The organism is Pantoea conspicua (assembly GCF_002095315.1).
GTDB classification, from domain to species: Bacteria; Pseudomonadota; Gammaproteobacteria; order Enterobacterales; family Enterobacteriaceae; genus Pantoea; species Pantoea conspicua.
In genome coordinates, this window is sequence record NZ_MLFN01000003.1 from 1 (window position 1) to 166,543 (window position 166,543).

The 166,543-nt window shown below is 56.8% G+C and carries 147 protein-coding genes, 11 pseudogenes and 1 riboswitch; of the genes and pseudogenes, 72 read left to right on the forward strand and 86 right to left on the reverse strand.

The features are described from left to right. On the reverse strand, positions 1-810 hold an 810-nt coding region (locus HA41_RS01730), incomplete at its 3' end, for a DNA translocase FtsK 4TM domain-containing protein (RefSeq protein WP_208612733.1). 118 nt (positions 811-928) lie between these two features. Beyond that, a complete protein-coding gene (gene lrp / locus HA41_RS01735) occupies positions 929-1,423 on the reverse strand; it encodes a leucine-responsive transcriptional regulator Lrp (protein WP_006118610.1) in 495 nt (164 codons plus the stop codon). Between the two features lie 522 nt (positions 1,424-1,945). Between lrp and trxB the strand changes: the two genes are divergently transcribed. From trxB to infA, 5 genes are all read left to right on the forward strand, one after another. After that, positions 1,946-2,914, forward strand: a complete 969-nt coding sequence (gene trxB / locus HA41_RS01740; protein ID WP_094119313.1) for a thioredoxin-disulfide reductase — start codon at positions 1,946-1,948, stop codon at positions 2,912-2,914. 145 nt (positions 2,915-3,059) lie between these two features. Further along, positions 3,060-4,829, forward strand: coding sequence for a heme ABC transporter permease/ATP-binding protein CydD (cydD, locus tag HA41_RS01745; protein ID WP_094119314.1), 1,770 nt, complete (start codon positions 3,060-3,062; stop codon positions 4,827-4,829). Next, the gene (gene cydC / locus HA41_RS01750) at positions 4,829-6,559 is read left to right on the forward strand and encodes a heme ABC transporter ATP-binding protein/permease CydC (protein WP_094119315.1); all 1,731 of its coding nucleotides are present in this window, start codon (positions 4,829-4,831) and stop codon (positions 6,557-6,559) included. Before cydD ends, cydC begins: the two co-directional genes overlap by 1 nt. Before the next feature lie 33 nt (positions 6,560-6,592). Continuing rightward, positions 6,593-7,285 carry a leucyl/phenylalanyl-tRNA--protein transferase gene (aat, locus tag HA41_RS01755; RefSeq protein ID WP_094119316.1) on the forward strand — a complete coding sequence of 231 codons (693 nt, stop codon included), beginning with the start codon at positions 6,593-6,595 and terminating at the stop codon, positions 7,283-7,285. Between the two features lie 344 nt (positions 7,286-7,629). Next, positions 7,630-7,848 carry a translation initiation factor IF-1 gene (gene infA, locus HA41_RS01760; RefSeq protein ID WP_002211347.1) on the forward strand — a complete coding sequence of 73 codons (219 nt, stop codon included), beginning with the start codon at positions 7,630-7,632 and terminating at the stop codon, positions 7,846-7,848. Positions 7,849-7,945: 97 nt separating this feature from the next. Here infA and clpA read toward each other — a convergent pair. Continuing rightward, positions 7,946-10,210, reverse strand: a pseudogene (gene clpA, locus HA41_RS01765) (ATP-dependent Clp protease ATP-binding subunit ClpA); the annotation flags it as partial. 52 nt (positions 10,211-10,262) lie between these two features. Then, positions 10,263-10,583, reverse strand: a complete 321-nt coding sequence (gene clpS / locus HA41_RS01770) for an ATP-dependent Clp protease adapter ClpS (protein WP_003849318.1) — start codon at positions 10,581-10,583, stop codon at positions 10,263-10,265. A 316-nt stretch (positions 10,584-10,899) separates the two neighbouring features. Here clpS and cspD point away from each other — a divergent pair, with 316 nt between their 5' ends. Further along, complete coding sequence (cspD, locus tag HA41_RS01775; RefSeq protein ID WP_094119317.1) at positions 10,900-11,133, forward strand: cold shock-like protein CspD; 234 nt, start codon at positions 10,900-10,902, stop codon at positions 11,131-11,133. A 75-nt stretch (positions 11,134-11,208) separates the two neighbouring features. Here cspD and HA41_RS01780 read toward each other — a convergent pair whose 3' ends face one another. Further along, on the reverse strand, positions 11,209-12,858 hold the full coding sequence (locus tag HA41_RS01780) for an ATP-dependent nuclease (protein WP_094119318.1): 1,650 nt from the start codon (positions 12,856-12,858) through the stop codon (positions 11,209-11,211). A 135-nt stretch (positions 12,859-12,993) separates the two neighbouring features. Between HA41_RS01780 and HA41_RS01785 the strand changes: the two genes are divergently transcribed. From HA41_RS01785 to ltaE, 3 genes are all read left to right on the forward strand, one after another. After that, positions 12,994-13,893: a LysO family transporter gene (locus HA41_RS01785; RefSeq protein ID WP_094119319.1), complete on the forward strand. Its 900-nt coding sequence runs from the start codon at positions 12,994-12,996 to the stop codon at positions 13,891-13,893. 119 nt (positions 13,894-14,012) lie between these two features. Next, positions 14,013-15,734 carry a ubiquinone-dependent pyruvate dehydrogenase gene (poxB, locus tag HA41_RS01790; RefSeq protein WP_094119320.1) on the forward strand — a complete coding sequence of 574 codons (1,722 nt, stop codon included), beginning with the start codon at positions 14,013-14,015 and terminating at the stop codon, positions 15,732-15,734. 70 nt (positions 15,735-15,804) lie between these two features. After that, complete coding sequence (gene ltaE / locus HA41_RS01795; RefSeq protein ID WP_094119321.1) at positions 15,805-16,806, forward strand: low-specificity L-threonine aldolase; 1,002 nt, start codon at positions 15,805-15,807, stop codon at positions 16,804-16,806. A 10-nt stretch (positions 16,807-16,816) separates the two neighbouring features. Here the strand turns inward: ltaE and HA41_RS01800 are convergent, their stop codons facing one another. Both HA41_RS01800 and HA41_RS01805 read right to left on the reverse strand, forming a co-directional pair. Beyond that, positions 16,817-17,641, reverse strand: a complete 825-nt coding sequence (locus HA41_RS01800; RefSeq protein ID WP_094119322.1) for an N-acetylmuramoyl-L-alanine amidase — start codon at positions 17,639-17,641, stop codon at positions 16,817-16,819. After that, positions 17,638-17,958 carry a heavy metal-binding domain-containing protein gene (locus HA41_RS01805; protein WP_094119323.1) on the reverse strand — a complete coding sequence of 107 codons (321 nt, stop codon included), beginning with the start codon at positions 17,956-17,958 and terminating at the stop codon, positions 17,638-17,640. The genes HA41_RS01800 and HA41_RS01805 overlap by 4 nt, the downstream gene beginning before the upstream one ends. 106 nt (positions 17,959-18,064) lie before the next feature. Here HA41_RS01805 and HA41_RS01810 point away from each other — a divergent pair, with 106 nt between their 5' ends. The 6 genes from HA41_RS01810 to HA41_RS01835 all read left to right on the forward strand — a co-directional run bounded on the left by HA41_RS01810 (position 18,065) and on the right by HA41_RS01835 (position 22,549). Beyond that, positions 18,065-18,604: a lipoprotein gene (locus tag HA41_RS01810; RefSeq protein ID WP_094119324.1), complete on the forward strand. Its 540-nt coding sequence runs from the start codon at positions 18,065-18,067 to the stop codon at positions 18,602-18,604. A 223-nt stretch (positions 18,605-18,827) separates the two neighbouring features. Further along, positions 18,828-19,556 (forward strand): arginine ABC transporter ATP-binding protein ArtP, encoded by a 729-nt coding sequence (gene artP, locus HA41_RS01815; RefSeq protein ID WP_143807227.1) that lies wholly within the window; start codon positions 18,828-18,830, stop codon positions 19,554-19,556. 15 nt (positions 19,557-19,571) lie between these two features. Next, complete coding sequence (artJ, locus tag HA41_RS01820) at positions 19,572-20,303, forward strand: arginine ABC transporter substrate-binding protein (RefSeq protein ID WP_094119325.1); 732 nt, start codon at positions 19,572-19,574, stop codon at positions 20,301-20,303. A gap of 6 nt (positions 20,304-20,309) precedes the next feature. Next, positions 20,310-21,026, forward strand: a complete 717-nt coding sequence (gene artQ, locus HA41_RS01825) for an arginine ABC transporter permease ArtQ (protein ID WP_094119326.1) — start codon at positions 20,310-20,312, stop codon at positions 21,024-21,026. Beyond that, positions 21,026-21,694: an arginine ABC transporter permease ArtM gene (gene artM / locus HA41_RS01830; protein ID WP_094119327.1), complete on the forward strand. Its 669-nt coding sequence runs from the start codon at positions 21,026-21,028 to the stop codon at positions 21,692-21,694. Before artQ ends, artM begins: the two co-directional genes overlap by 1 nt. A gap of 123 nt (positions 21,695-21,817) precedes the next feature. After that, complete coding sequence (locus HA41_RS01835; protein ID WP_094119328.1) at positions 21,818-22,549, forward strand: arginine ABC transporter substrate-binding protein; 732 nt, start codon at positions 21,818-21,820, stop codon at positions 22,547-22,549. A gap of 35 nt (positions 22,550-22,584) precedes the next feature. On the opposite strand, the gene rlmC is transcribed toward HA41_RS01835, so the two are convergent. The 10 genes from rlmC to HA41_RS01885 form a co-directional block, all read right to left on the reverse strand. Then, positions 22,585-23,715, reverse strand: coding sequence for a 23S rRNA (uracil(747)-C(5))-methyltransferase RlmC (gene rlmC / locus HA41_RS01840; RefSeq protein ID WP_094119329.1), 1,131 nt, complete (start codon positions 23,713-23,715; stop codon positions 22,585-22,587). A 48-nt stretch (positions 23,716-23,763) separates the two neighbouring features. Then, on the reverse strand, positions 23,764-24,231 hold the full coding sequence (locus HA41_RS01845) for a YbjO family protein (RefSeq protein ID WP_094119330.1): 468 nt from the start codon (positions 24,229-24,231) through the stop codon (positions 23,764-23,766). 75 nt (positions 24,232-24,306) lie between these two features. Beyond that, positions 24,307-25,152 carry a putrescine ABC transporter permease PotI gene (gene potI, locus HA41_RS01850; RefSeq protein ID WP_094119331.1) on the reverse strand — a complete coding sequence of 282 codons (846 nt, stop codon included), beginning with the start codon at positions 25,150-25,152 and terminating at the stop codon, positions 24,307-24,309. Beyond that, the gene (gene potH / locus HA41_RS01855; protein ID WP_010254421.1) at positions 25,149-26,111 is read right to left on the reverse strand and encodes a putrescine ABC transporter permease PotH; all 963 of its coding nucleotides are present in this window, start codon (positions 26,109-26,111) and stop codon (positions 25,149-25,151) included. Before potH ends, potI begins: the two co-directional genes overlap by 4 nt. A gap of 9 nt (positions 26,112-26,120) precedes the next feature. Next, the gene (potG, locus tag HA41_RS01860; protein WP_094119332.1) at positions 26,121-27,254 is read right to left on the reverse strand and encodes a putrescine ABC transporter ATP-binding subunit PotG; all 1,134 of its coding nucleotides are present in this window, start codon (positions 27,252-27,254) and stop codon (positions 26,121-26,123) included. Between the two features lie 122 nt (positions 27,255-27,376). Further along, complete coding sequence (gene potF, locus HA41_RS01865; RefSeq protein ID WP_094119448.1) at positions 27,377-28,486, reverse strand: spermidine/putrescine ABC transporter substrate-binding protein PotF; 1,110 nt, start codon at positions 28,484-28,486, stop codon at positions 27,377-27,379. A 394-nt stretch (positions 28,487-28,880) separates the two neighbouring features. Then, on the reverse strand, positions 28,881-29,360 hold the full coding sequence (locus tag HA41_RS01870; RefSeq protein ID WP_094119333.1) for a YbjN domain-containing protein: 480 nt from the start codon (positions 29,358-29,360) through the stop codon (positions 28,881-28,883). 86 nt (positions 29,361-29,446) lie between these two features. Next, complete coding sequence (gene rimK / locus HA41_RS01875) at positions 29,447-30,349, reverse strand: 30S ribosomal protein S6--L-glutamate ligase (protein WP_094119334.1); 903 nt, start codon at positions 30,347-30,349, stop codon at positions 29,447-29,449. A 21-nt stretch (positions 30,350-30,370) separates the two neighbouring features. Further along, positions 30,371-31,093, reverse strand: a complete 723-nt coding sequence (nfsA, locus tag HA41_RS01880) for an oxygen-insensitive NADPH nitroreductase (protein WP_094119335.1) — start codon at positions 31,091-31,093, stop codon at positions 30,371-30,373. 16 nt (positions 31,094-31,109) lie between these two features. Beyond that, the gene (locus HA41_RS01885; RefSeq protein WP_094119336.1) at positions 31,110-31,361 is read right to left on the reverse strand and encodes a DUF1418 family protein; all 252 of its coding nucleotides are present in this window, start codon (positions 31,359-31,361) and stop codon (positions 31,110-31,112) included. Between the two features lie 245 nt (positions 31,362-31,606). Between HA41_RS01885 and HA41_RS01890 the strand changes: the two genes are divergently transcribed. Beyond that, positions 31,607-31,870: a GrxA family glutaredoxin gene (locus tag HA41_RS01890; RefSeq protein ID WP_094119337.1), complete on the forward strand. Its 264-nt coding sequence runs from the start codon at positions 31,607-31,609 to the stop codon at positions 31,868-31,870. Positions 31,871-32,008: 138 nt separating this feature from the next. On the opposite strand, the gene ybjM is transcribed toward HA41_RS01890, so the two are convergent. After that, complete coding sequence (gene ybjM, locus HA41_RS01895) at positions 32,009-32,371, reverse strand: inner membrane protein YbjM (RefSeq protein ID WP_094119338.1); 363 nt, start codon at positions 32,369-32,371, stop codon at positions 32,009-32,011. Between the two features lie 258 nt (positions 32,372-32,629). On the opposite strand from ybjM, the gene HA41_RS01905 reads away from it, so the two are divergent. Together HA41_RS01905 and ybjG are read left to right on the forward strand one after the other, a co-directional pair. After that, positions 32,630-34,318: an aspartate:alanine antiporter gene (locus HA41_RS01905; protein ID WP_094119340.1), complete on the forward strand. Its 1,689-nt coding sequence runs from the start codon at positions 32,630-32,632 to the stop codon at positions 34,316-34,318. 409 nt (positions 34,319-34,727) lie between these two features. Beyond that, the gene (ybjG, locus tag HA41_RS01910; RefSeq protein ID WP_094119341.1) at positions 34,728-35,333 is read left to right on the forward strand and encodes an undecaprenyl-diphosphate phosphatase; all 606 of its coding nucleotides are present in this window, start codon (positions 34,728-34,730) and stop codon (positions 35,331-35,333) included. A 29-nt stretch (positions 35,334-35,362) separates the two neighbouring features. Here the strand turns inward: ybjG and HA41_RS01915 are convergent, their stop codons facing one another. After that, on the reverse strand, positions 35,363-36,565 hold the full coding sequence (locus HA41_RS01915; protein ID WP_094119342.1) for a serine hydrolase: 1,203 nt from the start codon (positions 36,563-36,565) through the stop codon (positions 35,363-35,365). A gap of 274 nt (positions 36,566-36,839) precedes the next feature. Here HA41_RS01915 and HA41_RS01920 point away from each other — a divergent pair, with 274 nt between their 5' ends. Further along, the gene (locus tag HA41_RS01920) at positions 36,840-37,496 is read left to right on the forward strand and encodes an HAD family hydrolase (RefSeq protein WP_094119343.1); all 657 of its coding nucleotides are present in this window, start codon (positions 36,840-36,842) and stop codon (positions 37,494-37,496) included. Position 37,497: 1 nt separating this feature from the next. On the opposite strand, the gene HA41_RS01925 is transcribed toward HA41_RS01920, so the two are convergent. The 3 genes from HA41_RS01925 to HA41_RS01935 form a co-directional block, all read right to left on the reverse strand. Then, positions 37,498-38,640, reverse strand: a complete 1,143-nt coding sequence (locus HA41_RS01925) for a PQQ-dependent sugar dehydrogenase (protein ID WP_094119344.1) — start codon at positions 38,638-38,640, stop codon at positions 37,498-37,500. Positions 38,641-38,752: 112 nt separating this feature from the next. Beyond that, entirely contained in the window at positions 38,753-39,412 is a 660-nt protein-coding gene (locus HA41_RS01930; protein WP_094119345.1) for a DUF3313 domain-containing protein, read from the reverse strand. 141 nt (positions 39,413-39,553) lie between these two features. After that, a complete protein-coding gene (locus HA41_RS01935; RefSeq protein ID WP_094119346.1) occupies positions 39,554-40,189 on the reverse strand; it encodes a carbonic anhydrase in 636 nt (211 codons plus the stop codon). Positions 40,190-40,601: 412 nt separating this feature from the next. Between HA41_RS01935 and rimO the strand changes: the two are divergent. After that, positions 40,602-40,883, forward strand: a pseudogene (gene rimO, locus HA41_RS21630) (30S ribosomal protein S12 methylthiotransferase RimO); the annotation flags it as partial. A 50-nt stretch (positions 40,884-40,933) separates the two neighbouring features. Further along, positions 40,934-41,107 carry a hypothetical protein gene (locus HA41_RS21635; protein ID WP_425270636.1) on the forward strand — a complete coding sequence of 58 codons (174 nt, stop codon included), beginning with the start codon at positions 40,934-40,936 and terminating at the stop codon, positions 41,105-41,107. Between the two features lie 56 nt (positions 41,108-41,163). On the opposite strand, the gene HA41_RS01945 is transcribed toward HA41_RS21635, so the two are convergent. Genes HA41_RS01945 through HA41_RS01970 form a run of 6 tightly spaced genes read right to left on the reverse strand, consistent with a single transcriptional unit; the run spans position 41,164 to position 47,903 of the window. Then, positions 41,164-41,613, reverse strand: a complete 450-nt coding sequence (locus tag HA41_RS01945) for a DUF4385 domain-containing protein (RefSeq protein ID WP_094119347.1) — start codon at positions 41,611-41,613, stop codon at positions 41,164-41,166. Continuing rightward, positions 41,610-42,515, reverse strand: a complete 906-nt coding sequence (gene gsiD / locus HA41_RS01950) for a glutathione ABC transporter permease GsiD (protein ID WP_094119348.1) — start codon at positions 42,513-42,515, stop codon at positions 41,610-41,612. Before gsiD ends, HA41_RS01945 begins: the two co-directional genes overlap by 4 nt. Beyond that, entirely contained in the window at positions 42,512-43,441 is a 930-nt protein-coding gene (gsiC, locus tag HA41_RS01955) for a glutathione ABC transporter permease GsiC (RefSeq protein WP_094119349.1), read from the reverse strand. Before gsiC ends, gsiD begins: the two co-directional genes overlap by 4 nt. A 46-nt stretch (positions 43,442-43,487) precedes the next feature. Next, on the reverse strand, positions 43,488-45,023 hold the full coding sequence (gene gsiB, locus HA41_RS01960) for a glutathione ABC transporter substrate-binding protein GsiB (RefSeq protein WP_094119350.1): 1,536 nt from the start codon (positions 45,021-45,023) through the stop codon (positions 43,488-43,490). A gap of 54 nt (positions 45,024-45,077) precedes the next feature. After that, entirely contained in the window at positions 45,078-46,934 is a 1,857-nt protein-coding gene (locus HA41_RS01965; RefSeq protein WP_094119351.1) for a dipeptide ABC transporter ATP-binding protein, read from the reverse strand. 9 nt (positions 46,935-46,943) lie between these two features. Then, the gene (locus tag HA41_RS01970) at positions 46,944-47,903 is read right to left on the reverse strand and encodes an isoaspartyl peptidase/L-asparaginase family protein (RefSeq protein ID WP_094119352.1); all 960 of its coding nucleotides are present in this window, start codon (positions 47,901-47,903) and stop codon (positions 46,944-46,946) included. 278 nt (positions 47,904-48,181) lie between these two features. Between HA41_RS01970 and moeA the strand changes: the two genes are divergently transcribed. Beyond that, positions 48,182-49,417 carry a molybdopterin molybdotransferase MoeA gene (gene moeA / locus HA41_RS01975; RefSeq protein ID WP_094119353.1) on the forward strand — a complete coding sequence of 412 codons (1,236 nt, stop codon included), beginning with the start codon at positions 48,182-48,184 and terminating at the stop codon, positions 49,415-49,417. After that, complete coding sequence (gene moeB / locus HA41_RS01980) at positions 49,418-50,176, forward strand: molybdopterin-synthase adenylyltransferase MoeB (RefSeq protein ID WP_094119354.1); 759 nt, start codon at positions 49,418-49,420, stop codon at positions 50,174-50,176. Between the two features lie 88 nt (positions 50,177-50,264). Here the strand turns inward: moeB and HA41_RS01985 are convergent, their stop codons facing one another. From HA41_RS01985 to mntR, 7 genes and pseudogenes are all read right to left on the reverse strand, one after another. Then, entirely contained in the window at positions 50,265-51,857 is a 1,593-nt protein-coding gene (locus tag HA41_RS01985) for an ABC-F family ATPase (protein ID WP_094119355.1), read from the reverse strand. 177 nt (positions 51,858-52,034) lie between these two features. Next, positions 52,035-52,435 (reverse strand): annotated as a pseudogene (locus HA41_RS01990) (H-NS family histone-like protein). An 861-nt stretch (positions 52,436-53,296) separates the two neighbouring features. Beyond that, positions 53,297-54,828: pseudogene (locus HA41_RS01995) on the reverse strand (efflux transporter outer membrane subunit). A gap of 1 nt (position 54,829) precedes the next feature. Further along, positions 54,830-56,398 carry a DHA2 family efflux MFS transporter permease subunit gene (locus tag HA41_RS02000; RefSeq protein WP_094119356.1) on the reverse strand — a complete coding sequence of 523 codons (1,569 nt, stop codon included), beginning with the start codon at positions 56,396-56,398 and terminating at the stop codon, positions 54,830-54,832. Beyond that, on the reverse strand, positions 56,395-57,540 hold the full coding sequence (locus HA41_RS02005) for an HlyD family secretion protein (RefSeq protein WP_094119357.1): 1,146 nt from the start codon (positions 57,538-57,540) through the stop codon (positions 56,395-56,397). The genes HA41_RS02000 and HA41_RS02005 overlap by 4 nt, the downstream gene beginning before the upstream one ends. A gap of 151 nt (positions 57,541-57,691) precedes the next feature. Beyond that, positions 57,692-58,801 (reverse strand): SLC13 family permease, encoded by a 1,110-nt coding sequence (locus HA41_RS02010; RefSeq protein ID WP_094119358.1) that lies wholly within the window; start codon positions 58,799-58,801, stop codon positions 57,692-57,694. Between the two features lie 20 nt (positions 58,802-58,821). Next, positions 58,822-59,280, reverse strand: a complete 459-nt coding sequence (gene mntR / locus HA41_RS02015; protein WP_094119359.1) for a manganese-binding transcriptional regulator MntR — start codon at positions 59,278-59,280, stop codon at positions 58,822-58,824. A 259-nt stretch (positions 59,281-59,539) separates the two neighbouring features. On the opposite strand from mntR, the gene HA41_RS02020 reads away from it, so the two are divergent. Continuing rightward, a complete protein-coding gene (locus tag HA41_RS02020; protein WP_094119360.1) occupies positions 59,540-59,731 on the forward strand; it encodes a hypothetical protein in 192 nt (63 codons plus the stop codon). A 275-nt stretch (positions 59,732-60,006) separates the two neighbouring features. Here HA41_RS02020 and ompX read toward each other — a convergent pair whose 3' ends face one another. After that, positions 60,007-60,519 (reverse strand): outer membrane protein OmpX, encoded by a 513-nt coding sequence (gene ompX, locus HA41_RS02025; protein ID WP_094119361.1) that lies wholly within the window; start codon positions 60,517-60,519, stop codon positions 60,007-60,009. 368 nt (positions 60,520-60,887) lie between these two features. Between ompX and rhtA the strand changes: the two genes are divergently transcribed. The 6 genes from rhtA (at position 60,888) to HA41_RS02055 (ending at position 65,804) form a co-directional block, all read left to right on the forward strand. Then, positions 60,888-61,802: a threonine/homoserine exporter RhtA gene (gene rhtA / locus HA41_RS02030; protein WP_094119362.1), complete on the forward strand. Its 915-nt coding sequence runs from the start codon at positions 60,888-60,890 to the stop codon at positions 61,800-61,802. Between the two features lie 325 nt (positions 61,803-62,127). Next, positions 62,128-62,631 (forward strand): DNA starvation/stationary phase protection protein Dps, encoded by a 504-nt coding sequence (dps, locus tag HA41_RS02035; RefSeq protein WP_094119363.1) that lies wholly within the window; start codon positions 62,128-62,130, stop codon positions 62,629-62,631. A 328-nt stretch (positions 62,632-62,959) separates the two neighbouring features. Then, a complete protein-coding gene (gene glnH, locus HA41_RS02040) occupies positions 62,960-63,706 on the forward strand; it encodes a glutamine ABC transporter substrate-binding protein GlnH (protein ID WP_094119364.1) in 747 nt (248 codons plus the stop codon). A gap of 78 nt (positions 63,707-63,784) precedes the next feature. Further along, positions 63,785-64,444, forward strand: a complete 660-nt coding sequence (gene glnP / locus HA41_RS02045) for a glutamine ABC transporter permease GlnP (RefSeq protein ID WP_031377032.1) — start codon at positions 63,785-63,787, stop codon at positions 64,442-64,444. After that, positions 64,441-65,163, forward strand: a complete 723-nt coding sequence (glnQ, locus tag HA41_RS02050) for a glutamine ABC transporter ATP-binding protein GlnQ (protein ID WP_094119365.1) — start codon at positions 64,441-64,443, stop codon at positions 65,161-65,163. The genes glnP and glnQ overlap by 4 nt, the downstream gene beginning before the upstream one ends. Positions 65,164-65,537: 374 nt before the next feature. Further along, entirely contained in the window at positions 65,538-65,804 is a 267-nt protein-coding gene (locus tag HA41_RS02055; protein WP_094119366.1) for a hypothetical protein, read from the forward strand. An 85-nt stretch (positions 65,805-65,889) separates the two neighbouring features. Here the strand turns inward: HA41_RS02055 and rlmF are convergent, their stop codons facing one another. Beyond that, a complete protein-coding gene (gene rlmF, locus HA41_RS02060) occupies positions 65,890-66,813 on the reverse strand; it encodes a 23S rRNA (adenine(1618)-N(6))-methyltransferase RlmF (RefSeq protein ID WP_094119367.1) in 924 nt (307 codons plus the stop codon). Between the two features lie 141 nt (positions 66,814-66,954). Between rlmF and HA41_RS02065 the strand changes: the two genes are divergently transcribed. Beyond that, the gene (locus tag HA41_RS02065; RefSeq protein ID WP_094119368.1) at positions 66,955-67,587 is read left to right on the forward strand and encodes a flavin reductase family protein; all 633 of its coding nucleotides are present in this window, start codon (positions 66,955-66,957) and stop codon (positions 67,585-67,587) included. A gap of 108 nt (positions 67,588-67,695) precedes the next feature. Here the strand turns inward: HA41_RS02065 and hutG are convergent, their stop codons facing one another. Together hutG and hutI are read right to left on the reverse strand one after the other, a co-directional pair. After that, positions 67,696-68,484, reverse strand: a complete 789-nt coding sequence (gene hutG, locus HA41_RS02070) for an N-formylglutamate deformylase (protein ID WP_094119369.1) — start codon at positions 68,482-68,484, stop codon at positions 67,696-67,698. Further along, positions 68,481-69,698, reverse strand: coding sequence for an imidazolonepropionase (hutI, locus tag HA41_RS02075; protein ID WP_094119370.1), 1,218 nt, complete (start codon positions 69,696-69,698; stop codon positions 68,481-68,483). The genes hutG and hutI overlap by 4 nt, the downstream gene beginning before the upstream one ends. An 81-nt stretch (positions 69,699-69,779) precedes the next feature. Between hutI and HA41_RS02080 the strand changes: the two genes are divergently transcribed. Further along, the gene (locus HA41_RS02080; RefSeq protein ID WP_094119371.1) at positions 69,780-71,135 is read left to right on the forward strand and encodes a formimidoylglutamate deiminase; all 1,356 of its coding nucleotides are present in this window, start codon (positions 69,780-69,782) and stop codon (positions 71,133-71,135) included. Continuing rightward, a pseudogene (locus HA41_RS02085) lies at positions 71,132-71,672 on the forward strand (HutD/Ves family protein). The gene HA41_RS02080 and the pseudogene HA41_RS02085 overlap by 4 nt, the downstream one beginning before the upstream one ends. Here HA41_RS02085 and hutC read toward each other — a convergent pair. Continuing rightward, positions 71,656-72,411 carry a histidine utilization repressor gene (gene hutC / locus HA41_RS02090; RefSeq protein WP_094119372.1) on the reverse strand — a complete coding sequence of 252 codons (756 nt, stop codon included), beginning with the start codon at positions 72,409-72,411 and terminating at the stop codon, positions 71,656-71,658. The pseudogene HA41_RS02085 and the gene hutC sit on opposite strands and share 17 nt — an antisense overlap. Positions 72,412-72,717: 306 nt before the next feature. Here hutC and hutH point away from each other — a divergent pair, with 306 nt between their 5' ends. The 3 genes from hutH to HA41_RS02105 all read left to right on the forward strand — a co-directional run bounded on the left by hutH (position 72,718) and on the right by HA41_RS02105 (position 77,325). Beyond that, the gene (gene hutH / locus HA41_RS02095; protein WP_094119373.1) at positions 72,718-74,277 is read left to right on the forward strand and encodes a histidine ammonia-lyase; all 1,560 of its coding nucleotides are present in this window, start codon (positions 72,718-72,720) and stop codon (positions 74,275-74,277) included. A gap of 10 nt (positions 74,278-74,287) precedes the next feature. Further along, on the forward strand, positions 74,288-75,976 hold the full coding sequence (gene hutU / locus HA41_RS02100; protein ID WP_094119374.1) for a urocanate hydratase: 1,689 nt from the start codon (positions 74,288-74,290) through the stop codon (positions 75,974-75,976). A 191-nt stretch (positions 75,977-76,167) separates the two neighbouring features. Next, positions 76,168-77,325 (forward strand): M20 aminoacylase family protein, encoded by a 1,158-nt coding sequence (locus HA41_RS02105; protein ID WP_094119375.1) that lies wholly within the window; start codon positions 76,168-76,170, stop codon positions 77,323-77,325. Position 77,326: 1 nt separating this feature from the next. On the opposite strand, the gene ybiB is transcribed toward HA41_RS02105, so the two are convergent. The 4 genes from ybiB to HA41_RS02125 all read right to left on the reverse strand — a co-directional run bounded on the left by ybiB (position 77,327) and on the right by HA41_RS02125 (position 81,697). Then, complete coding sequence (gene ybiB / locus HA41_RS02110; RefSeq protein ID WP_094119376.1) at positions 77,327-78,295, reverse strand: DNA-binding protein YbiB; 969 nt, start codon at positions 78,293-78,295, stop codon at positions 77,327-77,329. 29 nt (positions 78,296-78,324) lie between these two features. Then, the gene (gene dinG / locus HA41_RS02115; protein WP_094119377.1) at positions 78,325-80,493 is read right to left on the reverse strand and encodes an ATP-dependent DNA helicase DinG; all 2,169 of its coding nucleotides are present in this window, start codon (positions 80,491-80,493) and stop codon (positions 78,325-78,327) included. A 125-nt stretch (positions 80,494-80,618) separates the two neighbouring features. Further along, positions 80,619-81,137: a GNAT family N-acetyltransferase gene (locus HA41_RS02120; protein ID WP_094119378.1), complete on the reverse strand. Its 519-nt coding sequence runs from the start codon at positions 81,135-81,137 to the stop codon at positions 80,619-80,621. Further along, complete coding sequence (locus HA41_RS02125) at positions 81,134-81,697, reverse strand: XRE family transcriptional regulator (RefSeq protein ID WP_094119379.1); 564 nt, start codon at positions 81,695-81,697, stop codon at positions 81,134-81,136. The genes HA41_RS02120 and HA41_RS02125 overlap by 4 nt, the downstream gene beginning before the upstream one ends. A 150-nt stretch (positions 81,698-81,847) precedes the next feature. Between HA41_RS02125 and HA41_RS02130 the strand changes: the two genes are divergently transcribed. Continuing rightward, the gene (locus HA41_RS02130; RefSeq protein ID WP_094119380.1) at positions 81,848-82,582 is read left to right on the forward strand and encodes a MerR family transcriptional regulator; all 735 of its coding nucleotides are present in this window, start codon (positions 81,848-81,850) and stop codon (positions 82,580-82,582) included. Between the two features lie 173 nt (positions 82,583-82,755). Here HA41_RS02130 and HA41_RS02135 read toward each other — a convergent pair whose 3' ends face one another. From HA41_RS02135 to osmF, 4 genes are read right to left on the reverse strand one after another with little or no spacing between them, the layout of a single operon-like run. Then, positions 82,756-83,487 carry an ABC transporter permease gene (locus HA41_RS02135; protein WP_094119381.1) on the reverse strand — a complete coding sequence of 244 codons (732 nt, stop codon included), beginning with the start codon at positions 83,485-83,487 and terminating at the stop codon, positions 82,756-82,758. Beyond that, a complete protein-coding gene (locus HA41_RS02140) occupies positions 83,475-84,422 on the reverse strand; it encodes an ABC transporter ATP-binding protein (RefSeq protein WP_094119382.1) in 948 nt (315 codons plus the stop codon). Before HA41_RS02140 ends, HA41_RS02135 begins: the two co-directional genes overlap by 13 nt. Then, positions 84,415-85,590: an ABC transporter permease gene (locus HA41_RS02145; protein ID WP_094119383.1), complete on the reverse strand. Its 1,176-nt coding sequence runs from the start codon at positions 85,588-85,590 to the stop codon at positions 84,415-84,417. Before HA41_RS02145 ends, HA41_RS02140 begins: the two co-directional genes overlap by 8 nt. 3 nt (positions 85,591-85,593) lie before the next feature. Continuing rightward, entirely contained in the window at positions 85,594-86,505 is a 912-nt protein-coding gene (gene osmF / locus HA41_RS02150; RefSeq protein ID WP_094119384.1) for a glycine betaine ABC transporter substrate-binding protein OsmF, read from the reverse strand. A gap of 325 nt (positions 86,506-86,830) precedes the next feature. Here osmF and HA41_RS02155 point away from each other — a divergent pair, with 325 nt between their 5' ends. The 5 genes and pseudogenes from HA41_RS02155 to yidD all read left to right on the forward strand — a co-directional run bounded on the left by HA41_RS02155 (position 86,831) and on the right by yidD (position 90,140). Next, positions 86,831-88,306: an MFS transporter gene (locus HA41_RS02155; protein WP_094119385.1), complete on the forward strand. Its 1,476-nt coding sequence runs from the start codon at positions 86,831-86,833 to the stop codon at positions 88,304-88,306. 323 nt (positions 88,307-88,629) lie between these two features. After that, positions 88,630-88,941, forward strand: coding sequence for a type II toxin-antitoxin system RelE/ParE family toxin (locus HA41_RS02160; RefSeq protein ID WP_094119386.1), 312 nt, complete (start codon positions 88,630-88,632; stop codon positions 88,939-88,941). Continuing rightward, positions 88,941-89,234 carry a NadS family protein gene (nadS, locus tag HA41_RS02165; protein ID WP_094119387.1) on the forward strand — a complete coding sequence of 98 codons (294 nt, stop codon included), beginning with the start codon at positions 88,941-88,943 and terminating at the stop codon, positions 89,232-89,234. The genes HA41_RS02160 and nadS overlap by 1 nt, the downstream gene beginning before the upstream one ends. Positions 89,235-89,704: 470 nt before the next feature. Beyond that, a pseudogene (locus HA41_RS21275) lies at positions 89,705-89,932 on the forward strand (DUF4177 domain-containing protein). Beyond that, complete coding sequence (gene yidD, locus HA41_RS21640; RefSeq protein ID WP_208612734.1) at positions 89,895-90,140, forward strand: membrane protein insertion efficiency factor YidD; 246 nt, start codon at positions 89,895-89,897, stop codon at positions 90,138-90,140. Before HA41_RS21275 ends, yidD begins: the two are co-directional and overlap by 38 nt. A gap of 104 nt (positions 90,141-90,244) precedes the next feature. On the opposite strand, the gene idi is transcribed toward yidD, so the two are convergent. The 3 genes and pseudogenes from idi to HA41_RS02190 all read right to left on the reverse strand — a co-directional run bounded on the left by idi (position 90,245) and on the right by HA41_RS02190 (position 94,099). Next, positions 90,245-90,772 carry an isopentenyl-diphosphate Delta-isomerase gene (idi, locus tag HA41_RS02180; RefSeq protein ID WP_094119388.1) on the reverse strand — a complete coding sequence of 176 codons (528 nt, stop codon included), beginning with the start codon at positions 90,770-90,772 and terminating at the stop codon, positions 90,245-90,247. A 143-nt stretch (positions 90,773-90,915) separates the two neighbouring features. After that, positions 90,916-92,811: a methyl-accepting chemotaxis protein gene (locus HA41_RS02185; protein ID WP_094119389.1), complete on the reverse strand. Its 1,896-nt coding sequence runs from the start codon at positions 92,809-92,811 to the stop codon at positions 90,916-90,918. Positions 92,812-92,990: 179 nt separating this feature from the next. Continuing rightward, a pseudogene (locus tag HA41_RS02190) lies at positions 92,991-94,099 on the reverse strand (suppressor of fused domain protein). 259 nt (positions 94,100-94,358) lie between these two features. Between HA41_RS02190 and HA41_RS02195 the strand changes: the two are divergent. Together HA41_RS02195 and HA41_RS02200 are read left to right on the forward strand one after the other, a co-directional pair. After that, positions 94,359-94,979, forward strand: coding sequence for a LysE family translocator (locus tag HA41_RS02195; RefSeq protein WP_094119390.1), 621 nt, complete (start codon positions 94,359-94,361; stop codon positions 94,977-94,979). 263 nt (positions 94,980-95,242) lie between these two features. After that, complete coding sequence (locus HA41_RS02200) at positions 95,243-95,590, forward strand: cupin domain-containing protein (protein ID WP_094119450.1); 348 nt, start codon at positions 95,243-95,245, stop codon at positions 95,588-95,590. A gap of 133 nt (positions 95,591-95,723) precedes the next feature. On the opposite strand, the gene HA41_RS02205 is transcribed toward HA41_RS02200, so the two are convergent. Next, a complete protein-coding gene (locus HA41_RS02205; RefSeq protein WP_094119391.1) occupies positions 95,724-96,455 on the reverse strand; it encodes an aspartate/glutamate racemase family protein in 732 nt (243 codons plus the stop codon). Positions 96,456-96,763: 308 nt separating this feature from the next. Between HA41_RS02205 and HA41_RS02210 the strand changes: the two genes are divergently transcribed. Further along, positions 96,764-97,666, forward strand: a complete 903-nt coding sequence (locus HA41_RS02210) for a pyridoxal-phosphate dependent enzyme (protein ID WP_094119392.1) — start codon at positions 96,764-96,766, stop codon at positions 97,664-97,666. 294 nt (positions 97,667-97,960) lie between these two features. Here the strand turns inward: HA41_RS02210 and HA41_RS02215 are convergent, their stop codons facing one another. The 5 genes from HA41_RS02215 to bglX all read right to left on the reverse strand — a co-directional run bounded on the left by HA41_RS02215 (position 97,961) and on the right by bglX (position 103,417). Further along, positions 97,961-98,506, reverse strand: coding sequence for a CpmK protein (locus HA41_RS02215; protein WP_244175078.1), 546 nt, complete (start codon positions 98,504-98,506; stop codon positions 97,961-97,963). Beyond that, on the reverse strand, positions 98,503-99,051 hold the full coding sequence (locus HA41_RS02220; RefSeq protein ID WP_094119393.1) for a carbapenem self-resistance protein CarG family protein: 549 nt from the start codon (positions 99,049-99,051) through the stop codon (positions 98,503-98,505). The genes HA41_RS02215 and HA41_RS02220 overlap by 4 nt, the downstream gene beginning before the upstream one ends. Beyond that, positions 99,048-99,881, reverse strand: coding sequence for an SUMF1/EgtB/PvdO family nonheme iron enzyme (locus HA41_RS02225; RefSeq protein ID WP_244175079.1), 834 nt, complete (start codon positions 99,879-99,881; stop codon positions 99,048-99,050). The genes HA41_RS02220 and HA41_RS02225 overlap by 4 nt, the downstream gene beginning before the upstream one ends. A 275-nt stretch (positions 99,882-100,156) precedes the next feature. After that, positions 100,157-101,032, reverse strand: coding sequence for an oxygenase MpaB family protein (locus tag HA41_RS02230; RefSeq protein WP_094119394.1), 876 nt, complete (start codon positions 101,030-101,032; stop codon positions 100,157-100,159). A gap of 87 nt (positions 101,033-101,119) precedes the next feature. Next, positions 101,120-103,417: a beta-glucosidase BglX gene (gene bglX, locus HA41_RS02235; RefSeq protein WP_094119395.1), complete on the reverse strand. Its 2,298-nt coding sequence runs from the start codon at positions 103,415-103,417 to the stop codon at positions 101,120-101,122. A 156-nt stretch (positions 103,418-103,573) separates the two neighbouring features. Between bglX and dld the strand changes: the two genes are divergently transcribed. The 3 genes and pseudogenes from dld (at position 103,574) to HA41_RS02250 (ending at position 109,696) form a co-directional block, all read left to right on the forward strand. Next, positions 103,574-105,277: a D-lactate dehydrogenase gene (dld, locus tag HA41_RS02240; RefSeq protein WP_094119396.1), complete on the forward strand. Its 1,704-nt coding sequence runs from the start codon at positions 103,574-103,576 to the stop codon at positions 105,275-105,277. 320 nt (positions 105,278-105,597) lie between these two features. Then, on the forward strand, positions 105,598-106,995 hold the full coding sequence (chiP, locus tag HA41_RS02245) for a chitoporin ChiP (RefSeq protein WP_094119397.1): 1,398 nt from the start codon (positions 105,598-105,600) through the stop codon (positions 106,993-106,995). 51 nt (positions 106,996-107,046) lie between these two features. Next, positions 107,047-109,696 (forward strand): annotated as a pseudogene (locus HA41_RS02250) (beta-N-acetylhexosaminidase). Positions 109,697-109,841: 145 nt separating this feature from the next. Here HA41_RS02250 and HA41_RS02255 read toward each other — a convergent pair. The 3 genes from HA41_RS02255 to HA41_RS02265 form a co-directional block, all read right to left on the reverse strand. After that, positions 109,842-112,286 (reverse strand): DUF3772 domain-containing protein, encoded by a 2,445-nt coding sequence (locus tag HA41_RS02255; protein ID WP_094119398.1) that lies wholly within the window; start codon positions 112,284-112,286, stop codon positions 109,842-109,844. A 250-nt stretch (positions 112,287-112,536) separates the two neighbouring features. Beyond that, positions 112,537-113,484 carry a D-alanyl-D-alanine endopeptidase gene (pbpG, locus tag HA41_RS02260; RefSeq protein WP_094119399.1) on the reverse strand — a complete coding sequence of 316 codons (948 nt, stop codon included), beginning with the start codon at positions 113,482-113,484 and terminating at the stop codon, positions 112,537-112,539. 177 nt (positions 113,485-113,661) lie between these two features. Continuing rightward, positions 113,662-114,249: a Yip1 family protein gene (locus tag HA41_RS02265; protein ID WP_094119400.1), complete on the reverse strand. Its 588-nt coding sequence runs from the start codon at positions 114,247-114,249 to the stop codon at positions 113,662-113,664. 206 nt (positions 114,250-114,455) lie between these two features. Between HA41_RS02265 and HA41_RS02270 the strand changes: the two genes are divergently transcribed. Continuing rightward, positions 114,456-115,034, forward strand: coding sequence for a DedA family protein (locus HA41_RS02270; RefSeq protein WP_094119401.1), 579 nt, complete (start codon positions 114,456-114,458; stop codon positions 115,032-115,034). Here HA41_RS02270 and HA41_RS02275 read toward each other — a convergent pair. Beyond that, positions 115,028-115,801, reverse strand: coding sequence for an SDR family oxidoreductase (locus tag HA41_RS02275; protein WP_094119402.1), 774 nt, complete (start codon positions 115,799-115,801; stop codon positions 115,028-115,030). The genes HA41_RS02270 and HA41_RS02275 overlap by 7 nt on opposite strands. Before the next feature lie 187 nt (positions 115,802-115,988). On the opposite strand from HA41_RS02275, the gene HA41_RS02280 reads away from it, so the two are divergent. From HA41_RS02280 to HA41_RS02290, 3 genes are all read left to right on the forward strand, one after another. Next, on the forward strand, positions 115,989-117,803 hold the full coding sequence (locus tag HA41_RS02280) for a glycoside hydrolase family 15 protein (protein ID WP_094119403.1): 1,815 nt from the start codon (positions 115,989-115,991) through the stop codon (positions 117,801-117,803). Between the two features lie 196 nt (positions 117,804-117,999). Further along, on the forward strand, positions 118,000-119,094 hold the full coding sequence (locus HA41_RS02285; RefSeq protein WP_094119404.1) for a L,D-transpeptidase family protein: 1,095 nt from the start codon (positions 118,000-118,002) through the stop codon (positions 119,092-119,094). A gap of 233 nt (positions 119,095-119,327) precedes the next feature. Beyond that, a complete protein-coding gene (locus HA41_RS02290; RefSeq protein WP_094119405.1) occupies positions 119,328-120,929 on the forward strand; it encodes an inorganic phosphate transporter in 1,602 nt (533 codons plus the stop codon). A 21-nt stretch (positions 120,930-120,950) separates the two neighbouring features. Here HA41_RS02290 and HA41_RS02295 read toward each other — a convergent pair whose 3' ends face one another. The 4 genes and pseudogenes from HA41_RS02295 to HA41_RS02310 all read right to left on the reverse strand — a co-directional run bounded on the left by HA41_RS02295 (position 120,951) and on the right by HA41_RS02310 (position 125,157). Further along, positions 120,951-122,138: an MFS transporter gene (locus HA41_RS02295; protein WP_094119406.1), complete on the reverse strand. Its 1,188-nt coding sequence runs from the start codon at positions 122,136-122,138 to the stop codon at positions 120,951-120,953. A gap of 72 nt (positions 122,139-122,210) precedes the next feature. Further along, positions 122,211-123,161 carry a tRNA dihydrouridine(16) synthase DusC gene (gene dusC / locus HA41_RS02300; protein ID WP_094119407.1) on the reverse strand — a complete coding sequence of 317 codons (951 nt, stop codon included), beginning with the start codon at positions 123,159-123,161 and terminating at the stop codon, positions 122,211-122,213. 2 nt (positions 123,162-123,163) lie between these two features. After that, positions 123,164-124,547: pseudogene (gene rhlE, locus HA41_RS02305) on the reverse strand (ATP-dependent RNA helicase RhlE). 217 nt (positions 124,548-124,764) lie between these two features. Further along, the gene (locus HA41_RS02310) at positions 124,765-125,157 is read right to left on the reverse strand and encodes a YbhQ family protein (RefSeq protein WP_094119408.1); all 393 of its coding nucleotides are present in this window, start codon (positions 125,155-125,157) and stop codon (positions 124,765-124,767) included. A gap of 179 nt (positions 125,158-125,336) precedes the next feature. On the opposite strand from HA41_RS02310, the gene HA41_RS02315 reads away from it, so the two are divergent. From HA41_RS02315 to HA41_RS02325, 3 genes are read left to right on the forward strand one after another with little or no spacing between them, the layout of a single operon-like run. Further along, positions 125,337-126,098: an endonuclease/exonuclease/phosphatase family protein gene (locus tag HA41_RS02315; RefSeq protein WP_094119409.1), complete on the forward strand. Its 762-nt coding sequence runs from the start codon at positions 125,337-125,339 to the stop codon at positions 126,096-126,098. Next, positions 126,095-127,339, forward strand: a complete 1,245-nt coding sequence (clsB, locus tag HA41_RS02320) for a cardiolipin synthase ClsB (RefSeq protein WP_094119410.1) — start codon at positions 126,095-126,097, stop codon at positions 127,337-127,339. The genes HA41_RS02315 and clsB overlap by 4 nt, the downstream gene beginning before the upstream one ends. Continuing rightward, on the forward strand, positions 127,339-128,304 hold the full coding sequence (locus HA41_RS02325) for a lysylphosphatidylglycerol synthase domain-containing protein (protein WP_094119411.1): 966 nt from the start codon (positions 127,339-127,341) through the stop codon (positions 128,302-128,304). Before clsB ends, HA41_RS02325 begins: the two co-directional genes overlap by 1 nt. Before the next feature lie 54 nt (positions 128,305-128,358). Here HA41_RS02325 and HA41_RS02330 read toward each other — a convergent pair. Next, positions 128,359-129,065: pseudogene (locus HA41_RS02330) on the reverse strand (Bax inhibitor-1/YccA family protein). A gap of 94 nt (positions 129,066-129,159) precedes the next feature. Next, on the reverse strand, positions 129,160-130,254 hold the full coding sequence (locus HA41_RS02335) for a DUF1615 domain-containing protein (RefSeq protein ID WP_094119412.1): 1,095 nt from the start codon (positions 130,252-130,254) through the stop codon (positions 129,160-129,162). Between the two features lie 123 nt (positions 130,255-130,377). On the opposite strand from HA41_RS02335, the gene HA41_RS02340 reads away from it, so the two are divergent. After that, on the forward strand, positions 130,378-131,163 hold the full coding sequence (locus tag HA41_RS02340) for an OBAP family protein (protein ID WP_094119413.1): 786 nt from the start codon (positions 130,378-130,380) through the stop codon (positions 131,161-131,163). On the opposite strand, the gene moaE is transcribed toward HA41_RS02340, so the two are convergent. The 5 genes from moaE to moaA all read right to left on the reverse strand — a co-directional run bounded on the left by moaE (position 131,160) and on the right by moaA (position 133,856). Next, positions 131,160-131,612 carry a molybdopterin synthase catalytic subunit MoaE gene (gene moaE, locus HA41_RS02345; protein WP_094119414.1) on the reverse strand — a complete coding sequence of 151 codons (453 nt, stop codon included), beginning with the start codon at positions 131,610-131,612 and terminating at the stop codon, positions 131,160-131,162. The two genes, HA41_RS02340 and moaE, sit on opposite strands and share 4 nt — an antisense overlap. A gap of 1 nt (position 131,613) precedes the next feature. Continuing rightward, a complete protein-coding gene (gene moaD / locus HA41_RS02350) occupies positions 131,614-131,859 on the reverse strand; it encodes a molybdopterin synthase sulfur carrier subunit (protein WP_094119415.1) in 246 nt (81 codons plus the stop codon). Further along, positions 131,852-132,337 carry a cyclic pyranopterin monophosphate synthase MoaC gene (gene moaC / locus HA41_RS02355; RefSeq protein ID WP_094119416.1) on the reverse strand — a complete coding sequence of 162 codons (486 nt, stop codon included), beginning with the start codon at positions 132,335-132,337 and terminating at the stop codon, positions 131,852-131,854. The genes moaD and moaC overlap by 8 nt, the downstream gene beginning before the upstream one ends. A gap of 2 nt (positions 132,338-132,339) precedes the next feature. After that, on the reverse strand, positions 132,340-132,855 hold the full coding sequence (gene moaB / locus HA41_RS02360; protein ID WP_094119417.1) for a molybdenum cofactor biosynthesis protein B: 516 nt from the start codon (positions 132,853-132,855) through the stop codon (positions 132,340-132,342). Positions 132,856-132,869: 14 nt separating this feature from the next. Further along, complete coding sequence (moaA, locus tag HA41_RS02365; RefSeq protein ID WP_094119418.1) at positions 132,870-133,856, reverse strand: GTP 3',8-cyclase MoaA; 987 nt, start codon at positions 133,854-133,856, stop codon at positions 132,870-132,872. Continuing rightward, positions 133,846-133,979, reverse strand: a riboswitch (molybdenum cofactor riboswitch). It overlaps the preceding gene by 11 nt. 204 nt (positions 133,980-134,183) lie before the next feature. Between moaA and HA41_RS02370 the strand changes: the two genes are divergently transcribed. Then, positions 134,184-135,089, forward strand: a complete 906-nt coding sequence (locus tag HA41_RS02370) for a gluconeogenesis factor YvcK family protein (protein ID WP_094119419.1) — start codon at positions 134,184-134,186, stop codon at positions 135,087-135,089. Between the two features lies 1 nt (position 135,090). Here HA41_RS02370 and uvrB read toward each other — a convergent pair whose 3' ends face one another. After that, on the reverse strand, positions 135,091-137,112 hold the full coding sequence (uvrB, locus tag HA41_RS02375; RefSeq protein WP_094119420.1) for an excinuclease ABC subunit UvrB: 2,022 nt from the start codon (positions 137,110-137,112) through the stop codon (positions 135,091-135,093). Positions 137,113-138,006: 894 nt separating this feature from the next. Here uvrB and HA41_RS02385 point away from each other — a divergent pair. Beyond that, positions 138,007-138,729, forward strand: coding sequence for an ABC transporter ATP-binding protein (locus tag HA41_RS02385; RefSeq protein WP_094119421.1), 723 nt, complete (start codon positions 138,007-138,009; stop codon positions 138,727-138,729). A 1-nt stretch (position 138,730) separates the two neighbouring features. On the opposite strand, the gene bioD is transcribed toward HA41_RS02385, so the two are convergent. The 4 genes from bioD to bioB are packed head-to-tail and all read right to left on the reverse strand — an operon-like array spanning position 138,731 to position 142,320. Beyond that, entirely contained in the window at positions 138,731-139,402 is a 672-nt protein-coding gene (gene bioD / locus HA41_RS02390; protein ID WP_094119422.1) for a dethiobiotin synthase, read from the reverse strand. Then, positions 139,399-140,154: a malonyl-ACP O-methyltransferase BioC gene (gene bioC, locus HA41_RS02395; RefSeq protein WP_094119423.1), complete on the reverse strand. Its 756-nt coding sequence runs from the start codon at positions 140,152-140,154 to the stop codon at positions 139,399-139,401. The genes bioD and bioC overlap by 4 nt, the downstream gene beginning before the upstream one ends. Then, complete coding sequence (gene bioF / locus HA41_RS02400; RefSeq protein ID WP_094119424.1) at positions 140,138-141,289, reverse strand: 8-amino-7-oxononanoate synthase; 1,152 nt, start codon at positions 141,287-141,289, stop codon at positions 140,138-140,140. Before bioF ends, bioC begins: the two co-directional genes overlap by 17 nt. Next, positions 141,289-142,320, reverse strand: coding sequence for a biotin synthase BioB (gene bioB, locus HA41_RS02405; RefSeq protein WP_094119425.1), 1,032 nt, complete (start codon positions 142,318-142,320; stop codon positions 141,289-141,291). Before bioB ends, bioF begins: the two co-directional genes overlap by 1 nt. Before the next feature lie 99 nt (positions 142,321-142,419). Here bioB and bioA point away from each other — a divergent pair, with 99 nt between their 5' ends. Continuing rightward, positions 142,420-143,712, forward strand: a complete 1,293-nt coding sequence (gene bioA, locus HA41_RS02410; RefSeq protein ID WP_094119426.1) for an adenosylmethionine--8-amino-7-oxononanoate transaminase — start codon at positions 142,420-142,422, stop codon at positions 143,710-143,712. A gap of 75 nt (positions 143,713-143,787) precedes the next feature. Beyond that, positions 143,788-144,264 carry a kinase inhibitor gene (locus HA41_RS02415; protein WP_094119427.1) on the forward strand — a complete coding sequence of 159 codons (477 nt, stop codon included), beginning with the start codon at positions 143,788-143,790 and terminating at the stop codon, positions 144,262-144,264. Positions 144,265-144,309: 45 nt separating this feature from the next. Here the strand turns inward: HA41_RS02415 and pgl are convergent, their stop codons facing one another. Continuing rightward, positions 144,310-145,311 carry a 6-phosphogluconolactonase gene (gene pgl / locus HA41_RS02420; RefSeq protein ID WP_094119428.1) on the reverse strand — a complete coding sequence of 334 codons (1,002 nt, stop codon included), beginning with the start codon at positions 145,309-145,311 and terminating at the stop codon, positions 144,310-144,312. Positions 145,312-145,462: 151 nt separating this feature from the next. Between pgl and HA41_RS02425 the strand changes: the two genes are divergently transcribed. Further along, a complete protein-coding gene (locus HA41_RS02425) occupies positions 145,463-146,281 on the forward strand; it encodes a pyridoxal phosphatase (protein WP_094119429.1) in 819 nt (272 codons plus the stop codon). Here HA41_RS02425 and modC read toward each other — a convergent pair whose 3' ends face one another. From modC to HA41_RS02445, 4 genes are all read right to left on the reverse strand, one after another. Beyond that, a complete protein-coding gene (gene modC, locus HA41_RS02430; protein ID WP_094119430.1) occupies positions 146,282-147,340 on the reverse strand; it encodes a molybdenum ABC transporter ATP-binding protein ModC in 1,059 nt (352 codons plus the stop codon). It lies immediately after the preceding gene. Beyond that, the gene (gene modB / locus HA41_RS02435; RefSeq protein WP_094119431.1) at positions 147,340-148,029 is read right to left on the reverse strand and encodes a molybdate ABC transporter permease subunit; all 690 of its coding nucleotides are present in this window, start codon (positions 148,027-148,029) and stop codon (positions 147,340-147,342) included. Before modB ends, modC begins: the two co-directional genes overlap by 1 nt. Continuing rightward, complete coding sequence (gene modA / locus HA41_RS02440) at positions 148,026-148,799, reverse strand: molybdate ABC transporter substrate-binding protein (RefSeq protein ID WP_094119432.1); 774 nt, start codon at positions 148,797-148,799, stop codon at positions 148,026-148,028. Before modA ends, modB begins: the two co-directional genes overlap by 4 nt. A 154-nt stretch (positions 148,800-148,953) precedes the next feature. Continuing rightward, on the reverse strand, positions 148,954-149,109 hold the full coding sequence (locus tag HA41_RS02445) for an AcrZ family multidrug efflux pump-associated protein (RefSeq protein ID WP_094119453.1): 156 nt from the start codon (positions 149,107-149,109) through the stop codon (positions 148,954-148,956). 139 nt (positions 149,110-149,248) lie between these two features. Here HA41_RS02445 and modE point away from each other — a divergent pair, with 139 nt between their 5' ends. The 6 genes from modE (at position 149,249) to gpmA (ending at position 155,929) form a co-directional block, all read left to right on the forward strand. Further along, the gene (gene modE, locus HA41_RS02450) at positions 149,249-150,031 is read left to right on the forward strand and encodes a molybdenum-dependent transcriptional regulator (protein ID WP_094119433.1); all 783 of its coding nucleotides are present in this window, start codon (positions 149,249-149,251) and stop codon (positions 150,029-150,031) included. 76 nt (positions 150,032-150,107) lie between these two features. After that, positions 150,108-151,580, forward strand: coding sequence for a molybdate ABC transporter ATP-binding protein ModF (gene modF, locus HA41_RS02455; RefSeq protein ID WP_094119434.1), 1,473 nt, complete (start codon positions 150,108-150,110; stop codon positions 151,578-151,580). A gap of 225 nt (positions 151,581-151,805) precedes the next feature. Beyond that, the gene (gene galT, locus HA41_RS02460) at positions 151,806-152,849 is read left to right on the forward strand and encodes a galactose-1-phosphate uridylyltransferase (RefSeq protein WP_094119435.1); all 1,044 of its coding nucleotides are present in this window, start codon (positions 151,806-151,808) and stop codon (positions 152,847-152,849) included. Then, entirely contained in the window at positions 152,849-153,997 is a 1,149-nt protein-coding gene (gene galK / locus HA41_RS02465) for a galactokinase (protein WP_094119436.1), read from the forward strand. The genes galT and galK overlap by 1 nt, the downstream gene beginning before the upstream one ends. After that, a complete protein-coding gene (gene galM / locus HA41_RS02470; RefSeq protein WP_094119437.1) occupies positions 153,991-155,025 on the forward strand; it encodes a galactose-1-epimerase in 1,035 nt (344 codons plus the stop codon). The genes galK and galM overlap by 7 nt, the downstream gene beginning before the upstream one ends. A gap of 151 nt (positions 155,026-155,176) precedes the next feature. Continuing rightward, positions 155,177-155,929 (forward strand): 2,3-diphosphoglycerate-dependent phosphoglycerate mutase, encoded by a 753-nt coding sequence (gene gpmA, locus HA41_RS02475; protein WP_094119438.1) that lies wholly within the window; start codon positions 155,177-155,179, stop codon positions 155,927-155,929. Positions 155,930-155,989: 60 nt separating this feature from the next. On the opposite strand, the gene aroG is transcribed toward gpmA, so the two are convergent. Further along, a complete protein-coding gene (gene aroG / locus HA41_RS02480) occupies positions 155,990-157,042 on the reverse strand; it encodes a 3-deoxy-7-phosphoheptulonate synthase AroG (protein ID WP_094119439.1) in 1,053 nt (350 codons plus the stop codon). 289 nt (positions 157,043-157,331) lie between these two features. On the opposite strand from aroG, the gene HA41_RS02485 reads away from it, so the two are divergent. The 4 genes and pseudogenes from HA41_RS02485 (at position 157,332) to zitB (ending at position 162,370) form a co-directional block, all read left to right on the forward strand. Further along, complete coding sequence (locus HA41_RS02485) at positions 157,332-157,694, forward strand: YbgS-like family protein (RefSeq protein WP_167373370.1); 363 nt, start codon at positions 157,332-157,334, stop codon at positions 157,692-157,694. Positions 157,695-157,793: 99 nt separating this feature from the next. Beyond that, on the forward strand, positions 157,794-158,375 hold the full coding sequence (locus HA41_RS02490; protein WP_094119441.1) for a response regulator transcription factor: 582 nt from the start codon (positions 157,794-157,796) through the stop codon (positions 158,373-158,375). After that, a complete protein-coding gene (locus tag HA41_RS02495) occupies positions 158,357-161,431 on the forward strand; it encodes an ATP-binding protein (RefSeq protein ID WP_094119442.1) in 3,075 nt (1,024 codons plus the stop codon). Before HA41_RS02490 ends, HA41_RS02495 begins: the two co-directional genes overlap by 19 nt. After that, a pseudogene (gene zitB / locus HA41_RS02500) lies at positions 161,409-162,370 on the forward strand (CDF family zinc transporter ZitB). Before HA41_RS02495 ends, zitB begins: the two are co-directional and overlap by 23 nt. On the opposite strand, the gene pnuC reads toward zitB, so the two are convergent. From pnuC to HA41_RS02515, 3 genes are all read right to left on the reverse strand, one after another. Then, positions 162,364-163,086, reverse strand: a complete 723-nt coding sequence (gene pnuC, locus HA41_RS02505) for a nicotinamide riboside transporter PnuC (protein ID WP_094119443.1) — start codon at positions 163,084-163,086, stop codon at positions 162,364-162,366. The pseudogene zitB and the gene pnuC overlap by 7 nt on opposite strands. Before the next feature lie 24 nt (positions 163,087-163,110). Next, positions 163,111-164,172, reverse strand: a complete 1,062-nt coding sequence (nadA, locus tag HA41_RS02510) for a quinolinate synthase NadA (protein WP_094119444.1) — start codon at positions 164,170-164,172, stop codon at positions 163,111-163,113. A gap of 147 nt (positions 164,173-164,319) precedes the next feature. Then, a complete protein-coding gene (locus tag HA41_RS02515; protein WP_094119445.1) occupies positions 164,320-164,841 on the reverse strand; it encodes a methylated-DNA--[protein]-cysteine S-methyltransferase in 522 nt (173 codons plus the stop codon). 159 nt (positions 164,842-165,000) lie between these two features. On the opposite strand from HA41_RS02515, the gene HA41_RS02520 reads away from it, so the two are divergent. Beyond that, entirely contained in the window at positions 165,001-166,449 is a 1,449-nt protein-coding gene (locus tag HA41_RS02520; protein ID WP_094119446.1) for an AlkA N-terminal domain-containing protein, read from the forward strand. The last annotated feature ends 94 nt before the right edge of the window (positions 166,450-166,543 follow it).

Genomic DNA, 166,543 nt, shown 5'->3' on the forward strand with positions numbered 1-166,543 from the left:
GGCGGCGCTGGTCGCAGCAGCGGCTTTCGCCAGCAACGGATCCGCCTGAGAAAGTGCCGGCTCGTCCGCCGCACTGCGCGGCGCAGAAAGCAGAACATCGTCGTCGTCAGGATTCGCAGCATGCAGCAGCGGCGCGTCAGCATGCTCACGCGCGTCCGGCTCATCCTCTTCTTCCTGCCAGGGTTCATCGTGACGGGAACGGTTGCTGGCAAACGTCAGCACGCCCATCACCACACCACCAATTTTTTCGGCAATAGTGAGCCACGACCAGCCGGTATAGAGCGTAATGCCCGCCGCCCAGACGCAAAGCAGGGTCAGCGTGCCGCCCGCCGGACTGAACCACGGCGCAATCGCATTACTGACCAGGCTACCAATAACGCCGCCTGAGGCGAAGTACCAGATATCATCCGCGTTCAGCGCTGCCATGCCGCAGGTGGTCACCACCAGCGCCAGCACGCCAATCAGGCGTAAGCCGACAGCGAAATAGTCAAAATAGTCCTGATTATCGCGCTGACGGAAGGCAATCCAGCACAGACCGAGGATCACCGGTGGTATGGCATAGGCCATTATCCCAAAGATGAACAGTAAGGTGTCAGCCAGCCAGGCGCCAACGCTGCCGCCAATGTTATGAATGGGTTCGTGCCAGGCCGTTTGCGACCAGCTCGGGTCGGAAGGGTTAAAACTGACCAGAGAAACCATCAGGTAGATGGCAAAAAGCGCCACCAGGATGAGCAACGCTTCCAGCAGACGACGCCCACTGCTCAGCGATTGTAACGAAACGTCTTTATCTTCTGTGTATTCCTGGCTCAAGAGAACTCTCCAGGTGCCTGTAAAGTAAGAAGCAACAGCGTCGGGCTAGCCCGACGCTGGTCCTGTATGAATTCACAGGAGTGTACCGAAATCTCACAGGTTTTGCACCTGCCCCGCATCAGCGAGTTTTGATCACCAGTCGATTGCTCTGTTTAACCTCTTCCATCACCACGTAAGTCCGCGTGTCGTTTACGCCCGGCAGGCGCAACAGGGTTTCACCCAGCAGTTTACGGTAGGCAGACATGTCAGGTACGCGCGTTTTCAGCAGGTAGTCGAAATCGCCAGAAACGAGGTGACATTCTTGAGTTTCCTCAAGTTTTTGTACGGCGGCGTTAAATTGCTCAAACACATCCGGCGCACCACGATTCAGAGTAATCTCAACGAACACCAGCAGTGAAGCATCCAGATAGTGCGGGTTTAACTGCGCGGTATAGCCAAGGATGAAACCCTGGCGCTCGAGACGACGCACACGCTCAAGACATGGCGTAGGCGATAAACCTACGCGTTTGGAAAGTTCCACGTTTGAAATACGACCATCTTTCTGAAGTTCATTCAGAATATTCCTGTCAATTCTGTCGAGGTCTTTGCCGGGGCGTTTCTTATTGTCTACCATTATTATTGTCTCTCTTAATTCCTTCCCTTTACCTGCCACGCCCTGAAAACGCTCATTGTTCGGGGCATTTCTGAAGTGAACTAACCGAGCCTGTGCGCTTTCGCACTTATCCGTATGACGCATGTTGTCTGTCCACATCATGCGTCATTACCAATATCAGGCTGCATTTATTCGGTGTTGTGTGCAAAACAAGAGAGGAAACCCTGTTTTGTTCCGATTAATGTTATTCGCTTCTGATAATGTTTTCGCAAAAGCGCAGGCGATTGTCAAAGTAAAATCTCCAAATTCAGTACAAGATGCCAGACAGACCGCTGGGTAACTGTTTTTAAATGAGTATTTTTGAACTGCTGCACCAGCAAAAACCGATTTTTGCCCCCTTCTGGCGCAGCCAGCAGGCGAAAAAGTCTCTCATCGACTACGCCGTTTGCAGCTATCGTTAACAAAATTGCCGAAGCCTTGTCTTTGCCGCCGGATATTCCCTACAATCGCAGGCTATGTCAGCCGAATGAAACTGAGGAACGCATGAGTACGGCCAAACACAGTAAGCTACTCATTCTGGGCTCCGGTCCAGCGGGTTATACCGCAGCCGTTTATGCTGCACGCGCCAACCTGAATCCGGTATTGATCACCGGACTGGAAAAAGGCGGACAGCTGACCACCACCACTGAGGTGGAGAACTGGCCGGGCGACCCGCACGATCTGACAGGTCCATCGCTGATGGAGCGCATGCATGAGCACGCCGAAAAATTTAATACCGAAATTATTTTCGATCACATTCACACCGTCGATCTGCAGAATCGTCCGTTCCGCCTCACCGGCGACAGCGGCGAATACACTGCGGATGCATTGATTATCGCAACCGGTGCATCCGCCCGCTATCTGGGCCTGCCGTCAGAAGAGGCGTTTAAAGGTAAAGGCGTTTCCGCCTGTGCAACCTGTGATGGTTTCTTCTATCGCAACCAAAAAGTGGCGGTCATCGGTGGCGGTAACACCGCGGTTGAAGAGGCACTTTATCTCGCGAATATCGCGGCTGAAGTGCACCTGATCCACCGTCGTGACAGCTTCCGGGCGGAAAAGATCCTGATTGACCGCCTGATGGAAAAAGTGCGCAACGGCAATATCGTGCTGCACACTCATCGCACACTGGAAGAAGTGGTCGGCGATCAGATGGGCGTGACCGGTCTGACGCTGCGTTCTACCCAGAATAGTGATGAGACTGAAGCGCTGGAAGTAGCAGGTCTGTTTGTGGCGATCGGGCACAGCCCGAACACCGCTATTTTCGACGGTCAGCTTGAACTGGAAAATGGTTACATCAAAGTCCAGTCGGGCCTGCATGGCAATGCTACCCAGACCAGCATCCCTGGGGTCTTCGCCGCGGGCGACGTGATGGATCATATCTATCGCCAGGCCATTACCTCTGCCGGTACCGGCTGTATGGCGGCGTTAGATGCTGAACGTTTTCTTGACGGGCTGGTTAAAAACGATAAGTAAGTTGTTAACCCTCTGATCTCAAATGTTCCGGGCGACTGTTTTTCAGTCGCCTTTTTTATGGCTCACATGCTAGATTCTTGCGCCTGAACGGGATGAAAATGCCCCATTATTTTTCATCGCTCATCGGCTCAACTCATGGTTTAGCATGGACAAAACCCGGCAGCAGCACCTTACCCGCTGGCTTCGTCAGCAACGTCATTTCGCCGGTCGCTGGTTGCGACTGAGCACGCTGCTGGGCGTGATTAGCGCACTGCTGATCATTGCTCAGGCCGGACTGCTGGCCACGCTGCTGCAGGCGCTGATTATTGAACAGCAACCGCGTGCGGCGCTGAGCGGCGAGATGCTGCTGTTACTGCTCTGTTTCGTGCTACGTGCCCTGATCCACTATGCCCGCGAGCGGGTCGGTTATCGTGCGGGTCAGGCGATTCGTCAGTCGCTGCGTAAGCAGGTGTTAGACCGGTTGTCTGCACTGGGTCCAGCCTGGATTCAGGGCAAGCCCGCTGGCAGCTGGGCCACCCTGCTGCTTGAGCAAATCGAAGAGATGCAGGACTATTATGCCCGCTACCTGCCGCAAATGACGCTGGCGGTGTTGATCCCCTGCTGCATCCTGATAACCCTCTTTCCTCTGAACTGGGCAGCGGGTCTGATATTGTTCGCCACTGCACCGTTGATTCCGCTATTTATGGCCTTAGTCGGCATGGGTGCCGCTGAAGCCAACCGGCGTAATTTTCTGGTGCTGGCACGTCTGAGCGGTAACTTTCTTGACCGTTTACGTGGCCGTGAAACGTTGCGGCTGTTTGACCGCGGTGCGGCGGAACAGCAGGCTGTCGCGGCGGCTACCACCGATTTTCGTCAGCGCACGATGGAAGTGTTGCGATTAGCCTTTCTCTCCTCTGCAGTACTCGAATTTTTCGCCTCACTGGCGATTGCCGTAGTGGCGGTTTATTTTGGCTTCTCTTACCTTGGTGAACTGCACTTTGGCGACTACGGCCAGGGCGTCACCCTGTTTACCGGTTTTCTGGTGTTGATTCTTGCGCCTGAATTCTTTCAGCCGCTGCGTGATCTGGGGGCGTTTTATCATGCAAAAGCGCAGGCCGTTGGTGGAGCCGACGCGCTTGAACAGTTCATGCAGGCCAACCCGACCACCGGCCCGGAACAGGGTGAAACGCCGTTCACTGCCAGTCAGCCGATTGCACTCGCCGCCGTCGACCTGGTGGTCTGCGCCCCGAATGGCCAGCCGTTATGCGGCCCGCTGACTTTTAATCTGGCTGCAGGTGAACGTGTCGCGCTGGTCGGCCAAAGCGGAGCCGGTAAAACCGCGCTGATGAACCTACTGCTGGGCTTCCTGCCCTATCAGGGTTCGCTGAAAGCGAACGGTATTGAATTGCGCGAGATGCGCCGGTCTGACTGGCATCAGCAGCTTAGCTGGGTTGGACAGAATCCCCAGTTACCGGCCGCCACCCTGCGCGACAATATTGTGATGAACGCAGAGTGGGATGCTGTCCGCTTTAGCGCCGTGCTCGATGCCTGCGGCGTGAATGAATTTCTGTCGCGACTGCCGCAGGGCGTGGAAACCCAACCGGGCGATGGCGGTAATCAGCTTTCGGTCGGTCAGGCACAGCGTATTGCGGTGGCGCGGGCACTCTACAAACCCTCTCATTTGCTGCTGCTCGATGAACCTGCCGCCAGTCTGGATACACTCAGTGAACGCCACGTGATGCAGGCGCTGAATCAGGCCGCTACTCAGCAGACGACCCTGATGATTACCCATCAGCTTGATGCATTACGCGACTGGCCGACGCTGTGGGTGATGGAGGCGGGTAGGCTGGTACAGCAAGGTGACTGGCCGATGCTGTCGCAGCAACCGGGGCCGTTCAGCGAGATGCTGAAGCACCGTCAACAGGAGATTAGCTGATGTCCGCTTTGCGTCCGTTTCTTCGCCTCTGGCTGCGTCATCCTTTTCGCTTAGCACTGGGGATGGTGCTGGCCGTCCTGACCTTACTGGCCAGCATCGGCTTGCTGACGCTCTCCGGCTGGTTCCTGGCCGCCTCGTCCGTAGCGGGTGTCGCCGGACTTTACACGTTCAACTATATGCTGCCCGCCGCAGGCGTGCGCGGGGCAGCCATCATCCGCACCGCCGCCCGCTATGCTGAACGACTGGTCAGCCATGACGCAACTTTTCGGGTGTTGCAGCATCTGCGGGTACATACTTTCAGCCGCCTGATTGCGCTGTCACCGGGACAGCTGTCGCGTTTTCGCCAGGCCGATCTGCTCAACCGTTTTGTTGCCGACGTCGATACGCTCGATCATCTTTATCTGCGGGTCATTTCACCGCTGGCGGGCGCGTTGGTTGTGACAATGGTGGTCACCGTGGGTCTGAGTTTTATCGATCTCCAGCTGGCGCTGACGCTGGGCGCGATCATGCTCGCCACGCTGATCATTCTGCCCCCCCTGTTCTATCGTCTTGGTTCGCCTGCCGGTGTAGCGATCGCCGGTGGCCGGGCCCGCTGGCGCTCACAGCTGATGCACTGGCTGGCCGGTCAGGCGGAGCTTACCCTGTATGGCGCATCGGCGGCGTGGCGTAAACGGCTGGATGAAGAGGAGCATCACTGGCTACGGGCGCAGGGTCAGCAACTGCGTTTACAGGCGGCGGCGCAGAGCCTGCTGCTGCTGATCAGCGGCCTGACGGTGACTTCGCTATTGTGGTTGAGTGCCGGCAGCATCAGCGAACAGCAGTTACCTGGCTCACTCATTGCGCTGGTGGTGTTTTGCGCGCTGGCGGCGTTTGAAGCGCTGGCCCCGGTTGCCGCTGCCTTTCTGCCGATGTCACAGGTGATGGCCTCGGCGCAGCGGGTTAATGACATTATCGATCAGGTACCGGCGATCACTTTCCCGAGCCATGGCAGCGTCCGGACCGGTAGCCTGGCGGTAGAGATCGATCAGCTCGATTTCAGCTATCCCGATCGTCCGGAAAAGGTACTGAATCAGCTTTCGCTGCAGGTTAACGCGGGCGAGCGCATTGCGCTGCTCGGTCCTACCGGCTGTGGAAAATCGACCTTACTGGCACTGCTGACCCGTGCCTGGGAAAGTCAGCATGGCGCAATTATCCTCAACGATCTGCCCGTTGCCGCCTGGCCGGAATCAGCACTGCGCCAGCGCATCAGCGTAGTGACCCAACGGGTGCACCTCTTCAGCCAGAGCCTGCGGGATAACTTACTGCTGGCCTGCCCCACAGCCGATGATGCGACGTTACGCCAGGCACTGATCGACACTGGTCTGCAGCGCCTGCTGGAAACGCCAGAGGCGTTAAATGCCTGGATGGGTGAAGGCGGTCGTCCGCTCTCTGGCGGCGAACTGCGCCGTCTGGCGATTGCCCGGGCGGTGCTGCATAACGGCGATCTCTGGCTACTGGATGAACCCACCGAAGGACTGGACGCCACCACGGAACAACAAATTCTCAGTCTGCTACAGCGGCTTACGGTGGGCAAAACGGTGATTATGGTGACCCATCGCCTGAGCGGGCTGGAAAAGATGGACCGCATCTGCGTGATGGATAATGGCGTGGTTATCGAACAGGGTAGTCATGCCGAATTAATCTCAAAAGCGGGCCGCTACTGGCGTTTCCGGCAGCGGATTGCGCTATAGTCTTAGCGACATGCTGATGAGTAGAACTACGCGATGAGACTGGTACAACTGTCACGGGAATCCCTGCAATTTCCGCCACCGGAGATGGCCCTGCGCGAGCCGAATGGCCTGCTGGCGATGGGCGGCGATCTCTCCCCTGCCCGCTTACTTAACGCGTATCAGCACGGCATTTTCCCCTGGTTTTCACCCGGCGACCCGATACTCTGGTGGTCACCCGATCCGCGCGCAGTATTGTTACCGGAACACTTTCATCTGAGTCGCAGCATGAAGCGCTTTCATCAGCGCTCGCCCTATCGCGTCACGATGAACGAGGCGTTTGCCGACGTGATTGATGGCTGCGCCAGTGGCCGGGAGGAAGGCACCTGGATTACCTTTGAGGTGAAGCGGGCCTGGCTGCGGCTGTATGAATCGGGTCATGCGCATTCGATAGAAGTATGGAACGAGCAGAAGCTGGTGGGGGGAATGTATGGTCTGGCGCTAGGGCAGATATTTTGCGGCGAGTCGATGTTCAGTCGGCAGGAGAATGCCTCAAAAACCGCACTTTTGGTCTTTTGCCAGCACTTTATCAAACATCAGGGGCGTCTGTTGGATTGTCAGGTACTTAACCCCCATACGGCCTCACTGGGGGCGCTGGAAATCCCGCGCACTGACTATCTGCAATATGTACAAAGCCTTGCGTGGCAACCGGTCAGCGACGGATGCTGGCGGACGCAAACGCTTTTTTAACCGCGCGCAGATGTTTTGCACACATAAAGGCGTATAAGTGATATAATAATCGAGTTTGGTATGTCGTCCGCGCCTGGTTATCACGAGCCGGAATTGCCAGGCTGGGAATCTCAACGCACTCTCGGAACTGTTTCAATCGTGCGCGCGTAACCGGTTGATACAGATTCTTAGCCCGCTAATCCCCCGCAGACGTCACATAAACACCCGAATTTTACCGTAATGCTCGCGTATCACGCGAAGCACGGCAAAGCGTTGGCAAAATCGCCGACGGTTCTTTACATAAATCGTTGAATTGGGCATTATCTTGCCGGTTCAACTGAAAGGTAGTACACCCAGAGGATTCGATGGCCAAAGAAGACAATATTGAAATGCAAGGTACCGTACTGGATACGTTACCTAACACCATGTTCCGCGTAGAACTTGAGAACGGACACGTGGTTACCGCTCATATCTCCGGTAAAATGCGCAAAAACTACATCCGCATCCTGACGGGCGACAAAGTCACAGTCGAGCTGACCCCGTACGACCTGAGCAAAGGCCGCATTGTCTTCCGTAGTCGCTAAGCTGCGATAGTCTCGCGGCATCAGAAATGCAGCGAAAAAAAAGGCCGGATTTTAATCCGGCCTTTTTCATATCTGGCATCCGTCGATTAATGCACGGTCCTTCGGTTTTACGTTTCTCTGCGCTGAGGAAATGATAGGTCAGCTGACCTTTTTCACGATCCAGTGCTACTGAGACTGAGCCGCCATCCACCAGCGAACCAAACAGCAGTTCATTGGCTAACGGTTTCTTCAGGCTTTCCTGCACGGTACGTGCCATCGGACGGGCACCCATCGCTTTGTCATAGCCCTTCTCAGCCAGCCAGTCACGCGCTTCATCACTGACTTCCAGCGACACGCCCTTCGCATCCAGCTGTGCCTGCAACTCGACAATAAATTTGTCGACCACCTGATGAATCACCTCTGGTGACAGGTGACTGAACCAGATGATGTTGTCCAGACGGTTGCGGAACTCTGGTGTAAAGATCTTTTTGATCTCTTCCATCGCGTCGGTGCTGTTGTCCTGATGAATCAGGCCGATAGATTTCCGTTCGGTTTCACGTACCCCGGCGTTGGTGGTCATCACCAGCACCACGTTACGGAAGTCCGCTTTACGACCGTTGTTATCGGTCAGCATACCGTTATCCATCACCTGCAGCAGCAGGTTGAACACGTCAGGATGCGCTTTCTCAATCTCATCCAGCAGGACCACCGCATGAGGGTGTTTGATCACCGCATCGGTCAGCAGACCGCCCTGATCAAAACCCACGTAGCCCGGAGGCGCACCGATCAAACGGCTAACGGTGTGACGCTCCATGTACTCGGACATATCGAAGCGCAGCAGTTCAATGCCCAGCGCTTTCGCCAGCTGAACCGTGACTTCGGTTTTACCAACACCCGTCGGTCCGGCAAACAGGAACGATCCCACCGGCTTACGATCCTGACCCAAACCTGCCCGGCTCATTTTGATCGCTTCAGTCAGCGCCTCAATGGCGTTGTCCTGACCAAACACCAGCATTTTCAGGCGGTCGCCCAGATTTTTCAGCGTATCGCGATCGGTGGCCGAAACGCTTTGCTCGGGAATACGGGCAATACGTGCGACTACAGTTTCAATGTCAGCCACGTTAACGGTTTTCTTGCGCTTACTGGCTGGCATCAGGCGCGCACGCGCACCGGCCTCGTCGATCACGTCAATCGCTTTATCTGGCAGATGACGGTCATTGATATATTTCACCGCCAGTTCCACCGCCGCACGCACCGCTTTCGCGGTATAACGCACATCGTGGTGCGCTTCGTACTTGGTTTTCAGGCCATTCAGAATCTGCACGGTTTCTTCAACAGATGGCTCCGTGATATCGATCTTCTGGAAGCGACGCGCCAGGGCACGGTCTTTCTCGAAGATGTTGCTGAATTCCTGATAGGTAGTGGAACCCATTACCCGGATTTTCCCGCTGGAGAGCAGCGGTTTAATCAGGTTAGCGGCATCAACCTGGCCGCCTGAAGCCGCACCTGCACCGATGATAGTATGGATCTCATCGATAAACAGAATGCTGCTTTCATCCTGCTCAAGCTGTTTCAGCAGCGCTTTAAAGCGTTTTTCAAAGTCACCGCGGTATTTGGTGCCAGCTAACAGCGAACCAATATCCAGCGAGTAGATAGTGCAGTCTTTCATGACCTCCGGTACGTCGCCCTGCTCGATACGCCAGGCGAGTCCTTCCGCAATCGCCGTTTTCCCGACGCCCGACTCACCCACCAGCAGTGGGTTATTTTTACGGCGACGGCACAGCACCTGGATAGTACGCTCCAGCTCTTTATCGCGACCGATCAGCGGATCGATGCCACCGACGCGAGCAAGCTGATTAAGATTGGTGGTGAAGTTTTCCATACGTTCCTCCCCGCCTGCTTGCTCTTCGTTAACCGGATTTTCTGCGCCAGGCGCCTGGCCAGGCTCATCTTTGCGCGTACCGTGAGAAATGAAGTTCACCACATCAAGGCGGCTGACTTCATGTTTACGCAACAGATAAGCGGCTTGCGACTCCTGTTCGCTGAAGATAGCGACCAGCACGTTCGCACCGGAAACTTCGCTGCGACCGGATGACTGGACATGGAAAACCGCACGCTGCAATACGCGCTGGAAGCTGAGCGTCGGTTGTGTATCGCGCTCCTCCTCACTGGCAGGTAGAACGGGTGTGGTTTGTTCGATGAAGGCTTCGAGTTCCTGCCGCAGAGCCACTATATCCACCGTACAGGCTTCCAGTGCCTCTCTGGCCGACGGGTTACTGAGCAACGCCAGTAACAGATGCTCGACGGTCATAAACTCATGACGGTGCTCACGCGCTCTGGCGAAAGCCATATTTAAACTGAGTTCCAGTTCTTGATTGAGCATTAGGCACCTCCCCCAATTATCGCTCTGACCTGTTTCCTATATGGAGACGCGATCAGGCTTTTTCCAGCGTACACAGCAACGGATGATGATTTTCCCGCGCATAATTGTTCACCTGGGCCGCTTTGGTCTCGGCGACTTCTGCAGTAAATACACCACAGATCGCCTTGCCGTGGTAGTGAACTTTCAACATCAGTTGCGTTGCACGTTCAACATCATAAGAAAAGAACTTTTGTACAACGTCAATAACAAATTCCATAGGTGTATAATCGTCATTATTCAGAATGACTTTATACATTGAAGGCGGCTTTAACCCTTCGCGTACTTTGTCTTCGGCCAGATGTTCAAAGTTAAGCCAGTCGTTTGTGTTTGCCATAGTGTTCCGTTGAGATTTCGACCATCGCATTTAAGCGGCTACATATTGAGAGTTTAACATGCCTGTCAAGCGCCTGGCCGCTGACGAAAATTTATTCGGAAATTCCCGCCCGCGACCTGTATCACAAAATTCCCAATAGCGTTAACTGCCTCAAATTTTGATGATTTTCTCCCCATCCAGCCGGGGGGTTTGCTTGACGCCAGCCGCCATTTCTCTACATTCTACTTGCACAAGCTGATTGAGTTTTAATCAAACTCGACTCACAGCTTCAATGACCTCACCTACTTATAAAATGTCTTGCGAGGGAAGTAAAAGCATGGAGACGGGTACAGTTAAATGGTTCAATAATGCCAAAGGCTTTGGCTTTATCTGTCCAGTCGGGGGTGGCGAAGATATCTTTGCACACTACTCAACGATTCAGATGGAGGGTTACAGAACGCTGAAAGCTGGCCAGCAGGTTCAGTTTGATGTTCACGAAGGTCCCAAGGGCAATCACGCCAGTCTGATTGTACCGGTAGAGATGCCGGCAGAAGTGCCGGCCGTTGCCTGACACCTTCATCCCCATTCTGAATACTCCCCTAAAAATGCCAGCCATCGACGCTGGCATTTTTCTTGTGGCGGCGCTTTAGTCTGCTCTGCCCTGTGCCAGCCCGATGACCGCAGCGAACATCTCGCGCATCAACGCCGGAATGGCATCCGGACCGCGTTCACCCGCGGCGTTCGCCACCGCAATCGCCAGCTCAGGCTTCGAGGTCTGGTGAATCGCCTGAGTAATAATACGCCTGGCACTCATCTTCACGTTTAACGGCAGGTGCGCTGTCTCCAGATAAACTTCACGAAATCCCTGCTGGAAGAGAAAGTGTTCGATATCCCATGCAGGTAGCTGAGTCAGATGCTGCGGCTCCCGCTCGTCCGGCTGCAGCTGACTGCGGGCGGTAGCGGCATATTTGTTGCCCGCCTCGTCACCGTCTGTCAGCACATGCCAGGCAATGCCCATCCGGCGGGCAAATTTCAGCAGTGGCTTGAGGCCGGACTGAGCAAACTCAATCACTTTTATCCCTTCAGCGGCAAAGCTGTAGCCGCACTGCCGGGCCAGCTCATTGATGATCCAGACTTCGGTTTCCCCTTCCACCAGCAGCCAGCAGCGGGCAAACAGCGCGGCAGGCCGGTTGACGCGAATATGAAAACCGATGCGCCGGCTCTCTTCCGCACTCAGTCCTTCCGGCCCGATGCGCCACGCCGCCACCCGCGACGGTTCACGCACCAGCCGGCAGACATTCTCCACCGGCACCTGCGACAGCAGTTCTGCCGAATTAGTGGTGGCGATTTTTTGCAGTGGCAAAAGCGATAGCAGATTCCACGCCACCGACAGCATAATCGGATGCAGGCGGGTTTCCGGATCTTCAATCAGCAACAGCGGACGTGCATCCGGTGCCAGCGGCAGATCGCCGCGCGCCTGGATCAACAGCGTGAATATCTGCAGCAGGATAAGCTGCCGGCTGCGCGAATCATTGCCAGCGATCAGCTGATTAAGCTGGTCCAGCGCCCGCCATCCCTGATCGCCTTCCCGCGCCTGCGGATCAACCCGTCGGACCGCCGTCGATGCGGCAGGTTGCTGCACCAGAAAATAGTGCTCCATCAGCTGCTGCAGCGTTTTTAGTCCCTGCCGCAGCACCTCATCACTCAGTTGCTGCGGGTGGCGTTCAAGGTCGCGCGCCAGATTTGCCATCCCAGCCAGCAACTGAGGATGCAGAGTCGGGTCGGCTGTATCGCGCAGCGTCTCACGGCGGGAACGTGAGCTGAAGCGTGCATCGCGCAGCCGCAATACCGGATGACGGCGCAGCAGCAGTGCAATGGCCGCTGCGCAGTTTTCCTGTGGTAACAGCTGAAGCTGGCGGTCAACCAGACGCCGGCTGGCGCTGATGCCCTGCGCACGCCAGGTGGCGCGCACGCTGTAACAGATCCAGCGCGCACCCTGCGAATCACGCTGCCAGAAGGGTTCCAGCAGTGCATCATGATTGTTGCCGTCATCACGAAAGTGAAATACCACCGAGAGACGACGCTTCGAATCCGTGACGTCGCCCGGCGTGAAATGGAAGTCGCCCGGCGTAAAAACATACTCCTCACGATGCGGTGATAGCAGTAAACTCAGCGCATCAAGCAGGCTCGATTTGCCCCAGGCGTTCTCACCAATCAGCAGATTGGTCTGGGTTAAAGGCAGTGAAAGCTGGTTGATGCCACGAAAGCCGCGAATGTCGATATGTTCCAGAATCATAGGGTTCCATCCTCTTGTTAAACGAAGCATGGTTGGCGGAGGCCAACCGGTCAAGTCGACCGGCCTCAGGGGTTTACTCCACTGCGCTTTTTCGCTAGCGTGTCGCCACTTTCTTCATGGATGACCTGATTCGTTATGTACTCCGGACTGTTGATTATTCTGCTGCCCCTGATTGCGGGCTGGCTGCTCCCTTTTCGTCAAACCGCCTTACTGCGTCAGGTCAATCGGCTATTAGGCTGGATGGTCTACGTCATTCTGTTCTTCATGGGCATCAGCCTGGCATTCCTGGATAACCTCAGCAGCAATCTGGTGACCGTATTTCACACCGCACTGGTCACTGCACTCTGCATCCTGTTATGTAACCTGCTGGCGCTGCGCTGGCTGGAGAAACGTGTGCCGTGGCAGCATGTCCATAAGCAGGAAAAGCTGCCGTCGCGGCTGCACATGGCGCTGGATTCGCTGAAGTTATGCGGTGTGGTAGTGATCGGGTTTGTGCTCGGCCTGACCCAGTGGCCGCTGCTGCATCATGCAGCCACCGCCAGCGAATATGCGCTGATCTTCCTGCTGTTTCTGGTGGGTATTCAGCTGCGTGGTAGCGGGATGACGCTACGTCAGATCATCCTCAACCGGCGCGGGATGCTGGTGGCCAGCGTGGTGCTGGTCAGCGCGTTAATCGGCGGCCTGCTCGCGGCGCTGGCATTGGGTCTGCCACTGAAAACCGGTCTGGCGTTAGCCAGCGGTTTTGGCTGGTACTCTCTTTCCGGCATTCTGATTACCGAAGCGTATGGACCGGTGATCGGCAGCGCCGCCTTCTTCAACGATCTGCTGCGTGAGCTGATGGCGATCATGCTGATCCCGGCGCTGATCGGCCGCCATCGCTCCAGCGCTTTAGGCTTATGCGGCGCCACCTCCATGGACTTCACCCTGCCGGTGCTGCAGCGGGCTGGCGGTAATGAGATTGTGCCCGCCGCCATTGTACACGGCTTCGTGATGAGTCTGCTGGCCCCGATTCTGATCGCCCTGTTCTCCGCCTGATTGACGCGGGTAATCGCCAGCGCATTTTTTCACGGCTGTTTTTCTGCCGTGTCGTCTACGCTTCTTTTTTGCGGTTCTGGTCGCGCCATCGTTGTGGCGCATCCACAAAGGAGAACAAGATGAAACAAACCGTGGCGGCGCTGGTCGCCAAAACGCTTGAAAACGCCGGGGTTAAAAGAATCTGGGGCGTTACCGGGGATTCATTAAACGGCCTGAGCGACAGTCTGAACCGCATGGGCACCATTGAATGGATGCCGACCCGTCATGAAGAAGTGGCGGCGTTTGCGGCGGGTGCTGAAGCGCATATCAGCGGCGAGCTGGCGGTCTGCGCCGGTTCCTGCGGGCCAGGTAACTTACATCTGATCAACGGCTTGTTTGACTGCCACCGCAACCGCGTGCCGGTGCTGGCCATTGCGGCGCATATTCCGTCGAGTGAGATCGGCAGCGGCTATTTTCAGGAGACCCATCCGCAGGAGCTGTTTCGCGAATGCAGCCATTACTGTGAACTGGTCTCTAATCCGGAGCAGTTGCCACAGGTGCTTGGCATCGCGATGCGTAAAGCGATTCTTAATCGCGGCGTCTCGGTGGTGGTATTGCCGGGTGATGTTGCACTCAAGCCCGCGCCTGAAAACGCCAACGCTGCGTGGTATCCGCCGCAGCTGCCACAGGTGCTGCCGCAGGCCGCTGAACTGGCCCAGCTGGCACAGACCCTGAATGCAGCCAGCAATATTACTCTGCTGTGTGGCAGCGGCTGCGCCGGCGCGCATCAGGAGGTGGTGACGCTGGCTGAAACGCTGAAAGCGCCGATTGTCCATGCGCTGCGTGGCAAAGAACATCTCGAATATGACAATCCCTACGACGTCGGCATGACCGGGTTGATCGGTTTCTCCTCCGGCTTCCACGCCATGATGAATGCCGAAACGCTGGTCCTGCTCGGCACTCAGTTCCCCTATCGCGCCTTCTATCCGGAAAAAGCCCGGATCATTCAGATTGATATCAATCCCGGCAGCCTCGGCTCGCACTGTCACGTCGACGAAGCCTATGTCGGCGACGTGAAAACCACCTTGCAGGCGTTGCTGCCGCAGCTGACCAGTAAAACCGATCGCACGCATCTCGACAGCGCGCTGGAACACTATGTTGATGCGCGTAAAAGCCTCGATGAGCTGGCGCAACCCAACGATAAACAACCGATTCATCCGCAATATCTGGCACAGCAGATCAGTCACTACGCCAGCGAAGATGCCATCTTTACCTGCGACGTCGGCACGCCGACCGTCTGGGCCGCGCGTTATCTGAAGATGAACGGTAAACGCCGGCTGCTGGGATCGTTTAACCACGGATCCATGGCGAACGCGATGCCGCAGGCGCTGGGCGCGCAGTCAATTGACCGCAATCGCCAGGTGGTGGCGCTGTGCGGCGACGGCGGATTCAGCATGCTGATGGGCGATTTTATCTCACTGGCGCAGCTTAAAATGCCAGTCAAGCTGGTGATCTTCAACAACAGCGTGCTCGGCTTCGTGGCGATGGAGATGAAAGCGGGCGGCTACCTCACCGACGGCACCGAGCTGGACAATCCTGACTTTGCCGCCATCGCCGAGGCGTGCGGTATCAAAGGTCTCCGGGTTGAAAAAGCGTCTGAGCTGAACGGCGCGCTGGAGCAGGCGTTTGCCCATGACGGTCCGGTGCTGGTCGATGTCATCACCGCCAAAGAGGAACTGGCGATGCCACCGCAGATCAAAATGGAGCAGGCCAAAGGCTTCAGTCTTTACATGCTGCGCGCCATTCTTAATGGCCGCGGCGATGAAGTGGTAGAACTGGCGAAAACCAACTGGCTGCGGTAAAACAACAGCATCACCCAGGCGGGCGCGATGCCCGCCTTTTTTTTTCTACCGCCACGTTCAGGAGCACCCGTTGATCGATTTACGCAGTGATACCGTGACCCGGCCCAGCGCCGCCATGTTAAGCGCCATGATGTCCGCCGAAACCGGTGATGATGTCTATCGTGATGATCCTACCGTCAATGCCCTGGAGGCAGAAGCGGCGCGCCTGAGCGGTAAAGCGGCTGCGCTGTTCTTTCCGACCGGCACCCAGGCCAATCTGGTGGCCTTGCTGAGCCACTGCCAGCGCGGGGATGAATATATCGTCGGACAGCAGGCGCATAACTACAAATATGAAGCGGGCGGCGCGGCGGTGCTGGGCAGTATCCAGCCGCAGCCGATTCTGGCCGCCGACGATGGCACCCTGCCGCTCGACGTAGTGGCCGCCGCGATCAAGCCTGACGATATTCACTTTGCCCGCACCCGCCTGTTGAGTCTGGAGAATACCCATCACGGTAAAGTCTTGCCGTTATGTTATCTGGAACAGGCGTGGAACTTTACCCGTGAGCACGCGCTGGCGCTGCATATTGATGGCGCACGCATCTTTAACGCCGTGGTCGCTCAGCAGACCACGCTGGAAGGAATTGCCCGCTATTGCGACAGCCTGACCATCTGCCTGTCAAAAGGGCTGGGGACGCCGGTCGGGTCACTGTTATGTGGCGATGCGGCGCTGATTGAACGCGCGCGCCGCTGGCGAAAAATGACCGGCGGCGGCATGCGGCAAGCCGGGATTCTGGCGGCGGCCGGACTCTATGCCCTGCAGCACAACGTGGCGCGCCTGCAACAGGACCACGATAATGCTGCCTGGCTCGGACAGCGGCTGCATGAACTTGGCGTTGAGGTGATCGACCAGCAAACTAACATGCTGTTTGTCCAGCTTCCGGCCAACCAGGTTGAACCCTTAGCGGCCTGGATGAAGGCGCGTGGTGTGCTGATCAGCGCCGGTCCCCGTACCCGACTGGTCACCCATCTGGATGCCGATCGCGCGGCACTCGAACAGGTTGTTAGCCACTGGAAAGCCTTTCTCCAGCAGTAAACCAGCCTGATTATTGCGCCGCGCCATATTTTTCCAGCAGCGCGGCCGCTATCGCGGCGGTTTCCGCATCGGCGTTGCCACGATAGTCTGCCGGGCGAAAATGCATCTGAAACGCCGCGATCACTCTCTGCTGCTGGCGCGCCTCCATTGCGTTATCGACCGGGTAGCCGTAGCGCTGTAATCTCTCCACGATAAGCTCAACCGGCACCGCAGCCTGCGGGTCCTGACCGGCTAAGTGAAACGCCACGCGTCGGGCGTCGGGCCAGGCACCCAATCCACGCTGCGCCAGCTGCTGCCAGGGAAACAGCGGACCGGGGTCCTGTTTGCGCTGCGGCGCAATATCGCTGTGGCCGACGATATTTTCCGGCGGGATAGCGTAGCGCTGGCAGATGTCACGCAGCAGCGCCTCCAGCGTAGTGATTTGCGCTGCGGTAAACGGCTGCCACTCGCGGCCGGTCAGGGTACGACGGTAACCGCGATTCACCAGTTCGATGCCAATCGAGGTGTCGTTAATCCGGCTGGCGCCGCGCCAGAAGCTCGGTCCGGCGTGCCACGCCAGTTGCTGCTCCGGCACCAGTTGCCAGACAACGCCTTTGCCGCCGCGCTGTGGCGGCTGGCGCGGGATCAGATAATGGGCGCTGACCTGTTGATCGGTCAGGGTGGCGAGCGAGGAGGGGAAGTCTTCGGCGGTATAGTGAATCACAATCACCTTGACCCGCGGCCGTGCTCCCTGCGCGGGATGCCGCAGGTCGGCCCAGTAGCCAGCACGAGATTCCACCCCGGACTGACAGCCGACCAGCAGCAACGTGGCTAACAGCAACAGCAGGCGTTTCAACGCACGATCACCGCCGTACCGCTGATGCTCACCATCAGCATACTGCTCTCTTTGCCGACCGTTTCGTAGTCGATATCAATGCCGACCACCGCATTGGCGCCCAGCGCTTTTGCCTGCTCTTCCAGCTCTTTGAAGGCAATTTCCCGCGCCTTACGCAGCTCTTTTTCATACGCGCCAGAGCGACCGCCGACGATGTCGCGAATGCCCGCGAAAAAATCGCGGAAAATATTGGCACCGAGAATCGCCTCACCGGTCACCACACCGCAATAATCCGTAATGCTGTGGCCTTCCAGTGTGGGGGTTGTAGTAAATTTCATCGTCATCTCCTTGTTGAAAACCGGACTAAGGCTCTTTCGACTAAAAAGCACGGCTATACTCTATGCTAAAAAGGGCAACTTGCCAGAGAACTATAAGGAAATCGAGATGAGAAACAACGCGTTTGCGTTAATGATCCCAGCGGCCCTGCTGCTCAGCGCCTGTACTACCGTTGAGCCAGTGATTAAGGATAATGGCCCGCGTAGCGCGCCCTGTATTGAAGGCGGCCCTGATCAGGTAGCCCAGCAGTTCTACGATTTGCGTGTTGAACAGCCGACTCAGGGATTGCCCGACAGCACCACGCTGGCGAAATACCGCCCTTATCTGAGCGATGCGCTCTATCACGCCTTGCAGGCCGCCAGCGGCAGCAATGCCGGTGCTCAGTGGCGCAACGGCGATCTCTTTTCCAGCCTGTCGCAGGGTCCGACCGCGGCCAGCGTAGCGGACGCTTCCACCATTCCTAACCGTGATGCGCGTAATATTCCGCTGCGGGTTGATCTGAGTCGCGACGGCAAGCAGTGGCAGGATGAAGTGCTGATGATCCACCAGGGCAGTTGCTGGGTGGTCGATGATGTTCGCTACATGGCAAACCCGGTGCATGCCGAGGGTGGCAGCCTGAGCCAGATGCTTGAAAAATCGAAAAAATAATCAGCCGGTGAGGGCGTGATAAAAAGCGCGAGGCGTTAATGCCCGCGCTTTTTTTGTTTCTGCTGGCGCGCGGCGCGGTCCTTCACACTGCCGGAGCGCACACGATATTGTGCTAAGCTTTAGCGGTTTCACTGCCGTTTCATAAATTTTAACCCACCTCAATTGCATAACTATTCTGGTGACGTTAAAATCCGCGACACTAATAGCTATTCAAATCTGGCGCATGAGTATTCAACTAAACGCAATAAACTGCTTCTACGGTGCTCATCAGGCGCTGTTCGACATCAACCTTGAGTGTCCGCAAGGCGAAACGCTGGTGTTGCTGGGTCCCAGCGGTGCCGGTAAGAGTTCGTTGCTGCGGGTACTGAATTTGCTGGAGCAACCCCGTTCGGGTCAGCTGCAGATCGCCGGTAACCAGTTCGACTTCAGCCAGAAACCGGCTGAAGCCGCAATCCGCGAGCTGCGTCAGAACGTCGGGATGGTCTTTCAGCAATATAATCTCTGGCCGCACCTCACCGTGCTGCAGAACCTGATGGAAGCGCCCTGCCGTGTACTGGGCCTCAGCAAGAGCGACGCGCGCGCCCGGGCAGATAAGTTGCTCGATCGTCTGCGCCTGACGCCCTACAGCGACCGCTTTCCACTGCATCTCTCCGGCGGTCAGCAGCAGCGTGTGGCTATTGCCCGCGCGCTGATGATGGAGCCGCAGGTGCTGCTGTTTGATGAGCCGACCGCCGCGCTCGATCCGGAAATTACCGCACAGATCGTCACCATTATTCGCGAACTGGCCCAGACCCGGATTACCCAGGTGATCGTGACCCATGAAGTGGAAGTGGCGCGTAAAACCGCCAGCCGCGTGATCTACATGGAGAATGGTCATATCGTGGAACAGGGCGATGCCAGTCGCTTTACACAGCCGCAAACCGAAGCGTTTGCTCACTATCTTTCGCACTAAGTCAGGATGCTAACAATGAAAAAAGTCGTACTTGCTGCACTGCTTGCTGGTTTTAGCCTGAGCGCCACCGCGGCGCAGACCATTCGTTTCGCCACCGAAGCTTCTTATCCTCCGTTTGAGTTCGTCGATTCTGACAACAAGATTCAGGGCTTCGATGTCGATCTGGCGAATGCGCTGTGTAAAGAGATGGACGCGACCTGCACCTTCACCAACCAGGCGTTCGACAGCCTGATCCCCAGCCTGAAATTTCGTCGCTTTGACGCAGTAATGGCGGGCATGGATATCACCCCTGAGCGTGAAAAACAGGTACTGTTCAGCAAGCCTTATTACGACAACTCGGCGCTATTCGTGGCGCAGAAAGGAAAAGTGGCCAGCGTTGAAGCGCTGAAAGGCAAGCGCGTCGGCGTGCAAAACGGTACCACTCACCAGAAATACCTGACCGAGAAGCACAGTGACATCACCACCGTGCCGTACGACAGCTATCAGAATGCGGTGCTGGATCTGAAAAATGGCCGTATTGATGCTGTATTCGGTGACACCGCAGTAGTCAACGAGTGGCTGAAGCAGAATGCCGCACTGGCTGCCGTCGGCGACAAAGTCACGGACAAAGCCTACTTTGGTACCGGCCTGGGCATTGCGGTGCGTACCGGTAACACCGATCTGCAAACCCAATTCAACGGTGCGCTGGATAAAATCAAAGCTGATGGCACCTATAAAACCATCTACAGCAAATGGTTCCCGCAGTAATCTCTGATGAATGAAATGATGACCCTCGCAAGCGCCGCCGGCATGACCGTCGGCCTTGCCGTTTGTGCGCTTATCGCTGGCCTGGTGCTGGCGATGATTTTCGCTGGCTGGGAGTCACTGCGCTGGAAACCGCTGGCGTGGACCGGCACCGGCCTGGTCACCCTGATCCGCGGTCTGCCGGAAATTCTGGTGGTGCTGTTTATCTATTTCGGTGCCTCTCAGCTGCTGCTGACTCTGTCTGATGGTTTCACCCTCAATTTCGGTCTGTTTCAGTTGCCGGTGCAGGTTGAGATTGAAAACTTCGACGTCAGTCCGTTCCTGTGCGGTGTGATAGCGCTGGCGATGCTCTATGCCGCCTACGCCTCGCAGACGCTGCGTGGCGCGCTGAAAGCGGTGCCGGTCGGTCAGTGGGAGTCGGGTCAGGCGCTGGGGATGAAAAAATCGGCGATATTTCTGCGTCTGATCATGCCGCAGATGTGGCGTCATGCCCTGCCGGGGCTCGGCAATCAGTGGCTGGTGCTGCTGAAAGACACCGCACTGGTGTCGCTGATTAGCGTCAACGACCTGATGCTGCAAACCAAAAGTATTGCGACCCGCACGCAGGAGCCGTTTACCTGGTTTCTGGTGGCGGCGGCCATCTACCTGGTGATCACCTTGTTCAGCCAGGCAGTACTTCGCCGCATTGAGTTGCGCACGACCCGATTTGAACGGGGGAACAGCTGATGCTGGCGTATCTGCCCGAATTACTGAAAGGATTACACACCAGCCTGACGCTGACCGCGGCCTCGCTGGTGCTGGCGCTGCTGCTGGCGCTGCTGTTCACTGTGGTGCTGGCGTTGAAAACGCCGGTTTTTAATCCGCTGGTGAAAAGCTTTATCACACTGTTTACCGGCACCCCGCTGCTGGTGCAGATCTTCCTGATCTACTACGGTCCGGGCCAGTTTCCGGCGATCCAGCAGATCCCCTGGCTGTGGCATCTGCTGTCGCAGCCGTGGTTATGCGCCATGCTGGCCCTGTCGCTTAACAGCGCGGCTTATACCACCCAGCTGTTTTACGGTGCGGTGCGAGCTATTCCGGCCGGTCAGTGGCAATCCTGCGCCGCGCTGGGTATGAATCGCAAAGATACGCTGCGTATTTTGCTGCCTTATGCATTTAAGCGCGCCCTCTCCTCTTACTCCAATGAAGTGGTGCTGGTATTTAAAGGCACCTCGCTGGCCTATACCATCACCCTGATGGAAGTGATGGGCCACGGCCAGTTGCTCTACGGCCGCACCTATGACATCACGGTCTATGCCGCCGCCGGGCTGGTTTACCTCTGCGTCAACGGCGTGTTGACGCTGATGATGCGGCTGATCGAAAAACGCGCCCTGGCTTTTGAGCAACGCAACTGATTGTCAGGCGGGATCACCCGCCTGACTCGCCTGAAAAATCACAACGATTGCATAAAAATTCATTATCTGGCAGGGTAAGGCCCTCTCAGAGTCGTGAACACGTCGTGTTACAGGAGTCGTATAATGAAAAAATGGATTGTTGCCGCCACGCTGGCTTCGCTGGCCCTTAGCGCCCAGGCCGCTGAAAAAATTCGCTTCGCCGCCTCGGCGACCTACCCGCCGTTCGAATCGCTGAATCGTGAAAATCAGCTGGTCGGTTTCGATATCGATCTGGCGAAGGCGCTCTGCCAGCAGATGAAAGCGGACTGTACCTTTACCAACAACGCGTTCGACAGCCTGATCCCTTCGCTGAAGTTCCGCCGCTATGATGCGGTCATTTCCGGCATGGACATCACCCCCGAGCGCAGCAAGCAGGTCGATTTTACTCAGCCCTACTACGCTAACTCCGCTATCGTGATCGCCCGCAAAGGCCAGTTCAGTGATTTTGCTGCCCTGAAGGGCAAGCGTCTCGGCGTCGAGAACGGCACCACCCACCAGAAATACCTGCAGGAGAAACATCCTGAGGTGACGGTGGTAGCTTATGACAGCTATCAGAATGCCATTCTGGATATGAAGAATGGGCGTCTGGATGGGGTGTTTGGTGACAGCGCCGTGGTGAATCAGTGGCTGAAGACCAACAGCGATCTGGCGACCGTCGGCGAGCACGTCACCGATGCCGACTACTTTGGCACCGGCCTCGGCATTGCGGTGCGCAAAGGCAACACCGAATTACGCGATCGCTTTAATCATGCGCTGGCCGAACTGAAAGCCAATGGCCGCTGGCAGCAGATTAACCAGCAGTGGTTTCCGGAATAAACCGCAGACGCGGGCTCAGTACCTGAGTCCGCAGCTTAGCGCAGCTGGCGTGTTAACAACGCCAGCACTTCAAAATGGGCAGTGTGCGGAAACATATCAAACAACTGCACCTTGCTGATCTGATAATCACTCAGTCGGACCACGTCTTGCGCCAGCGTCTGCGGATTACAGCTGGAATAGAGCAGGTAATCGGGTGCCATCTGACTGAGATAGTCACACAGTTCAGCACCTATGCCGCGACGCGGCGGATTCACCAGCACCAGCTGCGGCACCGCATCACGACCGGTAGCAAATGCGGTCGAATCCAGCGCGGCAAACTGCACCTTTTCCAGTTCCATCATCTGCGCTGAACGCTGCGCGCATTTAATCGCCTCGGCGCTGATTTCGATACCGGTCAACTGCATCTCTGGCGTGGCGCAGTGCAGGCCAAATCCGCCCACGCCGCAAAACAGATCCCACATGCTGGTGACCGACAATTCACGCACCCATTGACGTGCCGTGGCGTAGAGCGCGCTGGCGACCTGCGGATTGGTCTGGAAGAAACTCTGTGGACGGATCCACAGCGGTACGCCGTTAAAGTTTTCCGCCAGCGACTGCGCTGGCGTCAGCGCTATTTCCTGCTCCCCTTCCAGAATCGCCATGTGCACCGGCTGAATATTGGCTGAGATAACCCTCAGCTGCGGCAACTGCTGTTGCAGTTCCGGCAGCGCCGCACGCAGCTGTGCCAGCTTGGTGGTGGAACGCAGCACAAAGCGCAGCATCATGCCGCCCTGCTGACTCTCCGTGAGCAACAGATATTTCAGTTCGCCCCGTTTGCGCGCCACGTTATAGGGCGTCAGACCAGCGCGGGCGATAAACGGCCGTAGCGCAGCGAATACCGGCTGAAAACTGGCTGGATAGAGCGGGCAGTCGCACAGGTCGACCGCCTCGCCATCCCGCTGCACCATGCCGAACACCGGACGTTCCACGCTGCCGCTGACGACCATCTTGGCTTTATTACGAAACGCCTGCTGCGGGGAGGTGATCGGTGGCAACCACTGCGCGACCGGCTGTTGAGCCAGCAGCTGTTCCAGCCAGGACTGTTTATCAGTCAGCTGTTGCGGATAGGGTTTTTCCAGCCACTGACAGGAGCGGCAACGGTTAGCGTCATAGAGCGCGCAATGCATGGGAAAGCCTGTATTAACGGTCGGGAGGTCGGGCGGAGTGCGATTGTATCATCGCTTGCTGAAAAATGCGCGACTGCTGAGCGGCACAAACAGCAGCAACAGCACCAGCAGATCAGGGAGCTTTTGCAGCAGAGTGTGATGGACGATCTGACGATTGTTGTCGCCATCAATGCTGAAGATTTCCGGGTAGATCCAGCCCATCGACGCCATCAGCATATAGCCCAGCACAATCACCTGCGTGGCGATATATCCCCAGCGCCCGCGGTTGCTGCCGCGCATCAGGGTGAAGGCGCAGCGCAGTTCGAACAGGAAGATCAGCTGGCTGGCAACAAAGATAAAGGTGGAATCCCAGGCCTGGGCGCTGCGATGGACAAAGTTGGCAAGCTCGCTGTATCCAAGCTCATTTGCCAGCATCAGTACACTCAGGCAACGCGTGGCAATAATGGCAATGCCCGCTACGGTGACCGGTACCGGTGCCTCGGAGAGCGTGCTGCTGTTTTTGAAGATTTCTGACATAGTCCGTGACTCCAGCCGATCGAAAAACGGGCTGGTAAAACCAGCCCGTTGTTATAGTGGCAAAGGTTACGGATTTCAGCCACGTTTAGCTTTCTGAATATCGCTTAAACGTTGTTTTTCTTCATGAGCCATCACTCGCCAGGCGATAAAACCGACTAAACCGACCACAAACAGGATCAGTGAGGCCAGCGCGTTGATCTCCGGATTGACGCCACGTCGCACGGTGGCAAAAATCGCCATCGGCAAGGTGGTAGCGCCAGGCCCGGTCACAAAGCTGGAAATCACCAGATCGTCGAGCGACAGCGTAAACGCCAGCAGCCAGCCGGTGACGATAGCCGGGGCGATCATCGGTACGGTAATCACGAAGAAGACTTTCAGCGGCGTTGCCCCCAGATCCATCGCCGCCTCTTCAATCGATCGGTCCAGTTCGCGCAGTCGCGAATTGATCACCACCGCGACATAGGCGGTACAGAAGGTGACGTGCGCCAGCCAGATGGTCAGCATACCGCGCTCGCTCGGCCAGCCGAACGCGTTACCCATCGCCACAAACAGCAGCAGCAGCGACAGGCCGGTAATCACGTCCGGCATCACCAGCGGTGCGGTCAGCATAAACGCAAAGCCGTTATGGCCGCGGAAACGGCCAAAGCGCACGATGATCACTGCTGCCAGGGTTCCCAGCACCACCGCCATGGTGGCGGAGAGCGCAGCGATGCTCAGACTCAGCAAGACCGCGTCAATCATCGCGCTATCCTGAAACAGCACCCGGTACCAGTGGAAGGAAAAACTGTCCCAAACCGTCACCAGCTGTGAGCTGTTGAAGGAGTAAACCACCAGCAGCAGCATCGGCGCATAGAGGAACAGGAAACAGCAGACCAGAATGCCGGTACGCCAGGGCGAGCGAATGGTCGGCAAATTATTCATGCCTTCTCCCCCATCTCACGGTTTTGATGCTTATGGAACCAGATGATCGGCAGAATCAGGATCAGCAGGATAATCACTGCCAGCGCCGAGGCGACCGGCCAGTCACGGTTATTAAAGAATTCCTGCCACAAAATACGGCCAATCATAATGCTGTCCGGGCCACCGAGCAGTTCCGGGATCACGTACTCACCGACCGCCGGAATAAACACCAGCATCGAACCGGCAATAATGCCGCCTTTGGTGAGCGGTACGATCACGCTGAAAAAAGTTTTCAGCGGACGCGCGCCCAGATCCAGTGACGCTTCTACCAGCGAGTAGTCGATACGCGTCAGCGCGGTATAGATCGGCAGCACCATAAACGGCAGATAGCAGTAAACGATGCCGATATAGACGGCGGTATTGGTATAGAGGATCACCAGCGGATGATCAATCACCCCCAGCCACAGCAGAAAGCGATTCAGAATGCCGTTATTGTTCAGCAGCCCCATCCAGGCGTAGACGCGTACCAGAAACGAGGTCCAGGATGGCAGGATCACCAGCAACAACAGAATGGTGCGCATCGACGGCTTGCTGTGCGCCACCGCCCAGGCGAGCGGATAGCCAATCAGCAGACAGATTACCGTCGAGATCGCCGCCACTTTCAGCGACTGCAGATAGGCGTCGACATAGAGCGGATCGTCGGTCAGCGTCAGGTAGTTGCCGAAATTGAGTACAATGCTGAACTGGTCATCAGCCCAGCTCACCAGTTCGGTATAAGGCGGAATGGCGCGCGCAATATCCGCAAAGCTGATCTTCAGCACCGTCAGGAACGGCAGCAGAAACAACAGCACCAGCCAGACATAAGGCAAGGCGATCACCAGCTTGCGCCCATGCTGCATTTTTATCCGCGTGGCCCAGCGTTGCAGCGGCGTGCCGACCAGTCGGGCGGGCGCTTTGGCGCGTTGGAAAATCTGGCTCATAGCCGCTCCTTAAACCGTCAACACCACGCAGCTGTCGCTTTCCCAGCAGAGGCGAACTTCATCGCCCCAGGTCGGCAACCCTTTGCGGTAGCGATGCGCGTTTTGCAACTGTGCGCTGATCATCTGTCCGCTGTGCAGACGGACATGGAAAATCGACAGGTCACCGAGATAGGCAATATGTACCACTTCACCGACGGCAAAGTTGCAGCCATCAGCCGGCACCTCATCGCACAGCATCACTTTTTCCGGTCGCAGCGCGACATGAACCGGCACGTTATCCACCACTGAGACGTCGGAGTCGACCTTCAGCGGGTGCACCAGCCCGGGACTGTCGATCACCAGGCCATCCGCCTGACGTTCGCGCAGCAACCCTTCGAAGACGTTCACCGAGCCGATAAATTCGGCGCTGTAGCGGCTGGTCGGATGCTCGTAGATCTCTTCCGGCTCGCCAATCTGTACAAACTTGCCGCGATTCATAATGGCGATGCGGCCCGCCATGGTCATCGCCTCTTCCTGATCGTGGGTCACCATCACGCAGGTAGCGCCCACTCGCTCCAGGATATCCACCACTTCCAGCTGCATACGGTCACGCAGTTTCTTGTCCAGCGCGCCCATCGGCTCATCCAGCAGCAGCAGCTTTGGCCGTTTCGCCAGGCTCCGGGCCAGCGCCACACGCTGACGCTGACCACCGGAAAGCTGATGCGGCTTACGCTTCGCAAATTCCTGCATATGCACCAGCGCCAGCATTTCCGCCACCCGACTGGCGATTTCGCCCTTCGGTAACTTATCCTGCTTCAGGCCAAAGGCGATGTTCTGCTCCACCGTCATATGCGGAAACAGCGCGTAAGACTGAAACATCATGTTGATTGGGCGCTGATAAGGCGCCACGTGCGACAGATCCTGACCATCCAGCACGATCTGGCCGCTGGTTGGCGGTTCGAAACCGGCCAGCATCCGCAGCAGAGTGGATTTACCACAGCCCGACGCGCCCAGCAGGGCAAAAATCTCGCCTTTGTAAATGGTCAGACTGACATCATCCACCGCGTGCTGGCCGTCGAAGGACTTTGTCAGGTTGCGAATTTCCAGCAGCGGCGTTAACGCCTTTGCAGTCTTAGTTTGAGGACGGGGAATGGCATCGTTCACTAACGTATCTCTCCGGAGCCAGGCGGAACCTCGCGGCAACATCCGCCGCTAAAATGGCACAACAGAGGCCGACACTGCGCCTCTGTTGCTGATGCGTAATCAGTCAATCCGTTCAGAACGAATTACTTACCACTTTTTACTTTAGTCCATGCGCGGGTACGCACACGATCCAGTTTCGGATCCTGAACTTTCAGCACGAACAATTTCGACATCGCTTCCGGCGTCGGGAAGATGCCTGGGTTGTTACGCACGTCCGCATTGATCAGCGGCAGCGAGGCTTTATTGCCGTTGGCGTAGTTCATCTTGTTGGAGACGTCAGCGATCACTTTCGGGTCCATGATGTAGTTCAGCCAGGCGTAGGCACCGTCAAGATTCTTCGCGTCTTTCGGAATCGCCATCATATCGAAGAAGGCCAGAGCCCCCTCTTTCGGCACGCTGTAACCCAGGTGCACGCCGTTTTTCGCTTCATCTGCCCGGTTTTTCGCCTGCAGGATGTCGCCGGACCAGCCAATCGCCACGCAGATATTGCCGTTAGCCAGATCGTTGATGTACTGCGACGAGTGGAAATAACGAATATTCGGACGCAGTTTCAACAGCAGATCGGTGGCCGCACCGGAATAATCTTTGGCATCGGAACTGTTTGGATCTTTACCCAGATAGTTGAGCACGGTGGCGAAAATCTCTTCCGGCGCATCGAGGAATGAGACGCCACAGCTTTTCAGCTTCTCCAGGTTCTCCGGCTTCATCACCAGATCCCAGCTGTTGACCGGTGCGTCCGCGCCGAGTACCGCTTTCACTTTGTCGATGTTGTAACCGATACCGGTGGTGCCCCACAGATAAGGAATGGCGTACTTATTGCCAGGATCGTGCTGCGCCACTTTTTCCATCAGCGCCGGATCGAGGTTTTTATAGTTAGGCAGCTTGCTCTTATCCAGCGGCTGGAACACGCCGGACTGCAGCTGACGCGCCAGGAAGCTGGAGGATGGCACCACCACATCGTAGCCGGTACTGCCCGCCATCAGTTTGCCTTCCAGCACTTCATTGGAATCAAACACGTCGTAGACCACTTTGATGCCGGACTGCTTTTCAAAATTCGGCACGGTGTCTGGCGAGATATAATCGGACCAGTTATAGACGTGCAGCGTTTTATCTTCCGCCATGGTGCTGGCAGACGCGGCCATCAGCACGCCAGCTACCACACCTGACAACCATTTCTGACGTTGGTTGAACATGTTTTCCATCCTCCTGAGCGGGTCATCACAACGCTGTAAACCAGAGATCCATACGTTGCGTTCTGTGTGTAAAAGCAGTGACACAATGAATCATTATTCAGCGGAAGTGTAATAGCAAAAACCATTAGCTGTAGCGCAGTTACGCGGCTGTGACAGCCCCGCAAGAATAGCCCCCCGGCTCAGGCTGCACCAGACCTCAGCGTAAAAAACGCCTAAAAGTGATATTTTATGCATGTTTAAGCTATGAGGTTCGGCTTTACTGGCATAAAGAACGACAAATATCTGGCACTAAAGGGCAAAATGCAGAATAAAAAATTATGGCAATCGGGCGCGGCGGAGATAAAAAAAAGCCGTCACAGGGACGGCTTCATTGGCGATCGGGTCAGTTAAGCGCTTAATGCAGCACCGAATGGACGCTGGTCATCGGCACGTGCTCTTCTTCTTCACCAATCATCAGCAGATTGTTGGCAAACGCCTCAAGGATCACCATTGAGATCTGCTCTTCACTCTGTTTCATAAAGTGCGAGAACTGACCAAAGGTTAACCCTGCGGTGATGGTCATTGACTGACAGACAATCAGCTTCGGCAGGTTATCATCCTGAATGTCGATGAACGCTTTCACCGTCAGCGAACTGGCATTGATTTGCGACAGGTCGCCCACCAGAGGAATCAACGCCGTGGGCTTCACTTCAGCCAGCGCCGAAAACAGAATGACGTTGTCGACCAGATCGATTTTGGCGTCAAACACCCCGTCGAAGTTTTGCATATGCGGCAGATGAAGTGCCTGACAGGCATCGCATTCGAACCAGGTGATATTTTGCTGATCCAGCCAGCGACGCAACAGGTCGATATCCGGAACGACAAGAGAATCCATCGTAAAATCCCATGGGGTGATAAACAGGCGACTTAGCTTACGGAAAAATGCGCTTCGATGCCACGAAAACCGCTGAAAAGCGCGTGTCAGCCCGCGGTTTTAGGACGGAGCCCGGGGATAGCCTGCTGCTCAATCCAGCCGATCATCATTCCGGCGATGTCCAGACCGCTGGTGGTCTCTATCCCTTCCAGGCCCGGAGAGGCATTCACTTCCATCACCAGCGGGCCGCGATCGGCGCGCAGAATATCGACGCCGGCCACCTCCAGTCCCAGCGTGGTCGCTGCCTTGACGGCGATCTGCCGCTCCTGGTCAGTGATGGTGATCGGATACGCCTTGCCGCCGCGATGCAAATTGGAGCGGAAATCACCCTCTTTCGCCACCCGCTCAATCGCCGCCACCACCTGATGACCAATCACCAGACAGCGAATATCACGACCGCGTGCCTCTTTAATAAATTCCTGCACCAGAATATGGGCGTTGAGCCCGCGAAACGCGTCGATGACGCTTTCCGCCGCCTGGCGCGTTTCGGCCAGCACCACGCCGATGCCCTGGGTACCTTCCACCAGCTTAACCACCAGCGGCGCACCGCCCACCATGGCGATCAGATCATCGGTATCATCCGGTGAGGAAGCGAGGCCGGTAACCGGCATATCGATCCCCTCACGCGCCAGCAGTTGCAGTGAACGTAATTTGTCACGTGCGCGGGTGATCGCCGCCGACTCATTCAGCGGGTAGCTGCCGCCCATCTCAAACTGACGCAGCACCGCCGTGCCGTAAAAGGTGGTGAGGTTACCAATGCGGGGAATAACGGCATCAAAGTGGCCGAGCGGTTCACCGCAATAGTGCACCGCTGGCGAGGCGGGATTGATGTTCATATAACAGGAGAGCGGATCGATGATTTGCACCTGATGCCCGCGTGCTTCCGCCGCTTCACGCAACCGTCGGGAGGAGTAAAGCGTTTCATCGCACGACAGAATCGCTATTTTCATCGTCGGCCCTCCCCAGTCAGTTTAGCGGGTTGCCCATCCCTGCTGATGCAGGTAATCCAGCATAAACGGACGTGTTTCTTTGATAATCAGGCGCTGAATCAGTTCGCTCCAGGTTTCGCTACGCGGGTTGCTGTCGCGATGCTGATAATAGAGCTCGGTGCGGCTGTCATATTCGGCCAGCACCGCCGGATCGAGCGGCTGATAGCGGTTCTCATGCACCAGCATAGCGTGTGGCATACGCGGTTTAACGTCTGGCTTTGATTCCGGATGACCGAGGCAAAAACCAAACAGCGGCAGCACGAATTTTGGCAGGCCCAGCAGCGTGGTAACCTCGGCGATGTTGTTGCGGATACCGCCAATAAAGACGCCCCCCAATTCCAGCGATTCAGCCGCGACCATCGCATTCTGCGCCATCAGCGCGGTATCGACGCAGCCCAGCAACAGCTGCTCGGCGCGGCCCAGTTGCGCATCCGGGCAGATTTGCAGGTGACGATTGAAGTCAGCGCAGAAGACCCAGAATTCTGCCGCATCAGCTACCCATGACTGACCGCCAGTCAGGGTCACCAGCTGGTCGCGCAGCCCTTTGTCAGTGATGCGGATAATCGAAGAGCACTGTAAAAAACTGGATGTGGATGCCGATTGCGCCGCATTAAGAATCGCTTCGCGCTGCGCTTCGCTGACCGGCTGATCAGTAAAGGCGCGAACGGAGCGGTGGCTGCACAGTAAATCAATGGTCGGTGTCATAAAGTCTCCAGCAACATTATCTTTTTTTGTCAGTATGGTTAAACAGCTGCGGCGCGATCGCTTTTGCGGTGCGCCACATTAATAGCCAGGCGGCGGGCAGCATCAGGACAATACCGGCGATAAACAGCCCGGTCGCCAGCGCCTTCGCATCCAGCGTCCCGGGCGCGGGCAGCCAGCGATTGACCAGCAGCAGCGCGGCCAGAATCATCAGGCCGCCAAGCGCTTCCGCCACCAACACCATCCGGGGTAATCGGGTGACACTCTGCATCGTCTTCTCCTGCCGTAGCCGGTTATTGAGCGTCAATTATGGTTAACAACCGGAAAATTGCCCACCGTCAGCAGGCGAAACACATACTGGCGGCGGGTGGCCGATACGGCCAACGCTATAGGTGGCGGGCATCAGACTAACAGGCAAATCCTGCTTTCTTTAAGCGATACGAGCGGGCATGATGGTTGCCATTCTCAGTTTTATTGTGTGACTAAGATCACACGCCACGCTGCAAGGAGTTCTTCATGATTGCTGTAATTTTTGGTCGCCCAGGCTGCCCTTACTGTGTCCGCGCTAAAGAGCTGGCCGATAAACTCACTGCTGAGCGTGATGATTTTAGCTATCAGTACGTTGATATTCAGGCAGAAGGCATCACTAAAGCGGATCTGGAAGCCAGTGCCGGTAAACCGGTCACCACCGTGCCGCAGATTTTCCTGGATGATCAACACGTCGGCGGTTACACCGAGTTCGCTGCATGGACCAAAGAGAACCTGGGCTTCGTCGCGTAATCTCTGACTGCAGGCCCGATAATGAAAAAGGCGAGACGCGTTTACCGGTCTCGCCTTTTTGCTGCGCCGCTGCGGGCTGAATTGCCTCCCCGGACAACGATGACGGGACGCCTCGCCTGCGTTAAGGGACTGTGCGGTTTAGTTCAGCGACGCCAGCACAATCTGCATCAGACGTACCAGCAGCGCGCCGCAGCCAGCCCAGAACATGGCACTCAGACTCCAGGCCATCACAAACACCCCGCTGGCCTGATTCAGTAGCGTGTGTGACAGCAGCGCAGCCAGCAACGTACCCCACAGCGCCATCAGTAAGGTACTTTTTAACGGACTTTCAACCTGCATTAACGCCATCACAATGCCGGGCAGCATAAACAGCAGCAGTTCTGGCTGACCACGAAGCGGACCCGGACCCGCCTGCCAGAAGTGGCAGGTAAAAACAAACACCAGACTGTACAGCACCACCCCGCACAGGCGGGTCGCCCAGAGATAAGAACGCTGCGGCATAACACCTCACTGACTGAAAATTACCAGGATAAAACTCGCCTATAACCCTGCTGCGTTGCGGTGGAAATAAAAAGAAACAGTTCGTTTTGATAACGAATGAAAGTAGCCAATGGCTGAGGAAGTTTTTTCTGATTAGAATAGCCGCCGTTACAACGATCGCATTTGCAGTACTGATACAACGCACCCCCGACGGCTTGTTCAAGATAGCGAAAAACAAGCCTTTCTTCAATAGGTTACACGTTAACAAGAAGTTAAACAGTGAATATTAACGTCGCAGAATTGTTAAGCGGAAATGACGTTTTGTTATTATTTGTCGTTTTGGCGCTCGGGCTCTGTCTGGGTAAATTGCGTCTGGGCTCGGTACAGCTGGGAAATTCGATCGGCGTCCTGGTGGTGTCGCTATTACTGGGTCAACAGCATTTTACGATCAATACCGATGCGCTGAGTCTCGGCTTTATGCTGTTTATTTTTTGTGTGGGCGTCGAGGCGGGTCCCAACTTCTTCTCTATCTTTTTCCGCGACGGCAAAAACTACTTCATGCTGGCGATTGTGATGGTGGTCAGCGCGCTGATTCTGGCGCTGGGTCTGGGTAAACTGTTTGGCTGGGATATCGGGCTGACCGCGGGAATGCTGGCGGGTTCAATGACATCAACGCCGGTACTGGTCGGTGCTGGTGATACGTTGCGACAAAGTATCAGCGACAGTAAACAGCTGGGATTAATGCAGGACCAGCTCAGCCTTGGCTACGCAGTGACCTATCTGATTGGCCTGGTCAGTCTGATCTTTGGCGCGCGTTACCTGCCGCGACTGCAACATCAGGATCTGCCCACCTGCGCCCAGCAAATAGCGCGCGAGCGCGGGCTGGATGCCGACAGCCAGCGTAAAGTCTTTTTACCGGTGATCCGCGCTTACCGCGTCGGCCCGGAACTGGTGGCATGGAGTGGTGGCAAAAACCTGCGCGAACTCGGCATCTATCGTCAGACCGGCTGCTACATTGAGCGCATCCGTCGTAACGGTATTCTCGCCAGCCCGGATGGCGATGCGGTGCTGCAACTGGGTGATGACATCTCGCTGGTTGGCTATCCCGATGCGCACGCTCGTCTTGATCCCAGCTTCCGTAACGGCAAAGAGGTGTTTGACCGTGATCTGCTGGATATGCGCATTGTGACTGAAGAGATTGTGGTGAAAAACCACAATGCGGTGAACAAACGGCTGAGCAAACTGAACCTTACCGATCATGGCTGCTTCCTGAATCGGGTCATCCGCAGCCAGATTGAGATGCCCATTGACGACAGCATCATGCTGAATAAAGGCGATGTGTTGCAGGTCAGCGGCGAAGCGCGACGAGTGAAAAGCGTGGCGGATCGCATTGGCTTTATCGCTATCCACAGCCAGATGACCGATCTGCTGGCCTTCTGCGCTTTCTTCATTGTCGGCCTGATGATTGGTTTGATTACCTTTCAGTTCAGCAACTTCAGTTTTGGCATCGGTAACGCGGCCGGCCTGCTGTTTGCCGGCATCATGCTCGGTTTCCTGCGTGCCAACCATCCTACCTTTGGCTACATCCCTCAGGGCGCGCTCACCATGGTGAAAGAGTTCGGGCTGATGGTGTTTATGGCTGGCGTGGGGCTGAGCGCTGGCAGCGGTATTAATCACGGCGTCAGCAGTGAGGGTGCGCTGATGCTGCTGTGTGGATTACTGGTCAGCCTGATCCCGGTCATTATCTGCTATCTGTTTGGCGCCTACGTCCTGCGCATGAACCGCGCGTTACTGTTCGGGGCGATCATGGGTGCCCGCACCTGCGCCCCGGCGATGGAAATTATCAGTGATACCGCCCGCAGCAATATTCCGGCGCTGGGCTATGCCGGTACCTACGCCATTGCGAACGTTCTGCTGACGCTGGCCGGTACGCTGATCGTGATTGTCTGGCCACTTTTGCCTTTATAAAATTTTTTTGCCTGCGTCCAGAACTTTTTTGTTAAGGGACAGTCTGAATAAGTGCCACTGCTTTTCTTTGAAATCCCCAAATTGTGGAGCCCGCTGGTCTTTTTCCCGGCGGGTTTTTTTATGTCGTTTTTTCGCCACGCTGCGCCCTTTCTGGTCTGAAAAGCCGCCCTCTCACCACCAAACTTAAACCGTTAGACAACTCATATGCAAATTAAGAGCCCGGCTATGGACGAAAGCCAGGACAAAAAAGCAGGATAGTGTGCCGGTGCTGTTAGCAATTTGTGCTGAATATTTTGGTTAGCGCGTCGTCGCTGACTTTTGATTTGCCGCGATAGTCAGGCTGCATCTGCCCGTTTGGGTGACGCCGCCATTGATTAGCGGCCTGTTTGCAGAGGAATACCCCCCCATAATGGAAGAACTCAACCGCACACTGTTTATCGCCATCAACGCCACACCCGCGTCACCCGCCTGGCTGCTGCAGCTGGCCACCTTTATCGCCAAAGATCTGATTGCCATTGTGCCGCTATTAATCATCGCGCTATGGCTATGGGGACCGCGTGAACAGGTCACTTCACAGCGGGTGCTGGTATTAAAAACCGGCATGGCGTTACTTTATGCGCTGGCAATCTCCTGGTGTGTCGGCCAGCTATTACCGCATCCTCGCCCGTTCGCGATTGGATTCGGTTACCAGTTCCTGCACCATGCGGCAGATGACTCCTATCCCAGCGATCACGGCACCACCATTTTTACCTTTGCGCTGGCGTTTGTTTTCTGGCATCGCCTGTGGTCCGGCGTGGTGCTGATGCTGACGGGTATCGCCATCGCCTGGTCACGCATCTATCTGGGCGTCCACTGGCCAATGGATATGCTGGGCGGTTTCCTGATCGGTTTGCTGAGCTGCCTGGCATCACATCTGGCCTGGCAGCTCTACGGCGATCGGATGCTGGCGGTGATTAACCCGCTCTACCGATCGCTGTTTGCCCTGCCGATTCGCAAAGGCTGGACGCAGGATTAAAAAAGGGACGCCACGGCGTCCCTGCTCTTTTATGCGAACCACTTGCCAAACCAGCCATTGAATTTCATCATCACGAAATCGACCATCCGGCTAAAGAAGCCGCCTTCCGGCACCTCCTGCAACACCACCAGCGGACGCTGGTCGATGGTTTTGCCATCCAGCTGGAAATCGATGGTGCCTACCACCTGATTCTTCTTCAGTGGCGCTTCGAGCTGCGGTGAATTGAGCTTAAAGCTCGCCTTGAGGTTTTTCATCTGCCCTTTCGGGATGGTCAGTGCGGCATCTTTTGACACGCCAAGGTTGACCTGACTCTGGTCGCCAAACCAGACCCGCTGCTGGGCAAACGGCGCGTCGGCTTTAATCGGCGTCACGGTTTCATAGAAGCGGAAGCCCCAGGTGAGCAGTTTTTCACTTTCGCGGAAACGAATCGCATCGCTGGCGGTGCCCAGCACCACCGAAATCAGTCGCATATCACCTTCGGTTGCTGAAGCGACCAGATTATTACCGGCACCGGAAGTGTGGCCGGTTTTGACGCCATCGACTTTGAGATTGGTGCTCCACAGCAGGCGGTTGCGGTTCATCTGGCGGATTTTATTGAAGGTGAACTCTTTCTCTTTATTCAGCGCATACTCTTCCGGCACGTCACGGATCAACGCCTGAGCAATCAACGCCATATCGCGCGCCGTACTGTACTGTCCCTCAGCATCCAGCCCGTGCACTGTCATAAAGTGGGTGTTCTGTAGCCCCAGCGCTTTGCCGTAGTTGTTCATCAGGCCGATAAACGAATCCTGACTGCCCGCCACATAATCTGCCAGCGCGATACAGGCATCATTACCGGACTGGATGACAATACCTTTATTCAGCTCATGTACCGGAATACGATCGCCCGGCTTTAAGAACATCAGCGATGAGCCGCGCAGCTTAGGGTTGCCGGTCGCCCAGGCGTCCTGCCCTACTGTAACCAGATCGTCCGGCTTAATTTTGCCGGCTTTGATCGCCTGACCCACTACATAGCTGGTCATCATTTTGGTCAGACTGGCAGGATCGAGACGCTGATCGGCGTTTGATTCGGCCAGCACCTTGCCGCTGGCGTAATCCATCAGTATCCAGGCTTTGGCATCAATGCCTGGCGCGGCAGGCGCCTGTTCAGCAAAGGCACTGATCGGTGCGATAAGAAGTAAAGAGGTGGCAGCAAGTAGCCGCAGGCGAGAAGCAACGCGAGAGTTTGTCATGGGCTTGACCGGATTGTCCTTAGTAAATCGGAATTCTGAAGGCAGAAAACCTCCACTCAGAACGCTAACCGTTGGCGGCAGCGAAAAAAACCGCCGAATCGTAAAGTTTTTTAGAGTTTAGTAGAGTAACCCTGGCATCCCTGCCGCGCGCGTGCCAGTTTTAGTCCCGCTCTGTCGTCATCAAAAATGCGTGCAATTCCGATTTTTCGTAGAACAGTTAAGCCGGTCACAAATTTCAGCTAACCTGAAAGCCAGTCATCCGAGGAGACCGACCATGGACTTAGCCCTTTTTGATCTGGATGAGACGCTTATTAGTGAAGACAGCACCGGCCTGTGGTTACGCTGGCTGGTTTCGCAGGGCTTCGCCCCGCGCGAGCTGATCGACCAGGAACAGGCATTAATGGCACAGTATTATGCTGGCACGCTCTCGATTGAAGAGTACATGAACACCACACTGGCTCCGCTGGCCGGGATGGCGACCCTGACCGTTGAAGGCTGGGTTCGTCGCTTTATCCATCGCGACATCATGCCGCGTGTCTACCCAGCAGCGCGTGAACGCATTCAGTGGCACCAGGCACGCGGGGACAGAGTGATGATTATCTCCGCCAGTGGTGAGCATCTGGTGGTACCGATTGCCCATCAGCTGGGTGCCTGTGGCGCACTGGCTATCGGCGTCGAGATCGTGGATGAGCGTTACAGCGGCAAGACCTACGGCACTATGACCTACAAAGAGGGCAAAGTGACACGGCTGGGCGACTGGAAAGCGTTACAGCAGAGCGAATCCTTTGGCGGCACCTGGGCTTACAGCGATTCAATGAACGACCTGCCGTTACTGGAGCAGGCCGATCATGCGCACGTAATCAATCCTGATGCGATACTGCATCAGGAAGCGTTAAATCGCGGATGGCAGGTCTGCCACTGGGCCCGCTAAGTTAGCCGCGGGACGCGCTGGCGTCCTGCGCTAACCCCACTTTAAGTAATTTTCCATTGGCCTCATCGGTCAGCACATAGAGATAGCCATCCGGTCCCTGCCGTACATCACGAATACGTGCGTTCTGGTCGCCGAGCAGACGCTGCTCCTCCACCACTTTTTCACCGTTAATGCTCAGCCGGATCAGGTTTTTCTCTTTCAGCGCGCCGATAAACAGCGAGTTCTTCCACTGCGGGAAACGAGCGCTGTTGTAGAACGCCATGCCACTGATGGCGGGCGAATCTTTCCAGTGATAGATCGGCTGCTCGGTTCCGGCAGCGTGCGTCCCTTTCGATTCAGGGACCTTGTCACCGCTGTAATCGATACCGTAGGTGGCCAGCGGCCAGCCATAATTTTTCCCTTTCGCGATGATGTTTACTTCGTCGCCGCCGCGCGGACCATGCTCGTTTTCCCATATCGTGCCGGTCCATGGGTTGAGCGCCAGGCCCTGTGGGTTACGCAAACCATAAGCCCAGATCTCCGGACGCGCCCCGTTCTGCTTCACAAACGGATTATCGTCGGGCACGCTGCCATCGGCATTCAGCCGCAGTAATTTGCCCTGCAGCTTGTCGAGATCCTGTGCCGTGCTGCTGGCAAAGTTATCGCCAAAGGCGATCCACAGAAAACCCTGCTGATCGAACGCCAGGCGGGTGCCGATATTGTTGCCGCTGGAGAGCATCGGCGTCTGGCGAATCACCACGCGGAAATCGCGCAGTTGGCGGTTATCCTCGCTCAGCGTCCCGACGCCCACCACCGCGCCTGCTTTACCGCTGCTGTTGGCTTCGGTGTAACTCAGCCAGACGCGTCGGCTGCTGGCAAAATCGGGTGCCAGCACCACATCCAGCAGGCCGCTCTGTCGCTCTGCCCAGACCTGCGGTACGCCGGTGATTGGTTGCGACAGACCGCGTTCCGGATTCCAGCTGCGCAGCTGGCCGCTGCGTTCGGTAATCAGCAGGGTCTGGTTGTCGGGCAGAAACGCCACGGACCATGGATGTTGTAACTTATCCTGCAACAGCTGTACTTCGACCTGCTGTTCTGCAGCCAGCAGCGGCATGGCGGCCATAAGTGAACCACTGAACAATATTGCGCGAGCGACACGAACCATAGCGTTCTCCTGACGGGATAGAATGCCCTTAAGCGTAGACAGCCGCAGTGCGATGATGAGGAGGATTTACAAAAGATTAAACTGGGCGACAGCGGTCTGTCGCCCGACAGGATTACGGTGCGTTAAAACTGACCGTGTCACGCACCATAGTATTGATACCCGGCTTCAGGTCTTCAAAAGTGATCGGCGTAGTGCTGTTGCTGACCGTTTTGCCGAACGCTTTACGCACTACCCGGATCAGCGGTTTGCCGGTTACCGCATCGCTGGCTTCAATCTCCAGAAACAGCTCGCTGTTCTGGGTACGATGGCCTGACGCCGCCATGGTGCTGGCCACCACTGCCGCCACCGGTACCACTTCGTAGAATTGCACCCCTTCATTTTCCGCTGACACGGCGGTAATCGCTGCCCGCACCTTCAGGGTGTGCGGCGTAGCCTGATTAGTCAGCGGTCGGCGGGTCGCAATGGCGCCTTTTAACTGAATGTCGGTATAACTCAGCACCTCATCCAGCGTTTGCTGACTGACGCGTGCGGTGGGATGGGCTGCCGGATAGTAGACCAGTGGCGTATAGAGCACATCCTTGTACTGGCTGCTTTGATAGTCGGGTGAGATCCAGCGCAAAGTGGGCTGGCCGCTGGCCGACTCAGTTGGCTGCAGCTGGCTGTAATCGCCTAAGAAACCTGAATATTGCTGCTTGTCAGCAACATGAGAAGTACAACCATTGAGCATCAGAACAGAGACCGCCAGCAGAGCAGCCACGGAAGGTTTACGCATCATCGACTCGCTTATATCAGGAAGGTTCAGGCAAGCATAGAGTAAATCAGGCGGGAAACAGTAAAAATAACCGTTATTTTAACGGGTTATGTGCTCTGAATAGCGGGAATGACCCGCTGCAGGGTGCAGCGGGCAGGCGGTTTACTCGAAACAGGTATCAGGATTTTCAGACAGGGTAATAAACTCTTTACCGCCGTGCGTCAGCGCCATGATGGTGCCGGTTTCAATATCGTATACCCAGCCATGCAGACGCAGTTTGCCGTTACGCAGTGCCACCGACACGGAAGGATGGGTTTTCATGTTATTGAGCTGAGCGATAACGTTCTCTTTCACCATCTCATTCAGCTTTTTCTCTGGCGAGTCATAGTTGCGCTGCTCCACCACCGCTTTTGCTGCGTCGGCATAGCGCAGCCAGTGCTCAACCGCGGGCATGGTATCCATGCAGGCACAGGAGGCAATAGCATTCATCGCGCCGCAGTTCGAGTGACCGCAGATGATGATGTCGGAAACGCCCAGCGCGACCACGGCGTATTCGATGGTGGCAGAGACGCCGCCCGGCTCCGGGCCAAACGAAGGCACAATGTTGCCCGCATTGCGGATAACGAACAGCTCGCCGGGTTCCTGCTGCGTGACCAGTTCCGGCACCAGCCGGCTGTCAGAACAGGAGATAAACAGCGCTTTGGGATTTTGATTTGACGCCAGGCTTTTGAAAAGATCCTTCCTTTCAGGAAACACATTCTGCTGGAAATTCAGAAATCCATTGATGATCTCTTTCATTATTTAGCTCTCACATTATCCACGTCGTTACCTGAAGGGCATAGCCCCTTCAGTGTTTTTTGTCCGTTTATTATTAATGAAAACAAGTGAATATCAACCGGCGATTTCCTAAGGATGTTTTTTACTGCCTTCTGTCAGCGTTTCGCTTATCCCTTTTTCACCGGTTGAAAGCTGAATTTCTTTTTACAGCATCGGAAGTTACTGGAATTTTTCCCCGCCTGCCGCCAGTACTTTTCCACCCGGTCAGCAGGCCCGCTTTTACCGGTTTTTTCACACCTTTACACGGCGCTAAACCCGCACAGATAGCGCGACATTTTTCCCTGCTACACAAGTAAAATTCCGCGCCATGGCTGTGTGGAACCGGAAACAGAGCCCTGTCTGATACAACAAAAACCTTGCCGACTCCGGGCGCATCCTCACCGAACTGCGTAGCGAAGGCTATGATGGAGAGCCGCGCTATGACGATGCTGAAATCGTCATCGTCAACACCTGCAGATTTATCGACAGCGTCGTCCAGGCATCGCGGGAAGTCACTGACGAAGCGCTGAATGAAAACGGTAAGGTGATTGTCACCGGCTGTCCCGGGACAAAAGTGGATCAGATGCGTGACGTGTATCCTGAAGTACTGGAGTTCACCGGTCCGCACAGCGATGAGCAGGTGTTGTCGCATGTCTATGGCATTATGCAATTGCCACTGCAGGTCTCAGCCGAACGCCTGCAGCAGAAACGGGCCATGAGATTCTGGTGATTATTGATGAGGTGGACGAAGAAGGCGCGATTAGCCGCACTATGGCCGATGGCCCGGAAACTGACGGCGCGGTCTGTCTGAATGGCGAGCGCAACGTCAAACCGGGCGACATGCTACGGGTTAAAGCCGACTATGCCGGCGAGTACGATCTCCGGGCGAGCCGGGTGTAATCCCATCCTGTCCGGCGGTGAGTAGCCTGTGACGCGCCGCCGGACTGGCCCGGCGCTTAGCCATATTGCTGCTGATGCGCTTTCTTGCGTTTCAGGTAGTCCTCATCTTCACGAATCCGATCCCAGTAGCCTTTGAAAACGGCCGCCGCCGCGGCCTTTTCTTCATTCACCCCCCGCGGCAGTTCTTTGCCATCAGCATCATATTTGCGTCCGCCCTGATGATTGCTGTAGCGCCGCGCCCGGGTATAGCCCATCTGAATAAATTTGCGCGCCATATCCATGCCGACAAAATCATCCTGCCGACGATAATCCTCGAACAGCGCCATGATTTTTTCAGCCGACTCTTTGGCAATCGGGACGGTACGAAAACGCCAGTGCGGCAGGATTTCGCTCTTATAAGGCTCAACCATCAATACCCCCTGCTCGCCGCGCCCGACCTGGTAACGTTCGGGATGCTGACGAAAGTCGAGGGTAGTGAAGTCCTGATCGTAATCGAAAGGTTTCATGTTTTAAGTTTAGGATCCAACGCGTCGCGCAGCCCGTCACCGAGTAAATTAAATGCCAGAACGGTGAGGAAGATCGCCAGGCTGGGGAAAATCGCGACGTGCGGCGCAATCACCATATCGGCCCGCGCCTCATTCAGCATGGCGCCCCACTCTGGCGTCGGCGGCTGCGCGCCCAGTCCAAGAAACGACAGGCTGGCTGCAGTGATAATCGAGGTGCCGACGCGCATGGTGAAATAGACCACAATCGGCGAGACGGTACCCGGCAGGATATGGCGCATGATAATGGTCCAGTCAGACGCGCCGATGCTGCGGGCCGACTCAATATAGGTCTGATGCTTCAGCACCAGCGTATTGCCACGCACCAGGCGGGCAAACGCCGGGATACTGAAGATCGCCACCGCCACGATCACGTTGCTCATGCCGCTGCCCATGATCGCCACCACCGCAATCGCCAGCAGGATGCCGGGAAAGGCGAACAGCACATCGCACACGCGCATGGTTATGCGGTCCCACCAGCCTTCGTAGTAGCCCGCCAGCAGCCCAAACAGCGTCCCGATCAGCGCACCGATGGCCACCGAGAAGAAGCCGGCAATCAGCGAAATGCGGGTTCCTACCAATACCCGGCTGAAAATATCGCGTCCCAGTGAATCAACTCCAAACCAGTGCAGCAGGGAAGGTCCGTCATTCAGCCGGTCATAATCGAAATAATTTTCAGCATCAAACGGCGCCACGTAAGGCGCGATAAATGCCAGCACAATCAGCACCAGCACAAACAACCCGGCCAGCAGCGCCACCGGCTGTTGCCGGAAACGCCGCCAGAACTCACGCCACGGCGTGCGTACCCGATTCTCCTTGATCAGCGGCAGGGTTTTCAGGGCCGCCTCGCGTCGCCAGTTTTTCATCGCGATTCCTTAAAGCGAATGGCGGGATTGATCACCGCATACAACATATCGACGATCAGATTGATCAGAATAAACTCCAGTGAAAACAGCAGCACTTCCGCCTGGATCACCGGATAGTCGCGCATCGCGACGGAATCAACCAGCAGCCGACCCAGGCCCGGCCAGTTAAACACCACCTCGACCACAATCGATCCGCCGAGCAGAAAGCCGAACTGCAGGCCCATCATGGTCACCACCGGGATCATCGCGTTGCGCAATCCATGTTTCACCACCACCAGCGACTCGCGCACCCCTTTGGCACGCGCGGTACGCATGTAATCTTCCTGCATCACTTCGACAAAGGAGGCACGGGTAAAACGAGCCATCACTGCCGCCACTGCCGCCCCCAGGGTTATCGACGGCAGAATATAATGCTTCCAGCTCTCCGCCCCCACCGTCGGCAGCCAGCCCAGCTCCACCGAGAAGACCTGCATCAGCAACATGCCCAGGGCAAAAGCCGGAAACGAAATGCCGGAAACCGCCAGCGTCATGCCGAGGCGATCGGGCCAGCGGTTGCGCCAGACGGCAGACACAATGCCAATAGCCATGCCAAATATCACGGCCCAGATCATGCTGGTCAGGGTCAGCCACAATGTCGGCATAAAGCGCGAAGCGATCTCATCCGCCACCGGCCGTTTCGACACCATCGACTGGCCAAAATCGCCCTGCAGCGCATTGAGAATAAAGTGCCAGAACTGCTGCGGCAGCGGCAGATCCAGTCCCAGTTCCTGCCGCACCAGCGCCACCACCGAGGCATCCGCTTCCGGCCCGGCAATCAGGCGCGCAGGATCGCCCGGCAGCAGGTGGACAAACAGAAACACCAGCACCGCAACAATCAGCAAGGTGGGGATCAGCCCCAACAGCCGTTTAATAAAATAGTTAAACATGCAACATCCTGCAGCTGCGGCCAGCCGCGCGGGCTGGCCGGCTCCGTTACTTCAGACTGGCCTCATCAAAATTAAATGAGGTATCGGGCATCACATAAAAACCGCTGAGATTTTTGCTGTTGGCGGATACCAGCTGTTCAACCACCAGCGGGATCCACGGATGATCCTGCCAGATAGTGTCCTGGGCATCTTTATACAGCTGGGCTTTCTGCGCACGATCGGTGGTCTTCAGCGCATCCGCCAGATCCTTATCCACCTCAGGATTGCTGTAAAACGCGGTGTTAAAGATCGCTGGTGGCCAGGCAGCGGTGGCAAACAGCGGCGTCAGCGCCCAGTCTGCTTCACCGGTTGAGGCGGACCAGCCGGTGTAGAACATCCGTACACCGCTCTCTTTCTGCCCTTTGCCTTCCACTTCTGCCGCACGCTGGCCAGCATCCATCGCGGTCACTTTAACCTTTACGCCAACCTGCGCCAGCTGCTGCTGAGTGAACTGCAACACTTTCTGCGCGGTGCTGTGATTGTGTGATGACCAGAGCGTGGTTTCGAAGCCGTTGGGATAGCCCGCCTCTTTCAGCAGCGCTTTGGCCCTGGCCGGATCGTAGCTGATGGCTGGATAGCTCTGAGCGAAATCGATGGTGGGTGGCACGATACCGGTGGCTGGCGTGGCGTAACCGGCAAAGGCCACTTTGGCCAGCGCCTGGCGGTTGATGGCGTACTCCAGCGCCTCACGCACTTTCGGGTTGTCGAACGGCTTCTGGGTGACATTAAGGCTGATGTACCGCTGCATAATCGAAGGCGTGGTGACCACGTCAAGTTTGCTGTTTTTCTCCAGCAGTTTCGCCTGCTCATAAGGAACCGGGAACGCGAAGTTAGCTTCGCCGGTTTGCAGCATCGCCGCACGGGTGTTGTTATCCACTACCGGTCGCCAGGTGATACTGTCCAGTTTCGGGTAGCCCGGCTTCCAGTAACCGTCCCACTTTTTCACCTTAACGAAGTCAGTCTGGTTCCAGGTTTCAAACACAAACGGACCGGTCCCGACCGGATGGAAGCCAATATCCTTGCCATATTTTTTCAGTGCGGTCGGCGAGATCATCGCCGCAGCCGGGTGCGCCAGAATGTTAATAAAGGCGGAGAAGGGTTGCTTCAGGGTCACTTTCACCGTGGTCGGATCGATCACTTCGGTCGTGGCTATCTGCTTAAACAGGTTATAGCGTTTAAGGTGATTATCCGGGTTGCTGGCGCGGTCGAGATTGACCTTCACTGCTTCGGCATTGAAGTCGCTGCCGTCCTGAAACTTAATCCCCGGACGGAGCTTGATGGTGTAGGTCAGACCATCCGGACTGGCCTGATAACTCTCTGCCAGCACGTTGGTCAGCTTCATCTGTTTATCAAAACCAAACAGCCCCTGATAGAATGATTTGGCGACTGCCTGCGACAGCGTGTCATTGGCGTCATACGGGTCAAGGGTGGTGAAGTTAGACGCGACGGCAATCACCGCATCCTGCGCCGCCCAGGCGGGCAATGTGAGGGCGCTGCTTAATACGCCAGCCGCCAGTAACCCTTTACGCATCGTTATCTGCATCTTGTTCTCCTGTAATCCCTGTCGGGTGGATCGCCGAAGCGATATCTTCACTATTCAGGTGGCGCTGATAACGTGGCGGGCGACAAAATGCCCAGGCGCCACTTCCATCAACGGTGCCACTTCAGGTTCATCCCCTAACGCATGAATCGGACTGGGGATCTCGTCAACCATTAATGCACGCTCCCGGCGTGGATGCGCCGGATCGGCGACTGGCACGGCGGCCATCAGTTTTCGGGTATAAGGATGCTGCGGCTGCTCAAACACCGCCTGACGCGGCCCCATCTCCACAATCTGGCCGAGATACATCACCGCCACGCGGTGACTGATACGCTCGACCACCGCCATATCGTGAGAGATGAAGAGAAACGCGATACCAAATTCGCGCTGTAAATCGAGCATCAGATTGATGATTTGCGCCTGGATAGAGACATCCAGCGCCGAAACCGACTCATCCGCAATCACCACTTTCGGGTTAAGCGCCAGCGCGCGGGCAATGCAGATACGCTGGCGCTGTCCGCCTGAAAATTCGTGCGGATAGCGCTGCGCATGCTCCGGCAGCAGACCGACTTTCTCCAGAAGCCAGGCTACGCGCTGCTCCGCTTCCCGACGCGGCATCACCTTATGCACCAGCAGCGGCTCCATGACGGAAAAGCCTACCGTCAGTCGCGGATCGAGCGAGGCGTAAGGGTCCTGGAAAATAAACTGAATGTCTCGTCGCAGATGGGCCAGCGCGGTCCCACCCAGATGATCGATACGCTGTCCGTTAAAGGTGAGCGTGCCGCCCTGGCTGGCCACCAGCTTCAACAGGGAGCGTCCGGTGGTGGATTTACCGCAACCCGATTCACCGACCAGCGCCAGCGTCTCACCGGCATAGAGGTCGAAACTGACTTTCTCAACCGCGTGTACCCGACTTTTCACCCGGTTAAACAGCCCGCCGCGAATATCAAAACGGGTCACCAGATCGCGTACCTGCAGAATTGGCGGCTGGTCGCGGCGCACCGTATCCTGCGGCGTCTCCTGCCCCTCTCCGCCCTGCAGCAGCGGGAATTTCGCCGGCAGCGGCTGGCCCTGCATCGAGCCGAGCTTAGGCACTGCCGCCAGCAACGCCCGGGTGTAAGGCTCGCGTGGCGCGCTGAACAGCTGGGCCGCCGGGGCATTTTCCACTACTTCTCCGCGATACATCACCTGCACCCGATCGGCCATTTCCGCCACCACCCCCATGTCGTGGGTGATAAAAATGACGCCCATCTGCATCTCTTTTTGCAGCACGCGGATCAGTTGCAGGATCTGTGCCTGAATGGTGACATCGAGCGCAGTGGTCGGCTCATCGGCAATCAGCAACGCCGGTTTACAGCAGAGCGCCATGGCAATCATTACCCGCTGACGCATCCCGCCAGAGAGCTGATGCGGGAAGCGGGACAACACATTTTGCGCATCGGGAATACGCACCAGGTCCAGCATGTGGCGCGCTTCGGCCAGCGCCTGCGCATGGCTTTTGCCCTGATGCAGACGAATCGATTCGGCAATCTGTTCCCCGACGCTGAACACCGGATTGAGTGAGGTCATCGGCTCCTGAAAAATCATCGCCATATCAGCCCCGCGTACCCGCCGCATCTGACCGGACGGTGCGCGCATGATATCCAGTACCTCGCCGTTGCGGCGACGCAACTGCACCTCACCACTCACCACGCCACCGCTTTGTTCGATCAGCCGCATCAGCGCCAGTGAAGTGACTGACTTGCCGGACCCCGATTCTCCGACCAGCGCCAGGGTTTCTCCCCGAAACAGATCGAGCGAAAGATGGCGCACCGCTTCAGTCACCGTGCCCTGGTGCTGAAAATACACATTGAGGTCGCGTACCGCCAGCACCTGCTCCGATGCCAGCGGCGGCAACGACTGCCGATCGTTCATGCCTGCTCCTTAACTGTCGCGGTAAATCGCCACATCTGCCGCCTCGCCGACCCGCGCTGATGCGCGGTACATTCCTTCGCTATTGAACGGTAATGCGACGTTGCCTGCGCGGTCGATCGCAATCAGGCCGCCGCTACCGCCCAGCTCCAGCACGCTGTCATGGATGACATTAACGCTGGCCTGCTGAAGCGTGCGACCGGCATAACGCATCTGCGCCGCCACGTCGTAGGCTGCCAGGGTGCGGATAAAGACTTCACCGGTACCGGTACAGGAGACCGCCACGCTATCGTTGCTGGCATAACAACCTGCGCCCGGCAGCGGCGAATCACCGACCCGTCCCGCCTGCTTATTGGTCATGCCGCCGGTGGAGGTCGCCGCAGCCAGATTGCCATTGAGATCGAGCGCCACAGCGCCCACCGTGCCAAATTTGCGGTCCGGGTCGAGTGGATCGTCACCACTGGCAGCGCCATCATGATCCAGCACCGCTTCGTCGCTGTTTAACGCGCGCTGCAGCTGCTCCCAGCGCTCTGAGGTGGAGAAATAGTCTGCCGCCACCGGCGTCAGGCCCTGCGCCTCGGCGAACTGCTCTGCGCCTTCACCGATAAACAGCACATGCGGACTCTGCTCCAGCACGGCGCGTGCCGCCAGCACCGGGTTGCGTACCCGGGAGACGCCCGCCACCGCCCCGACATTCAGCGTGCGGCCATCCATCACGCAGGCATCCAGCTCATGGGTGCCCTGATGGGTGAAGACGGCACCTTTACCCGCGTTAAACAGCGGGCACTCTTCCAGCTGACGCACCGCTTCCGTCACCACGTCGAGTGCGCTGGCACCCTGCGCCAGCATCTGCTGACCGTGCGTCACAATGTCAAACAGGGCCTGACGATAGTGCTGCTCCTTTTCGTCGCTCATTGCAGCACGCGTAATCGCGCCTGCCCCACCATGAATGGCAATCACTGCTTTGACCATAACGCTCTGTCCTGTGGTTGCATCAGCACGAAAAACACTGATTTAGAATGGTTTTCATCCATTTTTGCTGATTTTTGACTATAGAAAGCCTGCTAAGTGTTGTAAAGCAGAAACTGTTGCAGTGGTTATATCCTTTTCTTCCGGCGATATTTCACTTTAGTCGGGGTTGCCACCGGCTGGGGGCACGACGGATGTCAGAGAGAGTGGATAGCGATGTGACTCAGCGGATAATTCCCACCATAATAAGCAGCATCTGAGATAACCCGACTGGAATAACCATGGAAAGCTTTACTGCAGGATTGATCTCCCTTGAGGAGGCCCAACACACCATGCTGGCGCAGCTGACGCCAATCACCGACTCGCTGAGCGTTCCGCTGACGGAAGCGGCCGGCCGTATTACCGCCGTCGCAGTCACCTCACCGATTGCAGTGCCGCCGTTTGATAATTCAGCGATGGACGGCTATGCGGTGCGGCTGGCGGATGTCAGTCGCGGTGAGCCGTTGCCGGTTGCCGGTAAAGCGTTTGCAGGTGCGCCCTTTAGTGGTGAATGGCCGCACGGCAGCGTGGTGCGAATCATGACCGGTGCGCCGATCCCGCCAGGTTGTGAGGCGGTAGTGATGCAGGAACAGACTGAAACGCAGGGCGATTCGATCATGATTACCGCGCCGGTGCGCGCCGGGCAAAATATTCGCCTGACCGGTGATGACATCCAGCCTGGTCATGTAGTGCTTGACGCCGGCGTGCGGCTGGGCGCGGCTGAGCTGCCGCTGCTGGCGTCGCTTGGTATCACCCAGGTCGCGGTGCTGCGTAAACTGCGCGTGGCGATTTTTTCAACCGGCGACGAGCTGCAGCCGGTGGGCCAGCCGCTGGCGGCCGGACAGATTTATGATACCAACCGCTTTGCGGTCTCGCTGATGTTGCACAAGCTGGGCTGTGAGGTGATCGACCTCGGCATTGTTAAAGACGATCCAGCCGCGCTGCGGGTGGCATTTGAGGAAGCCGATCGCCAGGCTGATGTGGTGATCACTACCGGTGGCGTATCGGTGGGCGAAGCAGACTTCACCAAAAACATGCTGGAAGAGCTGGGTGCCATCAGTTTCTGGAAGCTGGCGATCAAGCCCGGTAAACCTTTTGCCTTTGGCCGCCTCGCCAGCAGCTGGTTCTGTGGGCTGCCGGGCAATCCGGTTTCCGCTGCGGTCACCTTTTATCAGCTGGTGCAACCACTGCTCGCCGCCATGACCGGTCAGAAAAAAGCGGCATTGCCGCCGCGTCAGAAAGTGCGCAGCGCCTCACGCCTGAAAAAATCGCCAGGCCGGCTCGATTTTCAGCGTGGCATTCTGCGCCAGAATGCCGAAGGCGAACCGGAGGTTCACACCACCGGTATGCAGGGCTCGCACGTCTTTAGCTCTTTTGCCGAGGCCAACTGTTTTATCGTGCTGGAGCGCGAGCGTGGCAACGTTGAACCCGGCGAGTGGGTCGAGGTCGAGCCGTTCAATGCACTACTGGAGGGATAAATGCTGCCTGAATTAACGGATGAGGAGATGCTGCGTTACAACCGGCAGATTGTCCTGCGCGGCTTCGATTTTGACGGTCAGGAGCGGCTGAAAGCCAGTCATGTGCTGATTGTCGGTCTGGGCGGGCTGGGCTGTGCTGCCGCGCCATACCTGGCATCAGCGGGCGTCGGTACGTTGACGCTGCTCGATTTCGACAGCGTCTCACACTCCAATCTTCAGCGGCAGATTCTGCACTACGACGCGGATATTGGCCACGCCAAGGTCAACTCCGCCGCCCGAAGCCTGGCCGCCATCAATCCTCACTGTCATCTGCAGCCGGTAAACGGCGAGCTGGACGATGCGGCATTGCGGGCGCTGATTGCTCAGCAGCAGGTGGTGCTGGACTGTACCGACAATGTGACGGCGCGCGAGCAGATCAACCGGCTTTGTCGACAGTTGCAGGTGCCGCTGGTCTCGGGCGCGGCAATTCGGATGGAAGGCCAGATTAGCGTGTTCAGCTGGCAGCCGGGTACGCCCTGCTACCGCTGTATCAGTCGTCTGTTTGGCGAGCAGACCCTGAGCTGTGTCGAAGCGGGCGTCATGGCGCCGCTGGTCGGGGTGATTGGCGCAATGCAGGCGATGGAGGCGATTAAGCTACTGGCGAACTACGGTACGCCTGCCACCAGCCGGTTGCTGATGTACGATGCGCTAAGTGCGGAGTTTCGCAGTATGAAGGTGGCGCAGGACGCGCAGTGTGAAGTGTGTGGTGGGAACGCGTAGCGTCGGCAGGAACGCCTCTGCTCCCTGAGTCTGCGCTGAACCACCAGACCACCAAAAAAACGGGGTGGCCTGCGCCACCCCGTTTCCATCAGACGATGCCCTGACTGCGCAGGTAATCTTCGTAGTTGCCGGTGAAGTCCACCACCCGATCCGATTTAATCTCCATGACCCGGGTCGCCAGCGAGCTGACAAATTCACGGTCATGCGAAACGAAAATCAGCGTGCCTTCGTACATCTCCAGCGCCATATTTAGCGACTCAATGGATTCCATGTCGAGGTGGTTAGTTGGCTCATCCATAATCAGGATGTTCGGTTTTTCCATCATCAGCTTTCCGAACAGCATACGACCTTTCTCACCGCCCGACAGCACTTTGGCCGGTTTCTTAATATCGTCCTGAGAAAATAACAGGCGGCCAAGAATACTGCGCACGCTCTGCTCATCATCGCCAGCCTGCTTCCACTGACTCATCCAGTCAAATACCGTCAGGTCATTGGCAAAATCTTCAGCATGATCCTGAGCGTAATAGCCGATACGCGCATTCTCTGACCATTTAACGCTACCACTGTCCGGCGTCATCTCGCTGACCAGGGTTTTCAGCAAAGTTGATTTACCGATACCGTTAGCGCCGATCACCGCCAGTTTTTCACCGACTTCCAGCAACAGGTTTAAATTTTTAAACAGCGGACCGTTATCAAAGCCTTTAGTTAAGCCTTCCACTTCCAGCGCGTTACGGAACAGCTTCTTGTCCTGCTCAAAACGGATAAATGGGTTCTGACGACTGGACGCTTTAACTTCATCCAGTTTAATTTTATCCATCTGTTTAGCGCGCGAGGTTGCCTGACGGGATTTAGAGGCGTTAGCGCTAAAGCGGCTGACAAAAGATTGCAGATCAGCAATCTGCGCCTTTTTCTTGGCGTTATCCGCTAACAGACGTTCACGCGCCTGGGTCGCCGCGGTCATATATTCATCATAATTACCGGAATAGACCCGCAGCTCGCCATAATCCAAATCAGCCATGTGGGTACAGACCATATTAAGGAAGTGACGATCGTGCGAAATGATAATCATAGTGCTGTCGCGTTCGTTCAGCACCTGCTCCAGCCAGCGGATGGTATCGATATCCAGGTTGTTGGTGGGTTCGTCCAGTAACAAAATATCAGGATTAGAGAACAGCGCCTGCGCCAGCAGCACACGCAATTTAAAGCCCGGCGCAATTTCGCTCATCGGGCCATAATGCTGCTCAACCGGAATGCCAACGCCCAGTAATAACTCGCCGGCGCGGGATTCGGCGCTGTAGCCGTCCATTTCACCGTAAACCGCTTCGAGGTCGGCAACTTTATACCCTTCCTCTTCACTCATTTCCGGTAAAGAATAAATACGATCGCGTTCCTGCTTCACTTCCCATAATTCATGGTGACCCATAATCACGGTGTCCAGCACGCTATATTGTTCAAAGGCGAACTGATCCTGGCGTAACTTACCGATCCTTTCATTCGGATCGTATGAGATGTTGCCGCCAGAAGGCACCAGATCGCCACCCAGAATCTTCATGAAGGTGGATTTTCCGCTGCCGTTCGCACCGATTAAACCGTAACGATTACCGCCGCCAAATTTAACGGAGATGTTCTCGAACAGTGGCTTGCTGCCAAACTGCATGGTGATATTGCTGCTAACTAACACGGCATTGACCTTTGTGAAGAGAGTGGATGAAAAAACGGCGGCTATTATGCCAGATGTGACGCAGCGCACGCCAGCATCAGCCGTGGATTGCTGGCATGATGATTGATATCCCGGCAGAAATAAAAAAGCCGGAAGGCCATAATGGCCCCCGGCTCCCACTAACAAGGATTGTGTCGATCAATCGATCAGGAAACTGTCCAGACTTTTTCCGGCGTCCAGCGCTTTTTTAATCGCTGCCGGGGTACGACCCTGGCCGGTCCATGATTTTTCTCACCGTTTTCGTCGGTGTAAGAATATTTAGCCGGACGCGGCGCACGCTTAGCGCGTTTTTTACCGGTTTCCAGCGCACCTAATAATTCATTAGGATCGATGCCGTCAGCCAGCAGCATTTCGCGATATTTCGACAGCTTTTCTTCTTTTTCGCGATTTTGCGTCTCTTCCGCTTCCGCTTCTTCACGGCGCTCGGTAACGACAACGGTTAATTTTTCGAGGATCTCTTCAAGATCGCTCAATGGCAGTTCACGAGCCTGGGCACGTAATGTGCGAATATTGTTCAGAACTTTAAATGCGTCACTCATCACAATGTCCTTGATTAAGGGGGTTAATAAAACTGTAGCGACAAGATTACCTAATTCAAATAAAAAAATAAATTGTTTTTACGCTACGGATAATTCTTATCGGGTAATTTTAAAATTCCACCTGAACGATAGCGAGTAATTCCTGACGTTTTATTAACGCTGAATTAACACCTAACGGCGCTTTACTTCTGTCGCTGGAATCGATTTCATGCATCTGCGGCCTGCCACCTCAGCCAGAGAGCAGCAGGAGAAAACGTCCGCCAGAGTCTGCTTATTTTTGCGCTGTTACCAGAAAAAGGATCATTAACCGGTGCCTGAATTTCGTTCTCAGTCACACCAGGTTACAGATTAAGGTAAAAAAATGTTCCCACCTTTACGCGGTAATAGCAGAAAAGGTGCATCCGGTCTGCAATTTTTTATTTACTTGTGTAGTGGCTTTTAACAATTTGTGGCGTCAAATGCGGCGTGTCGGATAATCCTCAGATGTCTGACCGCAAGATAACAGATTAGCCGGGGCATCGCCCAGCCTATTAGCCGCTAAACATGACAGGCTTAAGATCCGGCGCCGTGAATTAAAACTGAAAAATCCCGTACCCGGGGAAGGGTTAAGATGACGTTATTTATCCCGGCCTCCGAAATAATGCACAGCCCTGGCCACCACAGCACAGGATAATAGTCCTGACAGCCAGCCTGTTTTATTTTCCTCAGTGCCCGCGATAAAAACGGCGAGGAACAGATATTATTCAAGGCGTTATCGCGAAAATAATGGGGAAATAGCGCAGAATGCCGGCAGCGAAAACCGGCTGTGCGGGTGGGCCGTTAACAGGTTGTGGCAGCGTGTTCTCTGCCACAGCCAGTGGATTAATTAACAGTGGTTGCCGGACCAAATACAGAATATTGCGGCAGCTCGACGTCTGGTAGGTTTCCCAGCCGCCGCCCAGCGCTTTATATAATGCGACTAAATCCAGCGCGCTCTGCATCCGTGCCTGAGTGGCCTGCTCTTCGGCCTGCGCCAGCTGACGCTGTGCATCCAGCACCTCAAGGAAGGTTGAGAGTCCCTGACGATAGCTGTCGCTGGCGAGATCAAAGGCACGTTGCAGCGAACCGGTGGTGTGATCCAGCGCGGTGACGCGCTGCTGATCGGCGCGATAGCTGACCAGCGCATTTTCCACATCCTGTAAAGCGGTTAGCACCGACTGACGGTAATCAAGTGCGGCGCTGGCCTGCTGCGCCCGCGCCAGTTTAACGCTCGACACCAGCCGTCCGCCCTGAAAAATCGGAATCGATAATGACGGGCCATAGCTGTAGAAGTGACTGCTCCAGTTATCAAGATAGCTGACGTCGGTGTTGCGCACGCCCAACTGGCCGGTCAGGGAGAGGCTGGGGAACAGCTGCGCCACGGAAACGCCAATCTCTGCTGTCTGAGCGTGCAGCGTCGCTTCCGCCTGACGGATATCGGGACGACGGCGTGCCAGCGTGGAAGGAATGCCGACCGGGACAAACTGCGGCAGCGGCGGTAATGCTTTAGGCGCACTAAGCTCCGCATCCAGCGAACCCGGCGTTTTGCCCAGCAGCACCGCTAACCCATTCATCGCCTGACGCGCCTGCGACTGATACTGCGGCAGCTGCGCCTGCAGGCTACTGAGCTGGGCGCGGGCGTTCTCCACATCAGTTAACGGTGCCAGCCCGTTACGCTGCTGGCTCTGAGTCAGTTCGACGGTCTGCTGTGCCACATCAATCTGCTGCTGCAGCGTCTGGATGGTACTTTGCGCACCGCGCAATTGCAGCCAGGCGCGCGCGACTTCCGCTTCCAGCGACACCAGCGCATCATTGCGCTGCTCTACCGCCGCCTGCTGCTGAGCATTGGCGGATTCAACCTGGCGGCGCACTTTACCCCACAGGTCCAGCTCCCAGCTGGCATCAAAACTGCCCTGATAAAGAGTAACCGGCTGCGTCAGTCCATCGAGCTGGCTGGCGACATTACTGTCGAGCTGGTCGGTTGCGCCATTGGCTTTCAGCAATCCCTCCAGACCCAGCTGCTGGCGATTAACTTTGCCCGAACCGTTGAGGCTGGGAAACAGGCCGCCCTGCGCCTGGCTCAGCTGCTCACGCGCGCCGGCAATCCGCAGCACCGCCTGTTGCAGCGTCAGATTGCCCTCGATTGCCCGGGCAATCAGGCTGTCGAGCTGCGGGTCGTTAAAGGTGCGCCACCAGCGGGAATTAATCGCCGCACTCTGCGGCTTCGACGCTTCCTGCGAATCCAGGGTGTTATAGCTACCAGGCATTGTGGGTTTCGGAGCCTGATAATCTGGCCCGACGGCACAGCCAGCCAGCCACATCGCCAGCGTTAACAGACTCAACGGTTTCAGGCCGCGGGAAGAAATAACCTTCATGTCAGTGTGCTCCTGCACTGCCTTCGCTCTTAATCGGCGACAGCAGCCAACAAAATGGAATCAAAATCAGGGCGACAATACTCAGGCCTGAGAAAACATCGATATAAGCGAGAATGCGCGACTGGGCGATCATCTCCTGATAGAGCTGACCGGTCGCCAGCGTGATGGGATCGCCGACCGCTGAAGTAAAGTCACGTATCGCCTGCGCCCAGTGCTGAACGGTGATATTGAACGGCTCGTTGAGCGGCGTCATGTTATGCACCATATGGGCGGAGCGGACCTGCTCGCGTTCGGTGATGGCAGCGGTCGATAATGAAATGCCAATTGACCCGGCGACGTTACGGAACATGGTAAACAGCGCCGAGGCGTCAGCGTTGAGCCGCTGTGGAATGGTGACAAACGCAATCGTCGTCAGTGGCACAAACAGGAAACCGAGGCCAATTGACTGCGCACTACGCATCAGCACCAGCGTGGTGAAATCGACGTTGGGGGTCAGCGTGGCGGAGTAGAGGAAGGCGACCGCCAGACAGCTGAAACCAAAGGCGATGATGTAGCGCGTCTGCACAATTGGCATCAGCTTCAGCACCAGCGGGATCGTCAGAACAATCAGCACCGCACCGGGCGACAGCACCAGGCCGGACCAGGTGGCGGTATAACCCAGATCCTGCTGCGCCAGCTGGGGTAACACCACCGAACTGCCATAAAGGATCATCGCCATCCCGGCCATCAACAGCCCGGCAACCCAGAAATTGCGGTCTTTCATCACCAGAATATCGACCACCGGTTTACGGGCATACATTAGCCAGTAGACTGCCCCGACAATCCCGATCAGCGCCAGAATGGCAAACAGCACAATGAAGTGCGACGCGAACCAGTCTTCATCTTCACCGCGATCAAGCATCACCTGCAGACAGCCGAGACCCAGGGTGATCAGACTGATACCGATGTAATCGATCTTGAGTTTGCCCTTAGCCCACTTACGTTCCCACGGCGGATCCTCCAGCAACTGGTAGATCGCCAGCACGGTGAGCACGCCGACCGGAATGTTAATAAAGAACACCCAGCGCCAGCTGTAGTTATCGGTGATCCAGCCGCCCAGTGTCGGGCCGATGACCGGTGCGACGATGATCGCAATAGATGAAAGGCCAAAGGCTTTACCGCGATCTTCGGCTTTAAAATAGTCCAGCAGCACCGACTGTTGCACCGGCTGCAGGCCACCCCCAAAAAAGCCCTGTAGAACGCGGAACAGAATGATTTGCCACAGTTCGGTGGCGATGCCGCACAGGAAAGAGCAGATGGTGAACATCACGATGCAGATCAGGAAAAACTGTTTACGACCAAACAGCCGGCTGAAGAAAGCGGAGATCGGCAGCACAATGCCGTTTGCCACCAGATAGGAGGTCAGTACCCAGGTTGACTCATCGTAGCTGGAGGAGAGCGAACCGGCGATGTGCGGCAGCGCCACGTTGACAATCGTGGTGTCGAGAATCTCCATGAACACCGCCAGAGTGACCGTGATCGCCACTAACCACGGATTGCTGGCCGGTTTCCAGCTCTGGGTGGCACTCATTCCACCGTCACCTTCGGTTCAACCGACAGACCAAGCGGCAGCGGGTGATTCGGGTCCAGACCTTTATCAATCACGATTTTCACCGGCACGCGCTGAACAATTTTGACATAGTTACCGGTGGCATTTTCTGACGGGAAGGTCGAGAAGCGCGAACCGGATCCCATCTGAATACTGTCGACGTGCCCTTCCAGCTTCATATCAGGCCAGGCATCGACGGTAATCGCCACTTTGTCGCCGGGGTTCATGCGCTCAAGCTGCGACTCTTTGAAGTTGGCGGTAACCCAGATATCGGGGGAAACCAGTGAAAACAGCGAAGATCCTGCCTGAACCAGTGTGCCGACCTGCACATTACGTTTAGTAATAAAACCGTCGTACGGCGCACGAACCTGAGTATAAGAGAGGTTGAGATCGGCAGTGTTGAGCTGCGCTTTCGCCTGTTCGACCTGTTGCTGACGCGCTTCAACGTTGGTTTCCTGCTGGCGAATCTGCAACTGCACCTGCGAAGCCACTTCTACCTGCGCTTTCGCACTCTGCAGCTGGGCCTGCGCCGAGCGTAACTGCGCCGCCGCGGTGTCAATATTACGCTGGCTGGTAGCACGCGGGTCAACGCCCCGCTGGCGACGATAATCCGCCTGCGCGTTAAGCAGGTTCGCTTCCGCTTTGGCCTGATCGGCTAATGCCTGATCGCGCTGAGCCGGATACTGTACCCGCGACAGCGCCAGTTGCGCCTGCGCCTGATGCAGCTGAGCCACCGCCAGCCCGAGTTGCGCCTTCGCCTGATCGCGCTGGGCCTGATTGTCGCTGGGATCGATTTCAACCAGTAGATCGCCCTTTTTCACCCGCTGATTATCTTTAACCAGCAGCTTCACCACATAACCGGACGCTTTAGGGGCAATAGTCACTGCATCGCCTTCGGTGAAGGCATCGTCAGTGGTCTCCTGATTACGGGTAGAGAACCAGAACCAGAAACCCACAATCAGCATCACCACCACCACAATCGCCAGAATAATCAACGGCTTTTTACCGGGTCTCTTGCGTTCGGGCTGCTGATCGTTGTCCTGATTTTCATCAGGCTGACTGGTCTTATCCGACGCGTTATCGGCGTCCTGCTGGTGTGGATCGCGTTGGTTGTTCTCGCTCATAGTTCCCATCACTGGCTAAGGCCCTAATTCCCGGGCATAAAAGGTCTCGTTAACCTTAGATCGGAAATTGACAAAATCCAGTGCAACTTTACTTAACCTGAAAAAAGGCGCACATCCTGCTACTTGCGATCGGCAGCAGGATACGCTGGGTTTAATTGAGCAGACGCAGCAGCAGCCAGCCGCTGGCCATTGACCAGGCGAGTAACGGCAGGGAAAAGAGATGAAAACGCCACCAGACTGCACGATCCTGCGCCATCCGTAACGCGATCAGATTGGCAAGTGAGCCGGGTAACAGACCGAAACCACCGATATTTACCGCCCAGGCCAGCACCTCTGACGGCGGCACTTTTTGCAGCAGCAGGATGGTGGCTGGCACGTTACTGATCACCTGAGAAAGACCAATCGCCAGCAGGTAGAGTTGCCCCTGCCCCAGATGGGTGATTTGATCAAAGTGCGCCTGCATCATCGGCAAACGCGTCAGCAGCCAGACATCGATAAACATGGCGATAAAGACCGCCAGCAGGCTCCAGTCAATACGGAGTAAAACCGGTCGCGCCATAACCATAAAAATAGCCAGGATCAGCAGCAGCACCCAGCCGGTGATCTCCCACTCCAGCCCGGCGATAAACAGCACGTACAACAGTACGCTGACCGCAAATAGCGGCTTTTGCCACAGTGGCTGTTCAGGATTGTCATGCTTATCGATGGTACGCTTCGAAAAGCTAAACCAGGTTAACACCACCAGGCTGAGCAGCAGCCAGACCGCCAGCGGTAGCATCTGCACGATAAAACCGGCCACGCTTAGTGAGCCGTGACTCCATAACAGGATGTTCTGCGGATTGCCGACCGGCGTCAGCAGCGATCCGGCATTCACCGCCAGCGCTTCGAAGATAATCAGCCGGGAGATCGGCAAGCGGGAGAACTTACGCAGCGTCAGGGTCAGCGGCACCAGAATGAACAGCGCCACATCATTGGTAAGAAAGGTAGAGAGCAACGCGGCGGCCAGTACCATAAACAGGGCCAGCGCGCGTTCATGACGGAAGCGGGCAATCAACCGTCCGCCCAGCACATCAAAATACCCGCTGGTTTCCAGCCCCTTGGTCAGGATCAATAAACCGGTAAGGGTAATAATGGTGTGCCAGTCCACAGCACCAGGCAGATCGGGCCAGTGGAAATCGGCCACAAATGCCAGAACCACACCAATAACGACGAGTAAATGCAAAATCGAGTCATGCAAAAAAGATCGAAACAGCTGCGGCATGATGGCGGTGCGCCCTAAAATTAACGAGTTTCGTAAAATTTCTGGAATACGGCCAGGGTTTCATCACTGACGTGATGCTCAATGCCTTCCGAATCACGGCGGGCCGTTTCCGGGCTGATCCCCAGCGCCAGCAGGAAGGTTTCAACAATGTGATGACGGGCCCTGCTCTCCTCAGCCAGTTTTTCGCCTTCGCGGGTCAGGAACACACCACGATAAGGTACCTGCTCAACCAGCCCGGCGCTGCCGAGACGTTTCAGCATTTTAGCAACCGTCGGCTGCGAAACGCCTAAGCGTGCGGCCATATCAACCTGGCGTGCTTCGCCAAATTCACCAATTAAATCAGAAATTAACTCAACGTAGTCATCAATTAATTCACGACGATGCGCTTCACGCACCTGCCGAAAACCTTCGACATGCTCTTCAATATCTTTCAGTGGTCCTTGCGGGGCAGAAACCACGCTTTTGGCACGACGAGTCATTCAGCTTCCTCTTTATTATGTTCCGTACTGTCACTGCCGTACGGATGTAGCTGCGCTCATTGTAAACCAGGTGCTAAGAAGCTCAAATTTTTCGTGATTAGCCTTGGCTAAATGATATAGCCAATGCTATATTTGTTGATAATGTAAGCAGTCGGAGATGAAGATCATGTTCGATCCCTATCTGTTACTGTTGTTGTTTATGGGTTACGTCGCCGGATTCTGCTTACTTTTACGTCGATACTGATTGGGAGGTGATTCTATGAGCACCCTGAAATGCTGTGCAGACTGCAGCAAATGCTTCCAGGCTGAAAAGAAAACAACCACGGAGATGAAATCCTGGCTGTGCCTGCTGACGCGTTCCCCATTCACGCTGCGTCTGATGCTGATTGAAAAATTACTGGGCAAAAAGCCTGAAGATCGTCGCTGCCAGAATATGATCTGGCGCGGTTAATTTTTTCTCAGTTCCCCCACTTCGGGCCTTTCAGCAAACGGCTGAAGGGCCGCCTGTTTTCCAGCTCACGCCTTTCTCTGCCGCCATCAAGGTTGCCGCAATCAACAATGCCAGCCGCGTTGTTGCCAGTCGCGTTATCTCAATTGCAGTCATCAGCTATTCTGGTTTTGCTCAACGCTTTCCCCGGTTATCAGCCTGTCATGGCAGTCTGGAAAGCGCGCAATAAAAAACGGCCCATAAAGGGCCGTTTTTTTGCAGGTCGCCTAAGCTAAAACTTAGAAGCTGTAACCTACGCCAGCAATCCAGGTGCCAACGTCAACGTTACGGATGCGGCTCTGCTCGTAGCCCACGTCCAATGCAACGTTTTCGATTGGGTTGAACTGCATACCTGCACCGTAAGAGAAACCTACGTCGCTTGAATCAGATTTGTCGCGTGATGCAGTATCGTTCTGCTGGAATTTACCGTAGCCGATACCTACAACACCATAGATGCTTGCCCAGTCGTTCAGACGGAAAGCAGGACCACCGGTCACACCGTAGTATTGGCCTTTGTTATAAACGCCAGAATCGGTGTTATCTTTTTCTGTGTAGGTGAATGAACCGATCCAACCCAGTGGGTTAGAACCGTCTTCGTAGCGGTATTTCAGGTTGAAGCCGTTAGCTTTGTTAGCCACGCCCTGGTAATCGCTCTGAGCATAGCCACCGGTTACGGTGCTCTGTGCCATTGCTGAACCTGCAGATACTGCCAGTACACAGGCTAATGCTGAAAGACATGCAATTTTTTTCATAACCACCTCAAATGTGAAAATACTTCTCTCCTGACAACGCTGAAAATATAACAAAAAATAGCGAGAAACTCTGCCCGCATTTTGTTGTCTAACAGAATGTTTGGTGTAACAGGAAGTTAATGCAACATCCTATGTCATTCATTTTTCTTATAAAATCCGTCATCTTCCTGCAATAAGTTTTTTTTCTTCTTTTGGGTCTTTAAGTTAAATCCTAAAAAATCCTGACGTTTCTTTACCAAAATGGCCCTGAATTCGGGCAAATTTTGCGCAGTTAACGCAAATTAAAGCACCACTCTGTCATTTTTTTGGCCGCCATTTCCTTTACACTCTGTGTCTCATCGGGTTAACCATCAGGAAATGTATACAGGATGTCCGCCTCTTCAGCTTCAAAAAACCTTACGCCCGTATTGCTACCGATTACTGTGCTGCTGATCGCGATGTTATCGCTACAGGGCGGCGCTTCCCTGGCCAAAACGCTGTTCCCCAGCGTCGGGGCAACCGGCATCACTGCACTGCGTCTCGGCTTTGGCACCCTGATTCTCTGCCTGATCTTTAAACCGTGGCGCTTACGCTTCAGTCGGGAACAGCGTAAACCGCTGCTGATGTACGGGCTGGCGCTGGGCGCGATGAATTTTCTGTTCTACCTGGCGCTTCGGACCGTACCACTCGGCGTGGCGGTAGGGCTTGAGTTTACCGGCCCGCTGGCGCTGGCGCTATTCGGATCGCGTCGCCTGCTCGATTTTGTCTGGGTGCTGCTGGCGGTCATCGGATTAGGATTTTTGTTGCCATTGGGTGCCGGTATGGCAACCATCGATCCGCTGGGGGCGGCACTGGCGGTCGGCGCAGGTGCCTGCTGGGCGATTTATATCCTGGCCGGTCAGCGCGCCGGCGCCGAACACGGTCCCGCTACGGTGGCTATAGGTTCCCTGATTGCGTCGATTATTTTTGTTCCGCTCGGCCTGACCTTTGCCGAAAGCGGTATCTGGCACTGGAGTATTGTTCCAGTAGCGTTGCTGGTGGCGTTACTCTCCAGCGCTATTCCCTACTCGCTTGAAATGATCGCCCTGACGCGCTTACCGGCACGTATTTTTGGTACGCTGATGAGCCTGGAGCCCGCGATGGCGGCCTTTTCCGGCATGCTGTTTCTCGGCGAGACCTTAACCCTGACACAGTGCCTGGCGCTACTGGCGATCATCATCGCCTCAGCCGGTTCGACTCTCACCATGAAGCCGAAAAAGAGCCAGTTGAGCGAAGTGGAAATTACCCGCGGCGATGCCAAATAAGCGATATATAGCACCGGGTTCAATCGTTTAAATAACAATCACACTCAACGTGAGAATTATTCTTAACTAAATCAACATGCTCTCTTTCGTATTTTGTAACAGTCACTTAACTGTTATTTACACGTAAGGTTAAATTATTGTTTTTATTACTAAAAAATTCATATTCATATTTTAACATTTCGTTAATCTTTTTTGACTGTCGTCATCGTTACCAACGTTACACACTATTTCATTCATTGATGTAGCCGTTAATGCAAAGCTGAAAACCGCTGCTATACTTATCCGGTACTTGATTAGGACAACCATCAAAGAGAGGACTGAAACGATGAGTACCGCTAAATTGGTTAAAACTAAAACTTCCGACCTGATTTATACCCGCAACGATGTGGCAGATGATGATAAAAAAGCCACCATTGAGGTATTGAACCGTCTGGTTGTCGAGTTTATTGATCTGTCGTTGATCACCAAGCAAGCGCACTGGAACATGCGTGGCGCTAACTTTATTGGTGTGCATGAAATGCTGGACGGTTTCCGTACCGCAATTACCGATCATCAGGACACCATTGCAGAACGTGTTGTACAGCTGGGCGGCGTTGCGCTGGGTACCGCGCAGGTGGTGAATGATAAAACCCCACTGAAAAGCTACCCGCTTAACATTCACAGCGTGCAGGATCATCTGAAAGCGCTGGCCGATCGTTACAGCATCGTGGCGAACGACACCCGCAAAGCTATCTCTGAAGTGAAAGATGAAGATACTGCGGATATCTTTACCGCTGCTTCACGTGATCTGGATAAATTCCTGTGGTTTATCGAAGCGAACATTGAATAATATCCATTGATTCATCAATGAGACAAAACTGGCGGGGAGACCCGCCTTTTTTACGTCTGCCTTATCGTAATTTTATGACCCTGTTAACAGTTCTCCCTTCCTTCGCTTCACAGCTTTAACATCTGAGGCACACTACCGGTTGCACCAAAACAGCAACTTGCACCAATCTGGATCACCAGACTGGTGCATAGGCAGATATTACTGCAAAATCGAGTCAGCTGGGTTATTTAACCTACTGATTTGGTGTATTTTGCAAAGTTGGCATAATTCTTTCATATGACAAGCCGCAAACACAGGCCCTGCCGCCTGGTAGTAATAAGGAAAAATGATGAAGTCACTGTTAAAAGTTTCTGTGGCCGCGCTGGCGCTGGCCTTCTCCCTCTCTTCCACTGCAGCAGAAAAGAAACTGGTGGTCGCCACTGACACCGCCTTCGTGCCCTTTGAGTTCAAACAGGGCGACAAATATGTCGGCTTCGACGTTGATCTGTGGGATGCGATCGCTAAGCAACTGAAACTCGATTACACCCTCAAGCCAATGGATTTCAGCGGCATTATTCCGGCACTGCAGACCCGCAACGTCGATCTGGCGCTGGCGGGGATTACCATTACCGAAGAACGTAAAAAGGCTATCGAGTTTTCTGATGGCTACTATAAAAGCGGCTTGCTGGTGATGGTGCGTAATAATGAAAACGACATCAAAGGCATCAGCGATCTGACCGGCAAGGTGGTGGCAGTGAAGAGCGGCACCGGCTCGGTGGATTACGCGAAAGCCAACATCAAAACTAAAGATCTGCGTCAGTTCCCGAACATCGACAACGCCTACATGGAACTCGGCACCAACCGTGCTGACGCGGTCCTGCACGATACACCAAACATCCTTTACTTCATCAATACCGCCGGTAAAGGCCGCTTTAAAGCAGTCGGCGAATCGATTGAAGCGCAGCAGTACGGCATCGCCTTCCCGAAAGGCAGCGACGATTTACGTGAAAAAGTAAACGGCGCACTGAAAACCATTAAAGAGAACGGCACTTACAATCAGCTGTATAAAAAATGGTTCGGTACCGAACCTAAATAACAATTTGCAGCGGTTTTAATTTTCAGCAGGGAAACGTTTTCCCTGCTTATTTCCTCGCAACATATCTGGAGTCACACCATGGAGTTTGACTGGAGCGTCATCTGGCCCGCCATGCCGGCGCTGCTCGAAGGCGCGAAGATGACCTTAATCATCTCAATTATCGGTCTGGTGGGGGGATTAATTATCGGTCTCGTCGCCGGTTTCGCCCGCGCTTACGGCGGCTGGATCACCAACAACATTGCGCTGGTGTTTATTGAAATCATCCGCGGCACCCCGATTGTGGTGCAGGTGATGTTCATCTATTTCGCCCTGCCGATGGCCTTCCCCGACCTGCGTATCGACCCGTTCAGCGCGGCTGTGGTCACCATTATGATTAACTCCGGTGCCTACATTGCGGAGATTACCCGTGGTGCCGTGCTGTCGATCAATAAAGGCTTTCGTGAAGCGGGCCTGGCGCTCGGCCTGTCGAGCCGCGAAACCCTGCGCTATGTGATTATGCCACTGGCGCTGCGCCGCATGTTGCCACCGCTGGGTAACCAGTGGATTGTCAGCATCAAAGATACCTCGCTGTTTATCGTTATCGGTGTCGCTGAACTGACGCGTCAGGGTCAGGAGATTATCGCCGGTAACTTCCGCGCACTGGAGATCTGGAGCGCCGTCGCGATCATTTATCTGGTGATTACCCTGGTGTTGAGCTTTGTGCTGCGCCGTGTAGAGAAAAGGGTGAAAATCCTGTGATTGAATTTAAAGATGTCTCGAAGCATTTTGGTCAGACCCAGGTGCTGCATAACATTGACCTGAAGATTAATCAGGGCGAGGTGGTGGTGATTATCGGGCCGTCCGGCTCCGGTAAATCGACTCTGCTGCGCTGCATTAACAAACTGGAAGAGATCACCAGCGGCGAATTGATCGTCGATGGCCTGCGGGTTAACGATCCGAAAGTGGATGACCGCCTGATACGTCAGGAAGCGGGTATGGTGTTCCAGCAGTTTCACCTGTTCCCACAGATGAGCGCGCTGGATAACGTCGCCTTTGGTCCTATCCGGGTACGCGGCGCCAGCAAAGAGGCGGCACGTCAGCTGGCAAAAGATCTGCTTGGCAAAGTGGGGCTGGCAGAACGCGCCCATCACTTCCCGTCTGAGCTTTCCGGCGGTCAGCAGCAGCGGGTGGCGATTGCCCGTGCGCTGGCGGTGAAACCCAAAATGATGCTGTTCGATGAGCCGACCTCGGCGCTGGACCCGGAACTGCGTCACGAAGTGCTGAAAGTGATGCAGGACCTGGCGGAAGAAGGCATGACGATGGTAATCGTGACCCACGAAGTGGGCTTCGCGAAGAAAGTCGCATCGCGTCTGATCTTTATCGACAAAGGCCGCATCGCCGAAGATGGCGATCCGGACAGCCTGATCAGCAATCCTCCCAGCGACCGTCTGCGCGAATTCCTGCAGCACGTCTCGTGATCGTGGGCGGGCCGCGCTGCCGGCCCGCTTTTTCTGCCTGACCCGCCTTGCCGCAACAGATAAATTTTCCACAACCACGTTAATATCAACCACCTGACTCTACTTCTTCTCGTGTAAAGCACGCGCCGCGCTAAGGAGAAAGCGATGCCGTAGCCTGCCCACCCCGTCCTCTGTTGCAGCGCGAACTCCTCTCCTTTCTGAGGATGTTTAGTCTGTCGTTCAGCCGATACTCCAGCTTCAGGCGGTAAACTTTCCATGCAGCCGTTGCCGCACAGTAAACCCGCAAAGGATCAGGTGATAGCGTCAGTTATCCTGATCAGATGAGCAGAAGCCGCCTATGCAGCGCTGGCGAATATCCCTGAAGATAAACAGTCATGGCAGGTGCTGATTGCGCAGCAACGCTGCCTTACCCTCTGCCAGCGTTGCTGCCGCCTGATACGGAACAGGAGGATAAAACGGTATTGCCGGGACTCACCGACGTCACCCGTGAGTTCGGCGGTGTGGTCGCCTCGTCCTTTATCCGGTTTCATAGCAACATTGTCAAAGCGCCGCATAAGCTCTTTAATCGGGACACCTTTATCAACGCGCTGAACCCTGTTGCTGCTCTGCCACTGGCGATGCTCGCGCTTTACTGGCTTTGACGTCGAATGTTTAATTCGATTTATCACCGGGTGAGCATTGGGGGCGACATAAGTTAAGGGCGGGCCATCCGGCCCGCCCTGAGGATTAACGGCTGAGTAATTTCGTGCGCTGAGCGGCGGGCATAAAACTCCACGCCAGGAAGCGACTCTGTTTCTGCCCCTGCGCCATATTCACCACCCGGACCTCCGCGACATCGAGCGCCTTCAGCTGTTTTTCCAGCGTGGCTAAATTCTCTTTACGCGACACCAGCGAGGTAAACCAGATCACCTGGCGGCCCAGTGCCACGCTTTCACCAATCATCTTACCGACAAACGCTTTTTCGCCGCCGACGCACCACAGCTCATTATGCTGACCACCGAAGTTAAGCGGCGCGCTTTTATCGAGTCCCAGATTGCGCACTTTACGCTGCGATCCCGCTGCCGCCTCCTCTGCCGAAGCGTGGAATGGCGGATTACACATTACCGCGTGGAAAAATTCGTTTTTACTTACCACGCCTGACAGCACCGCATCACTGTTTTTCTGCCGGCGCAGGCGGATCTGGCGCGCCAGGCCGGGATTAGCCGCGACAATCCGGTTAGCGGCTTTGATTGCCGTCTCATCAATTTCGGTGCCGGTGAAGCGCCAGCCGTACTCCGCCGCGCCAATCAGCGGATAGATGCAGTTCGCGCCACAGCCAATATCCAGCACGTCAACCGTCGGAATGACTCCGTGGTTATCCAGCGCCAGCAGATCGGCCAGATAGTGCAGATAATCGGCGCGGCCCGGCACCGGCGGGCAAAGCGAACCCGGTGCCAGCTGCCAGTCGATGCCGTAAAACAGTTTAATCAGCGCCTGATTGAGTAACATCACCGCGTCCGGGTCGGCAAAATCGATCGACTGCACACCATAGCCGTTGGGCCGCACTTTGGCCGCCAGCGGCGGATGTGCAGCGGTTAACGCGGCAAAATCGTATTCGCCCTGGTGGCGATTACGGGCGTGGAAAGGCGACGAGCTGGCTGACTTTTTCATACGTTCTCTCAATTATTCAGGCGCGCGTACAATACGCTGTAGGCGGCGGAAAATAAACCCGCACAATCCGCTTACGCAATTGGGGTGTCAACAGACGATGCTGTCGGGCTAAGATGGATAAAATTCCCCACCGGAGAGGTTATGACGCATAAACGCTATTCCTATCAACCGCGTGCCGGCCACGGTCTGCCCCACGATCCCCTGAACGCCATTATCGGCCCGCGTCCGATTGGCTGGATCAGTTCTATCAGCACCAGTGGTCAGCGCAATCTGGCGCCTTACAGTTTTTTTAACTGCTTTAACTACCATCCGCCGATCATCGGTTTCGCCAGCAGCGGCTGGAAAGACAGCGTGCAGAATATCGCTGACACCAAAGAGTTTGTCTGGAACCTGGCAACACGACCACTGGCTGAAGCGATGAATGAGAGCTCGGCGTCACTGCCCGCCGATCAGGATGAGTTTGCCTATGCCGGACTGACGCCGTTACCCGCCTCGCAGGTCAAAGCCAGCCTGGTCAGCGAAAGCCCGGTTAACTTTGAGTGTCGGCTGACCCAGCTGATCCAGTTACAGGATGCGCAGGGAAAGCCGATAGAGAGCTGGCTGGTGCTGGGCGAAGCGGTGGCGATCCACATCAGTGAAACGTTGCTGGAAGCGGGTATTTATCAGACCGCCAAAGCCGAGCCGATTCTGCGCGCCGGTGGACCCAGCGCCTACTACGGCATCAGCGAAGCGCAACGCTTCGATTTAGTCCGCCCCGACGCGCGCCGCAGCTAAGGGTTAAAGCGCATCAGCCCGATGCGCTTTAATTCCGCTTAGCGCTAGCGTAGCACCTGCCGCGCCACTTATCCCCTCCCCGCTATTGCCCGCTCAATGTGGCCCGAGTCAGACACTGGCCTGCATTAGCATCCGCTGAATCAGCGCTTTGAGCAGTTTCTGCAGCTGGCTGGCGCGTGTCTGCTGCCAGGCGTAAGGCGGCGTCTCATCCATGTAATTAAGCTGCGCCAGCTCCAGCTGTACCGCCTGAATCTGCTGCTGCGGCTGGCCGTAGGCACGGGTGATGTAGCCGCCTTTGAAACGTCCATTTACCACCCAGCAGTATTCACTCTGCGCGGCACACACGTCCTGAATGGCTGCAATCAGCGTCGGGCTGCAACTGGCGCCGTCATTGGTGCCGATGTTGAGATCGGGCAGACGCCCTTCAAACAGACGCGGAATCTGACTGGCAATGGAGTGCGCATCAAACAGCAGCGCGTAACCGTACTGCGCTTTCAGGCGTGCCAGCTCCTGCTGGATCTGCTGGTGATAGGGATGCCAGATCTGGTCAATGTAACCCTGACGCTGGCTCGCATCCGGCGTTTTTCCTGGCGCAAAGGTGGGGGTGCCGTCAAACAGCGTCTCCGGAAACAGGCCGGTAGTGGCGGTGCTGTAGAGCGGCTGGTTATCCGGCGGCCGGTTGAGATCAATCACATAACGGGAATAGTGACCAATCAGCACGCTGGCCCCCAGATCATGGACAAAATCGTACAGCAGCGGAATGTGCCAGTCGGTGTCCGGCAGGCCGCGCGCGGCCTCGCTCAGCCCGGCTTCAACCTCCGGCGTCAGCTGGGTACCGGCGTGCGGGATGCTGACCAGCAGCGGCAGCGTGCCCTGAGTAAAATGAAAAGCATTCATCGGCGTTCTCCACGATAGATGACGGTACAGGGCAACTCGCCCCCCAGCCAGTAAACCAGTTCCGCCGGACGAGCCAGCGGCCAGTGGACAAAGTTCGCCACTTTTCCCGCTTCAAGCGAGCCGTGACTGTCGGCTAACCCCAGCGCCTGAGCGCCATACAGTGTGACCCCGGCCAGCGCTTCTTCCGGCGTCATGCCAAACAGCGTGCAGCCCATGTTCAGCATCAGCCGTAACGACAGAGCGGGTGAAGTGCCGGGATTGGCGTCACTGGCCAGTGCCATCGGCACACCGTAGCGACGAAACAGCGCCACTGGCGGACGCTGGGTTTCACGCAGCAGATAAAACGCACCGGGCAGCAAAACGGCGACCGTGCCGTGCTGCGCCATCGCCTGTGCATCTGCTTCGGTCGCATATTCAAGATGATCGGCCGACAAGGCACCAAAGCCAGCCGCCAGCGACGCCCCACCCAGCGATGAAAGCTGCTCGGCATGCAGTTTCACCGGCAGTCCCAGCGCTTTCGCGCCTTCAAATACCCGCGTCACCTGCTGCGGTGAAAACGCCAGATGCTCACAAAAGGCATCGACCGCATCGGCCAGTCCCGCTGCTTTCACCGCAGGCAACAGGCGCTGGCAGATGATATCAATCCAGCCCTCCGGATGATGTTTAAACTCCGGCGGAAACGCATGGGCGGCCAGACAGGTTGCCTGCACGTCAGCGGCCACGCTGGCACCCAGCCGGCGAATCGCCCGCAGCATCCGCAGTTCGCTCTCTTCATCCAGCCCGTAGCCGGACTTGATCTCAACGGTGGTGACGCCTTCCGCCAGCAGGCGATCAAGCCGCCAGCGCGCCGAGGCCACCAGTTGATCTTCGGTGGCGTTGCGGGTGGCGCGCACGGTAGAGAGGATCCCACCGCCCTGAGCCGCAATTTCCGCATAACTGACACCATTCAGGCGTTGCTCGAACTCCTGGCTGCGATCGCCGCCAAACACCAGATGAGTATGACAATCCACCAGCCCAGGCGTAATGATGCCGCCTGGCAGCCGGTGGTGCTGATCGGCGATAAAGGTGGGCATTTCCGCCGCAGGGCCGACCCACACCAGCCTGCCCGCCCTGACGACCAGCGCGCCCTGCGGGATCAGATGGTACTTTCCGTCACGCATGGTGACCAGATCGGCCCCGGTCCACACACTCTCTACGCGCATATCCTCTGCCATCGCTGCCTCATGCCTCCGCCGTTTACACTGTGCGTCAAAGTATGTATATGTATATACAACCACATCCGTTGAGGATCAACCATGGCGACTTTTTTTGCCCCGCGCGCAATGCTGGCTGAAGGCTGGCGACAACAGGTTCGGATCTCGGTCAATCCGGCCGGTTTTATCGACGCAGTGACCCCCGACAGCCACGACGCCGGAGCGATCCGGCTGAATGGCGAGGTGATCCCGGCGATCGCTAATCTTCACTCACATGCCTTTCAGCGCGCCATGGCGGGCTTAGCCGAAGTGGCTGGCGATCCGCAGGACAGTTTCTGGACCTGGCGCGACCTGATGTACCGGATGGTGCAGCGCCTGACGCCGGACCAGGTGGGAGACATCGCTGCCCTGCTCTACATTGAGATGCTGAAAGGCGGGTACAGCCAGGTGGCAGAATTTCACTATCTGCATCATGATCCTGACGGCATGCCCTACCCTGACGACGCGATGCTGCAACAGCTGATCCGTGCGGCCGGGGTGGCCGGAATCGGTCAGACCCTGCTGCCGGTACTCTACAGCTACAGCGGTTTTGACGCGCAGCCGCCTGTGGCCGGACAGAAACGTTTTATTCAGCAAACCGAGTGTTATCTGCAGCAGCAGTCGCGGTTGCATGAGCTGCAACGAAACCGGCCGCTGCTGAATGCCGGTCTCTGCTTTCATTCGCTGCGCGCAGTGAGTGAAAGCCAGATGCAACAGGTGCTGGCGGCCAGTGACCCGGCACTGCCGGTACATATTCACGTTGCTGAACAGCAAAAAGAGGTCAATGACTCGCTGGCGTGGAGCGGAGAGCGTCCGGTGTCGTGGCTGCTGAACCGCTTTGCGGTGGATGCCCGCTGGTGCCTGATTCACGCCACCCATCTGGATGAGAGCGAACTGTCACGTCTCGCCGCCAGCGGCGCGGTGGCGGGATTATGTCCGACCACCGAAGCCAATCTCGGTGATGGCATCTTTCCGGCGGTGGAATATATCGCCCAGGGCGGACGCTGGGGGATTGGCTCGGACAGCCACGTTTCGCTGAGTATCAACGAAGAGTTACGCTGGCTGGAATATGCCCAGCGGTTGCGCGACCAGCGCCGCAATCGCATCACCCTGCCGGACCAGACCTCGGTCGGCGATCTGCTGTGGCAGCAGGCAGCGGCAGGCGGCGCTCAGGCGTGCGGTATTCAACAGGGTTCGCTGGCGGTGGGACAGCGGGCCGACTGGCTGGTGCTGCGCGACGAGGCGTGGCTCGGCAGTGTGGATCATCGTTCGGTGCTGAATCGCTGGCTGTTTGCCGGCCAGCGCGATCAGATCCGTGACGTCTATGTTGCCGGCAAAGCGGTCATCCAGGAGGGCTATCATCCGGCGCAGGAAGCCTCTGCTGCCCGGTTCAGTCAGGCGATGGCGGCACTCCGATGATTCGATTTGCGTATGCTGACCTGGCGGTCAGTCGCTGGCGTAACGGCGGCGGAGAGACCCGCGAGCTGATCAGTTATCCACCCGGCGCGGCTGCGTTTGAATGGCGTGTCAGCATCGCGACGCTGGCGCAGGACGGGCCGTTCTCCGCCTTTCCAGGCGTTGATCGCATCATCACCCTGCTGCACGGTGATGCGGTCGCACTCACCGCCCCTGGCGTTGAGCAGCGCTTAACGCCGCTGCAGCCCTGGGCATTTGCTGGCGAACTGGCATTAAACGCCCGGCTTGAGGGTGGAATCAGTGAGGATTTCAATATCATGACCCGGCGCGGGCAATGGCAGGCAACGGTTGAGGTAGTGACCCATGCGGTCAGCAGCCCGCACGGCGTCGCCTGGGTCGTGGCGGGCGGCATGGCAGCTGGCAAACGGCGAGCGGCTGACGGCGCAGCAAGGTGCGGCCTGGGTGGATGAGGGAACCCGGCTCAGCCCGATCAGCGACGATGCCCGGCTGCTGCTGACCCGGCTTAACCGTGTCCCTTAAAGCGGCCCAGCAATTTATAACGTGAGCCGGGATAAAGCAGGCGCGCATAGGTGACGATTTTGTTGTCGCTCCAGGTCTGACGGCGGATCAGCAGGCAAGGCTCATGCTCCTCCAGCGCGAGATGTTTACGCTGGCGCGCATCGGGCAGCACCGCTTCAACAATGTGCTCGCCCGCGGTCAGCGGCGCGACCCGCATCAGATAGGTATATGGCGTCTGGCTGTGATAATCCTGGGTCAGATAATCGGGTGCCACCAGCGGGTTGACCAGTCGATCTTCCAGCTGTACCGGCAGCTCATTTTCGTAATGGACAATCAGTGAGTGGTAAAGCGTCTGTCCGGTGGTGAGTCCCAGCACCGCCGCCTGTTCCGGATCGGCTTTATTCTGGCCGATAGCCAGGATTTTGCAGCTATGCTGATGACCGCGCTGGGCGATCTCATCGGCGATGTTATGCACTTCCAGCATCGCGGTATAGCCTTTCATCTCGGCGACAAAGGTTCCGACGCCCTGCATCCGCACCAGAAACCCTTCGCTGGTCAGTTCACGCAGCGCCCGGTTAATCGTCATCCGGCTAACGCCCAGCTCATTCACCAGTTCACTTTCTGAGGGCACACGCTGGTTCGCTTTCCATAGCCCTTCGCGAATCTGACTGACAATCGCCTGCTTCACACGCTGATAAATCGGCGCGGGTTCATCGCTCATGGCCGCAGCCAGTTGTGCCAGTGCCGTATGCTCGACCATTTGCTGTTCCTTATCCAGATAATCTCTCAAGTTTACTGTCTCGCTACGTGAATGTATATACATCCATTTCCGTCGACTGCGTCCCTTCGGTGCAGGCTGCGCATCAGGCTGGTGCAGGTGCTGTGTCACCCTTTGCCGATCGCACAGACAGGGCGGACACTGCATTTTTGTGATCGCTCTGGCACGACCCTTGCTACTTGTATAGACAAGAATAGACACTTATGCTTCACTCACCTTATTCCGCTGGATCAGGGCAATAAATATCGCTTAGCCCCGTCAGCACACTTGTATAGACAGGAGCAGACTATGTCAGGTTCGTCGCAGGTATTACACCTGGTGCCGGGCGAGGTGGATCTCGCCACATTACGCGCTATCTATCAGGGTAACGTCACCCTTAGCCTTGATCAGTCAGCACGCCAGGCGATTGCCGATGCGCAGCAAACTGTCGAGGCTATCGTCGCCTCCGGCAAGGTGGTGTATGGCATTAATACCGGTTTCGGCAAGCTGGCGCAGACCCAGATTCCGGCGGGCCGGCTGGCCGATCTGCAACGTAACCTGGTGCTGTCACACAGCGTCGGCCTCGGGGATCTGCTGCCGGACAATGTGACCCGTCTGGTGGTTGCCACCAAAATTATCAGCCTGGCACGCGGTCACTCCGGGGTACGAATCGAACTGGTCGAGGCGCTGCTGACACTGTTCAACGCGGGTGTGATGCCGGTTATCCCGGAGAAAGGCTCGGTGGGTGCCTCTGGCGATCTGGCGCCGCTGGCGCACATGTCGCTGATGCTGCTGGGCGAAGGCCAGGTGCGACTCAACGGCGTGCTGATCCCGGCGACGGAAGGACTGGCCTCGGTCGGACTGTCGCCGTTTGTGCTCGGGCCGAAAGAGGGACTGGCGCTGCTCAACGGCACTCAGGTCTCAACCGCGCTGGCACTGCGTGGCCTGTTTGAGGGGGAAAACCTGTTTGCCGCCGGGCTGATGGCCGGTGCGCTGTCGCTGGAAGCGATTAAAGGCTCGCTGAAGCCGTACGACGCCCGCATTCATCAGGCGCGCGGTCAGCAGGGGCAGATTGCCGTAGCCGCAGCGGTCAGCGCCCTGATTGAGGGCAGTGAGATCCTCGCCTCTCATACACATTGCGGCCGGGTGCAGGACCCCTATTCCATTCGCTGCGTACCGCAGGTGATGGGTGCCTGTCTCGACAACCTGTGCCACGCGGCGCGGATATTGCAGATTGAAGCCAACGCCGCCTCTGATAATCCGCTGGTGTTCAGCGACAGCGGCGATGTGATCTCCGGCGGTAACTTCCATGCCGAGCCAGTGGCGTTCGCCGCGGATATCCTGGCGCTGGCGATTGCTGAAGTCGGCGCGATTTCTGAACGTCGCCTGGCACTGCTGCTGGACACCGGCTTATCCGGTCTGCCGCCGTTCCTGGTGCATGACGGCGGAGTTAACTCCGGTTTTATGATTGCTCAGGTCACTGCCGCGGCGCTGGCCTCCGAGAATAAATCGCTGGCGCATCCCGGCAGCGTGGACAGCCTGCCGACCTCCGCCAATCAGGAAGATCACGTTTCAATGGCGACCTACGCTGCGCGCCGTCTCGGCAGCATGTGCTTCAACAGCGCAGCGGTAGTTGGCATCGAAGCGATGGCGGCGGCACAGGGCATTGAATTTAACCGACCGCTGAAAAGCTCGGCGACCCTTGAGCAGGCAATGGGCACTATCCGCGAACAGGTGGCTTTCCTTGAAGAAGACCGCCTGCTGGCACCCGATATCGAGGCGATGCGTCAGTGGGCAAGTCGCGCTGACTGGCCTCCGGCTTTGACCGCGCTGCTACCAAGTCTGCGCGCCCTCACTTCTGCTGAATAAGGAATCTGTAATGAGCGAAACCCTGTCTCAGGCCGTGGCCCGCGAAATTCGTGCCCCGCATGGCACCACGCTGCACTGCGCTAACTGGCTGATTGAAGCGGCTTACCGGATGATCCAGAACAACCTCGATCCTGACGTTGCCGAGCGCCCGGAGGACCTGGTGGTGTACGGCGGTATCGGCAAAGCGGCGCGTAACTGGGCGTGCTTCGAGCAGATCCTGCGCTCGTTAAAGGCGTTACAGCCGGATGAGACGCTCCTGATCCAGAGCGGCAAGCCGGTCGGGGTATTCCGTACCCATGCCGATGCGCCACGCGTGCTGCTGGCTAACTCCAACCTGGTGCCGCACTGGGCTAACTGGGATCACTTCCATGAGCTGGATAAAGCGGGCCTGATGATGTACGGCCAGATGACCGCCGGTTCCTGGATCTATATCGGCGCGCAGGGCATCGTGCAGGGTACCTACGAAACTTTCGTCGAAGCGGGACGCCAGCACTACAACAACGATCTGAGCGGGCGCTGGATCCTGACTGCCGGTCTCGGTGGTATGGGCGGCGCACAACCGCTGGCGGGCGTGCTGGCGGGCGCCTGCGTACTGGCCATCGAGTGCCAGGAGTCGCGCATCGATTTCCGTCTGCGTACCCGCTACGTCGATCACAAAGCGACCTCGCTGGATGAGGCACTGGCGCTGATTAATAAGGCGACCGCGGCGAAAAAAGCGATTTCGGTCGGGCTGCTGGGCAATGCGGCCGAGATCCTGCCGGAGCTGGTGAAACGCGCCCGGGCGGGCGGACCGAAGCCGGATATCGTGACCGATCAGACCTCGGCCCACGACCCAATTAATGGCTATCTGCCGATTGGCTGGGATCTGGCGCGCTGGCAGCAGGAGAAAGTCTCGCAGCCGAAAGCGGTAGAGAAAGCGGCACGCGCCTCAATGGCGGTACACGTGCAGGCGATGCTCGACTTCTGTCATATGGGCATTCCGACTGTCGACTACGGCAACAACATCCGTCAGGTGGCGCTGGATGAAGGGGTCACCAACGCGTTCGATTTTCCTGGCTTTGTCCCGGCCTATATCCGTCCGCTGTTTTGTGAAGGCAAAGGCCCGTTCCGTTGGGTGGCACTGTCAGGCGATCCGGAAGATATCTACAAAACCGATGCTAAACTTAAAGCGCTGTTTCCGCAGCACAAAACCCTGCATCGCTGGCTGGATATGGCGCAGGAGCGCATCGCCTTCCAGGGACTGCCGGCCCGCATCTGCTGGCTCGGCCTGGGCGAACGCCACCTTGCTGGACTGGCCTTCAACGAAATGGTGCGCAATGGCGAGCTGAAAGCGCCGGTAGTGATTGGCCGCGACCACCTCGACTGCGGCTCGGTCGCCTCACCGAACCGTGAAACCGAAGCGATGAAAGATGGCTCTGACGCGGTGTCAGACTGGCCGTTACTCAATGCGCTGCTTAACACTGCGGGTGGCGCGACCTGGGTCAGCCTGCATCACGGTGGCGGCGTCGGCATGGGCTTCTCCCAGCACGCCGGCGTGGTGATTGTCTGCGACGGCACTAAAGAGGCGGATGCACGTCTGGGGCGCGTACTGTGGAACGATCCGGCGACCGGCGTAATGCGCCACGCCGATGCGGGCTACCCACAGGCGCAGGCCTGTGCAGAGCAACACGGACTCCATCTTCCGATGCTGCAAAAGTAATCAAACGTCGGGGTCAGCGCCGCGCTGGCCCCGGTTTTATACGCCTCATCCCACTTCAGCGGTCATCGTTACTTATTAGTTATTCCATTTTGGTTTAGCCTATAGCCAGATTTCGCCGTTACGGCAATAGACGCCGTGCTCCCCGACCACTAAAGTGAAATCTTCTCATTCTGTATGGAGCGCGATTCTGCATGACCCTTTCCCCCGCCCTGCTTGAAGATGCGCTGCACTGGCGCCGACAGCTCCATCGCCAGCCTGAATTAGGTTACCAGGAACATCACACCAGCGATCTTATTGCACGCGAACTTGAGCTGGCCGGATTACAGGTATTTCGCGGTCTGGCAGGAACAGCAGTAGTGGGCACGCTGGTAAATGGTCCCGGTCCGGTTATCGGGCTGCGTGCCGACATGGATGCCCTGCCGATCACCGAAAAAGGTGAGGTCGAATGGCGATCCGCGACGCCAGGCGTGATGCACGCCTGCGGCCACGACGGTCACAGTGCCATTCTGCTGGCCGCTGCCCGACAGCTGGCGGCGACCCGGCAGTTCAGCGGCACGGTGCACTTTATTTTTCAGCCCGCCGAGGAAAATCTGGGCGGTGCGCGCAAAATGGTGGAACAGGGACTGTTCCAGCGCTTCCCGATGGATGCGGTTTACGCCATGCATAACTGGCCGGGCCTGCCGCTCGGGTCACTGGCGGTGAATCCCGGGGCGATGATGGCCTCACTGGATTCGTTTGAAATTACGCTGCACGGCAAGAGTTGCCACGCCGCGATGCCGGAAAGCGGTGCCGATCCGATGGTGGTGGCGGCTGAGCTGATCCTGGCGCTGCAAACTATTCCGTCGCGCCGGCTGTCACCGCTCTCCTCGGCGGTGGTCAGCGTGACGCAGATCCACGGCGGTGAGGCGATTAACGTCATCCCGGAACAGATTGTATTACGCGGGACGGTACGCTGCCTGCAACCGGCGGTACGCGACAAAGTCCGGACGCTGATCGATGAATTTGTGGCTACCCTGCCCCGCCCGTTTGGGGTGAGCGGCGAGACCCGCTGGTTACCCGGCTATCCGGTGACCGCCAACCATGCCGGTCCGGCAGAGCAGGTGCGCGCGGTGGCGCTGGCGACGCTGGGAGAAGAGCATGTTCACTGGCAGATCAATCCCTCAATGGCCTCTGAGGATTTTGCCTGCATGATGGAAGCCTGTCCGGGCGCTTACTTCTGGCTCGGTGCCGACGGTGAAACCCCGTCAGCACCGCTGCATAATGCCCGCTACGACTTTAATGACGCGTTACTGCCGATCGGCATTCGCTTCTGGCAGGATCTGGTGGAACAGGTGCTGCCGATCGCCTGAATCAGTAACCGGTGGCGCGCAGCCGCTGGTCGGCCGCCTCCAGCGAGTCACATTCCCCACTGGCGCGCAGGCAGCAGGCCAGCTGCAGCCGCAGTGCCTGCGGTACCGGGCGCTGCTGGTTAATCACCTGCTCAATCCAGGCGGCGGTCACCGTTGCTGATTTACCCGCTGGCAACTCAACCTGGACCTCGGGCTGGCGCTCTACCCACACTTCCGCTTCCGATCCCGCGCCGCGGATCACACTGATCGCCGGGCAACGCTGCGGATTGGCATAAACCTCTCCCTCGGTGCCATTCAGCAGCAGCGCAGGCGCATCAATATCGCTGAAGAACTTCGCCACCCGCGGCACATATTCCGGATGCGACACGCTCGACAGCCGCAGCGCGTCGCGTTCGCCAAACGGCGTGGCCAGTTTTGCCAGCGTATGCGCACTGTTACGCACGCCCATCCGCCAGCGCAGCGACAGCTGTTTCGCCATCGGCGGGCAGAGATAATCCACGGTCATAAACGCCAGTTCACCCGCATCGAGCTTTGCCTGCGCCTGTTCAGCAGTGGTGACCGGCATTACCCCCAGCGCAGCGAACACCACTTCACTGGTGATGCGCGTCGCGTCATCACTGACGCCATGCACCAGCACCGGGAAACCGAGCTTCACCAGCAGCAGCGCCAGTAACGGCGTCAGGTTGCCCTGTCGCCGTGCGCCGTTATAGCTCGGGATCACCACTGGCATCGGCCGGTTAGCCGGGGCGTTCAGCTTCATCATCTGCGCCTGCATCGCCTGATAAAAACCGCGCATCTCCGCTTTGCCTTCGCCCTTGATACGCAGCGCAATCAGAATGCCCCCCAGCTCCAGATCCGGCACTTCGCCCGCCAGCATCGCACTGTAAAGTGCCACGGCGGTGTCGAAATCGATGTCGCGGGCATGATTTTTACCGCGGCCGATCTCTTTGATAATTTTATTCAGTTCCATTACTCGCTTCCGGTTAAGTGTGCGGCGGTTTAGCGCCGCGTCGGACGTCGTTTACGCACGGTGCGCGTGGCGGCCGGTGCGGCCGGTATCGCTGCCGGCTCTGGCGGTTCGGGCTGCTCAATCGGGAAAATCGGCAATGCCGCCAGCAGTCGGCTGCCGTAGGCTTTGCTCAGCAGACGGCGGTCATAAATAACAATTTCGCCATAACATTGATGGCTGCGAATCAGGCGTCCAACCTGTTGAATCAGAGTAAACGAGGCACTGGGTAAACTCTGCACCTCAAACGGATAACGCTTCAGGCTCTTCAGCCATTCGCCTTCGGTTAAAATTACCGGACTGTCTACCGGCGGAAAAGCAATTTTATGAATATGCACCTGACTGAGCAGATCGCCTTTTAAATCGAGCCCTTCCGCGAACGATTGCAGGCCAATCAGAATACTGGTCTCGCCTTTGCTCACCCGCTGACGATGCAGATCGACCAGTCGGCTGCGCGGCTGATCGCCCTGCACCAGCATCGACAGGCGCAAATCGGGCAGGCAGGCGACAAACTGCTGCATCGCCCGGTTACTGGCGAACAGCACCAGTACCCCTTTATGCTGCTTCAGATTCATCTGCTGGCGGAAGAAACCCGCCATCTCAGCGATGTGTTCCGCTTCGTGAGTCATCAGCGGTTCGTAGCGCATTTGCGGGATTACCAGCTTGCCTTGCTCAACATGGTTGAACGGCGAGTCGAGCGCCACAAAACGGTCGCCCGCTTTTTCATTCAGCCCCGACATCTCCTGCAGGCGGTTAAAACTGTTGAGCGAACGCAGCGTGGCGGAGGTGACCACCACATGCGGAATTTTACGCCACAGCATTTTCTCCAGCTGATCGCTGACGCGAATCCCGGCGCAATGGAACAGCAGGTGCGCCTGACCTTCGCGCAGTTCGCGGGTAATCCATTTCGACACCGGCGCGCCAGAGGCTTTCTCCATCGCCGCCAGTCGCCACAGCTTACTGACCGATTCAAACCAGCCGAACTGACGGTTCAGCTGCAGCAGATTACGGTGCAGCCGCACCACATCGACCTTGCCGGTCTGTTCGCTCAGAGCATTGATCAGGCCTTCGCTCAGGCCACGCAGCGCATCGCTGAGTTTGAACAGCCGGGCGCACAGATCCAGCAACTCCTGCGGCAACGCGCCCAGTACGAAGCGGAATTCGCCCGGCTGGTTGTGCGGCGGCAACAGCGGATTGAGCGCCTGGCTGGTAATGGTCAACAGTTCGCGCAATTCGTCGCAGTGCGCTGTCAGCCGCTCCGGGTTTGCCAGCGGCGGCGGGGATTTTGGCCGCATCTGCGTCATGATGCTGTCCACCAGCTTGATGAACAGATCCAGCTGCAGGCTGCTCCAGCCTGGCGTGATATCGGCGCTCATTTCCAGTGCATCACGCGCTACTTCCGGCAGATGATGACCTTCATCCAGCACCAGCATCAGATTCTTCGCCGGCGGCAGCACCGATTCGTTTTCCATCGCTGCCATCACCAGCGCATGGTTGGCCACCACCACATCGACCTGCTCAATCTCGCGGCGTGCCACAAAAAACGGGCATTCACGATACCAGCGACAGTGGGCACCGAGGCAGCTGGCTTTGTCGGTTGAGAGCCGCTGCCACAGACTATCGCTGACGTTTTCTTCGCTGTGATCGCGCAGGCCGTCCCACTGATAGCGGTCCAGCGCTTTCTGCAACCGGCCGCACTGCGTCTGCTCTTCTTTGGTGCTGCTGATGGCGTCATCATCCAGGTAGAGCAGCAAATCGCCCTGCTGTTCGTCATCTGCCGCCAGCGCCGCCAGGTTGCGCGGACAGACATAGCGGCCGCGACCAAAGGCGGCGGTAAACGTGAGGTCGGGAATAATTTTTTTCAGCAGCGGCAGATCTTTAGTGAAGATTTGATCCTGCAGCGCGACGTTAGCGGTACTGATCACCAGCCGTTTTTCCTGAGCGCGGCTGGCCGCAATGCCAGGGATCAGATAAGAGAGGGTTTTTCCCACGCCGGTTGGCGCTTCCACCGCCAGATGACGGGCATCATCGCCCGCCAGACATTTTGCCACTTCGGCAATCATCTGCCGCTGGGCGGCGCGCGGAATGAAATCGGGCACCTGCTGCTGCAGCGCTTTATACCACTGCGCTATCTGGCTTTTTACTGCTGCTGTCAGGGCCATTGCTTCTGTTACCACACCGAAAAAATTGCCTGTATTTTTACACAGTACGCTGACGACGTCAGCTTTCAGGCAGATTTTTTCGTCTGCGGTTCCGAATCCCGTCTTTTATTGCATCCGGTGCCGGATCAGCCCAGCACTTTAAACATGTAGGTTGTCGCATCCAGCTCGCCGGTGGTGGATTCGGCATAAAACGGTATCGAGCCGGCGACCTGCCAGTCGAGCGAACGATAGAGATCGCTGGCGACATCACCGCTGCGCGTATCCAGCACCAGCAGCGTTTTGCCCAGCTGCCGCGCCCGCCGTTCCGCCTGCTGCATCAGCTGACGGGCGATGCCCTGGCGGCGTGCCCGCGGATGTACCAGCAGTTTGCTGATCTCCGCCCGATGACGGCCGTTGGGCATCGCACTGCCGTTAATCATCACCGTCGCCACGAGCGCGCCATACTGACTGGCCACCCACAGTTCGTCATTGCCGCCTGCCAGGTTGCAGATCCGATCCTGCCAGAATCGCAGAATCGCCTGCTGGTCGGCGGCATCAATAAATCCGACGCTGGCCCCTTCCGCTACGCAGCCCTGAAGCACGTCACAGAGTTCGGATAAGCGCTGCTGCGCCTGAGTTGCACTGAGCATCTGGTAATCGATCATGGTTTTGCCACCACCAGTAAATAGCGCGCGCCCTCAGTCAGGTGCGCTTCAAAGGCCGATCTCCCGGTCAGATGAAAGCGTAAGCAGTCACCGGGACGTAAGCTCCACTGCTGTGCTGCCATGCTGATGGTCAGCCCGCCTTCACGTAACCAGATATGCTGCTCCATACCCTGAATCGGTGGAGCGTCATAATCGATACGCGCACCGGGCCGTAACTTGCCCTCTACCAATTCGCATCTAAAATGAGTAACAGGCGGTGACACATTTCGCCGGTGAAATCCACTGGCTTCATCACTCCATATGGGCTGCTGGTCATACGGGATCAGCAGCTTCGCATCCTCCTCCACTTCACTCAGCAGGCGCGACATCGTTAATCCGTAGGCCACGCACAGGCGATTGAGCAGTGCGGCGGTGGGACTGGTCTCGCTGCGCTCAATTCGTGATAATGAGGCGCGGCTGATACCCGTTGCGATTGAAAGTTCATCCAGCGACCAGCCACGTTGCAAGCGTAATTCCGCCAGTCTCGCAGCCAGCCGTTGTTCGGTGTTCAGGTCCGGCATAGCATCTTCTCATAATTGGGAATAGATTCTCTTATATGAGATATAGCTGAGAAATGACGCAGCGGTCAAGTTGTACATTCAAAAATGTATTGTACAACTTAGTTTGCTTCGTTATGGTAATTCCACTCAGATCAGTCTAAAGAGGAATTTATGACCCTATACAGTATCGGCGACGTTGCCGAGCGCTGTGGCATAAACCCAGTGACCTTGCGTGCCTGGCAAAGACGTTATGGCTTACTGAAGCCGCAACGCACCGAAGGTGGGCATCGTCAATTTGATGAAGAAGATGTTCAGCGCATTGAAGAGATCATGCGCTGGATCGAAAGCGGCGTGCCGGTAGGCAAAGTTAAAGCGCTGCTGGAAGGCGGTGATGTCGATGCGCATGATGGCTGGACCACGCTGCAGGATGAGCTCATTGGCGTATTACGTCATGTCAGACCCGCCAAACTGCGTAATAAGATTGCGGCAATTGGTCGCGAACACCCAATAGATGCACTGATTGATCACGTTTTTATGCCGGTGCGTCAGAAGCTCAGCCTTGATCAAAATACCGCCCGTACCATGTGCAGTCTGCTGGATGGCTTGCTGATTGACTATGTGGCGTTCTGCCTCACCGCCAGCCGCAAAAAAGCGGGCAAAGATGCCCTGATTATCGGCTGGGGCATTGACGACCGCACCCGCATCTGGCTGGAAGGCTGGCGCCTGTCTCAGCACGGCTGGCGGATCGATGTGCTGGCTGAACCGCTCGACGTTCCGCGCCCGGAGCTGTTTCCCGGCATGAATATGTTTGTGTTTACCGGTAAAAAACTGACCCGCCGTCAGCAGGATCAGCTGTCACACTGGCAGGAACAGGGTTACGCCGTGCGGTTGCACGAAACGCCCTGATGACAAAAACGCACGCTGGGCACTTTGCCTGCTGCCTTGCGCGCGCTATCATTCCCGCCTCATTACAACGCGCTCAGGTTTTCCCATGAACTGGAAAAAAACATTCTTCGCTACGCTGTTTTTCATTATGGCGGCCGGCGGTACCAGCGGTCTGATGCTGGTCGGTTACTCTCTCATTGTTCACTCACGCTAAACCACCGCTGCAGGCGCTCGAACAGGCGATCGCTGACAATCGCCAGCAGCGCCACCAGTAACGCCCCCTGAATCACATACGCGGTATTAAACCCGCTTAAACCGATGATCACCGGTGAGCCCAGGCTTTTTGCCCCGACCGTTGAGGCGATAGCGGCTGTGCCAATGTTGATGATCACCGAGGTGCGGATGCCAGCGATAATCACCGGCGCAGCCAGCGCCAGCTCAATCTGCCATAAACGCTGCCAGGCGCTCATCCCGACGCCCTCGGCAATCTCCCGGCTGCTGGCAGGGACGCTGTCGATGCCCGCCAGCGTGCCTTGTAAGATCGGCAGCAAGCCATAGAGCAGCAGCGCCACCACCGCGGGCCAGGCACCAAACCCCATCACCGGCACCGCTATCGCCAGTACCGCCACCGGCGGAATGGTCTGTCCTGCCGCCACCAGGGTTTCCATTAACGGCCGGAACGCCCGACCGGCTTGCCGGGTGACCAGTATCCCACTCCCGACGCCGATCACTGTCGCCAGCAGACTTGCGGTAATCACCAGAAACAGATGCGCCAGCGTCAGTTGCCAGAAAGTCTCCTGCTGGTAAAGCGGCCGTGCCAGCTCAGGGAACCAGTGGTGGAACAGCGGCCCGCTATAGGGCATCAGCGTCAGCAGCGCGCCATACAGCAACACCAGCCACAACAGCGGATCGGTCAGCCAGCGCATGCGGTCTCCTCGCGCAGCGTCAGTAGATCGTTGAAATAGAGCACGCCCAGCGGCTGTTGCAGTTCATCGATCACCGGCAGTTTGTCGGTGCGTCGGGTAATAAACTGCGATAGCGCTTCCCGTAGCGTCAGCCCGGCGGCGATCGGTTCGCCCATCAGCCATTCGCCACGTCGCACTGCATCACCGACCTGCCCCAGCGCCAGCAGCCGCACGCCCATTTCGCTGCGACCAAAGAAGTCCCGCACAAAATCATTTTTCGGCTGAGTCAGCAGCTCAGCCGGTTTACCCTGCTGGACGATCTCACCGTTATCCATCAGCACAAGGCGATCGGCCAGCGTCAGCGCTTCATCAATGTCATGCGTCACCAGTACGATGGTGCGACCCGACAGTCGGTGAATACGTAACATCTCCTGTTGCAGCGCACCGCGGGTCACCGGATCGAGCGCGCCAAAGGGTTCATCCATCAGCAACACTTCCGGATCGGCCGCCAGCGCGCGCGCCACGCCCACCCGCTGCTGCTGTCCACCAGACAGCTGATGCGGATAGCGGTTCAGCAGTTGCGCATCGAGATTCAGCAATGCCAGTAACGCCGTTATCCGCTGCGTTACTTCTCTTTTTGACCAGCCGAGCAGCGCCGGAACCGTGGCGATATTTTTCTCTACCGTCCAGTGTGGAAACAGGCCGATCGACTGAATGGCATAGCCCATCCGCCGCCGCAGGGCGCGGGCATCAAGCTGGCGAATCGACTCACCGGCGAAACGGATCTCGCCGCTGTCGAACTCTACCAGCCGGTTGATCATCTTCAGGGTGGTCGATTTACCGGAACCGGAGGTGCCCAGCAGCACGCAGAACTCCCCTTCCGCCACTGTCAATGAGAGATCGCTGACCGCCGCTTTACCGTTGAAGGCACGCGAAACTCCCTTAAATTCAATCATCTTTTTTCTCCAGCAGTGAGATCAGCAGGCGGAACAGGGCATCGACGGTGACCGCCAGCGCAATTACCGGGATCACACCCAGCAGCACCAGATCCAGCGCACTGCTCAACAGGCCCTGAAAAATAATCGCGCCAAAGCCACCCGCGCCTATCAGCGCCGCGACCACCGCCATTCCCAGGGTTTGCACCACCACCACCCGCAGACCCGCCAGCCACACCGGCAGTGCCAGCGGCACATCGACCGCAAAAAACTGTTGCCAGCCGCTCATGCCGACGCCGCGCGCGCTTTCACGCACCTCCTGCGGGACCTGTTGCAGCCCGACCACCACGCTACGCACCAGCGGCAGTAAGGCGTACAGCACCAGCGCGATCAGGGCCGGCGCCATGCCGATGCCACTGATACCCCAGTCACCCAGCCACGGAAAACGCAGTGCCAGTCCCGCCAGCGGGGCAATCAGCAGGCCAAACAGCGCCACCGACGGCACAGTCTGGATCACATTCAGCACACCGAACACCGCGCTCTGCCAGCGAGGCTGCCGGAACAGCAGAATACCCAGCGGCAGTGCAATAAGCAGTGCGGGCAGGACGGTTCCGGCCAGCAAGGTCAGATGACGCACCAGCGCGGCGTCAAACACCGTCTGGCGATTGGCATACTCTTTCAGCAGGGAGAGATCATTAAGCTGGCCGCTGAACAGCAGCAACAGCGGCAACAGCCACACCTGCAGGTTAAGCAGCAGCTGCGCCAGCCGGTGGCGAGTCAGTTGCCGCACGGTATCGGTAATCAGCAGCAGCAGCAGCGCCCCGCTGCACCACATGCCGCTGGCAAAGCTGGTGCGCGCCAGCCGGCTGCCGTGCTGGCTGAGCAGCGTCGCCTGATTGCCACTTAGCCAGATCATCGCCGCCAGCATCAGTTCAGCCGACAACAGCGCCAGGCTAAAGCTGATGCGCGACGGCGGAAACCACAGCAGCAGCCATAATACCGCCAGGGGTGGCAGCACCACCGCCGACTGACTGATCTGCCAGCCCATCATGGGCTCGCCTGCGACCAGCCGGTTGGGCGCAAACGTCAGAAAGGGCAGCGCCACCAGTGACAGGCTGAGCAGCACCAGCAGCAGCAGCGCAACGGGTTGCTGGCCCGGCCGTCGTATCGCTTCCCGCGATATCCGCATCGGTTACAGCAGCTTCTGCTGTTGCAGCCATTCTTTCGCCACGCTGCTGGCATCCTGGCCATCGACCGCGATTCTGGCGTTCAGCTGTTGCAGCGTTTTCTCGTCGAGCGCGCTGAATACCGGCTTCAGCCACGCATCAATCTGCGGATAGGCTTTCAGCACGGATTCACGAATTACCGGCGTTGGCGCATAGATCGGCTGTACGCCTTTTGGATCGCTCAGTGTCTGTAAACCCAGCGCTGCCACCGGACCGTCAGTGCCGTAGGCCATTGCCGCGTTGACGCCTGAGGTTTGCTGCGCCGCCGCACTGATCGTCACCGCGGTATCCCCGCCCGCCAGCGACAGCAACTGATCCTGATTAAGATCAAAGCCATAAGCCTTTTCAAACGCCGGTAATGCATCGCTGCGCTCAATAAATTCTGCCGAGGCGGCCAGTTTGAACGTGCCGCCTTTTTTCAGCCAGGCGCTGAGGTCGGCCAGTGAGGTAAGCTGGTTTTTCTCTGCCAGATCTTTACGCACCGCAATGGTCCAGGTGTTGTTGGCGGGCGCAGGCGTCAGCCACACCAGATGATTCTTTTCAGCATCCAGTTTTTTAACTTTTTCGTAGCCCTGACGGGCATTTTTCCAGGCACTGTCTTTTTCATCATTGAAGAAAAAGGCACCGTTACCGGTATATTCCGGATAAATATCCAGCTCGCCAGCGGTGATAGCCCCGCGCACCACCTGCGTGGTCCCCAGCTGGATTTTATTGACGGTTTTCACGCCATGCTTCTCCAGCACCTGCAAAATCACATTACCCAGCAGCGATCCTTCAGTATCAATTTTCGACCCGACCCGCACCGGATCGGCCGCGTGTGCGAGACCCAGACTGAGCAGCAAGGCGCTCAGTCCGACCCAACCCCGAATTCTGACCATGACTCATTCCTTATCGCGTGTTATTGCCTGTTGTGACAGACAGTTGTTATCGATCGTACTCACGCCGGTAGCACCTGACAGATGCTACGCTATTCCGGCCAGGCAGCAGCGCACCCTGATAAATGCCGTAGCCTGACGCACAGCGGTTTGGTTAGCCGCTTTAAAAGCGTAGCCTGGCTATGCCGGACCGTAGATGACTTTATCGCAAACTGATAACAATTTGAGATTAAAAACGTATTGATCATAACTGAAATGAATTTACGTCTGGGCGTCTAAACGGCTATCCTCGGTGCCCTGTTTTCAAAAATAAAAGAATCACAACATCATGTCCGACCTGATCTCTTCCGCCCATGTGGCGACAACAGGGAGTGCGCCGACCGGCGAAACGCAGTGGATCCGCAGCGCGGCCGATGTCTCCCGTTTAGTCAACAGCGGCGATAGCGCCCGCAATAATGCGCGAATTGTGGTTGCCATCGCGCTCGGTGGCGTGTTCCTCGACGCGTACGATCTCGGCGCGCTGGCGTTTGGTATCAAAGACATCGCGCGCGAGTTTAATCTCAGCCCGACCGGCACCGGCATGGTTGCTTCGGCCATCACCTTCGGTGCGATTATTGGCGCGCTGATTGGCGGCTACCTGACCGATAAAATTGGCCGTTATCGGGTCTTTATGGCCGATATGTTCTTTTTTGTGGTAGCGGCGATCGCCTGTGCCTTTGCGCCGAACGAATATGTGCTGGGCGGCGCGCGCTTTGTGATGGGTCTTGGCGTTGGCATCGATCTGCCGGTGGCGATGGCGTTTCTGGCGGAATTTTCAAAGCTGCGCGGTAAAGGTAATAAGGCAGCCAGCGTGGCGATGTGGTGTCCGACCTGGTATGCGGCAATCAGCATCTCTTATCTGCTGGTGCTACTGCTGTATGCCGTCCTGCCGGAAAGCCACACTGACTGGTTGTGGCGGCTTATTCTCGGCTTTGGTGCGGTACCGGCGATCATCATCATCGCCATTCGCAGCCGTTACATGAGCGAGTCGCCGGTGTGGGCCGCAAATCAGGGCGATCTGCAAGGCGCCGCCTCCATTTTACGCAGCGCATGGAACATTAACGCCCAGGTGGCGCAGGATGCGGCCCTCACGCCCGTCAGACCGGCACGACCGGCCAGCTGGCGTAACTACGGCGCGCTGCTGCAGGGGGTCTATCGACGCCGTACTCTGCTGGCGACCATCACCTCCATTGCCTCCTCCTTCGCCTATAACGCAGTGGCGTTTGGCCTGCCGGTGATTATCACCAGCTTCTTTGCTCAGTCGATGCTGACTACCATTCTGGTGTCGCTGGCGCTGAATCTGCTGTTTGCTTTTGTCGGCGGTATTCTGGCGGTGCGGCTGGTGCCGCGTCTCGGGGCCTGGAAAATGTCGGTGGCCGGTTATGCCTGTCAGTGCGTGGCGCTGCTCGGGCTGGCGCTGATTGGTCGTCCGGAAGGCGGCCAGGAAGCGGCGCTGGCGATTGGTATGCTGGCGCTGTTCCTGTTTGGTCAGGGCTTCGGTCCCGGTTCGCATACCATGACCTTTGCCTCACTCAGCTATCCGACCTCACTGCGCGGCGTCGGCGTTGGCTTTAACCAGACGCTGATGCGTGGCAGTTCGACCCTGTCGCTGTTTCTGTTTCCTGTGCTGGTCGCCGCGCTGGGGACCGGCGTGTTCTGGGTCATTTTCCTGGCACCGCTGACGGGTCTGCTGGCGTTGCTGGTGATCCGCTGGGAACCGTCAGGCTACGATGTTGATGCTGAGGATTTTGAGCTGCCGCGATAAATCAAAACCCGTTTTGTAAGTTAAGCGCTGGCTCAGGGAGCAAACGTCCTCCGCAAAGAAGCAAAAGACGCCCTCCCTGGCCCGCGATGCTTTACTAAGAACGTTTGCTCCTGTCGCTTTACGTTTTGTCGCTGCCTGAGAATATGGAGCAATGAATTATTAATACATTACAGAAAGTTAATGAACTCATCTCAGTTCAAATCAACGTATAAATCGTCAGTGTCAAAACCTCCCACGCGGCCACATAGCACTTCACCGTACGCCATTGACTTACTCTATTTGCATGTTAACATGATTTCACCCTACGCCATTGACGTACAGACATGTTATTTATTGAGACTCCTGTATTCACGGAAGATGTAAAGGAACTACTCAGCGATGATGAATATCGCGAGTTTCAAGAATTCATGGCTGACAATCCAGGCTGGGGTGATGTTATCCAGAATACGGGCGGTCTGCGTAAAGTTCGCTGGGCGGCCAAAGGCAAAGGTAAGCGTGGCGGCGTTCGGGTGATTTATTATTATAAAGTCTCTGAATCACAAATCAGGCTGTTGCTGATTTATAAAAAAGGCGTCCAGGATGATTTATCCGAGGATGAAAAAAATCTGTTAAGGGCGTTGAACGAGGGCTGGTAATGGACAAAAAACTGTTTGAGCGTTTGAAAGAAAGCATGACGCAGATGAATGAGATTGTCGAAGGCTCCCGCGAGCCTTCCCGCGAAATCACGGTCACTGCGGTTAAAGTCAAAGCAATCAGAAACGCGACTGGTCTTTCACAAAGCGGGTTCGCTAAGCTGATTTCGGTGAATGTAGACACGCTAAAAAACTGGGAACAGGGACGACGTGAGCCAACCGGCCCAGCTAAAGCTTTACTCCGGGCCATAGAACGCGATCCGCAGCATGTCATCCCGGCTCTTGCGGATAAATAGCCATTTCAGAAACCGGCTTTTGTGCTGGTTAGCGGGGATTAATCCGGGAAGCCAGAGAAAAATTAAATAAGAATTAAGCTAAAGAGAAAAAGGAATTTTCAAACAGCTCAATAAAGAGGCTGAAAAAACGATGAATACGAGCGGAATCGATTTCGTCGTCTGCAATGAGTAACCCCTCAGTTATTTGCCAGAGTTCTGACAGATAAAGGGTTATCTGGACTGAACCAGATAACCACCTACACAAAGCAATAATAAGCCTTAAACATCATGAAAATTGCAATGATTTTCCCGATAGCCTTCTCTAATTCTAAGCGCATCTTCCTGGTGCTTATTATTTGTAACTTGTTAACATAACTTTGCATAATAGTCTTATTACTTCCCTGACTTATGAACTATTTGAGTCTTGTAACGTTTGGCCTTACCATCAAAATCTACCACAACAAAAAGGAGTTTAAATATACACATATCAGATGGTTCAGATTCCACCCAACATTTCAGTCAAGGCAAAAGACAACAAGAATGGAATTGCCGCAGCATACCTGGAGCAAGAGGTTAATTAATGGGCTGCTGAAGGCTGGGAGTTCCAACGTGTTGACACCATTGGTATAGATGAACAGCCAGTATGCTTTGGCGGAAATAAATCCACCCTGACTCACTATTATGTCATTACCTTCAGAAAAGAAGCTGCAAGTGATTAAGTGGCTCAGTATTCGATTCGTCATGTTGTATCGGACATATGCACCGATGAATATCCGAAACCGCTGTCGTCACACTCCTTCTTGCTCTAAGTACGCCCTGATAGCGCTAAAACGCTTTGGCTTTATTACAGGATGGAAACGGGGGTTACAGCGAATTTACCGCTGCCGGCCACCTAATTGCGGAATTGATTACCCTCCGCACAGATAAGCCGAAAATGTTAAAGGTCACCGGGAGTGTGCTGGTGACCTTATTTACATATGCAATTTGAATAGAAACCAGAGGCTGTTAAGCAGGCGCCTTTAAAGCGTTTTTTATGCCGGAAACGCGTCAAGATGCGCCGGGATGCGCGGGAAGGTGTGCAAAAACCACGGGGTAAATTGCTGCGGCTGCAGCTGCATCTGCTGTTCAATGGTTGCCAGCGAACGGTACTCAAAGGCATCCGCTTCCTGCGGATTAAGCTGCGGCAGACGATCGCTGACGGCAAAGAAGACGTGACCATATTCATGCTCGGTCAGGCCATTACTCAGCGGCAGGTTGTAGCTCAGCTCGAACATCGGCGTCAGGCTGACCACCATACCCATCTCTTCACGCAGGCGGCGCTCGGCCGCATCCCGGGTCGATTCATGGGGATAAGGATGGCCGCAACAGGTATTACTCCACAATCCACCACAGTGATATTTATCACTGGCGCGCCGCTGTAACAGCAGCTCCTGTCGGGAATTGAAGACGTAGACCGTCACCGCGCGGTGCAGCAATCCTTTTTCATGCACTTCCAGCTTTTCCATTTTGCCGGTGGGACGATCGAGGTGGTCAACGAGGATAACTTCAATAGCAGACATGGCGTTTCCTTGAGATTATTCCCAACTATTCTGGCACAAGATTGCCTGTCTGGGCGGCCTGAAACGGTTTTTTTAACGTCAGTCTTTGATAAACAAATGAAGCGGAAAGTAAATCAGGCCAGCAAGGCTGGCCTGGAGAGGCGTTATAATTTAAAGCTCTGCACCACACGCTCAAGCTGGGTGCTCTGGACTTCCATTGCCTGCGCAGCCGCAGAGACCTGCTCCACCAGCACGGCGTTCTGCTGGGTAGTGCCGTCAAGCTGGGTAATCGCAACGTTAACCTGTTCAATACCCATACTCTGTTCACGGCTGGCTGACATGATTTCACTCATCAGGGTGGTCACACTGCTGACGCCCTGCATCAACTCATCCATGGTTTGCCCTGCCTGTTCGACCAGCGCGCTGCCGGCATCGATATTCGACACCGACTCTTCGATCAGCTTTTTAATCTCACGCGCCGAGTTAGCCGAACGCTGTGCCAGGTTACGCACTTCCGATGCCACCACGGCAAAACCACGACCCTGCTCACCGGCCCGCGCCGCTTCCACCGCCGCGTTAAGCGCCAGGATGTTGGTCTGGAAGGCGATGCTATCGATCACGCTGATGATATCGACCACTTTACGCGAAGAGTGATGAATCTCGCCCATGGTAGTCACCACCTGACGTACCACTTCGGTACCGCGCGCGGCGACCTGTGATGCATCGCCCGCCAGCTGGTTAGCATGGGTGGCGTTGTCAGCATTCTGCCGCACCGTACCGGTCAGCTCTTCCATTGAGGCCGCGGTTTCAACAATCGAACTGGCCTGATCTTCGGTACGCGACGAAAGGTTGGCGTTGCCGCTGGCAATTTCACGTGAGGCGGCGGTAATCGCCAGCGCGCTGTCGCCGACCTGCTGCATCAGCCCCTGCAGGTAACTGATAAACTGGTTAAAGCTCTGCGCCACCGCGTTAAATTCCGGGCTGTTGCTGGCGGGCAGACGCTGGGTCAGATCCGCACCGCCGGTCGACAGAGCTTCGATATTGCTGTTAAGCACGCTGAGGCGTTTCATCATGGCACGGACAAAACCGAGCAGCACCAGCAGCAGGATCACCGCCAGCGGGATCTGCACCAGGCCCAGCCGGGTCAGCATATTGTGAGATTGTGCTTTCAGCAGGCTGGTCGGCAGGCTACTGGCGAGATACCACGGGCTGCCGGGAATCGCCTGCACCAGCAGGGTCTGTTCACCGTCGTTGCTGTCAAAGGTAGTTTCCAGCGGCTGGCTGCCGACACCGTTCAGCAGTGCTTTCAGCGGCGCGGCCATCGGCAACTGTACATCGGCGAGGTTCTCCAGTTTCGGCGCGGCATTGACCAGCGCGCCGTTGCCAACCACTTTACCGTCGGCCTCAACGATCAGCACGTTGCCATGAATGGTTTCACCCATCTGTTTCGCCAGCTGGTTGAAGAAACCCAGCGTCACGTCAATGGTCGCAACGCCCCAGACGGAGCCGTCGCGATAGATCGCCATGGCACAGTTGGTACGCGGCTGCGGGCTGGCTGCATCCTGATAGGCTTTAGCCCAGGCACACTGCCCTTTCGCTGCTGCCATGCCATCTTTGTACCAGGATTGTTCCCAGTATTTGTCAGCTGCATCGGAGTTCCAGTAGGTATTGACCTGCAGTTCATTACTGGCGTTACGGGCAAAGAAGCTGCTGTTTTTTTCTTTCGCCGGATCGCGACGATTGGGCAAAGGCCAGATACCGCCGCCAAACACATTGCTGTCCTGATACTGGTTCACCAGCGTCGGCAGCAAGGTATCGATGGTAGCGCTATCCATCACAGACGCGGCTTCGGTAATGGCGCGCTGCTGCGCCTGGACGCGGTTCATCTGTTCGACGATGTCGGATGCCAGTGAATCGACCTGATAGCGAACCAGACTTCTTTCGCTGTCGATCAGCTGTGGAGCAACAAACTGGTTGATCACCCAGACGGTGATCAGGAGGAGCGCAACAAAGAAAGCGATGAGTGTTGCGGTGAAGCGGGATTGTGTTGTTTTTAACATCTTTGTTCCCCTGGACCTGGTGTGGCGCGATTGCCTTATTCGGGTTAACGGCGCGGCCCAGCGGAACTTGAGATGAGCAGGATCACAGTTTTAACATATGACTGATTCGCCTGAGAATTTAGTGTTAGTACCTGGCAACGTCGCCGCTTCCGGTTTGCCAGAAGCGGCGACGTTGCGCGTTATTCTGGTGAATCCACCACCTGCTGACGTGGCCGGAAGATGTGGTTATTGCCGTCAGCCGTCAGCCGCTCACGCAACTGTTGCCCGCCGTGCTCATCCGCCTGGGCAAACTGGCGCTCCGCCTCGGTAACCGGCGTGGTCCACAGCAGAGCTGGCCGATCACCGTCGCGCTTCGGCAGCTTCAGCTGCGCGCTCTCCGTGGCCAGCTCGCCCGACAGTAAAAGCTGTCAAAGCCGACCGGTGCCACTTCCGACGCCAGCGTATGTCCTTCGCCCAGCCAGGTCAGGCGCGCCCACGGCAGATGCACAAATTCCGCCAGCGCACTGGCCATCTGCACCGCATTGCCTTCGGTCATCACTTCGCCGTCAACCGCCATGCCGAGTTCGATACGGCGATACTGCGGGGCCAGCTCATCAAACAGATAATCAACCTGCGGCATCGGCCGGATGCTCATGCCGAGCGTCAGGAAGTACCAGACGCCCTGATGCCAGTGCTGCGAAATGGCCATCGGCGGCCAGCTGCCCTGATCGATGGCGTAATATTTCACCGACTCGCCAAAGCGCGCCTGGTAGCAGGCCATTAAATCCCGCTGCACCTTGTCCCACTCGCTGCCGTCGTGCCATTCACGCCAGAACTGACGCTGCTGCTCAGCGCGGGCGTAATAGTCGTTAGTAGATGCCGAACCCAGCGGAGCCGTCAGCCGGTTTTTTTTGATACAGCCGGCGGAGAAACTGACCTGCTTCTCCTGATACAGGCTCCAGCCTGGAATAACGGCCAGCAGCTGACCGTAATACCACAGGGCCGCACCATCATCGCTTGGCTCCCAGAGCACCTGTAAGCCCGCCGGATCAAGATCCGGCTCCGCTTCCAGGTTTCGGCAATACTCGGCGCTGAGCAGCGGCGCAATGCCCTGCTCCATCGCTTCGCGATCTTCCTGTGCCGGTGCCGGCAACAGGTTTCGTAACCAACAGCCGCGTACCGCGTACTGGCTGCGAAACAGATCGGTCGGCCAGATATAAAAATAGGCGGTGCGCGCATCCTGCTCGACAATCGCGGTCAGGGTGCGTTGCTGATTGTGGACTTCAGCAATCAGGGATTTGTACGTCATAGTGCCTCGACAAAGCCTGGAGGAATCCATTTTCCCCGAGAATAGAGCAGGATCGTGACTGGCGCCATCTGAGACAAGGGTAATAGTCTCAAAGTGTGGGGGTTTGGGCGTCGTGTGGTGAGATGCGGCACTTTAACTGTGCGGCCGTTGTTGGTTTTAAAGACCGCTTTGAGCGAAAAGCGGACCTTTAAAAAGCAATATTTGATGGATTGATTGTAGAGAATAAAATGATTAGCATCTGCTCTTTCGGACAAAGAAAATGACTGTTAACGATTCCCTCTTCGCATTCTCTCTCGCAGCACTGTTACTTACCCTGACTCCCGGCCTCGATACGGCACTTATTCTGCGCACCGCTTGTGCTGAGGGCGGCAAAAAGGCTTTTCACGCTGCGCTTGGCATTGATGCTGGCTGTTTTGTATGGGGCGCGCTGGTCGCGTTAGGTCTTGGTGCTCTTCTGGCGGTTTCAGAGATGGCTTACACTGTGCTCAAAGTTTGTGGCGCGGTCTACCTGAGCTGGCTGGGCTTACAACTGCTGATACGTCCCCGATCATCTTTCAGTGATGGCGATGACAACAACGGTTCTCAGGGGAACTGGTTTATCAGAGGAATGCTGGGGAATGTGCTCAATCCTAAAATGGGCATTTTCTATGTCTCTTTTTTGCCACAGTTCATACCTGCCGGTCACTCTCCTTTGATATGGACTTTTATCCTGGTCAGCATCCACGTAGCGATTGGAACTATATGGTCACTCACACTCATTTTATCCACACATTTTGCGTCAACCGTATTGAAGAAACGTCGCGTTGTCCAGGTGATGGATAGAGCAACAGGCGGCTTATTTTTATGCTTCGCGGCTAAACTTGCTATGAGCACGAGATAGCCTTGGGCTGGCTGTAAACGTCCGCTCCTGGCACTTAGCTGTCATTTGCGTGGGGCAAGGTCCGCTATGAGCGAAAAGCGGACATTATGGCCAGATAAAATTCTGCTTTCCCAATACATTGATAACTACTGGATATGTTTAACGATGCAGTTCAGATCTTTAGGTAAATAATCAAATCATAACCTGTTGCGAATCGACAGCATTTCTCGGTATAACTTTCTTAAGGTCGTTATAGATGGGCGCATGTAAACAGGAGACGGATGATGATTTCAAAGGAAAATGCAGAGCATTATTTCTGGGGCGACGATTGCGATGGTTGGTATCTGGTAAACCGTCAGGACATGCTGGTTATTCATGAGAAAATGCCTGCCGGCACTTATGAAAAGCGACACTTTCACTCCGTTTCCAGGCAGTTTTTCTTTGTTCTCAATGGTGTTCTTTCGATGGAGTTGGAAGGTAAATTGCATAATATCAAAGCCCTGCAGGGGCTGGAAATTCCACCGGGAACAAAGCATCAAGCCAGAAACGACACAGGGTCTTCCGTAGAATTTATTGTAATTTCACATCCGACGACTCGAGGAGATCGTTCTGACCTCCCTTCATCCTGCTGACGACTTATGAACAACTGCTACGGTTTGTCTTAACATAAGGCCAGCGTACTATGTATTAACCTACCTGAGTGCTTACAACACATGCTTCTGGCACAAAGCAGTTCTATTCAGGGCCATTGAAGCTGACCTCAGGTTAGCCGGTAATATGGGTTTCGCCTGTAGTTTTCCCGGACAGTCTCCTGTAGTGTTTAATGGTCGCGCTGGAAAGGCTGGCTCCCGTATCCACGATGACAAAGCTGAAAGTATTTTCAGTTATCAGGGGACTCAGATCTGTACAGGCAATAAGAAGAGCCTCCACCTTAAGATTTTCCACTACAGACATTAAATTGTTCCACTCTGACTGTGCATCAGGGTCATGAAAACCTTTCGTTTTAACCTGCCCAATCAACGATGTGGTCATTTCACGAAGTAGAGATGAATCAATAATCTCTTTGCCAGAAGCTTCTATCCGCGCCTGATAGAAACCCGCATCCAGCGTAGGTTCTGTAGCCAGTACTGCTACCCTGGTGACTTCTGCAGGCAGTGACTTAAGTGCGCTGTCTGCAATATGCAGAAGTGGAATACCAGCGCTCGCCGCTTTCATTTCAGCAAAATAGCAGTGTGCAAGGTTACAGGGAACAGCGATCAGACTCACTTTTGCCCTGACGAGTTCTGAAATACCCTGTTGCAGGATTGCGATCATCGCATCATCATCAATTTTTTTGCCCGGCCAGAAAGGCGTTGGCAACGAGATGATATGCATTTTAGGAAAATCCATATCATATTTCGCTCCGTACCCGACGTGACAGTCTGTCACCAGCATATCAATGAAGGGGGCTGTGGAGCGGGGTCCCATACCTGCAAGCACACCTATAGAAACAGTCATCGCCAGTGCCTCCTTTCGACATTCTCTTTACGATTGACCAATTATCGCTGAATGGCTTAAAGAATTACAGATTTATGATTTTTATGGTTATTTACCTGAGTTAATTATAATTATCGTTTTGCTTCCCGTCAGTGAGAGTATCACGGGTAAGAACACATCCGTGGAATATGCATGTCTAACTGTAACCAGCACAACCATTCAGATGTGTATCCACCGCATTCTGCTGATAAACCTTATGATGTCATCCTGGACAGGCTTCGGGCAGAACAGCAACTATGCTGTGAGATAAATTCATAGGATTTAGATTAATGGAAATAGGTATCCGTACCCCTCTCATACATTCTCTCCCTTTAAGCCAGCACAGCGGATGCTATGTCTGGCTGAAGATGGAGTCTTCCCAGCCCACCGGCTCTTTTAAGCTCCGCAGCGCGGGGCATGCCTGTTGCTATTATGCCAGTAAGGGCGCTACAGCATTTGTCAGTTCATCGGGTGGAAATGCCGGAATTGCGGTGGCACACAGCGGTCGCAGGCTGGGGCTGCCGGTAACTGTGGTTGTGCCGGAAACCACGTCAGCCAGAGCAAGACAGCTTATTGAGCAGGAAGGTGCCTGCCTCATTGTGCACGGGAAAGTATGGAGTGAGGCTAACGATTACGCCCTGGCACTGGCGACAGAGGACATCATCTATGTCCATCCCTTTGATAACCCGCTTTTGTGGGAAGGCATCAGCACAATCGTGGATGAAGTCATCAGTGAGGGTGTAAAACCTGATGCCGTTATTCTGTCCGTCGGCGGCGGAAGCATGCTGTCCGGCATAGCGCTGGGACTAGAAAAACATCAGCTTGGCCACATTCCGGTTTATGCCGTTGAAACCCACGGTACGGCCTCGCTTAATGCCTCGCTTAATGCCAATAAGCTGATGCGTCTTGATAAGGTCAGCGGCATAGCCACAACGCTGGCCGCAAGCCAGGTGTGCGAAAATGCTTTTAACGTGGCCAGCCGACTGGATGTAAGAAGTATGCTGGTTTCTGATGCGGAAGCACTGCATGCCTGCCGGCGCTTTCTCGATGATCATCGCGTACTCACTGAGCCGGCATGCGGAGTATCATTGTCACTCCTGTATGACAACAAAATCAGGTTCACTCCTGCCGACAATGTACTGGTCATTGTTTGCGGCGGGGCATCGATCACGCTGGAAGAGATAGCGGGCTGACAAAAGAATGGAATGATTACTCCGGAGTCTATTCCTGAATAATGCTGTGAGCTGCCCGGTTGACCGACGTATGGTGATGTGAAGTAAGTCTGCTTTTGGCGCCAGACGACCAGGAGCGTGCGGTTTACTCTTAGCTAACAGCAGACACTGGCTTTGTGAACATATCCGATGCTGAAGCTGTTAAGGACAGACGACTCCGGCGTGAGAGCTTATTGCTGGAGTGTCAGTCTTTACACTGTTAAACAAAGTGGATTGCGAAGCTTTAAGCCCCAAAAAATTTTTCAGGCCCGTCTGCTAATACAGTAAATCAAGCTGTTCAGGTTCACTGATAAGACGGAGATTTCCCTGGTTGTCCGTATTAAAGAGGGCCTGGTATCGCACTGAATCAATACCCATGACCAGATTATCGAGATCAGTATTGGCAACGCGTACTGAGTGATTTTTCGCCCAGTCTGGCAGGGCATGAATATAATAGGTAAATGTCACATCAGTCATGCCTTTGTTATCTGTCGAGACAGCCTTTATGCTTCTGACGCGCATGGTTCCATAGCAGAAATCATGATATTTCGTAAATGAAGCCTGGCCGTACGGGGTTAGCTGCCAGATTTTACTGCCTGCTTTCACATGAGCGATGATAAGGCCGGCATCGACAAGCGCCTCCATTTTTGCATTAATCCACTGGTCAGTACCTGTTCTTATTGAAACCGGCCACTGCTTTTCACCCAGACAAAGAGACTGCCGATTAAGTGACTGCTGTATAAGCTCACGGTACTGACTTTTGTACCCCGCACAACAGCAGAACGACAGGAAAAAAAGCAAAATCCCTGTGATACATTTCAACGAAATTTCTCCATATCCAGAATCTGAAAAGCTTCATTCACTTCATCAAAAGTGTGTTCAGTGAGATAAATTCCTGCCGGATCCCAGTAAAAAACAGACGTCCCGGGATCGTCGTTATTTTCCTCCAGCCGGAATCGTGAAAACCTGACTCGCGATTTATCGGTAAGGTCTCCGCCACCGGCGCTGCCGGCATATTTGACAGCCCTGATAAGGTAAACCCGACCTTTATAGCGGTGAAGTTCTGTGCCGCTTACCTTTAGGGCAGAGGCTGACAGTCTTAAATCTGCCCACGTAAAGCCATCGTCGTCCGGAACCGGTACGATAAACCAGTTTTTTCCCTGTCTGATAAAGACGTTGAGGGTCTCACTGGGATGAGAAGTGTTATTGTCATAAGTCGCGGAAAAGACGATGTCTGGTATGCCATCACCATTCAAATCAATGCTGTTCAGCCCCTTTTTCAGATAAATAAGGGTATCTGCCTGTAATGAAGCCGGAAGGCTTATCAGAATGGCTGTCAGTATTATAAAAGGCATTTTCAGGTTCAAAATTTCCGCACCAGTCTGAAGCCAGTGTCCGGCAGGGCGTAGCCGGCACTGTGCGTATCGCAGCTGGTCAGACTGCCCGTATGCAACAAGAAGCTGCCGCCGCAAAAATAGTACATTTTCATACCGGAAAGGGTGTCGAAAGCATCAACCCATTCCGAAACGTTACCGCTCATGTCATACAGACCGAGCGCGTTGGGCCGCAGGCTTTTCACACGGACAGTGCCGAAATGCGGATCGTTGAAGTCAGGGAACCAGGCGACAGCATTTGCGTTGTTGCTGCCAGCAAATCTGAAACCATACGAGCCATTTTCCAGTCCAGCCTTTCCTCCACGGGCGGCAACCTGCCATTCCTCGGCCGTGGGTAAGCGGTAACCATTAGCCCGGGCATCCTGGGTAAATTCGTAACGGGAACTGTCGCGTGCCGGGACGCCATTATTATTGAGATAGACCGGTCTCAGCCCTGCCTTTTCACTCAGGGCATTTGCAAAAATCACCGCATCTGACCATTCAATACTGGTAACCGGATGTGCACCGTTGTCTGTATCCCCCGGCCGGCAGTCCTCGTAAGCGGCCCCATTACATCCGACACCGAATACATAACCACGCTCAACAGCCCATTCGTGAACATCTGAATAAAGCCGGTAGGTGATTTCAGTACGCATGATCCAGAAGGTATTCAGCGTGATGTTGGCGTGTGCTGCATAGTCATGTTGGCCAAAAACGTTACCGGCATAATATCTACCCCCGGCAACCACGATTTCATCTGGGGATTGTGTTGCAGCGGCAAAGGCGGAAAAGACAGATAGCAGGCAGAAGAGTTTATTTTTCACGGAGCTATCCTGGCTCATTAAAATGTTCATTCATATGGCTGGTTTCCAACGTCACCAGACTATAGCAACGTTATATGCCCAAAGTTAAAAATATTAGGCAGGTAAGATCTGGAGCTTCTTTTCAGCCCCCTTGTACTGACTGGCAAAGGAAGTACGCCGTAATTTTAACAACGTCTTCGCCCACAACTTGAAAATGCCATGAAAGGTTTGTCACAGACGTTCTGCTAACGTCCGCTTCAGACACAAAGCGGACATTGATAACCCGGTTGAGCTCCTCACCCCACATCCCTTCCCATTCGCACCATCGCCCGATACCAGGCGCCGCGCTGAATCGACCAGCGTAACCCGACGGCAATCGCCGCGATCTGCTGATCGATTATCGCCTGCTGAAAGCGGCCGGTTTCACGACCCGACATCGCCTGCGCCCAGTCCGGCATCAGGCCAAAGCCTGATTTCAGCATTATCTTCATCACCGGCCTCGCCTGCCAGCTCGGTGCAGGGGCATTCATCAGCAAATGCGTTACTTCCGCCGTGCGCTGATCAAAGCGCAGCTCCGGACGCATCTGTTGCAGGTAATCCGCAACATCGACGACGCTTTTAGGCACCTTCTCCGCTCCCAGCGCTTCGGCGATCAATGCGGCTTCCTGATAATAGCGATCCTGATCGGCGCGACTGAGATGCGGATTTTTATAGCGCAGATGGGCAGCCAGAAAGCGACTGGTTTCCGCCACGTGAACCCAGGTCAGCAGATGCGGATCGCTGGCCGCATAGGGTTTACCGGCGCTGTCGACACCGCTGACTTTAAGGTGGATTCGCTTCACCCGTTCAATCAGCGTATGGGCATCCTGAGTATTACCAAAGGTGGTCACCGCGATAAACTGGCTGGTGCGCCGCAGGCGGCCCATCATATCCTGGCGAAAATTGGAGTGGTCCCAGACGCCCGCCAGCGCTGCCGGGTGCAGCATCTGTAACAGCAGCGCACTGATGCCGCCGCACATCATCGAGGTAAAATCACCGTGGACCTGCCAGATAACGCTGTCCGGACCAAACAGGCCGGGATCGCCGGGCGGCTGAGAAATGTCGAATTCATTCAGCGACAGGCCGTTAAGGCGAAACACCTGTTGCTGGATGCGGTCACGCAGATTAATCATGAGCACTCTGATAGCGGAAAGGAGGCGGCGCGCCGTTGTTGCCGGCGCGCCGCGTCACCTTCCCCCAGAACGAGGAAAGGTGAACGGTTATAAATAGTCGAACCGGGCGTCCTGGGTACGCACTGAATCCAGCCCGATCATCACATTAAATTTACCCGGTTCCGCCACCTGCTGCATCTGCTGGTTCCAGAACTTAAGCGCATCGACATCAATCTTAAAGGTCACGGTCTGCGACTCGCCCGCCTTCAGCATGATGCGTTTGAAGCCGCGCAGCTCCTGCACCGGACGGCTGATGGAAGCGACCGGATCGTTGAGGTACATCTGCACCACCGTCGCGCCGTCGCGCTTGCCGCTGTTGGTCACCGTGACACTGGCGTCAATCGTGCCGTTACGCGGCATGGTGCGGGATGACATTGTAACCGGCGATACGGTGAAGCGGGTATAACTCAGGCCGTAACCAAACGGATAGAGCGGACCGTTGGCCGCATCATAGTAATGCGAGGTGTATTTGTTTGGCTTCTCCGGATTGTAAGGACGGCCAGTCGGCAGGTGGTTGTAGTAGATCGGAATCTGGCCCACCGAGCGAGGAAAGGAGACTGGCAGCTTGCCCGACGGATTGTAATCACCGAACAGCACATCAGCGATAGCGTTACCGCCTTCGGTGCCGCTGAACCAGGTTTCCAGCACCGCATCAGCCATCCGATCCTCATTCACCAGCGCCAGCGGACGGCCATTCATCAGCACGATCACCAGCGGTTTGCCGGTGGCTTTCAGCGCGGCTAACAGTTTTTGCTGGCTCGGCGGGATCACCAGATCGCTACGGCTCGATGCTTCATGCGCCATCCCCTGCGCTTCACCCACCGCCGCGACCACCACATCCGCCTGCTTCGCTTTTGCAACCGCGTCATCAATCAGCTGCTGCGGCGAACGTGGATCCACCGATACCGCCTGTTCATACAGGTTGAGGAAATCCTGAATGCCTTTGTTGTCAGTAATATTGGCGCCTTTTTCATACAGCAGCGTCGCTTTGCCCGCCGTGGCATTGCGCATCCCCTGTAGCAGCGAAATGGACTGTTTCGCCACGCCAGCGGCTGACCAGCTGCCCATAATGTCGCGCTGACTGTCCGCCAGTGGCCCAATCAGGGCAATGGTGCCCGACTTCTTCAGCGGCAAGGTTTCCAGCCGGTTTTTCAGCAGCACCATGCTTTTGCGTGCCACATCGCGCGCTTCGGCCCGATGCAGGCGGCTTTCGGCATTGGTATCCTGCGGATCGCTCTCTTTCGGTCCCAGATGGCTGTAGGGATCGTTAAACAGTCCCATGTCATATTTGACGTTGAGCACGTGACGCGCCGCATCGTCGATTTCCGCCATGCTGACCGCGCCGCTCTTCACCAGATCAGGCAGATATTTGCTGTAATATTCGTCGCTCATGCTCATATCGACGCCCGATTTCAGTGCGATACGCACCGCATCCTGCGGATCGCTGGCGACGCCATGCTTGATCAGCTCTTTGATCGCGCCGTGATCGCTGATGGTAATTCCTTTAAATTTCCACTTATCACGCAGCAGATCTTTCAGCAGCCAGCCATCGGCGGTAGCCGGAACACCGTTGATTGAGTTCAGCGCCACCATCACGCCGCCACTGCCGGCATCCAGTGAGGCTTTATAGGGCGGCAGATAATCCTGGAACATCCGCTGTGGGCTCATGTCGACGGTGTTGTAATCGCGTCCACCTTCCACCGCGCCATACAGGGCGAAGTGTTTGACGCTGGTCATAATGTTATAGCGGTCGGCCGCGCTTTTGCCCTGCATCGACTGCACCATGCTGCGGCCCATTTCGCCGGTCAGGTAGGTATCTTCGCCAAAGCCTTCCGAGCCACGCCCCCAGCGCGGTTCACGGCTGACATCGACCATCGGCGCCCAGGTCATATTCAGACCATCGTCGGCCGCTTCATAGGCGGAAACCCGTCCCACCTCTTTGACTGCCTCAAGATCCCAGCTGGCGGCCAGGCCGAGCGGAATCGGGAAAATAGTGCGCTGGCCGTGGATCACATCGTAGGCGAAGAACAGCGGAATTTTCAGACGGCTGAGCTGCATCGCCTGATCCTGCATCGCACGGATATCCTGACGGGTCACGGTATTGAAAATGGCGCCAACCTGACTTTTTTGAATCATCTCACGGATGACTTCTTTTGGATTATCAGGCCCGACGCTGATTAAACGCAGCTGGCCGATCTTTTCATCCAGCGTCATTTTTTTAAGCAGATCGTTGACGAAGGCATCCCGCGCCTGTTCGGTCATCGGGTGGTTACCTGGCATTGTCTCAGCCAATGCCGGTTGCATCGCAAGGGAGACAGCGAGACTAACAGAGTAAATCCATTTCATCAGGTTGGGTTCTCTTAAGTAACTGCGCAATATCGAATAAACAGGCGGCAGTGTGCCACAAGAAGAGAATAGCAGGTAGCCTGCCGGTGTCACACTGCGTTGCAGCGGGTTGACGTGCTACAGTAATGACGCACTAATAAGACAAGGGAATTGCCCATGAAACAGACCTCTGCCCTGCTTTCTGACTTGCGCCGCCTGGTCGGCCCTACGCATCTGCTTACTGAACCTGAACAGACCGCCCGCTACCGTAAAGGCTTTCGCTCCGGCGAAGGCGACGCGCTGGCGGTAGTGTTTCCTGCCACGCTGCTGGAGTTGTGGCGCGTGTTGCAGACGCTGGTCAATGCCGACGCCATCATTCTGATGCAGGCAGCCAATACCGGCCTGACAGAAGGCTCCACCCCGCACGGCGACGATTACGATCGTCCGCTGGTGATCATCAGTACCCTGCGGCTGGATAAGCTCCAGTTAATTGATGAAGGCAAGCAGGTGCTGGCGTTTCCCGGCAGCACGCTCTATCAGCTGGAAAAAGTGCTTAAACCGCTGGGACGCGAGCCGCATTCGGTGATTGGATCGTCCTGCATTGGTGCCTCGGTGCTGGGCGGGATTTGTAATAACTCCGGCGGTTCGCTGATTAAACGCGGCCCGGCCTACAGTGAAATGGCACTGTTCGCGCAGATAGATGCGCAGGGAAAACTGCGGCTGGTTAACCATCTCGGCATCGATTTAGGCCACTCACCGGAAGAGATTCTGGGCCGGCTGGATGACGATCGCTGGCAGCAGACCGATGTCCTTCATGATGGACGTCACGCCTCCGATCATGAATATGCCAGCCGGGTACGCGAGATCGATGCTGACACGCCGGCCCGCTATAACGCCGACGCGCGTCGCCTGTTTGAGGCATCTGGCTGTGCCGGTAAACTGGCGGTATTCGCCGTGCGTCTTGATACTTTTGCCAGCGAACCGCAGCAGCAGGTGTTCTATATCGGTACCAACGATCCCAGCGTACTGAGCGATATCCGCCGCCACATGCTGGCGCACTTCAGCAATCTGCCGGTGGCGGGTGAATATATGCACCGCGACATCTATGACATCGCCGAAGTCTACGGCAAAGACACTTTCCTGATGATCGACAAGCTGGGCACCGATAAGATGCCGCTGTTCTTCACCCTGAAAGGTCGTGTGGATGCCTGGCTGAGCAAACTGTCATTCATTAAACCGCACTTCAGCGATCGCCTGTTGCAGCGCCTGAGCCAGCTGTTCCCGGCCCATCTGCCGAAACGCATGAAGCAGTATCGCGACAAATATGAACACTACCTGATGCTGAAAATGTCCGGTGACGGCGTGGCCGAAGCGCGTAACTACCTGCGCGATTACTTTCGCGAAGGCGGCGGCGAATTTTTCGAGTGCGAAGGGAAAGAAGGTGCCCATGCGTTTCTGCATCGTTTTGCCGCCGCAGGTGCAGCGGTGCGCTATCACGCAGTGCATGCGGAAGAGGTGGAAGATATTCTGGCACTGGATATCGCCTTGCGCCGCAACGATCCCAACTGGTTTGAAACCCTGCCCGAGGCGATAAAAGGGTCGCTCAGCCACTGCCTCTACTACGGTCACTTCTTCTGTCACGTGTTCCATCAGGATTACATCGTCAGAAAAGGGGTTGATGCTCATCTGCTGAAAGCGCAGATGCTGGAGATTTTGCAGGCGCGCGGGGCGGAGTATCCGGCGGAACACAATGTCGGTCACCTCTATCAGGCCAAACCGCAGCTGGCGGCCTTTTACCGACAGCTTGATCCCACCAACAGTTTTAATCCGGGCCTGGGCAAAACCAGCAAACTAAAAGGCTGGGCGGTCAGGCAGCCTTAATCTATCGACAAAGCGCTCTTCTGCCACTAAAGCCTGCCGATCCGGGCAGGCTTTTTAATGACCGGACGCTGTTAACGGGGTCCCGGCTGCGTGCATTACTTTCCTTAACAAGGCTGATTAAGCTAAATAACATTGATAGCGATAAAAATTAATTCGCATTCTAATGTCGCGACTGCTTTATTTGCGCACTTTTTCTTTCTGAGCAACCTCTCACAAAAGGATCAACGGCCGGTTGATCCTTTTCGTCATGAAAAATAGATTGGCAAAAGTTTATATTTTTATAATCAAATTGCTCGCTATTCATTCAGGGAGGATGAGCGATGCGTCAGATTAATTACGCCTTCGCGTTAACAGAAATCGTTATTATAACAACCTTTATGTCAGCCTTATCGGCATTACCCGCTTATGGAGCGGGTTTTATTGAAGAGAGCTCGTTAAAAGGGAATATTTTTTACTGGCAGCGTCAGCGCGATCGCAAAGAGCTTGATTCGGCAAATGAATATCATGGTGAGTATCGGGCTCATCTGCATCACGCCACGCTGAACAGCAATCTGGCATATCAGTCAGGCTACGCTGCAGGCTGGGTGGGCGTCGATTTTGCCCTGTATGGCGCAGCAGAACTGGCTAACAGCGGTCCGGCGGCCCCGAATGAAATCGGTTTTAGCCAGGCGCGGCGTCGCTGGGATGAAAAATGGCGTGGCGACACCAGTGGTGTCTCGATATATCAGGCGGCGCTCAAATTTAAATTTAATGATAACTGGATGCGTACGGGTTATATCCAGCCCACCGGCCAGACTTTAATTTTACCACACTGGAGTTTTTTACCGGGAACTTACCGGGGATTTGAAGCGGGTTCCCGCTATGATTTCGGCGAGGCAGGCAGATTATTATTCTCTTACCTCTGGAGTGACCGATATAAATCGCCGTGGTATCGCGAATTATATCATTTCCGCCAGGCGGATGGCGTTACAGATATTCGTTACCTCCATTCCATTGGTGCAAAATATAGTTTCAACAATAGTCTGATGGTGGAAGTCGCATTCGGTCAGGCTGTGGGATATATCGATCAATATTTCGTAAAAACCTCATGGACGATGCCGTTCAGCGGTAACGATCTGCACACCAGTTATCAGTTTTATGGCGCGCACGATAAACAACAGGGCGGTGCCAGCAATGCTAATGACGTTTATGACGGTCTTGCCTGGCTGCAGGCGCTCACCTTTGGCTATCGCGTCGGTCCGGTCGATCTGCGGCTGGAAGGCAGCTGGGTCAAAGCCGAAGGGAATCAGGGCTTCTTTTTACAACGTATGACGCCAGGTTACGCCAGTTCCAATGGACGACTGGATATCTGGTGGGATGCCCGCTCCGACTGGAACGCCAACGGTGAAAAAGCGATTTTTGTCGGTGCCCTGCTCGACTTAACGCCCTGGCAGCTGGCGGGCTGGAAAGTAGGTGGCTCCCGGGTCTGGGGCTGGGACGCCCGACCCGCCACCCAGCCCCGGTTTGACCAGAGTCAGCGGCTGAGAGAGTCCGCCTGGAATCTCGATCTGATCTACCAGGTTCAGCAGGGCCGCGCTAAAGATACGCTGTTTAAACTGCACTACACCCGCTACGACAATCACAGCAATCTGCCCAGTTACAGCGGGGGTTATGGCAATATTTTTCAGGACGAGAAGGATATCAAACTGATGGTGATCGCACCCTTTACCCTGTTCTGACCGCACGCCGCAGACCCGGATCCCTCTCCAGCCGATACAAGGATGATGACCATGTTAACCCAACGTCTTTTTGCGCTCAGCCTGCTGAGCGTTGCCCTCTCCAGCCCTGCCAGTCCGTCAGAGCAGTCGCTGGTAAACCAGATCAGCCAGTTTGGCGTGACCTATCAGGTAAAGGATAATCTGGCCGCCCTGCACGGTATCGACTGCGCGGCATTAGGGGCCGACTGGGCGGCCTGTAACCGCGCCACCATTACCCTGACCAACCACGGTCCGGCGCTGACGGACAGACAGTGGGCCATTTATATGAGCAACGTCCATCAGACGCTGCGGGTGGATAACGACCAGTTTAAGATGACCCATATTGTCGGTGATTTAACCCGCCTTGAGCCTACCGATAAGTTCACCGGCATCGGGGCTGGCGAGTCGGTAGAGATCCCGATCGTGAACGAATACTGGCAACTGTTTATCACCGATGTGATGCCGCGCTGGTATGTCACCGCCGGTCAGGCAACGCCACAAATCATTACCAGCACCGACAGCGAAGATCTCAGCAAGTTTGTGCTGCCGTTTGGGGATAACTGGCGACGCAGCGCGGATGACCACAATGTGCTGATGCAGCCAGTCAGCCGCTTTGATAAAAACAGCGATATCACGCCTCTGCCCGCTTCAGCATTACGCGGTCAGATCAGCCCGACGCCACTTGACGTTAAACTCCATCCGCACGATGCGTCACTCAGCCGCGGCGTCACGCTGTCGCTCAACGGGCTGAGTACCGCTACGCGTCAGGCGGTTGTTCAGCGCTTTGAGCAACTGGGTGTCCAACAACACGCGTCGGGCTATGCGATTACCAGTGACATCCGGCCAGGCTATTTCAGCGGCGCACTGGCCAAATCCGGTGCTTACCGGCTGAATATCAACGCCCGCAGTGCCAGCATCGTCGGCTACGACGCCGCCGGGGCGTTTTATGGGCTGATGTCGATTCTCTCCCTGATCCCGGCTGACGGTGCCCCGCAGATCGCCACGCTGGACGCGACAGATGCGCCCCGCTTCGTCTATCGCGGTGCCTTTCTTGATGTGGCGCGCAATTTCCATAGCAAACAGGCGGTACTGCGGCTGCTCGATCAGATGGCGGCGTGGAAGATGAATACTTTCCATTTTCACCTGAGTGATGATGAGGCTGGCGGATTGAAATTCCCGGCCTGCCGGAATTAACCAGGGTGGGCAGCCAGCGCTGCCATGATCTCACTGAACAGCGCTGCCTGCTGCCGCAGCTCGGGTCGGGTCCGTTCAGTGACAACAACGGCAGCGGCTATTTCAGTCGCGCGACTACATCGAGATTGTGGAGTATGCGCAGGCGCGCCATATCACCGTCATCCCGGAGATCGATATGCCCGCCCATGCGCGTGCGGCAGTGATTGCCATGGAGGCGCGCTACCAGCGACTGATGCGTGCCGGGCAACCCGCTCAGGCCAGTGCGTATCGCCTGATCGATCCGACGGATGACTCCAATACCACGTCGGTGCAGCTCTACGATCGCACCAGCTATCTCAATCCCTGCATTGATGGTTCACAGCGCTTTGTCGGCAAAGTGATCGGTGAGATTCAGGCGATGCACCGCGAAGCGGGACAGCCGTTAACCAGCTGGCATTTTGGTGGTGACGAAGCAAAAAATATTCGCTTTGGTCCGGGCTACTCCGATCGCCACCAGCCTGAGCCCGGCACCGGCCTGCGCGACTGGCAGCAGGAAGATCGGCCCTGGGCTAAATCGCAGGTTTGTCAGGCGCTGGTCAGCAGCGGAAAAGTAAAAGATCTGGCGCACCTGCCGAGCTATTTTGCGCTGACGGTCAGTGCAATTGTCCAGCGTCACGGTATCGGCAAAATGCAGGCGTGGCAGGACGGTTTAAAAGATGCAAAAGATGCGCGTGCGTTCGCCACCCCACGCGTGGCGGTCAATTTCTGGGATACCCTCTACTGGGGCGGTTTTGACAGCGCCAGCGACTGGACACAGAAAGGCTATGATGTGGTGATTTCCAGCCCCGACTACCTCTATCTCGATTTCCCCTCTGAGGTCAATCCGCTGGAACGCGGCTACTACTGGGGCACCCGCTTCAGTGATGAACGCAAAATATTTTCCTTCGCCCCCGATAACCTGCCGCAGAATGCTGAGACCTCAACAGATCGCGACGGTAACGCTTTCAGCGCTAAATCAGATAAGCCCTGGACCGGTGCCTATGGTCTTTCCGCCCAGCTGTGGAGTGAAACCGTGCGTACCGACCCGCAGATGGAATATATGATTTATCCCCGTTTGTTTGCGGTGGCAGAGCGCAGCTGGCATCGCGCCAGCTGGGAGCTGGACTACCGTGCGGGACGGGAATTTATCGGCGGACAGACCCGTCTGGTGGATCGTCATGCGCTCCAGCAGGACTGGCAACGCTTCGCTAACCTGCTGGGACAGCGTGAGCTGGCGAAGCTGGACAAAGCCGGTATCGCTTATCGCCTGCCAGTGCCGGGCGCGAAAATTGTCGCAGGCGTGCTGGCGATGAATGTTGCGTTGCCTGGTGTGACGCTGGAATACAGTCTGGATAATGGCACACACTGGCAGCGGTACGATGCTGCTCAACCACCGCAGGTGAGTGGTGCAGTACAGGTACGTTCGGTCAGCGCCAATGGGCTCCGCAGCAGCCGGGTTGAGTCACTGTAAAGCAGAGGGACAACGCGCGGCCGTGGTGTGGCCTGGCAATGTCAGACCGGATTTATCAGCCCAGGCTGCCAGGCCGGTAAACCCAATAAAAAAGGCCGACTTTTGTCGGCCTCAGAATCATGACATCCGGATCAGGCGATTCGCGTTATGACAGCAGCTTCTCTTCTTCGCTGGCTGCCACCGCCTGCTGGCGACGCTCGATAATCATGGTTTGCGGCGTAGAGAGCAGAATTCCCTCTTTACGCAGGCGGGTCAGAATATCAAACAGCAGGTCGCTCTTCGCGCCAGCGATCTGGCGCTGTCCGGCCACGTTGCCGGTCACGCTCAGTATAATCCCCTGCTGGGTGAGATCTTTGAACGACACCGACGGCTCTGGCGTCTCCAGAATGCGTTCGTTTTCGTTATAGACCTCCAGCAGGATATCGCGCACTTTAGACGGATCGATATTCAACGGGAAGGTGAGCGTGATAGTCACCACGCCCTGTGCATTGCCCATGGTGGCGTTACGCACGTTCTGCGAGATGAACTGCGAGTTCGGCACGATGACGGTCGATTTATCGCCTAACTGAATTTCGGTGGCGCGCACGTTGATCCGGCGGATATCCCCTTCTATGCCGCTGATTGTCACCAGATCGCCCACTTTCACCGGACGCTCGGTTAACAGAATCAGTCCCGAGATAAAGTTCTTCACAATCTCCTGCAGGCCAAAACCGATACCGACCGACAGCGCACTGACGATCCACGCCAGTTTGTTCCACTGCAGGCCCATGATCGACAGCGTCAGCAGAATAATCAGCACGTAGCCAATGTTGCTGAACAGCGTCACCAGCGACACCCGCATCCCCACGTCCATGGTGGTTTTTGGCAGGAAATCGTTGTCCAGCCAGCGGCGAATTGACCGCAGCACATAGATGCCGACCACCAGGCAGACCAGCGCGTTGACCATATGCGCCGGCACAATATTCAGCGACTCCAGCCCTTTACCGCCCCAGAACTCAATCGCTTTCTGCAGCAGCTCAATCGGGGTTGAAGAGGCGAAAGTCCCGTTCAGCAGCGCCAGCACCACAAACAGCACCAGCACGGTTTTACCCAGGGCCGTCAGCAGAGTGGCAGTTTGTTGCAGATGACGCTCGTTGATATTCAGCGAGCTCTGAATACGCCGTCCGGAGGAGTTACTGGTCGAAAACAGGCTTTCACAGCCATCACTCAGCAGATGGCTGAGGAAGTAGAACGAACCAAACAGCAGGCCGCACCAGATCACCTCATAACTCAGGAATCGCGCCAGCGTCACGTAGCCGATAACCAGCGACAGCAGAATCGCCAGCGCCGTCAGGGTCAGGCCCATCTGAATCAGCCCGACCAGCGTCGATCGCGCCTCGGGTGGCGTGCCCGCCTGCGTCATGCGGCGGCGAACCCGGTTGGTGCGGATGCTGATCGCCAGCGCGGTGCTGCCAATCAGTAACGCCGTCAGACCGTTGGCGAAGATAGTCGTGTTCAGGCTGGTGCCGACGCTGTAGTTAAACGCCTCCATCGTCTGGAAGATAAACACCAGTACGGCAGTGATCGGCGGGAAAGGCTTCAGCGCCATCGCCACTTCATTGGAGATGGTTGGCAAACGCCAGCTTGGTCGGCGTGTAGAGAGAAACGCGCGGCCCAGTCCGGCAATTAAACCGCAGAACACGCTAAGCTGGACCAGCCGATCAACAAAATCCTGTACGTTGTCTGACACGTCATCACGGCGGGTAAACGCCAGCGCAATAAAGTTGAAGGTCAGCACCACCGCCACCAGCGTGGTGATGGCAATCGCTGCCGCCAGGAAACTGCGGCGCAGTCGCCCTTCCGGCAATTTATGAATGCTGACCCAGGCGAGGAACTCTTCACTGTAGCGACGTCCCAGCGTCATCACCAGCAGCGCAGCCAGTATCCAGGCCGCACTGCCAACGCGCCAGCCCGGCTCCCACGAGAGTGCCGCGGTGTCCTGCAACTCCTGCAGGAATTCACCGATTTTCTCGCCGTCCAGATCCTGACTGCTGAGCACCGGTGCCCAGAAGCGCGGTCCGAGGATGCTGCCCGAGTTAAGCGCCAGCTGGCTCTTAAGCTGATCGCGACGCAGGTTAACGATTTGCGAAGAGAGCATCAGTGCACCGTTTTTGATGCCTTCCGCCTGCTTGATCTGATCGTCGAGTTTGCCCTTCTGATTCTCCAGCGCGTGACGCTTGCGCGTCACTTCCGCGGTCTCTTTCATGCCGCTGTCCGGCTTCGGTGCCGGACCCAGCACCGCCAGCTGTGCATCAAGCTGCTGGCGTTCGGGCAGCAGCGCCTGGCCCAGCGTGTCGGCATTGCCTGACAGCTCCAGCGCCATTTCATTCAGTTGCGTCAGCTTACTTTCGCCGGTATCGCCCGAGATCTGGCTTTTGATTTTATCGAGGATCTTCTGCATTTTCGGCAGTTCGACCGCCGCATTGACTTTTGGCGGGGCATCTTGTTCTTGTGCGGCGCTCGCCGCATCGTCCGCTGCCTGCGACCACGCCGGGGCAAACGCCACCAGAGCCAGCATTAACAGCGCAAAAAGGGATCGTAGCTTAAACATATCAGTGAGATTCCAGCAGCATAATCAGGCGATCTACCCTCGCCATTCGCGCGTAGTGTAGGGCTTTGCAAGCGATGAAACTATAGGAATAGCGGGCAATTATTGTTCCGTATTCAGGCTGTTCAGGCCGCAACAGAGACCACTGGCCTCCGCTGCGGCTGGCGGGCGGATCACGGCGGTTGCCGCCGTGTCGCCCTCTGGTGCAGCCAGAACACCGCCGGTGCGCCTGAGGCGCCACACCGGCTATGCTCTACTCAACCCCGGCACTGCTGGCACCATTGCTGGCGACCTGACCTGATTTCTGTTTTTTGTAGGCCAGCGCGGCGGCCGGCACCGGCGCAGCCTTGCCGGTTTCAATCCAGTCACGCAGGCGGTTGGCATCCGCAAAGTGGGTATATTTGCCAAAGGCGTCCAGCACCACCAGCGCTACCGGGCGATTGTTGATCATGGTGCGCATCACCAGGCAGTGGCCCGCCTCGTCGGTGTAGCCGGTTTTGGTCAGCTGAATGCGCCAGTCATTTTTGTACACCAGATGATTGGTGTTGCGGAATGGCAACGCGTAGCTCGGATGCGTGAAGACGGCGGTTTCTTCTTTAGTGGTACTGAGCGCGCCGAGCAGCGGATATTCCCGTGTCGCCTTAAGTAACTTAATCAGGTCCTGGGCACTGGAGACGTTTTGCGTGGAAAGCCCGGTCGGCTCAACGTAGCGGGTCTGTTTCATGCCCAGCGCGCGCGCTTTGGCGTTCATCGCCCGGATAAAAGCGTTATAGCCGCCTGGATAGGCATGTGCCAGGCTGGCAGCGGCCCGGTTCTCAGAAGACATCAGCGCCAGCAGCAGCATATTGCGGCGGCTGATCTGGCTGTTGAGTTTGACGCGTGAAAATACCCCGCGCATCTCCGGCGTCTGGCTGACATCGACCGTCAGCATCTCATTCATCGGCAGATGCGCGTCCAGCACCACCATTGCGGTCATCAGTTTGGTGATGGACGCGATCGGCCTGACCCGATCCGGATGACTGGAAAACAGCACTTTATTGCTGGTGAGATCGACAATCATCGCGCTGCCAGAGGCAATCTGCGGTTGAGCAATCGGCGCCATTTGTGACAGCGAGGTGGACGCCTGCGCCGGTAAAACCATTCCCTGCCCGGAAACGAGCAGCGCCAGCGAGAACAAAGTGAAACGAATTTTTGCAGGCATCGTAGAAAAAAGACCCGGTTGAGATTGTGCGCTGTGTCAGACACAGGCCGCCCGCATCAGTGCAGTCAGAGCGCGGGCTGGCAGCAGCATCATACGCTGAAGGTTAAGAAATTTCCTGGTGAGATTGTTTCCGGGCGTTAAAAAAGGCGCTGCCGCCAGCACGGCGGCAACGGCAGATCAGAACAGTCGGGGTCCATAACCCCACAGAATGACGGTCATCGCCAGTAACACTTCAAACACCAGCACGCCAATCGCCAGCGTGGAGCCGGAGAAACGCAGGCTCTCTTCACGGTCAATATTCAGAAACAGCGGAATGCCGATGTAGAGCAGATAGCCGGTATAGACCAGCGCTAAAGCGCCGACCAGCACGCAGAGCCAGACCAGCGGATAGAGTGCCACCAGTCCACTAAGAAACAGCGGTGTAGCGACATAGCCAGCAAACACGGTGCAGCGCTGTACGCCTGGCCGTTGCGGATAATTACGTGCCATCCAGTGGATCACCCGACCCATCACCGTCACGCCACCCAGTATAATCAGATAGAACAGGATACCGAGCCCAATCCCGGTCGCGATATTAAGCTGTACAAACTGCCCCTCACCGAGATTCCAGCCCAGTTGCGTAGTGCCGATAAAGGCGCAGATAACCGGGATCGCCGCCATCAACAGGACATGGTGGGTGTAATGGTGCGAGACGCTCTCATTCTCTTGCTTGATATGACGCATTTCCTGATTCGGATGCGCCAGAAGTCCCCAGACATGGTTCATACAGTCACTCCTCTGATGCGAAGGGCTGCCCGGAACGGCAAGAGGGTCTCTGAGGGCAGCGACAGTTCAAGTATAAACAGCAGTACAACTTTCGGGGTCGCTGAGCAAAAAAACAGCAAAGATAAGCGCAGGGGCGGACGGTGGGCGGAAGCGAAGCCAAAACGCGTATAGACTTAAAGAAACAGACACAAACAGGGAGAGTCGCTTTGCATTTGGATATCAACGGATTAATTACCCAGTACGGCTATCTGGCGCTGTTGATTGGCTGTATTGCCGAAGGCGAAACCTTTACCTTACTCGGCGGCGTCGCCGCCCATGAGGGCCTGCTGCACTATGCGGGCGTGGTGCTGGCCGCGATGGCTGGCGGCATCATTGGCGATCAGCTGCTCTACTGGATTGGGCGCCGCTACGGCGCGCGCATCCTGCGTCGTCTGAAAAAACATCAGGATAAAGTGGTCAAGGCGAACAGGCTGATCAAGCAGCGACCGAGCCTGTTTGTTATCGGCGTGCGCTTTATGTATGGCTTCCGGCTGATTGGTCCCATCATCATCGGTGCCAGCCGCCTCAATCCGATGAAGTTTTTCATTCTCAACGTGATTGGGGCGGCAATCTGGGCGCTGATTTTTGTCACCCTCGGCTACTTTGCCGGCGGCATCATCGCCCCGTGGCTGCACAAACTCGACCAGCACCTGAAGCATCTGCTGTGGCTGGTCGGTGCGATCGTGTTTGCCTTTGTGCTGCGCTGGGTGATCCGCCGCTGGCATAACCGTCGGGCCAATCAGTAACCTTTGAACTGCGGATTCGCCAGCATGAATCCGCCGTCGATGATAAAGGACTGGCCGGTGGTGTAGGTCGCCCACTCAGAGCAGAGCCAGGCGACCATACTGGCGATTTCGTGGGTGTCGCCGGGCCGACCAGCCGGGATCTCCGGCATCTTCACCTTGTGCGCATCTTCGTCACTCATCTTATTCATCGGCGTGGCGATAGCGCCAGGTGCCACCGCATTAACCAGAATATTGTGCGGCAGCAGGCTCAGCGCCATCGATTTGGTCAGACCGCCCGCCGCATGTTTTGCTGCCGTGTAGGCCACCGAACCGGGCAGCGGCGTGTGCTCATGCACCGAGGTGATATTGATAATACGACCACCTTCGCCCTGCTCAACCATCTTACGGGCCGCAATCTGGCCGCAGACGAAGACGCCATCCACGTCGACGGCAAAGGTTTTACGCCAGTCTTCATAGGTGACATCAAGGAAATCCGCTTTGAAATTAGCCCCGGCATTGTTCACCAGTACGTCAATGCGGCCAAACTGATCAATCAGCTGTTGCAGTGACCGGCCGCCCTGTTCAGGATCGGCCAAATCCAGCTGGATAATCTCCGCACGCCGGCCTTTGTCCCGCACTAACTGTGCGGTATGTTGCGCGCCCTCTTCATCAGAACGCCAGGTGATACCAATGTCAAAGCCCTGCTCTGCCAGCATTTCAGCACAGCGGCTGCCGATGCCCGAGTCTGATGCGGTGATAATGGCGACTTTACTCTGTGGTGTGGTCATAACGGCCTCCTTTAGGAAAAAGTGTCACCACCAGTATAACGTTCCTGAAAAAATCGCCCGCCGTCAGCGCCCATTCTGTCAACCGGTCGCTGATGCAATCCGGCGCTGAATGAACCCTCTGTGCCAGGCGGCCGCCGACGCTGCCGCCTCGACTATAGTTAGCAATGACACTAACAGGGAGAAACGGATGAGTAAGGTAAAACGCAACATTGAGGACCACGGCGTGATTGGTGATCTGCGCACCTGTGCGCTGGTCGCCAATGACGGCACCATCGATTATCTCTGCTGGCCTGAACTCGATAGCCCTTCGGTTTTTTCCGCATTGCTTGACAGTGATGACGCCGGACTCTTCTCTCTGGCCCCGGACTGGCAGAACGTGCGCCGCCAGCAGCTCTATCTGCCTGATACCAACATTTTACAAACCCGCTGGCTGGGCGATGAAGGCGTAGCCGAAATCACCGACTACATGCCGATTTGCGATGATGATGACAAACTGCCACGGCTGATTCGTCGGGTGAAAATGGTGCGCGGCAAAGCGCGGTTCGCCATGCGTTGTTCCCCCCGGCACGACTACGCCAGGGCGCAGACCCGCGCCGAAGTGCAGCATGGCTGCATCGATTTTCATGCTGAAGGTCAGCCTTCGCTGCGTCTGGCCGCCACCGTGGTGATGACGCTGGAGGAGAACAGTGCCACCGCCGATTTTACCCTGCAGGCGGGCGAGCATGCTGAATTTGAATTTGGCAGCGTCAACGACGCGCATATCGAAGCGCTCTCCACCGAACACTGTTTTGAAGAGACGCTGAATTACTGGCGTCGCTGGAGCGCCCGCAGCACCTATCAGGGCCGCTGGCGCGAAATGGTTCAGCGCTCGGCGCTGGCGTTAAAACTGCTGACCTCGCATCGGCACGGCTCAATCGCCGCCGCTGCCACCTTTGGCCTGCCGGAAGAGCTGGGCGGCGAGCGCAACTGGGATTATCGCGCCTCGTGGATCCGCGATGCCTCCTTCAGCATGTACGCCCTGATGCGCCTCGGCTATGTCGATGAAGCCAAACACTTCACCCAGTGGGTCGGGCGCTGTGTTGAAAACAGCCATCATGACGAAATGCGCCTGCAGGTGATGTACCGGCTGGACAGCGGCACCGAATTGCACGAAATGGAGCTGCTCAATCTGTCAGGCTACGGTGATTCGCGGCCGGTGCGCATCGGTAATGATGCGTGGCAGCAGACTCAGCTGGATATCTACGGCGAACTCATGGATGCGGTCTACCTTGCCAATAAATATGGCGAGGCGATTTCGCAACGTGGCTGGAAGCACGTGACACAGATGATCGACCGGCTGTGCGACAAGTGGAATCAGCCCGATGCCGGTATCTGGGAGATGCGCGGCCAGCCGGAGCATTTTCTGCATTCGCGCCTGATGTGCTGGGTGGCAATGGACCGCGCGCTGCGCCTGGGCATGAAGCGCTCGTTGCCGATGCCCTATGAGCGCTGGGATCGGGTGCGGCGTGAGATCCGTGAAGATATCTGGGCCAACTTCTGGAACAGCGAACGCGGCCATTTCTCTTCTACCCGCCACGGTGAGCATCTTGATGCCTCGATGCTGCTGATGCCGCTGGTGCGCTTTGTCGGGGCCACCGATCCCGACTGGATTGCCACACTGGATGCCATCAAAACCCATCTGGTCAGCGACGGTATGGTACGGCGCTACAACATCGACGAGACGCCGGCAGATGGTCTGCAGGGGTCGGAAGGGTCATTTGGTGCCTGTTCATTCTGGTATGTCGAATGCCTGGCCCGCGCGGGCCGGATTCAGGAAGCGCATTTCGAATTTGAGAAGCTGCTAAGCTACGCCAACCCGCTGGGCCTCTACGCCGAGGAATTTGACAGCCGTGGCCATGCGCTGGGGAATACGCCGCAGGCGCTGACGCACCTGGCGTTAATCAGTGCCGCATTTTTCCTGAATCGTAAACTCAGTGGTGAAGTGACATTATGGCAGCCCTGAAGCCGTTTTTTTTACGCCAGCGGTGGCTGAAAAATGCCGGTTTAACACGGGAAGTTACGTAAAGTATTTCCGGCAGGTTAAAATCCTGATTCACATCGTCAGATTAATGAACATATAATGCGCAGCAGGTCACATTGGCCAGCATGGGTTCGATACATTGACAAGCCTGAAACATGGCGATAAAGACTTGTAAAATATGAAAATGAGCATTCGCGCGTTCGCTTCAATCGCATTGGCTTTGGCGGCGTTTAGCCAGTCAGCCTTTGCTGTGGTTTACCCGTTACCGCCGGCCAACAGCCGGTTGATCGGGGAAAATATCGAGATTACTGTTCCTGAGGACAGTAAACTGCCGCTGGAGGCCTTTGCGGCACAATACCAGATGGGTCTCAGCAACATGCTGGAAGCCAATCCGGGGGTTGACGTTTATCTGCCTAAGGCTGGCAGTAAAATGATCATCCCACAGCAGCTGATCCTGCCTGATGCACCGCGCGAAGGCGTCGTGATCAACAGCGCTGAGATGCGTCTCTACTACTATCCGAAAGGCAGCAAAACCGTGGTGGTATTGCCGATTGGTATCGGTGAGCTGGGTAAAGATACCCCGATCAACTGGACCACGGCGGTAGAACGTAAGAAAGATGGCCCGACCTGGACGCCAACCAAAGCGATGCACGCCGAATATGCAGCACGTGGCGAGAATCTGCCAGCGGTGTTCCCGGCCGGTCCGGATAACCCGATGGGGCTGTATGCGCTCTATATTGGTCGCCTGTATGCGATTCACGGCACCAATGCCAACTTTGGTATCGGCCTGCGCGTCAGCCATGGCTGTGTACGTCTGCGCGCCGAGGATATCAAATGGCTGTACCACAACGTGCCGGTCGGTACGCGGGTGCAGTTCGTTGATCAGCCAGTGAAAGCGACTATCGAGCCGGACGGTTCGCGTTATGTCGAAGTGCATAACCCGCTGTCAACCACTGAAGAGCAGTTTAACTCGCGTGAGCTGGTACCGATTACGCTGACACAGGCGGTGAGTAAAGTGCTGGTCGATGCCAGTGTTAATCAGGACCAGGTGAACGGTGCCATTCAGAGCCGTACCGGTATGCCGGTAAAAGTGAACGGTGTGGAGAACAACATCCAGACCGCACCGGTTGACGTGCCAGAGAACCCACAGGCTGCACCACAGGAGCAGCCAATGACGCCGGTGACTTCACAGGGCGCCAGCACCGACGCCGCGCAGCCACAGCAGCAGCCGGTTACGGCGCCTGCGCCTGCCACGGCGAATAGTAACTCCTAATCGCCGTTCCGTTCTCCGAAGCCAGCGCCCGTCGCTGGCTTTTTTATGGCCTGCATTTGCCAGACGTTACCCTTTCCTTTGCGCGTTGCCCGCCCAGCCGATAGCGGCCAGCGCGGCTTCCGGTGTCGCCGGATCGCGCGCTTGCCCGTCATTTTACTGTCATAGAAAGCGCGTATCACACTGCGATGTACCGGTGCAAATCAGCATCCGGCATCCGCAATGCGAGGTACACCATGAGCGAAAACAGTCTCTCTTCTTCCTCATCGACCCGACGCCCTGATTTTAATGGCAAAAGCAGCCGCTTTAGCAAGCCGCTGTTTTTCATCCTGCTGGTCGCCGGGCTGGCGTTTGCCGGGCTGAATCTGGTCAAGGATGTTGAACAAACCAACATGCCGGTGACCCGCTACCTGCCGTTCTTTTTGCTGGGACTGGCGCTGCTGATCGCGCTGGGCTTTGAGTTCGTCAACGGCTTTCATGACACCGCCAACGCCGTCGCGACGGTGATCTACACCCATTCACTGACCCCAGGTGTGGCGGTGGTCTGGTCCGGCATCTGTAATTTTCTCGGCGTGCTGCTCTCCAGCGGCGTGGTCGCTTTTGGCATCATCTCCCTGCTGCCGGTGGAGCTGATTCTGCAGGCCAGCAGCGGTAACGGCTTTGCCATGGTTTATGCCCTGCTGTTCTCGGCGATTATCTGGAACCTCGGCACCTGGTATTTCGGCCTGCCCTCCTCCTCCTCGCATACCCTGATTGGCTCGATCATCGGCGTCGGGGTGGCGAACGCGATTCTGCACGGGCGCAGCGGCCTGAGCGGCGTCGACTGGGATCAGGCACTGAAGGTCGGCTATGCGCTGCTGCTGTCACCGGTGGTCGGTTTTGTCTGCGCCGGGCTGTTGCTGTGGGTCATGAAGCTGTGTATCCGCAATCGCCAGCTCTACAGCGCGCCGCAGAATGACCAGCCGCCGCCGGTCTGGATCCGCGGCCTGCTGATTCTGACCTGTACCGGCGTCTCCTTTGCGCACGGTTCTAACGACGGTCAGAAAGGAATGGGGCTGATTATGCTGATCCTGGTGGGCACCATGCCGATCGCCTACGCACTTAACCGATCGCTGCCGCCGGATCAGATCCCACGCGTCGCGTCGCTCACCGAGGTCACTGAACAACAACTGCTGCAACTGCAGCCGGCCGCGCCTAAGCCGCCTGCCCCACGCGACGTGCTGATCGCCTTTGTCGGCAGCAGCCAGCTCAATCCTAACGTGTTACCGGCACTGGCGATGACCCTCAATGAGATTGGCGACCAGATACGCCGCTACGGATCGATGGAGAATATTCCGGCGCAGTCGGTGGCCAACACCCGTAACCAGATGTACCTGGCCTCAGAGACCATCAGGCATCTGCAAAGCGCAGAGGTAAAGCTGCCGGAAGAGACCGAACGTAATCTGAAAGCGGTGAAAACCGAGCTCGACAGCGCAACCCGATTTATTCCGATGTGGGTAAAAGTGGTGGTGGCGATCGCGCTGGGGCTGGGCACCATGGTGGGCTGGCGACGGATTGTGGTAACGGTGGGCGAACGGATTGGTAAAACGCACCTCAGCTATGCACAGGGAGCCAGCGCCGAGCTGGTGGCGATGGCGACCATTGGCGCGGCAGACGGCTTCGGCTTGCCGGTCTCAACCACTCACGTTCTGTCGTCGGGCGTGGCGGGCACCATGGCGGCTAACCGCTCCGGTTTGCAGTTATCGACGCTGCGTAATCTGGCAGTGGCCTGGGTACTGACCCTGCCGGTGTCGATTCTGCTCTCGGCGCTGCTCTACTGGCTGTTTATTCATCTCTGATCATACAAAACCGGCCGGCACTTAACCCGCCTGCCGGTTTTGCCAGTAAAGCCGCAGCGTGATCAACAGCGCGCCCAGTACCATCAGCGCCGCCGCCAGGTAAACCGACTGCATGCCCCAGTGACCGATGAACAATCCCGCCACCGGACCGGTCAGACCGAGTCCGAGATCGAGAAAGGCAGAATAGGTGCCCAGCGCCGATCCCTGATCCTGACGTCCGACCTGCTTAACCGCCTCGACGCCGAGCGCCGGAAACACCAGCGAGAAGCCGCAGCCGGTAAGAAAGGCACCCGCCCCCACCAGCCAGGCGCTGTCGGCCTGCCAGATGATGATCAGCCCCAGGCACTCCAGCAGAAAAGAGAACAGAGAGACCTGCAATCCGCCAAACAGGGTAATAAAGCGGCCAAAACCGAGGCGCACCAGCACAAAGCCGAGGCTAAAGACGGACAGCGCCCAGGCCGCGCCCTGCCAGTCGCGGCTGGCAAAATAGAGCGTGATAAAGGTGGCGATCACGCCGAAACCGATGGTGCCGCAGCCGAGTGCCAGACCATACAACCAGACGCGGGAGAAGACCCGGTGAAACGGAATCCGTTCGCCCACGCTGACGGTCACCGCCGGTTTGCGGCTGGCCATCAGATAGCCGATGACACCCATTAGCGCAATCAGCCCGGCAAAGCCGCTCATCCCCAATCCGCTGTTGAGCATCACCCCAAGCGGCGCGCCAATCGCCATCGCCAGATAGGTGGCGACGCCGTTCCACGAGATAACGCGCGCGGTCTGCATCGGACCCACGATGTTCATGCCCCACAAGGTTGAACCGGTGCTGCTGAAGCTCTCACCCACGCCAAGAAACAGCCGCCCCAGCGCCAGCAGCGCCAGACTCAGCCATGGCCATTCGGTCAGTAGCGCAGCAATAATGGTCAGCACACCGCTCATGCCGCAGCAGAGCAATCCCAGCATCACCACCCGTTTCGGACCGAGGCTATCGGCCAGACGGCCCGACTGCGGGCGGCTGAGCAGCGTCGCAAAATATTGAATGCTGATGATCAGCCCGGCGACAAACGAACTGAATCCGAGATGGTTTTTGACAAAGCCCGGCAGCACGGCCAGCGGAAGACCAACGGAGAGATAGCAGAAGAAGGTGAAAACGATTACCGAGAGGATACGTTTATTGAGCTGGCTGTTGCTCAATACAGCGACATCAGACATAGCAGGCTTGTAAGGTAAGGGAAATTTTTCCCACTATACCGTCAGGCCGCTAAGGGGTCGCCTGATTTTTTATCACAATCCATGAACAATGGCGTGACGATCGATGGCGTAGGCAATGTCGCCCGAGGATTTTAACGCGCGGATTTCACTGAATAAACCGTCGGCTTCGGTATAGGCTTTGCGCAGGTAACCGAGCCACTGCTTGATGCGGGCCACGTGATACAAGCCGGTATCACCCTGCTTTTCCAGACGGGTATATTTCTGTAACAGCATAACGACGTCCGGCCAGGGCATCGGCGGTTCGTTGTACTTCACCACCCGACTCAGATTGGGAATATTGAGCGCGCCACGGCCTAACATCACCGCATCACACCCGGTAATCCGCAGACAGTCCTGAGCACTTTGCCAGTCAAAAATCTCGCCGTTGGCGATTACCGGAATCTTCAGCCGCTGGCGAATCTCGCCAATCGCCTGCCAGTTGATGGCATCCGCACGGTAACCCTCTTCCCTGGTCCGGCCGTGTACCACCAGCTCAGTGGCACCTGCCTGCTGGACCGCGTCGGCAATCTCCAGACTTCGGGCGCTGGAGTCCCAGCCAAGCCGCACTTTGACCGTCACCGGTAACGCTGCCGGCACCGCTGCGCGCATCGCCCTGGCGCCGCGATAAATCAGATCAGGATCTTTGAGGAGAGTGGCACCGCCACCGCTGCCATTCACCAGTTTCGACGGACAGCCGCAGTTAAGGTCAACACCCCAGGAGCCGAGTTCCACTGCACGGGCGGCGTTTTCAGCTAACCATTCGGGATGCTGCCCCAGCAACTGCAGACGCACCCGCGTGCCGGAAGGCGTGCGGCTGGCGTGTTGCAGTTCGGGGCAGAGACGGTAGAAGGATTTTACCGGCAGCAGTTGATCGACCACGCGCAAAAACTCAGTGATGCACAAGTCGTAGTCGTTCACTTCCGATAACAGCTGGCGCACCAGCGAATCAAGCACGCCCTCCATCGGCGCCAGTAAAACCCTCATACTCAGACGTTTCCGGTACGCTTCGCTGCCGGACGACGCGGACGGGCAGCCGGTCGGTCACCCTGAGGGGCCGGCTGGCTCTGACGACGCGCCTGAGGACGTTTTTTCGCCAGATGAACGTGGCGCACCGGCACCCTGTCCACCCTGTCCACCCTGTCCACCCTGACTGCGACCACGACCGCCGCCGCCTGCACCGCCACGCGACTGCTGCTGACGGCCGTTAATGATCGGTTCCGCTTTAATGCTCGGATCGGGCTCATAACCGGCAATCGCCAGACGCGGAATTTCGCGCTTCAGCAAACGTTCAATGTCACGCAGCAGTTTATGCTCGTCAACGCAGACCAGCGATAACGCCACACCGGTGGCCGCGGCACGACCGGTACGGCCGATACGGTGGACATAATCTTCGGCAACGTTAGGCAGCTCGTAGTTCACCACGTGCGGCAGCTCTTCAATATCCAGGCCACGGGCCGCGATGTCGGTCGCCACCAGCACGCGAATGCCGCCGGACTTAAAGTCAGCCAGCGCACGGGTGCGGGCACCCTGGCTTTTATTGCCATGGATGGCGGCGGCAGTGATGCCATCCTTGCCCAGCTGCTCGGCAAGGTGGTTAGCGCCGTGCTTGGTGCGGGTAAAGACCAGCACTTGCTGCCAGTTGCCTTCGCCGATCAACTGCGACAGCAGTTCCCGCTTACGCTTCTTATCCACGAAGTGAACCTGTTGCGCCACCTGCTCAGAAGCAGTGTTGCGGCGGGCCACTTCCACCAGCTCCGGATTGGTCAGCAGTTTCTCAGCCAGTCCTTTGATCTCATCAGAGAAGGTGGCGGAGAACAGCAGGTTCTGACGTTTCGCCGGCAGACGGGCCAGCACGCGACGGATGTCGTGGATGAAGCCCATATCGAGCATCCGATCCGCTTCATCCAGCACCAGCACTTCAACCTGAGACAGGTCAACAGCGTTCTGTTGCGCCAGATCCAGCAGACGGCCAGGGGTAGCGACCAGAATATCAACGCCGCCACGCAGTTTAAGCATCTGCGGGTTGATGCTGACGCCACCAAATACCACCAGTGAACGCAGCGGCAGATATTTGCTGTATTCGCTGACGTTTTCGCCTACCTGCGCCGCCAGTTCACGGGTCGGGGTGAGGATCAACGCCCGCACCGGACGACGACCGCGGATAGCGCCCGCGTTGGCAGAAAGTTTTTGCAGTAACGGTAAGGTAAAGCCGGCCGTTTTGCCGGTGCCGGTCTGGGCACTCGCCAGCAGATCGCGGCCTGCCAGCACCACAGGAATCGCCTGGCGCTGAATAGGTGTAGGTTCGCTGTAGCCTTGTTCGGCAACCGCGCGCAAAATATCGGCACTCAGGCCGAGAGAGTCAAAAGACATTACGTGTTTTACTCCGGTCCGCTCTGGCCGTGATTCACGGTGTAGTTTTCAGAGGGATAGTGACGCCAGCTGGGGCTGACGCGTGAAAAGGGCACAAACTACGATGCGTAAGCGGGCGAGTGTAGCAGCTTTAACGGTACTGTGCGAGATAGCTCACATTTCCTGACATAACTTAATGCGCTATAAACAGGAAGGCCACCTTGCGGTGGCCTTCAACTTAACTACGTTTTTTCTCGATGCGCCGCGGTGGCTCTTTCGCCAGCAGCGACACCAGCGCCGGACCCAGCAACATCACTACGCCAAGCGAGGCCAGCAGCAGGTTGTTGTGGTAAATCCGCGACACCAGGAAAAGTGTCATCATGGCCGCGCCAAAGTAGTAAGTGGTGGTCGCTTCTTCAAGATAATCACCGAGCGTGCGTAAACGAGCACTGCGCTGCGTCACCAGCATGGCGATAAACACCAGTGCGTAAGTGGTCACCAGCGTGCTGCAGACATCGACCAGGGCTTTATGTTTCCAGCCCCAGACCAGCGCTGCGATCACCAGTAAATGCATCGCAATGTGCACGTACGTCTGACCTGTGATGATTTGAATACGATTAGACCATTTCATTCAATTCTCCTGGCAGACCCAACAGGTCGCCCAAGTGCTACCGACACAAGCCGGAAACGGTTTCCTCAATGTAAAACAATTTTCGGATAACGCCTTAATTATCGCCCTTCCTCACCATCCATTTGTGACAAAGACTACACTTTGATTCTATTGATGATGAAAAGGAGTGCGTCGCGAGTATGCCACAAAACCAGCAAGGATTTTCAATTAAAGTCCTGACGATCAATACACACAAGGGTTTCGCCCCTTTCAATCGCCGCTTCATCCTGCCGGAATTGCGTGACGCCGTACGCGCAACGTCGGCGGATGTGGTCTTTCTGCAGGAGGTGATGGGCACCCACGCCATCCATCCCCTGCACCATGAAAACTGGCCTGACTCGCCCCATTACGAGTTTCTCGCCGATACCATGTGGAACGATTACGCCTACGGACGCAACGCGGTCTATCCGGAGGGTCATCACGGCAACGCCGTGCTGTCGCGCTTTCCGATTACCGAATATGAAAACCGGGATATTTCAGTGGCCGGCAGCGAAAACCGCGGCATGCTGCACTGTCAGATCGCCCTGCCCGAGCCGCACGGCACGCTGCATGTGATCTGTGTGCATCTGGGGCTGAAGGAGGCGCATCGCCACGCCCAGATGAAGATGATGTGTGAGATGGTCTCTTTACTGCCACCGGATGCGCCGGTGGTGGTAGCCGGTGATTTTAATGACTGGCAGCGACGCGCCAACCAGATACTAAAACATGGCGCAGGTCTGAAAGAGGTATTCAGTATGAAAACCGGACGCCCGGCGCGCACCTTCCCGGCGCGCTTTCCGATTCTGCGGCTCGACCGCATCTACGTGCGTAACGCCACGGTCAGTCATCCGTGGACGCTGCCGCGAAAACCCTGGTCGCATCTTTCCGATCATGCGCCGCTGGCGGTGGAGATTCATCTATGAATTTTCACTGGCAAGAGGGTAACAAGCTGCGCCTGCTGGAGAATGGCGAAGAGTTTTTCCCGCAGGTATTCGGAGCGATTCAGCGCGCCGAACGCACCGTGCTGCTGGAAACCTTTATTCTGTTTGAAGATGAGGTCGGTAACGCCCTGCATCGCGAACTGCTGGCGGCCGCCCAGCGCGGCGTCAGAGTCGAAGTGATGGTAGACGGCTATGGCTCGCCCGATCTCTCCGACAAATTCGTCAACAGTCTGACCGGCGCGGGCGTACGTTTCATCTATTACGACCCACGCCCGCTGGTGATGGGGATGCGCACCAACGTGTTCCGCCGCCTGCACCGTAAAACGGTGGTGGTGGATGAGGTGGTCGCCTTTGTTGGTGGGATTAACTTCTCGGCTGAGCATAACAGTGACTATGGTCCGGAAGCCAAGCAGGATTACGCGGTGCAGGTTAAAGGCCCGGTGGTCGGTGATATCGCCTGCTATCTGCAGCAGGCGATTGGCAGCGAGCAGGCCACCCGCCGCTGGTGGGGATCGCGTTCGCACCGCCCGGCCGTTAACGCCACGCCGGGTGACGCCCAGGTGCTGTATGTCTATCGCGATAACGACGATCACCGTGATGACATCGAAATGCACTATCTGGAGATGCTGCGCGAGGCGAAACGCGATGTGATTATCGCTAACGCCTACTTCTTCCCCGGCTACCGGCTGCTGCGCGAAATGCGCAATGCGGCCCAGCGCGGGGTGCGCGTCCGGCTGATTGTGCAGGGCGAACCCGATATGCCGATTGTCAAAGTCGGTGCCGAACTGCTCTACAACTACCTGGTCGATGCGGGCGTCGAAGTCTACGAATATTGCCGTCGTCCGCTACACGGCAAGGTCGCGGTCAGGGACGATCACTGGGCGACCGTTGGCTCCAGCAATCTCGATCCACTCAGCCTGTCGCTTAACCTCGAAGCCAACCTGATTATTCACGATCGTCAGTTTAACCAGACGTTACGCGATAACCTTGAAGCCCTGCTGGCTAAAGATTGCCAGCGGGTACAGGACGATCGCCTGCCGCCGCGTAACTGGTGGCAACTGAGTAAAAGTGTGGTGGTGTTCCACTTTCTGCGTCATTTCCCGGCCATCGCCGGCTGGTTACCGGCGCATACGCCGCTGCTGGCGCAGGTCGATGCGCCGGTTCAGCCGGAAATGGAGACGCAGGACCGTGTTGAAGCCGATAATGAAGGAGCAAAACCCTGATGGCGAAAAAGCATCCACGCTGGCAACTGGCGAAAAAAATTCTCACCGTGCTGTTCTTCATTGCCGTGATTGTGCTGCTGGTGGTCTATGCACGTAAGGTGAACTGGGAAGATGTCTATGACGTGATCGTCAACTACAACCGGTTTGTGGTGCTGACCGCTGCCGGGCTGGTGGTGATCAGTTACCTGGTCTACGGCTGTTACGATTTGATTGGCCGGGCCTACTGCGGTCACAAGCTGGCAAAACGACAGGTGATGCTGGTGTCGTTTATCTGTTACGCCTTCAACCTGACGCTGAGTACCTGGGTCGGCGGCGTGGCGATGCGTTACCGGCTCTATTCCCGCCTGGGGCTCGACAATGGCACCATCACCCGCATCTTTTCACTGAGTATTGCCACCAACTGGCTGGGCTATATCCTGCTGGCCGGGGTGGTGTTCAGCGCCGGGATGGTGTCGATCCCCAGCGGCTGGTTTATTGGTGAAACCACGCTGCGGCTGATCGGCGTGGTGTTGCTGGTACTGGTGGCGGTCTATCTGTGGGCCTGCGCCTTCTCGAAGCGTCGCCGCTGGACGGTGAAAGGCCAGACGCTACAGCTGCCGTCACTGCGGATGGCGCTGTTTCAGTTTGCCGTCTCCTGCGCCAACTGGATGGTGATGGGGGCGATTATCTGGCTGCTGCTGGGACGGGATGTCGGCTATCCGATGGTACTGGGGGTATTACTGATCAGCAGCATTGCCGGGGTAATTATTCACATTCCGGCCGGGATTGGGGTACTGGAGGCGGTGTTTCTCGCCCTGCTCAGCGGTCAACACACGACGCATGGGGCGATCATCGCTGCCCTGCTGGCCTACCGCGTGCTCTACTTCATTCTGCCGCTGTTGCTGGCGCTGGTGCTCTATCTGGTGCTGGAGAGTCGGGCGAAGCATCTGCGTCATAAGAACGAGCAGAAATTACAGAAATCGTAGTAAAAAAAAGGGAGACGCGCAACCTGAGCGCCTCTCCCTTTCTGTGACGTGACCTTAGCGGCGGTTGCCGAAAATCCGCAGCAGCATCAGGAACAGGTTGATGAAGTCGAGATAGAGCGTTAAAGCCCCATAATCGAGTAACGACGCAGGTTCTCTGTGTCGCGCGCATCAATCTGCTCGCCAATATTTTTCAGCTTCTGAGTGTCATAGGCGGTCAGACCAACAAACACCACCACACCGATATAGGTAATCGCCCACATCAGCGCCGGGCTTTTCAGCCAGAAATTGACCAGCGAGGCCAGCACGATGCCAATCAGCGCCATGAACAGCAGGCTGCCAAAGCGGCTGAGGTCGCGTTTAGTGGTGTAGCCATAGAAGCTCATCGCACCAAACATTCCGGCGGTGACGAAGAAAGTGCTGGCGATGGACGAATAGGTGTAGACCAGAAAAATACTCGCCATGGTGACACCGGTCAGCGCCGAATAGAGCATAAACAGCCCGGTGGCAACGGCGCCGCTCAGGCGATGCACCATGCCGGAGAGGAAAAAGACCAGTGCCAGCTGCGCGATAATCAGCCCAAAGAAAGTGATGCGATTTGCAAACACCAGCTCCATCACCGCGGGCGTCCGCGCGGCAAACCAGGAGACAAACGCTGTCAGTAACAGACCGCAGGTCATCCAGCCATACACCTGGGCCATATAGGCTTGCAGCCCACGTGACGCAGGTTGAACAATTGAATCGTTTTGTGGATATCGGTCCATGATGCACCTCTTGTTGAACGGATTTGGACGTGCTCCGCGGACGGAGCCTGACTAAGTGTGGCACAGCCCGACTGAACTGCGCCACAACATCCCCTTAACGACGCGACAGACACTGCTGATAGCGGCTATCGACCCGCTGCGCGAACCACGCGGTGGTCAGATTGCGGGTGATTTTCGGGCTTTCCAGCTTAATGCCTGGCAACATTTCACGCGGCAGCCGACGGCCAGCCATCTTATCGGCCAGGGTAAACACCTGGCGCCACAGCGTGCTGTCGCTGAAATCCGCCTCCTCCCCTTTCTCCAGGTCGCGGCGGATCTCGCTGTCACTCATATCAATCTGCTTCGCCAGCGTCCGCACCGCCAGCTCGGTGGTGCCCGCCTTTTCGCTGCCGTAAAGAATCAGATCGCCATCCAGCGCCAGCTTCATCCCGGTCGCCCGTGATACCGCCGCCTGGAACGCGGCATTGCGGCTGGCATACCAGCCAGCGTTGAAGTCGGCGAAACGGTAAAGCGGCTTGCTGTAATCGGCCGGATAGCCCAGCAGATGCATTGTCCCAAAGTAGATACCGCCGTGACGGGTAAAGACTTCGCGCCGGATTGAGCCATCAATCGGCCACGGATAGCCTTTGGCATGCGCTTCAGCAAAGGCGATGCTGACCTGCATCGGCCCGCCGGTGTGAATCGGATTAAGATTGCCAAACAGCGTCTGCCCCATCGGCACCATATCGATCAGGTCATCAAAAATGGCGCTCAGCTCTTTCTCACTGCGCACCTTATCAAGACGGGCAGCGTAACTCTCGCCGTTCGGCGATTTAATCAGTAGCGCGGTGCGGACCACAAAGGCCGGCACATGCACCTTCGCCGCTCGGCGATTGATCTCGCCCCAGGCAATTTTCGGCAGGCCCGGAACGGTCGCTTCGGCGCTGAAATTGGTCTCCTGATCCGCCACCGCAATCATCGCACACAGATTACTGACGTTTGGATCGAGCTGCTGGGTGCGAAAAGTGGTGTAGATGTCGTCGGTCCAGTCCGCTTTGTTGCTGACGTGGGCAGGCAACAGCCGCTGGATTTGCGCTTTGACATCGGCGGGCTGCCGGACCGGCGCTTCGGGAGTTTTCTTGCTGCTACAGCCTGCCAGCACCAGCGCGGCGACCAGCGTCAGACGTTGCAGAATTGGGGTGGATGACATGCCTGTCCTCAGAATCAATCAAACCCCTACTCTACCATTACCGTCGTTTTACCGGCAGGGCTGATTTCCTGAACCTGTTTACCTGTACTAAGGTTACCTCTTTTACCGTTAAAGGAATTTACGATGTTAAAACTCTGGCCTGTCGCGGCGTTCAGCCTGCTGTTAGCGGGATGTGGTGCCAATAATTCTCCGGCTCAGGTGCAGTCGCCTGGCGCACCCACCTCCTCATCACTCAAACTGCTGGAAACCGGCGCGGACGTGATGCAGTCCCGTCCACCGATCGACGCCATCAATACCTACCTCGACGGCTTCCATTTTTACAACGGCGATCAGAACGGTCAGATGGAGGCGCACCATTATGTGACGGTGCTGAATGAGGATGTGATGCAGGCGGTAATTTATGACGGCAACACTCGCGATGCACGTCTGATGGGCGTGGAGTACATCATCAGCGAGCGATTGTATAAAACTCTGCCACCGGAAGAGAAGAAACTGTGGCACAGCCACCAGTATGAAGTGAAATCGGGCACGCTGATTGCGCCCGGCTTACCGGAGGCCGCCGATCACGCGCTGATGAAGCGCATCGTCAACACCTACGGAAAAACCTGGCACACCTGGCATACCGATCGTGACAAAACCCTGCCGATCGGCATTCCGGCGTTGATGATGGGCTTTACCGCGGACGGGCAGATGGACTCGCGTCTGCTGGCCGATCGCGATCGGCGTTTCGATGTCGACAGCAAGAAAATCCGCGCCCAGCGGGCAGATATCGTGGCGCATCCGGCCGAACCGGGGGCCAATGCCTGGCAACAGGGTGAAGTGATTCAGTTGCAACGCACCCATGGCGGCGGTGAACACAGCCACGGCCAGACCCACTTTGGCCCGGCCGAACAGCTGAAGCAGCCTTAATCCCAGCGCTGCGCCGCCTGGTGATCGCTGTCGCGGGCATCCACCCAGCGATCGCCGTCGGCGGTTGCTTCCCGTTTCCAGAACGGCGCACGGGTTTTCAGATAATCCATAATGAATTCCGCAGCAGAGAAGGCGCTGCCGCGGTGCGCGCTGGTAACGCCCACCAGCACAATTTCATCACCGGGAAACAGTTCCCCGGTGCGGTGGATCACCGTGACGCGCTGCAGTGGCCAGCGCTGGCGGGCTGCCTCCACAATCTCCTGCAGCGCTTTTTCGGTCATGCCGGGATAGTGTTCCAGTGTTAAAGCCGCGACGTCGTCGCCGAGATTGTGGTTACGCACTTTGCCGGTAAAGGTCACTACCGCGCCATCTTCGTCACAGGCAGCCAGCCAGCGATACGCTTCTGCCATATCAAAGGGTGCCGGGCCGACGCGAATCCGGGTTTCCATCTTAACCTCCGGTTACAGGCGGGAAAAAGGCGACTTCATCCCCGTCGCTCAGCGCATGACTCATCGGTACCAGCGTCTGGTTCACCGCCGCCAGCAGCTTGCCGGATTCAAGCGCCAACGCCCAGCGATCGCCCTGCTGCGCCAGTGCAGCGCGCAGCGCGGCCACATCCGGGTAGGTGGCGGCCATCTCCAGCGATGCGGTACCGATCAGCTCGCGCACCTGAGCAAAAAACAGCACCTTAATCACTGGACACCGCCTGAAAATCCCCGCTTTTGCCGCCGCTTTTGCTGATTAAGCGCAGCTGGTCAATAACCATATCTTTCTGTACCGCTTTGCACATGTCGTAGATGGTCAGGGCCGCCACCGAGGCAGCCGTCAGCGCTTCCATCTCAACGCCGGTTTTGCCGGTCAGGCGGCAGAGCGAGGTGATGCGTACCCGATTATGTTCGGGTTCGGCCACCAGATTGACCTCTACTTTGCTCAGCATCAGCGGATGGCAGAGCGGGATCAGTTCCCAGGTACGTTTGGCGGCCTGAATGCCGGCGATGCGCGCCGTGGCGAACACATCGCCTTTGTGGTGGCTGCCGTTGATAATCATCTGCAGCGTGTCAGAGTGCATCAGCACCAGCGCTTCCGCCCGGGCTTCACGGACGGTTTCCGCTTTGGCGGAGACATCCACCATATGCGCTTCGCCCGCGGCGTTAATGTGTGTGAGTTGCGACATACTTACCGTTTTTTCAGATGTGAGACAAAATTGCAGGGACGGGTGCGCGCATCCAGCTGGTCAGCAATAATCCGCTCCCAGGCGCTGCGGCAGGCACTGGTCGAGCCTGGCACCGCAAAAATTAAGGTCTGATTTGCCATTCCGGCTATGGCGCGCGACTGCAGCGTCGAGCCGCCGATTTCTTCATAGGAGATCATCCGGAACAGCTCGCCAAATCCGTCAATCTCGCGGTCGAACAGCGGCAGTAGCGCTTCCGGCGTGCTGTTTTTCAGGTTGAAGCCGGTGCCGCCATTAATGATCACCACCTGCACGTCGTCACTGGCGATCCAGCGCGATACGGTGGCGCGAATGCGGTAAAGATTATCCGGCACGATGGCATGATCGACCACCTCGTGACCCGCCTCAAGGGCGGCGTTGCGCAGATAGTCGCCCGAGGTATCCTCGCTGGCGTCGCGGCGATCTGACACCGTCATCACCGCAATCTGCACCGCCTGAAATTCGCTGGCTGCTTTGCCCATAACGCCTCCTGAAATTAACCGCCAATGTAAGAGAGATTCTGCGTGATGCCGGTGTTGCCCTGATGGAGAAAATGGGTCTGCTTTTTCTGCCCAAGGCTGCTGGCGATGCGTGCCTGCAGTTCCGCCTGCTGATCGTCAGAGGCCAGCAGATCACGCAGCGGCACACCCCCGTCGCCAAACAGGCAGAGGTGCAGGTTACCCTGCGCCGAAACCCGCAGCCGGTTGCAGCTGGCACAAAAATCTTTGGCGTACGGCATAATCAGGCCAATCTCACCGACATAATCGGGATGGTAAAAGACCTGGGCCGGGCCGTCGCTGCGGCCGCTTTGACGCCGCTGCCAGCCCTGGGCAATCAGTTGATCACGGATCACCATGCCGGAAACGTGCTGATCGCGGAACAGCGTACCGCCATCACCGGTTTCCATCAGTTCAATGAAGCGCAGCTGAATCGGGCGGGTACGGATCCAGTCGAGGAAGGTTGCCAGGTTGCGGCTATTGAGATCGCGCATCAGCACGCTGTTGACTTTGACCTGGTGAAAACCGGCGTCAAAGGCGGCGTCGATGCCCGCCATCACCTGATGGAATTTATCCTGGCCGGTGATAGCGTGAAACTGACGGGCATCGAGGCTATCGACGCTGACGTTGAGCGCGGTTAAGCCCGCCTCACGCCACTGCTTCACGTCACGCGCCAGCCGGTAACCGTTGGTGGTGACGGCGATATGGCGAATCGATTGGTTTTCACGCACCGCGGCGATGATGTCGGTAAAGTCGCGACGCAGTGACGGTTCGCCGCCGGTCAGCCGCACTTTTTCCGTGCCGGCAGCGGCGAAAGCCCGCGTGACGCGACGGATTTCATCCAGAGAGAGAAAGCTTTTGTTGCGAATGCCGTGCGGCTTGTAGCCATCAGGCAGACAGTAGGTACAGCGGAAGTTACACACATCCGTGACCGACAGGCGCAGGTAATAGAACTTACGCGCGTATGCATCAGTAAATTGTGACACCAGAACACCTTTCCAGATTGGGAGATGCAGTCATTTCTTCCTGCACCCTGGTAGCTCAATGGCTACGGCCTGACTCCCCTATCCGCAGACGTAGGCAATCAGGCTGGAGTGTACGCTGACCCGTTGATCAGCGCGGTTAACAGGATGGTAGCGTGAATTTCGCTACTCTTCCATTCGCTGTTTTCGTTATATATTCTGATACATATCGAATTTTCACCGCATTTTCGCCACAGGATACGGTAAAATGCGTTTCAGATTTTGACGCAAGTCATCCGCGCGGGTTTAGCGTTTAGAGCGACGCCACGCGACAGGCTATTAAGGAGAAGTATGAATCGCACACTGGCCGATCTTGATCGCGTGGTGGCACTCGGCGGCGGACACGGTTTAGGCCGCGTGATGTCAGCGCTGTCGCCGCTCGGCTCGCGTCTCACCGGCATCGTTACCACCACCGACAATGGGGGGTCAACCGGCCGCATTCGCCGCTCAGAAGGCGGCATCGCCTGGGGCGATATGCGTAACTGCCTTAACCAGCTGATCGCCGAACCGAGCGTGGCTTCAGCGATGTTTGAATATCGCTTTGCCGGTAACGGGGAACTGGCCGGACATAATCTGGGCAATCTGATGCTGAAAGCGCTGGATCACCTGAGCGTACGCCCGCTGGAAGCGATCAATATCATTCGTAATCTGCTGAAGGTCGATGCGTTTTTGATTCCGATGTCGGAGCAACCGGTGGATCTGGTGGCGCTCGACGTGGAAGGCAACATGGTTTACGGCGAAACGGCGATTGATGAAATGAAGCAACCGCCGCAGGAGATGATGCTGCATCCCAACGTCCAGCCGACCCGGGAAGCGCTGGATGCGATTGGCGAAGCGGATTTAATCCAGATCGGGCCAGGCAGTTTTTACACCAGCCTGATGCCGATTCTGCTGATGGAAGAGATGGCGCAGGCGCTGCGTCGCACCCCCGCTACTATGGTATTTATCGGCAATCTGGGACGTGAACTCAGCCCGGCGGCGGCCAGCCTGACGGTGGCCGACAAGCTGGCGATGATGGAGCGCTATATTGGCAAACGGGTGATCGACGCGATTGTGGTCAGCCCTTCCGCCGATATCAGCCAGGTCGATAACCGGCTGATTGTCCGCGAGCCACTGGAGGCCGCCGATATCAAATATCGTCACGACCGCCAGCTGCTGCGGGTTGCGCTGGAGCACGCCATTCAGGGTTTTAACTGAGTTACGAGGTGGCGATAAACAGCGTGCGCAGTTCATGCAGCTGATCGCGCACGCTGGCGGCCTGTTCGAACTCCAGGTTCTGCGCATGTTGCTGCATCTGCCCTTCCAGCTCGTGGATCTTTTTCTGCAGGGCCTGCGGCGACAGCGCCAGATAATCCGCTTCCGCCTCGGCGGCACCGCGTCGTGCCGGTTTCGCTTTGCCCCGGGTTTTCACCACGTTGTTGCCCAGTTCCAGAATATCGGTGATCTTTTTATTCAGACCCTGCGGCACAATGCCGTTCTCTTCGTTGTACTGCTGCTGTTTCTCGCGACGCCGTTCGGTCTCTTCAATCGCCCGCGCCATTGACGGGGTAATTTTATCGCCATAAAGAATGGCTTTGCCGTTGATATTACGCGCCGCACGACCAATGGTCTGAATCAGTGAGCGCTCGGAACGCAGGAAGCCCTCTTTATCCGCATCCAGAATCGCCACCAGCGACACTTCCGGCATATCCAGACCCTCACGCAGTAAGTTAATACCCACCAGCACATCAAACTCACCCAGGCGTAAATCACGGATAATCTCCATCCGTTCCACGGTGTCGATGTCAGAGTGCAGGTAACGCACCTTCTCGCCGTGCTCTTCCAGGTATTCGGTCAGATCTTCCGCCATTCGCTTGGTCAGCACTGTCACCAGCACGCGTTCGTTGATTGCCACCCGCTGACGGATTTCCGACAGCAGATCGTCGACCTGGGTCGCCACCGGACGCACTTCGAGGATCGGGTCGAGCAGACCGGTAGGACGCACCACCTGGTCGATCACTTCGCTGCCCGATTTCTCCAGCTCATATTTGCCCGGCGTGGCCGACACATAGATAGTCTGCGGGGCCAGCGCCTCAAACTCTTCAAACTTCATCGGACGGTTATCCAGCGCCGACGGCAGGCGGAAACCGTACTCCACCAGCGTCTCTTTACGCGCCCGGTCGCCTTTATACATGCCGCCGATTTGCGGAATGGTAACGTGCGATTCGTCGACCACCAGCAGGCCGTCGGCCGGCAGGTAGTCAAACAACGTCGGCGGGGCTTCGCCGGGCCCGCGTCCGGAGAGATAGCGTGAATAGTTTTCGATGCCTGAGCAGTAGCCCAGCTCGCTCATCATCTCCAGATCGAACTGGGTACGCTGGGTAATACGCTGCTCTTCCAGCAGTTTATTATTTTCCAGCAGCACTTTGCGGCGATCCGCCAGCTCCACTTTGATATCTTCCATCGCCTGAATAATGCGCTCACGCGGCGTCACGTAGTGCGTTTTCGGGTAGATAGTAAAGCGCGGCACCACCGAATCAATCTGGCCGGTCAGCGGGTCAAACAGCGACAGGCGCTCTACCTCTTCATCGAACAGCTCGACGCGCAGGGCGATATCGTCTGACTCCGCCGGGAAGATATCAATCACCTCACCGCGCACCCGGAAAGTGCCGCGCTGAAACGCCTGATCGTTACGGGTATATTGCAGCTCCGACAGGCGACGCAGGATGCTGCGCTGATCGATGATCATGCCGCGAGTTAAGTGCAGCATCATTTTCAGGTAGAGGTCGGGATCACCCAGACCGTAGATCGCAGAGACTGAGGCGACCACGATCACATCGCGCCGCTCCAGCAACGCTTTGGTCGCCGACAGACGCATCTGTTCAATGTGTTCGTTAACCGAGGCATCCTTTTCAATAAAGGTGTCAGAACTGGGCACATAGGCTTCCGGCTGATAGTAGTCGTAGTAGGAGACGAAAAACTCGACCGCGTTATCCGGGAAAAACTCCTTCATTTCACCGTACAGCTGAGCCGCCAGCGTCTTGTTCGGCGCCAGAACCATGGTTGGACGGTTGAGATCGGCAATCACGTTGGCCACGGTGAAGGTTTTCCCCGAGCCGGTTACGCCTAATAACGTCTGGTGGGCCAGTCCATCTTCCAGACCCTCTTCCAGACGACGAATCGCCTCGGGCTGATCGCCGGAAGGTTTGAAAGCGGAATTTAATTTAAAGGCTTTACTCATGAATGCAGTTCCTGCTGAAGAAGTCGGCGGGCAGGCACCTATTTTACTCTGCTATGGTGATTTTGCCAGAAAATAATACTGGATATAAAAACAGTGCTCAGGCAATGTAAACCCCATCGTCGGGGTAGTTTTTCGCCGACGCCTGCCGCTTGCTTTATCGGCCAGTTTGTTGCGCAAGGTTATCCCCAGGCGGAGATCGGATTTAACATTTGTCAATAGACCGTCATAAAATTACAGTTCGATGAACTGACAGATAATTTGCAGGCTTGTTTTTTAATAAGTAATTGATTTAATTATGCTATGTCGAAAAGCCCAGATTCTCGACATTATGTAACCAGGCCGCGTATTTCCTCGCTTTCAACCTGTTTTCATTATCTAATGCACAAGGTTATCCACAGGAATGGTGGATAAGTGATGGCAGCCCCGCCGCCATCGGCTGTGTATAATTTTTCCCTGCCGTCTGGGTTCACCGAAAATAATTTTTTTTCCGCTAAATTTCTCCACTGCCGCTGACAAATTGTTCTGCTTTTTTTAACTGACTCAGACAATCTGCTGCTAATTTACTCCTTCAGCCCGCCATTCTTAATCAGAATCGTTGCCTCATCTTTGCACGGCTGCACCAGAAATGCCGCCTGCTGGCACTGTGAAAGTGCAGCCCGGTTATCACTTGCAGAAATTGATAAGCGTTTCTCATCTATATCGGATGCTCAACCGCGCTGGCGGCTGAAAAACCCCCCGCTGTCGAATCTGGCCTGGTAATTGCAAGTTTCAATCGCGTCAACGCGCACCGCGCGCACTGTGCTGCAGTGGTGAGATGACCATTGCTGATAACTTGTTTGCCAGACGACACAGAGCGGAAGCATTCAGGCTAATGATCGGAAAGGAGAGTGTCAGATGCTGAGTTTACGTTCGGTAAATCAATTTTACGGTCAAAATCATATCCTGTGGGATGTGGATCTCGATCTGTCGCCTGGCACCTGCACCGGCGTTCTCGGCCGGCCAGGCATGGGGAAAACCACCCTGGTCAACTGCATTATGGGGCGGTTGCCGATCAACAGCGGATCGATCTCGTGGAAAGAAGATGGCTCACCGCCTGCCGACCTGCTGCTGCAGCCGGCTGAACAGCGGGCGCAGATGGGGATTGGCTATGTGCCACAGGGACGTCATATCTTTACCCAGATGAGCGTGGAAGATAATTTGCTGATCGCCCTGCTGGCCGGTGCGAGTCAGGCCGACCGCCATCGTGCTATTCCCGAAATGGTGTTTGACCTGTTTCCGGCGCTCTATTCATTACGCCAGCAGCGCAGCGGCGATCTGCCGATCGATCAGCAGCAGCAGCTGGCCCTGGCGCGTGCGCTGGTGCTGCAGCCAAAACTGCTGATTCTTGATGAGCCCACCGACGGCATGTCACCCTGGCTGGAAGAGGAGATGGGTAACCTGATTCGCCGACTGAACCTCGACTATGGCCTGACGATTCTGCTGCTGGAGCAGCGGCTGTCGTTGATCCGTCGCGTGGCAGACTATTTTCTGCTGTTGCATCGCGGGCGTAATGTGGCGCAGGGCAAAATGGCGCAGCTGGATGACCACACCGTCAACAAATGGCTGACGGTGGCCTGATTTACTCTGGCAGCGTCAGATAGTGACCGCAGTTGTCCTGTTGCGCCGCATCGGTCAGCCAGGGAAGGGTGCCGAGACAGGGTGCAGGCAGGCGTTGCGTCAGGCTGGTGAGATACTCCTGATAACGTCGACCGGGCGGAACCACGGTGTTGGCAATCCAGCCCGCCAGTCGCAGTCCGCGTGCGCGCACCGCCTCCGCGGTCAGCATAGCGTGATTGATGCAGCCCAGTTTGACACCGACCACTAAAATCACCGGCAACTGCTCGCTGCTGACCCAGTCAGCATAGGTGTGCGTTGCGGATAACGGGGTGTACCAGCCGCCCGCCCCTTCGACCAGAACCCAGTCTGCCAGCGGTTCCAGCGCCGCCAGGCCTGCCGACAGCGCCAGATGGGTGATCGGCCTGCCCTCTTCGGCACTGACGATGTGCGGCGATGTCGGTTCATAGAACGCCAGCGGATTAACCTGCTGATAGTCTAACGGCACGCTGCTGTAACGCTGCAACGCCAGCGCATCACTGTTACGCAGCCCCTCAGGCGTCATTTCGCAGCCCGAGGCGACCGGCTTGTAACCCGCGCAGCGATAACCTGCCGCGCGAGCGGCCTGTAACAGGGCGCCGCTGGCGACCGTTTTACCGACTTCGGTGTCGGTGCCGGTGATAAACCAGCGCTTCATGATGAACTTACTCCATAAATTAAATGATAACTGAGACGGAAACCGTGCCGATCGCGCGGCCAGTGCGCCTCTAACTGTGCCAGCCGCTGTCGGGTTAACAGCGGGCCGTCACGCCCCTGATGCAGATGGGTCGCTCCAATCCCTTTCAGCGAGCGCATGGCGCTGAGCGCATCCGGGAAATGCAGAGTCATCACCGCCGACTCGCAGTTCAGCCGGTGGGCAGCGCAGGCTGCCGCGATCTGTTGCTCAGTGAGAAAGCGGTTGGCGTGCGGATGGTGATCAAGATGCGACCAGGCGTAATGGACTTCCTGCAACGATCCGGCGCTCAGGGTTGAAAAGAGTAGCGTGCCGTCGGGACGCAGCACCCGCCTGAACTGGCCCAGCGCCTGCGACAGATCGTCGCTCCACTGCACCGCCAGATTACTCCACACCAGGTCAAAACTGGCCTCCGCCAGCGGTAAGGCATCGATATCCCCGGCCAGATAGTGCTGCGCGGCGTCATTGGCGCGCGCCTGTTGCAGCATCTGCGGCGAAAGATCCAGCGCGGTGACCTGCTTGCCATACTCATGCCATCGCTTGCTGTACCAGCCGGTACCGCAGCCGGCATCCAGTAGCTGCGGTCCGCTGTGCGCTGGTGCCCGTGCCAGCAGCGCATCGCCGCTCAGCCGTTGCAGCGCGGCATGGGCATCGTAGTGTTCGGCCGCCCGGCCAAAGGCGCGCGCCACCGCGCGCTTATCAACCTGCAGCGTCATGCAGCGCCTCCAGCAGAATATCGATGTCGTCCGGCTGATGCGCCGCCGTCAGGGTAATACGCAGCCGGGCAGTGCCTGGCGGCACGGTGGGCGGCCGGATAGGGCTGACCCAGCAGCCCGCTTCCGCCAGACGAGCGGAGAGTGCCATCGCTTCCGCGTTGTCGCCGACGATTAACGGCTGAATCGCACTGACGGAATCCATCAGCTGCCACGGCAGCGAGGCTGCACCACGCCGGAAGCGCTGGATATTTTCCTGCAACCGCTGACGCAGCGCATCGCCCTGTTGAACCTGACCGAGTGACGCCTGCAACGCCGCCGCCTGGGCGGCGGGCATGGCGGTCGAATAGATCAGATGGCGGCTGAACTGCACAAAATAGTCGGCGGTTTGTGCATCGCACAGCAGTGCCGCCCCGCTGACGCCAAAGGCTTTACCGAAGGTGACCACCAGCAGCTCGGGTTTTATTCCCTGCTGCCAGCAGCTGCCGCGCCCCTGCTCGCCTGTCACGCCAATCCCGTGCGCATCGTCCACCAGCAGCCAGCCCTGCGCGTCCCGTGTCTGTGCCGCTATCGCCGCCAGCGGCGCACTGTCGCCATCCATGCTGAAAATCCCTTCGGTCACCACCAGCGTCTCACCGCTGCAGGGCGAGGCCAGCCGTGCCGCCAGACTCGCCGGGCTATTGTGCGTAAAACGGCGCAGCTGCGCCGGGCTGTGGCTGGCGGCATCCAGCAGCGAAGCGTGAGTGAGCTTGTCGGCCAGGATGCGATCGTTTTCCTCCCCCAGCAGATGGATCACCGCCTGATTCGCCGCAAAGCCGGAGATAAACAGCAGCGCGCGGTCATAGCCGAGCCAGTCAGCCAGCTGTGCTTCCAGCGCCGCATGTTGCCGGTGATAGCCGGTGACGTGGCCTGACGCACCGGCACCGGCTCCCGCCTGTTCTGCGCCGCGCTGCCAGCCGGCAATCAGCGCCGGATGCTGGGTTAAACCGAGATAATCGTTGCTGGAAAAATGGCGATAGAGCCGTCCTCCGCTGTGCAGCGTGCGGGTGGTCTGGTGATCGATCACCGGGCGTTGCCGCCAGCCATCTGCGGCGCGTCGCCGATCCAGCGCCTGCGCCAGTCGTTGCTGCCAGCTCATTACAGTGCCGCGTTATAGAACTGTTCAGTGTCGGCATGGAATAGCTGCTCGCTGAGTTGCTGCTCCTGCTGCTGATCGCCGTGCTGGATCTGGGTATGCTCCGGGTTCAGCCCCAGTTTGCGGAACAGTATCCGATCTTTATCCTCTTCCGGGTTCGGTGTGGTCAGCAGTTTACAGCCGTAGAAAATCGAGTTTGCTCCGGCCATAAAGCACATCGCCTGGGTCTGCTCACTCATCTGCTCACGGCCCGCCGACAGCCGGACGTGCGAGGTTGGCATCATGATGCGCGCCACTGCGATGGTGCGGATAAAATCAAACGGCTCAACATCATCGTTGTCGGCCAGCGGCGTTCCCCTGACCTTCACCAGCATATTGATCGGCACGCTTTCCGGCGGGGTCGGCAGGTTGGCTAACTGCACCAGCAGCCCGGCGCGATCGTTGACCGTTTCTCCCAGCCCGACGATGCCGCCTGAGCAGACTTTGATCCCGGCGTCACGCACTTTGCCCAGCGTATCCAGCCGTTCCTGATAGCTGCGGGTAGTGATGATGCTGCCGTAAAATTCCGGCGAGGTATCGAGGTTGTGGTTATAAAAATCCAGGCCGGCGCCCGCCAGCCGCTGCGCCTGCTGATCGCTGAGCGTACCCAGCGTCATACAGGTTTCCATTCCCATCGCCTTCACGCCTTCCACCATTTTTTCCAGGTAAGGCATATCGCGCTCGTGCGGGTTTTTCCAGGCGGCGCCCATGCAGAAACGGGTTGAACCGGCGGCTTTGGCCTGTCGTGCTGAGGTCAATACTTCCTCCACTTCCATCAGGCGTTCCGACTCCAGGCCGGTCTTGTAGCGCGCGCTCTGCGGGCAATATTTACAGTCTTCCGGGCAGGCTCCGGTTTTGATCGACAACAGGGTGCTGACCTGCACCTGGCGCGGATCGAAGTGCTGACGGTGCACCCGCTGCGCTTCAAACATCAGTTCAAGAAAAGGTTGATCAAACAGGGCCTGGGCCTGTGCAACTGTCCAGCGTTGTGCCATTACGTGCTCCAAAAAAGGGTGTCATCCCGACGATTAACGTGGTTATACTTGTAAACTATATTTTTTTATTTTGGTTTACAACTCCGGTTTACGACGCCTATGTTCACGCCTGAAGACGCCCGCTTTGATCGCCAGCACATCTGGCACCCCTACACCTCAATGCAGGACCCCCTGCCCTGTTACCCGGTGGTTGCCGCGCACGGTTTCCAGCTGCAACTGGCCGATGGCCGTGAGCTGGTCGATGGCATGTCCTCGTGGTGGGCGGCGATCCACGGCTACAACCATCCGCGACTGAACCGGGCGCTGACCCAGCAGATGGCGCAGATGTCACACGTGATGTTTGGCGGTATTACCCATCCGGCCGCCGTGGCGCTCTGCCGTCAGCTGGTGACGATGACGCCCGCGGCGCTGGAGTGCGTTTTTCTCGCCGATTCCGGCTCGGTAGCGGTGGAAGTATCGATGAAAATGGCGCTGCAATACTGGCTGGGACGCGGTGAAACCCGGCAGCAGTTCCTGACGCTGAAACGCGGCTATCACGGTGATACCTTTGCGGCGATGTCGGTGTGCGATCCGGAGAATTCGATGCACAGCCTGTGGCGCGGCTATCTGCCTGAACATCACTTTGCTGAAGCACCGGCCTGCGGCTTTGATGATGAATGGCAGAGCCAGGATTTTGATGTTTTTGCCCGGCTGATAGAACAGCATCAGCAGCAGCTGGCGGCGGTGATTCTGGAACCGATCGTGCAGGGCGCTGGCGGGATGCGCTTCTACCATCCTCGCTATTTACAGCAGGTTCGTGAAGCGTGCGATCGCTACGGTCTGCTGCTGATTGCCGATGAGATTGCTACCGGCTTTGGCCGCACCGGCAGACTGTTTGCCTGTGAACATGCTGACATCACGCCCGATATTCTGTGCGTCGGCAAAGCGCTGACCGGCGGCATGATGACCCTGGCGGCGACCCTGACTACCCGTGAGGTGGCTGATACCATCAGCCGCAGTGCGGCCGGCTGTTTTATGCATGGTCCGACTTTTATGGGCAATCCGCTGGCCTGCGCGGTAGCGGTTGAAAGCCTGACTCTGCTGGCCGAAGGCGAGTGGCAGCGTCAGGTTGCCGCTATCGAACGTCAGCTTCGGGCAGAGCTGCTGCCGTTGCGCAGTGCGCCGCAGGTGGCGGATGTGCGGGTGCTGGGCGCAATTGGCGTGGTCGAGACTCACCGTGCCGTGAATATGGCGGCGCTGCAGCAGTTCTTTGTTGAGCAAGGGGTCTGGATCCGGCCGTTTGGCCGGCTGATCTACCTGATGCCGCCCTATATCATCACGCCGCAGGCGTTGAGCAAACTGGTGCAGGCGATTGGCGCAGCGCTTGAGCATTCTTCACATTTTGCCGACTGAAGCGGGCGAAGCGCTGGAACTGACTGCGCGTTTGGTTATGATGTCAGGCTAATGATCGACACGTGAGGAGAGGAAATGCGCGTTTATAGTCAGGACTTTAACGACGGCGATAAAATGCCTGAGAAGCACGTTTTCAATGGCATGGGCTATCAGGGCGAGAACATCTCTCCCCATCTGGCCTGGGAAGCAGCCCCGGAAGGTACCAAAAGTTTTGTGGTGACCTGCTACGATCCCGACGCGCCAACCGGCTCCGGCTGGTGGCACTGGCTGGTGGCGAACATTCCGGCTACCACCACTTCTCTGCCGCAGGGCGCGGGCTCAGGCCAGGCCGGACTGCCGTCAGGGGCGATCCAGACCCGGACAGATTTTGGTCAGGCCGGTTACGGCGGTGCGGCGCCGCCGCAGGGCGAAACCCATCGCTACATTTTCACGGTACATGCGCTGGATGTGGAAAAGATTGAGGTGGATGAGGGTGCCAGTGGTGCCATGGTCGGCTTTAATGTCCATTTTCACGCGCTGGCAAGCGCGTCACTGACCGTGAACTACCAGTAATTCCGCTACGCCTCTCCCGTCCGGGAGAGGCGTTAAATTGCAGCGTTACGCCTGCAACTGATGTACCACGACCCACATCGGACCCTGTCCGACCGCATAACGTCCCAGCGGCTGTAACAGCCCCTGTGGTTCAGTGATGCGATAGACCTCAATGTGATGGGACTTCTGCCCCGCCGCCACCAGATACTGTCCGCTGTGATCGATATTAAAGCCGCGCGGCTGGGTTTCAGTTGGCTGGAAACCTTGCAGCGTCAGCTGTCCGCCATCTTCACTGACGCTGAACACCGCCAGCGTGCTGCTGGTGCGGTCACAGGCGTAGAGGAAACGGCCATCCGGCGTCAGATGAATATCTGCGGCCCAGCGGGTCCCGCTGAAATCAGCCGGCATCATATCCAGCGTCTGCACGCTCTCGACTTCGCCATCCTCATTATCTAACGCCCAGACGTCGACCGTGCTGTCGAGTTCATTGACACAATAAGCGTAGTGTCCGTTGGGATGGAACTGCATGTGGCGCGGACCGGCACCGTCGACGGTGGTGACCTGCGCCTGTGGGCGTGGCGTCAGCTGGCCGTCGTCACCCAGCGCAAACAGGCAGATGCGATCCTGTTTCAGCGCCGGTACGTAGAGTGTCTGGTTAGCCAGGTCGATATTGGCCGAGTGGCACCCTTCCAGTCCGTGAATCACCTGCAGCGGTGCCTGTGGCACGCCATCCTCGCCAATCGGGCTGACGCTGACGCAGGCGTCATTATAGGAGCCGCAGAACAGGAACTTACCGTTGCGATCGGTAGAGATATGGGTCGGGCTGCCTGGCAGCGGCGCCTGTCCGGCTTCCGTCAGGGTGCCATCAGCGGCGATGCGGAACGCCAGCACGCGAAAATTGGGGCGCACGCCGACATAGAGAAATTCGCGGTTCGGACTCACCACCATGGGCTGAACCTGGCCAGCGACATCGGTCACCTGAAGCAGCGTCAGCGCACCCTCTTCATTCATCTGCCAGACGTGGATCTGCTGGCTCTCGGGACTGGCGGTGTAGACAACTTGTTTCATGCATTCTCCTTTTTGGCTGCCTGATGATGATCTGTGAGTCACTGTAGCGCGTTTTAGCCATGCTGGAATCATTTGTGCCCGGTTTTTTGTCTCGCGACCGCGGTCAGGTGTAGACTTGGGGCTTCGCTACGCTACCCGAACGGAAGGATTAATGAGCTACCGTGTAATTGCCCTCGACCTCGATGGCACGCTGTTAACACCCGCCAAAACCATTCTGCCGCAGTCTGTCGAGGCGCTGAAAAAAGCGCGCGAGGCGGGCATTCACGTCGCTATCGTGACCGGACGCCACCACTGCGCCATTCACCCTTTTTATCAGGCGCTGGAACTCGATACGCCAGCCATCTGCTGTAACGGCACCTATCTGTATGACTATCAGGCGAAAAAGGTGCTGGCCGCCGATCCGCTCGACACCCAGCTGGCGCTGCAGGTGATTGAGATGCTGGATCAGCAGCGGATTCACGGCCTGCTGTATGTCGATGATGCGATGCTCTATCAGACGCCGACCGGTCACGTTACCCGCACACTCAACTGGGCTGAATCGCTGCCGCCGCACCAGCGCCCGGTGTTCCGGCAGGTGCCCGACCTGGCGCAGGCCGCGCGTGATGCGGATTCAATCTGGAAATTTGCCCTATCGCATCCCAACATTCCCGAGCTGCAGCAGTTTGCCAGCAAAGTCGAGGCAGAACTGGGTCTGGCCTGCGAATGGTCGTGGCACGATCAGGTCGATATCGCCAAAGGCGGCAACAGCAAAGGCAAGCGACTGGCACAGTGGGTGGAATCGCTGGGGCTGAGCATGTCCGATGTGATCGCGTTCGGTGATAACTATAACGATCTCAGTATGCTGGAAACCGCCGGTCTGGGCGTGGTGATGGGCAATGCTGATGAAGCGATCAAAGCGCGGGCAAAAAAAGTGATCGGCACTAACCTCGAAACCGGTATCGCCGAGACCATTTATCAATACGTGTTGTAATCAGGGCGTCACCGAAACGCTTTTTATCTGGGCATAGAGCCACTGATCTGGCCGAATGCCCAGCTCATCCCGCGCCCACGGTGTAATGCGCGCCCAGAGTTCACTGATGCCGATGCGCAGCTTCACCTCCACCTGATCGCCTACCTCCACCAGCTCCACCACCTGCGCCGGCAGGATATTGCGGATGGAGCTGTTGTGTGGCGGCTGCAGCGCCAGTGAGACATCGGCCGACGCGATACGAATCCGCAGTGGCGTTTTCAGCGGCTGATTGACCCGGCTGACCCAGATATGCTGATCACCCAGCGACAGGGCGGTCATCGGATAGTCAGGATGCTGCTCCAGGACCTGTACCCGCAACACGCTGCTCAGCTCGCTGACCGGCAGCCACGGCCGCATCGCGCTACTGCTCCAGACTCGCTCCAGCGGACCAAACGCTTTCACGTTACCGTTATCCAGCACCAGCACGTTATCCGCCAGATGCAGGATCTCTTCCAGGCTGTGCGAAACGTAGAGCATCGGGATATCCACCTGCTTCGCCAGTTTTTGCAGATAAGGCATCAGCTCGCGTTTACGCGGCAAATCCAGCGACGCCAGCGGCTCATCCAGCAGCAGCATATCTGGCGCGGTCAGTAACGCCCGGCCAATCGCCACCCGCTGCTTTTCACCGCCCGACAGCGACAGCGGAAAGCGCGATAGCAATGGCGCCAGACCCAGCAGGGAGACCAGCGTGTCAAACTGCGCTTTCATCGCCGGGGCCATGCCATATTGCAGATTGCCGCGCACCCGATAGTGCGGAAACAGCCGCGCATCCTGAAACACATAGCCAATCCGGCGCTTTTCCGGCGGCAGCGAAATCTGCTGTTCGGCATCAAACAGCACCCGATCGCGCAACTGTATCCGGCCATGCTGTGGCTGCGTCAGCCCGCTGATGGCGTTAATTAACGAGGTTTTACCGGCACCCGACACGCCGAAAATGGCAGTGATGCCCTTAGCAGGGATGTGCAGGTCGATGGTCAGCCGATGATCGCCCTGCTGCTGGATAAAATTCAGTGACAGCATCAGCTCCCCATCCGCTTACGGCCCAGTCGCGCCAGCCATTCTGACGCCAGTAACGACGCCAGCGCCAGCACAATGGCAATCACACACAGCCGCGCGGCGGCGCCTTCTGCGCCAGGCGTTTCAATCAGGCTGTACATCGCCAGCGGAATGGTGCGCGTCTCGCCGGGAATATTGGAGACAAAGGTAATGGTGGCCCCGAACTCTCCCAGCGAGCGGGCGAAGGCCAGCACCGTGCCGACGATGACGCCCGGCAGGGTCAGCGGTAGCGTGATAGTGAAGAATACCCGCCAGCGTCCGGCACCCAACGTGCGGGCGGCCTGCTCCAGACGGATATCAACCGCCTCCAGCGCCAGGCGAATGGCGCGTACCATCAGTGGAAATGCAATCACCGCTGACGCCAGCGCTGCACCTCGCCAGCTAAAAGCAAAACTGAAGCCGAACCAGTCGTAGAGTTTTTCACCGATGATGCCGCGTCGCCCCAGGCCGATCAGCAACAGATAGCCGACCACGACCGGCGGCAGCACCAGCGGCAGATGAATCAGGCTGTCGAGCAGCGCTTTACCGGGGAAGCGGCAACGCACCAGAATCCACGCCATCAGGATGCCGAACGGCAGGCTGCCCAGCACGGCAATGCCAGAGACTTTCAGGCTGAGCACTACCGCCTGCCATTCGGGATCGCTGAGTATCATTTCGTCGGTGTGAATCCGTAATGTTTAAACACGACCGCCGCTTGCGGTCCTTTCAGGTAGTGATAAAAAGCGTTAACAGCCGCGTTGTCGCGATCTTTAACGATCGCCATCGGATATTCCACCGGTTTGTGACTGGAGGCCGGGAATCGTCCCACCACCTGCACCCGATCACTGGCGACCGCATCGGAACCGTACACAATGCCATAAGGTGTCTCGTTGCGCTCAACCAGCGCCAGCGCCGCCCGCACATTATTTGCCGGTGCCAGCACGGGTTCAACCGTTTGCCAGGCACCGAGTTTCTGTAGCGCCTCTTTGGCGTAAAGGCCGGCAGGAACATGATCGGGATCGCCCACCGCCAGACGTTCGCCGTGCAGCAGCGTTTTCCAGTCGGTCTGCTGATTCAGCTCAACCTTCTTCGCCGCCGCGCCGCGCGGCGCGACCAGCACCAGATCGTTGCCCAGCAGAGTGTAACGGCTGGCGGTATTAACGCTATTTTTCGCCACGGCATCATCCATCCACTGCTGATCGGCAGAGATAAACAGGTCGGCCGGCGCGCCCTGCTCTATCTGCCGCGCCAGCGTTGAGGAAGAGGCAAACGATGAGACCACCGGGACGCCGGTCTCCTGCTGATAGTCACGGGCGATATCCTGCAGAGCGTTGGTTAGCGAGGCAGCAGCAAAGACGGTGACTTTTTCCGCCGCCAGCGCCTGGCCGTTCAGTGAAAGGGTCACCAGTACGGCGATTCCCCAGCGGTACTGTAGTAAAGACATTATCTTCTCCGGTTATTCGTTGTGTAACGGATAATACAACGCCAGTTCCGGCAGTGTTATTAATTTATCGGCAGTTTTAGCAGAAGGATGAGCAGAAGAGGAGTGGCAGTGGCAGAAAGCAGCACGCCCGCGCAAAGGCGGGCGTGGCAGAGAATTAATGTTGCGAACGGGCTGAAGATTTTTCGCGATGACCAAATTTTGAGATGACGTTAAACACTTCACCCAGGCCATAGATCATGCCTAACATCAGCGCCATGACGATAGGGACCATAATCACAGCTATGGCGAGGCTTTTAAGTAATTCCAGCATGGAGCGTCTCACTCTGCGAACAAAAAAGTGATTGTAACGGGTCAGCAAAATTTTGCGCAGCCCTTTTCGTGCTTTTACTTTGCTCACGAAACGCCGCTATCATCGCGCAGATACGCCTTAACCCTTTGCCGGAGTCGCTATGCAAGCCGAACTTTCCCTTCATATTCGTTTACAGCAAAAACTGTTTGCCGATCCGCGCCGCATCGAACTGCTGAAACGCGTGCAGCAAACCGGTTCAATCAGTCAGGGCGCAAAGCTGGCGGGCATCAGTTACAAAAGTGCCTGGGATGCGATCAATGAGATGAACCAGCTGGCGGATGAGACGCTGGTGGCACGCGCCACCGGCGGCAAAGGCGGGGGCGGTGCCACCCTGACGCGCTACGGTGAACGGCTGATTCAGCTGTTTCAGCTGATGGAGCAGATCCAGCAAAAAGCGTTTGATGCCCTGCAACAGGATGCGCTGCCGCTCGACAGCCTGCTGGCCGCTATCGCCCGCTTCTCTCTGCAGACCAGCGCCCGGAATCAGCTATTTGGCACAGTGATCAGCAACGACGCGCAGTCCGTGGTACAGCATCTTCGGATCTTGCTGACTGACGGTGTCACCGAACTCCGGGTGGCGCTGACCCAGCGCAGTGCCGATCGTCTGCAGCTGACTGCCGGCAAAGAGGTGTTGCTGTTGATTAAAGCGCCGTGGATTCGGGTCAGCCGCCAGGCCGCCGACGGCGACAACCAGCTGGCGGCGACTGTCAGCGCCATAGAGCCCGGCGAACAGTTCAGTGAGCTGCTGATGCAGCTTGCCAGCGGAGAAACCCTGTGCGCGACGCTGAGCAATGTCGCGTTGCAGCAGCAGAAACTGCAGCCTGGCGACCCGGTCATCGCCCGTTTTGACGCGGAACACGCTATCGTTGCGACCCTGATATGATTTTCCCCGGCTGATTTGACTTCATCGCGTCCAGTGGTTACAACACAGTAACACGATGCAAAATATGGAACAGATCATGGCTTCATTGCAGATTTCGCAAGGCACGTTTCGTCTTAGCGATACCCGGATTTTAACCCTGAATGAGGTTCAGCTTCAGCGTGGCGAGAGCTGGGCCTTTGTTGGCGCCAACGGCAGCGGCAAGTCATCACTGGCGCGCGTGCTCTCTGGCGAGCTGTCATCGCTGGCGGGTTCGGTCAGCAGTGATTTTCAGCGTCCGACGCGTCTGTCGCTGGAGCAGTTGCAAAAACTGGTCGCCGATGAGTGGCAGCGCAATAACACTGACCTGCTCAGCGAAGGTGAAGAAGATACTGGCCTGACCGTGGCAGAGGTGATCCAGGCGGAAATGCAGCAGCCGGAACGCTGTACACAGCTGGCCCGCCAGTTTGGCATCGATCAGTTACTGTCGCGCCGCTTCAAATATCTCTCCACCGGCGAAACCCGCAAGACGCTGCTCTGCCAGGCGCTGATGCAGCAGCCGGATCTGTTAATTCTGGATGAGCCATTTGACGGGCTGGATGTGGCGTCACGCGCCAGCCTGACCGACACCTTACGCAGCCTGCAGCAACCCGACTTTACCCTGGTGCTGGTGCTCAACCGCTTTGATGATATTCCTGACTACGTTCAGCAGATCGGGGTTCTGGCGGAGTGTACCCTCACCCATCTCGGTCCGCGCCAGACCATTTTAGCCGAAGCGCTGGTTGCACAGCTGGCGCACAGTGAACAGCTGCTGGGGATGGCGCTGCCGGAAGCGGACGCACCGGATCAGCTGCCATCGCTGGCGGATGATGCGCCGCGCGTGATTCTGCGCAACGGGGTGGTCTCTTATCACGATCGGCCGGTCATCGACGGGCTGAACTGGCAGGTCAATGCCGGTGAGCACTGGCAGATTACTGGCCCCAACGGCGCCGGTAAATCGACCCTGCTCAGCCTGGTGACCGGCGATCATCCACAAGGCTATAGCAATGATCTGACTCTGTTTGGGCGCCGGCGCGGCAGTGGTGAAACCATCTGGGAGATCAAGCAGCATATTGGCTATGTCAGCAGCAGCCTGCATCTCGATTATCGCGTCAGCGTCAACGTACTGACGGTGCTCCTGTCAGGCTTTTTCGACTCGATTGGACTTTATCAGGCCGCGTCAGACCGTCAGAAGGCGCTGGCCCGGCAATGGCTGGCACTGCTGGGTATGGACAATGGGCTGGCGGATGCGCCCTTTCACAGCTTGTCGTGGGGACAGCAGCGGCTGGTATTGATTGCCCGCGCGCTGGTGAAGCATCCGACGCTGCTCATTCTGGATGAGCCGCTGCAGGGACTCGATCCGATCAACCGTCAGCTGGTACGGCGCTTTATCGATGTGCTGATTGGCGAAGGTCGCACGCAGCTGCTGTTTGTCTCTCATCATGCTGAAGATGCGCCACAGTGCATCACGCACCGTCTGAGTTTTGTTGCCGGTGACGGCGGCTATCACTACCCGCAGCAACAGCTGAAGTAAATCGGCCAGACGCCGGTCAGACGGCGTCTGCTTCGCCATCACATGTAACCGCTACCACTTCACCCGCGCTTTCCCGCCTGATATTTCATCACAATGCCACGAAATGAGAATATTCAGCTTGTGTAAACGATACCATTTATCCAGACTTGATCACGCTTTCGGGCGCGCTGATGTGCTACTTTTTACCGATGCCTCTTTGGCTTTTGACGCTTACCAGGATTCAACATGGAAAAATTTAACCCGGTCGATCACCCGCATCGCCGTTACAATCCACTGATTGATCAATGGATTCTCGTTTCACCTCATCGGGCTAAACGTCCGTGGCAAGGCGCGCAGGAAACCCCGGCGGTCAATACTTTACCGGCGCACGATCCCGATTGTTTCCTGTGTGCTGGCAATACCCGCATCACCGGTGACAAAAACCCTGATTATACCGGCACTTATGTCTTTACCAATGACTTTGCCGCGCTGATGACCGACACGCCGGACGCGCCAGAGAGCGACGATCTGCTGATGCGCTGTGAAAGCGCACGCGGCACCAGCCGGGTGATCTGCTTTTCGCCGGATCACAGCAAAACCCTGCCGGAGATGTCATTAAGCGCGCTGGAAGAAGTGGTACGCACCTGGCAGGAACAGACCGCCGATCTCGGTCAGCACTATCCGTGGGTACAGGTGTTCGAAAACAAAGGCGCGGCGATGGGCTGCTCCAATCCTCATCCGCACGGCCAGATTTGGGCCAACAGCTTCCTGCCGAATGAAGCGCAGCGCGAAGACGATCATCAGCGCGCTTATTTTGCGAAGCATGGTTCACCGATGCTGGTCGATTATCTCGCCCGTGAACAGCAGGATGGTAGCCGCACCGTGGTCGAGACCGATCACTGGCTGGCGGTGGTGCCCTGGTGGGCGGCGTGGCCGTTCGAAACCCTGCTGTTGCCGAAAGCACACATTCAGCGCCTGACCGATCTCAACGAGGCGCAACGCAGCGATCTGGCCAAAGCGATCAAGTTACTGACCAGCCGCTACGATAACCTGTTCCAGTGCTCCTTCCCCTACTCGATGGGCTGGCACGGCGCGCCGTTCAACGGTGAAGCCAACGATCACTGGCAGTTGCATGCTCACTTCTATCCGCCGCTGCTGCGTTCAGCAACGGTACGTAAATTTATGGTTGGCTATGAAATGCTGGCCGAAACCCAACGCGATTTAACGGCGGAACAGGCGGCGGAACGTCTGCGTTCTGTCAGCGATGTTCACTTCCGTGAGGCACAATAATGAGCTTAAAAACCATCACGCAGCAGGTCTTCTCTGACACCTTTGGCTACGCGCCGACCCACACCATTCAGGCACCGGGCCGCGTTAACCTGATTGGCGAACATACCGATTATAACGACGGCTTTGTGCTGCCATGCGCCATCGACTATCAGACGGTGATCGCCTGCGCGCGCCGTGACGATCGTCAGATCCGGGTAGTGGCGGTCGATTACGACAACGCTGAAGACAGCTTCTCGCTGGATGAAGAGATCCGCAGCCTTGAGCAGCCGATGTGGGCCAACTATGTGCGCGGCGTGGTGAAACACCTGCAGCAGCGCCACGCCGATTTCGGCGGCATCGACATGGTAATCAGCGGCAACGTGCCGCAGGGCGCGGGCCTGAGTTCCTCTGCGTCGCTGGAAGTGGCGGTCGGCACCGTGGTGCAGCAACTCTACAATCTGCCGCTGGACGGCGCGGCGATTGCGGTCAACGGTCAGGAAGCGGAAAACCAGTTCGTCGGCTGTAACTGCGGCATCATGGACCAGCTAATCTCGGCGCTGGGTCAGAAAGATCACGCCATGCTGCTCGATTGCCGCACGCTGGGTACCCGCCCGGTCTCCATGCCGGAAGATATCGCGGTAGTGATCATCAACTCGAACTTCCGCCGTACGCTGGTGGGTAGCGAGTACAACACCCGTCGCCAGCAGTGTGAAACCGGTGCACGCTTCTTTAATAAACCGGCGCTGCGTGATGTTGAACTGGCTGAATTTGAAGCCGCACAGTCGCAGCTCGATCCGCAGGTCGCGAAGCGCGTGCGTCACGTGCTGACGGAAAATGCCCGTACCCTGGAAGCTGCCGATGCGCTGACCCGTGGTGACCTGACACGCATGGGCCAGCTGATGGCGGAATCTCACGCCTCAATGCGCGATGATTTTGAGATCACCGTGCCGCCGATCGATACGCTGGTGGAGATTGTTAAAGCGCAGATTGGCGAGCGTGGCGGTGTACGTATGACCGGCGGCGGCTTTGGCGGCTGTATCGTGGCACTGATGCCGCTCGATCTGGTTGATCAGGTGAAAGCCGCAGTGGCGGAGCAATATGAAGCGCAGACCGGCATTAAAGAGACCTTCTACGTTTGTAAAGCCTCAGCGGGAGCTGGCCCATGCTAAAAGACGTTAATTCTCACGCGCCGGATGGACAGCCGTGGCGCATCACCGTGCTGCGCAATGCTAACGGCATGCTGGTGACCTTTATGGACTGGGGCGCAACCTGGCTGTCGGCCCGGGTGCCGATGCAGGATGGCACGGTCCGTGAGGCGCTGCTCGGCTGCGCCACACCCTCCGATTATCTGCATCAGGATGCCTATCTGGGCGCCACGGTCGGACGCTACGCCAACCGCATCGCCGGGGCGACGCTGAATAAACTGAACCGGCAGCTGGTGGCCAATCAGGGTCCGCATCAGCTGCACGGCGGCCCGGAAGGGTTTGATAAGCGCCGCTGGCAGATTGTCAGCCAGTCGGAAACCGAGGTGCACTATCAGCTGGATTCGCCGGATGGCGATCAGGGTTATCCGGGGAATCTGATTGCGGATTTACGCTATCAGCTGGATGACGATAACTGCCTGAGCATTCAGTATGAAGCACGCTGCGATCAGGCCTGCCCGGTCAATCTGACCAACCATGCTTACTTTAACCTTGATGCGCATCATGGCGACGCACGTCAGCATCGCTTACAACTGCACGCCGACAGTTACCTGCCTGTCGACAGCGACGGTATTCCGAATGCGCCACTGAAAGCGGTGGCGGGCACCAGTTTCGATTTCCGTCAGGCCAAACCGGTGGCGCAGGATTTCCTCGCCGACGACGATCAGCGTGCAGTGAAGGGCTACGACCACGCCTTCCTGCTTAACAGCGCCGGCGACGCCACTCAGCCCGCGGCTGAACTCTGGTCGGAAGATGGCAAACTGCAGCTTAGCGTCACCACTTCCGCGCCGGCATTGCAGTTTTACTCAGCCAACTATCTGGCCGGCACCCGTGCCCGTGAGCAGGAGAGCTATACTGCTTTCCAGGGCATTGCGCTGGAGAGTGAATTTTTACCGGACTCGCCTAATCATGCGGAATGGCCGCAGCCTGATTGCTGGCTGCAGCCGGGAGATCGCTGGGAATCGGTGACGCGTTATCGCTTCACGCCGCGCTGAGTCACCGGCTGAAAAACGCGCAGTGCGTTGCCGACAGGCTTACGTGCTGCCCGCTTTTCCGTTATGGTATGGCGCAATTGGCTCGTTGAACGGGCTGGCAGCAGCAGGTTTCCATTCTCACAGAAACATCACAGTATTAAGGAGTTAAGCTATGGCTGTAACTAAGCTGGTTCTGGTGCGTCACGGCGAAAGCCAGTGGAACAACGAAAACCGCTTTACCGGTTGGTATGATGTTGACCTTTCTGAAAAAGGTCGTGGCGAAGCCAAATCAGCGGGTCAACTGCTGAAGAAAGAAGGCTTTGTGTTTGATTTTGCTTACACCTCAGTACTGAAACGCGCCATTCACACCCTGTGGAACGTGCTGGATGAGCTGGATCAAGCCTGGCTGCCGGTTGAAAAAACCTGGCGTCTGAACGAGCGTCACTACGGTGCGCTGCAGGGTCTGGATAAAGCAGAAACCGCCGCGAAATATGGTGATGAGCAGGTTAAGCAATGGCGTCGCGGCTTTGCCGTTACCCCACCAGAACTGGATCGCTCTGATGAGCGTTTCCCTGGTCACGATCCACGTTATGCGTCACTGACCCCTGAGCAGCTGCCGACCACTGAGAGCCTGGCGCTGACCATCGATCGCGTGATCCCTTACTGGAACGACACCATTCTGCCGCGCATCAAAAGCGGTGAGAAAGTGATTATCGCCGCACACGGCAACTCATTGCGTGCGCTGGTGAAGTATCTGGATAACCTGAGCGAAGATGAAATCCTCGAACTGAACATCCCTACCGGCGTACCGCTGGTGTATGAGTTCGATGAAAACTTCAAACCGCTGAAACGCTACTACCTGGGCGACCAGGACGAGATTGCAGCGAAAGCCGCAGCCGTTGCGAATCAGGGTAAAGCGAAGTAATGTCTCGCTGAAATGCAAAAAGGCCAGACGCAAGTCTGGCCTTTTTTTATGCCACTGCCTTCAGCCGCGGCGCTGTTTTACCGCTGCTGCTAACTGGCGTAGCACCTTATCGGTGTCATCCCAGCCGATGCAGGCGTCAGTGACGCTTTTGCCGTAGACCAGCGGCTCGCCGCTCTCCAGGCTCTGGTTGCCTTCCACCAGATGGCTCTCAATCATCACACCGACAATCGCCTGCTCACCGTTAATCAGCTGCTGTGAGACATCATCTGCCACGACCATCTGCCGCTGGAACTGCTTGCTGCTGTTAGCGTGACTGAAGTCGATCATCACCTGCTGCGGCAGGCCCGCTTTCGCCAGACCAGCTTTGACCTCGCTGACATGCTGCGCGCTGTAGTTTGGCTCTTTGCCGCCGCGCAGAATGATGTGGCAATCCGCGTTACCACTGGTTTCGACAATCGCCGAGTGACCATATTTGGTGACCGACAGGAAACAGTGCGGTGAACCGGCAGCATTAATCGCGTCGATGGCCACTTTGATGGTGCCGTCGGTACCGTTTTTAAAACCTACCGGACAGGAGAGGCCCGACGCCAGTTCACGATGTACCTGTGATTCGGTGGTACGGGCGCCAATTGCCCCCCAGCTCATCAGATCGGCCACATACTGCGGGGTGATCATATCAAGGAACTCGCCCGCCGCAGGTAAACCGCTGTCGTTAATCTCCAGCAGCAGTTTACGCGCCAGACGCAGCCCGTCGTTCAGCTGGTAGCTGCCATCCATGTATGGGTCATTGATCAGTCCTTTCCAGCCCACCGTGGTGCGCGGCTTTTCAAAATAGACCCGCATGACCACTTCCAGCTCGCCTTTCAGTTCGTCGCGCAGCGTCAGCAGACGGGCGGCGTACTCTTTCGCGGCTTCGGTGTCGTGAATCGAGCACGGCCCGATCACCACCAGCAGACGATCATCCTGACCCTGCAGGATCTGATGGATAGCCCGACGCGCCTGTGAAACCGTTTCTGCAGCCCGATCGGTGGCCGGGAATTTTTCAAGCAGCGCAACCGGCGGCAGCAGCTCTTTAATCTCTTTGATGCGTAAATCATCGTTCTGGTAATTCATACTGATTCCATATTATTTCAGGCCCAGCGCGCGCCGGGCACAACCCGACCAATGTAGCCCGAAGCGTCAGGGGTGTAAATTCCCGCTACAGGTTAAATGTTCGGGTGATATTTGCATTAATCGGGTTAGCGTCTAGACTTTTTAATGGTAAGCACTGATAAACGGACTGCTTACCCGATTAAATCACCCTGTTTAAGCCAACCGGCGAATTTTATTTCGTACGGGCCCTTTTTATCCAAATTGCACCTCTGGGCTTGAAGCAGCAACTTCATTAATTAACGGGAGCATAATGATGAAAAAGTTTGCCTTACTCTTTTTGACAGCAGCGATGACTCTGAGCAGCGGCGCAGCAATGGCGGCGAGTAACAACAACGGTACGGCTAACCAGGCTGCCGATGCAGGCGCAGCGGCGGGCGGTGCGAAAGAAAATCTGCCACCGAATAATGTTGATAACAGCAATATTAATAATACCGGCACCAATACTAACCCGGCGACCTCTGGCAGCAGCACCAGCAGCGGCAATATGTCTGCGGATGAAATGGACCAGAATAGCCAGTGTAAAGATGGCAAATGTCCGAACATTAATAAGAAAGTTCAGACTAAAGAAGGTGGCGGTGACGTTAATACCAAAACCGACGGCACCACACAGTAATTCAGACCGATCAGGAGAGCTTCTGCTCTCCTGTCTTTTTCTCCCCTCCTCTCTTCTCTTCCGCTATGCTGAGCCGGTGAAATTAACAGGGAAATATTCATGGCCGCATTGCTTCTGATTGACGATCATCCACTGGTCGAGGTCGCCCTTGAGGCTGCGCTGACCCAGTCACCGATTCCGGTAAAGCTCTACTCCGCCAGCAGTGAAAAAGCCGCACGCGCCTTTCTCTCCTTGCCGCTGGATATTATCGTGCTGGATATTGGCCTGCCGGATGGCGACGGACTGGAGATTCTGCGCCGTCTGAAAATTCATCTGCCCGATTGTCCGGTACTGATCTACTCGGCGCAACAAACCCATCACACCATGCGACGTGCCCAGGCGTTGGGTGCGGCAGGCTATGTGGTGAAAAGTCAGCGCATGGAGCAGCTCCTGAGCGCGATTCTGGCGGTGCTGGGCGGTCACACGGCCTTTCCTGCCATTGAGGATGAACCAGAACTGCCGCTGACCCAGAAAGAGCGCCAGGTGCTGGCATTACTGGCCAGCGGCCTCTCTAACCTGCAAATCGCCGCTCAGCTGCATATCAGCAATAAAACCGTCAGCACCCATAAAAAGAATATTCTGGAAAAGACCGGTGCCCGTTCGGTGGTGGAACTGGCTGACTTGTGGAAAGCGCAGCAGTGAGAAACTGGTTGTTGATTTTATTGCTGTTGTGGAGCGGAGCCGGAATGACCGTCCGGCCAGTCAGCAGCGTGAATTTGCCGATGATGCTGCCGGTGAACCGCGCCGAAACCATGCAGGGGCGGATGCTGCGCGTCGGGCTGCTGGAGGAGAATAACGCGCCGTGGGCGATGCGCATCGGCAACGATCTCTATGGCATCAATGCCGATTATCTCTCCGCGCTGCGTCAGCTGACCGGCGCCCAGTTCAGTCTGACGCTGTACGCCGATCAGGCGCATCTGTTGCAGGCGCTGAATGACGGCCAGATCGATTTTGCCCTGGGTATGCTGGTCGCGCCGTTACCGCCGGGCACGCTTAGCAGTGACACCTGGTACAGCAGCCCGCTGCGCATTTACCGTAATCAGCAGAATCAGCGCGCCGTGATGTTTAACAGCCAGAATGCCCAGCTGGCGATCAGTGACACCACGCTGGCACAGCTGCCGCCCGATCTGGCGGCGCGCCATCGCTGGCGGCGTTACAGCAGCGATCTGCAGGCACTTTATACCCTGCTTAATCAGCAGAACGATTATGTGGTGGCAGATGAGACCAGTGCCGGTTTTCTGTTAAGTCAGCTGCAGCAGGGTCAGATTTATCAAATCGCCTCACGGATAGAGGCCGGACAGCTCAGCCTGCGGGCGGTGAGCCGCGACCCGCAGCTGATTAGCTGGATTAATCAGAGCCTGCGTCAGCTGCCCGCCGAGCTGATGAGTACGCTTCAGGCGCGCTGGAGCAGCATCCTGCCACGCTATCAGGATACCCAGACGCTGATGCTCAGCCCGGATGAACGGGCGTGGATTGCCGCCCATCCGCGGGTGTTGTACGCCGCCGAGCCGGATAACTACCCGTGGAGTTACCGCGACAGCACCGGCACGGCGCGCGGTTACGGCGTCGAACTGCTGAAAGTGATCGCCCAGAGTACCGGACTGCAATTCGAGCCGGTATGGATCAGCAATCCGCGCCAGGCCACCGCGCTGATTGGTCAGCAGCAGGCGATGCTGCAGCTGATGCAACCGCTTAACGGTGACGCCATGCAGAGCACCTCGCTGCCGGTGTGGCGGGCGTTGTGGGGCATCTACAGCATTCAGCCCCATTCCCTGACGCGCTGGCGTGATCTGCGCGGTAAGCGGGTCGGCGTGCTGCAGGACGATCTGGCGCAGCGGCTGTTACCCGACGACCTGCAGCCGCAGCGCTTTGCCGATCGCAACAGCCTATACGATGCACTGGCCAGAGGCCAGATTGATGCACTGGTCGATAACGTGCTGTCAGCACGCTGGCGTATCGCCAGCCGCAACGATCCCCGTATTCACCTCGCCTTTGCCGCCAGCGACATCGCCTGGCCGATCGCGCTGGGCGTCGCCCCGGATCAGCCGGTGCTGCGTGCGCTGCTGGATCGGGCGTTGCAGCAGATTCCGGCTGAAACCCAGAGCCAGATGCGCGATAGCTGGTCAACCCCACCGCAGCCGGGCAGCGTGATGGTGATGCGCTCCTTACCGATGATGGTGCTGGGGGTAGCCGGGGCAGCGATCGCCTTGCTGCTGCTGTTACTGGCACGCCGCTACTGGCAGCAGCGCCGGGAACGTCAGCAGCGTGAACAGGCGGAGCGCGCCAACGCGATGAAGAGTCAGTTTCTGGCCACCGTCAGCCATGAACTGCGCACGCCGATGCAGGCAATTCTCGGATTGCTGGAGCTGGAAAAGCAGCAGCATAGCAGCCAGAATCTGACGCTACTGCACAGCAGTGCGCAATCGTTGCTGACCTTACTCAACGACCTGCAGGATCACGCCCGGATTGAGAGCAACAGCTTCACATTGTCGCCGCGTCCCCTGGCCCTGCCGGAATGGCTCGAACAGCAGCAGCACTTTTACCATCCGTTAATGCGCGCTGACGGACCGCGTCTGGTGGTCAGAGCGCTGACGCCGCTGCCGGAGGCGATCCTGATCGATGCCGATCGTCTGCAACAGGTGGTGAATAACCTGATGACCAATGCGCTGAAATTTACCCGGCACGGTGAGATCCGTCTGACGCTGGCGGCCCGGCAGCAGCTGGAGCTGACGGTCAGTGACAGCGGTAGCGGCATTCCGCCAGAGGAGCAGCAGAAGCTGTTCGATCCGTGGTATCAGGCACCGTCTGGTAAATCGGTTTCGGTCCAAGGCAGCGGCCTGGGGCTGTTTATCTGTCGGGAAATGGTGCTGCGCATGGGCGGCGATATCCGGCTGGTGTCTCAACCCGGTCACGGCACCGAAGTGACGGTCACGCTTCCGCTTGAGCCCTGTCAGCCGGTCAGCCCTGTCAGCGAATCTGCCCTGCCCGGCTACCCGCAGTTGCGGGCGGCGATTGTTGATGACCATCCCACCAATCTGCTGGTGATGCAGCAGCAGCTGGCGCGCTTCGCTATTCAGGCCGATACCTTCGAGCAGGGCCGCGACCTGTTGCGCGCCGATGCGCAGCAGCCGTATGACCTGCTGTTTATCGACCAGATGATGCCACGTCCCGACGGCACGCTGCTGCTGCGGCTGCTGCGCCGTCGCGATCGTCAGCGTGGCCGTCAGGCGATGCGGGTATTGTGTTCAGCCGACGCCCAGTTGCTGTCCCAGCCGCTGGCAGCAGGCGAACGGGTGCTGATTAAACCGGTGCAGTTAGCCGATCTCGGCGCACTGCTGGCCGACTGGCAGCCCGATCCGCTGGCGGCACTGGATGACAACCTGCTGCGGCTGGCGCAGCACAACGATAAATTTCTTGGCCGCCTGAGCCAGACGCTACGCGACACGGTCAGCCAGGATCTGGCGCGACTCGCGGCGGCGCGCGATCGGGCAGACTGGACCCAGCTGGCGGAAGCCGCACACCGGATGAAAGGCAGCTGGTTACTGGTCGGGCTGGAGGAAGGCGCGCAGCTTAGCCAGCAGTTAGCGGAGCAGGCAAAACAGCATCAGGACAGCGCTGAAACGTGGCGATTACTGATATTATTGACTAACAGGTTACTGAAAAAACTGGATTCTTATGGCACACACCCACACTCATAGCGGGCAGGATAGCAATCGCACCCGGCTGGCCGCGGCTTTTGGCGTCACGACCCTGTTTATGATTGCCGAAGTGATTGGCGGCTGGCTCTCTGGCTCGCTGGCACTGCTGGCCGATGCCGGACACATGCTGACCGATGCGGCTGCGCTGCTGATGGCACTACTGGCGGTGCACTTTGCCCGCCGAAAGCCCAATGCGCGCCATACTTTCGGCCTGCTGCGCCTGACCACGCTGGCCGCCTTCGTCAATGCTATCGCTCTGCTGGTGATTACCGCCCTGATCGTCTGGGAAGCCGTGCGGCGTTTCGCCGATCCGCAGCCGGTCACCGGCGGGCTGATGCTGGGCATCGCTATCGCAGGACTGCTGGCCAATCTCCTGTCGTTCTGGTTGCTGCATCACGGCAGCGGCGAAAAGAATCTCAACGTGCGCGCTGCAGCGCTGCACGTGATGGGTGATTTGCTGGGATCGGTTGGGGCTATTGTGGCGGCGGTGATCATTATGCTGACCGGCTGGACGCCGATTGACCCGATCCTGTCGCTGTTAGTGTCGCTGCTGGTGCTGCGCAGCGCCTGGGCGCTGCTGCGTGAAAGCCTGCAGGAGTTACTGGAAGGTGCGCCGCGCTCGCTGGACGTCACCCGATTGATTCGTGATTTGACCCTGAATATTGCCGAAGTGCGTAACGTGCATCATGTGCATCTGTGGCAGGTTGGCGAGAAACCACTGCTGACGCTACATGTTCAGGTGATCCCGCCGTACGATCATGACGCGCTGCTGCATCGCATTCATGCCTATCTGCAACAGCACTATAAGATTGCGCACGCCACCGTGCAGATGGAATATCAGCCTGTGCCGGTGCCGAGTGCGAGCTCGGCATCAGCAGTGGATCAGATCACTCTCATCATGACCACCGTCACGCACCGGGTGAGCATCACGCTCACTGAGACGACAGCGCGCGGGAACCCTGTTGCCGCGCGCTGCGAATCCACATCCGGGAACCGTTCAGCGCTATCAGCGTCAGAATCACATACTCCAGCGACATCGCATACACCCCCTGGCGCGCAAAGATCATCACGCTGATCACGTTGATGATCACCCACAGCAGCCAGTTCTCAACATATTTGCGCGTCATCAGAATCATCGCCGCAATCGACAGCACCATCATGCATGAATCCCAGAACGGGAAGGCATCGGGTTGCAGCACCGGCATCGCCACCGTCAGTCCGAGACCGTTCATCAGCGTCACCGCTGCGCGCGTCAGTACGGCAAATACCGGGTCGATATAGAGCGTCATCAGCGCAATCGCAACGATGCAGCCCACCGCCCACGCCAGCGCTTTAGGTAGCGGCAGCCAGCGGATTTTCAGAGCCGCCTGATGGTCGTCGGTCTGCCGGCTCCAGGCGTACCAGCCATAAAGATTGGCGGCAAAAAAGAACAGCTGTAACAGCAGGCTGGCATAGAGCTGGATTTGAAAGAAGATCACCGCGAACAGCGTGACGTTAATCAGGCCGAACGGATAGTTGACGATCTTTTCCAGACTGGCGAGCCAGATGCAGAGCAGGCCCGCCAGTGTGCCGATCGCCTCAATCCATGAGAGATCGTAGCCACCCGCACCGAGCGGGATATGAACCAGAATATTGTGTGTGCTGAAGAAGTCCATGCCAGGCACCTGTCAAAGAAACGCTTACGCGTTTCCTTTCACGTTGAGTTTAAGATCTGCTGCAAAGGATAGCATGCGGTTAAGCGGCAGCAACGCGGCTTCTCGCAGGTGACTGTCGACCTGCACTTCATGCTGTGCCCCGCCCGTCTCCAGCGCCTCAGCAATCGCCCTGAGGCCGTTCATCGCCATCCACGGGCAATGCGCACAGCTGCGGCAGGTTGCCCCTTCGCCGGCGGTCGGCGCTTCCAGCAGCTCTTTCTCCGGTACCGCCTGCTGCATTTTATAAAAGATGCCGCGATCGGTCGCCACAATCATTTGCGGATGCGGCAACGATTTGGCCGCCTGAATCAGCTGGCTGGTAGAACCCACCGCGTCGGCCAGATCGACAATGGCCTGTGGCGACTCCGGATGCACCAGCACCGCCGCGTCGGGATAAAGCGCCTTCATGCGCTGCAGCGCCTGGGTTTTAAATTCGTCATGCACAATACAGGCACCCTGCCAGCACAGCACATCTGCGCCCGATTTTTGTGTCACGTAGCGGCCAAGATGGCGATCCGGCGCCCAGATGATCTTCTCACCAAGGCTGTCGAGATGTTCAATCAGCTCAACCGCAATACTGGAGGTCACTACCCAGTCGGCGCGCGCTTTCACCGCCGCGGAGGTATTGGCATAGACCACCACGGTACGATCGGGATGGGCATCGCAGAAGGCGTTAAACTCCTCAATCGGGCAGCCGAGATCGAGTGAGCATTCCGCCTGCAGCGTCGGCATCAGCACCCTCTTCTCCGGGCTGAGAATTTTGGCGGTTTCCCCCATAAAGCGCACGCCCGCCACCAGCAAGGTCGTGGCCGGATGGTGACTGCCGAAGCGTGCCATCTCCAGCGAGTCCGAGACGCAGCCGCCGGTCTCTTCGGCCAGCGCCTGAATTTCCGGATCGGTGTAGTAGTGCGCCACCATCACGGCGTTACGCGCTTTCAGCAACGCTTTGATTTTTTCGCGGTAACCCGCTTTTTCATCGTCAGTCAGGCGGGCCGGTTTAGGTGGAAAAGGGTAAACAGCGCTCTCAGGATCGAACATCACACTCATGACACAGCTCTCGTTTTATCTAATTAACGAAAATCGCCCATTAAGGCGACTTATGGCGTTGATCCCGCCATCGTGTTTTATATGCTAAACACGATAGCGGAAATGTGTTGGTGTGTCGTGGGGTTTTTGTTCAGTCCGTGTGAATTATCAGCTCGCGTCGGGCTGCGCGGTTGTTGCCAGCGCCAGACGCGCCTGCGGGGCTTCCAGTGCCAGCAGAAAGGCTTTGATCTCCAGTCCACCGGCAAAGCCGGTAAGTTTACCGTTGGCACCAATCACCCGATGGCAGGGTGCGATAATGGAGAGCGGATTACGGCCGTTGGCGGCCCCGACCGCACGGACTGCCAGCGGATGCCCAATCTCACGGGCGATCTGGCTGTAGCTGCGGGTTTCGCCAAACGGGATTGCCACCAGCGCCTGCCACACCTTTTTCTGAAAGTCGGTGCCGACAAAGTCGAGCGGCAGTTCGAAACAGCGGCGTTCGCCAGCAAAATATTCCGCCAGCTGCTGTTCGGTCGCCAGAAAAACCGGCAGGTCATCGTGACGGGTTTGCGGCAAAAACCGGGTGCGTCTGGGATCGTCGTTCTCCCATAAGATCCCGACCAGACCACGGTCGCTGGCCACCAGCTTGAGTTCGCCTACCGGTGTGGCAATGGGTTTGAAGTAATACATGCTGATTCTCCGCTCACTGAGTCAGTGCCGATTATCGCACTTTTCAGCCGTCAGGCTGGCTGTTTTCGGTCACGACGATAAACTGTTGTGCTGTCCGAAAACAGCCAGTCTGCCTGCCGTATCCGGCGTAGGCTGCGCTTTATTTGCCGGAGAAAGACCATGCTCGATCCCGAGATTGCCTATCAGGCGCTGACCTCACGTGATACCCGCTTCGATGGGGTTTTCTTCGTCGGCGTTACCTCAACCGGCATCTATTGCCGTCCGATCTGCCCGGTGAAAGCACCGATGCAGAAGAACTGTCTGTTCTTCAGCAGCGCCGAAGCGGCCGAAAAAGCGCGGTTCCGTCCCTGCCTGCGCTGCCGGCCAGAACTGGCACCGGGCAATGCGCCAGTGGATCATGCGCATCGCATTGCCGATCGGCTGGTTCAGCGTATCGAGGAAGGCGTGCTGGAGCAGCATGAGGGGCTGGATGAGATAGCGGCCGAGTTTGGGATCAGCGCACGACAGCTACGGCGGATTGTGCAGCAGGAGCTGGGCGTCTCGCCGCTGGAGCTGAAGCAGACGCGTCGGATGCTACTGGCGAAACAGCTGCTGACCGAAACCCAGCTGCCGATTATTGATGTCGCCTATGCCAGCGGCTTTGGCAGCCTGCGCCGCTTTAATGATGTCTTTCAGGCCCGTTACCGCATGACACCGGGTGCCTTACGCAAACAGACGCTGCCGGCGGCACAGTTGCAGCCCGATGATACTATGCGGCTGCGGCTCAGTTATCGTCCGCCTTACGACTGGCAGGCGATGCTGAGTTTTCTGCAGCTCCGCCTGATGAAAGAGATCGAGGCGGTTGAAGATAACTGTTACCGGCGCACCGTGGCGCTGGGCGACTATCGCGGCTGGGTCAGCGTGTCACATCTGCCGGCAAAACAAGCGCTGCAGGTTGAGTTCACCAGCAGCTTAACGCCTGTGCTACCCGCTCTGCTGCGCCGGCTGCGCGATCTGTTTGATCTTAATGCGCAGCCACAGCGGATTGCGGCTCACCTGCAGCAGGATCCTCTGCTGGCGCAGAGCCTGGCGAATTATCCTGGCCTGCGGGTGCCAGGTGCCTTTGACGGGTTTGAAATGGGTGTCCGGGCGATACTGGGTCAGCAGATCACGGTGAAAGCCGCGACCACGCTGAGCAGCCGTTTTGCCGAGGCGTTTGGCGAGGCCTGCGTGACGCCGTTCGCCGATCTGTCACGCTACTCCGCCCGTCCGGAACGGATGGCAGAAACCTCTCTGGATGAGATTGCCCGGCTCGGGATTGTCAGCGCCCGCGCCAGAGCGATTCAGGCGTTCGCCAGCGCCTGCGCCACCGGTGAGCTACGGTTCAATGCCACCCTGTCGCCTGAGGCGATGATGACGCGGCTGATGAGCTTACCGGGCATCGGTCCGTGGACGGCTCATTATATTGCGATGCGTGCCCTGCGCTGGCCGGATGCGTTTCCAAAAGAGGATATTGCGGTGCGCAATAATCTGGGTGGCCTGACGCCGCGCGCCGCTGAGCAGCGTTCACAGGTCTGGCGGCCATGGCGTAGCTACGCGGTGATGCACATCTGGAAGAGTCTGTCGTAGTCGGGAAAGATGGCTGCTGCTGTGCATCAGCCTGAATCGCTCCCGGCGATTCAGTCGACCTGCGGCAGGTTCTCATCCCGCACGTTTAACGCTA

Bases quoted from the DNA above. Each gene is read 5' to 3' on its own strand.
- rimK (WP_094119334.1), bottom strand. From the start codon at position 30,349: ATGAAAATAGCGATTCTGTCGTGCGATGAAACGCTTTACTCCTCCCGA.
- HA41_RS02265 (WP_094119400.1), bottom strand. From the start codon at position 114,249: ATGAACCATGTCTGGGGACTTCTGGCGCATCCGAATCAGGAAATGCGT.
- rlmC (WP_094119329.1), bottom strand. From the start codon at position 23,715: ATGCATTGCGCGCTCTATGACGCTAACCGTTGCCGCTCCTGTCAGTGG.
- chiP (WP_094119397.1), top strand. From the start codon at position 105,598: ATGCGTCAGATTAATTACGCCTTCGCGTTAACAGAAATCGTTATTATA.
- clsB (WP_094119410.1), top strand. From the start codon at position 126,095: ATGAATTTTCACTGGCAAGAGGGTAACAAGCTGCGCCTGCTGGAGAAT.
- artP (WP_143807227.1), top strand. From the start codon at position 18,828: ATGAGTATTCAACTAAACGCAATAAACTGCTTCTACGGTGCTCATCAG.
- trxB (WP_094119313.1), top strand. From the start codon at position 1,946: ATGAGTACGGCCAAACACAGTAAGCTACTCATTCTGGGCTCCGGTCCA.
- cspD (WP_094119317.1), top strand. From the start codon at position 10,900: ATGGAGACGGGTACAGTTAAATGGTTCAATAATGCCAAAGGCTTTGGC.
- HA41_RS02315 (WP_094119409.1), top strand. From the start codon at position 125,337: ATGCCACAAAACCAGCAAGGATTTTCAATTAAAGTCCTGACGATCAAT.
- galT (WP_094119435.1), top strand. From the start codon at position 151,806: ATGGAAAAATTTAACCCGGTCGATCACCCGCATCGCCGTTACAATCCA.
- modF (WP_094119434.1), top strand. From the start codon at position 150,108: ATGGCTTCATTGCAGATTTCGCAAGGCACGTTTCGTCTTAGCGATACC.
- modB (WP_094119431.1), bottom strand. From the start codon at position 148,029: ATGATACTCAGCGATCCCGAATGGCAGGCGGTAGTGCTCAGCCTGAAA.
- osmF (WP_094119384.1), bottom strand. From the start codon at position 86,505: ATGGTCAGAATTCGGGGTTGGGTCGGACTGAGCGCCTTGCTGCTCAGT.
- ybjM (WP_094119338.1), bottom strand. From the start codon at position 32,371: ATGCCGCAGCGTTCTTATCTCTGGGCGACCCGCCTGTGCGGGGTGGTG.
- HA41_RS02515 (WP_094119445.1), bottom strand. From the start codon at position 164,841: ATGTATTACTTCAAACCCATTGCCACACCGGTAGGCGAACTCAAGCTG.
- HA41_RS02520 (WP_094119446.1), top strand. From the start codon at position 165,001: ATGCTCGATCCCGAGATTGCCTATCAGGCGCTGACCTCACGTGATACC.
- HA41_RS02125 (WP_094119379.1), bottom strand. From the start codon at position 81,697: ATGCCGGACCTGAACACCGAACAACGGCTGGCTGCGAGACTGGCGGAA.
- hutG (WP_094119369.1), bottom strand. From the start codon at position 68,484: ATGAATGCTTTTCATTTTACTCAGGGCACGCTGCCGCTGCTGGTCAGC.
- HA41_RS02005 (WP_094119357.1), bottom strand. From the start codon at position 57,540: ATGAGCGAGAACAACCAACGCGATCCACACCAGCAGGACGCCGATAAC.
- bioF (WP_094119424.1), bottom strand. From the start codon at position 141,289: ATGAGCTGGCAGCAACGACTGGCGCAGGCGCTGGATCGGCGACGCGCC.
- artM (WP_094119327.1), top strand. From the start codon at position 21,026: ATGCTGGCGTATCTGCCCGAATTACTGAAAGGATTACACACCAGCCTG.
- HA41_RS02425 (WP_094119429.1), top strand. From the start codon at position 145,463: ATGAGCTACCGTGTAATTGCCCTCGACCTCGATGGCACGCTGTTAACA.
- HA41_RS02210 (WP_094119392.1), top strand. From the start codon at position 96,764: ATGGAAATAGGTATCCGTACCCCTCTCATACATTCTCTCCCTTTAAGC.
- HA41_RS02205 (WP_094119391.1), bottom strand. From the start codon at position 96,455: ATGACTGTTTCTATAGGTGTGCTTGCAGGTATGGGACCCCGCTCCACA.
- HA41_RS01890 (WP_094119337.1), top strand. From the start codon at position 31,607: ATGATTGCTGTAATTTTTGGTCGCCCAGGCTGCCCTTACTGTGTCCGC.
- idi (WP_094119388.1), bottom strand. From the start codon at position 90,772: ATGTCTGCTATTGAAGTTATCCTCGTTGACCACCTCGATCGTCCCACC.
- HA41_RS02105 (WP_094119375.1), top strand. From the start codon at position 76,168: ATGACCCTTTCCCCCGCCCTGCTTGAAGATGCGCTGCACTGGCGCCGA.
- HA41_RS01835 (WP_094119328.1), top strand. From the start codon at position 21,818: ATGAAAAAATGGATTGTTGCCGCCACGCTGGCTTCGCTGGCCCTTAGC.
- clpS (WP_003849318.1), bottom strand. From the start codon at position 10,583: ATGGCAAACACAAACGACTGGCTTAACTTTGAACATCTGGCCGAAGAC.
- HA41_RS01945 (WP_094119347.1), bottom strand. From the start codon at position 41,613: ATGAAACCTTTCGATTACGATCAGGACTTCACTACCCTCGACTTTCGT.
- dinG (WP_094119377.1), bottom strand. From the start codon at position 80,493: ATGGCCCTGACAGCAGCAGTAAAAAGCCAGATAGCGCAGTGGTATAAA.
- gpmA (WP_094119438.1), top strand. From the start codon at position 155,177: ATGGCTGTAACTAAGCTGGTTCTGGTGCGTCACGGCGAAAGCCAGTGG.
- HA41_RS02335 (WP_094119412.1), bottom strand. From the start codon at position 130,254: ATGTCATCCACCCCAATTCTGCAACGTCTGACGCTGGTCGCCGCGCTG.
- HA41_RS02195 (WP_094119390.1), top strand. From the start codon at position 94,359: ATGACTGTTAACGATTCCCTCTTCGCATTCTCTCTCGCAGCACTGTTA.
- HA41_RS02285 (WP_094119404.1), top strand. From the start codon at position 118,000: ATGAAAATGAGCATTCGCGCGTTCGCTTCAATCGCATTGGCTTTGGCG.
- HA41_RS02415 (WP_094119427.1), top strand. From the start codon at position 143,788: ATGCGCGTTTATAGTCAGGACTTTAACGACGGCGATAAAATGCCTGAG.
- cydD (WP_094119314.1), top strand. From the start codon at position 3,060: ATGGACAAAACCCGGCAGCAGCACCTTACCCGCTGGCTTCGTCAGCAA.
- HA41_RS02340 (WP_094119413.1), top strand. From the start codon at position 130,378: ATGTTAAAACTCTGGCCTGTCGCGGCGTTCAGCCTGCTGTTAGCGGGA.
- HA41_RS02140 (WP_094119382.1), bottom strand. From the start codon at position 84,422: ATGATTGAATTTAAGGGAGTTTCGCGTGCCTTCAACGGTAAAGCGGCG.
- nadS (WP_094119387.1), top strand. From the start codon at position 88,941: ATGGACAAAAAACTGTTTGAGCGTTTGAAAGAAAGCATGACGCAGATG.
- moeA (WP_094119353.1), top strand. From the start codon at position 48,182: ATGGAAAGCTTTACTGCAGGATTGATCTCCCTTGAGGAGGCCCAACAC.
- bioB (WP_094119425.1), bottom strand. From the start codon at position 142,320: ATGGCACAACGCTGGACAGTTGCACAGGCCCAGGCCCTGTTTGATCAA.
- bioA (WP_094119426.1), top strand. From the start codon at position 142,420: ATGTTCACGCCTGAAGACGCCCGCTTTGATCGCCAGCACATCTGGCAC.
- HA41_RS02370 (WP_094119419.1), top strand. From the start codon at position 134,184: ATGAATCGCACACTGGCCGATCTTGATCGCGTGGTGGCACTCGGCGGC.
- dld (WP_094119396.1), top strand. From the start codon at position 103,574: ATGAAACAGACCTCTGCCCTGCTTTCTGACTTGCGCCGCCTGGTCGGC.
- nadA (WP_094119444.1), bottom strand. From the start codon at position 164,172: ATGAGTGTGATGTTCGATCCTGAGAGCGCTGTTTACCCTTTTCCACCT.
- gsiD (WP_094119348.1), bottom strand. From the start codon at position 42,515: ATGAAAAACTGGCGACGCGAGGCGGCCCTGAAAACCCTGCCGCTGATC.
- HA41_RS02020 (WP_094119360.1), top strand. From the start codon at position 59,540: ATGAGCACCCTGAAATGCTGTGCAGACTGCAGCAAATGCTTCCAGGCT.
- bioC (WP_094119423.1), bottom strand. From the start codon at position 140,154: ATGACGCTGCAGGTTGATAAGCGCGCGGTGGCGCGCGCCTTTGGCCGG.
- HA41_RS01920 (WP_094119343.1), top strand. From the start codon at position 36,840: ATGGACTTAGCCCTTTTTGATCTGGATGAGACGCTTATTAGTGAAGAC.
- HA41_RS01930 (WP_094119345.1), bottom strand. From the start codon at position 39,412: ATGCGTAAACCTTCCGTGGCTGCTCTGCTGGCGGTCTCTGTTCTGATG.
- ybiB (WP_094119376.1), bottom strand. From the start codon at position 78,295: ATGGAACTGAATAAAATTATCAAAGAGATCGGCCGCGGTAAAAATCAT.
- moeB (WP_094119354.1), top strand. From the start codon at position 49,418: ATGCTGCCTGAATTAACGGATGAGGAGATGCTGCGTTACAACCGGCAG.
- rhtA (WP_094119362.1), top strand. From the start codon at position 60,888: ATGTCCGCCTCTTCAGCTTCAAAAAACCTTACGCCCGTATTGCTACCG.
- moaC (WP_094119416.1), bottom strand. From the start codon at position 132,337: ATGTCGCAACTCACACACATTAACGCCGCGGGCGAAGCGCATATGGTG.
- nfsA (WP_094119335.1), bottom strand. From the start codon at position 31,093: ATGACACCGACCATTGATTTACTGTGCAGCCACCGCTCCGTTCGCGCC.
- galM (WP_094119437.1), top strand. From the start codon at position 153,991: ATGCTAAAAGACGTTAATTCTCACGCGCCGGATGGACAGCCGTGGCGC.
- HA41_RS02135 (WP_094119381.1), bottom strand. From the start codon at position 83,487: ATGCGCTGGCTGACCGATCCGCTGTTGTGGCTGGTGTTGCTGTATGGC.
- glnH (WP_094119364.1), top strand. From the start codon at position 62,960: ATGAAGTCACTGTTAAAAGTTTCTGTGGCCGCGCTGGCGCTGGCCTTC.
- HA41_RS01810 (WP_094119324.1), top strand. From the start codon at position 18,065: ATGAGAAACAACGCGTTTGCGTTAATGATCCCAGCGGCCCTGCTGCTC.
- HA41_RS02490 (WP_094119441.1), top strand. From the start codon at position 157,794: ATGGCCGCATTGCTTCTGATTGACGATCATCCACTGGTCGAGGTCGCC.
- galK (WP_094119436.1), top strand. From the start codon at position 152,849: ATGAGCTTAAAAACCATCACGCAGCAGGTCTTCTCTGACACCTTTGGC.
- lrp (WP_006118610.1), bottom strand. From the start codon at position 1,423: ATGGTAGACAATAAGAAACGCCCCGGCAAAGACCTCGACAGAATTGAC.
- pbpG (WP_094119399.1), bottom strand. From the start codon at position 113,484: ATGCCTGCAAAAATTCGTTTCACTTTGTTCTCGCTGGCGCTGCTCGTT.
- HA41_RS02255 (WP_094119398.1), bottom strand. From the start codon at position 112,286: ATGTTTAAGCTACGATCCCTTTTTGCGCTGTTAATGCTGGCTCTGGTG.
- hutU (WP_094119374.1), top strand. From the start codon at position 74,288: ATGAGCGAAACCCTGTCTCAGGCCGTGGCCCGCGAAATTCGTGCCCCG.
- modA (WP_094119432.1), bottom strand. From the start codon at position 148,799: ATGTCTTTACTACAGTACCGCTGGGGAATCGCCGTACTGGTGACCCTT.
- uvrB (WP_094119420.1), bottom strand. From the start codon at position 137,112: ATGAGTAAAGCCTTTAAATTAAATTCCGCTTTCAAACCTTCCGGCGAT.
- ybjG (WP_094119341.1), top strand. From the start codon at position 34,728: ATGGAAGAACTCAACCGCACACTGTTTATCGCCATCAACGCCACACCC.
- ompX (WP_094119361.1), bottom strand. From the start codon at position 60,519: ATGAAAAAAATTGCATGTCTTTCAGCATTAGCCTGTGTACTGGCAGTA.
- cydC (WP_094119315.1), top strand. From the start codon at position 4,829: ATGTCCGCTTTGCGTCCGTTTCTTCGCCTCTGGCTGCGTCATCCTTTT.
- HA41_RS02290 (WP_094119405.1), top strand. From the start codon at position 119,328: ATGAGCGAAAACAGTCTCTCTTCTTCCTCATCGACCCGACGCCCTGAT.
- HA41_RS02385 (WP_094119421.1), top strand. From the start codon at position 138,007: ATGCTGAGTTTACGTTCGGTAAATCAATTTTACGGTCAAAATCATATC.
- HA41_RS02000 (WP_094119356.1), bottom strand. From the start codon at position 56,398: ATGAGTGCCACCCAGAGCTGGAAACCGGCCAGCAATCCGTGGTTAGTG.
- HA41_RS02230 (WP_094119394.1), bottom strand. From the start codon at position 101,032: ATGATTAATCTGCGTGACCGCATCCAGCAACAGGTGTTTCGCCTTAAC.
- HA41_RS02485 (WP_167373370.1), top strand. From the start codon at position 157,332: ATGATGAAAAAGTTTGCCTTACTCTTTTTGACAGCAGCGATGACTCTG.
- HA41_RS02200 (WP_094119450.1), top strand. From the start codon at position 95,243: ATGATTTCAAAGGAAAATGCAGAGCATTATTTCTGGGGCGACGATTGC.
- artJ (WP_094119325.1), top strand. From the start codon at position 19,572: ATGAAAAAAGTCGTACTTGCTGCACTGCTTGCTGGTTTTAGCCTGAGC.
- HA41_RS02065 (WP_094119368.1), top strand. From the start codon at position 66,955: ATGACGCATAAACGCTATTCCTATCAACCGCGTGCCGGCCACGGTCTG.
- HA41_RS02010 (WP_094119358.1), bottom strand. From the start codon at position 58,801: ATGCCGCAGCTGTTTCGATCTTTTTTGCATGACTCGATTTTGCATTTA.
- aroG (WP_094119439.1), bottom strand. From the start codon at position 157,042: ATGAATTACCAGAACGATGATTTACGCATCAAAGAGATTAAAGAGCTG.
- HA41_RS02155 (WP_094119385.1), top strand. From the start codon at position 86,831: ATGTCCGACCTGATCTCTTCCGCCCATGTGGCGACAACAGGGAGTGCG.
- HA41_RS02295 (WP_094119406.1), bottom strand. From the start codon at position 122,138: ATGTCTGATGTCGCTGTATTGAGCAACAGCCAGCTCAATAAACGTATC.
- poxB (WP_094119320.1), top strand. From the start codon at position 14,013: ATGAAACAAACCGTGGCGGCGCTGGTCGCCAAAACGCTTGAAAACGCC.
- HA41_RS01965 (WP_094119351.1), bottom strand. From the start codon at position 46,934: ATGAACGATCGGCAGTCGTTGCCGCCGCTGGCATCGGAGCAGGTGCTG.
- hutH (WP_094119373.1), top strand. From the start codon at position 72,718: ATGTCAGGTTCGTCGCAGGTATTACACCTGGTGCCGGGCGAGGTGGAT.
- artQ (WP_094119326.1), top strand. From the start codon at position 20,310: ATGAATGAAATGATGACCCTCGCAAGCGCCGCCGGCATGACCGTCGGC.
- HA41_RS01805 (WP_094119323.1), bottom strand. From the start codon at position 17,958: ATGAAATTTACTACAACCCCCACACTGGAAGGCCACAGCATTACGGAT.
- HA41_RS02130 (WP_094119380.1), top strand. From the start codon at position 81,848: ATGACCCTATACAGTATCGGCGACGTTGCCGAGCGCTGTGGCATAAAC.
- HA41_RS02445 (WP_094119453.1), bottom strand. From the start codon at position 149,109: ATGCTGGAATTACTTAAAAGCCTCGCCATAGCTGTGATTATGGTCCCT.
- HA41_RS02185 (WP_094119389.1), bottom strand. From the start codon at position 92,811: ATGTTAAAAACAACACAATCCCGCTTCACCGCAACACTCATCGCTTTC.
- moaE (WP_094119414.1), bottom strand. From the start codon at position 131,612: ATGGAAACCCGGATTCGCGTCGGCCCGGCACCCTTTGATATGGCAGAA.
- aat (WP_094119316.1), top strand. From the start codon at position 6,593: ATGAGACTGGTACAACTGTCACGGGAATCCCTGCAATTTCCGCCACCG.
- bglX (WP_094119395.1), bottom strand. From the start codon at position 103,417: ATGAAATGGATTTACTCTGTTAGTCTCGCTGTCTCCCTTGCGATGCAA.
- HA41_RS02120 (WP_094119378.1), bottom strand. From the start codon at position 81,137: ATGATCGATTACCAGATGCTCAGTGCAACTCAGGCGCAGCAGCGCTTA.
- HA41_RS02080 (WP_094119371.1), top strand. From the start codon at position 69,780: ATGGCGACTTTTTTTGCCCCGCGCGCAATGCTGGCTGAAGGCTGGCGA.
- modE (WP_094119433.1), top strand. From the start codon at position 149,249: ATGCAAGCCGAACTTTCCCTTCATATTCGTTTACAGCAAAAACTGTTT.
- HA41_RS02310 (WP_094119408.1), bottom strand. From the start codon at position 125,157: ATGAAATGGTCTAATCGTATTCAAATCATCACAGGTCAGACGTACGTG.
- potI (WP_094119331.1), bottom strand. From the start codon at position 25,152: ATGAATAATTTGCCGACCATTCGCTCGCCCTGGCGTACCGGCATTCTG.
- bioD (WP_094119422.1), bottom strand. From the start codon at position 139,402: ATGAAGCGCTGGTTTATCACCGGCACCGACACCGAAGTCGGTAAAACG.
- hutC (WP_094119372.1), bottom strand. From the start codon at position 72,411: ATGGTCGAGCATACGGCACTGGCACAACTGGCTGCGGCCATGAGCGAT.
- dusC (WP_094119407.1), bottom strand. From the start codon at position 123,161: ATGAGGGTTTTACTGGCGCCGATGGAGGGCGTGCTTGATTCGCTGGTG.
- glnP (WP_031377032.1), top strand. From the start codon at position 63,785: ATGGAGTTTGACTGGAGCGTCATCTGGCCCGCCATGCCGGCGCTGCTC.
- HA41_RS01925 (WP_094119344.1), bottom strand. From the start codon at position 38,640: ATGGTTCGTGTCGCTCGCGCAATATTGTTCAGTGGTTCACTTATGGCC.
- infA (WP_002211347.1), top strand. From the start codon at position 7,630: ATGGCCAAAGAAGACAATATTGAAATGCAAGGTACCGTACTGGATACG.
- HA41_RS01785 (WP_094119319.1), top strand. From the start codon at position 12,994: ATGTACTCCGGACTGTTGATTATTCTGCTGCCCCTGATTGCGGGCTGG.
- HA41_RS01885 (WP_094119336.1), bottom strand. From the start codon at position 31,361: ATGCAGAGTGTCACCCGATTACCCCGGATGGTGTTGGTGGCGGAAGCG.
- HA41_RS01915 (WP_094119342.1), bottom strand. From the start codon at position 36,565: ATGACAAACTCTCGCGTTGCTTCTCGCCTGCGGCTACTTGCTGCCACC.
- pgl (WP_094119428.1), bottom strand. From the start codon at position 145,311: ATGAAACAAGTTGTCTACACCGCCAGTCCCGAGAGCCAGCAGATCCAC.
- HA41_RS01780 (WP_094119318.1), bottom strand. From the start codon at position 12,858: ATGATTCTGGAACATATCGACATTCGCGGCTTTCGTGGCATCAACCAG.
- mntR (WP_094119359.1), bottom strand. From the start codon at position 59,280: ATGACTCGTCGTGCCAAAAGCGTGGTTTCTGCCCCGCAAGGACCACTG.
- rlmF (WP_094119367.1), bottom strand. From the start codon at position 66,813: ATGAAAAAGTCAGCCAGCTCGTCGCCTTTCCACGCCCGTAATCGCCAC.
- HA41_RS02145 (WP_094119383.1), bottom strand. From the start codon at position 85,590: ATGCGGATATCGCGGGAAGCGATACGACGGCCGGGCCAGCAACCCGTT.
- HA41_RS02280 (WP_094119403.1), top strand. From the start codon at position 115,989: ATGAGTAAGGTAAAACGCAACATTGAGGACCACGGCGTGATTGGTGAT.
- potH (WP_010254421.1), bottom strand. From the start codon at position 26,111: ATGAGCCAGATTTTCCAACGCGCCAAAGCGCCCGCCCGACTGGTCGGC.
- HA41_RS02275 (WP_094119402.1), bottom strand. From the start codon at position 115,801: ATGACCACACCACAGAGTAAAGTCGCCATTATCACCGCATCAGACTCG.
- HA41_RS01845 (WP_094119330.1), bottom strand. From the start codon at position 24,231: ATGTCAGAAATCTTCAAAAACAGCAGCACGCTCTCCGAGGCACCGGTA.
- gsiB (WP_094119350.1), bottom strand. From the start codon at position 45,023: ATGCAGATAACGATGCGTAAAGGGTTACTGGCGGCTGGCGTATTAAGC.
- potF (WP_094119448.1), bottom strand. From the start codon at position 28,486: ATGTTCAACCAACGTCAGAAATGGTTGTCAGGTGTGGTAGCTGGCGTG.
- modC (WP_094119430.1), bottom strand. From the start codon at position 147,340: ATGCTGTCACTGAATTTTATCCAGCAGCAGGGCGATCATCGGCTGACC.
- HA41_RS02325 (WP_094119411.1), top strand. From the start codon at position 127,339: ATGGCGAAAAAGCATCCACGCTGGCAACTGGCGAAAAAAATTCTCACC.
- HA41_RS02055 (WP_094119366.1), top strand. From the start codon at position 65,538: ATGGCAGGTGCTGATTGCGCAGCAACGCTGCCTTACCCTCTGCCAGCG.
- yidD (WP_208612734.1), top strand. From the start codon at position 89,895: ATGTCATTACCTTCAGAAAAGAAGCTGCAAGTGATTAAGTGGCTCAGT.
- HA41_RS01970 (WP_094119352.1), bottom strand. From the start codon at position 47,903: ATGGTCAAAGCAGTGATTGCCATTCATGGTGGGGCAGGCGCGATTACG.
- HA41_RS01935 (WP_094119346.1), bottom strand. From the start codon at position 40,189: ATGAAAGAGATCATCAATGGATTTCTGAATTTCCAGCAGAATGTGTTT.
- HA41_RS01870 (WP_094119333.1), bottom strand. From the start codon at position 29,360: ATGGATTCTCTTGTCGTTCCGGATATCGACCTGTTGCGTCGCTGGCTG.
- hutI (WP_094119370.1), bottom strand. From the start codon at position 69,698: ATGGCAGAGGATATGCGCGTAGAGAGTGTGTGGACCGGGGCCGATCTG.
- dps (WP_094119363.1), top strand. From the start codon at position 62,128: ATGAGTACCGCTAAATTGGTTAAAACTAAAACTTCCGACCTGATTTAT.
- moaB (WP_094119417.1), bottom strand. From the start codon at position 132,855: ATGGGCAAAGCAGCCAGCGAATTTCAGGCGGTGCAGATTGCGGTGATG.
- gsiC (WP_094119349.1), bottom strand. From the start codon at position 43,441: ATGTTTAACTATTTTATTAAACGGCTGTTGGGGCTGATCCCCACCTTG.
- pnuC (WP_094119443.1), bottom strand. From the start codon at position 163,086: ATGGACTTCTTCAGCACACACAATATTCTGGTTCATATCCCGCTCGGT.
- HA41_RS02160 (WP_094119386.1), top strand. From the start codon at position 88,630: ATGTTATTTATTGAGACTCCTGTATTCACGGAAGATGTAAAGGAACTA.